This is a genomic window from Streptomyces lunalinharesii, from assembly GCF_039532155.1.
GTDB classification, from domain to species: Bacteria; Actinomycetota; Actinomycetes; order Streptomycetales; family Streptomycetaceae; genus Streptomyces; species Streptomyces lunalinharesii.
This window is the reverse complement of record NZ_BAAARK010000007.1, coordinates 112,116-342,801: the sequence shown is the minus strand read 5'-3', so window position 1 is coordinate 342,801 and position 230,686 is coordinate 112,116. Positions and strand designations below refer to the sequence as shown.

The window sequence follows — 230,686 nt, the reverse complement described above, 5'->3', positions numbered from 1 at the left end:
GCTTCAGCCCCGGCGTGCTGGCCTGCGCCGCCCGGCTGCTCGCGCACTACGTCCACGCCGGGGCCCTGCTGGGCAGCGTCAGCGGATTGGACCGGGTCGAGGTGGACCTGCGCTCCCACATGAAGTCCTGGCTGCCCGGCGTGCACTTCGCGGTCCTCGCCACCCCGCAGCCCCAACTGCTCCACCTCGACCGGAACAGCACCCGGGCCGGCCTGCGCCCGCCCGGCTTCGCCACCCAACTCGCGGTCGCCCGCGGCCAGCTCAGTGCCGACTGGGTGACCTCCGCGCTGGCCCCGGCCTGGCAGGTGCAGGGCGTCTACGAGGCGCACCTGCCCTCCGAGTCCGCCCGTTGGTGGGGCACCCAGAAGCTGATCGAGTTCGCCGCCGCCATCCCCGATCCGGCGCTGCTGAGCCGTCTCGTGGCCTCCGTCCGGCGCGAGGAGTGCGGCTGGTGCGGCCAGGAAGTCATCGGCGACCGCTGCGCGTTCTGCGCGGCGCCGCTGGCCCGGGACCGGGCGAGCGGCGGCTCGGCCGGACGGGAACCCGCCGCCATAGCCGGGGCGCCGGCCGCGGTCGCCGTGCCCGCGCCCGCCCTGGAGCCGCCCCCCGCCGCACCCGCGCCCGAGGACGACTCGGCCGGGTCGCCGCTGCGGCAGCGCGGGCTGTCCCCCGTGGCGCCCGCCGGCGTCCCCGGGGTGGTCGGCATCAACGGCGTGCCGGCACCGGGACCGGCGGACGCCGCCCGCGGTACGGATGTCGCCCGCGGTACGGATGCCACCCGCGGTACGGATGCCACCCGCGGCATCGAGGCCCCGCGCGCCGCCGACGCCCCGCACGTCACTGACGTCCCGCATGTCACCGACGTGCCGTACGCCGCGGACTCCCCGCACGTGGCCAACTCCCCGCACCTGGCCAACTCCCCGCGCGTCACCGGAACTCCGCACGGCGTCGGCAGCCCGCCGGAGACAGGTGCCCCCGGAAGCGCTGGCGTCCCTCGCGCCATGGGCGCCCCGCCCGCCACGGGCACCCCGCCCGTCACCGGCGCGCCCTTCGGCACCGGACTTCCCAGTGGTGCGGTCGGCCCCGGACTCACCGGCGTCCGCGGCGGCGCCCCCGGCGGCCGCGGTCAACTCGACGTCCGCGGACCGGACGTGATGGGCGCGGGCCAGCGGCCGCTCGGCCCCCCGACCGCCGGGCCGCGCGGCCTGCCCGGCCACCCGGACTACCCCGGCCACCCCGACCTCCGCACCCTCCCCGGCGGCGCGCGGACGGTGGCCCACGTGCGCTGAACCGCCCCCGTACCGCGTCCCGCCGCCGTCCACCGCCCGCCCTGACCGCCCCGTCCCGATCGAGGTCCCGCGCCCATGAACTCACGCCAGCGCCGCGGAGTGATCCTGCTGCTCCTGTCCGTCCTCTGTGCGGTCGGCGCCTTCATCGGCGTGCTGTCGGTGATCCACAACGTGGAGTCCAAGGTCGGATCGGAACGCACGGCCTACCGGCTCAAAACGGATGTCGCGGCCTATAGAACGCTGGATCCGGGGCAGTTCGAAGAGGTGAGGATCCCGCAGCGCTGGCTGCCGCCCACCGCCGTCACCGACCTGGACAAGGTCAGCGGCAAGATCGCGGTGACCCCGCTCAAGAAGGGCTCGCTGCTCCAGGACGACATGATCGTCGACCGGCCGGCGCTCCAGCCGGGACAGCAGGAGATCGCCATCATGATCGACGCGGCGACCGGCGTGGCCGGCAAGATCAACCCCGGTTCGCGGGTCAACATCTTCGCCACCTTCGACGGCCGGCGCCCCGAGGACAAGCCGGTCTCCAAGGTCATCGTCGCCGGCGCCCAGGTCATCGACGTCGGCAAGCTCTCCCCCCTGGAGGCCAAGGACCCCGGCAGCGCCGGCGCCACCAGCCGCCAGCCCGGCCAGGCCGTCCCGATCACCTTCGCGCTCGACACCCAGGACGCCCAACGGGTCGCCTACGCCGAGTCGTTCGCCTCCCACGTGCGGCTCGCCCTGCTCGCCCCCGGCACCCAGGCCACCATCCCGCCCGGCGAGCGCACCTACACCCTCGACGGCGACAAGTGACCAGGAGGCCCAGGTGACCATCCGCATCCTCCCGGCCGTCGGCGACCCGGACGCCGCCCGGGCCCTGGCGGCCCTGCTCGACCAGATGCCGGACGCCGAACCGGCGCCCGCCGTCCCCGACGGGCCCGCGCTGCTCAACGCGCTGGCCGGGGCCGCCGGACAGGCCGGCGCGGCGTCGTCGGCGCCCGCCGGCGGCCCCGCCGGCCCGGTGGCCGTCCAGGCGCTCCCCGAGGTCGTCCTGGTCCACGAGGGCATCGGTCCCGGCCCGGCCCTGGAGCTGATCCGGGAGGTCGCGCTCCGGTTCCCCGCCGTCGGCGTCGTCCTGATCACCGCCGACGCCGGGCCCGCCCTGTTCTCCGCCGCGATGGACGCCGGCGCCCGGGGCATCGTCGCCCTCCCGTTGGGCTACGACGAACTGGTCGCCCGGGTGCAGGCCGCCGCCCAGTGGGCGGCCGGGGTCCGCGTCCACCTCGGGGGCAACCCGGACGCGCCGCCCGCACCGACCGGCACCCTGGTCACCGTCACCGGCGCCAAGGGCGGCGTCGGCACCACCGTCACCGCCGTCCACCTGGCCCTCGCCGCCCGGGCCGCCGGCCGCCGGGTCGCGCTGGTCGACCTCGACCTGCAGTCCGGCGACCTCGGCTCCTACCTGGACGTGCAGTTCCGCCGCTCGGTGGTGGACCTCGCCGGCATCCAGGACATCTCCGCCCGGGTCCTGAAGGAGGCGGTGCACGCCCACCACACCGGACTCGGACTGCTGCTCGCCCCCGAGGAGGGCGAACGCGGCGAGGAGGTCGACGACCGCGCCGCCCGCCAGATCGTCACCGCCCTGCGCGGCCGCTACGACGTGGTGATCGCGGACTGCGGCTCCCAGATGCAGTCCGCCAACGCCGCCGCCGTCGAACTCGCCGACACCGCCCTGCTGGTGATCACCCCCGACGTGGTCTGCGTGCGCGCCGCCAAGCGGCAGGTGCGCCTGTGGGACCGGCTCCGGATCCGCAAGGCGGAGGACACCACCACCGTCGTCAACCGCCTCACCCGCCACACCGAGATCCAGCCGCCGCTGGTCGCCAAGGCCACCGGCACCCACGTCGCCCGGACCCCGGTGCCGGCCGCCTTCAAGGAGCTCCAGCCCTGCGTCGACGCGGGCCGGCTCCAGGACCTCGACGCCCGCTCCACGGTCCGCGCGGCGCTGTGGGAACTCGCCGCCGAACTCGGCCTGACCGGCGCCGCGACCGCCCCGCCGGGCCGCGGCGGCCACCGCAACCGCCCCACGCTGACCGGACGCAAGCGCAAGGCCCTCCCGCTCGGCACGGCGGCCCCGGCCGGACCGGGCCCGGGCGCGGCGCCGGGCACCGGCCCCGGCGGCCCGTTCGGCGCCCGGCGCGGCAACGCGACGGGCCCCGGCGGCGCCGGCCCGTTCGACCCGCCCGGCCCCTACGAGGAGGGCTGAGCGATGCGGCGTCCCGCAGGGACCGGCCGGTCGCCGGACGAGCGCGGTCGAGGCCGCGCCGACGACCGCGGCCAGGTCGCGGTCGAGTTCCTCGGACTGCTCCCGCTGATCCTCGTCGTCCTCGTCCTGCTGTGGCAGTGCGCGCTCACCGGGTACACCTACGCCCTGGCCGCGCACGCCGCCGACCGGGGCGCGCGGGCCGCCACCGCCCTGGAGGACGGTGGCGGCGGTGCCTGCCGCGCCGCCGTCACCCACCAACTCCCGCACGCCTGGCTGGGCGGCGCCAGCACCAGTTGCACCACCGAGGCCGGCCTGTGGAAGGCCACGGTCCGGATCAAGGTCCCGGTGCTCTTCCCCGGCGCCGGCGACTTCCCGTGGACGGTCACCGGCACCGCCGGCGCCGCCAAGGAGGCACGCGACGGATGACCCACCGGCCCCCCACCCCCGCCCGGCGCGGCCGGCGCGCCCGCGACCGCGGCTCCGCCTCCCTGGAGTTCCTCGGCATCCTCCCGCTGCTGCTCGTCGTCGCGCTCGCCGCCGTCCAACTGGGCCTGGCCGCCTACGCCGTCCAACAGGCCGGCACCGCCGCCCGCGCCGCGGCCCGCACCGCCTCGATGGACCACGCCGACCAGGAGACCGACCCGCAGAGTGCCGGCCGGGCCGCGATCAGCGGCTGGGTCGCCGAGCACGCCGCGATCACCGTCGGCGGCTCCGGCGACAGCGTCAGCGCCACCGTGACCGTGCGGATCCCCTCGATCGTCCCCGGCGCGGACTTCGGCTCCGCGCGCCGCAGCGCCACCATGCCCCGCCCCGAAGCAGCGCCGGGAGCGTCGGCGCACGCTTCGCGCACGACGACAGGAGCGCCCCCGCGATGAGCCTCAAAGCCAGGATCGTCGCCCCCGAACCGGCCGGTGAGGAGCACCAGGACGGCCATCTGGTGGCCGTCTACCGCGCCAAACTGCTGGCGGAGATCGACCTCGCCGAGATGTCCTCGCTGACCGCCGCCGAGCGCCGCTCCCGACTGGAACGCGTCCTGGGACACATCATCAGCCGCGAGGGCCCGGTCCTGTCCACCGCGGAACGCGCCCAGCTCATCCGCCGGGTGGTCGACGAGGCGCTCGGCCTCGGCGTGCTCGAACCGCTCCTGGAGGACGCCTCGGTCACCGAGATCATGGTCAACGGCCCCGACCAGGTCTACGTCGAACGGCACGGCCGGGTGGAGCTGGTGCCGGTCCGCTTTGCCTCCCACGAGCAGCTCATGCAGACCATCGAGCGGATCGTCTCCACCGTCAACCGCCGGGTGGACGAGTCCAATCCGATGGTCGACGCCCGCCTGCCCACCGGCGAACGCGTCAACGTCATCATCCCGCCGCTGGCCCTCAACGGCGCCACCCTCACCATCCGCCGCTTCCCCCGCGCCTACACCCTCGCCGAACTCATCGGCATCGGCACCCTCGACGAACAGATGCTGATGCTGCTGGCGGGGCTGGTGCGCGCCAAGTTCAACGTGGTGGTCTCCGGCGCCACCGGAGCCGGTAAGACCACCCTGCTCAACGCCCTCTCCGGACTCATCCCGGACGGCGAGCGGATCATCACCGTCGAGGACGCCGCCGAACTCCAGCTCCAGCAGACCCACGTCATCCGGCTGGAGTCCCGCCCGCCCAACGTCGAGGGCAAGGGCCGGATCACCATCCGCGACCTGGTCCGCAACTCGCTGCGGATGCGCCCCGACCGGATCATCGTCGGCGAGGTCCGCGGCGGCGAGACCCTCGACATGCTCCAGGCGATGTCCACCGGCCACGACGGTTCGCTCGCCACCGTCCACGCCAACAGCACCGAGGACGCCCTGATGCGGCTCCAGACGCTCGCCTCCATGTCGGACGTCACCATCCCCTTCGAGGCGCTGCGCGACCAGATCAACAGCGCCGTCGACTGCCTGGTCCAACTGACCCGGCACGCCGACGGCACCCGCCGGATCAGCGAGGTCGCCCTGCTGGACTCCCGCGGCCACGACGACTACCGGCTCGTGACGGTCTGCCGCTTCGAGGCCGAACCGATGGGCGCCGACCGCGTGGTGCACGGCGCGTTCCGCTACTTCCCGCTGCCCCGCCGGGTCGCCGAACGCCTCTTCATGGCCGGCGAGCCCACCCCGCCCGCCTACGGCGTGGCGGCCACCGACGACCAACTCGCCACCCGGAAGGCCACCGCATGACCGGCGGCAGCACCCTCGCCCTGCTCGCCCTCGGCGCCACCGTGCTCTGCGGCGCGTTCGCCGTCGCCGGGGTCCGCAGCTACGCCGCCGGGCGGGCCCAGCGACAGGCCCTCGTCGACCGGCTCGACGACGCCAGCGGGCTGCCCGTGGTCGGCCGGCGCCGCCGCTTCCCGTCCGTCGACCGCACCCTGCGCACCACCCGCTTCGGCCACCGCCTGGCGCTGCGGCTGGCCGCCACCGGACTGGACCTCACCCCGGGCGAGTTCTTCGTCTACATGGTCGCCGCGGTGATCGGGCTGTGGGTGGCCGCCCAGGCCGTCCTCGCCCCGTTCTTCGGGCCGATCGCCGCGGTGATCGCCATCTGGGCGGCGTTCGCCTTCCTCAACTGGCAGCGGCAGAAACGCATCGAGAAGTTCATCAACCAACTCCCCGAACTCTCCCGGATCCTCGCCAACGCCACCCAGGCCGGCCTGGCCCTGCGCACCGCCCTGGCCATGGCCGCCGAGGAACTGGAGGCCCCCGCCGGCGAGGAGCTGGCCAAGGTCTCCGACAAGCTCGCCGTCGGCCACTCCGTCGACGACGCCCTCGGCGAGCTGGCCGAACGCCTGCCTTCCCGCGAACTGGTCGTCCTGGTCACCACGTTGGTGCTCGCCAACCGCGCCGGCGGCACCGTCATCGGCTCGCTGCGCAACCTCACCAAGACCCTGGAGGAGCGCAAGGAGACCCGCCGCGAGGTCCGCACCCAGCTCTCCCAGGTCGTGGTCACCGCCTACGTCGTACCGCTCCTGGGCATCGGCACCCTGCTGCTGATGAACCGCATCGCGCCGGGCGCCATCGACCGGATGACGTCGTCCTTCCTCGGCCAACTCGCGGTCGTGGTGGCGTTCGTCCTGTACGGGTTCGGCTTCTTCCTCATCCGCCGGCTCTCCAAGATCGACGTCTAGGCGTCCGGCAGCTGCCGAAAGAAGGACTGATGGCAATCGGAATCGTGCTGGCCCTCGCCCTGGCCCTGTCGGTCGCCGGCGTCTGCTGCGGGATCGCGCTCTACCGCCGCGAGGCCCGGCTCCCGCCCGACCTCGCGCTGTCCTTGGAGGTCGGCGCGACCCGCGCCACCGTCGTCGGCTCGGCCGTGGACCGCACCGGGATGCGCTACGCCCCGCTCGTCCTGCGGCTGATGGGCGAGAAGCGGGTGTCCCGGGTCCGCCGCCGGATCGACCTGGCCGGCAACCCGGGCGGGCTCACCGTCGACCGCTACGCCGCCCGCCGCGCGGTCTACGGAGCGCTGGGGTTCTTCGGCGCGCTGGTGATGTTCCTGAAGGGGCAACCCCTCCTGGGCGTCCTGATGGTGCTGTTCGGCCTCTTCTGGACCGAGGTGGGCATCTGGGCGGCCATCCGGCAGCGCAAGGACACCATCGAGCGCACGCTTCCGGACTTTCTCGACGTGCTGGCCGTCGTGGTGAGCGCCGGCCTGAGCTTCCGGCAGGCCCTGGACCGGGTCGCCGAGAAGTACGAAGGCCCCTGGGCCGACGAACTGAGCATCACCCTGCGCCAGATGGACATGGGCGTCAGCCGCCGCGCCGCCTTCGAGGAGCTGCGGAAACGCAACGACTCCGAGCAGGTCGCGCAGTTCGTCACCGCCCTCCAGCAGGGCGAGGAACTCGGCTCGCCGATCGTCGAGACGCTCATCCAGATCGCCAACGACATGCGCCGCACGGACGCCCAGAACGCCCGCCGACGGGCGGCCCGCGCGGTCCCCAAGGCCACCATGGTCGTCACCACGTTCATGGTTCCGGCCACGATGATCCTGCTCATCGCCGGTTTCTTCCTCGGCTCGGGCACCGACTTCGGTTCCCTGATGAACAAGTGAGCGGCCGCGTCCCTGCCCCCACGCGCGGTGCTTGCGGATGCACATCGCCGTCGCGGCCGGATGAGACCGGTCCGTGCTGTGCATTCCCGTCAAACTCTTCGCAGGCGCAACGAGTTGTGCCACAGTGGTGGCGCCGTTCGGCCGGTGCACACCGCAGTGCGCGCCACGAACGGGCCGCATGGGCAGGGAGGCCGCGACGACGGGCGGCGCTCCGGGGATTCCGGAGGGGGAGCGGGGGTGGCTGAGGTGGCGCACGCTGGCCGAAACACGATGCCCGTTCCCTCGTTGGTGGTTTCGGACGAGGGGCAGGTTCGGAACCTCTGTTCCGGGAGCGCCGTTCCGGCGTACTTTTCTCGTGTCATGCGCGCGGACGAGCGCACCACGGGGACTCACCGGCCGGACCAGAGCGGGACGGCGGCCCATGGAGGGGTGGACGATGGCGAAGCGGATCGTACGGAACGACCGGGGACAGACCTCGATCGAGTACCTCGGCATCATCGCGGTGGTCGTGGCGATCGTCCTGGTCCTGTCGACCACCGACTTCGGCAGCCAGATCGCCAACGCCATCGCCAACAAGATCTCCGACGTCGTCGGGATCTAGCGCCCGACGCTCCGCCCGTGCCGGCCACCCCCGTCACACGCCGCCACCGGCGCGACGCCGGGCAGACCCTGCCGATCTACGTCGTCGCGATCGGGGGCCTGCTCTTCCTCGCGCTCGCCTTCTTCGCCGTGGGCCAGGCGGCGGCCACCCGCAACGGCGCCCAGACCGCCGCGGACGCCGCCGCGCTCGCCGCCGGCCAGAAGTACCGCGACGACCTGCGCAAGGGCGTCCTCGACGGGCTCCGCGACGGCGGCGGTGCGATGGACCCGGCGGCCTGGGAAGGACTCCTCGCGGGCCGCGGCGTCCCCTCCGACGCGGCCTGCGAGAACGCCGGTTGGTTCGCCGGCCGCAACGACGCCGCGGTGTCGTCCTGCACGCCGGACTCCTGGCCGACGTCGTTCGCCGTCACCGTCAAGACCCGGCACGCGGTGGGCGATTCGGTGATCCCGGGCACCGGGAGCACCCACGCCGAGGCCGAGGCGAAGGCGGTCGTCGCCCCGCGCTGCACCGTCGGACCGCCCGGCCAGGGACCCACCGCCGGGCCCGCGCCGTCCCCCGGCGGCAAGGACGGCCCGGCCCCCACGCCCGCCCCCCGCACCCTCACCTGCGACGGCAAGGGCTGGACGCTCGACCCCGACCGCCCGCAGGACCTCCCCACGGCCGCCGACCTGTTCTCCGTACGCCTGGCCCGGTGACCACCGCCGTTCCCCTCCTTCCCCCCCCACCACTGCCACGGGACCGCCGCCCATGACCCTCACCGACCTCCCGACCGCACTGAGCGAAGGAACGCATCCATGAGCATTCGGCGCACCACGAAGGCCGCCAGGGGAGCGGTCGCCACGGCGAGCGCGGTCGGCCTGGCCCTCCTCGTGGCCGGCTGCGGTGGGGGCGGCGACGGCGGCGACGCGCCCGGCAAGGACGGCCGGAAACCGGCCGCCCACAGCGCCACCCCCGACGGCGGCGGCGCCGGTTCCCCCGCGGCCGACGCGGACAAGGTGATCGGCGAGATGAAGGGCCCCGACGGCGTCGTGGTCACCCTGAACTCCGCGGTCCGCGACGCCGGCGGCTTCGTCACCGTCGAGGGCACCGTCACCAACCACGGCACCCGGGCCTTCAACGCCATCGACTGGCGCTCCAACGAGACCGAGCTGAAGTCCCGTTCGTCGATCTCCGGCGCCACCCTGGTCGACAAGCTGGGCAAGAAGCGCTACCTGGTGCTCCGCGACACCAACGGCGAGTGCCTGTGCACGACGGGCCTGAGCGGACTGCTGCCGGGGCAGAGCCGGCCCATCTTCGCGCAGTTCCCGGCGCCACCCGCCAAGGTGACCGAGGTCGACTTCCAACTGCCGACGCTGCCGCCGGCCACCCTCAAGATCACCGACTGAGCCCCGCGATGACCGCCTCCCGCACGGCCCTCACGGCCACCGCCGCGCTCCTGTTGACCGTCGCCCTGACCGCCCCCGCCGCCCACGCCGACCCGCCGGGCATCACCGAGGACACCACCGCGCCGGTGCACATCGACGCCACCAACCCCAACCTGCGGATGGTCCAGGGAGCCAAGCTCGCCCCGCCCAAGGTCCTCAACATCAAGTCCATCGTGGAGACCGACGACGGCTCCGAGCGCCGGCAGGACACCAACGACAACATCACCTTCGCGCTCCAGGCCGAGGTCCTCTTCAGCAAGGACAGCGCCGAGCTGTCGACCGACGCGCTGGCCCGGATCAGCGCCATCGCCGACGAGGTCCGCAAGCAGCACGCGACCAACCTGCGGGTGTTCGGCTTCACCGACAACCTCGGCTCCGCCGCGCACGGGCTGGTCCTGTCCAAGCAGCGGGCCAACGCCGTGCAACGCGAACTCGCCGTCGACCTCGGCTCCTCGGTCACCTTCCAGATCCGCGGCTACGGCGAGCAGTACCCGATCGCCGACAACAGCACCGAGGCCGGCCGCCGCAAGAACCGCCGGGTCGAGGTGAGCTTCCCGCGCAACGGCGGATAGCCCCGGACCGCCACCCCCCGCCCCGTATTGGACCGGTCGATCCAAAAAGTGTTAGCGTTCCTCCATGGCCCGACCCAGGAAGTTCGAGGAGGAGCGGGCGGTCGACGCCGCGATGCAGGCGTTCTGGGCCGCCGGCTACGAAGCCACGTCCACCCAGGACCTGTGCGACGCCACCGGCCTGGGGCGCAGCAGCATCTACAACGCCTTCAAGAGCAAGCACGACCTCTTCGAGCGCGCCCTGGCCCGCTACATGGAGCACAAGAACGGCGAACTCGCCGCGCTCCTCGACGACGACGCCCGCACCGCCCGCCAGAGGCTCCGCGCCGTCCTCCAGCGGATCATCGACGAGGAGTTCACCCGCTACCCCGACGGCCGCGGCTGTCTCGTCGTCAACGCCGCCGTCGAGGTCTCGTCGCACGACGCCCCGGTGGCCGCGGCCCTGGAGCGGGACTACGGCGTGCGGCTGGAGATGCTCCGCGCCGTGATCGAGTCCGGCCAGCGCGACGGTGACATCGCCGCCGACCGGGACTCCCGCACCCTCGCCCACCTCCTCATCGCCGCGGTCGGCGGCCTGCGCGTGTCGGCCCGTGCCGGCGTCGACCGGCCCACCCTGGAGAGCGTCGCCGACGCGACCCTGGCGGCCTTCTAGCCCACCCCGCGGCCCGCGCCGCACCGGCCACCCACCCCCGACCGGGGCTCACCCCTGGCCACCCCCTGCCCCAGTTTTGAACTGATCAATACAAAACGGGTCCGGCGGCGCCACGGCGCCCCGCCCGCTCCACCACCCCGCCACTCCCACTCGATCGAGAAGGAACCATGCCGCTCGCCGTCCACCTCCTCGGCCTGGCGATCTTCGCCCAGGGCAGCTCCGAGTTCATGCTCTCCGGCCTCCTCCCCGACATCGCCGCCGACCTCGGCGTCTCCCTCCCCGACGCCGGCCTGCTGGTCTCCGCGTTCGCCATCGGGATGGTCCTCGGCGCCCCCGTGCTCGCCGTCGCCACCCTGCGGGTGCCGCGCCGCACCGCGCTCATCGCCTTCCAACTGGTCTTCGTCGTCGGGCACGTGGTCGGCGCCCTGGCCCCCGGGTACGGCGTCCTCTTCGCCACCCGCATCGTCAGCGCGGTCGCCTACGCCGGCTTCTGGTCGGTGGCCGCCGCGACCGCGGTGAGCCTGGTGCCGCCGCAGGCGAAGGGCCGGGCGCTCGCCGCGGTCGGCACGGGGCTCACCCTCGCCACCGTCGTGGGCGTGCCGGCCGGAACGCTCCTCAGCCAACACGCCGGCTGGCGCACGGCGTTCTGGGCCGTGGCCGGCCTCACCGTCCTCAGCGCCCTCTCCCTCCTCATCGCCCTCCCCACTCCCCGCCGCGCGCCGGCGGCCGCCCACGTTCCCTCCATGCGGCGCGAGTTGGCCGGCATGGCCCGCCCCCGGCTCTGGCTCTCCTACCTCGTCACCGCACTGACCTTCGGCGCCGGCGTGGTCACCTTCAGCTACCTCGCCCCCCTCCTGACCGACGTCACCGGACTCCCCGCCGGCTGGGTCCCCGCGGTCCTCTCCCTCTACGGCGTCGGCGGCCTGATCGGCGTCACCGTCGGGGGCCGCTTCGCCGACACCGCGCCGCTGCGCACCCTCGTCCTCGGCGTCGCGGCCCTCACCCTCGCCTCCGCCGCCCTGGCCTGCACCGCCACCCACCTGCCGAGCACCCTCGCGCTGGTCCTCGTCCTCGGCTTCACCACCTACGTGACCAACCCGGTCGTCCAGTCCCGGGTCTTCCGCCTCGCCCCCGACGCCCCCACCCTGGTGCCCGCCGTCAACACCTCGGCCTTCAACGTCGGCATCACCCTCACCCCCCTGCTCGGCGGCCTCACCATCGACGCCGGCCTCGGCCTCTCCTCCGTCGCCTGGGTCGGCGCCGCCACCGGCCTGCTCGCCCTCGCCGCCACGGTCTGGGCCGCCACCCTCCGCGACCGACCCACCCCCACCCCCGCAGCCGTCCCCACCCGCGTCCCGGCAGCCGCCACCGCCCCCACGGACGGCTGAGTCCGCGCCCCGCCCCGGTGCGGGTGCGGCTCCTTCACCGCACCCGCACCCGGACCACCGCCCCGCGGCGCACGCCCCACCGGGCCAACTCCCCGGCCTCCGCCTCCAGTACGTGCCGGGCCCGCAGCCGCGGCCGCCCCAGCCGCCCCGGCCGCATGGTGCGGACGTCCAGCACGGTGAAGTCCCGGCCCAGGTAGGCGACATCGATCGCGAACCGCATCCCGAACGTGTGCACCCCGCTCGCCGGCGTCAGCAACAACGCCCCCACGATCCCGTCCCGGCCCAACAGCCCCCGGGTCCGCGCCCGGTGGGACGCCGCGACCTCCACCGGAACCTCGACCTCGGCGCCCTCCAGGACGCCCCGCCCATCCGCCCAACTCCCCATGCCCGCCGTTGTATCAACCACCGCGTTCTAGGGTCGAGACGTGTCCGTCACGCTGATCGCCCTCGCCGCCGCCTACGGGGCCGCCGCCGGCCTGTTCCTGCCGCGGCCCGCGCACCGGTTCGCCGTGCCGCCCGAGGAGGAGTGGCGCGCGCACTGCCCCGACGGCCACCCGCTCACCGGACCGGCCCGCGGCTGGCTGGGCCGCGCCCACTGCCCACCCTGCAAGGCGTCCTACGGACCGGCCCCCCGGCCGACCGCAACGGCCACCGCACTGGCCTGCGCGGCGCTGGCCGCCGCCACCGGGGCCCGTCCGGAACTCGCCGTCTGGCTGCTCGCGACCCCCGTGGCGGTGCTCCTGACCCTCGTCGACCGGCGGGTGCAGCGCCTCCCCGACGCCCTGACCCTGCCCCTGGCCGGCGGCACCGCGGCGGCCCTCGGCGCCGTCGGCTGGCTCACCGGCGAACCGGCCCCCGCCCTGCGCGCCCTCCTCGCCGGCCCGGCCCTCGCCGGCTGCTACCTCCTGCTGTCCCTCCTCAACCCCTCGGGCCTCGGGCTCGGGGACGTCAAGCTGGCGCTCGGCCTCGGGGTAGCCCTTGGGTGGTACGGCTGGCCCACCCTGGTCACCGGGGGCGCGGCCGGGGTGCTGCTCGCCGCGCTCTACGCCACGTACCTGCTGGTGACGCGCCGCGCGGACCGCAAGGCGACCATGCCACTGGGCCCGTTCATGATCGTCGGGGCCCTCTGCGGCCTGCTGCTGGGCGCCACCGCACCCCCCTGACCCCGCCCTCAACCGCCCCGAGCCACGCCGGTCACCCCGCGGTGCACCGAGCACTCCCCCCACGGGGTTATGGTGGAAGCCCCCCCTCGGGCCGGTCCGTATCCCCCCCACGGACCGGCCCGCTTTTTGTTCCGTCCCTGCCCCCGGCCCTGGCCGGCGGCCGTCGAAACGCCACTGACCAGCGGGAACGTCGTACGAGCCGCGCGCGGCCCGCGGGCCCTCGGCTCAGCGCCGGGCCCAGATGTTCACGCCCTCCGTGGTCTGGGCGAACGCGTCGATCTGGGCCAGCTCCGCATCGGAGAGCGCGGGGGCACCCAGCGCCGCGACATTGGCCTCCAACTGGGCCACACTGCTGGCGCCGATGAGTGCGGAGGTCATCCGCGGGTCCCGCAGCACCCAGTTCAACGCGAGCTGGGCCAGTGACTGGCCGCGCCGGGCGGCGATCTCGTTGAGCCCGCGCAGGCGGCGGACGACCTCGTCGGTGAGGAGGTTCGGGTCCAGCGACTTGCCCTGCGCGGCGCGCGAGCCCTCGGGGACGCCGTGCAGGTACTTGTCGGTGAGCATGCCCTGCGCCAGCGGGGCGAAGGAGATGCAGCCCATGTCGGCCTCGTCCAGCGCGTCCAGCAGCCCGTCGTCCTCGATCCAGCGGTTGATCATCGAGTACGAGGGCTGGTGGATCAGCGGGCGCACGCCCATCTCGCGCAGGATGCGGACCGCCTCCCGGGTCTGCTCCGCGTGGTAGGACGAGACCCCGACGTAGAGGGCCTTGCCCTGCTGGACGGCGGACGCCAGCGCGCCCATCGTCTCCTCCAGCGGGGTGTCCGGATCGAAGCGGTGCGAGTAGAAGATATCGACGTAATCCACGCCCATCCGCTTCAGCGAGGCGTCCAGCGAGGAGAGCAGGTATTTCCGGGAGCCCCATTCGCCGTAAGGGCCGGGGTGCATCAGATATCCGGCTTTTGTCGAGAGAATGATCTCGTCGCGGTAGCCGCGGAAGTCCTGCGCGAAGATCTTTCCGAAGTTCAGTTCGGCGGACCCGGGCGGCGGCCCGTAGTTGTTGGCCAGGTCGAAGTGGGTGATGCCCAGGTCGAAGGCGCGGCGCAGAATGGCCCGCTGCGAGCTGAGGGTGCGATCGTCCCCGAAGTTGTGCCAGAGTCCGAGGGAGATGGCAGGGAGTTTGAGGCCGCTGCGGCCGGTACGCCGGTACTCCATGGAGGCATAGCGTGAATCCGCGGCGCGGTAGTCGGTGCCAGTGGTCATGGTCCTCTCCCTATCACGGACTTGTGACGTACCTGATTGGGCTGTCGAGACAGCCGAGAAGTAAAGTTGCCCCCCTTAGGCGACGGGGCGATGGCCATCGGCACGGAGGGGCTGGACCACACATGCTGCGATCTTCCGGGATGCGCATCCCGTATCCGCCGGCACTGCGCGATCTCGTCTACCGGCTGTACGCCCGTCGGGTCGAGGGCCGGCTGGACCACACCCAGGTGCCCAAGCACATCGGCGTCATCCTCGACGGCAACCGGCGCTGGGCCCGGGCCGACGGGCGTACGACCGAGCAGGGCCACCTGGCCGGTGCCGCCAAGATCGACGAGCTGCTGGGCTGGTGCGCGGAGACCGACGTGGAGGTCGTCACGCTCTGGCTGCTGTCCACGGACAACCTCGACCGGCCGGCGGCCGAGCTGACCCCGTTGCTGGGGATCATCGAGAACACCGTGCGCAACCTGGCCGCGGACGGCCGCTGGCGGGTGCACCACGTCGGCAACCGCGACCTGCTGCCCGACGAGACCCAGCGGGTCCTGAAGCAGGCCGAGCAGGACACCCTCGACAACAAGGGCGTCCTGGTGAACGTCGCGATCGGCTACGGCGGCCGCCAGGAGATCGCGGACGCGGTCCGCTCGCTGCTGCTGGAGCACGCCGAGCGCGGCACGAGCTTCGAGGAGCTGGCCGAGATCGTCGACATCGACCTGATCTCGGAGCACCTCTACACCCGTGGCCAGCCCGACCCGGACCTGGTGATCCGCACCAGCGGCGAGCAGCGGCTGTCGGGCTTCATGCTCTGGCAGAGCGCGCATTCCGAGTACTACTTCTGCGAGGTCTTCTGGCCGGCGTTCCGGAAGGTCGACTTCCTGCGGGCCCTGCGCGACTACGCGGCCCGGCACCGGCGCTTCGGCTTCTAGGGGCCGCTCCCACGGACGGAACCCGGGCCGGGCGGCCTGGGTTCGCCCCCCGACAGATGGCTTTCGGCCACGCCGTGGTGTGTGATCCAGCCAACTTTGAAGGGTGCGTTCCGGTCACGGCGCGCCGCGTGGACCCCGGGCGCCACCGGGGTTCGCGCCTCGGGGGCGCGTCCTCCGCGGGCTGACGGTGCTTCTCCTGACGCCCTTTCCGGCGCCCCTCCGCCGGGAGCGCTTCCGGGCGCCCCACCTGCGCCCCGTTGCTGCTTCGCCCGCCTTTCCGCCGGTCAGCGGGCACCTGTAACCAAAGGTTCATCGAGCGTGTGTCATATGCCGTGGCATGGGCGCGGGGGTTGAAGGGAATATCCCTGGCAGGTCGGTGCCCGGAACAAACAAGCCAGTGGGCACCGGATCTCAGTGGACGGCATGGGGCCGTCCGCCCGGGAGGCCCTTTGCGCATCACGGACGCTCGTGCCTGGAGCACGGACGACGCGGAGGGCCGGCGTTCGGCCCGCGCAGCGCGGCCAGAACCCGGCCCTGTCCCCGGCGACGTCGTCGCACCCCGACCTCATCCGAGGGGGTTCGTCCACCCGTGGTGAACAGCAAGAAGCGCCGTGAGAGCGACCGGCGCACCTATGTCCTCGACACCAGCGTCCTGCTGGCGGATCCGGCCGCCATGTCCCGCTTCGACGAACACGAAGTGGTGCTGCCGGTCGTCGTGGTCACGGAGTTGGAGGCCAAGCGGCACCATCCCGAACTCGGGTACTTCGCGCGGCAGGCGCTGCGCAGGCTGGACGAGTACCGGGTGCAGTACGGGCGGCTGGACGCGCCCATCCCCATCGGGGAACTCGGCGGGACGCTCCGGGTCGAGCTCAACCACTCCGACCCCGGACTGCTACCCGCCGCCTTCCTCAACGGCCACAGCCGACCGGGCGACAACGACTCGCGGATCCTCGCGGTCGCCCGCAACCTCCAGGCCGAGGGGTTCGACGTCACCGTCGTCTCCAAGGACCTGCCGATGCGCATCAAGGCGTCCGCGGTGGGGCTGCTGGCCGAGGAGTACCGCGCCGAGCTGGCGATCACCGACTCCGGCTGGACCGGGATGGCCGAACTCGCCCTCTCCGCCGAGCAGGTGGACGACCTGTTCGCCACCGAGACCGCCCACGTCCCGGGCGCGGAGGAGTTCCCGGTGCACACCGGGCTCGTCCTGCAGTCCGAGCGCGGCAAGGCCCTCGGCCGGGTCACCCCGGAGGGGGCGGTCCGGCTGGTGCGCGGGGACCGGGAGGCGTTCGGCATCCACGGCCGCAGCGCCGAGCAGCGGATCGCGCTGGACCTCCTGCTCGACCCGGAGGTCGGCATCATGTCGATGGGCGGTCGGGCCGGCACCGGCAAGTCGGCGCTGGCCCTGTGCGCCGGGCTGGAGGCGGTGCTGGAACGCCGTCAGCACAGCAAGGTGATGGTGTTCCGGCCGCTGTACGCGGTCGGCGGACAGGAACTGGGGTACCTGCCGGGCACCGAGGCGGAGAAGATGAGCCCCTGGGCCCAGGCCGTCTTCGACACGCTGTCCGCGGTGACCACCAAGGACGTCATCGAAGAGGTGGTCGCCCGCGGGATGCTGGAGGTGCTGCCGCTGACCCACATCCGGGGCCGGTCGCTGCACGACGCGTTCGTGATCGTGGACGAGGCCCAGTCACTGGAGCGGAACGTCCTGTTGACCGTGCTGTCCCGGATCGGCGCCAATTCCCGGGTCGTGCTGACGCACGATGTCGCCCAGCGCGACAACCTCCGGGTCGGGCGGTACGACGGAGTGGCCGCCGTCGTCGAGAAGCTGAAGGGGCATCCGCTCTTCGCGCACGTGACCCTGAACCGTTCGGAGCGGTCGCCGATCGCCGCACTGGTGACCGAAATGCTGGAGGACGACAGGATCTGACCGGTTGTGGAACGGAACGCCGCCCGGAAGAGCGCAGGAGCTTAGCCGGGCGGCGTTCGCGTGCGCTCGAATATCCGGAAATTCCGGGGGGTAAACGAGGTGTGAGCTTTCACACCCGGTAGGGAATTGCTTCCCGGTAGCCCGTTCGGGCAAAGTCTGGGTCCTGTCAGGCCCCGCATACGGCCCAGACGCACCCTCCAGGGTGTATGGACGACCCGAACTTCATAGCGAGTTGCCGTATGCCGCCCGAGCACCACGCGGACCCCCGAGGGGGACGCACCGGGCCCGTGCCTCCCGTGACCAGCCGGTGCCCACCGCTCAACGGGTGCCGGAACAAGGGGAGGCCAGCGCCAGGGGCACGATTGCGTCCGCGAGGTCACCTAAGCGGGCGATGCTGGAAGGAAAACGTGTGAGCCGGATCTCGGTCCGGGGATTCGCAGTGGCCTCCGCCACCGCGGTCACCACCGTCGGCGCCGTCGTCGGCGTCGCATCGGGCAGCCAGGCATCGGTGGGCAACACCGAGGCCACGGCGGCCGACGCGACCATTGCTGACATCCCCGCGGGCCAGCAGGCCCAGGTGCAGACTGCGTCGTTGACGCAGCAGGCAGACACCGCCTCCACCCAGGCGGACACGGCAGCGCTGAAGTCCGCACAGGAGTCGGCCCGTAAGGCAGCCGCCGAGACCGCGCAGAGCAAGAAGGACGCGGCCGACAAGGCGAAGGCCGACAAGGCGGCCAAGGAGCGCGAGAAGGCACTGGCCGCCTCCCGCTCGGCCGTCCGGGATGCCAGCGACTTCGTTTCCAAGGCCTCGTACAGCATCGCCGAGACGCAGTCGATGGCGCGCCAGATGATCGCGTCCGACCAGTTCCAGTGCTTCAGCAACATCGTGGACCACGAGTCCGGCTGGAACTACCACGCCACCAACGCTTCTTCCGGCGCCTACGGCCTGGTCCAGGCGCTGCCCGGCTCCAAGATGTCCTCCGCGGGGTCCGACTGGCAGACCAACCCGGCCACCCAGATCAAGTGGGGCCTGAACTACATGAACAGCCGGTACGGCAGCCCCTGCGGTGCCTGGTCGTTCTGGCAGGCGAACAGCTGGTACTAGGCCGCTGCACGGCCCGAACCGGCCGTGTCACCGTGCTCCGAAACCCCCGAACGCGACGCGTTCGGGGGTTTCGCGCGTCCGGCCCGGGTAACGTCGGGGCGTCAGATGGCCGCAAGGGCGGGGAAGAGGAAGCGACATGTCCAGATTGCCTCAGTGGGTCGGTGGCCTAGGCGCCGGCCTGACCCGGCTCTCGCAGCGGCTGGAGGACCAGCGCCGCCGTGCGGAGGCGGAGCTGGAGGCCCCCTCTGACCGGAGCCCGGCGGCACCCTCCGACGCGTCCGACGCGTCCGAGGACGGGCGGGCGCCGGGGCGCGCCGGACGCGTCGGCTCGGGCGTGCGGATCCCGGCGAACGGGGCGCCCGCGGAGGGCGTGCCGGCCGGCCGCACCGCGACGGTCGCCTGGGGGCCGGACGCGATGACGGCGGCGGACGCGATGACCGCGGTGGACGCGGCGGCGGCCGACACCGCCGGCGACACCGTGGATGCCGCCAACGGAGCGCCGCGGCACCGGCCGGAGGTGCCGGCCGAGCCCGTGGCCGCAGCGCAGGAGACGGCACCGGTCCCCGCCGCCGCCCGGGCGCCCGAATCGGTGCCCGCGCCGCCGACCTACGCGCCGGCCGTCGCCGCCCGTCCCGATCCGGTGGCCGCGGTGCCCTGGGGCGTCCGGGTCGCGGCCGAGGCCAGTTGGCGACTGCTGGTGCTGGCCGGGACGTTGTGGGTGCTGGCGAAGGCGATCACCACCGTCTCGCTGGTGGTGCTGGCCTTCGTCGCGGCGCTGTTGATCACGGCGCTGCTCCAGCCCACCGTGGCCTGGTTGCGACAGCGCAAGGTGCCGCGCGGGCCGGCGACCGCGCTGACCTTCATCGGCGGCTTCGTGGTGATGGGGCTGGTCGGCTGGTTCGTCGTGTGGCAGGTCCAGGACAACATCGACTCGGTGTCCAGCCGCATCCAGGAGGGCATCACCGAGCTGAAGGGCTGGCTGCTCAAGAGCCCGTTCCACGTGACCGAGAGCCAGATCAACCACATCGCCAAGAACCTCCAGGACGCGATCGGCGCCAACACCGAGGCGATCACCTCGGCCGGCTTGGAGGGCGTCACGGTCATCCTGGAGGTGTTCACCGGCATCCTGCTGGCGATGTTCACCACGCTGTTCCTGCTCTACGACGGCCGGCGGATCTGGGAGTGGACGCTCAAGCTCGTGCCGGGCGCGGCCCGCGAGGGGGTGGCGGGCGCCGGCCCGCGCGCCTGGCGGACGCTGACCGCCTACATCCGCGGGACGGTCCTGGTCGCGCTGATCGACGCCATCTTCATCGGCATCGGGCTCTACTTCCTCGACGTGCCGCTGGCCGTCCCGCTCGCCGTCTTCATCTTCCTGTTCGCCTTCATCCCGCTGATCGGCGCGGTGGTCTCGGGCGCGCTGGCGTGCGTGGTCGCGCTGGTCACCCAGGGCGTCTTCACGGCGCTGTTGGTGCTGGCCGTGGTGCTGGCGGTGAACCAGATCGAGAGCCACGTGCTCCAGCCGTTCATCCTGGGCCGGGCGGTCCGGGTGCACCCGTTGGCGGTGATCCTCTCGGTCGCCGCGGGCAGCCTGATCGCCGGCATCGGCGGTGCGGTGGTGGCGGTTCCGCTGGTGGCCGTCACCAACACCGTCGTCGGCTACCTCCGGTCGTACTCGCGGGAGCAGGCGCTGCGGATGACGGTGCCGCCGCGCGGTGCGACCGCGATCGCGGTCGCCCCGACCCGGCCGCCGCGGCACCGCGAGACCCCGACCAAGGAGTGACGACCGGCGGCACCGGCAGGCGCGCGGGCGCCGCCGGTGCCGCCCGGCGAACGCACGGAACCCCCGCGGACCTCGGGTCCGCGGGGGTTCCTTCGTGCGTGGTGCGGGGGCAACGCCGCCCGCCGCGCCCGGCCTTACTCGGCGAGGGCGGCCTCGGCGTCGAGGGTGGCGCCGACGGCCTCCAGGACGGCCGCGATCTTGACGGCCTCCTGGATCGTCTCGCGCTCGACGCCGGCCTTGCGCAGGACCTGCTCGTGCGAGTCCAGGCACATGCCGCAGCCGTTGATGGCGGAGACGGCGAGCGACCACAGCTCGAAGTCGACCTTGTCCACGCCCGGGTTGCCGATGACGTTCATCCGCAGACCGGCGCGCAGGTTGCCGTACTCCGGGTCGGAGAGCAGGTGGCGCGTCCGGTAGAAGACGTTGTTCATCCCCATGATGGCGGCGGCCGACTTGGCGGCGGTGTACGCCTCGGCGGAGAGGTTGGCCTTCGCCTCCGGCTCCAGCTCGCGCAGCACCTTGGGCGAGCGCGAGGCGATCGCGCAGGCCAGGACGGTGCCCCACAGCTGCTGCTGCGGCAGGTCGCTGTTGCCGATCACCGAACCGAGGTTCAGCTTCAGGTCCTTGGCGTAGTCCGGAACCGCGGACTTGAGGTCATCGAGAGCCATGGGTGTCACTCACCAGCCAGCAGGGCGACCGGGTCCAGGGTGTTCTCGCCCTTGCTCCAGTTGCAGGGGCACAGCTCGTCGGTCTGCAGGGCGTCCAGGACCCGCAGGACCTCCTTGGGGTTACGGCCGACGGAGCCGGCGGTCACCATGGTGAACTGGATCTCGTTGTTCTGGTCGACGATGAAGACGGCGCGCTGCGCGAAGCCGTCCTCGCCCTCGATGCCCAGGTCGCGCATGAGCTCGTGCTTGGAGTCCGCGAGCATCGGGAAGGGCAGGTCGGTCAGGTCCGGGTGGTCCTTGCGCCAGGCGTGGTGCACGAACTCGGAGTCGCCGGAGAAGCCGAGGATCTGGGCGTCGCGGTCGGCGAACTCCTCGTTCAGCTTGCCGAACGCGGCGATCTCGGTCGGGCACACGAAGGTGAAGTCCTTGGGCCAGGCGAAGACGATCTTCCACTTGCCTTCGTAGGTCTTGTGGTTGATCTGCTCGAACTCCGCGCCCTTCTCCAGCGAGACGCAGGCGGTCAGGTCGAACTCGGGGAACTTGTCACCGACAGTGAGCACGCGCTCTCCTTGTTGCAAGAAAGTCCCCTATGGGGGTCTTTCTGGTCTTTCCTTGAGGCTTGGACGCTTCACACAGTGCCACAGGAGCCATTGATCAGGGAAATAGCTAGACTTGTGGATGTTGATCGGAGGTGGTTATCAGTGGCATCCCCCACGAACCCCGGCGGACGGACCCGCCAACCCAGCCTGGCCCAGCTGCGGGCGTTCGCCGCGGTCGCCGAGCACCTGCACTTCCGCGAGGCGGCGGCCGAGATCGGCATGAGCCAGCCCGCGCTCTCCGGCGCCGTCTCCGCCCTGGAGGAGGCCCTCGGCGTGCAGCTCCTGGAGCGTACGACGCGCAAGGTGCTGCTCTCGCCGGCGGGGGAGCGGGTGGCGGCCCGCGCCCGGGCGGTGCTGGACGCCGTCGGCGCGCTGATGGAGGAGGCGGAGGCGGCCCGCGCGCCCTTCACCGGCGTGCTGCGCCTCGGCGTCATCCCGACCGTCGCCCCGTACCTGCTGCCCGCCGTGCTCCGCCTGGTCCACGACACCTACCCGGACCTCGACCTCCAGGTGCACGAGGAGCAGACCGCCTCGCTGCTGGACGGCCTGGCGCACGGCCGGCTGGACCTGCTGCTGCTCGCGGTGCCGCTCGGCGTCCCGCAGGTCACCGAAATCCCGCTGTTCGACGAGGACTTCGTGCTGGTCGCCCCCAAGGAGCACTGGCTCGGCGGCCGCGGCGACATCCCCCGCGCGGCGCTGAAGGAACTCGACCTGCTGCTCCTGGACGAGGGCCACTGCCTGCGCGACCAGGCCCTGGACATCTGCCGCGAGGCGGGTCGGGACGAGAGCACCCCGGTCACGACGAGCGCGGCCGGCCTGTCCACGCTGGTCCAACTGGTCGCCGGCGGCCTCGGCGTCACGCTCCTGCCGCGCACCGCACTGCGTGTCGAGACGGCCCGCAACGACCTGTTGACCACGGGCTACTTCGCCGATCCGGCCCCCTCCCGGCGGATCGCGTTGGCGATGCGGGCCGGCTCGGGCCGTCAGCCCGAGTTCGAGGAGTTCGCCGCGGCGCTGCGCAGGGCGCTGCGGGGGCTGCCGGTGCGGATCGCGCGGGGGTGAGGGGCGTCAGGGGCGGGCGGCTTCGAGGATCGCGCCGACGTCGAGGGTGACCTCGGCGCCGATCGAGTCGGGCAGCGTGACGTGCTGCCCCGCGGCGTGGAGTTCGTGGTGGTTGTACTCGTTGGCGAACGGGTCCGTCAGGACGTGGATGCGCTCCGCGCGGCGGTCGACGATGACGTAGACGGGAACCTTGGCGACGGCGTAGGCGGCGACCTTCGTCCGGAGGTCGGTGGCGTAGTTGGAGGACGTCACCTCCACCACCAAGCGGAAGATCGCGGGGTCGTAGCAGTTGGCCTCGATGAGGTGATCGCGGTAGTCGGCGTCCACCACGGCGAGGTCCGGAACGGCGTAGTCCTCGGGTCCGTCGGGGAGCCAGAGGCCGATGGCCTGGGCCACTCGTGTCCCCCCTTGGTGCGCCGGCGCGAACGCGAAGGTGAGGTTGGTCAGCGACTCGGCGTGCGAGCCGTCGGCGGGCGGTGTCACGGTGAGGTTTCCCCCGAGGATCTCGACGCGGTGCCCGGGCAGCAAGTGAGTGAGCTTCTCGGCTTCCTCGAGCAGGCTCGGCAGCTTGCCCACATGAGGTCGTTCGACTGCTGCTGCAGACATGTGGTGCCTCCTGATGGCTGGTGTCGAGGTCATCATCGTAGGCAGCGTCGCCCGCAGGCGTCTCGTGCGACAAGCGTTCACTCGTTCGGTGACGCCTACTCCGTGCGCAGCCCCTCCGGGCGCATCATGCGCCACAGCGGCGGCAGGCTCAGCGCGGTGACGAAGAGGATCACGCCGCCGCCGATGCCGATCATGCCGGCGACCACCGGCCAGTCGACCGTCACGCCGCTGCCGATGACCGAGAGCAGCAGTGCGCCGAGGGACAGCCCGCAGGCCAGCGCCAGGCCCAGGCCGAGCGCGACCGGCAGGGCGGTCTGCCACAGCACGGACCAGCCGAGGGTGGCGCGGCGGACGCCGTACGCGTCGAGGGTGGACAGCAGGCGGCGGCGTTCGTGGAGCTGCTCGATGGTGGAGATGATCAGGCCCGTGCCGATCAGCAGCAGGGTGATCGCCGCGCCGAGGAAGAGCGCCGTGCGGACGCCGTCGTACTGCCGGTCGTGCGGATTGTCGAGGGAGGAGCCCTCGGACATCGTCGGGTCGATCCGGGCCACGGTGTTGCGGATGTGCTCGACGGCGTCGGGGACGTCGCGGTCGAAGCGGACGAGGGCCTCCATGGTGGGCCGGGAGAGCCGGGACGCGTCGAGGACCGAGGGGGTCAGCAGCAGGTCGTAGTAGAGGCGGTGGCCGTCCTGGAGCGGGGCGAGGCGGGCGGTGCGGGTGGACGGCGGGACCGTCCAGGGCCGGGGGGTCGGGCTGGGCTCGTCGTAGCTGTCCGGCGGGTTGAGGTTGAGGGTGGCGCCGGGGGTGACGCCCCGCTCCCCGCCGGAGGTTTGGCGGGCGTCGGTGACGAAGGCGTCGCCGTCCCGGCAGGACGGCAGCCGGGCCACCTTGCGCAGCTCGGCGCAGGTGCCGACGCCGACGATGCCGGGGAGGTCGCGGCTGGTGTCGCGGCCCGGGGCGGGCATCCGGCCGGTGTTGGAGTCGAGGAGGCCGCGCACGGAGGTGACCCCGGGGGTGGCGCGCAGCGCGGTCAGCACGCGTTCGGTCTGCTGCCAGCTCGACCCGTTGCCCCAGACGCTGATCTGCGGCAGCCGCCCGGACTTGGCGTACGCGGCGGCGAACCCGGCCTGCGAGGCGGTCATCAGCATGTGGATGGCGATGGCGCCGGCCAGCGCGACGGTGATGCCGCTGACCGCGCGGGTCGCCGAGCCGCTGCTCAACTGGAGCCGGCGGATCGCCAACTGCCAGGGGACCGGGCCGCCGCGCAGCCGGCCGACGACCCGTTCGACCAGCCACGGCAGCAGCGTCGTGACGCCGAACAGCAGCAGCGTCGAACCGAGCGCGAGCCGGCCGGTGGCGAGCGGATCGTCGATCGGGCCCGGCCGCACCGCCATCGGCACCAGCAGGCCCGCGCCGACGAGCGGCAGCGCGACGCGCCACCACAGCCGGCGGCGGACCGACGGGCGGTTGCGGACGATGCCGAGCGGTTCGACGGTGATGCCGCGCTGGGCGACCAGCGTGACCAGCACCGCCGCGGTCGGCACGAGCACCGTGATCAGGAGCGCGGCGAGCGGAGCGGGGGTCACGTCCGCGGGGAAGACGTTGATGTCCCACAGCGTGATGGACGGGGCCAGCTGGCGGCCGAGCAGGAACAGCACCGCGCCGCCCAACAGCCCGAGGAGCGATCCGAACAGCGCCTCGCCGGAGGCGATCCGCCGGGTGGTGCGGACGTCCGCGCCGACCAGTCGGAGGGCGGCCAGGCGCAGTTCCCGGCGTTCGTTGCCGAAGCGGACGGAGGTGCCGATGAAGACCATCACCGGGGTCATCAGGGCCACGCACGTCATGACCACCAGGACCAGGCCGGGTGTGCTCAGCGGCTGTGGGTCCCAGTTCTTGCCGAAGTGGTCGATGCGGTAGCTGTTGCGTTCGCCGAGGCTGTCGTCGTGCGCGAGGTAGGTGAGTTCGCGGGGGCCGGCCAGGCCCGGGTCGCCGATCACGCCGACGATCCGGTAGGCGCTCAGCCGCTCGCGCAGCAGTGCGTTGTCGGGGACGGCCAGCAGGTCCTTCAGGGCCGGCGAGACCACCATCTCGCCCGGGCCGGGCAGCTGCGCGACGCCGGGCGGCGCCGGCGGGTGCGTGCCGTCCGGGTCCACCAGCCGGCCGCGGATGGCGGTGCCGCGGAAGGTGGTGTCCACCGAGGAGTACAGGAGGGTGCCATCGCCGCGCGGCGGCGGGTGCGCCTGGCCGAGGTTCTCGCGGGCCTTCTCTCGGCCGTGCCAGGCGTTCATCAGGGTCGGTGCGGAGGCGCACAGCAGCAGGATCGCCACGCCGAGGGCGACCCCGGCGGCCGTCAGGGCGGTGCGGATCCAGCCCTCGCGGCCACCGCTGGCGGCGAACCGCATGCCCATGGCGAGGTCGCGGGTCCAGACGAGCGGGCCGGTCCGGCGCGGCACGGACGGCAGGGCGGGTGGGGCCGTGTCCCGCTCGCCCTCGGGTTGCGAGCGGAGCAGGGTCATATCCGGCCCGCCATGTCCTTCACCCGGCCGTCCCGGACGACGATCTCCCGGTCGGAGTAGGCGGCGACCCGGGCCTCGTGGGTGACCAGGACCACCGCGGCGTTGGTGTCGCGGGCGGCGTTGGTCAGCAGCGTCAGCACCCGTTCGCCGTTGAGGGAGTCCAGGGCGCCGGTGGGTTCGTCGGCGAAGACCACCCGGGGCGTGGTGGCCAGTGCGCGGGCGACCGCGACCCGCTGGCCCTGGCCGCCGGAGATCTCACCGGGGCGCTGCTTGGCCACGCCCTCGACCTCCAGTTGCGCCAGCCAGTCGTGGGCGCGGCGTTCGGCTTCCTTGCGCTTGGTGCCGTTCAGGCGCAGCGGCAGGGCGACGTTCTCCAGGCAGGTCAACTCCGGTACGAGTTGGCCGAATTGGAAGACGAAGCCGAAGTCGGTCCGGCGCAGCGCACTGCGCTGGGCGTCGCTGAGGTCGGTCAGGGCGTGCGGGCCGTAGCGGACCGTGCCGGAGTCGGGCCGGACGATGCCGGCGAGGCAGTGCAGCAGCGTGGACTTGCCGGACCCGGAGGGGCCCATGACGGCGACCACCTCGCCGGGGTGGATGGAGAAGTCCGCGCCGTCCAGGGCGGGCGTCGGCCCGTACGCCTTGCACAGGGCCTCCGCGGCGAGCAGGGATCCCTCGGGGGTCATCCGCCGACCGCCTCCGCGAGTTTGTCCAGGCGGGCGGCGGTCAGCTCCAGCCAGCGCAGGTCGGCTTCCAGGTGGAACAGGGCGTGGTCGCAGATCAACTGGTCGGCGAGGTCGCCGGTGCGCTTGCGCTCGGTCAGGCCGCGCATCAGCCGCAGGTGCTCGGCGCGCTGGGTGTCGAGGAGTTCGGCGGCGTCCCGGTCGGTCAGCAGGGCCAGCACGACCTTGGTGTAGAGCGTGGACTGGAGGTACGGCTCGGGCTTCTCCGGCCGGGCCAGCCAGTGGCCGACGTCGGTGATCCCGGCGTCGGTGATGGCGTACCGCTTGCGCTCCGGGCCCGCCCCGGCCTCCACGCCGTCGACCTCGACCAGGCCGTTCTTCAGCAGCCTGGACATCGTGGAGTAGACCTGCCCGTAATGCAGCGGGCGGTCCTGGCCGAAGTGTTCGTCGAAGGCCCGCTTGAGGTCGTAGCCATGGCGGGGGCCGGACTCCAGGAGGCCCAGCAGCGTATGACCGATTGACATGCGGACCACCTTACTCGGGGGTGTATTGCCGGTGTATACGCGTGTTGTATAGGTGCGCGGAACCGGTGGGGGAACGTGCCGGTCGAGGCCGGTGCCGGGCGGTGGCCGCGGGCTTCGCCGGCCACCGCCCGGCACCGGCCGCGCTCACTCCGTGCGCAGTCCGTCCGGGCGCATCATCCGCCACAGCGGCGGCAGGCTGAGCAGCGTCACCACCAGGACCAGGCCGCTCCCGGCGGCGACCAGCGGCCAGACGACCGACCAGTCGACGGTGCTCTTCCCGGCCATCCGCAGCAGGGCCAGGCCCAGTCCGGCGCCGCCGGCCACCGACAGGACCAGCCCCAGCGCGACGGGTACGGCGGTCTGCCACAGCACCGACCAGGCCAGCGTGGCCCGCCGGGTGCCGAAGGCGAGCAGGACGGAGAGCAGCCGGCGGCGCTCGCGCAGCTGCTCCACCATCGTCACCAGCATGCTGGCGGCGATCAGCGCCAGGGTGGCGGTGGAGGCGACCAGCAGCCCGGTCCGCACGCTGGCGTACTGGGCGTCGCGCGCCATGTTCTGCAGGGTGTGCACCGAGGTGAGCGGGTCGATGCGGGCCGCGGTGTTCCGGGCGTGCTCCAGGGCGTCGGGGACCCGCGGGTCGATCTTGATCATGGCGCGGGCCTGCGGGTCGTCCAGCAGCGCGGTGTCCAGCGCGCCCGGAGTGGCGAAGATGCCGAACGACGACATGCCCATGGGGTCGGGGCGCGACTCGATGGTGCGGGCGTCCTTCGGGACGGTCCACAGTCGCGGGCGGTGCGGCGTCTGCTTCTCGGCGCGGTCGGGCCAGGCGAAGTCCACCGCGGCGCCGGGGCGCGCGGTCTCGCTGATGTAGGAGTCGTCGACCTGGCCGGTGTGGTCCCGGACGACGAAGACGTCGCCGTCCTTGCAGGGACCGGTGTGCGCCAGCTCGCCCAGCGTGGCGCAGTCGCCGACGGTGACCGACGTGGACGGGATGAACGGTTCGCCCTTGCGGAGCGGGCCGGGGCGGTTCGCGTTGGTCTCGATGGCGGCGATGACGCCGCTGACGCCCGGGGTCCGTTGGTACTCGCGGGTCATCTTCCGGATGGTCGTGACGTCGTGCGTCGGCAGCGTCACCTGAAGCTGCGCCCGCTGGGAGTCCTGCCCGGTGACCTTCATGAAGTCGCCCTGGATCGCGGAGAACAGCAGCTGGAGCGCGATCGCCCCGGCCACCGCGACGGTGATCCCACTGACCGCGCGGGCCGCGGCGCCCCCGCTGAGCTGGAGCCGCCGCACGGCCAGCTGCCAGGGCACCGGACCGCCGCCGAAGCGCCCCACCACCGCGTCCACGACCCACGGCAGCAGCAGCGTCACGCCGAGCAGGAACAGCGTCGCGCCGCCCGCGATGAGGAACGGGTTGACGACGCTGGTCGCGCCGCTGGCCCGGCCGTTGGCCAACAGCAGCGCCAGCCCGCCCAGCGGGAACGGCAGCCGCCACCACAGGCGACGGCGGCGGCCCGTGCCGCTGCGGACGACGCCCAGCGGTTCGATGGCGACCCCGCGCAGCGCCAGGAGCGTGACCGCGACGGCGGCGAGCGGCACGACGAGCACGATCAGCGCCGCCAGCAACGGGTTCGGGGTCAGGTCGGACGGGAAGGCGTTGGTGTCCCAGACGGTGATCCCGCCGACGAACTGCCGGCCGACCAGGAACAGCGCGCCGCCCACCAGCACCCCGCACGCCGCCCCGAACAGGGCCTCGCCGGCCGCCGTCCGCCGGGCCATCCGGGCATCGGCGCCGATCAGCCGCAGCGCGGCCAGCCGACGGTCCCGGCGCTCCCCGCCGAACCGGACGGCGGTCGCGATGAAGATCGCCACCGGCATCAGCAGCACCACGCACGCCACGATGACCAGCATCAGCAGCTGCGGGTCCAGCGGTTCGCTCTTCCGTTCGGCGCCGAACCCGGCGATCCGGAGCGCGCCGCTGTCCGTGCTCAACGTGGCGCTGCCCAGGTAGTACTTCAGCTCGGCGGGGCCGACCAGGCCGGCCGGCCCGATCGTGCCGGCGTCCCGGTACGGCAGCCGCTGGCGCAGCAGTGCGTTGCCCGGCTCGGCGAGGAGTTCCCGGAGCGCGGGGGAGAGCACCATCTCGCCCGGCTTCGGCAGCGCGGCCACCCCGGGCGGGGCGGGTGCCGCGGGGCCGTCCGGCCGCAGCATCCGCCCGGTGAGGGACTGGTCCCGGAACTGGGTCTGCAGGTCGGCGACGACCAGCGTCGACGCGCTCGGCGCCAGCGGCCGGTCGGTCTCCGTCGGGGTCGCGGCCAGTCGGCGCTCGGTGCGGTGCGCCTGGATCGCGGGGAGCGTCGACGCGGCGAGCAGCAGCAGCACGCCGAGGCCCACGCCCAGCGCGGTGAGCAGGGTGCGGATCCATCCCTCGCGTCCGCCGCCGGCGGCGAACCGGACCCCCATGCCGAGGTCCCGGGCCCAGCCGCGCGGACCGCCCCCGGAGGTCGTCGTCTCGGTGCTCATGCCGCGCCCACCGTCTCGCGGGCGATGCCGTCCCGCACCACGACCTCGCGGTCCGCGTACGCGGCGACCCGCACCTCGTGGGTGACCAGCACCACCGCCGCGCGGGTGTCCCGGGCGGCCTCGGTCAGCAGGCCCATCACGCGCTCGCCGTTGAGGGAGTCCAGGGCGCCGGTGGGTTCGTCGGCGAAGACCACCCGGGGCGTGGTGGCCAGTGCGCGGGCGACCGCGACCCGCTGGCCCTGGCCGCCGGAGACGTCGCCGGGCCGCTTGGCGGCGAGGTCGTCCACCTCCAGCCGGGTCAGCCAGTCGCGGGCGCGGCGTTCGGCTTCCTTGCGCTTGGTGCCGTTCAGGCGCAGCGGCAGGGCGACGTTCTCCAGGCAGGTCAACTCCGGTACGAGTTGGCCGAATTGGAAGACGAAGCCGAAGTCGCTGCGGCGCAGTGCACTGCACCGCGCGTCGCTGAGGTCGGTCAGGGCGTGCGGGCCGTAGCGGACCGTGCCGGAGTCGGGCCGGATGATCCCGGCGAGGCAGTGCAGCAGCGTGGACTTGCCGGACCCGGAGGGGCCCATGACGGCGACCACCTCGCCGGGGTGGATGGCGAAGTCCGCGCCGTCGAGCGCGGGCGTCGGCCCGTACGCCTTGTGCAGCGCACGGGCTTCGAGGAGGGAACCGGCCGGGGTCATGGAGGGGCCTTCGGGAGTGCGAACAGGGCATGGCGAGGGGTGCGCGCGGTAAAGGCAGCGCCGTCCCAGAGACATGGAAAGCACTCTACATGAGGTGTATACGCGAGATGTATAGACGGCGTATCTAGTGGTGCGCCGTCCCCTTCACCGGTCGTCCGCCGCCCCGTCGGCCCCGTCCTGCGGATCGCCCTGCGGACCGCCCCCGGCCTCCGGCGCCGGCTCGCGCCGCTTGGGCGGCCGGCCCCGACGCGGCGGTCCGCCCGCGCCGCGCGGCAGGCGCCCCGCCTCGGCCAGCGCCTTGCGGAGCAGGAACTCGATCTGCGCGTTGGTGCTGCGCAGCTCGTCGTTGGCCCAGCGGCTCAGGGCGTCGTGCAGGAGCGGGTCCAGCCGCAGCAGCACCTGCTTGCGCTGCTGCGGCCGGCGGCCCGCGGGCCGTTCGGGGTCCGCGCCGGCCCCTTGGGGAGCGTCGGCACTCACTGGTAGAGCGAGCCCGTGTTCAGCACCGGCTGGGCGGCCCGGTCGCCGCACAGCACCACCATCAGGTTGCTGACCATGGCCGCCTTGCGCTCCTCGTCCAGTTCGACGATGCCCTGTTCGTTGATGCGCTCCAGGGCCGACTCGACCATGCCCACCGCGCCCTCGACGATCTGCTGGCGGGCCGCGACGACCGCGCCGGCCTGCTGCCGCTGGAGCATCGCGGAGGCGATCTCCGGGGCGTAGGCGAGGTGGCTGAAGCGGGTCTCGATGATCTGCACGCCGGCGGCCTGCACCCGGGCGGTCAGCTCCACGGCGAGCTTCTCGGTGATCTCCTCGGCGTTGCCGCGCAGCGAGAGGCCGGCCTCGTCGTGGGCGTCGTAGGGGTACTCGATGGCGATGTGCCGGACGGCCGCCTCGGTCTGGGTGGCGACGAACTCCAGGAAGTCGTCGACCTCGAAGAGCGCCTGGGCGGTGTCCTCGACCTTCCAGACGACGATCGAGGCGAGTTCGATCGGGTTGCCGTAGGCGTCGTTGACCTTGAGGACCGAGGTCTCGTGGTTGCGGACCCGGGTGGAGATCTTGCGGGCCGAGGTGAGCGGGTTGACCCAGCGCAGGCCGTCGGTGCGGATGGTGCCGACGTACCGCCCGAAGAGCTGGATCACCCGGGCCTCGCCCGGCGCCACCATCTTCACGCCGGTCATGCAGAAGATCGAGCCCAGCAGCAACAGGATGCCGACGATCACCAGGGTGGCGGCGGCCGCGCCGTTCCCCTGGTCGCCCAGGACGCCGCCGACGATGATCGTGGCGATGCCGAGGACGACGCCCAGGACGGTCAGCAGCAGGGCCAGCCCGCCCGGGATGCTGTGCGCGGCCCGCTCGCGGACCTGTGGCGCCGGCATCTCCGGGGTGTCCGCGGAGGCGGCGGCGGGTGTCGTGTCGGTCATGGGGTCCCCGTTTCGTGGAGGGCGCGCGCCGCAGGGCGTGATGTGCGCCGCAGCGCGCGCTTTCGCTGGTCTAGCAAAGTGATATCACTTTAACGCGTTGGCCTGCTGCGGTCCAGAGCGGTGCGGGCCGGCGTTACAGGGGTTGCCCTCGTCCCCCGTGCTCTTTGTCACGTCGGGAAAAGCCTTGATCGATGAGTATTTGTTGTCAGATGCGGTGTTAGCTTCAACAGCTGAGTTATGCCGGGGGCGGAACGACTGGAGTTGCACGAGCGATGGGCCGAGCTGATGCGAGGCGAGCGCGGCAGGGCAGCGCCCGCCGGGCCGGGAAGAACACCAAGAAGTCCGGCATAGGCCGCTTCTTCACCTGGAAGAAGGTCCTCGGGGCCTTCCTCGGCGTCTGCCTGCTGGGGATCGTCGGCTTCATCGGGCTCTACCTCTACGTGGACGTCCCGAGCGGCAACAAGCAGGCCAAGCTGCAGAGCAACGTCTTCAAGTACGCGGACGGCTCGGTCATGGCCCGGGTCGGCGAGGTCAACCGCGAGACGGTCCCGCTCAGCCGGATACCCAAGGACGTCCAGCACACCTTCGTCGCCGCCGAGAACAAGACGTTCTACGACGACTCCGGCGTCGACCTGAAGGGCACCCTCCGCGGCGTCGTCAACACCCTGAGCGGCAAGGGCAAGCAGGGCGGCTCGACGATCACCCAGCAGTACGTCAAGAACTACTACCTGAGCCAGGAGCAGACGGTCTCCCGCAAGCTCCAGGAGATCGTCATCTCCCTCAAGGTGGACCAGAAGTTCAGCAAGGACGAGATCCTCGCCGGCTACATCAACACCAGCTTCTACGGCCGCGGCGCCTACGGCATCCAGGCCGCCGCCCAGGCCTACTACGGCGTGGACTCCGACAAGCTCACCGTCGCCCAGGGCGCCTACCTCGCCTCGCTGCTGCAGGCGCCCAACCAGTACGACTGGGCCATCGCCAGCGACGCCGGCAAGAAGCTGGTCCAGGAGCGCTGGGCGTACACGCTCAACAACATGGTCGACATGAAGTGGCTCACGCCCCAGGAGCGCGCCCAGCAGAAGTTCCCGGTGCCCAAGCCGCCGAAGCCGCTGCCGGGTCTGAGCGGCCAGGCCAGCTACATCATCGACGCGGCCAAGAAGGAACTCTTCGCGAACGGCGTCGACGAGAACGAATTCGAGGCCGGCGGCTGGACCGTCACCCTCGGCATCGAGAAGAACCGGCAGAAGGCGCTGGAGGCGTCGGTCAAGCGCAAGCTCACCGACGACCTCGAACCCGGCCAGCGCCCGGTCGACCGCGACGTCCAGCTCGGCGCCACCTCGGTGGACCCGAAGACCGGCTACGTGGTGGCGCTGTACGGCGGCGCCGGCTACCCGAAGCACTACACCAACAACGCCACCCGCTCCGACTACCAGCCGGCCTCCACCTTCAAGCCGCTGATCCTGGCGTCGGCCATGGAGAACCACGCGGTCACCAAGGGCGGCGTCCCGATCAACCCGAACACGATCTACGACGGCCGCAACCGCCGTCCGGTCGTCGGCGGCACCACGCCCTTCGCGCCGCCCAACGAGGACGAGCACAGCTACGGGAAGATCAGCGTCCAGACCGCGACCAACAACTCCGTGAACGCGGTGTTCGCGCAGATGGGCGCCGACGTCGGCCTGGACCAGGTCAAGAAGACCGCGGTCAGCCTCGGCATGGACGGCGCCAAGATGGACGTCCAGCCGGCCATGACCCTGGGCACCATGGGCGCCAGCCCGCTCCAGATGGCCGGGGCGTACGCCACCTTCGACAACCACGGCCAGAAGGTCACCCCGGCGCTGGTGAAGAAGGCCGTGCACACCCAGGACGGCAGCGACAAGGAAGTCGATTTCAAGAACCCGATCGGCGAGCAGGTGCTGTCCCGGACCACCGCCGACACCATCACCTCCGTGCTGACCGGCGTGGTCAACGACGGCACCGCCTCGGAAGCGGTGAAGAACACCAGCTACAAGGCGGCGGGCAAGACCGGCACCTCCGACGACAACAAGTCGGCCTGGTTCGTGGGCTACACCCCCAACCTCGTCACCGCGGTCGGCATGTTCGGCGAGTCGCCCAACGGCGGCACCCAGGTCACCCTCAAGGGCGCCGGTGGCGGCGGCCGCGTCAACGGCGGCGGCTACCCGGCGCGGGTCTGGGCCGACTACACCCAGACCGCGCTCGGCGACGGCAACGGCGGCGACTTCGACCTGGACACCGACATGGGCGCCGCGGCACCGCCGCCGCCCAGCCCGACGGCGACCCCGACCGTGCCGGCCAGCCCGACGCCGACCCCGACGCACTCCGCGACGACCTCGCCGACGCCGACCACGTCCCCGTCGGACACCACCTCCGGCCGGCCGTCCGGCAGGCCCACGCCGACCGGCGGCGGCTCCACCCCGCCCGACGGCGGCACCGGCGGCAACCCCGGCGGCAACACCGGAACCGGCGGCAACACCGGTACGGGTGGCACCGGCGACGGCGGCACCGGTGGCAACCCCGGCGGCAACACCAGCAACGGCAGCAACGGGCTACCGAACTTCGGCTGACCCACCGGCCCCCCGGCCAGCACTGCGGCCCGCAACCTCGACGAGGGGTTGCGGGCCGCTGCGCTTCCCGAGCGGATCAGGCGCCGTTGACCTTCTTCGCGATCCGGTCGCCGACGTGCTTGTCGATGTTGCGCCAGTACTGGATCGCGCGGTCCAGCACCGGCCGGCTCACCCCGTCGAGCAGGTGCCCGGCGACGTTGTCCACCAGCCGGTCGCGGGCCGCGTCGTCCAGCACCTCGCGGACCATCGTGCCCGGCTGCCCGAAGTCGTCGTCGTCCCGGCGCAGCGTGTACGCCTCGCGCACCATCGCCCCGCTGCTCTCCCAGCCCGCCGGCTCCCCGTACCGCACGGTGTCGGCGGCCGGGCCGCCGTAGGAGTTCGGCGCGTACGGCCGGGCCGCCCGCGACGGGTCGAACCGCATCGGGCCGTCCTTGGCGTACGAGTGCGCCGGCACGTGCGGCCGGTTGGGCGGCAGCTGCGCGTAGTTGGGGCCGATCCGGTACCGGTGGGTGTCCGGGTACGAGAACAGCCGGCCGAGCAGCATCTTGTCCGGGGACGGGCCGATGCCCGGCACCATGTTGGACGGCTCGAACGCGGCCTGCTCGATGTGGATGAAGTAGTCCTCCGGATTCCGGTTCAGCGTCATGCGGCCGACCTCGATCAACGGGTAGTCGCCGTGCGGCCACACCTTGGTCAGGTCGAACGGGTTGAAGCGGTAGTCCGGGGCGTCGTCGAACGGCATGACCTGCACGTAGAGCGTCCACGACGGGGCGTTGCCGCCCTCGATGGCGTCGAAGAGGTCCCGGCGGTGGTAGTCGGCGTCCTCGCCGGCCAGCCGGTCGGCGTCGGCCTGGGTGAGGAAGTCGATGCCCTGGTCGGTCTTGAAGTGGTACTTGATCCAGAACTTCTCGCCGCCCGCGTTGACCCACATGTAGGTGTGCGAGCCGTACCCGTTCATGTGCCGGTACGTCTTGGGGATGCCGCGGTCGCCCATCAGCCAGGTGACCTGGTGGGCCGACTCCGGCGAGAGCGTCCAGAAGTCCCACTGCATGTCGTGGTCGCGCAGCCCGCTGTCGGGACGGCGCTTCTGCGACCGGATGAAGTCCTGGAACTTGATCGTGTCCCGTACGAAGAAGACCGGGGTGTTGTTGCCCACCAGGTCGTAATTGCCCTGCTCGGTATAGAACTTGAGCGCGAAGCCGCGCGGGTCGCGCCAGGTGTCCGGGGAACCCTGCTCGCCGGCGACGGTCGAGAAGCGGGCCAGCATCTCGGTGGTCCTGCCGGGCTGGAAGAGGTCCGCCTTGGTGAACTGGCTGACGTCGTTGGTGACCGTGAAGGAGCCGTACGCGCCGCTCCCCTTGGCGTGCACCACCCGCTCGGGGACCCGCTCGCGGTTGAACTGGGCCATCTTCTCGATCAGGTAGTGGTCGTGGAGCAGGATCGGACCGTCCGGGCTCACGGTCAGCGAGTGCTCGTCGCTCTCCACCGGGATACCGGTGTTGGTCGTCGTGTGCGGGACGTTCTGCGCGGTGCTGGTCATTGGAGGAACGCCTCCCGTGGGATGACTGGCGGTGGGGTGGGTGGGGCCGCCAGTCCCTTCCGGGGGTAGCTGGTCCCTTCAGTCCCTTTTGTCCCACCCAAGCAGTCAACGCCCCCGACGGCATGTCGGCAAGGGGTCCCGGACGCCCGGACGGGTCCGGCCCCGCCCCGGACGCGAAGGGCCCCCGCCCGGAGCCGGACGGGGGCCTCGCCACAACGGACCGCGGGCGGCCTCAGCGACCGCGCGCCCCCGGCGGCATCGACAGCTCGAACCAGACGACCTTGCCCATGCTCAACCGGGTCGCACCCCACCGCCGAGCCATCCGGTTGACCAGGTACAGCCCCCGGCCGCCCTCGTCCGACGGCCGGGCGTGCCGCAGCCGCGGCAGCTGCGGCACGTCGTCCCCGACCTCGCAGCGCAGCACGTCGGTCCGCAGCAACCGCAACGTCACCGGCCGCTCGGCGTACCGCACCGCATTCGTCACCACCTCACTGACCAGCAACTCCAACTGGTCCGACAGCTCCTCCAAGCCCCAGCGGGCGAGCGCCCGACGGGCCAGCCGACGCGCCTGCCCCGCCGTCTGCGCCTTCGGATCGAGGTACCAGTACGCGACGTCGCTCGGCGCGATGCCGTCGAACCGGGCCGCCAGCAGCGCGATGTCGTCATCGCGGTCGCCCGGCCCGAGCATGTCCAGCACCTCGTCGCACAGCGGCTCCAGCGGCGGCGGATTGGGGCCCGTCAGCCGGGCCGTCTCGGCCAGCCGCTCGCGCAGCTGCTCGATGCCGGTCCACACGTCCCGGATCCGCGACTCCACCAGCCCGTCGGTGTACAGCACCAACGTGGCGCCCGCCGGCGCGTCCAGCTCCACCGCCTCGAAGTCCACCCCACCGACGCCGATCGGCGCCCCCGACGGCACCCGCAGCACCTCCGCGCGCCCACCGCGGTGCAGCATCACCGGCGGCGGATGCCCCGCATTGGCGACCGTGATCCGGTGCGCCACCGGGTCGTAGACCGCGTACAGGCAGGTCGCCATCCGGTCCGTACCGAGGCGCTGCGCCTGTTCGTCGAGGTGGTGCAGCACCTCCTGCGGCGGCAGGTCCAGCCCCGCGAGGGTCTGCGCGGTGGTCCGCAACTGCCCCATGATCGCGGCCGAGGTCATGGAGTGGCCCATCACGTCGCCGACGACCAACGCCACCCGGCTGCCCGGCAGCGGGATCGCGTCGTACCAGTCACCACCCACCCGGGCGGTCTCCGCGGCCGGCAGGTAACGACTGGCCAGCCGCACCCCCGTCGGCTGCGGCAACGAGTCCGGCAGCATGGTGCGCTGCAACGCGTCGGCGATGTACGCCTCGCGGCCGTACAGCACCGCCTTGTCCACGCCCAACGCGGTGTGCGTCGCCAACTGGGCGGCCACCAGCAGGTCGTCCGGCTCGAACGCCGGCCGGTCCGGGCGCCGCAGGAACACCGCCGCGCCGATCACCCGCCGGCGCCCGCGCAGCGGCGCCAGCACCACCCGGTGACCGCCCGGCAGCCGGGTGTCCGGCCCCAGCAGCTCGGGCAGCGCGGTCCGCGCCGCCTGGGCCTCGCCGAACAGCGGCCGCACCCCGCGCAACACCTCCGCCAGCGGCCCGCCCGGACGCACCTCGGACAGCTCCGCGGCGCTGCCGCCCATCGCCGGCCCCAGGTCGGGCTGCGCCGGCAGCACCGGCAGCCGCAGCCCGTTGGTGTCCGGCTCCTCCGGGATCCGGTCGGTGCGGCGCAGCCGCAGCACCACCGGGCCGGTCGGCCGCTCGTCGCCCACCGGCAACGGATCGCGCAGGTAGACCAGGATCGCGTCGGCGAAGGTCGGCACCGTCGCCCGGCACAGCCCCAGCACGATCTCGTCCAGGTCTATGCCGCGGGCGATCCGCCGGGTCGCCGCCCCGATGAACCGCAACCGGTCCCCGCTCGCCTGCCGGGCCGCCGCGATCTCCCGGCTCTCCGGGCCCTCGCCCGGATGCGCCGAGCGCGCGGGCGGCACCGTGGGCGGCCCCGCCGGCGGCGGCAGCTCCCCGTCGGCCGGACCGGACCGCCCGCCGCCCCGCACGCCCGGCGGCGCCCCCGGCGGCAGCCCGCCCCGGCCCGACTCACCCCCGTGCGCCCGGGACCCCGAGCCGCCCTCGCGCGGCCGTCCGATGCCCTCACCGCCGGGGCGCGGCTGTGCGTGCCCCGGCTCCTCGTCCGGCTCCGGCGCACCGGCGCGGTCTACCGCGCCCTGTGCCACCGGCCGGCCCGCACGGACCGCCGCGCGCTCCGCGCCCGACTCCCCGTCCGGCCGCCCCTCCGCGGGCATGGCCACCTCCCCGTACGGGTCGTACGAGCCCCCGTACGACCCGGTGTATGCACCGTAGGAACTGTCGCGGGACGCCCGGGCGGCACCGTACGCCCGCGCGCCGTCACCGGCCGGGCCGTGATCGGCGGCCGGCTCGGCGTCGCCCTGACCGGCCGGCGGCCCCGCCGCGGCCGTGGCGGCCAGCCCGCCGGCCGCGCCGCCGAAGCCGGTGTCGTCGTCCCCGCGCACCGCGAACCCGCTCCCCGGCGCCGGCTCGTGGCCGGCGTCGGAGGGTTGCTGGAGGGCGCTGCGCGGGTCGGGAACGCCGCCGAGCGGCGCCGTCCCCGCAGCAGGGGACGCCGAGGACGCGGCGGTCGGGGCCGACTGCCGCGTTTCGTGGGAGGTGGGATGCTCCGTCACGCGTGGGATTCCATCCGTCCGGGGCTGGCGCAGGCGCGCCGCGTTCGGTGCGCGCCGCCCGAGCGGACACGCCTGACGCGGTGCGTCTCAAGCGCGTCGCAGGTGCAGGAAGAGCTGGATTTCGGGTGGTACGTCCGTACTCGACGGGGCATACGCATACGAGTCCTCCCCGACGATGTCGAAACCCGCGTCGCGCACGACCCGACGCAGGTCGTCCCGCAGATATCCCGATACCCGGATCGTGCTGCCGAGGAACGGAATGGGGAAGTCGTCGATATCGGCCTCGACCATCGCCAGGGCCAGCAACCCACCGGGTCGCAGGAGGTCGTGCAGCATGCCGAGGGCGCACGGGATTTCCGCGCGAGGCATCATCAACAGGGAGAAATAGGCGGCGATTCCGTCGAAGGAACCGGGACCACCCAGCCGGCCACCGCGCAGATCGGCGATGTCCAGTCGGTGGAATTCGCCGGCCGGGGCGTTGGCCCGGGCGAGTTCGACCATCCCGGGGGAGAGATCGATCCCCACGACCTGGTGGCCGGCGGCACCGAGTTGACGGGCGGTCGGCAGGCCGGTGCCGCAGCCGGCGTCGAGGATCCGCGACCCGGCCGGCAGTGCGCCGCACAACCACGCGCCCGAAGCGATCTGGCCTTCCTTATATGGAAAAGCCGTTTCGTACTGGTCACCGATCGCGTCGAACGCTTCGGCCTGTCCGGCCCGGTCAAGTGCTAACCGGTTCAGGCCTTCGTACGCGTCGTAGCTCGTCGCGCTCACGACTTCGCCCCTCCTGCGACCGCAGTCAAGTTCGTTTTCTCGTTCTGGAGTTGCGCCTGTGCAGTCTTGCGGAGGACGATCCTACGTTTGAAGGCCCAGGGCACAGCAAGGGGGCTGGGTACCGCTTCTCGCCCGACGGGACCCCCAGGGGAACCCGGCGGGAAACGGTTTCGCCCATAGGCGCACCTTTCCACCGTTCGCCCCCTTCACTCTCTTCACTCTCTTCTTTTCACGTTTGCTGTCTCGCTACCGCAAACAATCCGGCGGCCGGTCCCAGTTCTCCGGAAGTGCGGGAACCTCCCAGGCCGGATCGGGCCGCCAGTCCTCCCAACCGTCCGCGAACGGCCCTTCCCACGCCGCGATCTGTGCGACCGCGGCGCGTCCGGCCGACCGGACGGCGGCCACCTGGGCATCCGTCACCAGCCCGTCCCGCCGCGCCTGTGCGAACTCGTCCTCGTCCCGCCACTCCCAGCGCCGGTCCGGATAGACGCAGATGTCGAGGAAATGATCGAGCGAGTCGATTCCGCCCGACCAACGGTGGCGCGGCTCCTCCAGATTGACGTACCAATTCTTGAAGTGCCAGCCGCTCTCCCAGAACAGCCAGACCGACCAGGGATCTTCCGGACGCGCCAACTTCAACACGCCGTTGCCGAACCAATGGTCGCGCACGGTCCGCCGCGGCGTGGTGTAGCGGGTGGCGAGCGGCTCGCGGTGCACCGGCGTGCCGTCGGCGAGCACCGGCTTGACGCACGGCGTGCCGGGCGCCATCCACACCGCGAGCAGCTCCTCGGTGTCCTGGACGACGGTCACCGGCCGACAGATGTGGAACCGGCGGGGATCGGCGTTGTCGCGGTAGCGCCACAGGACCTGCTCGCCGGGCGCCCAGTGCCCCGGTTCCGCCGCGCCCCGTCCCGCCCCGGCCACCGGCACGGGCGCGCCGGCCGTTTCGCCCTCCGTCGTCTCCACCATGTCCGCTGTCATGCGCAGATCTTAGGGGCGTCGCGTTACGCGCGCGGTGACATGCGCCGCACCGGTGGTTACGGGTGGGTCATCCGCAACACGTCCAGCGCCTCGTCGAGCTGCTGCACCGTCAGCAGTCCCCGCTCGACGTAACCGCCTTCGAGCACCACTTCCCGGATGGTCCTCCGCTCCGCCAGCGACTGCTTGGCGACCTTCGCGGCCTCCTCGTAACCGAGGTACCGGTTCAGCGGCGTCACCACCGACGGCGACGATTCGGCGTACTCGCGGGCCCGCGCCACGTTCGCGGTGATGCCGTCCACCGTGCGGTCCGCCAGCAGCCGCGACACGTTGGACAGCAGCCGCACCGACTCCAGCACGTTCCGCGCGATCACCGGCAGCATGACGTTCAGCTCGAAGTTGCCGGCCGCACCGGCCGTGGCGACCGTCGCGTCATTGCCGGTGACCTGCGCGGCGACCATCAGCACCGCCTCCGGAATCACCGGATTGACCTTCCCCGGCATGATCGACGAACCGGGCTGGAGATCCGGCAGGTTGATCTCGGCGAGCCCGGTGCGCGGGCCCGACGCCATCCACCGCAGATCATTGGCGATCTTCGTCAGCCCGACCGCGACGGTCCGCAACTGACCGCTGGTCTCCACGATCCCGTCCCGGGCCCCCTGCGCCTCGAAGTGGTTGCGCGCCTCGGTCAGCGGCAGCCCGGTGGCCCGCGCCACCTCCGCGATCACCGCTGCCGAGAACCCCGGCGGGGTGTTGATCCCGGTGCCCACCGCCGTGCCGCCCAACGGGAGTTCGGCCAACCGCGGCAGCGATGCCCGCAGCCGCTCGACGCCGTAGCGCACCTGCGCCGCGTAGCCCCCGAACTCCTGCCCCAGCGTCACCGGTGTCGCGTCCATCAGGTGCGTGCGCCCCGACTTGACCACCTCGGCGAACTCCGACGCCTTCCGCTCCAGCGCCTCCGCCAGGTGCTCCAGCGCCGGAACGAGGTCGTTGAGGACGGCCGACGTCGCCGCGACGTGCAGCGACGACGGGAACACGTCGTTCGACGACTGGCTGGCGTTGACGTGGTCATTGGGGTGCACGTCCCGCCCCAGTCGCTCGCTGGCGAGGGTGGCGATCACCTCGTTGGCGTTCATGTTCGACGACGTCCCCGACCCCGTCTGGAACACGTCTACCGGGAAGTCCTCGTCCCACCGTCCTTCGGCGACCTCGGCGGCCGCCGCCACGATGGCCTCCGCGACGTCCTTGCCCAGCACGCCCAGCTCGGCGTTGACCTTGGCCGCGGCCCCCTTGATCCGCGCCAGCGCCTCGATGTGCGCGCGCTCCAGCCGCTGCCCGGAGATCGGGAAGTTCTCCACCGCCCGCTGCGTCTGGGCCCGCCATTTGGCGTGCGCGGGAACCCGCACCTCACCCATCGAGTCGTGCTCGATCCTGAATGCGCCGTTATCGCTCATGCCTATGACAGTGCCCGCGCCCCCCGATCTGTTCCCGACCCGCGGACGATGTCACCTGCCTGCGCCCCGGCCCACCGCCACCCCGGGCGACCGGACCCTCGAAGCCGGCGCCCGGGCTGCTGGGGGTGCCTCGGGCGGCCTCATGCGGGCTCGCGTCGGGCACCACGCCCTTCTGGGGCCCCGCCCCCGGCCCCCGCCCCACCCAGCCCCTCCACACCCGCCTCCCCCACCGCCCCACCGCCCCGCCGCGGAACGCCCCGGACCGACCGCCCGCCGACCGCCCGCCGCCCACCTCGTCCCCTCCCCGTACCGCAGGCCGCCCGCACCGAACCACCGCCGAGCCCCTCACCCGGCACCACGTCACTGCCGCATCCACGGGCCCGAGTTGGCCGTGCCCCGGGTCTCGCTCCCGCGGTCGAACGCCCCGATGCCCGGCACCCCGCCCGTACCGCGACCACCCTCGGCCGCACGAACTGCACCTGCCTCACGGCGGGTTCGTCGACCGGCCCCGCCGTCGTCTTCCGCGTCCCCGCCCGCTCGGCCCCGCCGTCCACCGCTCCGGATCAAATCCCTTGGCCACGGCCTCACTTCCATTCTTACGCCTGTAGGAATCAGTACTCACTCCCTTTCCAAGGTTACGGCGGAGGGTGGCGATGGGAACACGGAACGTAGCAATCCGCTGGAAGTTAAGGGGATCCCACGACGACATCGGGGAGCCGCCCTAGCCACTAACGGGACAACTCCATGACCCCCCTCGAACAGGAGCGTCACCATGGCCACGAGCGCCGGCCACACCACGCCGGGCCCGCGATCCCGGCAATCGCTGATGACCCTGCGCGTCTACACCACGACCCGCGATGGCGTCGTCACCCAGGAACGCGCCCAGATCCACGTCGTCGCCGGCGACCGCTTCGACCTCTACGGCTTCACCCAGGCATGGCCGCCGTGCGCGTGCCCGCGGCACCGAGGGCGGTAGTCACGCGCCCTGCCGTGGGGCGACCGGCGTCGTCGGAGGTCAGCCGAAGGGTGTCCGGGGCCGTTCTCCCCCGATAGGAGGTGCAGTTGCGTCAGGCTCTGCCGGGGTGGACGAGGGCGCCCTCTCCTCCCCCTCCGCCCCGCGCGGGCGTGTGCCGGGCGGGTTGGGTGACGGCTCATCGAACGTGATGCTCCGCATGAGGTCCGCCATGTCGTCGCAGTACTCGTCCCAGTGGTCCTCGCGAGGGGTCGTGAAATTGATGCAGACGAGGCACTGTTGCTGACATTCGGCCCCTTTGGGAACGGGCAGGAAAGCCTGCATTTCTGCGACGGGCACCTCCAGTTCCTCGCCCGACGAATATGCTTCCGCAGGGATCTGGAGGCTTTTCACGCCGGACACCACAGCCATGGGGCCGTTGGGGGTGTCGAATACGCTCCCGGTCCAAGAGTCACCTCGCCCGGCGGTGAGGGAGCGGATGATGCCGTTTGCTGCCACTGTTGCATCGCCGAACTCGAAAGGTGTGACACTGACTAAGGGTGTGCCGAACGAGAGCTCGCCATCGTAGGTGCGCACACACGTCCCGGCGTACAGGGCGCCCGACCTTTCGAGTGCCTGTGACACCTTCTGGACGTCTTCCACGAGATTCTGGAACGCGCGCGGATCCGAGTCGAGTGTTTGTCTAGCCTCCTTGGAAATTCGTGCGGTGATCGCTTCTTCGGCTTCTCCGGTGCTCGCCCCTACGGGCATGGCGACGAACCCCGCCGGCACGGTGAATTGCAAAGCTAAATCCCAGTCTGGTCGTGAGGTGGGCTGGCTGGGGGCAAGGGAGGAGGCGGGGGCGGGGGAGGGACCCAGAAGCGGGCTGCTTCCTGTTGCCGAAATTTTTCGAGCAGCTCCAGGTTTCTTTTTTGTCGATTCCTTGCGTACCGAGGGCCGAGCACGGCTCCGATCACGAAGAGAGCACCGATGATGCACGAGGTCATGCTGACGGCTGTCGAATCGTGAGCTGCCAGTGCCATGGAGAAGCACACGACGGCGCCGAAGGCGAACGTGATGGCCACTTGGGATGGCTGCAGTCCTTCGGATCCCTTGGTCTCGCGTGCGGCCTTCGCCGCGCGCAGCGGCGTGACCACGTGCGGATCGGATGCTTGGGAAACCGACCAGTTCGCCGTAGTCACTGCCTGCCAATTCCCTGTGGCTCGTACACGGGCAATTGCTGCTTGGGCGCGTTGGCGGGCTGTCGGACTGTCATCGCGAGTGAAGTTCAAGCGAATTGCTCCACGCCCCCGCATTTCCTCTCCGGAGAGCGTGTACCCGAGTTCTGTGGCTATCCAGGTGATACGGTCGATGCGGTGCGCTGCAAGTCCGGTGACTAATATTTCGACGGAGGGTCTCCCGTCGAATCCGGCGGCTATGACTTCGTCATTCATGGGAATCCATCACCTGTCGCCACTGGCCCTATCCTTTTCGCTCCCCTTGTTCCAGGCGTTCTCAAGTGCTGGTAGCAAAGGGCCGACACCCAGCTCGACGGCCTGTCGTGGGTTCTTTGGCAGGAAATTATCGAAAACGGAAGGATCTCCGAAGAGGCTGGCAGCGGAATCGACGAGACCGAAGTTCGATGCCCCGTCCGCAGCCCGACTGCTGAGTATCGCCGTGCCCAGTTTGCCTCCGACACGGGCGCCGGCGGCAAGTGGGATCAGGCCCAGAGAGTCCTGCGCCAGAGTGCGGTTCGACACCACGTCTTCACCGCCCGCTGCGCGGGCCACGCCGTGCAGGGCGAGTGCTCCTGCTGCGAACACCGATGACGCGACCCCGATTTGCCCTGCCAGCGGAGCGTTGCCCAGCATGCCGACGCCGATTCCGACCGCACCCACCAGGGCACTGACCGTTGACAAGACGTCTCCGACAGCAGAGATGGCATTGGCGTGGTCCTTGACCCATTGGCAGATCTGGCGGGCGATGATCTCTTGGCCTTTGACCAGTTGACTCAAGCCGTGCTTCAGCTCAGCGAAGAATCCTGGCCCCTTCGGAGCCTGTTCGCTCGCGGCCTTCAACACTGCGGCGACGGTCCCCGCAAGCTCCTCGTGCTGGCTTCGGATGTTCGTGGCGGAGGAGATGATGCCTGCCAACTCGTCGCGCGCCGCTCCGAGCTCGTTGAGGGCTGCGGTGTAGCGCTGGTTGGCCACTTCGGCCTCCGCGTCGGTCATCCCGATGCCGCCGTAGCGGAAGAGCTGTAAGTCCTCGCTCTTCTCTGCTCGTTCGGCGCGCTTGCGGGAGGCCCGGGCCTCAGTTTCGTACGAATGCGCCTTGGGCTGCATCGCGCCCAACTGCTTTTCCCACATCTGCAGCGCGCCGTGGGCCAGTTTGAAGCTCTCGCCGGCATCATGGAGAAGCTTGGGGAGTGCCGCGGTCTTGGCGCGGAATGCGTCCGCGGAGGCGCCGGTCCAGCCGCCGTCGCTCACGTTGCGCAGTGCTTCGGAGGCGCTCGTGATGTTCCTGTGCGCGCGGTTCAGATCCTCGACCAGGTCTCCCACGGCCTGGGGGACGCCAGGCGCCGGATTGAACTGTAGACCGGGAAAGCTGCCGTTGTCCTCGTACGGATCACCGCCTCCGTATCCCCACAGCTGCTCACCGAGTGACACTTCTCTTCCCCCCGCTGTCTTTCACTGAAAACCTAGGCCGTGTGCGGCGTTCTTTCCCTCACCCGAAGGGAGTGGCGCCCGTGCCGCCACTGTCACCGCTGTTTTGGGTTCCCTTTGAAAATGCCTGCCGCACGGCGTTGTCCGTCTCGCTGTATGCCCGCGCCGTGATCTGCAGACCCTGTTTGATGGCGTCGGTCAATTCAGTGATCTGGTCGATGCCGTACTCCCAGGAGCTTTTGAAATTGGCTCCAGAACTATCGATCTGTCCGTTGCCGAGGTTTCCGGTGGTCGCGCTCCGCAGATCACCGCTCGCGCTTTTCATCGACTCCGTACAGCGCTCCAAGCGCGTCGCCAAAGACCCCAACTCTTCGACATCGACCGTGAATTCCCCGGTGCCGGACACTGGTCACCGCCCCCTGCCGTGACATCGTCTACTGCTCGGCCGCCGAGAATAACATGCATGTGTTTCCGCTGGTCAAGCACTTTCCGCCACGAGTGCGACAGTGCTGAGCGACAACAAGGGTTCCGGTCTTGGAAGCGCCTGGCTGGAAAATTGGCGAAAAGTCGACGGCCGTCACCCGCGAGCTGCGGGTGACGGCCGTAAACAGTACTGTCCAGAACGTTATGTGCCGTTCGGAAGGTTATGCCGGACGATTACCGCCCCTGTCGCACCGGAATGCTGGTGAACGTAGGCGTGGTCGGCGCCGGGTCCTGGAAGAAGTCGTTGCCCTTGTCGTCGACGACGATGAAGGCGGGGAAGTTCTCGACCTCGATCTTCCAGACGGCCTCCATGCCGAGCTCCTCGTATTCGAGGACCTCGACCTTCTTGATGCAGTCCTGGGCGAGGCGGGCGGCGGGGCCGCCGATGGAGCCCAGGTAGAAGCCGCCGTGCGCGGCGCAGGCGTCGGTGACCTGCTGGGAGCGGTTGCCCTTGGCGAGCATGACCTTGGAGCCACCGGCGGCCTGGAACTGCTCGACGTAGGCGTCCATCCGGCCCGCCGTGGTCGGGCCGAAGGAGCCGGAGGCGTAGCCCTCGGGGGTCTTGGCCGGGCCGGCGTAGTAGACCGGGTGGTCCTTGAGGTACTGCGGCATCTCCTCGCCCGCGTCCAGCCGTTCCTTGATCTTGGCGTGGGCGATGTCGCGGGCGACGACGAGGGTGCCGGTGAGCGAGAGCCGGGTCTTGACCGGGTGCTGGGTCAGCTCGGCGAGGACGTCGGCCATCGGGCGGTTGAGGTCGACGGCGACCGCGTCGAGGTCCGCGCCGGCGCCCTCGGTCAGCTCCTCGTCGGTGGTGTCGGGGAGGAAGCGGGCCGGGTCGGTCTCCAGCTGCTCCAGGAAGACGCCCTCGGCGGTGATCTTGGCGACGGCCTGGCGGTCGGCGGAGCAGGAGACGGCGATGGCGACCGGGCAGGAGGCGCCGTGCCGCGGCAGGCGGACCACGCGGACGTCGTGGCAGAAGTACTTGCCGCCGAACTGGGCGCCGATGCCGATCTTCTGGGTCAGCTCGAAGACCTTGTCCTCCAGCTCCTTGTCGCGGAAGCCGTGGCCGGTCGGCGAGCCCTCGGTGGGCAGCTCGTCCAGGTAGTGCGCGGACGCGTACTTGGCGGTCTTGAGGGCGTACTCGGCCGACGTGCCGCCGACGACGATGGCGAGGTGGTACGGCGGGCAGGCGGCCGTGCCGAGCGAGCGGATCTTCTGCTCCAGGAACTTCATCATGGACGCCTCGTTGAGGACGGCCTTGGTCTCCTGGAAGAGGAAGGACTTGTTGGCCGAGCCGCCGCCCTTGGCCATGAAGAGGAACTTGTAGGCGCCGCCGTCGGTCGCGTACAGCTCGATCTGGGCCGGGAGGTTGGAGCCGGTGTTCTTCTCGTCCCACATGGTCAGCGGCGCCATCTGCGAGTAGCGCAGGTTCAGCTGGGTGTACGCGTCGTAGATGCCGCGGGAGAGGGCCGCCTCGTCGCCGCCCTCGGTCAGCACCTGCTGGCCGCGCTTGCCCATGACGATCGCAGTGCCGGTGTCCTGGCACATCGGCAGCACGCCGGCCGCGGCGATGTTGGCGTTCTTGAGCAGGTCCAGGGCGACGAAGCGGTCGTTGGCGCTGGCCTCCGGGTCGTCGAGGATCTTGCGCAGCTGGGTCAGGTGCGTCGGGCGCAGGTAGTGCGCAATGTCGTGCATCGCCTCGGCGGCGAGCGTGCGCAGCGCCTCCGGCTCGACCTTGAGGAACGTCCGGCCGTCCGCTTCGAAGGTGCTGACGCCCTCCGAAGTCACCAGACGGTAGGGGGTGTCGTCCTCGCCGGTGGGGAGCAGGTCGGTATAGGCGAATTCCGGCATGGGGGAGATGTCCTTACTCGGAGGGGTGGTGGCTGACTTCCACGGCAGCGCCTGAACAGCGTAGAACCCCGGGGGTGGGCCGGCGCTGTGAGGTCGGGCTCAGTCCGTGCGGACGCACTCGTTCCCCTAGTCGCGATCTATCGCGTTTCGGTACGCTGTGGTCGTGGACGCTTCAGGAAACGGGGGACGACCGGGCCCCGAGACCCCGCCCGGGCCGCTTGCGCAGCAGGACCAGCAGGCGGTGAAACTGACCAAGGGCGAGGCGAAGCCGCAGGGCGAGCCGGTGGCCCAGGCCGACATCCGGGCCTCGGACGCGGACCGCGACCGGATCGCGGAGATCCTGCGGGAGGCGCTCGCCGAGGGCCGGCTGGACGCCGAGGAGCACGCCGAGCGGATCGACGCGGTCTACCGCGCCAAGACCATGGGCGAGTTGGAGCCCGTCGTGCGGGACCTGCCCGCCGGCGGCGCCCGCCCGCAGCCGGAGCCCGTGCCCCGCGAGTACGGCCCCGGCGGCCGGACCGCCGACCAGAACCTCGTCGCGATCTTCAGCGCGGCCAACCGCAAGGGCCGTTGGCGGGTCCCGCCCCGGATCAACGCGGTCGCCATCTTCGGCAGCGTGGAGATCGACCTGACCGAGGCGGTCTTCCCGCAGCAGCGGGTGCAGATCAACGTCACGTCCGTCTTCGGCAGCGTCGAGATCCGCGTGCCGGAGAACATCACGCTGCGCAGCAGCGGCTCCGGCATCCTGGGCAGCTTCGAGGTGGAGACGCACGAGGCCGCGGACGGCGAGGCGCCCGAAGTGGACGTGCAGGGCTTCGCGCTACTGGGCAGCGTCGAGGCCAAGCCCAAGCGGGGCGCCTGGATCCGCGACCTGCGGGACCGGCTGCGCGGCGAGCGACGGGAGTGGACGGACGAACTCCGCGCCGAGCGGCACGCGCGGCTCGGCGAGCTCCGGGCCGACCGGCACGAGCGGTTCGACCAGTTGCGGGCGGAGCGGCACGAGCGTCGGGAGGAGCGCCGGGACCGCCGCCGCTTCGGCTAGGGCACTTCCGGCGGCGGACGCGGGCCCGTGCGGCCCCGCACCGCCCCCTCGATCGCCACGGTGTGCATAAGCCCGCGTACAGCGGGTAGGGCTGGTGCATCGTCTCTCGTACGGCTGCGGGGTGCGAAAAGGCCGTGCGCAGCGAGACGGGCAAGGGTGATTTCTCTCGCCGAAGCCGTCGTCAGGAGTAGACCGTGCTGCTACCGCATCAGGCCCTGCAGGATGCCGCTGTCGTTCCGTCCCCGCGCGGGCACGCTCGCGACGAGGCCGGTCCCTGGCATGCGGAGGCGGTGTGCCGCCGGGACGAGGCCGGGTTGTTCTTCGCCCCCTCCAAGGAGCCCACCGCCGCACGGCTGGCCAGGGAGGAAGCCGCGAAGCGGGTCTGCGCCCGCTGCCCGGTGATGGTCGAGTGCCGGGAGCACGCCCTGCTCCAGCCCGAACCGTACGGCGTCTGGGGCGGGTTGACCGCCGCCGAGCGTCGGGTGGTGCTGACCCGCCGGCGGCGCCGCGAGAGCGAGCTGCAGCGGGCCGCCGCGATGCCGGCCGCCGGTTGACCCCACCCGCCGTCGGTACGGACGCCCCCGCGTCCGTACGCGTCTCGCCCCCGCCGGAAGTCGCTTCCGACGGGGGCGAGTCGCGTCACGGGTCCGGGGCGGCCGGACCGGATCAGCTGGGGCGCTCGAAGTCGATCGAGCTGTACGCGCGCAGCTTCGAGAGCCGGTGCTGGGAGTCGATCTGGCGGATGGTGCCGGACTTGGAGCGCATCACCAGGGACTGGGTGTAGGCGGTCTCCGCGCGGTAGCGGACGCCGCGCAGCAGCTCGCCGTCGGTGATGCCGGTGGCGACGAAGAAGACGTTGTCGCCGCGGACCAGGTCCTCGATCTGCAGGACCTGGTCGAGGTCGTGGCCGGCGTCGAGGGCGCGCTGGCGCTCCTCGTCGTCCTTGGGCCACAACTTGCCCTGGAAGGTGCCGCCCAGGCACTTCAGCGCACAGGCGGCGATGATGCCCTCGGGCGTTCCGCCGATGCCCAGCAGCAGGTCGATGCCGGTCCCCTCGCGGGCCGCCATGATCGCGCCGGCGACGTCGCCGTCGGAGATGAACTTGATCCGCGCGCCGGCCTCCCGGACCTCCTTGACCAGACCGTCGTGGCGCGGCCGGTCCAGGATGACGACGGTGACGTCCTCGACCGCGGACCGCTTCGCCTTGGCGATCCGCTTGATGTTCACCGCCACCGGGGCGGTGATGTCGACGAAGTCCGCCGCCTCCGGGCCGGTGGCGAGCTTGTCCATGTAGAAGACCGCGGACGGGTCGAACATCGAGCCGCGCTCGGCGACCGCCATCACGGACACCGCGTTGGCCATGCCCTTGGCGGTCAGCGTGGTGCCGTCCACCGGGTCCACGGCCACGTCGCACTCCGGGCCGGTGCCGTCGCCGACCCGCTCGCCGTTGTAGAGCATCGGGGCGTTGTCCTTCTCGCCCTCCCCGATGACCACGACGCCGTTCATCGAGACGGTGTGGATCAGGGCGCGCATGGCCTTCACCGCCGCGCCGTCCGCGCCGTTCTTGTCGCCCCGGCCGACCCAGCGGCCCGACGCCATGGCGCCGGCCTCGGTCACCCGGACCAACTCCAGGGCGAGGTTGCGGTCGGGGGCCTCCGGGCTGACCTCGAGGGGGGACGGCAGATGATGCTCGGTCATCGAGCGCACCTTTCTGTACGGCGACGGCCGGATTGATGAGGGTGCTTATGACTTTATCGGTAGGTCGCGAAAATGAGCAGGGGGGCCTTCGCATGAGCAAGCCGAGGGCTGGGTACCGGCCGTGCCCGGCGGGCCTCGACCGCGGCACCTTCTGCCCAGGTGGGTGGTGTCCGAGGGGGGCGCGTCCGGGCGCCGGCGGGCATAGGGGACCATAGGGACGTGGCTGGTATGCGAGGCAGGCAAAGAGTGGCGGACATGGTCCTGTCGCTGGCGGTGATCGGCGTCCTGGTCGGGGCGATCTACTTCTTCATCCCGCACGACGACAGCGCGACCGCGGAGAAGAGCGCGGTCCAGACCGTCGACACCCGCGTCGAGATCATCACCGCCCGCCGCGCCGCCCCGTACCCGGTCGCCGCACCCGAGGGTCTGCCCAAGGGCTGGCGACCCACCTCCGTTTCCTACAAGGCCAGCAACGACGGCAAGGGCGGCGCCTGGCACCTGGGGATGCTCGACCCGGAGCAGCAGTACGCGGCCGTCGAGCAGAGCGACGCACCGGCCAAGCAGTTCATCCAGGACGTCACGCTGGGCACCGACAAGATCGAGGGCCAGCAGGCCGTCGGCAGCAAGAAGTGGGACCGCTACCAGGGCGACACCTACAAGGCGCTGGTCCACGAGGAGCCCGGGGTGACCACGGTCGTCACCGGCACCGCGCCGTACGGGCGGCTGGCCGAACTGGCCGCGGCCCTGGTGGCGAAGAAGGGCTGAGCTCGGAGCCGCCGCCCGGCGGCCCCGCCGCCGCGCGACCGTGCGCCGGAGGCCCGGGAGGCCCGCCCCGGCGGACCGCGCCCCGTCCGTCCGACGACGCGAGAAGGCCGCCGCACCCAGCCGGGTGCGGCGGCCTTCTCGCGTCGGGCCGGGGTGGCTCAGACGGTGGCGGTGGCCTCGTCGAAGGACAGGCGCGGCGAGCGCGGGAAGAACGCGTCCGGGCCCGGCTTGCCGAGGTTGATGACCAGGAAGGACTTCTGCTTGCCGTCGCCGAAGAACTCCTTGTCGACGCCGGCGAAGTCGAAGCCGGTCATCGGGCCGGCGGCCAGGCCGGCGGCGCGGATGCCCAGGATGAAGTAACCGGCCTGGAGGGTGGCGTTCTGGGTGCCGGCGACCTCACGGGCCGCGGCCTCCGAGAAGAAGCTGTCCTTGATGCCGGGGGCGTGCGGGAAGAGCTGCGGCAGCTTCTCGTGGAAGTCCAGGTCGACGGAGAGGATCACGGTCAGCGGCGCGGCCACGGTCTTCGGGCCGTTGGCGCCCATGGCGTGCGCGACCAGGCGCTGGCGGGCGTCCTCGGAACGGACCAGGGTGATCCGCAGCGGCGACTGGTTGAACGCGGTCGGGGCGTACTTCACCAGGTCGTAGATGGCCTGGACCTGCTCGTCCGTGACCGGCTCGTCCGTGAACGTGTTGGCGGTCTGGGCCTCGCGGAACAGGAGGTCCTGAGCGGCGGCGTCAAGGGCGAGAGACATCAGGGGCACCTCGGGGCTTCAGGTGGGGTACGGAGAGTGAGACTTCGCTGTCTACGGGAACCACTCTAACCCGAATAGATTAAAGTTCAACTAACGACTGGAAAGTGTGAGGGGGTTCACAACGCGAGAACGGCCTTCCGGGATCCGGAAGGCCGCACGGCGGGGGCGCGCGCCGCGCGCCGCTACTCCCGCTCCGCCGCGTCGTCCGCCGCCGCACCCTCGGCCAGCGCCGCGTCCAGCCGCGCCCGGGCCCCGTCCAGCCAACGGCGGCAGACCTTCGCCAGCTCCTCGCCGCGCTCCCACAGGGCCAGCGACTCCTCCAGCGTCGTGCCGCCCGCCTCCAACCGGCGGACGACGTCGATCAGCTCGTCGCGCGCCTGCTCGTAACCGAGGGTGGACTCCGCCGGCGCCGCCCCGGCCGCCCCGTCCACCACGTCATCCGTCTTCGCCATGTCTCCCACCCTATGAGTCCGCCCCGTGCGACACCGGCCGGTCGGCAGCGGCGTCCGGAGCCGCGGTCACCCGCACCCCGAACGCGCCCTCGGCCACCCTGGCCCGCAGCTCTTCGTCCACCGCCACCTCGGACGGCGTGCGCACCGCCGTCCCGTCCGGCTTCTGCAGCACCGCGTAGCCGCGCTGCAACGTCGCCTTGGGGGAGAGCGCCACCACCCGCGCCAAGGTGTGCACCAGCTCCGAATCCGCCCGGTCCAGCAGGTGCCCGAGCGTCCGCCGGCCGCGCTCCAGCAGGGCGGTGACCTGCTCCTCGCGCTCCTCGACCATCCGCTGTGGACGCTGCATCGACGGGCGGTGCAGCGCCGCCGTCAGGCCCCGCTCCTCGCGGTCCAGGAAACCGCCGAGCGCGCGCCGGGCCCGCTCCCGGAGCTGGTGGACGCGCATCAGCTCCTCGCCCACGTCCGGCACCACCTTCTTCGCCGCGTCCGTCGGCGTCGAGGCGCGCAGGTCGGCCACCAGGTCCAGCAGCGGGGCGTCCGGTTCGTGACCGATCGCCGAGACCACCGGGGTGCGCGCCGCGGACACCGCCCGGACCAACTGCTCGTCGGAGAACGGCAGCAGGTCCTCCACGCTGCCGCCACCGCGCGCCACGATGATCACGTCCACCTCGGGCAGCGCGTCCAGCTCCTGCACCGCGGCGATGACCTGGGGCACCGCGTGCACCCCCTGCACCGGGACGTTGCGCACCTCGAAGCGGACCGCCGGCCAGCGGTGCCGGGCGTTCTCCAACACGTCGCGCTCGGCGGCGCTGGCCCGGCCGCAGACCAGCCCGATCAGCTGCGGCAGGAACGGCAGCGGCCGCTTGCGCTCCGCCGCGAACAGCCCCTCCGCGGTCAACGCCCGCTTCAGCTGCTCCAACCTGGCCAGCAGCTCCCCGACGCCGACCGGCCGGATCTCGGCCGCCCGCAACGACAGCTGACCGCGCGGCGCGTACCACTCCGGCTTGGCGTGCACCACCACCCGGGCGCCCTCGCTCACCACCTCGGCGACCTTGTCGAAGACCTGGCGGTAGCACGTGACGCTCACCGAGATGTCGTGCGACGGATCGCGCAGCGTGAGGAACACCACGCCCGCCCCCGGCCGCCGCGAGAGCTGGGTGATCTGCCCCTCGACCCACACCGCGCCGAGCCGGTCGATCCACCCGCCGATGAGCCGGGACACCTCGCCGACCGGGATCGGCGCTTCCGGAGACGTAGAGACAGCCATACGAGCGAGAGTAGCGGCGGCCACTGACAGTGCCGGTCGTCTCGCCGTCGGTCGCGCCGGACGGTCGGCCGCGCCCGACCGTCCGGCTCCCACCCCTAGGGCGCTGCTGACGAATCTCCGCGGCGTCCTAGGGCGCTGCCGGCGGTGCGGACCGCGCCCTCAGGTACTGCACCGCCAGCACCACCAGACCCACCAGCAGCCAGACGCCGCCCACGACCTGCGCGGTCCGCGACGCCTCGACGACCACCGCGACCACCACCGCCAGCCCCACCAGCGGCACCACCACGTGGCGCAGCACGCTCGGCGCCGCCGCCCGCCGCCGCACCCGGAACCAGCCGACCACCGAGGCGTGCAGCAGTCCGAACGCGGTCAGCGCGCCGACGTTCACGATCGACGACAGCTGGTCCAGACCGTCGTCCCGGGTCGCCGCCCAGACCGCCGCCACCAGCGTCACCGAAGCCGCCCCCAGCAGCGCCCGGCGGGGCACCCCGCTGTCGGCGTCCACCTTCGCCAGCGCCCCCGGCAGCCGCCGGTCCCGGGCCATCGCGAACAGCAGCCGGCCGGCCGCGGCCTGCCCGGCCAGCGCCGCGAACGCCGCCCCGATCGCCTTGCTCACTGCCACCAGGTCGTGCAGCCAGCCGCCCACCGCGGCATCCACCGTCGTGTAGAAGGCGGCCCCCTGCTCACCCGGCTCGGCGGCCAGCTCCGCGGCGCTCATCGGGGCCAGCAGCGCCGCCAGGTACGTCTGCACCGCGAACAGCACCCCGGCCGCCACCAGGCACGTCACCACGGCCCGCGCCACCAGCCGCGAGCCCCCGGATGCCTCCTCCGCGAACGCCGCGATCGCATCGAAGCCCAGGTACGACAGGACCGCCACCGACACCGCCGCCAGCACCGCGTCCAGCGAGAAGCCGCTCTCCCCGGTCAGCGGCACCGCCCAGCCGCGCTGCGCCCCGTGCACGACCAGCGCCCACACCGCCGCCACCACGAAGACCACCAGCACCACGACCTCCAGCGCCAGCACCGCGAACCCGACCACCGCAGCGGTCCGCACCCCCCACAGGTTCAGCACCGTGGTGACCACCACCGCGAGCGCCGTCCACACCCACTGGTGGACCTGCGGCACCAGGGCGTGCAGCGCGATCCCGGAGAACAGGTACGCCACCGCCGGGATCAGCAGGTAGTCCAGCATCGCCATCCACCCGGCGACGAACCCCGCCCCCTCGCCCAGCCCGACCCGCGCGTACGCGTAGACCGAACCGGCCTTCGGCACGACCCGCACCATCTGGGCGTACGAGTACGCCGTGAAGGCCATCGCCACCGTGGCGACGACGTAGACGCTGGTGATCGCCCCGCGCGAGGTGGCCTGGAGGGTGCCGAAGATGCCCACCGGTGCCATCGGGGCGATGAACAACAGGCCGTAGACCACCAGGTCCCGGAACGACAGCGTCCGCCGCAGCGCTCCGGTGCCGCTGCGCGCCCCCTCGTCCACGGTCGCGCCGTCCGTGCCCGGCATTCCGCCTCCTCACCCGTGCTCCGCACCAGTCTGGGCCACCAGCGCGATCACGCCCCACCGGGGCACGGCCTTACGATGGGACCCATGTCTGCTACTCCCGGTCCGCAGCCCAGCCGCAAGGTCCTCCTCGCCGCCCCCCGCGGCTACTGCGCGGGCGTGGACCGCGCCGTGATCGCCGTCGAGAAGGCCCTCGAGCAGTACGGCGCCCCGGTCTACGTGCGCCACGAGATCGTCCACAACAAGTACGTGGTGAAGACCCTGGAGAAGAAGGGCGCCATCTTCGTCGAAGAGACCGAAGAGGTGCCCGAGGGCAACATCGTCATCTTCTCCGCGCACGGCGTCGCTCCTGTCGTCCACGACGAGGCCAAGCGCGGCAAGCTCGCCACCATCGACGCCACCTGCCCCCTGGTCACCAAGGTCCACAAGGAAGCCGTCCGCTATGCGGACGAGGACTACGACATCCTCCTGATCGGCCACGAGGGCCACGAGGAGGTCGTCGGCACCAGCGGCGAGGCCCCCGAGCACATCCAGCTCGTCGACGGCCCCAAGGACGTCGCGAACGTCGAGGTCCGCGACCCGGACAAGGTCGTCTGGCTCTCCCAGACCACGCTCTCCGTGGACGAGACCATGGAGACCGTCGACGCCCTCAAGGGCCGCTTCCCCAACCTCCTCTCGCCGCCCAGCGACGACATCTGCTACGCCACCCAGAACCGCCAGATCGCCGTCAAGCAGATGGGCGCCCAGGCCGACCTCGTCATCGTCGTCGGCTCGCGGAACTCCTCGAACTCCAAGCGGCTGGTCGAGGTCGCCCTCGGCGCCGGCGCCAGCGCGTCCTACCTGGTCGACTACGCGGAGGAGATCGACGAGGCGTGGCTCGACGGCGTGCGCACCGTCGGCGTCACCTCCGGCGCCTCGGTCCCCGAGATCCTCGTCGACGGAGTCCTGGAATGGCTCGCCGCCCGCGGTTACGAGGACGTCGAGACGATCACCGCCGCCAAGGAGTCGATCACCTTCTCGCTGCCCAAGGAGCTCCGCCGCGACCTGCGCACCGAGGCCCGGTCCGCCGTCGAGGACTGACCGACCACCGCCCGCGGTCCTTGCCGTACCGGGGGCGGCGGGCGCAGTAGGCGCCTAGCCTTTTCCCATGAGGGTCTTCGGTGTGGACATCGGCGGATCGGGCATCAAAGGCGCCCCGGTCGATCTGGAACGCGGCGAACTGGCCGACGAGCGCTACAAGGTACTGACCCCGCATCCGGCCACCCCCGAGGCGGTCGCCGACTGCGTCAAGGAGGTCGTGGACCACTTCGGGTGGACCGGCCCGGTCGGCGCGACCTTCCCGGGCGTGGTCACCGGCGGGATCACGCGCACCGCCGCCAACGTCGACAAGCGCTGGATCGGCACGGACGCCGCGGCCCTGCTCACCGGCCGGGTCGGCGGCGCCGGCGGCGGCTGCCCGGTCACCCTGCTCAACGACGCGGACGCCGCGGGCCTGGCCGAGATGCGGTGCGGCGCCGGCCGGGGCCGCACCGGAACGGTCGTCGTCCTCACCTTCGGCACCGGCATCGGCAGCGCCGTCTTCACCGACGGCCGGCTGGTCCCCAACACCGAGCTGGGCCACCTGGAACTGCACGGCCACGACGCCGAGAAGCGCGCCTCCACCAAGGCCAAGGAGGACGAGGAGCTGAACTGGGACCAGTGGGCGCACCGGGTCCAGAAGTACCTCGCCCACGTGGAGATGCTCCTCTCGCCGGCCCTGTTCGTGATCGGCGGCGGGGTGAGCCGCAAGGCGGAGAAGTTCCTGCCGCTGATCGAGGGGATCCGGGCCGAGATCGTCCCGGCGCGACTCCAGAACAACGCGGGCATCGTGGGGGCCGCGATGGCCGCCCAGGCCGCACGGGCCGGGGCGCCGCCTACTGCCGAGCCACCTGCCGCGGACGGCTCCCCGGCCGGGAACGGTGCGGGGCCCGCGGCGCGGACCCGCCCGGCTGCGGGGCCGTCGCCCGCGGACCGGGCCCCGAGTTCCGCTGTCGACTCACCGGTCGGCTGGCCCGACGCCGGGCGATGAGCAGCGCCTTGCGGACCAGCACCACCAGCCCGCAGACCAGCGTCCCCCCGTAGAGCCAGCCGGCGTTCAGGGCGAGCACCGTGAACACCCCGATCAGCAACCCGGGGAAGCCCGCCTGGCCGTGCTGCACCGGCACCGTGCCGACGGCGAACGCGATCGGCAGCGCGACCGGGGCGGCGATGAGGTCGTACGGCCGCACCCACGTCCCGGCCGCCACGCTGACCAGGAGGAAGAAGACGCCGTACGCGGACTGCGCCCCGCCCAGCAGCCAGCGGTCCACGAAGCCGAAGGCCAGCAGGGCGAACGTGGCCAGCAGCCCGCAGCCCAGACCGGTGAGCTTGGCGGCGGGCATCCGGCGGGCCAGCAAGGCCACGGGGGCGGGCGCCGGGGGCCGGCGCGGGCCGGCCCGGTAGACGGCCGCGACCTCGTCGCCGTCGGCCGGCGGCCGCCCGGCCGGCCGCGGCCTCCGCTCGCCGGGCGTCGCGACCGGCGGCCTGACCGGCGCCCGGAACTCACCGGGCGCGGGGGCGTAGCCGCGGGCGGTGACCTCGGTGCCGGCCGGCACCGAGGCGTAGCCGGACGCCCGCATCGCGGACAGGAAGGCGTCGTCGGGATCGGGGGCCACGGCCTCCGCGGGGCGCGGGAGCCGGGCGTCCTGCCCCGTGTCCGGACCGCCGCCGTACGGCCGGCCGGGCTGGGGCGTGCGCGCTTCGGGTTCCTCCACGTGTTGCTCCACTCGGCAACGGTAGGCCGCTAAGTGGGATTAATCGGTCATGGGACACGCACTTTGACCTACCTTGGGGGCTCCGTTAAGCGGCCCGGCGCATGCTGCGGGAGCGCGCGGGGCGACGTGCGCCGGCCCCGGACCCGACTCCGGCCCGCCCGGCGCGGCGGGACCCGCCCAGTAGACTGGTGGATCGGCCCCACCCCGCCCGGCCCGGTCCCACCGACCGGCCCCGGGGAGCGGCCCGCCCTTCGCCCACCTCCAGCTCCGGGAAGTCGCCACCGTGTCGCTCACGATCGGAATCGTCGGTCTGCCCAATGTCGGCAAGTCGACCCTGTTCAACGCCCTGACCAAGAACGACGTGCTGGCGGCCAACTACCCGTTCGCCACCATCGAGCCGAACGTCGGCGTGGTCGGCGTGCCCGACCCCCGGCTCGCCAAGCTCGCCGAGATCTTCGGCTCCGCGCGGGTGCTGCCCGCCACCGTCGACTTCGTCGACATCGCCGGCATCGTCCGGGGCGCCTCCGAGGGCGAGGGCCTGGGCAACAAGTTCCTCGCCAACATCCGCGAGTCGGACGCGATCTGCCAGGTCATCCGCGCCTTCAAGGACGAGAACGTCGTCCACGTCGACGGCAAGGTCTCGCCCAAGAGCGACATCGAGACCATCGACACCGAGCTGATCCTCGCCGACCTCCAGACCATCGAGAAGGTCCTGCCCCGCCTCCAGAAGGAGTCGCGGATCAAGAAGGACGTGGCCCCGAAGGTCAAGGCCGTCGAGGAGGCCAAGGCCATCCTGGAGGAGGGCCGCACCCTCTTCGCCGCCGGCCTCGTCCAGGGCACGGAGAAGACCGAGCTGCTGCACGACCTCCACCTCCTCACCACCAAGCCCTTCCTCTACGTCTTCAACGTCGACGAGGAAGAGCTCACCGACGAGGACTTCAAGAACGACCAGCGCGCCCTGGTCGCCCCGGCCGAGGCGATCTTCCTCAACGCCAAGCTGGAGGCCGACCTCGCCGAACTGGACGACGCCGAAGCCCTGGAGCTCCTGCAGTCCGTCGGCCAGGAGGAGCCCGGCCTCGCCACCCTCGCCCACGTCGGCTTCGACACCCTCGGCCTGCAGACCTACCTGACCGCCGGCCCCAAGGAGACCCGGGCCTGGACGATCAAGAAGGGCGCCACCGCCCCCGAGGCCGCCGGCGTCATCCACACCGACTTCCAAAAGGGCTTCATCAAGGCCGAGGTCATCTCCTTCGCCGACCTGGTCGAAACGGGCTCGGTCGCTGACGCTCGGTCGGCGGGGAAGGCGCGGATGGAGGGCAAGGAGTATGTGATGCAGGACGGGGATGTGGTGGAGTTCCGGTTCAACGTGTAGCGGGTGACGTGTCACCACGTCGCTGATCTGGCAAACGTTCAGGTCAGAGAGGGCCCGACTCTTCGGAGTCGGGCTCTTGGTTTTTCCCGTGCTGGGATGGTGCCGGGATGGGATGAGGACGCCCGTGCTGGGTTTCGGGTGTTGCGCTGCCCGATGTGGGAGCGAGCGGGAGAGGCTCGGTGTGTGCACCTTCTTCACGCTGAGGCCCCACGCAGGTCCGGGCGTAGCACTTTTCCTACTTGTTTGACACGGTCGGGGTGTGGGCGAGACGACGTACAGCATCGGAGAAGGGCCGGCGATGCGGGTGAGCCTGTCGCTGCCCGAAGGGACCGCGGAGGCGATCCGGGCGCGGGTAGGTAAGCGGGAGTTCTCGGCGTTCATCGCTGAGGCGGTCGAGCGTGAGCTGCGCGGGCAGGTTCTCGACGAGTATTTGGCGGACTGTGAGAGCCGCAAGGGGCCGGTCTCCGACCCGGCTCGTCAGCGGGCACGGCACGTCTTCGACGAGGTGTTCGCCGAGGAGAGCGAGTGGCCCGCCGCAAGCTGAGTCACGGGGGGACGCTGGTCCTGGACAGCGAAGGGCTCTCGAAGATGCTCGCCGACGACGAGCAGGTGGTGGCTCTGGTCGCTGAGGCGCGCTCCCGCGGCATGGAGGTCGCGATCAGTGCGCTCACCGTCATCGAGGCGGCTCATGCTCGTGCGAACAAGTCCCGCCTGAACTGGGTGCTCTCCGGACTGCGCGTGGTACCGGTGGGCGACGAGGAGGCGAGGGCGGCTTCGGTTGCTGATGGATGCTGGTTTGCACGGGCATAAGTACGCGATCGATGTGGCGGTCGCCGAGGCCGCGCTGCGACAGCACCGCCCGGTGGTGATGTTGACCTCCGATATCGACGGCATGGTTAAGCTCTGCGGCGATCGGGTCCGGCTCGTGACGGTCTGATTTCTGCGGTCGGGAGTGGTCTAGAGGGCTCTTGGGCCGGTCTTGCCCCAGACGTCTGGCGCACTGTCATTCAGGCCGTTCTGGCAGGCGATGACGATGAGTTGGGCGCGGTCGCCTGCGCCGAGTTTGGTTGCTGCGCGCTGGCTGTGGGTGCGTACGGTCAGGACGCTGAGGACGAGTTCTTCGGCGATCTCGCCGATGGGCGGCTTCCGGTGAGAGGAGGGCCTCGCTTGCGGCCGTTGGTGCGGATTCCCGCGAGCAGTGCGTGGGTGATCCGACTCTGCATAGACGACGGGACGCGTGTGCCGTCGATCTTGTCGTGATCGGTTCATCTGCCAGAGCGGAGCGTTCGGTTGGACATAGGCTGAGAGGCCTTGTTACAGGTGAGGGCCGTATGTGGCCTGGTCGAGGAGCGGCAGCGTATGAGTGGGCAGGCACGGCGTCGTGAGCAAGTCCCGGAGCAGCTGAAGACGGTGGCCCGGAAGTCTCCCAACTTCGGGCGGCTCTACGCGATGCAGCCCCTACTCGCGATCTACGGCTCCCAGGCCGAGCAGTCGGTCTTCATCAACCCCAATGTCTCCTACGTTGCGTCCGGCCAGTTCGGAGAGGTGCTCGCCGAAGAGCTGGTCCAGCGGGCAGGGGTGCGGATCGAAGGGACCCGTCAGGTCGACCGGCTCGCCGGGCTCCAGCGCGCTGGTCTGCTGCCGGGCCGCACCCGGGACGCCTTCGACACCCTTCGCCGGGGGCGGAACGACGCCGCGCATAACCACCTCTTCGACACCAGCAAGGCCCTCATGGCCGTCGAACTCTGCTTCCAGCTCGGGCAGTTCTTCTCCCGTGCGATCGACGGCGTCCGTGAAATCTCTGCGTTCGTACCGCCTCGGCTGCCGAGTGACGTGGCGGCCGGGCCTGCCGAGCTCGAGGAGCTCCGCGAGGCGCTCGGCCACCACCAGCGCACCCTCGCCGAGTCCCGGACCCGCCTCGGTGAGGTCGGCGACCGCCTGGAGGCCGAGCGGTATGGCAGGGAGGAGGCCGAGAAACTGACCGCGGCCGCCGAGCAGGCCCGCGCTGAGTCGGAAGCACTGGCCGCGAGCTATCGGGAGGAGATCGAGCGGCTCAGGAGCGAGCAGCGAAGCCGTTATAACCAGGAGCGGTTGAAGCCCCGCCCGGTCGCCGCCGCCGCCCGCGAGGCGATCGTCGCCCGTGCACAGCGGCCCGAACCGCTCAACGAGATGCAGGCTCGTGTCCGTATCGACGAAATGCTTGCCGCGGCCGGCTGGACCGTCCAGGACAAGTCCGATCTCAACCCGCTCGCCTCCCAGGGAGTCGCGGTCCGCGAGTTCACCCTGGCCACCGGCCGCGCCGACTACGTCCTCTACGTCGACGGCATGATCGTCGGCGTCATCGAGGCCAAGCGTGAGGGCACTGCGCTGGCCGGAGCCCTTGCCCAGAATGAGCGGTACGCGGCCGGTGTCCGCAGGGAGCACTCCCTGGCGGTCTGGCGCGAGGAGGAACCGTTCGCCTTCCGATACGCCACTACCGGCGCGGAGACGTTCTTCGTCAACCTCCTCGACCCGTACGCCCGCTCCCGCCCGGTTTTCGCCTTCCACCGGCCCGAGACCATCGCCGCCTGGATGAAACGTGCCACCGAGCACCCGGACGCTCCCACCTTCCGAGCCGTCCTGCGCACCGGGCTCCCGGTCCTGGAGACCCACGACCTCCGCGCGGCGCAGGAGGAAGCGATCATCGGCCTTGAGCACTCCCTCGGCCAGGACAAGCCGCGCGCCCTGATCCAGATGGCCACCGGCGCGGGCAAGACTTACACCGCCGTCACCGAGGCGTACCGGCTGCTCAAACACGCGGGCGCAGGCCGCATCCTCTTCCTCGTGGACCGGAATAACCTCGGCCGCCAGGCTAAGGCCGAGTTCGACAAGTACCGCGCCCCGGATGAGAACCGTAAGTTCACCGACCTGTACAACGTCGACTCCCTCGGCCGGGCTGGCCTTCAGGAGACCTCTGCCGTCGTCGTCTCCACCATCCAGCGCATGTACTCACTCCTCAAGGGCGAGCCGCTGGAGGACACGAGCGAGGCCGAGGACCGCGAGGACGCCTCCACCCTCGACGAGAACTACATGACCGACCGCCCGGTCGCCGTCGAGTACAACGCGGATGTCCCCATCGAGTCCTTCGACGTGATCGTCATCGACGAGTGCCATCGCTCGATCTATGGCCTGTGGCGCGGCGTCCTCGACTACTTCGACGCCCACCTGGTCGGCCTCACCGCCACCCCGACCCGCCAGACCAAGGGCTTCTTCGACAACAACCTGGTCTCCGAGTACACCTACGAGCGGGCTGTCGCCGACGGCGTCAACGTCGACTTCGACGTGGTCACCATGGACACCTCGGTACGGGAAGCGGGCGGCGCGAAGATCGACAAGGGCACCACGGTCCGTATCCGCGACCGTAAGACCCGCACTCAGCGGTACGAGGAGCTGGACGAGGATTTCGCGTACACGGTCGGCCAGATCGGTCGTACGGTGATCACTGAGGACGAGATCAGGGCCGTCCTCACCGCCTACAGGAACAACTGGCAGCGCTGGTTCCCGGGCCGTGCCGAACTACCCAAGACGCTTGTCTTCGCGGCGAGCGACGACCACGCCGACGAGGTCCTGAAGCAGGTCAAGGAGGTCTTCGGACGCGGCGACGCTTTCGCCAAGAAGATCACCTACCGGTCCCGGGACAAGGGCGACGACCCTGAGCAGCTCGTCAACGACCTGCGGAACTCGCCTCTGCTCCGGGTCGCAGTCACCGTCGACATGATCGCCACGGGCACGGACGTTCGCGCCCTGGAGTGCGTGATATTCCTGCGGGCCGTACGCAGCCCCGTCCTCTTCGAACAGATGAAGGGGCGCGGCTCCCGCACGATCGACGCCGACGAGCTGAAGGCGGTCACGCCGGAGGCGGCGACTGACCTCGCCAAGGACCGTTTCGTCCTGGTCGACGCGGTGGGTGTCACTGCATCGCCGCTGGTCGACACCCGGCCGATGCTGCCGCCGGACACCGGTGCCCTCAGCACGGACAAGCTCATGGACAAGGCGGGCAGCCGCTCCCTCACCGCCGAACAGGCCGAGACGCTCGGCCGTCGCCTGGCCCGCCTGGACCGCAAGCTTACCGAGGAGGAGCGTGAGCAGATCGAGCAGGCATCGGACGGCGTGCCACTCGGCGAGCTGGTCCGCCGGATCTCGGACGCGGTGGATGTCGATACCCAGGACCGGGCGTACCGGGACGGCGGCGCGGACCAGGCCCGGCGCCTTGTCCAGGACGCGGTCGAGGTCCTGACCACGCACCCGAAGCTCCGCAAGTTGATCGTCGGCATCAAGCAGCAGCACGACTTGACGTACGACGCGACGACCGAGGTCGGGATACGGCTGACGGAGGTCCCACGAGAAGAGCGCGCGGAAAAGGAACTCGTTGAGTGGCGACGGTTGTTGGACAGCCGCCAGCGTGACGAGCAGGCGGCGGAGGCGATCGCACTCCAGGTCATCCTCGGCAGCGGATCGCGGGTCCGCCCGCAGAAGGCACGGGCGCATCTCCGCGAACTGCTCGCCACCATTAAGGCCACCAACCGGACCTGGACCCCGAAGGTCATCTGGGACCACTACGATCTGCTCGGCAAGGCGTCGGAATCCCTATCGAAATCGGCCGGCCTCGGCGACCTCATGAACCTCGTCCGCTACACGCTCGGCGCAGACGACGAACTCCGCTCTTACCGTACGGTGGTCGAGGAGCGCTTCGAGGGCTGGCTGCTGCGACAGGGCCAGGCGGGCGTCGAATTCACCGAGGACCAGCTGTGGTGGCTGCACCGCATCAAGGACGCCATCGCGGTGGACGTGGGCATGGAACGCGAGGACTTCAGTCACCTCCCCTTCTCGGTGAAGGGCGGCGGTCGCGGCTTTGCGAATGCCTTCGGTGACAAGGGCCGGGCGCTGGAACTGTTGGACGAGCTGAATCAGGAACTGGCTTGAGTATGGGTGTGGGTATGGGCGAGTTGCCGCCGGGGTGGGCTTGGGCTGCCCTCGAAGAGACCCTGTCCTGTGAGCCGCGCGCGATTACGGATGGCCCATTCGGATCGAACCTGAAGTCCGCGCACTACACGGATTCAGGAGCTCGGGTTATTCGCCTTCAGAACGTGGGTGATGGGAAATTTCGCGATGAGCGCGCGCATATCAGCCTTGAACACTTCGAAACGTTGAGGGCGCATGAGGCGTGTGAGGGTGATCTGCTGCTAGCGTCGCTTGGAGAGAAGCTCCCGCGCGTCGCGCTGATGCCGAAGCTCGACGAGCCGGCCATCGTCAAGGCTGACGTCATCAGAGCGCGACCTCATCCCGAGATCCACACGAAGTGGCTTTTGTATGCTTTGCAAGCACCTCAGACGCAATCGTACGCGGGCGGGCTCATCAAGGGTGTAGGGCGTCCCAGGCTAGGCATGGCGGCGATGAGGCAGATCCCGATCCCCGTGCCGCCACTCGCCGAACAGCTCCGCATCGTAGAGGCCCTCGAAGAGCAGCTCTCCCGGCTCGACGCGGCCGAGCAGACGCTGCGACTGGCGCGCAAGCGGATCGAGGTTCTACGCAAGTCGGTCTTCACCTCATTGGTTCCCGAGGCAGCCCCCGCCGGTTGGACAGTTGCGACTGTCGGTGAGGCCGGAACACTGGAGTTGGGGCGAGCCCGGCATCCTGACTGGCATCACGGTCCCGAAATGCGCCCCTACCTGCGCGTAGCCAATGTTTTCGAAGACCGGATCGACATCTCCAGCATCATGGAAATGGATTTCTCGGGGATCTTTGAAAGGTACCGGCTCCATAAGGGGGATATCCTCCTGAACGAAGGGCAGAGCCCGCATTTGGTGGGCCGTCCAGCGATGTACCGCGGAGTTCCGGAGAATATTGCATTTACGAACAGCCTGTTGCGATTCCAGGCGGGTCCGGGCGTTCTCCCTGAATGGGCACTCATGGTGTTCCGGCGGCATTTGCATGCTCGCAGGTTCATGCGCGAGGTGCGCATCACGACTAACATCGCCCATTTGTCGTCAAAGCGCTTGAAAGCGGTCGAGTTCCCGATTCCCTCTCTGGAGATCCAGAAAGAACTCGTCCAGCGCTGCGAAGAGTTGCTGTCAGGCGTCGAGGCGATCGGCCGTGAAGTCGACCGGGCAACGCGGCGTGCAGACGCTCTGCGGTCGGCCCTGCTCCGGAAAGCGTTCAACGGCAACTTGCTCCCCCAGAACCCTGCCGACGAACCCGCTGCCACCCTCCTCGCCCGCATCGGCGCCGAGCGCGACGCAGCCAAACCCGCCCGCAAAACCAAGCGCGCCGCAAGCCCTCGCAAGACGGCCGCCGCAGCCAATGCGACCGAGACTGCCGCCCCCGCCCCCGTCACTTCCGTTCAGCAGGAGCTCTTCCAGTGACCGCGCCCACCCAAGACGATGCAGCCATCCCCTCCGCCGAGGGTGTCCCGCTCACCGAGACGCCCAAGTCCAAGCAGGCCGCTGCGCAGACCAACACCCTGGTCGCCAAGCTCTGGAACTATTGCAACGTCCTCCGGGACAACGGCATGTCGACCATCGAGTACGTCGAGCAGCTCTCGTACCTGCTCTTCCTGAAGATGGTCCACGAGATCGAGAACGACGCGTGGGACGGCCGGGACCTCAGCGGCATCGTGCCGAAGGACTACAACTGGCAGTCACTCGCCAGCAAGCGCGGAGCGGAGCTCGAAGCGCACTACCGCGCCATCCTGGAGCATCTCGGCCGCAAGCCCCACACCACCATCGGCACGATCTTCGCCGACGCGCAGAACCGGATCACCAAGCCCGCGCTGCTCGAAAAGCTGGTCGTCGAGCTGATCGGTCGCGAGGAATGGACGGTCACCGGCACCGATCTCAAGGGCGACGCCTACGAGGGGCTCCTCGCCAAGGGGGCATCCGACACCAAGACCGGCGCCGGCCAGTACTTCACGCCGCGCGCGCTCATCGACGCGATGGTGGACGTGACCCAGCCCGATCCGGACGACACCATCACCGACCCCGCCTGCGGTACCGGTGGGTTCCTGATCGCCGCGCACACGTACATCACTCGGCATCACATTAAAGACATGGACCTTGAGGCCCGCAAGGCATACGACAGCGGCCGGAAGATCTGGGGCAACGAGTTGGTCACCGGCACCGCCCGCCTCGCCGCCATGAACATGCTCCTCCACGGCATTGGCAAGAGTGACGGCCCGAGCCTGATCGACGTCAGCGACGCGCTCGCAGAGAAGCCGAGCGGGCGGCACGCCTCACTCGTCCTTGCCAACCCGCCCTTCGGGCGCAAGTCCGCAATCACCGTGATTGGCCAGGACGGCGACCTGGAGAAGGAGGACGTCCAGTACGACCGTGACGACTTCACCGCCACCACGACCAACAAGCAGCTCAACTTCCTTCAGCACATCATGTCGCTGACCGCGGTGAACGGCCGAGCGGCCGTCGTCCTCCCGGACAACGTCCTCTTCGAGGGCGGTGCGGGCGAGAAGGTCCGCCGCAAGCTGCTCGACGAGTTCGACCTGCACACGATCCTGCGCCTGCCCACCGGCCTCTTCTACGCGGGAGGCGTCAAGGCCAACGTCCTCTTTTTCGACAAGAAGCCCCCGCGTGCCGACGGCAAACCGCACACCATCGTCACCTGGGTCTATGACTTCCGCACCGGCCAACACTTCACCATGAAACAGCGCCCGCTGACCCGCGCCGACCTGGACGACTTCGTCGCCAAGTACAAGGCCGGCGAGCCGCTGACAGCCCGCGTCGCTGACGAGGACGACAACGGCCCCTGGAAGTCATACACGTACGAGGAGTTGACGGCGCGCGAAAAGGTCAATCTCGACATCACGTGGATGAAGGACCCGGCCCTGGAGGACGCGGACAGCGACCTGGAGCCGGAGGTCATCGCCGAGGAGATCGTGCGTGATCTCCAGTCCGCTCTGGCCGAGTTCACAGCCATCGCGAAGTCGCTTGGCGCGGATGTGGACGTGCCGGAGGCGGAAGAGATCTGACGACGACCGACGGTTCGCTGTCACCCGCATCCGCGACAGCCACAACGGCGGACATCCATCGGTCAACCCCGCTAGAGCCCTTGTGACAGCGCCGATGGCAAATCCTGCTACGTCGTCTACGGCCCCGGCGGTGAACTGGCCCCAAGTCTGGTTGGCCATCACACGCTTCTGAAACTGGCCATAGTTGCTCGCCCGCCGTTACGGAATCCTGCGCCGTAAGAGAGTGAAGGGTCGAACCGATCAGATCGAGCCACAAACCGGCCGTGATCCGTAAAGCCGCTTGACTGATACCTCTGCGGTACAGGGAACATCAGGAGTTCACGTTCCAGGTTCCTTGTCCTACCACGCGCCGCACAGAGGTATGCATGGCCATCGCACACCCTCAGACCCGCCAGTTCGAGTCGTTCGTGACGAACCTGTCGTACGCACGCCAGATGGTGCGAGCCGGGCAGGCGCTGGAAGTGCTCAGCCCCAAGGGCATCGACACTGATGATTTCTACCGGGCTGCCTGGGTGCAGTCCATCGCTGCCCTCGAACACTGGGTACAGGAAGAGGTGCTGCGCCGCGTCGCCGAGGAAGCTGCCAAGGACGACCCGGACATGCCGCGGAAGCTCCGTGACTACCCGTTGCCGCTGCACTGCCTGGAGAGGGTGCAGCGGGGCGAAACGACCACCGCCGAGGTAGTCACGGAACGGGTGCGCCAGGACATCGCCCGCCAGACCTTGCAGAACCCGGACGCCATCGCGAAGGTGATGGCGCTCGTCACCGATGTCAAGGTGTGGAGGGAGGCGCCGAAGTGGATCAACCGGTGGAGCCAGTACCGCACTTCATACGACGAGAAGCGGCTGCGCGGCCAATACATCTTGCTGCTCCGTCGCCGCAATCAGATCGCACACGACGCGGATCTGATCGACGGTGACTTGAAACAGCGCCGCCAGATCGGCGAGGCTGATGTCACGGACGCCCTCAACTGGATCGAGCGGATCGCGCTCGCGCTTGCCTACGCGCTGGAAGGAGACGCGTCCAAGTCTTCAGGGCATCCGACTTCGACCGGGGCTTCGGAAGCGCCAGTTGGAGATCAGTTGCACATTGACTGAGTGTTTGTCATCGAGCCCTGCGAACTCGTCCTCGGCGCACATCCCCCCCCAGATTAGCCTTAGGTTGTGCGACCGCCTCTGAGAACGTTCTGCGCGGTGTGTTCGTCAGGAAGACTCAAGAACAAGACGCCGCCGACTGGAGCCTGTTGTTCGTGGAGTGCACGCAAGTGAGGTATGGGCTGTATGTTTTGGTGGGGCAGCCCAGCAGCTTTCCAAAGAGGCCAGCTTCAGGACGGAAGCTGAAGCTGGTGCGCCACCGTCCACCTGAGTCTGGCTCGGTGGGGTGGCAGGTGGCTCGGGGGAGTAGATGACATTCGCACAACCAAGGCGGGTAGGCCTTCCGTCTCCGGCGAGATCGCCGCGGCTGGCGATTCTGCGCCCTGACAACGACTTGCTTGGTCTGCTCGATGCCGATCACGCCAAGGAAAGGTCCTACTCCCAACCCTGCCGTGACTGGCCTGAGGTCAAGTCACACCTCGCGATCCTGCTTGCTCCCGTCGGCCAGCAGGGCGATGGGGATGGCGGAGTGCAACCCGAGCGGATCTGGGGGTTGGGAATCGTGCGCCCTGCTCATGAGACCGACCGTGACCGGAAGGTCGTCGTCACCTGTGCGCGAAGCTTCCGGGGCATTGTTCCTGTCTCAGGGCTCTGGTGCGCTGGTGGCGAGCGAGGCAACGGCCTCTCCAAGTCGATACCGGAAAGTGGTCCTGTCACAGTCGGCGCCGAAACCATATTTGCCAATCTGCGGCGGATTTCCTCTGATGTCGAGGCCGAAGTCCAGAGGCTGATGTCTCTGCTCGATGAAGCCGAAGGCTGGAGCGAGGGCGAACTCCGATGGCGTGATGAACGCGACGCTCTGTTGCTCTTCGCTAAGATCGCCGGGTTGGCCCCGAATGACTTCTCGGAGGTACGCCTTTGGGGCAAGACAGCTGCCCACGGAGCCTTTATCAGCGGGCTCAGAGGGACTGCAGTTCAGTCGACGCTTGACGACATCCGTGGATGGGCGGGGACGAGGTTCAGTAGCATCGGTGAGACCGTCGTACGAACGTTTGTAAGTGGCGGAGGTAATCGAAGCTATGACTTTGAGGTCACGTCGATAACCGGTCGGCGGGTGGCGGATGGTGGGGAAGGCTCCCTTGACGCTTACTACTATCACGTCGAGACCCAGACGCTCGTCGTACTACGTTACGTGCGTCCCGACCCGAATGGACTCTTTTCGTCTGACGCTCGGCACAGGCTGCATCAATTCCACAGCCGTGTTCGTCGCCTCCCGAGACGCGCTCGGCAGAGTGCCGAAGATTACAGCTTGTTGGAAGACCCTCTCTTTCTCCGCATTCATGAGCCGGTGCCATTCACCGTGGCTCTGCACCGTACGAGTTCCGGTGCAATTTTCCCCTACGGCCAGGTCGCCGCTGCGATCTCGGCTTCCGGGGAGATCAGTCTCCCCGGCCCATCCGTGGGCGCTCTCACCCGCCACCTAGTGCCGACCGACTTCGCCCGACTGGTGCGCGACGGTTGGCTCGGCGCGCGACCTGTACCCCTCGAAGTTGCCATGGACTGGGTGGAAGCCACGGTCGACACGGCAGGTGTTGCCTTGGTTGTCGTGGACTTCAGCCGCCGGCAGCGTGGTAACGGGCCGGGGATCAAGACGTCGGTCTAAGCAATCAAGAAGACACCATCAGTGGGAAGGCAGCTATCCATGGCCACCTCGGGGGCGGACGTACCTCGGCAGGTAACGCAGGTGCGCGCGCAGCTGCATGAGACATTTGACGGGGTGATAGACGACAGCGATATTGCCCATTTCCGTGGGGGCAATTACGAACAGCGCTTCCTCTCCCGTGCCCTCGCCGCCCTAGCCGTACGACGTGTTGCCAAGTGCAGCGTGGCCGAGGCAGCCCGGTTCGTGACGGACGGCATCGCGGATCAAGGATTGGATGCTGTCGCCCCCCTGCCAGAGAGCGGGCAGGCTCTGCTGGTCCAGGCGAAGTGGAGCGATAAGGGCACGGCGACCTTCGATGTGGACGCGGCCAAGGCGATGGTGGACGGCCTCAACCGGATCGAAAACGAGCTGTACGACCAGTTCAACCAGCGTGCTGGCGCCCTCGCCCTGGAGGCTAGGCCGTTTATTGTCAATGAGCGAGCCACTCTTGTCATCGCGCTGATGGGTACTGTGGAGCCCTCTCCGCCCGCACGCGAGGTTCTCGCCAACGCCCTCGATGAGTTCAACAAGCACGGCGCTCGATTGAGCGTCGAGGTGTTGTACGCCGCTGACTTCCACGACCAGATTCATGTGGACCTTCGGCCGGAGCCCATCCACCTGGGTGTACGCCTTGACGACTGGTACCAGCAGAAAGGGCCGCTCGAGGCATATCAGGGCACGGTCTCCGCCGAGAGCGTCGCAGAGTGGTACGAGACGCACGGGACAGGTCTGTTCGAGCAGAATCTCCGGGCCCCGCTCGGGCCCACCGTCACCAATGCAGAGATCGGTCAGACCCTCACGTCTGATCCCACCAGGTTCTGGCACCTGAACAACGGCATCACCATGATCTGCGACTCGCTTACGGCGAAGCATGACAGCGCTAAGGCACCGCAGAGCAGACCGACGACTCTCACTCTGTCAGGGGCGAGCATCGTCAACGGTGCTCAGACCGTAAGGGCAGTTGCCAGAGCCATGCATGAGGACGGGGAGGCTGCGGCCAATGCGACTCTGAGCGTCAAGGTCATCAATACCTATGAGGACCGGAAATTCGGGGTGCAGGTCTCGCAGGCGGCGAACCGGCAGAACGCCATTGAGCAGCGCGATCACATCGCGCTCGAACCCGTGCACCAGGCGATCAAGGCCAATCTGCGCGCCGAGCTGCGCAAGCAGTACGTGATCAAACGGGGCGAGCCGGTCGCTGCTCCCGAGACCGGCTGCTCACTGGATGAACTTGCCCTTGCCCTTGCCTGCCTGCATCCGGATGCAGAACAAGCCGCCCGGGCCGCCAGTTCCATGGAGAACCTTTGGGAGCAGGGCTCCAAGGGCAGCCACACTGTGCTGTTCAAACGCGAACCCTCTCCGCAGAAGGTGTGGCGCTCCGTGCTCACGCTGCGCGCGGCACGGAGCGCGGTCTACGAACTGGGTAGTGGGGAGAACAGTCGCGAGGCCGCGACCACGGAGCATGGAGGCTTTCTCGTCACTCACTTGGTCTTCCAGCATCTCGGCGCCACCAGTATCGATGACCCCGACTTCGACTGGGACAGCGAGGTGCTGGAGAAGATTCCTGCCCTCGTACCGGAACTAGTCCGTCGTCTGACGCATCTGATTGTGACTCGCTACGGGCCGCGTCCTCAGATCAGGACTGCTTTCCAGACCGCGCAGACATGTAGGGAACTCGCGAAGCATGTCCTTGGTGACCTGGCCGAGGGCGTCGCTGTTCCCGAGCCTCCTGCGAAGGAGCGCAAGCCGCGTCGTCCGAACACCGTGCCGCTCTTGGTCGACCGGCGTGTCATCAAGGATGGAGCCCCCCTCCAGTACGAAGCCCTGAACGAGCCCGAGCGTGACGCCATGGAAGAGTGGCTTGTTGAAGACCAAAGGCGACGCCAGGCGACCTGGGTCAATCACCGGACCAAGCCGATCTTGTGGGCGTACGACGAGCAGCAGTACTCGCCTTCCGGTCTGGTGTCGAAGATGTGGGCGGATGCCGACTGGGACGAGCGCCCCGTGGCCAATCAGGGAACGGCTCGCTGGTATCAGTCGGATGGCTTGAGCTTGTGGGATCTGGCTCAGCGCATCCATAGTGAAGAGACAGAGGATGAGGTCTGATGGCGTGCGGACGGCGCCAGCAGGACGTCAGTTAAGAGGAGACGTCTCCGGACTGCCCAACTGCTTCGGGCGGTCATGGTCAGCTCCGTATCTGATGGCACGCTCATGCAGCCGTGCCTCGTCACCTGCTTCCGCTGTTGTGTAGCGTTGGCGGTCCTGAACACAGTTGCACTTTGTCGTAAATCCCGTGCTGGGATGGTGCTGGGATCACTCAGTGTTTCTGCAGGTCAGATGCTTGTGGTGGAGTTCCGGTTCAACGTCTGATTGAAAATCAGACTAGTTTCGTACTTGGAAACGAAACCCTGTAGGGCCCGCTGATTACGGCGGGCCCTTTTGCGTGGTTGTCGAATTATCCAGACGTCAGAGGGGCAAGGAGAACTTCGCAGATCGTCTCTTCGGCGCATGCGGTGACTGCCCTCTGCAGGCCGGTGAAGTCGGTCTCCAGTGGGCTGAGGCGTTGTAGACGGGACAGCCTGATCGTTTTCTGGCTCGGGCACCGCTCGTCCAGGACGCGGGTGGGAAGGACGTGGAAGGTCCACTGGTCGAGGTCCAGGGGGTCGAGGGTTTGCTTGTCCTGGTGGTGCAGTAGGCAGAAGACGTACACGTCCGAGCGGCGCAGCACGTCGGTGGAGGTCTTGCCGGTCTGGGGATCCCAGCCGGAGGCCGGTGCGATGGAGAAGGAGATCTCCGACAGTTGGGACTGTGCCCACGACTGCAGGTATGCCGCCGACTTCACCTCGACGCGCCACTGCTCGGGTGTACGGATGTCGACGGTGTCCCATTCGGTACGGGTTCCAGTGGCGGCGCCGAGGGCCGTGGCCACGAGGTACTCGGCCAGGACACCGCGCATGGTGTTGTTGGCCAGATCGGAACATGCCCAGCTCCAGAACTCGCCGAGCCTGCCGACCGTTTCGCCGTGGGCCCGTATCGGCTCGCTGCTGTTGCGGCGCCCGATGGTCAGCGGGCCAAGATTGGGGATGCTCATGGTGTCTCCATGACGAGGGTCCGGGGCGAGTACCGCTCATCCTGACAGCAGTAACTGACAACGGAGTTGGAGTCTGAACGGAGCATGGGCTGCGACTGGTGCGCCGCGTGCGGTACGGATCGAAGCGATGTGGAATTTCTCCTGGACCGTCGATCCTGACTGGCTGCCAGTCATAGGCTGGCTCCCGTAAAGGAACAGGACCAGGGGCAGGGTGGACGAGACCATGCGTGGCCTCAGTGAGGCGAACCTCAAGATGGTGGCCGGTGCCCGTTCCTTTGAGCGGGGGCGGGGGTACCTGGATGCGGTGTCCGGGGTCGAGGTCGGTGAGGGATGGGTCACCGCGAGCGTCCACGGCACGGAACGCTATGAGGTGGAGCTGTCCCTGGGTGGGCCCGGTGGGCTGTCCGGTGAGTGCGACTGCCCGTATGGCCTTGAAGGGAATTTCTGCAAGCACTTGGTTGCCCTCGGTCTGACGCTGCTCGCTGGGCCGGAGAGCCTGCCAGGGCAGCAGAAGGCGGCGCGGGACCGGGCACGGGACCTCGACGGGTGGCTGTCTTCCCTGTCCAAGGACGAGTTGCTCACTCTCGTGCAGGAACAGATGGGCGAGGACCGGCAGTTGCGGCGCCGCCTGGCGCTGCGGGCCGCGAGTGCCCGCGGGGACCTCGCCGCGGTTCGGGCCCGTATCCGTGAACTGCTCGACATCGGCCCCTTCGCACAGTACGGGTACGTCGAGTACGCCGATGCCCGAGCCTACGCGGACCTGGCCGGGCAGGCGGTGTCGGCGATCAGCGCGCTCACCCGCTCCGGACGGGCAGCCGACGCGATCGTCCTGGTGCGGGAGGCGATGAAGCTGCTGGCCCAGTCGGTGGAGAGCGTCGACGACTCCGACGGATGGCTCGGCCAGGTGGGCACCGGCCTCGCCGACGCCCATCTCGACGCGTGCCGTGCGGCGCGCCCCGACCCGGGGGAGCTTGCGCGTTGGCTGGTGGGGCATGCGCTGGGTGAGGTGGACGACGGCCTCACCGACATCGATCCACTCGACTATGAGAGCGTTCTCGGCGAAGCGGGAATGGCGGTGCTGTGGCAGCTGGCGGTCGAGGCGTGGCAGGGCAACCGCCGTGGCTGGGCGGAGAAGTACCTGGTGGAGCGCCTGGCGAAGCGGGGAGGCGACGTTGACGCGGTGATCGCCGTGCTTGCGGCCGACCTCGCGCCGGACGGCCACACGCACCTGGCCATCGCGCGTGAGTTGGACACCGCCCGGCGTTCGGACGAGGCCCTGAGCTGGGCGGAACGCGGCATTCGGGAGGTCCGGGACCTCGCTGCCGTCGACACCGCCCTCGTCGACCACCTCTGCGACCGCTACGCGCAGGCGGACCGGCTTGCCGACGCCGTCGCCCTGCGCCGCGACCACTTCGGGGCCCGCCGCACCCTGCTCGCCTACCAGCAGCTGCGGGCCGCTGCCCGGGCCGCGGAGTGCTGGCCAGCTGAGCGCGGGGGCGCGCTGGCCGTGCTGCGCGCCGACGCGGGGCAGCGGCAACAGGGCCGGTACGGCGCTCCCGCCCTGGTCGACGCCCTTCTCGACGACGAGGACGTCGACGCCGCCTGGCAGGCCGCCACCGAGACCGGCGCCCACGACCGGCAGTGGCTCGCCCTCGCCGACCAGGCCCGCGCCACCCGCCCCGCCGCCGCGCTCGGCGTGTACCTGCGCCTGGCGGAGCCGCTGACCGAGCGGACCGGCAACGCGGTCTACGAGCAGCTCGTCAGCCAGCTGCTGAGCATCCGGGACTGCCACCGCCGCCTGGGATCGCTGGACCAGTTCACCGGGTACGTCACCGCCCTGCGTACCGCCCACAAACGCAAGCGGAACCTGATGCGCCTGCTGGACCAACACGGACTGTGAGCTGGACGACGCCCCGCCCTCAACACCCGAAGCGCCCTCCGCCCAGGATCTTGCACTCGTGGACGAAGGGGCCGTAGGAGCGGACCTCGAAGGCCTGTTGGGGGTGGGCGGAGAGGCCGTGGACGGTGAAGTCCTTGCCGTTGTCGGTGATGTCCTGGGTGTGTTCGCCGTTCGCGTCGACGTAGCGGGTCTCGAACGCCTTCCAGGAGCAGTCCTGGGTGCCGGAGGTGACCTGGACGCGCAGTCCTTCGGGGGTCGCGCCGTTGCCGAGGTCGATCTTCTTGTACTTGAAGAACGGCTCTCCGTAGTGCGGTTCCTCGTCGCCGGTGATGAGCGGGGTGGTGGTGGAGCGGCTCAGGTCGAAGAACATGCCCTCGTAGCTGCCGCCCGCCTGTCCCCGCACCGAGATGACCGTGGTGGCCTTGGCGGGCGTGCAGGTGAGTCCCTTGATGCGCATGTCCGTGATGACCAGGCTCGCCTTCCGGTCGCTGAGGATGTCCACGCGCCACTCCTCCGAATACCCGGGCGAGGCAACCTTCATGGCCGGGTGGTGGACGTCGGTGAAGGAGACTCCGCGGGCGTGGTGCGCCGCGTAGAAGGGGGTGAGCGGGTCGCCCTCGGGCCGCATCGCTAGGAGGGTCTTCGTGTCCTGGGGGGAGAACGGCGCGTCGAAGATCCGGGCTTCGGGGTATTGGACGTCCAGGCGTACGGACGCCGAGAACGCCGGGCCGGCGCGGTCGGCCTCGTCGTCGGCCTCGCTGGCGACCCGGGCGTCGTGCTCGGAGGTCAGCCAGTCGGTGCCCTTCGTCGCGAGGAGGGCGACGAGCGCGGCCAGGACCGTCCAGGACAGCCTGATGAGGACCTTGCGGTTGCGTCGGCGCCGGTCGCGGTCCGCGGCTTCCGGCATGACGCCGTCGACCAGGTCGTCGAGGAGCGAGGGGGCGGGCGGACCGTGCTGGTCCCTCGTCGCCGGCGCGGGGTCGTGTCCCGAGGGGCCGGTCCGTCCGCCGTCCCCCGAGGGGGGCGTGGGTGACGGGGACGCAGGAGGTGTCCCGCTTCCTGTCATGGGAGCCGCCTTACGGTGCTAAGTGACCGTTGGGAAAGGGGTGTTGATGGTACGTCATGGGTGCCCGGCGGCTGGGTGACCTGAGGCGGCGGGCGGCCCGCCCGGAGGCTCGGCGGGGACTTCCGCCTACTGCGGGAACACCTCGAACAGGATGGCCGGGCGGCCGCGGTGGTGGGTGGCGCCGGTGCGCAGCGAGCGGTCGACGAAGGCCCGGGCGTAGGCGTGCGGGTCCTGGTCGGGGGTGGTGAGGGCCCGGATGTAGGTGGTGTGGGCGGCCAGGGAGGCGGCGGCGCGCGGGATGCCGGGGCCCACCTCGACGGCGTGGGTGGGGCGGGGCGAGCCGGCCACGGCGGTCCAGCGGACGCCGGACCAGGGGGCCAGGCCCTCGGCGTCGGCGAGTTCGGGGAAGATCCAGCGGTTGGCGGCGTCGCCGGCGGCGTCGAGGACGGCGCGGCCGACCGCCCGGTGGTCGGGGGTGTTCCACTGGGTGCCGAACCAGGTGTCGCGGTGGTTGAGGGTGATCAGCAGCTCGGGGCGGTGCCGGCGGACCGCCGCTGCCAGGTCGCGGCGGAGCGGCAGGCCGGCCTCGATGACGCCGTCCCGGTGGCCGGTCAGGAACTCCACGGTGCGGACGCCGACGTGGGCCGCGGCGGCGCGCTGCTCGGCCTCGCGGACCGCGGCGCACGCGGGCGGTGCGAGGCCGTCGATGCCGGCCTCGCCGCGGGTGACCAGCAGGTAGCGCACGTCGCGGCCGGCCTCGGTCCATTCGGCGATGGCCGCCGCGGCGCCGTATTCGAGGTCGTCGGGGTGGGCCACGACGGCCAGTGCCCGTTGCCAGTCGTCGGGCATCGGGCGGAGGGAGCTGACGGCGGCGTTCTCGGTCGGCATCGTGGCCCCTTTCTGCTCGGTGACGATCGTGACACGGACGGACACGGAACGTGGTGGAACGCTTGTTTCAGTGCGGCCGCCGTGTGGCGCAGGTGGCGGCTGAACTGCGTTCATTACTTTGGGTGAAACTCGGGTCTTGGGTTGCGGTCGGACACACGCGGTTGTCACGCTGTTGCTGACTGTCAAGCTGTTGGGAGGGGCACGTGCCTTTCGGTGAGCAGCCCGCGTACCTCCGCGTCGCCGGCGACCTGCGCCAGAAGATCGTCGACGGGGTGCTGGCCCCGCACACCCGCCTCCCTTCCCAGGCCCGCATCCGCGAGGAGTACGGCGTCTCGGACACCGTCGCGCTGGAGGCGCGCAAGGTCCTGATGGCCGAGGGCCTGGTGGAGGGCCGATCCGGCTCGGGGACGTACGTGCGGGAGCAGTCGGTGCCGCGCCGGATCGCCCGCGGCGGCTTCCATCAACGCGGTTGCACGCCGTTCCGCCAGGAGCAGACGGACGAGCGGGTGCGGGGCACCTGGGAGTCCAACAGCGAGCAGGAGCCGGCCGGTTCGGTGGTGGCGGCGCGACTGCGCATCCCGGTGGGCGCCCGCGTGATGCGGACGCGCTACGTCTTCCGCGCCGAGGGCGAGCCGTCGATGCTCTCCACCTCCTGGGAGCCGCTGGAGATCACCGGGCGGACGCCGGTGATGCTGCCGGAGGAGGGTCCGCTGGCCGGGCGTGGGGTGGTCGAGAGGATGGCAGCCATCGACGTGGTGGTGGACAACGTCGTCGAGGAGGTCGGGGCGCGCCCCGGGCTGGCGGAAGAGGCGATGGCGCTGGGCGGGGTGCCGGGGCACGCGGTACTGGTCATCTCGCGGACGTACTTCGCGGGCGGCCGGCCGGTCGAGACGGCGGACGTGATCGCGCTCGCGGCGCGGCACCGGGTCGCTTACCACCTTCCGGTGAAGTAGGGGTGTCGCGAACTCCCCGTGCTCGCCAAGTCGACGCCGCGTAGGGGGATCCTGCGGGATTCGCAGGGTCCGGTGGAGCGAAATCCAGCCGAGTTGGGCGTCCCATTTAGGCTGGTTTTATCGTGAATGTCGTCCGGATATCGGTGTTGGAAACCTCACAGAGGCTCAACTGGGCGGGATTTTTTGGCCGGTGTGGGAACCGGATCTTCGGATTCGCTCATACGATGGCGAAGTTTGTGCACGGCACGGGGGAAGACCAGGAGACCAGCACGTGAGCACGACGAAGACAACGAGTGCGGAGCAGGGTTCGCATTCGAATTACCGTCGGTCCCTCGGGACCATCGCCCTGACCGCCACTGGTCTCGGGTCGATCATTGGTTCCGGCTGGCTGTTCGGGGCCGAGCGGGCCGCCGCCATCGCCGGCCCGGCCGCGATCCTCGCCTGGGTCATCGGCGCGGTCGTCGCCCTGACGATCGCGCTGACCTACACCGAGCTCGGCTCGATGTTCCCCAAGGCCGGCGGCATGGTCCGCTACGGCCAGTACTCGCACGGCTCACTCGCCGGCTATCTGGCGGCCTGGGCCAACTGGATCGCCATCGTCTCGGTGATCCCGGGTGAGGCCACCGCCTCCGTCCAGTACATGAGCAGCTGGGACTTCAGCTGGGCCAAGGGGCTCTTCGACGGCAAGGAGCTGACCGGCTCCGGCGTCGCGGTGGCCAGCGTCCTGCTGGTCTTCTACTTCTTCATGAACTGGTTCGCGGTCTCGATGTTCGCCAAGACGAACACCGCGATCACGGTCTTCAAGGTCGTCGTGCCGATCCTCACCGCGGGCGCGCTGATCCTGTCCCACTTCGACACCGGCAACATCGACCGCGCGGGCGGCTTCGCCCCGAACGGTTGGAGCGCGGTCCTCAGCTGCGTGGCGCTCTCCGGCATCGTGTGGGCCTACAACGGCTTCCAGTCGCCGCTGAACCTCGCCGGCGAGGCGCGCAACCCGGGCCGTTCGCTGCCCAAGGCCGTCGCCTTCTCGATCGTCATCGCGCTGGTCATCTACCTCGCGCTGCAGGTCGCCTTCCTCTTCGCGGTGCCCGCCGGGGACCTGAGCAAGGGCTGGGGCGGCCTCTCCTACCACTCCCCGCTCGCCGAGCTGGGGCTCGCCTGGGGCCTGAACTGGCTGGCGCTGCTGCTGTACGCGGACGCGTTCGTCTCGCCGTCCGGCACCGGCATGATCTACGCCGCCACCACCTCGCGGATGATCCAGGGCGTCCAGGAGAACGGCCACCTGCCGGGCGTCTTCGGCAAGGTGGACCCCAAGACCGGCATCCCGCGTCCGGCGCTGGTGCTCAACCTCGGCGTCGCGTTCCTGTTCCTCGCGGTCTTCCGCGGCTGGGGCTCGCTCGCCGAGGTCGTCTCGGTCGCGACCGTCATCTCGTACATCACCGGTCCGGTCGCCGTGATGGGTCTGCGCCGGCTGTCGCCGCAGCTGAAGCGGCCGGTGAAGCTGCGTGCGATGCCGGTGATCGCCCCGATCGCGATGATCTTCGGCTCGCTGGTCCTGTACTGGGGCAAGTGGCCGCTGACCGGCAAGGTCATCCTGATCATGGCCGTCGGGCTGCCGGTCTGGGCGTGGTACGAGATCGGCCGGCCGTGGAAGCAGGGCCGCAGCCCGCTGCGGGAGCTGCTACCGCACCTGAAGGCCGGCGCCTGGATGGTGGTCTACCTGCTCGTCATGGCGGCCGTCTCCTACCTGGGCGGCAAGGAGTTCGGCGGCAAGGGCTACCTGCCGCCGGGCCTCGACCTCGCGGTGGTCGCGGCGATCGCGCTGGCCTTCTACTTCTGGGGCGTGCGCAGCGCCTGGCGCAACCCCTCGCTGGTCGCGGTCGAGGCCGAGATGGCCGCGATCGAGGCCGACGGCGAGGCGGCCGGCGAGAAGGCTCCCACCGGCGCCTGAGCGGGCGTCCGCGGCCGCTGCCGCACCCGATGCGACCGCCCGAGTTCCTCGGGCCGAACCGGCCACTCGCGGGCCGAACCTGGTCTTCCAGGTCCCCGCGGGTGGCCGGTTCGGTGTCTCTTTGTGTAAATCCATATCCGGTGCGTAAAGGTCGGGCGTAGGGTCGGGCATATGCGGATTGCGATTTCGGCATCAGCACAGGAGGGCCGCGCCGCGGCGCGCTGCGCGGCGGACGGAGGGGCGCAATGACGGAGAACGAGACCGCGTTGCCCTGGCTCGTCATCCGCCAGGACGAAGGCGGCAACCGCTATCGCGTCGGCCGCTATGCCACCCGAGCGGAGGCGGAGCGGGTTGCCGACCGCCTCGACACCCGCGGCAATCAGCGGCTCTACGCGGTGGAGCGGGTCGGCCAGGGCGCGGTGTGAGGAGGGCGGTGAGGGGAGCGCAGCGGGGAGCGGGAGACGAGCGGGGGACGTAGGCTGCCGCGCATGACGACGGTGCGCGTAGTGGTGGGCGGTGCGGTGTGCGAGCGGGGCCGGTTGCTGGCCGCCCGGCGGAGCGCGCCACCCGCGCTGGCCGGCCGCTGGGAACTGCCCGGCGGCAAGGTGGAGGACGGCGAGACGCCGGAGCAGGCGTTGGTCCGGGAGCTGCACGAGGAGCTGGGCGTCGATGCCGCGCCCGTGGAGCGGATCCCGGGCGAGTGGGTGCTGCGCCCCGGTTACGTGCTCCAGGTGTGGACCGCCCGGCTGGTCTCCGGCCGGCCGGAGCCGCTCCAGGACCACGACGAGCTGCGGTGGCTGCGCCCGGGCGAGGAGCGCGAGGTCGACTGGCTCGACCAGGACCGCCCGGCGGTCGCCGAGGTGATGCGGCGGTTGGGCTCCAAGCCGGCGGTCGGGATCCCGGGCGCGCGGCTGTGAGGGCGGGGCCCGCCGGTCGGTGTGCGCCCCCGGTGGACGCGGGTGGCGCGTTCGCGCCCGTCGGTCGCCCATGTCCGCCCGCTCGCCGGGTGTGCCCACCCTTCCTGGGTATTGCTCCGAGATGCGCCATTTGTGCCACAGTGCACGGTTGAAGGCGGTACTCGCCGCTCGATATCGGGTATGTCCTGATTGGCCCTATTCGACGGGGCCGGGTACGACGGGGGACACCTCGGCCTGGGAAGTGATCGGCGTGAGCGACAGCGCAGCGGCAGAGGTCCCGGAGCCCGGTCCCCCCGATGTCCGCAGGCGCGGCAAGACGTCCGGTGCACCGAGCGCCGAATGGAGCTTCCCGGCGGACCCCGGCGCCGTGCGCACCGCCCGCACCATGGTCCGTCAGGTGCTCACCGACTGGGGGTTGAACGGCGCCGCCGACGTCGCCGTACTGCTGGTCAGCGAACTCGTCACCAACTCCCTGCGGTACGCCAGCGGTCCCATCGGCGTGCGCATGGTGCTGTTGGGCGCCGGGGCGCTGCTCGTCGAGGTCTCCGATCCGCTGCCCGATCCGCCGCGGACGCGCACCGCCACCCCCGATGACGAGGGCGGACGCGGACTCCAACTCGTCGCGCACACCTCGCGGCGCTGGGGGACCCGGCAGGGAAAGAGCGGCAAGACAGTGTGGTTCGAGCTGTCGGTGGCTGGTTAAGAGTCATGAGGAGTCCTGATCGTTGCCATTTCATCGACATTTTGTAGATGGCCTGCGATCGAGACTGTGCTGTGATCGTGAAGACCGTGTTCCGGATAGCCGAGGTGCTGGAATACTCGGCAGGTCCGGTCCGGGCACGATGAGCTGGAGGGGACGGGGCTCGTGAGCGAGAAGTCATCTGGCGGGGTGGTACCTGCGCAGAACGGTGGCCGGGGCGGCACGTACGGTCCGGTGGAGCGGAGCGGCCATCGCCATGCCCGCGAGCCGGAGGGCGCGCCCGTGTGGCAGAGCAGTCGGCCCGGATCGATCTACGACTACATCAAGGTCGCCTCCTTCTCGCTCGGCCCCGACGGACGCATCGACCAGTGGAGCGAGCGCGCCGAGCAGATGCTCGGCATCGCCGCCCGGCACGCCCTCGGCAAGGACCCCGTCGAGGCGTTCGTCCCCCGGGAGTTCCGCGAGACCGGCCGCCGCAAGGTGTCCGAGATCCTCGACGGGCGGGAGTGGACCGGCCTGGTGCCCTACCGCCGGGAGGCGGACGGCGCGGTGGACGGCCTCGCCGAGATCTACGTGATGCCGGCCGCGAACGAGGACGGCGAACGGGGCGCGGTCTGCCTGGTCGTCGACGTCCGGGCGCTGCGCGGGATCGAGACCGACCTCGCCGCCGCGCAGGCCGTTTTTGGTCAATCCCCCATGGGATTCACCCTGTTCGGCACCGACCTGAAGCTGCTGCGGGTCAACGAGCGCTTCGCCACGGTCTTCGGCGGCCCGCCCAGCAAGTACCGGGGCGGCACCCCGCACGACTTCCTGCCCCGCCCCGAGGCCGAGCGGATGACCGTCGCGCTGCGCCGCGTCCTGGAGACCGGCGAACCGGTCAGCGAACTGCAACTGGTCGGCCACGTCCCCGGCGAGGAGGACCGCCGCCGCTGGTCGATCTCGCTCTACCGGCTGCACGGCGCCAGCGGCCGCCCCATCGGCGTCGCCGCGCTCGCCTCCGACGTCACCGGCCGCCGCCGCGCCGAACGCGAGGCCGCCAACGCCCGCCGCAACCTCGCGCTGCTCAACGAGGCCGGTGCCCGGATAGGCAACTCCCTGGACCTGGAGACCACCGCCCGCACCCTGCTGGACGTCGCCGTCCCGCAGTTCTGCGACCTGGCGTCGGTCGACCTCTACCAGGGACTGCTGGCCGGCGACGAGGAGCAGCCGGGGATGAGCGACGGCAGCGCGGAGCTGCGGCGGGTCGCCTTCGCCAGCGCGGTCTCCGACGTGCCGCTGCCCGGCGGCGCTCCCGAGGAGGACCCGGTCACCGTCGGCGCGGTCCACCGCTACCCCTTCAACTCCCCGTGCGCGGCCGCCCTGCGGACCGCCCAGGCGCAGATCGTCCCCGGCCGGGAGGGCGACGAGGGCCCGGAGCTGGGCGCGGTGGTGCACTCCACCCTCGCGGTGCCGATGGTCGCCCGGGACACCGTCGTCGGCCTGGCGCGGTTCTCCCGCACGAAGGGCAGCGAACCGTTCGGCGAGCGGGACACCGCGCTGGCGGTGGAACTCGCCGCCCGGGCCGCGGTCTGCATCGACAACGCCCGCCTCTACCGCCGGGAACACGAGCGCGCGCTGATACTGCAGCGCAGCCTGCTGCCGCCCGGCGACCCGGAGGCGGCCGGCCTCGACATCGCCTGTCGCTACCTGCCCGGCACCACCGCGACCGAGGTCGGCGGCGACTGGTTCGACGTGATCGAACTCCCCGGACACCGCACCGCGTTGGTGGTCGGCGACGTCATGGGTCGGGGGCTGCGCGCCGCGGTGGCGATGGGCGAACTGCGCACCGCGGTCCGCACGTTGGCGCTGCTGGACCTGGAGCCCGCCGAGGTCCTGGGGGCACTGGACGAGATCGCCCGGGGGCTGGGCGACAGCGGCGACCGGGGGGCCATGGCGCGCACCGCCCGCAGCCGCTCGGGCGCCCCGGCCGGCGGGCCCCAGAACCGTTCGGCCCGCACCGCCGACCTCTCCGAGGTCTACCTCGCCACCTGCGTCTACGCCGTCTACGACCCGATCACCCGGTTGTGCACCTTCGCCAACGCCGGGCACCTGCCGCCGGTGTTGGTCGAGGAGGGCGAGGAGGCGCTGCTGCTGGACGTCCCGCCGGGGATGCCGCTGGGCGTCGGCGGGGAGCCGTTCGAGGAGATCGAGGTCGAGGTGCCGGACGGCGCGCTGCTCGCGCTGTACACCGACGGTCTGGTGGAGTCCCGGCACCATCCGCTGGACGAGGGGCTGCAGGCGTTCCGCCGGGCGCTCTCGGACGCGGACCGGCCGTTGGAGGACGTCTGCGACCACGTCCTGTCGGCCCTGGACACCTCGCACGGCGAGGACGACATCGCGCTGCTGATGGCGCGGGTGCACGGACTGCCCAAGGATGCGGTGGGCGACTGGAGCCTGGCGCCGGAGCCGCGTTCGGTGGCCCGGGCCCGGGAGCTGGCCCGCGACCAGCTGACCGACTGGGGGTTGCAGGCCCTGGTCGACACCACGGAGCTGCTGGTCAGCGAGTTGGTGACGAACGCGCTGCGGCACGGGCACGGGGAGATCCGGCTGCGGCTGTTGCTGGACCGGACGCTGGTCTGCGAGGTCTGGGACGCCGATCTGGCCCAGCCGCGGCGGCGGCGGGCCCGGGACACCGACGAGGGCGGCCGCGGTCTGCAACTCGTCGGCCTGCTGAGCGAGCGCTGGGGGAGCCGGCGCACCCCGCGCGGCAAGACCGTCTGGTACGAACTCGCGCTGCCGGACGGCGATGCGGCACCGGTGGACCCGGCGGAGGCCCTGCTGAGCCTGTTCTGAGGGGCGCGGCCCGGGGTGCGCGTCGGGCGGGCCCCGGGGACCCGGGTGGACGGACCCGGGTGCGGTGGTGCGGTGGTGCGGTTTAGGCGGTGCGCAGGTGCGCGGCGGCCAGTTCGGCCTCGCGGACGACGCGTGCGGTGTCGACGTGCAGCAGTTCGCCGCGCGACTTGCGCAGGTGGCCGTCGACGAAGACCTCGCTGACGTTCGGCGGCTGGCCGTTGAGGACGATCTGGCTGGTCCAGTCGAAGCGCGGGGCGAAGTTGAGGGTGCCGGGGTCGAGAACGACGACGTCGGCCCGCTTGCCCGGGGTCAGCGAACCGACCCGGTCCGCCATGCCGATGGCCTCCGCGCCGCCCAGCGTCGCCATCCGCAGCACCGCCGGGAGGGTCGGGTGGATCCCGGCGTCCTCGTGGCGGGCCCGCTGGAGACCGACCGCCGCCTTCATCACGTTGAACATGTCCGAGGTGTCGTTGGTTCCGCCGTCGTGGCCGAGGCCGGCCTTGACGCCGTGTTGGTGGAACGCCGGCAGCGGGCAGATCCCGGACGCCAGCCGCATGTTGCTCAGCGGGCAGTGCGCGATCCGCACGTCGTGCTCGCCGGTCAGCGCGATCTCCTCGTCGGTGAGGTGGATCGCGTGGTTCATCAGCAGGTTCGGGCCGAACGCGTCGATCTCGCGCAGCGAGCGGATCGGGTCGTCCGCGCGGTCGCCCTTGTTCTCCAGGACGTGCGAGTTGAACATCACGCCGAGGTCGCGGGCGACCTCGTACAGCGCGCGCAGCTCCTTGATCTGGCCCATCCCGGCGTGCGCGGAGACCTGGACGGAGGCCAGCGGCAGCGGGTCCAGGAAGTCCTTCTTGATCTTGGGGATGAGGTGGGCGTCGGCGGCGCTCTGCGTCGAGGCGTAGACGAAGCGCAGCCCGGAGTCGTCCAGCGCCTTGATGTAGCGCTCGCTGGTGTCGTACGGGACCGGGTGCACCCAGTCGACGAGGGTGGTGACGCCCGCCTGAAGGGCGTCGAGCGCGGCCAGGTGGACGAAGCGGTACATGTCCTGCGGGCCGATCTTGGGGAGCGTGACACGGTTGCAGTCGCTCAGCCAGCCGTAGAGGTCCTCGTTCGAACAGCCGCCGCGGATGCTGGACTGCCACAGGTGGTTGTGCAGGTCGACGAAGCCGGGCAGCACGATCTTGCCGCGGGTGTCGAGCACCCGGGCGCCGGCCGGCGCGGTCAGGCCGTGGCCCACGGCGGCGACGGTCCCGTCCTTCAGCAGCACGTCGACGCCGTTCTCCAGCTGCCCGAGGGTGCCCTTGCCCACGTGGGGGTCCATGGTGAGGACCAGGTCCGCGCCGCGCAGCAGGGTGGTGCGCCGGTCGCCGGGGGCCTCGGTCGGGCGGGCGGGGCGGTCCTGGGCCAGCGCGGGGAAGCCGGCCGCGGCGGCCAGCGGGACGGTGCTCAGGCCGGCCAGGACCCGCCGTCGATTTATTTTTGGAAGATTCATTCCGCTCTTATACCGCGGCTGTTCGAATCCGCCGTAAGGAGGTTTTCGGCCATGTGATGCAGCATCAGAAATGCTGCATCTAGGGCCAGTTGGGCGCCAGGCGGGTCATTCCGACCGTCGTCGGATCTTGTTCCCGAGCCATACCAGGGGGTCGTATTTGCGGTCCGCCGCGCGCTCCTTCAAGGGGATCAACGCGTTGTCGGTGATCTTGATGTTCTCGGGGCAGACCTCCGTGCAGCACTTGGTGATGTTGCAGTAGCCGAGCCCGTGCTCGTCCTGCGCGCTGACCTTGCGGTCCAGTCCGCGGGCCGGCGCGGCGTCCAGCGGGTGCATGTCCAGCTCGGCGATCCGCATCAGGAACCGCGGGCCGGCGAAGGCCGCCTTGTTCTCCTCGTGGTCCCGGACGACGTGGCAGGTGTTCTGGCACAGGAAGCACTCGATGCACTTGCGGAACTCCTGCGACCGGTTCACGTCCTCCTGCCGCATCCGGTACTCGCCCGGCCCCAGTTCGGCCGGCGGGACGAACGACGGCACCTGGCGCGCCTTGGCGTAGTTGAAGGAGACGTCGGTGACCAGGTCGCGCAGGACCGGGAAGGTCCGCATCGGGGTGACGGTGAGGGTCTCGGTGCGTGCGAAGACCGACATCCGGGTCATGCACATCAGCCGCGGCCGGCCGTTGATCTCCGCACTGCACGAACCGCACTTGCCGGCCTTGCAGTTCCAGCGGACCGCGAGGTCCGGCGCCTGCGTCGCCTGGAGGCGGTGGATGATGTCGAGCACCACCTCGCCCTCGTTCACCTCCACCCGGAAGTCCTCCAGCGCGCCGCCGTCCGCGTCGCCCCGCCACACCCTCAAGTGCGCCTGGTAGGCGCCGGAACGCTGTTCCGCCTGCCGCTCGCTCACCGGCTCAGCTCCTCGTCCGTCAGGTACTTCACCAGCTCGTCCTTGTCGAAGAGTTCCAGCAGATCGCGGCGGATCGGCGGGGTCTCGCGCCGGGAGAGCCGGATCTGCCCCAACGCCGGGTCCGGATCGCCCGCCGCGCCGTCGTCGTCGGCCAACTGGCAGACCAGGTTGACGTTGCGCCAGCGCCGGTCCATCTCCGGACGGTCCTCCCGGGTGTGCCCGCCCCGGCTCTCCGTGCGCTCCAGGGCCGCCCGCGCCACGCACTCGCTGACCAGCAGCATGTTGCGCAGGTCGAGGGAGAGGTGCCAGCCCGGGTTGTACTGCCGGTGGCCCTCCACGCCCGCCCGGCGCGCCCGCACCCGCAGCTTCGCCAGCCGCTGGAGCGCCTCGGCCATCTCGCCCTCCCGGCGGATGATGCCGACCAGGTCGTTCATCGACTGCTGGAGCTCCTGGTGCAGGGCGTACGGGTTCTCGGCCGGGCCGCCGCCCTCCTCGGCGCTGAACGGGCGCAGCGCCTCCGCCTCGGCGGCGTCGATGCTGCGCGGTTCGGGGATCGGCCGGGCGCGCAGCCCGCCGACGTACTCGGCCGCGTACAGCCCCGCGCGCCGGCCGAAGACCAACAGGTCGGACAGGGAGTTGCCGCCCAACCGGTTCGAACCGTGCATGCCGCCGGCCACCTCGCCGGCGGCGAACAGCCCCGGCACCCCGCTCGCCGCCGCGGTGTCCGGATCGACCTCCACCCCGCCCATCACGTAGTGGCAGGTCGGCCCGACCTCCATCGGCTCGGCGGTGATGTCCACGTCCGCCAGCTCCTTGAACTGGTGGTGCATGGACGGCAGCCGACGGGTGATCACCTCGGCCGGCATGCGCGTCGAGACGTCCAGGAAGACCCCGCCGTGCGGGGAGCCGCGGCCCGCCTTGACCTCGGCGTTGATGGCCCGCGCCACCTCGTCGCGGGGCAGCAGCTCGGGTGGGCGGCGGTTGCGGTCGGGGTCCTCGTACCAGCGGTCGCCCTCGGCCTCGGACTCGGCGTACTTCTCCTTGAAGACGTCCGGGACGTAGTCGAACATGAACCGCTTGCCGTCGCTGTTGCGCAGCACCCCGCCGTCGCCGCGCACCGACTCGGTGACGAGGATGCCCTTGACCGACGGCGGCCAGACCATCCCGGTCGGGTGGAACTGGACGAACTCCATGTTGATCAGCGGTGCGCCGGCCAGCAGGGCCAGCGCGTGGCCGTCACCGGTGTACTCCCAGGAGTTCGAGGTGACCTTGAAGGACTTGCCGATCCCGCCGGTGGCCAGCACCACGGCCGGCGCCTCCAGCACGAAGAAGCGGCCCGACTCCCGGTCGTAGCAGAAGACGCCGGCGACCTGCCCGTCCGCCGTCAGGACCCGGGTGACGGTGCACTCCTGGAAGACCTTCAGGCCCTCCTCGTACGAGCCGGAGACCCGCTCGTCCTCCTGCTGGAGCGAGACGATCTTCTGCTGGAGGGTGCGGATCAGCTCCAGGCCGGTGCGGTCGCCGACGTGCGCCAGCCGCGGGTACTCGTGGCCGCCGAAGTTGCGCTGGGAGATCCGGCCGTCCGCGGTGCGGTCGAAGAGCGCGCCCCAGGTCTCCAACTCCCAGACCCGGTCGGGGGCCTCGCGGGCGTGCAGCTCGGCCATCCGCCAGTGGTTGAGGAACTTCCCGCCGCGCATGGTGTCCCGGAAGTGCACCTGCCAGGTGTCGTGCTCGTTGGCGTTGCCCATGCTGGCCGCGATGCCGCCCTCGGCCATCACCGTATGGGCCTTGCCGAACAGGGACTTGCAGATCACCGCCGTCCGCATCCCCGCCTCGCGGGCCTCGATGGCGGCGCGCAGCCCGGCGCCGCCCGCGCCCACCACGACCACGTCCCAGGTCTGCCGGTCCACATGCGCCATCAGCGGCACACCTTCCCTCGGATCTCTTCGGTTTCTTCGGTTCCCGCCGGGCCCTGGGGGTCCGACGGGAGGTCCGCGGACGTCGTGCGTCAGAAGAAGCGCGGGTCCGCGAACGCCCCGCTGGCCAGTAGGAAGACGTAGAAGTCCGCCACCGCCACGCTGATCAGCGAGGACCAGGCGAGCAGCATGTGACGGGCGTTGAGCTTGCTGACCCAGCCCCACATCCGGTACCGCACCGGATGCTTGGAGAAGTGCCGCAGCCGGCCGCCGACGATGTGCCGGCAGGAGTGGCAGGAGAGGGTGTAGGCCCAGATCAGCACGATGTTGGCGAGGAAGACCAGCGAGCCCAGGCCCATGTGGCCCCAGCGGTAGTGGTCGTCGCGGAAGGTCAGCACGGTGTCGTAGGTGAGGACGCCGGCGACCAGCACCGCGAAGTAGAAGAAGTAGCGGTGGACGTTCTGCAGGATCAGCGGGAAGCGGGTCTCGCCGCTGTACTTCTTGTGCGGTTCGGCGACCGCGCAGGCCGGTGGGGAGGCCCAGAAGCCGCGGTAGTACGCCTTGCGGTAGTAGTAGCAGGTCAGCCGGAAGCCCAGCGGGAAGATCAGGATCAGCAGGGCCGGGGACAGGCCCCACCAGCTGCCGAACAGCTCCCAGTTGGGCCCCCCGCGCATCGTGTGGCAGTTCTGCGCCAGGCACGGCGAGTAGAACGGCGACACGTACGGCGCGTGGTAGTAGTCGGCGTTCGCGAACGCCCGCCAGGTCGAGTAGACGACGAACGCGAGCAGCCCGGCGGCGGTGCCGGCCGGCGCCAGCCACCAGCGGTCGGTGCGCAGATGGCGGGCGGGGATGGCGGCGCGCGAGGCATCGTGCACGCCGGTCGGGCTCGCTTGTGGTGCGGGGTCGATGCCAGTGGCCAACGTCGGTCTCCGTCCTTACGGCGCGTGCCGGTCCTTGGCGCCCAGGCCCTCGTCCTCGGCGTCCGTCCACAGCGCGGAGTTGTAGGGGGTGTCCGGGACCGGCACCATCTCGTCGTCGGTCGCGGCGGGCCGGCCGGGCGACGCGCCGGCGAGGCCCTGCTTGAGCAGCGCCAGGCTCTCCCGGAGATGGTCCGTGTCGCTGCGGACCCGACGGACGTCCAGCCCGCCGCCGATCCGTGCCTCCAGTTTTCCGACCGCCTGGACCAGGGCGTCCAGGCTGCGTTCAACCGCCGTCAAGTCGTCCTGTACGGACATCACATGCCCTCACTTCGTGACGTGTGGTGGGCGATCTCATGCGCCCGAGAGTGTCGCGCGTCACAGTAGGGCTTGGGAAGGGGGCAGGCACCACTACGACTCGAACCGGTGCGTTCCGGACCCGCCGCACACCACGGAGCGTCGAACTCCGGTACGAGCGGGGGCGCCGTTGGGGCGTACGGGGCGGGCGGTGCGCCATGGGTCCGTCGGCCGCCCGACCCGCGATTGGGCCGGGCGGGTGGCCTTCGCGGGAGCCGTCGACGTGTCGGGCCGGCAGGAAGTGGACGGTCACCTTCAGTAGGGAGCCCATAGATGTGATGAGCCGCAAAGTCGGCCGGACGTGTTACTGCGGCTCGGCGCGGCGCGGGCGAGCCGGAGGGAACAGTCATGACCGACCACGTCAGCCCAGGCGGCGCGGTGTGCCGGAGGCGCCGCTGCGCCGCGCTCGTCGCGGTGGGGGTGCTGCTCCCGTTGCCGGTCCTGGCCGGTTGCAGCCAGGGCGACACCGCGTCCTCCGTCGCCCAGTCCCAGGACATCGCGCCGGCCCCGCGCGGGATGGTCAAGGACGGCGGCACGCTCCGGTGGGCGATCGACGCGCTGCCCAGCACCTTCAACGCCTTCCAGAGCGACGCGGACGCGGCCACCACCCGGGTCGCCGGCGCCGTCCTGCCCAGCCTGTTCACGCTCGACGCGAGCGGCCGCCCGCAGCGCAACGCCGACTACCTCGGCGCCGCCGACGTCAGCGCCCGCGAGCCCCGCCAGGTCGTCACCTACCAGCTCAACCCCAAGGCGCGGTGGAGCGACGGCCGGCCGATCGGCGCCGCGGACTTCCTCGCCCAGTGGAACGCGCTGCGCGGCAAGGACAACGCGTACTGGACCGCCCGCAACGCCGGCTACGACCGGATCGCCAAGGTCGAGGCCGGCGCCAAACCCCACCAGGTCAAGGTCACCTTCGCCCGGCCGTACGCCGATTGGCAGTCGCTCTTCAGCCCGCTGTACCCGAAGGGCGTGATGGGGGAGGCCGACGCCTTCAACGACGCGGCGCGGGAGAAGCTCCCGGTCGGCGCGGGCCCGTTCCTGGTGCGCAAGCGGGACGCCGACCGCGGCACCGTCACGCTGGTCCGCAACCCCACCTGGTGGGGCGACCGGGCCAAGCTCGAAAAGCTGGTGCTGACCGTGCTGCCCCGGGACAAGCGGGCCGGGGCGCTGGCCGCCGGAACGATCGACGTCGCCGCGGTCGACCAGGGCGCCGCCAAGCAGGTCGCCCAGGCCGCCGCGCCGGCCACCGCCAAGGGCGTGGACGCCAAGGCCGCGGGCGCCCGGGCCGCCGCCCGGAAGTCCGCACTGGGCGGCTACGTCATCCGCAAGGCCCTGGAGCCCGCGTACACCCAGCTCGCCCTCAACGGCAGCGCCGGGCCGCTCGCCGACCAGCGGGTGCGCCGCGCGGTGGCCCGCGCCATCGACCGGCAGGCGCTCGCCGACTCCGTCCTCAAGCCGCTGGACCTGCCCGCCCAGCCGCTCGGCAACCACCTGCTGATGGCCGGGCAGCACGGCTACGAGGACCACAGCGACGCGATCGGCGAGGCGGACGCGGGGGCGGCCAAGAAGCTGCTCGCCGACGCCGGCTGGAAGCTCTCCAGCGGCTCCGCCCCGCGGCCCGCGGAGGAGGAGCAGGCCGGCGCCGGGCGCGCGGTCACGCCGGACCGGTCCGACGACGACGGCGACGACGGGTACGCCGAGGACCCGCGCGCGGACGAGCCCGGGGACGGCACCTTGGCGGACCGGTCCGACGACGCCGGGACGGACGGCCGCAACCCGCACCGGCCGGGCGCGGGCGAGGACCTCGACGGCGCCCGCCCGGCCGCCGTCGAGGCGCCGCTGTCCTTCACCGGGGCGGTCGGCTCCGAGGTCCAGCAGGCCGCCCTGCTGCGGCAGAGCGCGGCGCTCTACAAGGCCGAGGCCGCCGACGAACGGGCGGCGGCCGCCGGGGACACCGGGTCCCCGGCGTACCGCAAGTACCGGCGCTACAAGAAGCGGGCCGCGCAGGCGCTGGGCGCCGCCGAGCTGATCGAGACCGGGCAGGCCCCGCACCTGCCCGGGGCGGCCGCCGGCCACGCCGCGCTGCGCACGGCCACCGGCCCGTTCCGCGCCCTCCAGGCCGGCACCGGGCACTCGCCCCAGGCCGCCGCGGGGCGGGCACCCGGCCGGGTGCCGGTGCTGAAGAAGGACGGCCGCCCGCTGGCGCTGCGCTTCGTCCTCCCCGACGGGCCCGGCTCCGAGCAGCTGCGCACCGTGGGCCGGCGGATCGCCGGGATGCTGAACCGGATCGGGGTGCAGACCGCGGTCCAGAGGGTCCCGGACGCCAGCTACTTCAAGGACCACATCGCCTCCGGCGACTTCGACCTGGCGCTGTACTCCTGGCCCGGCACCGCCTTCCCGGCGACCGACGCCCGGCCGATCTTCGCCAAGCCGCAGCCGGCCCCGGACGGTTCGCTGACCGTCGAACAGAACTACAGCCGGGTCGGCACCGACCACATCGACCAGCTCTTCGACCAGGCCGCCTCGGAGCTGGACGGGGACGCCTCGCGCACCCTGGTCGAGCAGGCCGACGCCCGGATCTGGGCCGCCGCCGGGTCGATCCCGCTCTACCAACGGCCGGAGCTGGTGGCCACCCGCAAGACGCTCGCCAACATCGGCGCGTTCGGCTTCGCCACTCCGCGTTTCCAAGACGTCGGTTACAAGAAGTAACGGCTACGCCAGAGCTAAAGTTCGGTAAGTAATCGCAGGTCAGAGGCGCTACGTACGGGCTGGGGCGGCCGATGTCGCCACAGCCCCGTACCATGGGGTGAGGCCGTGGCGTAGTTGTGCCCGGCGGGCGCGCGTACCGGACCGTACGCGCCGCCATCCACGATTCCGGGAGAAGCGCCGCACCGTGTCCGCCACACGTCACGACATCCGCAACGTCGCCATCGTCGCCCACGTCGACCACGGCAAGACGACCATCGTCGACGCCATGCTCAAGCAGGCGGGCGCCTTCGCGGCGCACGCCGCCGAGTCCCTCGACGACCGCATGATGGACTCGAACGATCTGGAGCGTGAGAAGGGCATCACGATCCTCGCCAAGAACACGGCGGTGAAGTATCACCCCAAGGACGGCGGGGAGCCCATCACGATCAACATCATCGACACCCCCGGCCACGCCGACTTCGGTGGTGAGGTCGAGCGCGGTCTGTCGATGGTGGACGCCGTCGTGCTGCTGGTCGACGCCTCCGAGGGCCCGCTCCCGCAGACCCGCTTCGTGCTCCGCAAGGCCCTCCAGGCCCGGATGCCGGTCATCCTGTGCATCAACAAGACCGACCGCCCGGACTCCCGGATCGACGAGGTCGTCAACGAGACCTACGACCTCTTCCTGGACCTGGACGCCGACGAGGACCAGATCGAGTTCCCGATCGTCTACGCCTGCGGCCGTGACGGCGTCGCGTCGCTGACCAAGCCGGAGGACGGCACCGTCCCGGCGGACAGCACCAACCTGGAGCCGTTCTTCTCCACCATCCTGGAGCACGTCCCGGCCCCGACGTACGACGCGGACGCGCCGCTCCAGGCGCACGTCACCAACCTCGACGCCGACAACTTCCTCGGCCGCATCGCGCTGCTCCGCGTCGAGCAGGGCGAGCTGCGCAAGGGCCAGACCGTCGCGTGGATCAAGCGGGACGGCAGCATCGCCAACGTCCGCATCACCGAGCTGATGATGACTGAGGCGCTCACCCGCAAGCCCGCCGAGAAGGCCGGCCCGGGCGACATCTGCGCCGTCGCCGGCATCCCCGAAATCATGATCGGCGAGACCCTGGCCGACCCGGAGAACCCGGTCGCGCTGCCGCTGATCACGGTCGACGAGCCGGCGATCTCCATGACCATCGGCACCAACACCTCGCCGCTGGTCGGCCGGGGCGGCACGGGCAAGGGCGCGAGCGCCAAGGCCGCGGTCAAGGACCGCAAGGTCACCGCCCGCCAGGTCAAGGACCGTCTGGACCGCGAGCTGATCGGTAACGTCTCGCTGCGCGTCCTGGACACCGAGCGCCCCGACGCCTGGGAGGTGCAGGGCCGCGGTGAGCTGGCGCTGGCCATCCTGGTCGAGCAGATGCGCCGTGAGGGCTTCGAGATGACGATCGGCAAGCCGCAGGTCGTCACCAAGGACGTCGACGGCAAGACCTTCGAGCCCGTCGAGCGCATGACCATCGACGTGCCCGAGGAGCACATGGGTGCCGTCACCCAGCTCATGGGCGTCCGCAAGGGCCGGATGGACAACATGTCCAACCACGGTTCGGGCTGGGTCCGCATGGAGTTCGTCGTCCCGTCCCGCGGTCTGATCGGCTTCCGTACGGAGTTCCTGACCAACACCCGCGGCACCGGCATCGCGCACTCCATCCACGAGGGCCACGAGCCGTGGTTCGGCACCCTGACGACCCGTAACAACGGCTCGCTGGTCGCCGACCGCTCGGGCGCGGTCACCGCCTTCGCGATGACCAACCTCCAGGAGCGCGGCGTGCTCTTCACCGACCCCGGCACCGAGGTGTACGAGGGCATGATCGTCGGCGAGAACTCGCGCGCCGACGACATGGACGTGAACATCACCAAGGAGAAGAAGCTCACGAACATGCGGTCCTCGTCGGCCGACTCGTTCGAGGCGATCGTCCCGCCGCGCAAGCTCTCCCTGGAGCAGTCCCTGGAGTTCTGCCGCGACGACGAGTGCGTCGAGGTCACCCCGGAGGCCGTGCGCATCCGCAAGGTCGTCCTGGACCAGAAGGAGCGCGGCCGCTCCGCCTCGCGCGCCAAGCACGGCTGACGCCACCCAGGCTCTTCACGGCGCCCCGTCGGACACGGTCCGGCGGGGCGCCGCCGTATGGGCGCACCTCTCGGTCGGTGGTGGTCGTCGTCGGGCATCCGAGGGGTTTCCCGGGGGTTCGGAGCAGTGGCGACCGGTGCCGGGGTGCGGTATGTCACCGTTTGGGCTCTGATGTGGGCTACGTGTGGTCCCCGTGACTACGTGTGACCCGGAGTCCGGAGCGTGAGGAGGCACCATGCGCCCAGCGGTGTGCGCGAAGTGGGCCGGCTGCGCGGGGGCGCTGGCCCTCGTGGCCACCGGGTGCGGGGGCGGGACGGCCGGACCGGGCGGTTCCGCCGTCGTCAGCGCCTCCTGGGGGGACCCGCAGAATCCGCTGGAGCCGGCCAACACCAACGAGGTGCAGGGCGGCAAGGTCCTGGAGATGCTGCTGCGCGGCCTCAAGCGCTACGACCCCCGGACCGGCGCGGCCAAGAACGTCCTGGCCGAGAAGATCGAGACCACGGACGCCCAGCACTACACGGTGACGCTCAAGCGCGGCTGGAGCTTCAGCAACGGCGAGAAGGTCACCGCCAAGTCCTTCGTGGACGCCTGGAATTACGGGGCGCTGCTGGACAACAAACAGAAGAACGCGCCCTTCTTCCAATACATCGACGGCTTCGACAAGGTGCACCCGGACAACGGGAAGCCCACCGCGAAGACCCTCTCCGGACTGACGGTGAAGGATGACCACACCTTCGACGTCACGCTGAACCAGAAGTTCTCCAGCTGGCCGAACACCCTGGGCTATTCGGCGTTCATGCCGCTGCCCCAGGCGTTCTTCCGCGACCACGCCGGCTGGCTGAAGCAACCCGTCGGCAACGGCCCGTACCTGGTGGATTCCTACACCAAGGGCAGCGTGCTGAAGATGCGGAAGTGGAAGCGGTACCCCGGTCCCGACCCGGCCCAGAACGGCGGGATCGACCTGCGCGTCTACACCGACAGCGAGACCGCCTACACCGACCTGCAGGCCGGCAACCTCGACCTGGTCGACGACATCCCGGCCTCCCAGCTGAAGAACGTCCGCTCCGACCTCGGCGACCGCTACCTCAACCAGCCGGCCGGCATCATCCAGACCCTCACCTTCCCGATGTACGACGCGCACTGGGGCAAGCCCGGGATGGAGCGGGTGCGGCGCGGCCTGTCGATGGCGATCGACCGGGAGCAGATCACCAAGGAGATCTTCCAGCACACCCGCACCCCGGCCACCGACTGGACCTCGCCGGTCCTGGGGGAGAAGGGCGGCTTCAAGGAGGGGCTCTGCGGCGACGCCTGCGTCTTCGACCCGGCGAAGGCCCGCCAGCTCGTCAAGGACGGCGGCGGACTCCCCGGCGGCCGGATGACGATCACGTACAACGCCGACACCGGCTCGCACAAGGACTGGGTCGACGCGGTCTGCAACAGCATCAACAAGACGCTGGGGAACGACAAGGCGTGCGTGGGCAATCCGGTCGGCACCTTCGCGGACTTCCGCAACCAGATCAGCGCCCGGCAGCTGACCGGCCCCTTCCGGGCCGGCTGGCAGATGGACTACCCGCTGATCCAGAACTTCCTCCAGCCGCTCTATTTCACCAACGCCTCCTCCAACGACGGGAAGTTCAGCAACCCCGAATTCGACACACTCGTCAACCAGGCCAACGCCGCCCCGGACACCCGGAAAGCGGTGGCGAAGTTCCAGGACGCGGAGCGGATCCTCGCCCGCGAAATGCCGTCCATTCCGCTCTGGTACCAGAACGGCAGCGGCGGCTATTCGGACCGGATCAGCAACGTGCGGCTCAATCCGTTCAGCGTTCCGGTCTACAACGAGATCACCGTCGGCTGACCGCGGAGGCGAGCGCGCATGGGACGTTATGTGATCCGGCGGTTGCTCCAGATGATCCCGGTGTTCATCGGCAGCACCTTCCTGATCTTCCTCATGGTCTACGCACTGGGCGATCCGGTCGCCGCGATGTTCGGCGACCGGGCGCCGGACCCCGCCACCGCGGCGCAGATCCGCCACGACCTCTACCTCGACCAGCCGCTGTGGAAGCAGTACCCGCACTACATGGGCCAGATCTTCCAGGGCAACTTCGGCACCGCCTTCAACGGGCAGCCGGTCACCGAGCTGATGGGCACGGCCTTCCCCGTCACCCTCCGGCTCACCATCGTCGCGATCGTCATCGAGACGGTGGTGGGTGTCGCGCTGGGGGTGTTCAGCGGACTGCGGCGCGGCCGGAGCATCGACACCACCGTGCTGGTCCTGACCCTCGTCGTGGTCTCCGTACCGACCTTCGTCAGCGGCTACCTGCTCCAGTTCGTGTTCGGCGTGAAGTGGGAATGGGCCGCGCCGACCGTCGCCATCGAGGCGCCCCTGGGACAACTGCTGCTGCCCGGGCTGGTGTTGGCGCTGGTCTCGCTCGCCTACGTCACCCGGCTGACCCGGACCTCGATCGCCGAGAACGCCCGCGCCGACTACGTCCGCACCGCCGTCGCCAAGGGGCTGCCCCGGCACCGGGTCATCACCCGCCACCTGCTGCGCAACTCCCTGATCCCGGTGGTCACCTTCATCGGCACCGACATCGGCGCGCTGATGGGCGGCGCCATCGTCACCGAGCGGATCTTCAACATCCACGGCGTCGGATACCAGCTCTACCAGGGCATCCTCCGGCAGAACTCGCCGACCGTGGTGGGCTTCGTGACGATCCTGGTGCTGGTGTTCCTGATCGCCAACCTGCTGGTCGACCTGCTGTACGCCGTCCTCGACCCGAGGATCCGCTATGCCTGAGCCGCACGTCCCCCAGGAAGCCATCGGCCACGGCGACGGCGGCACCGCCGCGCTCGCCATCGGCGAGGCCGAGTCCCTGGCCCGCGCCCCCGGCGCCGGGCCCCCGCCCCCCGGCGGCGAACCCACCGGCAAGCCCCGCAGCCTGTGGAGCGACGCCTGGCACGACCTGCGCCGCAACCCGGTCTTCGTGGTTTCCGCGCTGGTCATCGTCTTCCTGGTGGTCATCGCCATCTGGCCGCAGCTGATCGCCACCGGCAACCCGTACCGCGCCGACCTGTCCAAGGCCCAGCAGGGCGCCGCGCCCGGCCACCCCTTCGGCTACGACACCCAGGGCCGCGACGTCTACACCCGGGTCGTCTACGGCGCCCGCGCCTCCATCACCGTCGGCACCTGCGCCACCGCCGGCGTCGCCCTCCTGGGCAGCCTGCTCGGCGGCCTGGCCGGCTTCTTCGGCGGCTGGTGGGACACCCTGCTCTCGCGCCTCGCCGACGTCTTCTTCGGCATCCCGGTGCTGCTCGGCGGGCTGGTCTTCCTGTCCGTGGTCACCAGCACCACTGTCTGGCCGGTGGTCGGCTTCATCGTGCTGCTCGGCTGGCCGCAGATCGCCCGGATCGCCCGCGGCTCGGTCGTCACCGCCAAGCAGAACGACTACGTGCAGGCCGCCCGGGCGCTGGGCGCGGGCAACGGGCGGATGCTGCTGCGGCACATCGCGCCCAACGCCGTCGCCCCGGTCATCGTCGTCGCCACCATCGCCCTGGGCACCTACATCGCCCTGGAGGCCACCCTGTCCTACCTCGGCGCGGGCCTGAAACCGCCCACCGTCTCCTGGGGCATCGACATCTCCGCCGCCTCCACCCACATCCGCAACGCGCCCCACATGCTGCTCTGGCCCGCGGGCGCGCTGAGCATCACGGTGCTCGCGTTCATCATGCTCGGCGACGCGGTGCGCGACGCCCTCGACCCCAAACTGCGCTGAGGAGGCGTCAGATGACCACCGGCGACGCACCCGCGGCCGAGCCGCTGCTCGACGTCCAGGACCTCCGGGTGGAGTTCCGCACCCGCGACGGCGTGGCCAAGGCCGTCAACGGCGTCAGCTACCGCGTGGCGGCCGGCCGGACGCTGGCGGTGCTCGGCGAGTCCGGCTCCGGCAAGTCCGTCACCGCCCAGGCCGTGATGGGCATCCTCGACTCGCCACCGGGCTTCGTCACCGGCGGCCGGATCCTCTTCCAGGGGCGCGACCTGCTCACCCTGGGCAAGGAGGAGCGCCGCAGGATCCGCGGCGCGCAGCTGGCGATGATCTTCCAGGACGCGCTCTCCGCCCTGAACCCGGTGCTCAGCGTCGGCGCCCAACTCGGCGAGATGTTCCGGGTGCACACCGGGGCGTCCCGCAAGGACGCCCGGGACAAGGCGGTCGCCCTGATGGAGCGGGTCGGCATCCCGGCGGCCCGGGCGCGGGTCGGGGACTACCCGCACCAGTTCTCCGGCGGCATGCGCCAACGCATCATGATCGCCATGGCGCTCGCCCTGGAACCGGACCTGATCATCGCGGACGAGCCGACCACCGCCCTGGACGTCACCGTCCAGGCCCAGGTCATGGACCTGCTCGCGGAGTTGCGCCGCGAGTACCGGATGGGCCTGATCCTGATCACCCACGACCTCGGCGTGGTCGCCGACGTCGCCGACACCATCGCGGTGATGTACGCGGGCCGGGTCGTCGAGACCGCCCCCGTCGACCAGCTCTACAAGGCGCCCGCCCACCCGTACACCCGCGGGCTGCTGGAGTCCGTGCCCCGGCTGGGGCACAAGGGGCGGCAACTGCACGCGATCAAGGGCCTGCCGCCCAGCCTCACCGCCGTCCCGCCGGGCTGCGCCTTCCACCCCCGCTGCCCGCTGGCCCGCGACGTCTGCCGCACCGACCGGCCGCCGCTGAACGACGTCGGACCGGACCGGGCCAGCGCCTGCCACTTCTGGAAGGAGACCCTCGATGGCGCCCGCTGAACCGCTCCTCGCAGTCCGCGACCTGGTCAAGCACTACCCGCTCACCCAGGGCGTGTTGATCAAGAAGCAGGTGGGCGCGGTCAAGGCGGTCGACGGGGTCTCCTTCGCGCTCCGGCAGGGCGAAACCCTGGGCATCGTGGGGGAGTCCGGCTGCGGCAAGTCGACGGTGGCCCGGATGCTGGTCGGGCTGGAGCGGCCGACGGCCGGCCACATCCACTACCGCGGCGAGGACCTCACCCGGCTGTCCGGGCGCGCCATGAAGGCCGTCCGCCGCAACATCCAGATGGTCTTCCAGGACCCCTACACCTCGCTCAACCCCCGGATGACGGTCGGCGACATCATCGGCGAGCCCTACGAGATCCACCCCGAGGTGGCGCCCAAGGGCGACCGCCGGCGCCGGGTCCAGGAACTCCTCGACGTCGTCGGGCTCAACCCCGAGTTCGTCAACCGCTACCCGCACCAGTTCTCCGGCGGCCAGCGCCAGCGCATCGGGATCGCCCGCGGCCTGGCCCTGCGCCCGGAGATCATCGTCGCGGACGAGCCGGTCTCCGCCCTCGACGTCTCCGTGCAGGCCCAGGTCGTGAACCTACTGGCCCGGCTCCAGGACGAGTTCGGGCTCTCCTACGTCTTCATCGCGCACGACCTGTCCGTCGTCCGCCACCTCTCCGACCGGGTCGCGGTGATGTACCTCGGCAAGATTGTCGAGACCGGCACCGACGAGGAGATCTACGACCACCCCACCCACCCCTACACCCAGGCGCTGCTCTCCGCCGTCCCGGTGCCCGACCCCGACGCCCGGGCGCACCGCGAACGCATCCTGCTGAGCGGCGACGTCCCCTCCCCGGCCGATCCGCCGTCCGGCTGCCGCTTCCGCACCCGCTGTTGGAAGGCGCAGGAGCTGTGTGCCCGGGTCGAGCCCCCGCTGGCGGTCCCGGCGGCGTTCCACGACGCCGCGGGCCCGGCCCGGCACGCCTCGGCCTGCCACTTCGCCGAGGAGCGGCGGGTGGTGCCCAGCGAGTAGGGAACGCGCCGGAGCCCGCCTCCCCGGGGGGAAGCGGGCTCCGGCCGTGCGCGGGGCGGGGCGGCTCAGCCCTGCGCCGCACCGTCCTCGTCGGCGTTCTCCTCGATCGCGGCCAGTGCCGGGTCCAGGACGATGTCCTCGCCGCGGGCCGCGGTCGTCGGGTCCTCGGGGAAGTGGCAGGCGGTCAGGTGGCCGTCGCCGTTCCCGGAGATCTGGACCAGCGGCGGCTCGTCCGTCGCGCACTTCTCCTGCGCCTTCCAGCAGCGGGTGCGGAAGCGGCAGCCGGACGGCGGGTTGACGGGGGAGGGGACGTCACCGGCGAGCCGGATCCGCTGGCGCTCCTCGTCGCCGTCCTCCGACAGCTTCGGCTCGGGAACGGCCGACAGCAGGGCGTGGGTGTACGGGTGGCGCGGCCGGTTGTAGATCTCGTCCCGGGTGCCCACCTCGACGATCTTGCCGAGGTACATCACCGCGACCCGCTCGCTGAAGTGCCGCACGACCGCCAGGTCGTGGGCGATGAAGACGAACGCGATGCCCATTTCGCGCTGGAGGTCCTGGAGCAGGTTGACCACCTGCGCCTGGATGGAGACGTCCAGCGCGGAGACCGGCTCGTCGGCGATGATCAGCTTCGGGTTGAGGGAGAGCGCGCGGGCCACCCCGATGCGCTGCCGCTGGCCGCCGGAGAACTCGTGCGGGAAGCGGTTGTAGTGCTCGGGGTTGAGCCCCACGGTCTCCAGGAGTTCGCGGATCTTCTTCTCCCGGCCGCCGGCCGGGTTGATCCCGTTGATCTCCATCGGGCCGTTGATGATGCTGCCGACCGTCTGCCGCGGGTTCAGCGAGGCGTACGGATCCTGGAAGATCATCTGGATCTCGGAGCGGATCGGCGCCAGCTGCTTGCGGTTGGCGTGCGTGATCTCCTGGCCGGCGTAGGTGATCTTGCCGGCGGTGGGCTCCATCAGCCGGGTCAGCAGCCGGCCGGTGGTCGACTTGCCGCAGCCGGACTCGCCGACCAGGCCGAAGCTTTCGCCGGCGTGGACGGTCAGGTCCACGCCGTCGACCGCTTGGACGGCCCCGACCTTCCGTTTGAACGGGAAGCCGCCGTAGATCGGGAAGTGCTTGGTCAGTCCCTCGGCGCTGAGCAGGGGCTCGCCCTGGGAGGGCGCGGCGGCTCGGGGCGCGGGGAGGGTGTCGTTCTTGGCCATGGTGGTCGCTCCCTAGCCCAGCCGGGGCTTGATCTGCTCGGTGAAGAAGGTCTGCTTCTGCTCGGCGCTCAGGTGGCAGGCGGCGGCCCGGCCCGGTGCCAGCGGCGGGCGCTCGCCGGTGCAACGGCCGCCGTCGACCTCCGCGGTGAAGGCGCAGCGCGGGTGGAAGGCGCAGCCCGACGGCGGGTTGAGCAGGCTCGGCGGGGAGCCCGGGATCGGGTGCAGCTCCTCGTTGACGTCCGAGGAGAGCCGCGGCATCGAGCTGAGCAGGCCCCAGGTGTACGGGTGCCGGGGCTCGGTGAGGATCTCCCGGACCGTACCGCGCTCGACGGCCCGGCCGGCGTACATCACCAGCAGGTCGTCGGCGGTGTTGGCGACCACGCCCAGGTCGTGGGTGATCAGGATGATCGCGGAGCCGAACTCCTGCTGGAGGTCCTTGAGGAGGTCCAGGATCTGCGCCTGGACGGTGACGTCCAGGGCGGTGGTCGGCTCGTCGGCGATCAGCAGCTGCGGGTTGCAGACCAGCGCCATGGCGATCATCGCGCGCTGGCGCATGCCGCCGGAGAACTGGTGCGGGTAGTCGTCCACCCGCAGGCTGGGCTGGGGGATGCCGACCTTGGTCAGCATCTCGATGGCCCGCTGCCGGCCCTCGCGCTTGTTGGCGCCGGTGTGCTTCATGAACGGCTCGGCGATCTGCCGGCCGACGGTGTAGTACGGCGACAGGGCGGTCAGCGCGTCCTGGAAGATCATCGCCATCTTGTTGCCCCGGAGCTTCTCCAGGGTCTTCTCCTTGGCGCCGGTCAGCTCCTGGCCGTCCAGGTGGATCTCACCGGTGATCTCCGTGGCCTTGGGGTTGTGCAGCCCCAGCACGGCGAGGTTGGTGACGGACTTGCCGGAGCCCGACTCGCCGACGATGCCGAGCGTCTTGCCGCGTTCCAGGTCGAAGGAGAGGCCGTCGACCGCCTTGACGATGCCGTCCTCGGTGGAGAAGCGGACGTGCAGGTCGCGGACGGAGAGGAAGGAATCGGCACCGGATCCGTGCGGGACCGGCTTCTCCTCGGTCTTGGTGGGTGTGGTCACGTCAGGCTCTCCTAGGACAGGCGCACGCGCGGGTCGATGAACGCGTACGCCGCATCCACGATGATGTTGAACACCAGGATCAGGGCCGCGCTGAAGACCAGCACGCCCAGCACCATGGGCAGGTCGAGGGTGGTCACGGAGTCGATCGCCAACCGACCCAGCCCGGCGAGCTGGAAGGTGAACTCGGTGATCATCGCGCCGCCGAACAGCGACCCCAGGTCCATGCCGAGGATGGTGACGATCGGGATCAGCGAACCGCGCCACGCGTACCGCAGGAAGACGTAACGCGCCGGCATGCCCTTGGCCTTGGCGGTGCGGACGTGCTCCTCCTGGAGCTGTTCGATCATCGTCGAGCGCGACATACGGGTGTACTGCGCGGTGAAGATCGTCGACATCACCAGCCACGGGATCAGCAGGCCCATGAACCAACCGGCCGGGCTGCTGGTGAGGTTGACGTACTTGGGCGCCGCCATGAAGCCGCTGTAGACGAAGATGCCCAGCACGACCGGGCCGAGGATGTAGATCTGCACCGAGCTGAGGATCATCGACGCGCCGGTGACCGTCTTGTCCAGCACCGTGCCGCGCTTCCAGGCGGCCAGCAGACCGGCGCCCAGGCCGATCACCAGGAACACCACGGCGCCGCCGATGGCCAGCGAGGCGGTGGTCGGCAGCCGGTCCATCATCGTCGACCAGACGTCCTGCTTGGTGGCGAAGGAGTAGCCGAAGCAGGGGGCGCTGCAGTGACCGAGGGTGAAGTCACGCCCGGCGAAGACGCCGACCAGGAAGTCCCAGTACTGCGTCGGAAGGGGCTTGTCGAGGCCCAGGTTCTGGTGGATCAGGGCGATGTTGTCCGCGGTGCAGTTCTTTCCGCAGGCCATCATCGCGGGGTCGCCCACGGAGAAGAAGACGAAGAAGGTGACCGCGCTCAGCAGGATGAGGGTGACGACCGCGCCGAACGTCCGGCGAAGTAGGAAGGGAAGCATGGCAATTCGCTGCTCTCAGGACGGCGGCTGCAGTGGGGTGAGGGGTGGCGGAAAGGCATCCGGAGGCGCGCCCCGCCGTGCGCGCCCTCCGGAATGCCTTCGCACGGTGCTTACTTCTTGATGAACAGCGTGGTCGGGTCGATGTAGTTGACGTCCGTGTTGTAGCGGGCGCCACCGATCTTCGAGCCGTACAGCTGGAGCATCTTGGTGTAGAACACCGGAGCGGCCGGGTTGACCTTCTCCACGATGTACTCGTGGAGCTTCTCCCACTCGGCGGTCTGCTGCGTGATGTCCGTGATCTTCTTGATGCGGTCGATCTCGCTGCTGATGTGCGGGTCACGGACGTGCGAGTAGTTGGCCGCACCGTCCTGGATCTGCCGGCCGTCGTAGGACGGCGGGATCACGGTGGAGGCGTCCGGCCAGTCCTGGCCCCAGCCGGTCATGTAGATGTCGAAGCCGTTGTCGACCTTGCCCATCTGCTGGTACCAGGAGCCCGCGTCGACCTCCTTCTTCTGCACGTTGAAGCCGGCCTTGCCGAGCGCGTCGGCGATCGCGACGGCTTCCTTCTGCCGGATCTCGGTGTTGGAGTAGGCGTAGACGAGCTTCATGCCCGACTTGCCGGCCTCCTTCAGGAGCTGCTTGGCCTTCTCCGGGTCGCCGTTGGGCTTGGAGAGCTTGCCGTAGGGGTCGTAGCCCTTCTTGTAGCCCGCGACGGTCGGGGCCAGCAGCCCGCCGGCGATCTCACCGCCGTAGCTGCCGCCGTTGATCCGGACGATCTGGCTGTTGGGCATCGCGTAGGTGATCGCATCGCGGATCTTCTTGTCCTTGATGCGGTCCATGTTCATGTTCATCTGCCAGACGTAGGGCTGGTAGCCCTGGACCAGGCGCTTGCTGGCGCTGGGGTCGTCCAGCACCTGCTTGGTCAGCGTCGGCTCCACGGAGTTGGTGAAGCTGATCGCGGTCTGGTCCACGCCCTTGTCGGCCATCAGCCGCTTGGTGGAGTCGGACGCCTGGTGGTTGAAGGTGATGCTGAAGCCGTCGACGTACTGGTGGCGCATCGGGTCGGTCTTGGCGTCCCAGTTGGGGTTCTTCACCAACGACATGGACTTGCCGGCCTTGAAGTCCGCGATCTTGTACGGGCCGGAGCAGACCGGCGCGATGTCGTACTTGTCCTTGGTGTCCTTGTCGCTGTCCGGGACGACGCTGTAGCCCGCCATCGTCAGCGCGTAGGGCAGCTGGGTCTGCGGCTTTTGGAAGTGGAAGACGACGGTGTGGTCGTCCGGGGTGTCCAGGACGGACTTCGGCAGGTGGTCGCCCTTGTACGGACCGTCCGGCAGCGCCTTGCGGTAGGTCGTGCCGTCGCCCGAGAGCCACTGCTGGACGTAGGTCGGACCCTCGGTGATGAACTTGGCGTACTGGCGCTCGAAGGTGTGCCGGATGTCCTTCGAGGTGATCGGCTTGCCGTCCTCGAACTTGATGCCGTCCTTGAGCGTGTACGTCCAGGTCTTGCCGCCGTCGGACATCTTGCCCGCGTCGGTGGCGAGGTCGCCGACGACCGTCTTGTTGCCCTTGTCGTCCTGCTTGAAGGTGGTCAGGCCACGGAAGATCAGCTTCGACAGGTCGCCCATGTCGCTGACGTACATCTGGGCCGGGTCCAGGTGGTTGTAGCTGTCCCGCTGGTAGACGGTGACGGTGCCGCCGGGCTTCGCACCCGCGACCGGGGCCGCCGGACCGGTGGACTGGGCGGCGTTGCCCAGCGGCACGGCCTTGGCCTGCGCCGCGGCGTCCTTGTCGGTCTGCGACGTGTCCTTGCCCGTGCTGCCGCCGCTGCTGCACCCGGTGAGGGCGAGCGAACCGGCCGCCATGGCCACGAGTACCGCACGGGCTCTACGCGTAGTGAGTGCGTTCATGAGGATCCAAGCACCTGCCTGTCAGTCGTTGTCCCAGATGTGCTGTCTGACGCATCCGGTGCGCGACCGGCGCGGGGGCGACAGCTGCCCCCGTCAAGTGGACGATCAGCGACCGGACTTGGGGTCGAAGGCGTCCCGGACCGAGTCTCCGAGCAGGTTGAAGCAGAGCACGAAGATCACCATCGCGGCGCCGGGGAAGAGCAAGAAGGTCGGGTCGTTCTCGTACACCATGCCGGCCGTGTGGAACAGCCGCCCCCAGTCCGGAGTCGGCTCCATGATGCCGACGCCCAGGAAGGACAGGCCGGCCTCCGCCGTCACGAACAGCGGGAGCATGTAGGTGCTTTGCACGAGGATCGGAGTCACCACGTTCGGCAGCAGCTCCTTGGTGATGATCCGCCAGGGGGAGGCGCCGGTGATCTTCGCCGCCTCGACGAACTCCCGCTCGCGCAGGGACAGCACCTGGCCGCGCAGAAGTCGGGCCAGGCCCATCCAGCCGAGCGCCCACTGCACGAGGATCAGCGCGATCACCCGGATGTAGGTCGGCGTCTCGTCGCCCGGCGGGACGAAGAGGGCCACCACCACGGGCATGAACGCCACGAACGTCAGCTGGCTGGGGAAGGCGAGCAGGAAGTCGATCACCCGGCCGAGCCAGTAGTCGGTGCGGCCGCCGAGGTACCCCGCGGTCACGCCGAGGATGGTGCCGGTGATGACCACCAGGATGGTGACGGCCACGGAGATGCCGAGCGAGGTCCGCATGCCGTACAGCAGCTGGGTGAAGAGGTCTCGGCCCAGCGACGGTTCGATGCCGAACCAGAAGTTCCCGGAGATGCCGCCGTTGGCTCCCATGGGATAACCGAACTCGTCCAGCAGGTTGGGGTCGTCGCTCCCGTACAGCGTGTAGGGGTTCTTTCCGTACAGCGAGGCGATCACCGGGGCCAGGGCCGCGATGACGAAGAAGGCGAGCACGACGATCCCGCAGATCATGCCGGTGCGGTCGCGCTTGAAGCGCGCCCACATCAACTGCCCGGGGGAACGGCCGACGAGCTCACCGCCCTTGCCCTTCTTCTCCTTCTTCAGACCCTTGGACGCAAGCCCCGGGGTATCGGACTTGTCTGTCGCGGTCTGGGATGGACTAGTCATCGCGAAGTGCCCCCGCGCCGAGTTCTCTTGGAACGTGAAGCGGCACCCGTCGCACCGCTGGATGAGCGCGACTTTCGCAAGTGATTTACGGCCGAGTCAAGGGTATGAGGTGTGCTTGTGCACAGGTCGTCCGCTTCTTGAGCGAAGATTGCGCAGATCGTCGCCAAGGCGTGCTTGACACCGGGTTGTCATGTGCGGCATGAGGGACAAAACCGCACCAAACGCTTTAACGTGAAGGCAACTTGCCTGTCGCATCACCGATATACGGACGCGCCATGCTGAACACCGTACGGCCGTGCGGGTGCCGTAGGTCGACCGGGGAGGGCAGTGGCACCCCGGTCGACCGCCGTTTTGTGGGTGTTTGGCGTTCCGCTTCCCCGGTGTCTGTTGTCCGGAGGGCGAGATTGGTGTAGACCTGCGGCAGTGCGTTCACGAATGCGGGGGTGCGGTGCGCGAGGTCGGGCCGCGACGCGGACGGGAATGGGTGCGGGTCCGCCGCTCGCGTCCACACTGCGGTCACGCCGTCTTACGTGGGGCGTGCGCGGCACCGCTGACGTGGTCGAGCGGCGCGCGGTAATCGACGGCATGCGGGGCGCTGCCGCGCCCGACGGCGACCGCCGAGAACCCGCCGTGGCCGGTGGGGTGCACCCGCGCCCCCGTGGACGTCGCCCGCAGGAGGCGTTGCTCCGCTGCCAGGGCGCGCACGCCGCGACGGCCCAAGTCGGTCCGGCGGACGCACCGGTGACCGGCCTCGCCGGACGCCCGTGTCCTGCGTGCCGCGGGTCCGCCAGGTGTGGGCCGGACGCCCCCGCCGGCCGGCGAGCCGGCGGACGGCGCCCGGTGGTCCTCAGCGAAGGCCCAGGGACCGCTTGAGGAAGTCCACTTGGAGCAGCAGCAGGTTCTCCGCCACCTGCTCCTGCGACGCCATATGCGTCACGCCCGAGAGCGGCAGCACCTCGTGCGGCCGGCCCGCGGCCAGCAACGCGGAGGAGAGCCGCAGGGAGTGCGCCACCACCACGTTGTCGTCGGCCAGCCCGTGCACGATCAGCATCGGGCGGTGCGGTTCCACCGCCTGGGACAGTCCCTCGTCCGTCACCAGGGAGTTGCTGGCGTAGACCGCCGGCTCCTCGTCGGGGTGGCCGAGGTACCGCTCCTGGTAGTGGGTGTCGTACAGCCGCAGATCGGTCACCGGCGCGCCCACCACCGCGGCGTGGAAGACGTCCGGCCGGCGCAGCGCGGCCATCCCCGCGAGGTAGCCGCCGAACGACCACCCGCGGATCGCCACCCGGCCCAGGTCCAGGGGGAAGGAGTCGGCCAGCGCCTCCAGGGCGTGCACCTGGTCCTCCAGCGCCACCGGCCCGAGCTGTCGGGAGACCGCCTTCTCCCAGGCGGGCGAGCGGCCCGGGGTGCCCCGGCCGTCCGCCACCACCACCGCGAAGCCCTGATCGGCGAACCACTGGGAGGTCAGGTACGCGTTGTGCGCGGCGACCACGCGTTGGCCGTGCGGACCGCCGTAGGGGTCGAGCAGTACCGGCAGCGGGCCGTCGCCCTCCGCGTATCCGGTCGGCAGCAGCACCGCGCACGGGATCCGGCGCTCGCCGGCGAGCACCAGCCGCGGCCGAGCGGTGAGACCCGGCGTCTCGGCGTGCGAGCCGATGACCGCCACCACCTTCTCGCCGCCGTCCGGATCCAGCCGCACGACTTCCGAGCGGGCGCCCGGCCGCTCCAGCGACGCCTGGGTCAGGACCGTCAGCGCCCCGCCGCGCACCGCCGAGGAGACCGTCGGGTACGGCTGCTCGCCGACCCGCTCCCAGCCGCCCTGGTCGCCGCTGCCGCGGAACCACGCCCGGTACACCCCGATGTCGTGCATGTCCGCGCCGCTGGCAGAGAACAGGACGTCGTCCTCGCCGATGTCCAACACGGCCCGGACGTGCAGCGGCTGCCCGGTCAGCGGCCGGTCGCCGACGAACAGCTTGCGGGCGCCGCCCTCGTCGGCGATCCGCACCAGCCGCCCGTCCGGCGTCCACGCCGGCGCGCCGGGGTACGGCTCGACCCAGACCTCGTCCTGGTCCTCGTGCACCAGGGTGGTCGCCCCGGTCTGCGGATCGACCTTCAGATAGCGCTGGGCGCGCTGGTCCCGGGTCTGGACCAGAAGGAGCGGCGGGCCGGCCGCCGACCAGTGGACGCGGGCCAGATAGGGGTAGCGCACGGTGTCCCAGCGGACGTCCGTCCGGGAGCCGTCCAGCCCGAAGAACGCCAGGCTGACGTCGGCGTTGGCGCTGCCGGCCACCGGGTACGGCACCTGCGCGGGCTCCCGGTCGGGGTGCGCGGGGTCGGCGATCCACCAGCGGGTCACCGGCGCGTCGTCGACCCGGGCGGCCAGCACCCGGTCGCTCTCCGGCGACCACCAGAAGCCCCGGTGGCGCCCCATCTCCTCGGCCGCGATGAACTCGGCCAGCCCCCAGGTGACGCCGGGCCCGTCCGGCTCCGCCAGTACCCGGTCCGCGCCCGCGGTGCCGTCGCCGTCCGCCGCGACGAGGCGCAGCGCGCCGTCGGCCACGTAGGCCACGTGCCGACCGTCGGGGGCGGGACGGGGATCCACCACCGGCCCCGCCGCCGGGAGTTCGCGGGTGGTTCCGGCGCGCAGCTCCGAGACGAACAGCCGGCCCGACAGGGCGAAGGCGGCCAACTCCACGGCGGCGTCCACCGCGTAGCCGACGATGCCCGCCGATCCCTCCCGGCTGCGCTCGCGGCGGGCCCGCTCCTGCGGGGAGAGCTGCTCGTCCGCCCCGGCCAACAGCGCCTGCGGGTCCGCGGCGGCGAACTCCGCTCCGCCGTCGAGGTCCAGGACCCAGAGCTGTTGGCTGCGGTCGGTGCCGGTACGGGATCGGAGGAAGACGACGCGGGTGCCGTCGGGGGCGAGGGCGAAGTCGCGCGGGGTGCCGAGCGTGAAGCGCTGGGTGCGCGCGTTGTGCCGCGGGAAGGGCAGCTGTCCGGTCATGCCGCCGAGCCTACGGCGACGGCGCCCGGCCGGCGCGGGGCTGTGGAAAACGGCGTGCGCCCCCACCGTGCTCCGGTGCACCGACTTATGCGCGCGGACGGAAAGTTATGATCCCTTGCGCGTAGCGGGTACGGGGTAAAGAGCCCTTGGCATACCCGGGTACGTGGCGTCGATGCGTTGACTCACGTACCGTCAACTCTGTCCGGACCGTGAGTACTTGGAGGTGAGCCGCCGTGGCACTCTCGATTTCGGCGGTGGTGCTGCTGGCGATCATCGTCTTCTTGCTGATCAGGAAGTCCGGGCTGAAGGCGGTGCATGCCTTTGTCTGCATGCTGCTGGGCTTCTATCTGGCCAGCTCGTCCATCGCCCCGACGATCAAGACCCTGACGACCAACGTCGCGGGGATGCTCGGCGGCATCAAGTTCTGAGCGTTCGGCCGCACCCCGGTCGGCCCGAGCCGCCCCCGCCCCGCGCTCCCGCGGGGCGCCCGGGCGCTGGCCGTCGAGCGGCCGCGGAGGGCACGGTGGACGGCTCGTAGGCTGTCTGCATGACGTCCCACCCTGTCCCGGCCCCCGCGGGCGGAGGTGCTGCGCGGCGCAGTGACCTCCCCGCCCGCCGTCTCCTCCTGGTGCACGCGCACCCGGACGACGAGTCGATCAACAACGGCGCCACCATGGCGAAGTACGCGGCCGAAGGCGCGCTGGTCACCCTGGTGACCTGCACCCTTGGCGAGGAGGGCGAGGTCATCCCGCCCGCGCTCGCCCACCTGACGCCCGACCGCGACGACGCCCTGGGCCCGCACCGCGTCCACGAGCTGGCCGCGGCGATGGCCGCCCTCGGGGTCGGTGACCACCGCTTCCTCGGCGGCCCCGGCCGCTACCGGGACTCCGGGATGATGGGCGCGCCGCAGAACGACCGGCCGGACTGCTTCTGGCAGGCGCCCGTGGACGACGCGGCGGCCCACCTGGTGGCCGTCATCCGCGAGGTCCGCCCCCAGGTGCTCGTCACCTATGACCCGAATGGCGGATACGGCCACCCCGACCACATCCAGGCCCACCGGGTCGCCGTACGGGCCGCGGAGCTGGCCGCACGGGCGGACTTCCGCCCGGACCTCGGCAGCGCGTATGCGATCGAAAAGATTTACTGGAACTGCAACCCCCGCTCGGAGGTCGAGGCGGGCCTCGCTGCGCTGCACGCGGCCGGCCACGGCTTCGCCGGGGTCGCCGCGGTGGACGACGTACCGGGCGTGGTTCCGGACGACGCGGTCACCTCGACGATCACCGGCCCGGGCGGGTACGCGGACGCGAAGACCGCGGCGATGCGCGCACACGTGACGCAGGTCGCGGTCGACGGCGCGTTCTTCGCGCTCTCCAACGACCTCGGGCAGCCCCTGTTCGCCGCCGAGCACTACCGGCTGGTGCACGGGACGCTCGCCCCGGTCGGGGCGGGACGCGAGGACGATCTCTTCGCCGGCATCGGGGAGTCGGCCACGTCGACGGGTGCGCGGCCGCGGACCCGCAGTGAGGAGGCGGCGGAATGACCACGTCCAAGGGTGGCGGGGCCACCGGCAAGGGCGGTGCCCGCAACAACGGCGCCGATGCGGACGGCGGACGGCGGACGCGGGCGTCCGGCAGCGGCACGGCCGCCCCGCGCGGCGGCGCCCCCGCGCCGCCGACGGGCCATCCGGCGGCCGGCGCACCGCTGACGCCGGGCCGGGTGGGCCTGTACGTCCTGCTGTTGGTCGTGGCCGTGCTCGTCGCGTTGGCCGGCACGCTGCTCCAAGCGGCCTGGTTCCCGGGCGGGTTGCTGCTGGCCCTGGCCGGTCTCGTCGGCCTCTTCTACGGGGGCGCGCGGGCCACCGGCACGGCGGGCGGGGTGCTGGTGCCCGGCGCCGCTTGGCTGGTGACGGTGTTCCTGCTGTTGAGCGACGTGCGTCCGGAGGGCGATTTCCTGTTCGGGCCGGGGCTCGGCTCGTACGGCTTCCTGCTGGGCGGCATCGTGATCGCTGTGATCTGTGCCACCGGGAACCAACTGCGCGCTGCGGGCGTGCCCCGGGGCCGAGTTGGCGGATGACGTGGCCCATACCGGGACGGATACCGCGGGCTTTCGGGGGCTCGCCCGCGGTCGCGGAGCTGCCGCCGGCGGGGCGGTGTTCCGGCGCACCCAGAGTGTCGGCCGGCGGCGGCCAGTATGGTGGTGCGCGCCGCCGCGCCGCCCTGGGGGCACTTGCCGGCCTGAGGCCGGGGATCATCTCTGACGAGCGGCGGAGCCAACCGGGAGAACCTGCTTTGAGTCGTGAATCTGACAGTTCGTCCTCCGGCCCCCGGGGCCGCGGCGGAGCCGTGTACCCGTCGGGGACACCGCCCTACGGCTCGCCCAGGGGAGAAGCCGGCGAGGCGTCGGGAACCGGAGCCGCGGACCGGCCGGACGAACCCAAAACCGAGACCACGCTGACGACGCGGATCAAGATCAACATTCCGGGGTCCCGCCCCATCCCGCCGGTCGTCGTGCGCAAGCCCGTCGGTGAGGAGTCCGGCATGAACGCATCGGCTGCACCCGGCGGTTCCGCCGGCCCGTCCGGTTCCCGGGGGACGCCCGGTCCCGCCTTCGGCGGCGAGCGACCCGCCGAACGCACGGCGGAGACGCCACGGCCGGAGGCGGCGGCGGAGGCACCCCCCGCCCCCAAGGAGAAGACGACCAGCGACTGGTTCGCGCCGCGCAAGCCGCAGGGCCAGACCGGCGGGAAGCCGCCGGTCGCCGACGCCGCCCCGGCACCGGGAGCGCCCGGCGCGACCGGCGGGGCGTCCGCGCCGCGCCCGGACCTCCCCTACTTCTCGGACGCGCCGACGGCCTCCGGGCCGGCCCCGCAGGGCGGCGCCGCGCCGTTCGACGGCGGCCGCGCGCCGGGCATCTCGCCCTACGAGAGCGACCCGCTGGGCAGTGACCCCTTGGGCAGCGACCCGCTGGGCGGCAAGCCCTTCGGCGGCGATCCGCTGGGCAGCGACCCCTTGGGTAGCGACCCGCTCGGGGGCGACCCCCTGGGCAGTAGCCCGCTCGGCAGTGACCCGCTGGGCAGCGACCCGCTCGGCGGCTCCGCCCTCGGCGGCGACCCGTTGACCGGGCCCTCCCCGTTCGACGGCGGCCCCCGCGCGGCGGCGTCCCCGTTCGACGGCGGCCCGCGCGGCGGTTCGCCGTTCGACGCGCCGGCCCGGCCCGCCGGCGACCGCAACCCGTTCGACGCCCCGGCCGGCGGCGCGGCCCCCAGCGGCCCGACCACCGGCCCGGCGCGCGGCGACTCGGCGTTCGACCTCCCGCCCGGTTTCAGCGACCCCAGCGCCGGCAAGAGCGCCGCGGGCCGGCTCAGCGACGACACCGCCGAACTCACCCCGCAGCCGCCGGCGCCGGCCGGCGGTTCCGGTGGCGGCCCCGGCGCGACCGGCGGCATCGCGGGCGGCCTGGCCAAGGGCGGCACCAAGGGCCCGGCGGCCGGGCCCGGCTCCAAGAGCGGCGGCCCGGGTGGCCGGCTGTCCGGCGACACCCTCGTCAGCGGCATCCCCAAGGTGCCGGGGAACGACGGCCCGTCGGCCGCCACCCCGTTCGCCGGGGTGTCCGGCAGTGACGAGGACGGGGCCGCCGCCAAGCCGCGGCCCAAGATCCCCGAGCCGATCAACCCGCCCAAGAAGGGCCGCAGCAAGCTGGTCCTGATCGGCGTCGCGGTCGTCGTCCTGGCCGGTGTCGCCTACGGCGCCGGGCTGCTGCTCGACCACTCCGACGTTCCCAACAACACCACCGCCCTGGGCGTGGAGATCGGCGGCAGCTCCAAGGACGAGGCGGTCAAGAAGCTGGAGACCGCCCTCAAGGACCGCCGCTCGGCACCGCTCAAGATCACCGTGGACGGCAAGTCCGAGACCCTGCTGCCGGCCAAGGCGGGCTTGGACGTCGACCTCCAGGCCACGGTCCGCAACGCGTCCGGTCGGGACTACAACCCGATCTCCGTCGTGGGCTCGCTCTTCGGCGTCAAGCGCACCGCCCAGCCCGCGGTGATCACCGACAAGGAGAAGCTGGCGATCGCGCTCCAGGGCGTGACCGGACCGGCGAACGCCGAGGTGGACGGCGGGATCACGTTCGAGAACGGCAAGGCGGTGCCGCACTACGGCGCGCCCCACAAGGCGATCGACGTCGCCGCCTCCGAGGACAAAATCGCCGCGGCCTACCTCAACCGCGTCAGCACCGGCGGCGACACCCCCGTGGTCCTCGCCGCCACCACCCAGCAGCCCAAGGTCGGCAAGGCCGCGGTGGACAAGGCGCTCCAGCAGTTCGCCGAGCCGGCGATGTCCGGCCTGATCACGGTCCGGACGGACCCCGGGCACACGGTCTCCTTCAGCCCGCAGAAGTCCATCCCGAAGTTCCTGTCCTTCAAGATCATCGGCGGCGAGCTGGTGCCGTACTACGACCGGCCGGCGCTCAAGGAGCTCTACGGCAACACCTTCGACAACGTCATGGTGACCAAGGGCGACGGGACCAAGCACCCGGTCAGCGTCGAGGAGGTGGCCGGCGCGGTGGGCAAGGCACTGCAAGGCACGACCCCCGCCGAGCGCGTGCAGACCATCGCGACCAACGGCAGCTGAGCCCTCCGCGGCGGCCCGTCCGGCCGCCGTCGGCTCGGTAGCGGCAACAGGCCAAAAGAAGCACAGGTCAGAGGCCCTCTCGGGCGAGTCCTCAGGGATTCCCCCTAGGGGGCCTCACCTATGACATCTGTCATGCCGCCTTGCGGACACCTGACACTGCCGCCCGGCCCGGCGATCCGCGAAGCTGAATGGCATGACGACGACAGCTACCACCCCAGCCACCACCGCGGCGGACGCGGGACGGGCCCCGGTGGTCAGCTTCCAGGGGGTCAGCAAGAGTTACGGCGCGGTGCGCGCGGTGGCCGACCTGCACCTGGAGCTGCACCCCGGCGAGACCGTCGCCCTCCTCGGCCCCAACGGCGCCGGCAAGTCCTCCACCCTCGACCTGCTCCTCGGCCTGCGCGCCCCCGACACCGGATCGGTCTCCCTGTTCGGCACCACCCCGCAGCGCGCCATCCAGTTGGGCAAGGTCGGCGCGATGCTGCAGAGCGGCGGCCTGATGGAGGGCGTCAAGGTCCGGGAGCTGGTCCGGCTCGCCCGCGACCTGCACCCGCAGGGCTATCCGGTGGACCAGATCATGGCCGCCGCCGGCATCACGGACATCGCCGACCGGGTGGTCGGCAAGCTCTCCGGCGGCCAGGAGCAGCGGGTGCGGTTCGCCCTGGCCACCGCCGGCGCCAACGACCTCATCGTGCTGGACGAGCCCACCACCGGCATGGACGTCTCCTCCCGGCAGACGTTCTGGGGCGCCATGCGCCGCCAGGCCGACGAGGGCCGCACGGTCCTCTTCGCCACGCACTATCTGGAAGAGGCCGACGAGATCGCCGACCGGGTGATCGTGCTGCACCGCGGCCGGGTGCTGGCCGACGGCACTTCCGCCGAGATCAAGGCGCGGGCCGGCGCCCGCCGGGTCACCTTCGACCTGGACGGGGCGGTCGACCGCGGCGCGCTGGAGGCGCTGCCGCACCTCACGTCCCTGACGGTGTCCGCCGCCGGTTCCGGCAGCACCGTCCGCATCCAGTCCCAGGACGCGGACGCCACCGTGCACGCTCTCTACGGCCTCGGCCTCTACCCGCGCAACCTCGAAGTCTCCGGCCTCGGCCTGGAGCAGGCGTTCATCGCCATCACCACCGCCGAGGAGGCGGCCCGATGACCACCCTGATCAAGCTTGAGATCCTCCGCGCGCTGCGGAACAAGAAGTTCATGTTCTTCTCGGTGATCTACCCGCCGGCGTTGTACCTGCTCATCGCCGGTGGCGCGGACAGCAAACCGCTCCCCGGGACGGGCCTCAACATGGGGCTCTACTACATGGTCTCGATGGCCGCCTTCGGCGCCATGACCGCCGTCCTGCTGGGCAACAGCGAGCGCATCGCCAAGGAGCGCGAACAGGGCTGGGTGCGCCAGCTCCGGCTGACCGCACTGCCCGGCCGCGGCTACGTCGCCGCCAAGATAGCCGCCGCGGCGACGGTCAGCCTGCCCTCGATCCTGCTGGTCATGATCGCCGCCGCCGCCGTCAAGGGCGTCCGCCTCGAAGCCTGGCAGTGGATCGCCATCGCCGTCGGCACCTGGCTCGGCAGCTTCGTCTTCGCCGCCCTGGGCGTCGCCATCGGCTACCTGGCCAGCGGTGACGCGGTCCGCCCGATCTCCATGCTCTGCTTCTTCGCTCTGGCCTTCCTCGGCGGCCTGTGGATGCCGATGACGCTGCTGCCGCAGTGGGTGCAGAACGTCTCCGAGTGGTTGCCGACGCACGCCTACGCGGCCCTGGGCACCGCCGTCGAGGCCGGCGGCGCGCCGCACGTCAAGGACATGGCCATCCTGCTGGGCTACCTCGTCGTCTTCGTGGGGGGTGCAGCCTGGCTGTACCGCAAGGACACTCGGAAGGCATGAGACAGGTGGAGACGAAGAGCGCGGCCGACGACCGCAACCCGGTGCTGATCGGGCAGCGTCCGCGCAGCCGCCGCCAGGCCCTCGGCAAGTCGATGTGGGTCGGCGTCTGGCTGCTCTACCTCGCCGGCCCGGTGGCGGAGCTGACCAGCCACGCCTTCACCACCGCGCAGCGGGTCTGGGGCGCCGTCGGCCTCACGCTCTTCGTCCTCGCCTACCTCGTCCTGATCTTCCGCCACATGTGGCGGAAGCCGCCCGTCTCGCTGCGGTACGCCCCGCTGGGCGTGATGCTGGCGCTGTCCGTCGCCCTGACCTGGACGCTGGGCTACTCCTGGCTGGTGCTGTTCATCTTCACCAGCGTGGCCTCCGCGGTGGTGCTGCCCTGGCAGCGCTCCCGCTGGGCCATCCCGTTCATCACCGTGGTGCTGATAGCGATCGGCGCCCACTACCCCGAGATACGCAACTACTACCTCTTCGCCTACGCGCTCCCCGCCCTCGGTAGCGGCTTCGTCATGATCGGCGTGCAGAACCTCGTCCGCACCAGCCAGGAGCTGCGCGTCGCCCGGGAGGAGGTCGCCCGCCTCGCCGCCAACGAGGAACGGCTGCGGCTCGCCCGCGACCTGCACGACCTCCTGGGGCACTCGCTCTCCCTGATAACCCTCAAGAGCGAGCTGGCCGGCCGGATGCTGCCCGACCGCCCCGAGGACGCCGCCCGGCAGGTCGCGGACATCGAGCAGGTCAGTCGACAGGCCCTGGTCGACGTCCGTGAGGCGGTCACGGGCTACCGCCGTCCCCAGCTGGCGGTGGAGCTGGCCGGCGCGCGCGCCGCACTGCACACCGCGGGCATCGCGCTCACCGTCGACCCGTCCCTCCAGGGCGAGTTCCACGGGCTGACCGCCGACACCGAAGGAGCCCTGGCCTGGGCGCTGCGCGAAGCGGTCACCAACGTCGTCCGGCACAGCGGCGCCCGCCGCTGCGAGCTGCTCCTCACCGAGGAGCGGGAGGCCGACGACCGGCGCTACGTCTGCCTCGCGGTCACGGACGACGGCGAGGGCCCGCTCCGCGGCCAGCAGGACGGCAACGGCCTCACCGGCCTGCGCGAACGGCTGGCCCTCACCGACGGGCACCTCGAGACCGGACAGGCCACCGGGACCCGGGGATTCGCGCTGCGCGCCTCCGTCCCGATGGCCACCCCGGACGGCCCGAGCCCGGTGCCCGACACCTCTCCGGAGCCGGTGAACGGGCCGGCCTAGGCCCGATCGGCACCTGGCCGTCCGGTCGGGATCGCCCCCCGGTCACCGGTTGCACCGGTGACACCGGTTCCGGACCAGCGCGGCCGCCCCACGCCGTAAGCTGGCCCGCATGATCAGGTTGCTGCTGGCGGAGGACCAGTCCATGGTCCGGGAGGCGCTGGCGGCGTTGCTGTCCCTGGAGGGCGACCTGGAGGTCGTCGCCCAGGCGGCACGCGGTGACGAGGTCCTCGCCCAGGCGCGGGCCCACGACGTCGACGTCGCACTGCTGGACATCGAGATGCCGGGCCTGAGCGGCCTGGACGCCGCGGCCCGGCTGCGCGACGAACTCCCCGGCGTGAAGGTCGTCATCCTCACCACCTTCGGCCGCCCCGGCTACCTGCGCCGGGCGATGGAGGCCGGCGCGGACGCCTTCCTGGTCAAGGACGCCCCGGCGGCCCGGCTCGCGGACGCGGTGCGCCGGGTACTGGACGGGGAGCGGGTCATCGACCCGGTGCTGGCGGCGGCCGCCCTGGCCGACGGCGCCAGCCCGCTGACCGACCGTGAGCGCGAGGTGCTGCACGCCGCCGCCGACGGCGCCACCAACGCCGAGATCGCCGCCGCGCTCCACCTCTCCCAGGGCACCGTCCGCAACTACCTCTCGCTCGCCATCCAGAAGACCGGCGCCCGCAACCGCGCCGAGGCGGTCCGCACGGCCCGCGACAAGGGCTGGCTCTAACCCTCAGCCCCTGCGTCCCGCCCCCGTCCGGCCCGCACCACCGGCACCGCGGCCGGGACCTTCGCCCGCGGCGCGAGCGGACCTTCGCCCCTGTGCGCGCGCACGGAACGTCCCGCAGGCTTGAAGTGTCATGCCAGCCCAGCGCCCCGCAGAGGGCGGTCTCCTCGCCCCCGTGCTGCTGATCCTCGCCATCTTGGTCGTCGCGACGGTGGACGCCACGACCGGCCCCGAGCTGCACATCTCCGCGTTCATGGGGATCGCCCCGCTGGTCGCCGCGCTGCGCTGCTCGTACCCCCGCACGCTGCTGGTGGCCGTCGTCTACGTCGTCTCGCTCACCTACGTCGACCTCCTGACGGTGCCCGACTGGGCCCCGGCCAGCCGGGTCGTCGGCGTCTTCGGCGCGTTCCTGGTGGGCGTCTTCGCCCTGGTGCTGTGCCGCACCCGGCTCCAACGCGAGGCGCTGCACGCCCGCACCACCCTGGTCGCCGACACCGTGCAGCGGGCCATGCTGCGCGAGCTGCCGCTGCGCGCCGGACCGCTGGAGGCGTACGGCTTCTACGTGTCCGCGCAGGAGGGCGCCCGGGTCGGCGGCGACATCTACGAGGCCGTCAACACCCCGCACGGCCTGCGGCTGCTGATCGGCGACGTCCAGGGCAAGGGCATGCCGGCGATCGGCGCGGGCTTGGAGGTGCTGGCGTCGTTCCGCGAGGCGGCGCAGTACCAGGAGTCGCTGGAGGGGGTCGCCGACCGGATGGAACAGGCCCTGACCCGCTACAACGCCCGCTCCGCCGAGGAGGGCACCGACGAGCGCTTCGTCACCGCACTGTTGGTCGAGGTCCGCGGCGCGGGCCGGGCCCGGCTGCTGTCCTGCGGTCACATTCCGTACTACCTGGTGCGCGACGGTGTCGTCCACGAGCGCTCCGACGGCGAGGGCGGGCTCCCGTTGGGGCTCGGCGGGCTCAGCCGCGAGCCCCGCCGCAGCGTCCGCATCCAGCCCGAACCCCACGACTGGGCGGTGCTGTGCACGGACGGCGTCACCGAGGCCCGCGGCGGCGACGGCCGCTTCTACCCGTTGGCCGAGCGGATCGCCGCCCGGGTCGACCTGGAACCCGCCGAGCTGGCCCGCACCCTGCGCGCCGACCTGGAGCACTTCACCGGCGGCGACCTCAAGGACGACGCGACGCTGCTGGTGGTCCGCCGCGCCCCGGTGCACGACGCCGCGCCGGCACCGGCCCGGTCCGCGGTGGCCTGAGGGGCGGCGGCCTGAGGGACAGAGGCCTGAGGGGCGGAGCCGCCCGCTCAGTTCAGCCGGGCCCGGGCCGCCCCGGCCTCCCGGCGCAGCGCGGTCGCGGCGGCCGGCTGGACCGGCTCCAGCACCCGCGCGTACTCCTCCAGCTCGGCCGCCCCGGCCAGGAAATCGCCCCGCTCGACCAGGAGCTGCGCCCGTTCGTGGCGCAGCCGCGCCGGATGGCTGGGCAGCAGCAACGCCAGCTCCAGCGCCCACAGGTGGACCGCACCGTGCTCCGGGCGGGCCCGGGCCCAGGCCCGGATGTTATTGAGGATGCGCTGGACGACCTCCAACGGGCCGGCCGGCGCCAGCATCCCCGGCGAGAGCGCGGCACCGCTGGCCCCCGCGACGATCATCGCCGCGTCCTGGTCGGTGAGCGGCCGCCCGCCCGCGAAGGGGTCGGCCAGCACGTGCCGCCCGCCCGGATCGCCCAGGCCGATCACGAAGTGCCCCGGCAGCGCCACCCCGTACACCGGGGCCCCGGCCCGCCGGGCGACCTCCATCCAGACCACCGACAGCAGGATCGGCAGCCCCCGGCGCCGCCGCAGCACCTGGTGCAGCAGCGACGACTCCAGCCGGCGGTAGTCGGCGGCCGAGCCACCGAAGCCCTCCTGGGTGCCGAGCAGCGCGGCGAGGTTGCGGGCCCAGACCTCCGGGCCGTTGTGGGCGGGGCGGCCCGCCGCGGACCCGGCCGGCGCGTAGGGCAGCAGGCCGGCGAACCGGTCCAGTTCGATCTGGGCCGCGTCGATGCCGGCCTCGTCCAGTGCCGGGTCGGCCTCGGCGCCGATCAGCAGGCACAGCAGTGCGAGGTCCGGCCGTTCCTCGCGGGCCGCCGCCGCGAACTGCCGCCGCCGCTCCTCGCGCGCCGCGTCCCGCTCCGGCTCCCCGCGCTCCGCACGCTCACCCATGTCGAACGGACACCTCCTCAGGCGCCGACCGCGCCGACCGCAGGGCCGCGTCGGTAGTGATAACCGTGGTGTGCGACGAACCCCATCCCGTCGTACAGCGCCAGGGCGCCCGCGTTGTCCGTCTCGACCTGGAGGTACGCCGCCGAGGCGCCCTCCGTCAGCGCCCGCTCGGCGAGGGCCGCCATCACCCGGGACGCCAGTCCCCGGCGCCGCAGGTCGGGCGCGGTCTCCACCGCGGCGAAGCCCGCCCAGCGCCCGTCGACGACCAGCCGCCCGATCGCCGCGGTGCCGCCGTCCGGCGTCGGCACCCGGGCGAACCACACCGAGGGGCCGCCGGTCAGCACCGCCCGCGCCTCGGGCGTGGGCGTGCCGGCCCGGTTGTAGAGGGTCAGCCAGTCGGCGTCCGGCTGCCGGGACAGCTGCACGTCGGAGGTGTCGGCGTCGGTGTCCGCGAGCGGTGCCAGGGCCGCGATCCGCACGGAGGTGTGCGCCTCGGCGGTCCAGCCGCGGGCGGCCAGCACCTCGTCCAGCCGCTCGTCGGTGTCGGCCCGGCCGGTGGCCACGGTGACCAGGGCGGGCAGCCCGCGGTCGGCGTACCACCGGGCGGTCCGGGCCAGCGCCTCGTCCAGGGGCAGACCGGGGTCGCCGAGCGGCAGCGCGGAGTTGGCCCGCCGGGTGAAGCCCACCCGGCGCCCGGCCGCCGCTCCGCCGGGAAGCTCTTGGACGGCCGCCCGCAGCGTCCACTCTCCGAGACGTTCCGTCTCGATGGCCGGCCAACTGCGGGCCGCGACCTTCTGGAGCTCACGCACCGTGGCCGCCGGGACCTTCCTGCGGGCCGGCGCCGCCGGCACGACCTTGGCCGCCACCAGCGCGGATTCCTCGATCCGCACGCACTCGCCATCGCGCCGTGTGATGCTCAACACACCGTCGTTCCATGATGTGAGAACCCCGACCGCATCCGTGAATGCCGGCCCCTCCCTCCCGGCCCCGGTCAAGCGCCGGACGGATACCCTTTTGCCCACGTCAGCATGGGTGATCCGGACCTCCGCGCGTCCGCCGGCAAGGAATTCCATCGCTCTGTAACCGCCCCTCTTGTTCGTCTCGTGCCCGGGAACGGAGATACTAGGTGGCGGGCATCGACGACGCCGCGCTCCCGCGCGCCCAGCGGCGGTACCGCCGACCGGTCCGCCGGCCCTACCGAGGAGGAACGACAGCGTGACCTACGTCATCGCGCAGCCTTGTGTCGACGTCAAGGACAAGGCATGCATCGAGGAGTGCCCCGTCGACTGCATCTACGAGGGCTCCCGGTCCTTGTACATCCACCCGGACGAATGCGTCGACTGTGGCGCCTGTGAGCCGGTCTGCCCGGTCGAGGCGATCTTCTACGAGGACGACACCCCGGAGGAGTGGAAGGACTACTACAAGGCCAACGTGGAGTTCTTCGACGAGCTCGGCTCCCCGGGTGGTGCCAGCAAGCTCGGCCTGATCGAGCGCGACCACCCGTTCATCGCCGCACTGCCGCCGCAGAACCAGGACCACTGATCACCCCCCGGAGGGGCACAAGGGAGCCGGCCCGCTCCCTCGCACCTCCGAGGCCGCTGGGGGTAGCCCCGGCGTGAGCTGGGGAAGGCCGCACGGCGCCGCCCGGTCCCGTACGGCCCACCAGCCGTACGGGACCGATGCGTTTTCGCACGCCGACGTCCCCCGCGCCACCCCGTACGAGAAAGAGAGCACCGTGGGCGCAGTCTCCTCCCGCCACCCGTCCGGCGCGTCCCTCCGCGACCGGCTGCCCGCCTTCCCCTGGGACCGCCTGGAGCCGTACAAGGCGACCGCCGCCGCGCACGCCGACGGCATCGTCGACCTGTCGGTCGGCACCCCGGTCGACCCGGTCCCCGCCCTGGTCCGACAGGCGCTCACCGACGCGGCGGACAGCCCGGGCTATCCGACGGTGTGGGGCACCGCGGCACTGCGGGACGCGCTCACCGGCTGGGCCGCCGACCGCCTCGGCGCCCCCGACCTGGCGCACACCAACGTGCTGCCGGTCGTCGGCTCCAAGGAACTGGTCGCCTGGCTGCCGACCCAGCTGGGCCTGGGCGCCGGCGACAAGGTGGCCTACCCGCGGCTCGCCTACCCCACCTACGAGGTCGGCGCCCGCCTGGCCGGCGCCGAACCGGTCGTCTACGACGAGCCGACCGCGCTGGACCCGACCGGCCTGAAGCTGCTCTGGCTCAACTCCCCGTCCAACCCCACCGGTCGGGTGCTCACCGCCGACGAACTGCGCCGCACCGTCGCCTGGGCCCGCGAGCACGGCGTCCTGGTCGTCAGCGACGAGTGCTACCTCGAACTGGGCTGGGAGGCCGAGCCGGTCTCCGTCCTGCACCCGGACGTCTGCGGCGGCTCCTACGACGGCATCGTCGCCGTCCACTCGCTGTCCAAGCGCTCCAACCTCGCCGGCTACCGCTCCGCGTTCCTGCTGGGCGACGCCGCGGTCCTCGGCGAGCTGCTGCAGATCCGCAAGCACGGCGGAATGATGGTCGCCGCACCGGTCCAGGCCGCCACCGTCGCGGCGCTGGGCGACACCGCGCACGTCGCCGAACAGCGCGACCGCTACGCCCGCCGGCGCACCGCACTGCGCACCGCCTTCGAGGCCGCGGGCTTCCGCATCGAGCACAGCGAGGCGTCGCTCTACCTCTGGGCGACCCGCGACGAACCCTGCTGGGACACCGTCCGCGACCTCGCCGAGCGCGGCATCCTGGTCGCCCCCGGCGACTTCTACGGCACCGCGGGGGAGCGGTTCGTGCGGATCGCCTTCACCGCCACCGACGAGCGGGTGGCCGCCGCGGTGCGCCGCCTGGGCGCATGAGCCACTGATCCGACCGACGCACGCGCGGGGGCCCGGGGAGAGCAGTTCCCCGGGCCCCCGCGTCGTCGCGCGGCGTCTCGGCGCGTCAGCGGCCGATCGGCATCCCGCCGATCAGGCCGTGCACCGGCGTCTGCGCCCCCTGGGGCGCACCGATCAGGTTCCGGACGGCGTCGGCGGCCAGCGAGTTGGTGGAGATGCCCTTCTTCGCCACCGGACGGGCCATGCCCTCCGCCTTGCGGGCGGTCTCCTGGGTGAACGGCGCGGCCTCCTCGACGACCGGGGCGAGGGTGCGCACCAGTGCGGGCGCGAGGGTCTCCGCGGCCTCCTTGCCGGTCGCGTTGACCAGGCCGGCGCCGGTCCGGGCGGTGTTGTCCACGGCCTTGCTGGTGTTCGCGGAGTCCAGGGTGGTCAGCCCGCCCACTTCGCTGCCCGACGGAGGCAGGTTCACGGCGCTCGCGGATCCGGCCGCAGCGACCACGGGAGCGGCGCCTGCTGCGACCAGCAGGGCGGCTCGGGCGATCCGACGCGTAACGGGGAGGGACATGATGCTCCTTTTACGGAGAAGGACTCGTACTTCTGACAGATGTGCCATGTCCGACGGGCGGACGGACGCCCTGATTACCGCGTCAGGAGTCCGAAGGTTGCGGTGAACTCCGGTAAAGAATTGGCAACGTGTCACATAATCTGCCCTGGATAAAGGTGAGCAATGTGCGCGTGCCCCGAAGCCGTACGGAAACGTCACAGACCTTTAAACGCACGGGAATTGGCCGAGGATACGGTCGCAACCAGGTGAAATACCGGTCCGGTAAAGGGGATTGCCGTTCCGCGCGGTCAAGTCGACCGGTGCGGCAGGGGTCGACGCGCTACTGCGCGGTGACGATCCGCACCGCGTCCGCCGCGCCCTTGGCGCCCGCCGGGCCCTGCCAGCCCTTGTCCGAGTCGGCCGCCGTCCACGTCCGCCCGGCATAGCTGATCCGGTCGATGTGCAGGTCGGCGGCGTGCGCCAGGGCCCAGTTGGCCAGCTGCCAGCCGCGCTGCGCGGCCTCGTCGGCCGCCGTCGCGTACTCGGCGGGCCGCACCGGCACGGTCAGGCTGCGGCCCGCCGCCGGCGCCCGCCCGCTGCCGCCCTCGGCCCGCGGCAGCACCCCGGAACCGAACTCCCGCACCAGTTGCTCCCGCACCTTCGCCGCGCCGTCGGGCCCGACGCCGTCCACCGGGTGGCTCACCGTGCAGCTCAACACGTCACCGCTCCGGCCGGTCAACGCCCCTGTGAGCAGTGCGGCGTTCGCCTCGTGCTTCGCGTACGCCTGCGGATAGCCACTGCGTTGCACCTTCTGGGCAGCAACGGTCAAAGGCAGTCGCGAATAGCCGGGAACTTTCACCAGATGGCGGTAGAACTCCCCGGAAGAATAGACGGGATCCATGATCTGTTTCACGGTTCCCCAGTCCTGTGAAGGACGCTGCTGGAAAAGCCCCACCGAATCCCGGTCACCGAAATTGATGTTGCGCAGTCCGGATTCCTGCATGGCGGTCGCCAGTGCGATGGTCACCGCCCGTTCCGGCAGCCCGCGCGAGGTCGCCACCGCGGAGATCGTCGCGGCGTTCGCGGCCTGCTCGGGACTGAGTTCGTACGGATCCCCGTCGCCCTGGAGCCGCACCGTGCAGCGCGGTGCCCCGGGGCCGCTGGTGACGTACTGCACCACGAGGTACGCGATCACTCCGAGGAGGACGGCGACCGCCGCGGCGGTGCGCCACCGACGGGCACGGCGGGCAGGGGAAGCGGGCTGGGCGGACACGCAGCACAACGTACCCGAGGGCTGCCGATAGGGTCGGTCCCATGGAGCGCCCCACTCACCCCCGCCTTGACCTGTCGTTGGACGCCGCCGCACTGACCGCGCAGCTCGTCGACTTCCCGTCCGAGAGCGGCAACGAGAAGGACCTCGCCGACGCCGTCGAGGACGCCCTGCGCGCCCTGCCGCACCTGACCGTCGACCGGTACGGCAACAACGTCGTCGCCCGCACGCACCTGGGTCGCGCGGAGCGGGTGGTGCTCGCCGGACACCTCGACACCGTGCCGATCGCGGACAACGTCCCCTCCCGGCTCGACGCGGACGGCGTCCTGTGGGGCTGCGGCACCTGCGACATGAAGTCGGGGGTCGCCGTCCAGCTCCGGATGGCCGCCACCGTCCCCGCCCCCAACCGCGACCTGACCTTCGTCTTCTACGACAACGAAGAGGTCGCCGCGCACCTCAACGGCCTCGGCCTGGTCGCCGACGCCCACCCCGACTGGCTCGCGGGCGACTTCGCCGTCCTCCTGGAGCCCTCCGACGGCCAGGTGGAGGGCGGCTGCCAGGGCACCCTCCGGGTCCTGCTGCGCACCAGTGGGGAGCGCGCGCACTCCGCGCGCAGTTGGATGGGCGCCAACGCCATCCACGCCGCCGCCCCCCTCCTGGCGAAGCTCGCCGCCTACGAGCCGCGCCGCCCGGTGATCGACGGCCTGGAGTACCGCGAGGGCCTCAACGCGGTCCGCATCGAGGGCGGCGTGGCCGGCAACGTCGTCCCGGACGCCTGCACCGTCACCGTCAACTTCCGCTACGCGCCGGACCGCACCCCCGAGGAGGCGGTGGCCCACGTCCGCGAGGTGTTCGCGGACTGCCCCGTGGACGAGTTCGTCATCGACGACCACTCCCCGGGGGCGCTGCCCGGGCTGTCCCACCCGGCCGCCCAGGCGTTCATGACGGCCGTCGGCGGCAGCGCGAAGCCCAAGTTCGGCTGGACCGACGTCTCCCGCTTCAGCGCCCTCGGCGTCCCGGCCGTCAACTACGGACCCGGTGAGGCACTGCTCGCCCACAAGAAGGACGAGCGGGTCGCGATCGACCGCATCCTGCACTGCGAGGAGCGGCTGCGCTCGTGGCTGACCGCGGGACCGGCCGCCTGACGACCGCGCGGAGCCAGGTCAGCAGGGCCGTCCGGGGCCGGTCGGCCCCGTTGGCGACGGCCTGGATACCCGCCGAATTCCCCTCCGCGCCACACCGGCGGATCTACGCTGAAGTGGCAAACGATCTGTCAGCGGAGGGAGCACGTCATGGCCAACCCCGAGGGTGCGTACAGCCCTGAGGAGCAGCGGCTGGGCCCCGTACTGCGCCGGCACGACCAGGTGCAGACGGGTACGACGACGGACCAGCGGCTGCTGGACTCCGAAGGTCCCTCCGAGTGGGTGCACACCGATCCCTGGCGCGTGATGCGCATTCAGTCGGAGTTCGTCGAGGGCTTCGGCGCGCTGGCCGAGCTGGGCCCGGCCGTCAGCGTCTTCGGTTCGGCCCGCACCCCGCGCGGCACGGCGGAGTACGACGCCGGGGTGCGGATCGGCGCGGCGCTGGTGAAGGCCGGCTTCTCGGTGATCACCGGCGGTGGCCCGGGCGCCATGGAGGCGGCCAACAAGGGCGCCTTCGAGGCCGGCGGCACCTCCGTCGGGCTCGGCATCGAGCTGCCCTTCGAGCAGGGCATGAACGACTACGTCAACCTCGGGGTCGACTTCCGCTACTTCTTCGTCCGGAAGACCTGTTTCGTGAAGTACGCGCGCGGGTTCGTCGTCCTCCCCGGCGGACTCGGCACCCTCGACGAGCTCTTCGAGGCGCTGACCCTCGTCCAGACCCGCAAGGTCACCCGCTTCCCGATCGTGCTCTTCGGCTCGGAGTACTGGAGCGGGTTGGTCTCCTGGCTGCGCGAGACCGTGATCGCCCAGGGCAAGGCGTCGCCGCACGACCTGGAGCTGTTCCACCTCAGCGACGACGTGGACGAGGCGATCACGCTGGTGACCAAGGAGGTCGGCATCTAGGGCGCTTCTGGCGATCCGGCGCCCCGGTCCGCCGGAACGAGGGGAACACCGCCCGCGCCCCCGCCGTTGTGGCCCGCAGGGGGCGCGGGCGACCCCTACGGGATCCGTTCCCCCGCCCCTACGGGAAATCCGCCGCGGGCGGCGGGAACGGCGCTACGCCAGGCCGCGGCGGGCGACCGCCGGCGGCCGGTGGCCGGCGATCGAGGCGACCATGTCCAGCACCTGGCGGGTCTCGGCGACCTCGTGGACGCGGTAGACCTGGGCGCCGAGCCAGGCGGAGACCGCGGTGGTCGCCAGGGTGCCCAGCACCCGTTCCTTGACCGGCTTGTCGAGCGTCTCGCCGACGAAGTCCTTGTTGGACAGCGAGACCAGCACCGGCCAGCCGGTCTCCGTCATCTCGCCGAGCCGCCGGGTCGCCTCCAGGCTGTGCCGGGTGTTCTTCCCGAAGTCGTGCCCCGGGTCGATCAGGATGCCGTCCCGGCGCACGCCCAACGCCGCGGCCCGCTCCGCCAGTCCGAGCGTGACCCGCAGGACGTCGGCCATCACGTCGTCGTACGCCACCCGGTGCGGCCGGGTGCGCGGTTCGGCGCCGCCCGCGTGGGTGCACACCAGACCCACGTCGAACCGCGCGGCGACCTCCGCGAGGCGCGGATCGACGCCGCCCCAGGCGTCGTTGAGCAGGTCCGCGCCGGCCTCGCACACCGCCTCGGCGACCTCGTGCCGCCAGGTGTCCACGCTGATCACCACGTCGGGGTGGCGGCGCCGCACCTCGGCCACGAACCCCACCGTGCGGCGGGCCTCCTCCGCGGCGTCCACCTCCTCGCCCGGGCCGGCCTTGACGCCACCGACGTCGATGATCGCGGCCCCGTCGGCGATCGCCTGCTCCACGCGGTGCAGCGCGGGTTCGTCGCGGAACGTCGCGCCCTGGTCGTAGAACGAGTCCGGCGTCCGGTTGACGATCGCCATGATCACCGGTTCATGCGCTCCGAACTCGCGTTTTCCCAGCCGCAGCATCCCTTGACTCCCTCTCCGTGGTCCGGGAGCGACCCTAACTGTCAGACCCGCATGGCACGATCGGTGCAGGCACTTGAAGTCCGGGGAGATGGTCGTGTTCTGGTTCATGCTGATCGCGATGGTCGTGGTGGTGGCCGCGGTCACGCTGGTCGTCGTCGGCGGGGGTGACGCCGGCGGCGAGGGCGGCGGGTTGCGCGACGCCGAGCCCGCGGCGCTGCACGACCCGCTGCCCCAGGACCGCCCGCTGGCCCGGGCCGACGTGGAGGCCGTCCGGCTGCCGGTGGCCGTCCGCGGGTACCGCATGGACGACGTCGACGACGTGCTGGACCGCCTCGGCGCCGAGCTGGCCGAGCGGGACGCCCGGATCGCCGAGCTGGAGGCGGCCCTGGCCGGTGCCAACGCCTCGGCGATGGGCGGCGCCGGACTGGTGGCGGACCTTCCGCCCGCGTCCGGACCGGCCGAGGAGCCCGGACGCCCGGAGGGGACCGAGCACGAGGACGGCGAGGCGCCGTCGGGAGAAGGGGAGGACCGGGCATGACCGGAGTGGTGACGGCCCCGGACGGGGTCCCGCGCTGCCCGTGGGGCATGGAGTCGGAGCGGATGGCGGACTACCGCGCCTACCACGACACCGAGTGGGGCCGGCCGGTCCACGGCGACGACGCGCTCTTCGAGCGGATGAGCCTGGAGGCGTTCCAGTCCGGGCTGTCCTGGATCACCATCCTGCGGCGCCGCGAGGGCTTCCGCGCTGCGTTCGCGGGCTTCCGGATCGCCGAGGTGGCGCGGTTCACCGGCGAGGACGCCGGGCGGCTGCTCGCCGACCCGGGCATCATCCGCAACCGCGCCAAGATCACCGCGACGATCGGCAACGCCCAGGTAGCCGCCGCACTGGCCCCCGGCGAACTCGACGCCCTGATCTGGTCCTACGCGCCGACCCGGGCCGGCCGCCCGGTGCCGCGCAGCACCGGGGACGTGCAGCCGGTCACCGAGGAGTCCGCCGCGCTCGCCAAGGACCTCAAGAAGCGCGGCTTCCGCTTCGTCGGTCCCACCACCGCGTACGCCATGATGCAGGCGTGCGGCCTGGTCAACGACCACCTCGCGGACTGCCACGTGCGCGCGGCGGTGGACGCGGCGGCCGGCTGACGCCCCGGCTGCCGCCGGGAGGTCCCGCAGCCGGGCCCGCCGCCGTCCGTCGGGTCACCGCCCTTCAAAGACCGGCTTCTCCTTGTTGACGAACGCGGCCACGGCGCGGTGGTGGTCCGCCGAGGCCCCGGCCCGGACCTGGAGCTCGTCCTCCTTGTCGAGGGACTCGACGAGCCCGTGCCCGGCTCCGAAGGCCAGGGACTCCTTGATCGCGGCGTAGGCGGCGGTCGGGCCCTCGGCCAGCCGGCGGGCCACTGCGGCGGCCGCGTCGGCCAGTTCGTCGGCCGCCACGACCTGGTTGGCGATACCCAGGTCGTGGGCCTCCTGGGCGCCGATCGAGCGCGGGAAGAGCAGCAGGTCGGCGGCCCGACCGTGACCGATCAGCCGCGGCAGCGTCCAGGACACCCCGGAGTCCGCGGTCAGCGCGACGCCCGCGAACGAGGTGTTGAAGGAGGCGGTGTCGGCGACCACCCGGTAGTCGGCGGCCAGCGCGAAGCCCGCGCCGGCACCCGCGGCGACCCCGTTGACGCCGGCCACCACCGGCTTGGGCATCCCGGCCAGCGCCGTGACGATGGGGTTGTAGTGCTCCCGCACGGTGTTCATGGTGCGCCCGGCGCCGGTCTCCCGGTCCTCGGCCAGCAGGGCGACGTGTTCCTTGAGGTCCTGCCCGACGCAGAAGGCGCGCCCGGTGGCGGTGAGCAGCACCGCCCGCACGGCGGGGTCGGCGGCGGCCTCCTTCAGGGCGTCCCGGAGCGCGACCTTCGCCTCCGTGTTCATCGCGTTCATCGCGTCGGGACGGTTGAGCGTGACCGTCGCGAGTCCTTCGGTCACGTCGTAGAGCACGGTGTCGGCCATAGTGGAGTCCCCTCCGTCGAGGCTCTGGGCTGCCCGGCAGGGGCAGTCAGCGCTCAGAATGCCGGAGATCATCCGCCGTCGACATGTGACGTACATCAAACAATGTGGGTGTGCCGGGTGGCGGAGAGTGGCGAAGTATCGCAGCCCGCTCCCCGAATTGGGTGGGTTTGCGGGAGCGCGTTGCCAAAGGGATGCCCCCTGATGTTGGTCATCGGGTCGTTCGATGCGGGATAATGGCCTGGAAGCAATGTGTTCGACGCCGGTGACACGCGCCTATCAAGGCCGCCGGCTGCGATGAGCTGGTTTCAGGAAGGGGAACGAGCATGGCGGCCATGAAGCCGCGGACGGGCGACGGCCCGCTCGAGGTGACCAAGGAGGGGCGGGGCATCGTCATGCGCGTTCCGCTCGAAGGCGGCGGTCGACTCGTCGTCGAGCTGACCCCCGACGAAGCCAAGGCCCTGGGTGAGGCCCTGGAAAAGGTCACCGTCTGACGAGGGCGGAGAAACCGCTGCGGTTCTCGGGGTTTTCCACCCCGCTACCACCAGCCGAATACCCCGGCCCCGGCACGCGGCACGCCACCACACGGCGCGCCGCGTGCCGGGGTCGTTTCGTGCTCTTTGCTCTTGTGCGATTGCCCCGCCGGGTCCGGGGGGGGGGGCGGGTCAGGCGCGCTTGACCGCGCAGAGCAGCCCGTCGCCGACCGGCAGCAGGGCCGGCGCCAGCGAACTGCTCTCCCGGATGGCCCGCAGCAGCTCGCGGACCCGCAGCACCTCGTCGGGCTGCTCCGCGGAGTCCACCGTCCGGCCGTCCGCGAAGACGCCCTGGAAGCAGACCAGGCCGCCGGGGCGCAGCAGCCGCAACGATTCGGCGAGGTACTCCAGGTACTCCAGGAGGTCGCCGTCGCAGAAGACGAGGTCGTAGCCGCCGTCCGCCAGGCGCGGCAGCACGTCCAGGGCGCGGCCCGGGATGAAGCGGGCGCGGTTGCCGGCGAAGCCCGCGGCGCGGAACGCCTGCTTGGCGAACGCCTGCCGTTCGGGTTCGAGGTCCACGGTGGTCAGCACGCCGTCCGCGCGCATGCCGTGCAGGAGGTAGATGCCCGACACCCCCGTGCCGGTGCCGATCTCGGCGACGGCCTTGGCGTCCGCGGTGGCGGCGAGCAGCCGCAGCGCCGCGCCGGTGCCGGCGGTCACCGTGCGGACGCCCACCTCGCGGGCGCGGTCGCGGCACCAGAGCAGGGCGGTGTGGGCGGCGTCGTCGATGGTCCCGGCGCCGTACGCCTCGGCGAATGCCAAGCTCGTCTGCCGGTTGCCGGTAATGGCCCTCTCCTGTCCCCGTAGTTGACGCAACCGTGACTGTATCCGCTGCGCGCGGGAACCCGCAGATGGGACCGGGCGTTAGAAGGGGGCAGGGGGAGAGACGGGGGGACGCACCGGTGGATACCGCGCAAGAGGCCGGGCGGGAGCCGCGGCAGGACGAGAAGCCACACCAAATGCTGGTCAAAACTGCTTATCCGGAGCTAACGGGCGAGGTGGATATGGTAGGGGCTCTACTGGACACCACCAGAGCCACCAGGGGAGGTGCGGCTGCGGCGGGTGACCGAGGAGTGCGCAGGCGCTTGCGAAGGTCGTTCGCCGGGCCGAAATCCGTGACCAACACCGTTGACCGTTTCCGCCCTCACGGCCCCAAGGCCAAGGGAGGGGCCCCCGTCACCGACGCGCCCACCGCGACCTTCGCCGCAGACGCGGACGTGCAGGCGTGGACTCCACCCACCTGGGAGGAGATCGGCAGCACGCACAGTGCCCGGGTCTACCGCCTCGCCTACCGCCTCACCGGCAATCAGCACGACGCCGAGGACCTGACGCAGGAGGTGTTCGTCCGCGTCTTCCGCTCGCTGTCGACGTACACCCCCGGCACCTTCGAGGGCTGGCTGCACCGCATCACGACCAACCTCTTCCTGGACATGGTCCGCCGCCGTCAGCGCATCCGCTTCGACGCGCTCGGTGACGACGCCGCCGAGAAGCTGCCCAGCCGGGAGCCGGCGCCGCAGCAGCAGTTCGACGACACCCACTTCGACGCGGACGTGCAGCATGCGCTGGACACCCTCGCGCCGGAGTTCCGGGCGGCCGTGGTGCTCTGCGACATCGAGGGCCTGTCCTACGAGGAGATCGCCGCGACCCTCGGCGTCAAGCTCGGCACGGTCCGCAGCCGGATCCACCGGGGCCGCTCGCACCTGCGCAAGGCGCTCAAGCACCGCTCGCCCGAGGCCAGGGCCGAGGAGCGGCAGGAGCAGCGGCGGGAGCGGCGGAGCCTGACCGTGGTGCCCAGTAGGGAGGTCGGAATCGCGTGAGCGGCAGTGGCGGTCCGTCCCCCGCCGAGCACCATCTCGGCGACCGCCTCGCAGCCCTGGTCGACGGTGAACTGGGGCACGACGCACGGGAGCGGGTGCTGGCGCACCTCGCGACGTGTGGGAGGTGCAAGGCGGAGGCCGACGCGCAGCGTCGGTTGAAGAACGTGTTCGCGCAGGCGCTGTCCCCCGGGCCCTCCGAGGGACTGCTCGCGCGGCTCCAACAGCTGCCCGGCGGCGATCCCGACGGCCCCGGCAGTCGGCTCGGCAACGGCACCTTCGGTCGCGGTGCGTTCGCCGGCGGCGACGGTGCGTTCGGCTACGTCCCGTCGGAGAACCACCTCGGCGGCGCCATGGCGGCGGTTGCCCCCCAGCCGCGGACGCGTGGCTTCCGGGTGCCGGAGTCGGAGCGCGGCGGGCCGCAGCGGCGCCGGTTCGCGTTCGCGGCGGCCGGCGCGGTCTCGTTGGCGGCGTTCGCGCTCGGCGGGGCCCTGCCGCTGGAGGCGGCCGTCGACGCGCCCGGGCCCCGCGCCGAGGGCAGCGGTACCGCCGTCACCCCGCTGGGCGCCGATCCGGCGGCCGGCTCCCCGGAGTTCTCGCGCGGCCAGGGGTTCTGGGCCACGCACGAGCCCCGTCCCGACGCCTGGCCCTCCGCCAGCAACCCGACCGGTGCCCCCGCGCCCAGTCCCATGTCGCTGCTGGTGCCGGACGAGGGACGACCGTCCGACGCGGTACCGGCGTTCAACCCGGCACCCGGCCGGTTCGGCCTCTCGCCGTTGATAGCGGCCACCGGCCCGGCGGCGGAGTTCCGCTTCGCCCCGCTCGCCGCCACCAGTGGGAACGCCCCGGTCCGGCACACCCCGCCCCCGTTGCCGCCGCTGGAGCCCATGCGACCGCTGCTCGGCTCGTCGGCCCCCACCGGTCAGCCCGTCACCGGCCAGCACTGACCGGGCTCTGCGCGCTCCCGCCCGGAACTGGTTGAATCCCTTCTCGGGCGGCGCGCTCCTGCCCGGGGCGCGTACCGCACGGGTCTGTCGTCGGACAGGCCCCAGGTGGCGGTGGTCCGCGCAGGGCCGCGGGCGAATTGTTGGGGAGAGCATGGACGACGCGAAGGCCGCCGGGCCCAAGCTGAAGTGGTGGCACCGCCCGGAGCAGGCTCCGGGGCCGGGACAGTCCGCCCAGCAGGCAGGGGAGGCGGCGCCCGCCGCGTCGCCCGCCGACGGCACCGACCACGCCTGTGAGGCGGAGGCATCGGGCGACTGGATCGTCCGACCACCGCAGCCCCCGGCCGGGACGGCGGAGCCGGCGGCCGATCCCGTCCGGCCCGCCGGAGCCCCCGAGAGGGCCGCGGTCGACCGCCCCGCCGGTGGTGTCGCCGGCCCCCAACCCGCCGGAGACGGGCGGGAGTTGGTCGGGGCGCCGGCCGAGATACCCGGTGAGGGTGCCGCGCCGCAGAGCACGGCAACGACCGCCCCGGTGGACCCCGCCCCCGCGGCGCCGGTCACCACCGCGGACCCGACCGAGGACGCACCGACCGCGCCGGCCCCCGTGGAGCGCCCCGCGACGACCGTGACGCTCGGTCAGGTGCCCGCCGGCGGCCGGGCGGAGCAGCAGCCGGGGCCGGACGTCGAGCCCGCGGCCGGTGCCACCTGGCCCGACCCGCGCACCGAGCCGGCGGCCGCTCCCCTCGCCGCCCCCCGACCGCAGCCGCTGCACCCCGAGGACCCCTACGGCACGCCCCCGTACGGCGGCCCCGGCCCCTGGGCGCCGGCCCCGCTGGTCCAACGGCCGACGGCCACCCCGGCCCACGGCACCGTGCTGCCGCCCGCCCCGGGCACTCCGGCGCCCGGGGCGGCGACACCGGCCCCCGCCGCCCCGCAGGACGCCGAGCAGCGGCCCGTCGGCCCGCCCGCCCCGGCCGGCCACCTCGCGGCGTCGGACGCCCCGTTGACGCACCCCACGCCGCCGGACGCGCCGCCGGTCGGATCGCAGCCGGCCGTCCCCGAGACCGTCGAGGGCGGCTTTGTCCCGCACCCCGGCGACGGCGGCCCCCGTCCCGCGCCCCCGGGCGCCGCGGCGGTCGGCGCCCCCGCCACGGGCTTCGTCGCGCCCCCTCCCGCCGCCCCCGGCGCCTGGCAGCAGTACGACCCCTGGAGCGCGCCCCCGCCGGCCGTCGTGGCCCCGCCCCGGCGCCGCGGCCGGCGTCCCGTGCTGGTCTTCGGCGCCGTGGCGCTGGCGCTGCTCGCGGGCGGCGCGGGCGGGGTCGCCGGCGCCTACATCGAGCGTTACGGCGGCCTCGACGACATCAAGTTGCCGCAGGTGGCCGACGGCGTGGGGAGCCGCAGCCCGGAGAGCGTCGCCGGGATCGCCCGGGCGGCGCTGCCCGGCGTGGTGACCCTGCACGTCCGCGGGAACGCCGAGCAGGGCACCGGCACCGGCTTCGTGCTCGACCGGCAGGGTCACATCCTCACCAACAACCACGTCGTCGAACCGGCCGGGACCGGCGGCGAGATATCGGTGACGTTCAGCGGCGGGCAGACCGCCCGGGCCAAGGTCGTCGGCAAGGACGGCAGCTACGACCTCGCCGTGGTCCAGGTCGAGGGCGTCACCGGACTGCACCCGCTGACCCTCGGCGACTCGGACGCGGCGCAGGTCGGCGACCCGGTGGTGGCGATCGGCGCCCCCTACGACCTGGCCAACACCGTCACCTCCGGAATCATCAGCGCCAAGCAGCGGCCGATCACCGCGGGCGGCAAGAAGGGCGACGGCAGCGACGTGTCGTACGTCGACGCGCTGCAGACCGACGCCCCGATCAACCCGGGCAACTCCGGGGGGCCGTTGGTGGACGCCAAGGCCCGGGTGATCGGGATCAACAGCGCGATCCGGGCCGCCGACAGCGGCAGTGGCGGACTGGACGGCGGCGGCAGCAGTGGCGGCAGCGCCCAGGGCGGCAGCATCGGGCTCGGCTTCGCCATACCGATCAATCAGGCCAAGCGGGTGGCCGAGGAGCTGATCAACACCGGCCGGGCCACCCACCCGGTGATCGGCGTCACGTTGGAGATGGAGTACGACGGCGACGGCGCCCGGGTCACCCAGGCCGCCAAGACCGGTGCCGCGCCGGTCACCCCGGGCGGGCCCGGCGCCAAGGCCGGCATCCGCCCGGGCGACGTGATCACCCAGGTGGACGGAGCACCGGTGCACAGCGGCGAGGAGCTGATCATCAAGGTCCGCAGCCACCGTCCGGGGGACACGCTCACGCTGACGGTCCAGCGGGACGGCGCGGAACGGTCCGTCCGGCTGACACTGGGTTCCTCCAGCCGGAACTGATCGTTTCCACCGTGTTGGCACGGGCGACTCCCGCCCGAGGCCCGGGGCCAGGTACCGTGAGAGGCGGCCTTGGCCCAAAGGCCGCCGAAGGCCGCGGATACCCCAAGGAGCTGCAAGGTGTTCTTCGACATAGGACCCCTAGAGCTGGTTGCGATCGTGGTCCTCGCGGTGCTCATCTTCGGACCGGAGAAGCTCCCCAAGGTCATCCAGGACGTCACCGGTTTCATCCGCAAGGTCCGGGCGTTCTCCGACAACGCCAAGGAAGACATCCGCAACGAGCTCGGCCCGGAGTTCAAGGACTTCGAGTTCGAGGACCTCAAGCCGCGGAACTTCGTCCGCAAGCACGTCCTGGAGAAGGACGAGTACGGCCTGCGGGAGCTCGCCGAGCTGCGGGACGGCTTCGACCTGAAGAAGGAGATGGCGGAGGTCACCGACGCGGTGCGGGATTCGACCGCGCCGCGCTCCGCGTCCGGTGCGCCGGCCGCGTCCGCCGGCGACGCCCCCTTGAGCCTGTCCAAGGAGTCCCCGGCCGCTTCCGCCGGTCGTCCGGACATGTTCACCAAGAGCACCGACCCGTCCCGTCGCGAGCCGCCGCCCTTCGACGCCGACGCGACCTGAGAATCTCGTATGCCCGGCTGTGTTGACCCCACTGGCTATGCTCCCGGTGTCCGGGGTGAGGTCGCCTGAGGGGGGCGGGCCGCCACGACGCAGGGCAACGAGGAGGCTCCGCGCAGATGGAGACGACGAGTCGGACAGTCACCGACCAGGTGTCCGCCGATACCGGCCGGAAGGTCGACGGCTATCTGCTGGCTGCGTTCCCGTGGTACGGCCTCGACGAGGCGTTCACCGGGCCGCGCTGGTTGATGCGGGTGGGCTCGGCCGCGGACGGCACCGTCGAGCACGGCGCGACCGGCCACGGGGTGGAGCCGACCATAAAGCTGGAGTCCCCGGAGGACGAGCGGTTCGCGGTGGTGGTGACGGTCGCCAACCGCCCCGTGCGGCGCAGCGCGGACGGCACCGGCGTGTTGGAGGCCACCTCGGTCTCGACCGCCGCCTGGCTCGCCGGCTCCGGGCTGCTGGCCCACACCTGGCCGACCCAGATGGACCGGACGCTGCGCCAGGACTGGCTGGACCAGCAGACGATGCTCGCCTGGGAGTTGGCCGACGACCTCGGCGGGGAGGGGTGGAGCGAGCTGATGCTCCCGGTGGACGGGGTGCCGACGCCGTTCTGCTATCGGGAGTCCGAGTACGGCTGGGTGCTCGCCGGGTCCGCCGGCAAAGATGAGGCGGAGGGGGCGGAGGGGGTCCACCTCGGTGCCTACGGGCGCGGGATGAGCGCCTACGGCCTGGGCTTCTCGGTGATCAAGGACCTGGAGACGTACGAGGGCTGAGCGCCGGGCTCCATCTGGGGGGCGCGTACGAAGTGTCGTGCGCCCCATTGGGCGGCGCACGCGCCGTGCGCGAAAGGGCGGACCCTTGCGGATCCGCCCTTTTTCAGGGGCGTACGGGGGCCTGGAGCCGACCCGGACGCGTCAGAACTTGTTGCGCGGGGTGATGCCCAGCGACATGCCCGACAGGCCGCGCTGACGGCCGCCCAGCTTGCCGGCGATCGCGCGGATCGCGGCGCCGGCGGGGGACTCCGGGTCGGTCAGGACCACCGGCTTGCCCTCGTCGCCGCCCTCGCGCAGCCGGACGTCGATCGGGATGGCGCCGAGCACCGGGACCTGCGTACCGGTGGTCTTGGTCAGGCCCTCGGCGACCCGCTCGCCGCCGCCGGTGCCGAAGACGTCGACCATCTCGTCGCAGTGCGGGCAGGGCAGCCCGGACATGTTCTCCACCACGCCGACGATCTTCTGGTGGGTCTGCACGGCGATCGAACCGGCCCGCTCGGCGACCTCGGCGGCAGCTTGCTGCGGGGTGGTGACCACCAGGATCTCGGCGTTCGGCACCAGCTGCGCGACCGAAATGGCGATGTCGCCGGTGCCCGGGGGCAGGTCCAGCAGGAGGACGTCCAGGTCGCCCCAGTAGACGTCGGCGAGGAACTGCTGGAGGGCGCGGTGCAGCATCGGGCCGCGCCAGACGACCGGGGCGTTGCCGGGCGTGAACATGCCGATCGAGATGACCTTCACGCCGTTCGCCGACGGGGGCATGATCATGTTCTCGACCTGGGTGGGGCGCCCGTGCGCACCGAGCATCCGGGGCACCGAGTGGCCGTAGATGTCCGCGTCGACCACGCCGACCTTGAGGCCGTCGGCGGCCATCGCGGCGGCGAGGTTGACGGTGACCGAGGACTTGCCGACGCCGCCCTTGCCGGAGGCCACCGCGTAGACCCGGGTCAGCGAACCGGGCTTGGCGAAGGGCACCTCCCGCTCGGCGGTGCCGCCGCGCAGCGCCGTCGCCAGCTCCCGCCGCTGCTCGTCGCTCATCACCTCCAGCTCGACGGCGGCGCGCGTCACACCGGGCACCCGCTCGACGGCCTCGCGGACGCTGTTGGTGATCGTCTCCCGCATCGGGCAGCCGGAGACCGTGAGGTAGACCACGACCGCCACCGAGCCGTCCGCGGCGACGTCCACCGATTTGACCATCCCCAGTTCGGTGATGGGGCGGTGGATCTCGGGGTCGTTGACCGTCGCGAGCGCTTCGCGGATCGCGTCCTCGCTCGGTGCGGAGCCGTCGGGCTGGGGCGTGTCTGTTGCCATGCCCCCGATAGTACGGCCGCGCGAAGCGCGCCCCAAAGGGGTGGCGGTCGCGCGACGGGAGGGGGAGGCACGGCGGGTGAGGCGGCCTCCGGAAAGGCCCTCAGTGGTCGCGTTCGTCCCGTTCGGGGCGCTCGCCGTCGGCCGGCTGGCGCAGTTCCAGCTCCCGCAGCAGCTCCTCCAGTTCGGAGCGCATCCAGTCGCGGGTGGCGACCTCGCCGAGGCCCATCCGCAGTGCCGCGATCTCCCGGGTCAGGTACTCGGTGTCGGCGATGGAGCGCTCGTTCTGCTTGCGGTCCTGTTCGTGGGTGACCCGGTCGCGGTTGTCCTGGCGGTTCTGCGCCAGGAGGATCAGCGGCGCCGCGTAGGACGCCTGGAGGGAGAGGGCCAGGGTCAGGAAGATGAACGGGTAGTTGTCGAACCGCAGGGAGCCGGGGACGGTGACGTTCCAGCTGATCCACAGGATGATGGTGACCGTCATCCAGACGATGAAGCGGCCGGTCCCCAGGAAGCGGGCGATCTTCTCGGACATCCGCCCGAAGGCCTCCGGGTCGTACTCCGGGAAGAGCGTCCGGCGCGGCACCCGCGGCTGGTCCAGCCGCACCCGCGGCCGCCCCTCCGCCCCCCGGGGCCGTTCGCCCGTGCTGCCCCGGCGCACCGCGGAGGCGCCGTGCGGTCGCCGCTCCCTGGGGGGCTCCCGGTCCTCAGCGCCCATCGGCCGTCTTCCCGCGCGGCCGGACGGTGGCGCCGGCGGTGCCCGCGGTGTCGGTGCGGCCGTGCAGCCCGGCCTCCCGCCAGTCGTCCGGCAGCAGGTGGTCCAGCACGTCGTCGACGGTGACCGCGCCCAGCAGCGCCCCGCCCTCGTCCACCACCGGGGCCGCGACCATGTTGTACGCGGCCAGGTAGCCGGTCACCTCGGGCAGCGGGGTGTCCGGCCGCAGGGCCGGCAGATCGGTGTCCACGATGAAGCTGACGAGGGTGAACGGCGGGTCCCGCAAAAGCCGTTGGAAGTGCACGAGGCCCAGGTACTTGCCGGTCGGCGTCTCGTCCGGCGGCCGGCAGACGTACACCTGGGCGGCGAGCGCGGGGGAGAGGTCCGGGTCGCGGACCCGGGCCAGCGCGTCCGCGACCGTGGCGTCCGGGCGCAGCACGATCGGCTCGGTGGTCATCAGGCCGCCCGCGGTGCGCTCCTCGTAGGACATCAGCCGGCGGACGTCCGCCGCCTCCTCCGGGCGCATCAGCGTCAGCAGCCGTTCCTTCTCCTCCTCGGGGAGCTCGGAGAGCAGGTCGGCGGCGTCGTCGGGGTCCATCGCCTCCAGGACGTCGGCGGCCCGCTCGTCCTTCAGCTTGCCGATGATCTCGACCTGGTCGTCCTCCGGCAGCTCCTCCATGACGTCGGCCAGGCGGTCGTCGTCGAGGGCCGCGGCGACCTCGGCGCGCCGCTTGGGGGAGAGGTGGTGCAGCACCCCGGCCAGGTCGGCGGGGCGCAACTGCTCGAAGGTGGCGAGCAGGTTCTCCGCGCCCTGCCCGTGCTCCTCCAGGGAGAAGCCGGTCACGGCCGACCACTCGACCGTCAGCACCTCGCCCTTGCGGCGCAGCGCCCCGCCCTTCCCGCGCCGGACGAAGACCTTGTCGATCTCCCAGTCGCGGCGGGCCGGCAGCTGGATGATGCCGATGTCGAGCACGGTGACCTCCTCGCCGGTCTCGACCAGCCGCACCCGCCGGTCCAGCAGTTCGCCGAAGACCAGCGTCTCGGAGGCCCGCTGCTCGAAGCGGCGCATGTTCATCACGCCGGTGGTGACGATCTGGCCGGACTCCACGCCGGTCACCCGGGTCATCGGCACGAAGATCCGGCGCCGGCTGATCACTTCGACGACCAGTCCCAGCAGCCGGGGCGGGCGGTCCCCGATCCGGAGCAGCGCGACCAGGTCCCGCAGCCGCCCGACCTGATCGCCGTTGGGGTCGAACACGGCGATGCCGGAGAGGTGGGAGACGAAGATCCGGGGAGTGACCACCGCCATGCGTAGCGCCGCCCTTCTCCCTTACGCCCGGATTGCTCCACTTTTGATCGGTGAAATCCTGATGAGTCCGGGTTCAGGCTAACCCGTCGGGGTGGGGCGCGCCCCGACGGGAACGGCCGTATGGTGACCGGCCGGCGGCCCGCCGGCCCCGGGTACGCTGCCGTGAGCTGTCGAGGTCACCCGCATCAGGAGGCAGAGCCGACGTGAGCGTCATCCCCCCGGACACCACCCGCCGACCGCCGGCCGAGCCCCGACGCACCGGGCGGGCGGCGCTGGTGGTGGCGGCGTGCGCGGCACTGGCCGCGACGGTGACGGGCTGCGCGGAGGACCCGGACGCCGGCACCAACGGGGTCGGCAAGCTGCCGGCCCAGCAGATCGAGGCCAAGGCCCGGGCCGCCGCCGCCCGGGCCGACACCGTCCGGCTCTCCGGGAAGGTCGTCAGCCAGGGCAGCACCTACACCCTGGACATGCGGCTGGCCAAGGACGGCGCCCGCGGCGAGCTGACCACCAAGGCCGCCTCCTTCCAACTGCTGCGCGTCGGCGAGGCGCTCTACCTGAAGGCGGACGCGTCCTTCTGGGCCGGGGAGAAGGCCGGCGCCGGCTCCGGCCCCGACTCCAGCGCCGCCAAACTCGGCGACAAGTACGTCAAGGTGCCCGCCGCCGACCCGGTCTACCAGCGCTTCAGCGGCTTCACCGACAAGGAGACCCTGCTCGCCGGACTGCTCGGCCTGCACGGCGAGCTGACGGCCGGGAACCGCGGGACGGTCGGCGGGGTCCGCACCGTCCAGGTGGCCGCCGGCGCCGGTTCCGGCGGCACCCTCGACGTCTCCCTGGAGGGCACCCCGTACCCGTTGCGGCTCCAGCGGGCCGGCGGCGCGGGCGAGGTGAAGCTCGCCGACTGGGGCAAGGCGGTGGACCTCAAGGCCCCCGGCCAGGACCAGGTCGTCGACTACGGCAAGCAGATCGCGCGGACCGGCACCCGCTGAGGGCCGCCGGCCCGGTGGGCGTCAGCCCTTGCGGCCCCGGCGCAGCAGCTTGGGCAGCGCGGCCGGAACCGGCCGGCGCGTGGTCGCCGGCGAGGCCAGCGGCGGGGCCGCGTGCGCGTCGTCCGGCATCCGGCCGGGACGCTGGACCGCGGCGCCGGCCGGGGTCAGCCGCAACACCCGGCACTGGCGGGCCCAGCGCTCGGTGAGGGTGTCCGCGTCCGGTGCGTTGAGCCGCTTGCCCTTCAACTCCTCTACGGTGGCCTGCCACGCGTCGCTGCCGGGCGCGAGTTCGCGGACCTCGGCGGGCCAGGCGACCAGCCGACCGCCCTTGTCCTTGCTGCGCACGGTGACCGTCGCGGTGCCGCCGTCGGTGAGCCCCAGCGCGGCCAGCGGCTGCTCGGTGCTGCCGGCGCGCTCCGCCCCGGCGTCCTCCCGGTGGTCCTCCGGGCCCGCGTCGCCGACCAGGCAGACCGCCCCGTCGTGCCAGACATGCCACAGGGCCCGCGCCGGTCCGGTCGCCCCGCGCACCCAGACCAGGCCGGACTTCTTCGTGGCCTCTTCGATGAGCGCCCGATCCAGCAGGGCCTGCGACACGGTCTCCTCCGTCATGGCCCTCAGCCTAATCGGCCCGGTGGTGGCGGTCCGGGGCCGCCCAGGCGGTGAGACGCCGCCCGGCCGCGCCCCCGACCGGCCGGGTCACAGCCAGCCGTTGCGCTTGAACCCGCGGTGGATCCCCAGGCAGATGCTGACCGTGACGAGCATCATCGCCGGGTAGCCGTACTTCCAGTGCAGCTCCGGCATGTACTCGAAGTTCATGCCGTAGATGCCGGCGATCATCGTCGGCACGGCGAAGATCGCCGCCCAGGCGGTGATCTTGCGCATGTCCTCGTTCTGCGCGACGGCGGCCTGCGCGAGGTTGGCCTGGAGGATGGAGTTCAGCAGGTCGTCGAAGGACAGCACCTGCTCGTTGACCCGCGCCAGGTGGTCGGCGACGTCCCGGAAGTACTTCTGGATGTCGGCGTCCACCAGCCGCATCGGGCGCTCGCTCAGCAACTGCATCGGCCGCAGCAACGGGGACACCGCGCGCTTGAACTCCAGTACCTCGCGCTTGAGTTGGTAGATCCGACCGGCGTCGCCGCCCTTGGCCGTGCCCTGGCCGCCGGCCCCCTTGCCGCTGGCGCCCTTGCCGTTGGTGCCGGAGCTGAAGACGTCGATCTCGACCTCGTCGATGTCGTCCTGGACCGCGCCGGCGACCGCCATGTAGCCGTCGACGACCTGGTCGGCGATGGCGTGCAGCACCGCGGACGGGCCCTTGGCGAGCCGCTCCTGGTCCTCCTGGAGGCGGTGCCGCAGCGCGCGCAACGAGCCCTGGCCGCCGTGCCGGACGGTGACGATGAAGTTCGGGCCCGTGAAGCACATCACCTCGCCGGTCTCCACGACCTCGCTGGTCGCGGTCAGCTCGGCGTGCTCGACGTAGTGCACGGTCTTGAAGACGGTGAACAGGGTGTCGTCGTACCGCTCCAGCTTGGGCCGCTGGTGGGCGTGGACGGCGTCCTCCACGGCCAGTGGGTGCAGCCCGAACTCCTGGGCGATGCCGGCGAATTCGGCCTCGGTCGGCTCGTGCAGGCCGATCCAGACGAAGCCGCCCTCGTCCCGGACGCCGGCGATCGCCTCGGCCGGGGCGAGGTGCCCGCGCACGCGCTGGCCGTCGCGGTACACGCCGCAGTCGACGACGGCGCTGTTGGCGCAGGCGGGCGCGGCGGAATCGGCGCGGTAGGGGGCGTCGTCGCGGCGCCGGGCGGGGCGGACGGCGGCGCGCAGGTCGCGGATCATCGACATGGCAGGCTCCTTCGGGGCCGACCGTCAGCGGCGAGCGCGGGCGCAACGCGGCCCGGAACGAGGACGTACGAGGCGTCGTCGGCCGTACGTCCGCAAAGCGGGCGGCGCTCGGTGCGGGGCTACTGACGGCAGTTCGCTGACATCACGGAACTAAGAGTCGGAGGCGCTCTTCCGCCATCTGCATCCGGAGCAAAAAGACTTCACGGGTTTCGCCGCGGTGCGGCTGGGTACTGAAGCCCTCGGATCAGAAGATTCGCTACGCGAACGGGATGACGGGAGAACTGTCGGTACTGCACGGTCGACTTGGATCCACCGCAGCCCCACCTCCTCCGGCCGGTCCCCGCTGGGGGACGACGTCATTCCCTGACCAGACGGCAAGGCTATCAGTCGTCCTCAGCGCTCAGGCTCCCCTTTGCCCGTTCCATACGAAACGCCGTGCGAAGCCGCAGCTCACGGGCTCCCGGGGGCGGGCGTTCGGGTGTGGGGGCGGCCCCTATGCTCGGCGCATGTCTGACGTTCTTGAGCTGGTCGAGGCCCGGTTGCGCACGGCACTGGGCGAACCGGACGCGCGTGCCGCCGTCACCTTCCTCGGCACCGACCGCATCGAGGTGCTGCGCTTCGTCGACGGGGACGTGCTCCGCTACGCCACCCTCGGGATGTCCGCCCAGCCCATGGCCGATCCCACCGCGGTCGTCGCCGACCCGCTGCGCGGCCCGCGGGCCGAACTCGTGCTCTCGGTGCGGGCCGGCCGCGCGGACACCGACAAGGCGCTCCGGCCGCTCGCCGTTCTCGCCGCGGCACCGCAGGTCGAGGGCGTGATCGTGGCCCCCGGGGCGTCGTTGGACGTGGGGGACCCGCTGTGGCCGGGGGCGCCGTTCACCTCGGTGCTGGTGGGCGCGGCCGGCGGCCTCGTCGAGGACCTGGAGTTGGACGAGCCGCGGGACCCGGTGAGATTCCTGCCACTGCTGCCGATGACGCCGAACGAGGCCGCCTGGAAGCGGGTGCACGGCGCCGAGGCGCTCCAGGCGCGCTGGCTGGAGCGGGGCACCGACCTGCGCGACCCGCTGCGCACGGGGGTGGCGCTGGACTGACGCCGCCGCCCCGTCCGCGCGCGGGGCGGACGGGGCGTCAGCTCGCCCTTCGGCCTACTGGTCGGCGAAGACCGCGACCCCGTCCTCGGTCGCGTGCCGGGGCTCCAACTCCTCGGCGCGCAGGGTCAGCGCCCGCCGGCGGACCGCGACGACGCCGGCGCCGACCGCCGCGGCCAGCGCCGCGACCACGAACGGGACGCGGATGTCGGTCCACTCCGCGATCTTCGGGGCGAGGAACGGTGCGGCCGCCGCCGCGAACCAGCGGACGAAGTTGTAGCCGGCGCTGGCCACCGGGCGCGGAGCGTCCGAAACGCCGAGGGCCAGCTCGGTGAAGACGGTGTTGTTCAGGCCGATGAAGGCGCCCGAGACGACGGTGCAGACGACGGCGGTGGTGTGGTCGCCGTAGCCCAGGACCACCAGGTCGACGGCGAGCAGCAGAAGCGAGCCGCCGAGCACCCGCAGCGAGCCGAAGCGGCGCTGGAGCCGGGGCGCGAGGAGCACCGAGAAGACCGCGAGCAGCACGCCCCAGGCGAAGAAGACCCCGCCCGACTTGTACGGGGACATGTTCAGCACGAACGGGGTGAACGCCAACACCGTGAAGAACGCGTAGTTGTAGAAGAACGCGGAGACGGCGGCGGAGGCCAGCCCGCCGTGGCCCAGCGCCCGGATCGGGTCCAGCAACGAGGTCTTGCGGGCCGGCCGGGGCTGCTCCTTCAGGAAGACGGTGATGGCGAGGAAGCCGATGGCCATCAGGACCGCGGTGCCGAAGAACGGGTAGCGCCACTTCATGTCGCCCAGGACCGCGCCCAGTAGCGGGCCGCAGGCCATGCCGAGCCCGAGCGCCGACTCGTAGAGCAGGATCGCCGCCGCGCTGCCGCCGGCCGCCGCGCCCACGATCACCGCCAGCGAGGTGGAGACGAAGAGCGCGTTGCCCAGGCCCCAACCGGCGCGGAAGCCGACCAGTTCGCCGACCGAGGACGAGGTGCCGGACAGCGCCGCGAAGACCACCACCAGGGCCAGCCCGGCGAGCAGCGTCTTGCGCCCGCCGATGCGGCTGGAGACGAAGCCGGTGACCAGCATCGCGACGGCGGTGATCAGGAAGTAGGAGGTGAAGAGCAGGGAGACCTGGCTGTTCGAGGCGTTCAGGCCCTTGGCGATGGACGGGAGGATCGGGTCGACCAGGCCGATGCCCATGAAGGCGACGACCGAGGCGCCGGCGGTGGCCCAGACGGCCATCGGCTGGCGGAGGAGCGAGGGGCCGGCTGCGTGTCCACCGCCGCCGCCCCGGGCGGAAGCGCTCGGCGAGGCGCCCGGGGGGTCCGCGAAGGGATCGTCGTGGGTGCCGCCGCCGTGGCTGCTGCTGTGCATGCCGGGGTTCCCCTTCCTGCTGTGCGTGCGCCCGAAAGTCGTTGCTGTTTACACAGAATAAGTTAGGTCGACTAAATGGTGCAAGTTACAACTAAGAAGGTGGGGGTGTGCGGTGCGGTGGCCAGAACCGGTCAAGTGTGCGGTCCCGTACGTGATTAGGGGCACACCGGTCGGGTGATCGTCCTTGACGGGGCGGCGGTGCTGGAGGACCGTTGGTCCTTATGAGGGGCGAACCCAGTTGCCCGAAGTGCGGAGGCCGGGTGCGGGCCCCCGGTCTCTTTTCCGATACCTGGCAGTGCGACGCGCACGGCACCGTGCATCCGCTCCAGCCGGTCGTCCCGCCGAGCGTCGAGGCGCTCGGCGTCGTCGTGCACCGGGCCCAGGTGCCCGTGTGGATGCCCTGGCCGCTGCCGGTCGGCTGGTTGTTCACCGGGGTGGCCTGCGCCGGCGACGACCGCAGCGGCGGCCGGGCCACCGCCGTCGCCTGCTCCGGACCCGGCCCGCTCGGTGGCCCCGGTGAGCTGCTGCTGGTCGCCGAGGAGTTGGGCGTCGGGCTCGGCGCCCGCTACGCCGGCATTGACGGCCCCGACCCGGGCCCCCAGCTGGGCATCGACAAGCCGCCGCACGCCAAGGTGCTGGCCGCCGGCCGGCCGACCGCGATGTGGCAGGTGCACGGCGCCCCCGCGGACCGTGCGGTCTTCGCGGGCGAGGCCCGCGGCCTGTGGCTGTGGGCGATCGCCTGGCCCGAGCAGTCGGGACTGCTGATGTACGACGAACTGGTGCTGACGGATCTGCGGGAAGCCGGTGCCGAGGTGGATCTGCTGCCCTGCGGGGCCTTGTCGCCGAGGATTCTGAGCTGAGCGGAGCTGGGCGGCTGCGGTTCCTCGGGTGGGCGGGGACCCGCTCGGGCGGGGGCACGTCCGGGTGCCCGGTATCCTTCCTGTAGTCCGTGGTAGTGCCGTGCAGTCCTTACGGTGCCCCGCGGCCCGGTGCCCGGTCCTCCGGTCGCACCGCCGTGTCCACCCCGCAGCAGTCTGGAGCCCGTGTCGTGCGCATCGATCTGCACACCCACTCCACGGCTTCCGACGGCACGGACACCCCCGCGGAGCTGGTGCGCCAGGCCGCGGCCGCCGGTCTGGACGTCGTCGCGCTGACCGACCACGACACCGTGCGCGGGCACGCCGAGGCGCGCGCGGCGCTCCCCGAGGGCCTGACGCTGGTCACCGGCGCGGAGCTGTCCTGCCGGCTCGACGGGATCAGCCTGCACATGCTCGCCTACCTCTTCGACCCCGACGAGCCGGAGCTCGCCCGCGAGCGGGAGCTGGTCCGGGACGACCGGGTGCCGCGCGCCCGGGCCATGGTCGGCAAGCTGCGCGAGCTGGGCGTCCCGGTCACCTGGGAGCAGGTGGCGCGGATCGCCGGTGACGGCTCCGTGGGGCGGCCGCACATCGCCACCGCCCTGGTCGAGCTGGGCGTGGTCGACTCGGTCTCCGACGCCTTCACCTCCGCGTGGCTGGCCAACGACGGCCGGGCCTACGTGGAGAAGCACGAACTCGACCCGTTCGACGCGATCCGCCTGGTCAAGGCGGCCGGCGGGGTCACGGTCTTCGCGCACCCGCTCGCCGTCAAGCGCGGCACCTGCGTCCCGGAGAGCGCGATCGCCGAACTCGCCACGGCCGGCCTGGACGGCATCGAGGTCGACCACATGGACCACGACGTCGCCACCCGTGCCCGGCTGCGCGGGCTCGCCGCCGACGTCGGACTGCTGACCACCGGCTCCAGTGACTACCACGGCAGCCGCAAGACCTGTCGCCTCGGCGACTGCACCACCGATCCCGAGATCTACGGGGAGATCGTGCGCCGGGCCACCGGCGCTTTCCCGGTCCCCGGCGCGGGCGGCTGAGCCCCGCGGGCGTCGGCCGTCCGGCCCGGCGCGTCCCGTAGGCCCCCGGCGGGGTGCCTGCGCAAATTCCTTCTTCGTTCCCACGGGCCCTGCCCCGGCCGTGCCGCGTTCCGGTCCCGTGCGCCTCCTTTCCGATCGTCCGTACCACCGCAAGGCCAGCACCGTGTTCGACGTCGCCGTCTTCAGTACCCTTTTCGTCACGCTTTTCGTGATCATGGACCCCCCAGGGATCACCCCGATATTCCTCGCCCTGACCTCCGGCCGCGCGGCCAAGGTGCAGCGCCGGATGGCCTGGCAGGCCGCCACCGTGGCGTTCTGCGTGATCGCGCTGTTCGGGCTCTTCGGCAAGCAGATCCTCGGGCGGCTGCACATCTCCACGCCCGCTCTGATGATCGCCGGCGGGCTGTTGCTCCTGCTGGTGGCGCTGGACCTGCTGACCGGCAAGTCCGAGGAGCCGACCCAGACCAAGGACGTCAACGTGGCGCTGGTGCCGCTGGGGATGCCGCTGCTGGCCGGGCCGGGCGCGATCGTCTCGGTGATCCTCGCGGTGCAGCACGCCGACGACGCCGCGTCCCAGGTCGCGGTCTGGACGGCGATCGCCGCCATCCACGTGGTGCTCTACCTGGTGATGCGGTTCTCGCTGGTGATCATCCGGGTGATCAAGGACGGCGGGGTGGTGCTGGTGACCCGGCTGGCCGGGATGATGCTCTCCGCGCTCGCCGTGCAGCAGATCATCAACGGCGTGACGCAGGTGGTCCAGGGGTCCTGAGCGGCTCCGGACGTGACGACGCCCCCGTGCGGAGGTTCCGTACGGGGGCGTTCGCGTCTTCGGTGCGTCGCCGCCGGGCCGATCGCCGCAGGGACGTCACGCCGTCATGGCGTCGTCGGGGCGAGGTCGGCGGCGTCGGCGGTCAGCGGACGGCAGTGGCGTCGGCGGGGCGGATGTAGATGCGCTGCCCTATGGCGGCGGCCTGCTGCACGATCTGGTTGACGGAGGCGGCGTCCACGACGGTGCTGTCCACGGCGGCGCCGTCGGCATCGTCCAGGCGCATGATCTCGAAGCGCATGCGGCTTCTCCCTTCGTCTGATCCTCCTGCGGAGAACTCTTTGACAGGACTTGCCTGGCTTCGTTGCCAGGCGTTCCGTATGGGTACAACGAGCCTACAGCTGAAATGATTCCCTACGCTAACGAAAATTTTTGATGGTCTAAGGAATGCGTGTACGGAAACGCGAGTGGTTGTGTCCCGCGCGCGCCCGCCGGGACAATGGATCCCGCAATGAACGACCCCCAGCCCACGGGCACCACCGACCTCACCACGCTCGCCGCCGGCATCGAGCGCACCAACGAGCTGCTCGCCCGGGTCCTCGCGGAGGTCGCCACCACCCCGTCCACCCACGCGGTCTTCGCCGACGCCGGTTACGTCTACGCCGCCACCGGGCGGCTGGTCACCGGCACCGAGGACCGCAGGGCGTTCGAACTGGACGCCGAGGGGATCATCGAGGCGTTCATCGACAAGGCCCGGACGATCTTCCCGGACAGCCGGCTGCTGCGGGTCTACTGGTACGACGGCGCCCGCCGCCGGATCCACACCCAGGAGCAGCAGCGGATCGCCGAACTCCCGGACGTCAAGGTCCGGCTCGGCAACCTCAACGCCCACAACCAGCAAAAGGGCGTCGACTCGCTGATCCGCACCGACCTGGAGTCGCTGGCCCGGCACCGGGCGATCACCGACGCGGTCCTGATCGGCGGCGACGAGGACCTGGTCTCCGCGGTGGAGGCGGCCCAGGGCTACGGCGCGCGGGTCCACCTATGGGGCATCGAGGCCCCCGGCGGCCGCAACCAGGCCGAGCCGCTGCTGTGGGAGGTGGACAGCGCGCGCACCTTCGACCTGGACTTCTGCAAGCCGTACGTCACCCGGCGGGCGGCCGGCGAGCTGCCCGAGGCGGGCGCCGCCGAGGGGCCCGCGCCGACCCGCGAGGAGGTCCGGTTCGTCGGGGCGCGGGTCGCCGCCCAGTGGCTGTCGGAGCGCGGACCGGCCTGGGTGGCCGACCTGCTCCCCGGCCACCCGTACCTGCCCGGCGCCGTCGACCAGGAGCTGCTCACCGCCGCGGAGGCGCTGCTGAAGCACTCCCTGCGCGGCCACGCCGATCTGCGGCGGGTGCTGCGCGACGGGTTCTGGGACCACGTGCAGGGGCGCTTCTAGGGCGTCAGAAGCGCCCTGGGGCCGACGGGTCGGCTCCGCGGGATCAGCCGACGTCGCTCCAGAAGCCGGCCAGTGCCCCGGCGGTCTTCTGCGGCCGCTCGGCGTTGGGGGAGTGCTCCGCGCCCTCGACGACCGTGCGCCGGGCGGAGAGCCGACGGGCCATCGCGTCCATCAGCGGCACCGGCCAGGCGTAGTCGACGGTCCCCGAGACGACGTGGACCGGCAGCCCGGTGCGGGCCAGTTCGGCGACCCGGTCGGGCTCCGCGAGCATCTGCCGGCCGGTCGCGATCAGTTGCTCGGGCACGGTGTTCAGCCAGCGCTGCCGCAGGAACGCGGTCAGCTCCGGCGCCAGCGCCTCGTGCGCGGCCTCCGGCGGGTTGAGCGCCTGCATCGCCGCCCAGACCTGCTCCATGCCCATCGTGCCGAGCGCGTCGATCAGCATCCGCACCCGGGTCTGCTGGGTCGGTTCGATGGCCGCCGGCCCGGAGCTGAGGACGGTCAGCGAACGGAACGGCGTCGGGTCGTGGAGCACCGCGGCCCGGCTGACCAGCCCGCCGAGGGAGTGCCCCAAGAGGTGCAGCGGCCCGTCCCCAAACGCCTGTAGGGCCCGCGCCTGGGCCTGCACGTCGAGCGCCAACTCCCGCTGCTCGTAAGCCTGTTGGTCGCGCGGGCCGGGCGTCTGGTGCTGTCCGCGGCCGTCCACCGCGACCGTTCGGAACCCGGCGGCGGCCAGCGGCGCCAGCAGCGCGATGAAGTCCTCCTTGCTGCCGGTGAACCCGGGGACGAGGAGGGCGGTGCCGATCGGTGCGCCGTCGGGCCGGGCGTCGTGCACGGCGAACGCACCGCGCGCGGTGTCGAGCCGGTGCGCGCGGGCGCACGGCGGCAGCGTGAGGGTGGGCGGCCTGCTCATGGGGTGAGGTTATCGGGGTGGCCGGGGAAATCCCGATCGGGACGCCTGCGCCGCCCGAGGCGCGGGTCCCGGAACGCCGACGACCCGGCGCCCGCACGAAGCGGGGCCGGGTCGTCGGGTGCCGTCGGGCCGGTCGGCTCAGCCTTCGACCGGAGCGGCGTCCGCGGTCTTCTTGGGGGCGGCCCGCTTGCGGGTGCGCTTGGGCTTGGCCTCCGCGCCGTCCACCACGGCCACGACCTCGGGAGCGGCCTCGGCGGCCTTCGCGGCGGCGGTCTTCCGCGTCCGCTTGGGCTTGGCCGGCGCCTCCCCGTCGGTGGCCTCGGAGGGCTCCGCGGCGGCCTTCTTGGCGGCGGCCGTCTTGGTCGCGGCCGTCTTGCGGGTGCGCTTGGGCTTGGCCGGGGCGGCGTCGACGCCCTCCGCCGTCGCCACGACCGCTTCGGCCTCGACCGCGGGCTCCGCGGCGGCGGCCTTGCGGGTCCGGGTCCGCTTGGGCTTGGCCGGCGCCTCGACGTCCACGACCACCGGGGCCGTCGCGCCGGCGTCCACCGCATCCGCGGCGACCGCGGTCTTCTTGGCGGCGGCCCGCTTGCGAGTGCGCTTCACCGGGGCGGCGTCCGCGCCCTCGGCCGTCGCCACGGCGGCCTCGGCCACCGGCTCGACGAGCGCCTCGGTCACGGCCGGTGCGGCCACCGGCTCGACCGCGGCGGTCTTGGCGGCGCTGCGGGTGCGGCGCCGGCGCGGCGCGGCGGCCGGGTCCTGGCCCGCCTCGGCGTCCGGGACGGCCGCGGGGGCCGGCACCGTGGCGGCCTCGGCGTCCGCGTCGGCCGTGGCCTCGCGGTGCTCGGCGACCGCGGCCTCACTGGCGGCGGTGGCCACCGCGCCCCGGGTGCGGCGCCGGCGACGGGGCGTGCGCGGGGCCGCGGCGGCCTCGCTGCCCTCGGCGGTGCGCACCGCGGCGTCGGCGGTGTTGCCCGGCTCCGGCGCGCCCGCGGCGGCCGTCTCGTCCAGCAGGGCCCCACCGCGCGTCCGGCGCCGCTGGCGCGGCGTCCGGGTGCGCCGGGGCTCTTCCCGGGTCTCCTTCTCGGCCCGGTCGCCGGACCGCCGGCCGCGCCCGCGGCCCCCGGTCTCGCCGAGGTCCTCGACCTCCTCGGCGGCCAGCCCGGCCCGGGTGCGCTCGGCGCGCGGCAGCACGCCCTTGGTGCCCGCGGGGATGCTCAGCTGCTCGTAGAGGTGCGGCGAGGTGGAGTAGGTCTCCTCCGGCTCGTCGAACGACAGCTCCAGAGCCTTGTTGATCAGCTTCCAGCGCGGGATGTCGTCCCAGTCGACGAGGGTGACCGCGGTGCCCTTGGCGCCCGCCCGGCCGGTGCGGCCGATGCGGTGCAGGTAGGTCTTCTCGTCCTCGGGCGACTGGTAGTTGATGACGTGCGTGACGCCCTCGACGTCGATGCCGCGGGCGGCGACGTCGGTGCAGACCAGCACGTCGACCTTGCCGTTGCGGAACGCGCGCAGCGCCTGCTCGCGGGCGCCCTGGCCGAGGTCGCCGTGGACCGCGCCGGCCGCGAAGCCGCGGCGGGCGAGCTGGTCGGAGATGTCGGCGGCGGTCCGCTTGGTGCGGCAGAAGACCATCGCCAGCCCGCGACCGTCCGCCTGGAGCATCCGGGCGACCATCTCCGGCTTGTCCAGCGAGTGCGCGCGGTAGACGTGCTGGGTGATGTTGGCGACCGTCGCGCCCTGGTCGTCCGGGGCGGTGGCGCGGATGTGCGTCGGCTGCGACATGTAGCGGCGGGCCAACGAGATGACCTGGCCGGGCATGGTCGCCGAGAACAGCATGGTCTGCCGCTTGGCCGGCAGCAGCTGGATGATCTTCTCGACGTCGGGCAGGAAGCCCAGGTCGAGCATCTCGTCGGCCTCGTCCAGGACGAGGGTGCGCACGTGCGACAGGCTCAGCTTCTTCTGGCCCGCCAGGTCCAGCAGCCGTCCGGGCGTGCCGACGATCACGTCGACGCCCTTCTTCAGCGCCTCGACCTGCGGTTCGTAGGCCCGGCCGCCGTAGATCGCGAGGACCCGGACGTTGCGCACCTTGCCGGCGGTCAGCAGGTCGTTGGTGACCTGCTGGCACAGCTCGCGGGTGGGCACGACCACGAGGGCCTGCGGCGCCTCGGTCAGCTGCTCGGGCGTGGCCCGGCCGGCCTCGACGTCGGCGGGGACGGTGACCCGCTCCAACAGCGGCAGGCCGAAGCCGAGCGTCTTGCCGGTGCCGGTCTTGGCCTGGCCGATGACGTCGTTGCCGGAGAGGGCGACGGGGAGCGTCAGCTCCTGGATGGGAAAGGGGGAAACGATGCCGACGGCTTCCAGGGCCTCGGCAGTCTCGGGGAAGATCCCGAGATCTCGAAACGTCGTAGACAGAGTCTTGCCTCTTCTGTGAGACGCGGCGGGAGGCGGCGGAGGGGGTCGTACCGCGCCGTCGTACGGGTTCGTACGGGGCCGACCTACTGGGCCGGATGGCGCGGGACCACTGCCGTCGCTCAGGCACTCCTGCCGCGAGCGGTGTCCCTCCTGCTGTGCGCACGTCGCGTACGCGCCGCGGGGGAGGGCGGTCGGGTGGAGCCGATCGGGCCACCGACCGGGCATCCGCTTTCGTGGAACGACCCACCGACTACTCGGCGGGTCCTTTAGCACTGTACCCCGGATGTGGGCCCTGAATCCGAAGGCGTGTATGACTGAGGAATTCATCACGGCGCGCCGCACCCGTCCCGACGATCACACGCACGGGTGGTCGAGCCATGGCTGACCAGGGCCTTCCGCGGCCCCTCGGGCGGGCTATTGTGCCGGTCATGGAGACGCCTGACAACGCCGCTGCTGACGCCCAGGAACACACCGGAATCGCCGCCCAGGACTGGAACCGGGCATCCGTCGACCCGCAGTACCGGGCCGCCGTGATCGACCTGCTCGGCGCACTCGCGTACGGCGAGCTGTCCGCCTTCGAGCGCCTGGCGGAGGACGCCAAGCTCGCCCCCACCATGGACGACAAGGCCGAACTGGCCAAAATGGCGTCGGCGGAATTCCACCACTTCGAGCGGCTCCGGGACCGGCTCGCCGAGATCGAGGCGGAGCCGAACGAGGCGATGGAGCCGTTCGCCGCCGCGCTGGACGAGTTCCACCGCCAGACCGCGCCGTCGGACTGGCTGGAGGGCCTGGTCAAGGCGTACGTCGGCGACTCGATCGCCAGTGACTTCTACCGCGAGGTCGCGGTGCGGCTGGACTCCGACACCCGCGACCTGGTGCTCGCGGTGCTGGACGACACCGGGCACGCCACCTTCGCCGTGGAGAAGGTCCGGGCGGCCATCGAGGCCGAGCCGCGGGTCGGCGGGCGGCTGGCGCTGTGGGCCCGCCGCCTGATGGGCGAGGCGCTCTCGCAGGCCCAGCGGGTGGTCGCCGACCGCGACGCGCTCTCCACCATGCTGGTCGGCGGCTTGGCCGACGGCTTCGACCTGGCCGAGGTCGGCCGGATGTTCTCGCGGATCACCGAGGCGCACACCAAGCGGATGGCGTCGCTGGGCCTCGCGGCCTGACGCGGTCAGCAGGCCGTCCGGTGGCCCTTCAACGGGGTGGCCGGGCGGCGGGGCCGGCGGCGCGGCGGGCGCACCAGGACCGACAGCAGCGCGGCGCCCACGGCGAACGCGGCGACCATCACCTGCACCGGGTGGCCGGGCCCCAGGATCGAACGGGTCAGCAGGGCGCCGAGCAGCGCCGCGACCGGCCCGGTGGCCAGCGTCAGGACGCGGTCGGGGAACCGCTCGGGCAGCCATCGCCGGGCGGACAGGGCGATGGCGAATCCGACGATCACGGCGCCGAGCGCTTCCCAGATCATGCTGTTCCCTCCCGCTGACGAGGCCGATCGGTCGAACAAATCGGTCGTAGGCGGTCGTACCCAGGGGCCACCGGCAACAACCCTCCGGCGCGGGCCCGCTTGTCCGGTCAGCGTGCGCCTGCGTCCGCCCTTCGGGCAAGGGATTTCGGGCGTGGATTTCCGGTGTCGCGGCGGACGCCGGCGCCAGCTGGGAACGCCACAGGGCGGCGGCCCGGAGAACGCTCTCCGGGCCGCCGCCCTGCGGTGTCGGTGCCGCCGCTCAGGGTGCGCCGAAGCCCACCTTGCGGGCGGTCGGCTCGCCGAGCTCCACGTAGGCCACCCGGCTCGCCGCGACGAGGACCCTGCGACCGTGATCGTCCACCAGGCTCAGCAGCTCCGCCTTGCCGGTCAGGGCGTCGCTCACCGCGCGCTCGACCTCCTCCGCGGGCTGCCCGCTCTCCAGAACGATCTCGCGCGGCGCGTGCTGCACGCCGATCTTGACCTCCACGGCTACTGTCCCTCCGATGGTCTGGGGGTCCCCCGACGTCAGCCGGGGGAGGGTGCGCGGCCAGCCGCGCGGTACGCAGCCCACATTAGCCCGGTGCGGGGACGGACAGGACGTCACCGAACACGCCAGCAGCGAACACGGTCAGTGGGTGTCGGTGCCGTGCAGCGGGAATCCGGCGATGCCCTTCCAGGCGAGCGAGGTCAACAGCTGCACCGCGGTGTCCCGCGGCACCTGGCTCTTCGAGGACAGCCAGTACCGCGCCACCACCTGGGAGACCCCGCCCAGGCCCACGGCCAGCAGCATCGACTCGTCCCGCGACAGCCCGGTGTCCTCGGCGATCACCGCGCTGATCGCCTCGGCGCACTCCAGCGACACCTTGTCCACCCGCTCGCGGACGGCCGGCTCGTTGGTCAGGTCCGACTCGAAGACCAGCCGGAAGGCGCCGCCCGGGTCCTCCACGTACGCGAAGTAGGCGTCCATGGTGGCCGCCACCCGCTGCTTGTTGTCGTTGGTGGACTCCAGGGCGGTGCGCACCGAGTGCAGCAGCGCCTCGCAGTGCTGGTCGAGCAGGGCCAGGTACAGCTCCAGCTTGCCGGGGAAGTGCTGGTAGAGCACCGGCTTGCTGACGCCGGCCCGCTCGGCGATGTCGTCCATCGCGGCCGCGTGGTACCCCTGCGCGACGAACACTTCCTGGGCCGCGCCCAGGAGCTGGTTGCGCCGGGCTCGGCGTGGCAGGCGCGTGCCCCGCGGGCGCGCCGCCTCGGTCTGCTCGATGGCGCTCACGCTGCCTCCCAGAGATCGTTCCGTTCGCGGTCCGTACGAGGTGGTGCACCGCGGCCGTCATCGTACTTTTGGGTAACGGGGCTGTGCGCGGTCCGTGGGGAGAAATTCTGCCCGGCACCGTTCTTCGAAGGCGACATAACGTCCCAGGTCATCGGTATTCGTCTTCGTTGAGTTCGACGACCCGGGCCTGTTCGGCGCGGTCCGCCTCGTTCGCGGAGAAGTCGCCGCCGGTCATCGTCTCGTCGCGGTGCGGGGCGAGGTCGGCGTGCTGCTCGGCGGCGTCGGCCTCCGGTGCCTCCACGTCGATCTGGGCGAGGTTCGGGCCGTTGGCCGCTTCCTCGAAGGTGTCGGGGTCCGTCGGGTCGACGTGCATGGTGGCTCCCTAGTCCGGTGCGTACGGGGGCCCGGTCCGCCTGTGGTGGCCGCCCTAGCTACGAGCCTAGGAGAGCGGTTGCGGGCGCGCGATGCGGTGTGTGACCGCGAACACACAATCGGGGGCGTGATCGTCTCGTAACATCGACCCCATGTCTTCGACCGAGTCGCCGGACACCGCGACAGCCGCCGCCCTCCCGGTGCCGCCGGCCGGCCCCGGCGCCCCGGGCGCCGCGGACGAGGCGGTCGAGTGGACGACGCTGGCGTCGCCGCCACGGCTGACGCTGGCCGTCCGGACCCCCGGCGTCCCGGCCGGCGCCGCCGACCGGGTGCGCGAACCGGCCCTCTACGTCCACGGCCTGGGCGGCTCGTCGCGGAACTGGTCGGCCCTGATGCCGCTGCTCGCGGACCGGCTGACCGGCGAGGCGATCGACCTCCCCGGCTTCGGCGAGTCGCCGCCGCCGGCGGACGGCAACTACTCGGTCTCCGCGCAGGCCCGCGCGGTCATCCGCCACCTCGACGCGGGCGGCCGCGGCCCGGTCCACCTGCTCGGCAACTCCCTGGGCGGCGCGGCGGTGACCCGGGTCGCCGCGACCCGTCCCGACCTGGTCCGCACCCTCACCCTGATCTCGCCCGCGCTGCCCGAACTCCGGCCGCAGCGCACCGCGGTGCCCACCGCGCTGCTCGCGGTCCCCGGCGTGGCCCGGCTGTTCAACCGGCTCACCCGCGACTGGACGCCCGAGCAGCGCACCCGCGAGGTGCTGGCGCTCTGTTACGGCGATCCGGCCCGGGTCACCCCCGAGGGCTTCGAATCCGCCGTGGAGGAGTACGCCCGACGGCTCGAACTCCCTTACTTCTGGGAGGTGATGGAGCGTTCGGCACGCGGCGTGGTCAACGCCTACACGCTCGGCGGCCAGCACGGACTGTGGCGCCAGGCCGAACGCGTCCTGGCACCCACCCTCCTCGTCTACGGTGGACGGGACCGCCTGGTCTCCATCCGGATGGCGCGGCGGGCGGCCGCGGCGTTCCGCGGCTCGCGGTTGCTGACCCTTCCGGAGGCGGGACACGTGGCGATGATGGAGTACCCCGAGGCGGTGGCACGGGCCGTCCGCGACCTGGTCGACTCCGCGGCGGCCCGGTCCGAGGCCCCCGGTGCCGCGCGCCCCGCGGCGGACGGGAGCTGACGGGCCCCGTGGGACGACACAGCCGTCAGGGCGGGCCGCAGCGCCCGTCCGGTGACGCGGCCAAGAGCACCGGCAGTACGCCCCCCACCCCCGGCACCGGGCGCCGCCGCCGGGCGGCCGGCCCGCCGGAGGGCGGCGGGGCGGTGCGCGGCGGCCATCCCGAGCAGCGCGAGCCGGGCGGCGGTTGGGGCACGGACCCGAAGCCGACCGCGGCCGGCGGGTACGGCCACGTGCCGGGTGCCCAGGCCGCGCCGAGGATTCCGCGACCGCGGGCCGCCGAGCCCGGAGGGGCCCGGTCCGCGCCGGCCCCCTTCGGCACGCCCGCCGCCGGCACGCCCGTCTTCGGCGCTCCGGTGGCGTCGCCGGACAGCGGGCCGGGACCGCGGCGGGATTACCTGGAGGCGTTCGGCGAGTCGGCCCGGCCTCGTGCGCGCGGCCACGAGCCCGCCGACCTGCCGGCGGGCGCCCCGACCGAGCGGGCCGCGGCGTCCCTGGACGGGTTCCCCGGCGGCGCGCCCGACGCGGCCTTCGCGGCGCCGGCGGGCGTGCGGGGCGGTGCCGATCCGGTGGTGGTCGAGACCGCGACCGAGGACGGTGCCGGGGCCCGAGGCGCCCCGCGCCCGGCCCGGAAGGGCACCAAGGCGCGCACGTTCACCGGTGCGGCGGCCGCCGCGGTGACCACCGCACTCGCCGTCGTCATCGCGGGCCAGGTCGCCGACCAGCACCGCGACGACGGCGGGGCGCAGGCCCGTAGTGGGGACGACCGGAGCGACCCCGGCACCGACGAGGCGTCGCGTTCCGAGGTGCGGGCCGGCCAGGACGCCAAGCCCGCCGACTACGCCACCCAGATGGCCCAGGTCTTCCCGCTCGACCCGCAGTTGACCGCCAGCGGCCAGTTCCGGGCGGTCGGCGGCGACGCCAAGGCGCCCGGCCACGGCAAGGTGCTGCGCTACCGGGTGGACGTCGAGCAGGGACTGCCCCTGGACGGCCAGCTGTTCGCCGATGCGGTGCACAAGACCCTGAACGACGAACGGAGTTGGGCGCACGGCGGGCGGCGCACCTTCCAGCGGGTCGGGTCCGGCGACGCGGACTTCGTGATCTCGCTGGCGAGCCCGGGGACCACCGCGAAGTGGTGTGCCAAGTCCGGCCTGGACACCACCGAGGACAACGTCTCCTGCGACTCGGCGGCCACCGAGCGCGTGATGATCAACGCCTACCGCTGGGCGCAGGGCGCCAAGACCTACGGTCCCGACAAGATGCTGGCCTACCGGCAGATGCTGATCAACCACGAGGTCGGGCACCGGCTCGGACACAACCACGAGGCGTGTGCGCGGCAGGGCGCGCTCGCGCCGGTGATGATGCAGCAGACCAAGTTCCTCACCACGGACGGCGCGACCTGCCGGCCCAACTCCTGGCCGTACCCGACCGGGCAGTGAGGCGGCCGGCGGGCGCTCCTCGGCGTGTCCGTGCACAGCGTGGCCGAGATCGACGGTCGCTGAGGCCCGCCCCGTCCCGTCCCGCCCCGTCGAGGCGCTGAGACCTCCCGGACCGGGGTGATTCCCCTCGCGTCGCCGCGCGTCGTCCGTCGTGCGTTCCTCCGTTGACGCGTCCGCGGCCTGGGCCTGGTCACCCATGACCTGGCAGTGGTCCGGGCGGTCGGCGTCCGGGTGGCGGTGCTGCGGGGCGGCCGGATCGTCGAAGAGGGGCCGGTCGACCGGGTGTGCGACAGCCCGCAGCACCCCTGCACGTAGGGGCCGCTGGCGGCCGTCCCGGTAGTGGATCCGCAGGTCGCGGCGGGGAGGCGGGCGCTGCGCGCGGCGGCCTGCCGGCCGGAGGACCCCGCCCAACGGCCCCATAGCGCGGCGAAACGGCCCGAGGGGTGGAAAGTCACGCGCGTTCACCCCTTCCGGTGGCGCGATGGACAACCGTCCATCGCGCCACCGGCCCCTTTGCGTAGCTTCTTCCTGCAGGTGGCGGGGGACGTGCCGCGCCAGGACGCCGATATGGGAGGACGGGGGTGCCGTCGTGCGCATTGGACTGGTCACCGAGGGTGGCTATCCCTACGCGTCCGGTGAGGCGCACCGGTGGTGCGAGCGGCTCGTGCGCGGGCTCGCCGGCCATGACTTCGCGCTCCACGCGCTGACCACCGACGCCCGCCAGGACGCCCGGGGCCCCGGGGAACTGCCGGCCAACGCCCGGCTGGCCGGGTCGGCGCCGCTGTGGGGCGAGGTCCCGGTGGTGCGGCGTCGGACCGCACCGCGGCATCCCGGGGGCCGGTTCGCCGGCCGCCGCGCGCGGCGCCGGTTCGTCGAGCACTTCGCCGACCTCGTGGCGGCCTGCGCGGCGCTGGCGGCGGGGGAGCGGGCCACCGGTGCGGAATCCGGTGCGGACGGCCAGGCGGACCGTTTCGCCAGCGGCCTCTACGGGCTCGCCGACCTGGCCCGCGCCGGTGCCGCGCTGCCCGCCCTGCTCCGCTCCGAAGAGGCCGTGCGCGTCCTGGAGGCCGTCTGCCACGGCCCCGGCGCGCTGCCCGTCCTCCAAGGGGCCCAGGTCACCGACCTGTTGGCGGCCACCACGGAGCTGGAGCCGGCGCTCCGGCCGCTCGCGCTGGACTGGTACGGCGACGCCGGGCTCGCCGGGGTCGACCTCTGCCACGCCACCTCGGCCGGCGCCGCCGCCCTCCCGGGGCTGCTGGCCAAACGCTTCTTCGGGACCCCGCTCCTGGTCACCGAGCACGGCGTGCGCCTGCGCGAGCACTACCTCACGGACCCGACCGCACCGCGGACCGCGCCCGTGCGGGTGCTGCTCACCGCCTTCCGACGCGCCCTGGCCGCCGAGACCTACGCCCGGGCCGCGCTGATCACCCCCGGCGGCACCCGGGCCCGCCGCTGGCAGGAGCGGTGCGGCGCGGACCCGGCCCGGCTGCGCACGGTCTACCCGGGCCGGGACGCCGGCCCCTTCGCGGCGGTGCCGGACGCCGCGCCGGACGACTCCGCGACGCTGGTGTGGACCGGCGCCATCGCCCCGGACAAGGACCTGGTCGGACTGCTGCACGCGTTCGCCGAACTCCGCAGGGCGGTGCCCGCCGCCACCCTGCGGATCATCGGCGGCCTGGGCGCCGACCCGGAGGCCGCCGGCTACCGCGCCCAGTGCCGGGCGCTGGCTGCCCAACTCTTCCCCGACGAGGCCGTCGACGCCCGGTCGGCCGGGGAGAACCCGGTCAGCTTCGAGGAGTTCGGCGATCCCACCGCGCCCACCCCGGCGGATGCCTACGCCTCGGCGACGGTGGTGGTGCTCTCCAGCGCCGTCGAGGGGTTCCCGCACTCCTTGGTGGAGGCGATGTTCTGCGGCCGCGCCACGGTCTCCACCGACACCGGCGCGGTCTGCGAGGTGATCGGGGGCACCGGCCTGGTGGTCCCGCCGCGCAACCCCCGCGCGCTGGCCGAGGCCCTCCGGGCGCTGCTCGCCGACCCGGAGCGGCGCGCCCGCCTGGGCGCCGCGGCCCGTGCCCGGGCGCTCGAACTCTTCACCGTCGAGCAGAACATCGCGGCATTTCGTGGCATCTACCTGGAGCTGGGCGCGCAGGCCCCCGGCGGCCCCGCGGGGTGCGGCGCCACGGCCGGGGACGGCGTTCCGCGCCCCTTCGCCCGGCCCGCGGAGTCGCTGATGCCCGAGGGGCCGACGCCGACCGGTGCCGCCCGCACGCCGACGTGGGCACGGGCGGGCGGACGGGCCCGGCGCACGCGGTACGGGGCGGCCGGCGAACCGGCCGCCGGGCAGGTGTGGTGAGGGTGAGGGAGGCGGCAGTGGTGACGGACGTACGGGACGTGCGCGGTGTGGTGGGCGAGGCACGGGTGACGGGCCGGGTGGACGCGGCGCACGCGGCGCGTCGGGGCGGCGCCCGCGGGCGGGGCGGACCGGGGCCCGGACGGGCGTCGTCCGGCCGGGGCGGCCCCCTCGCCGGCCCCTGTCGCCGGGACCGGAGGAGAGGGGACGGCACATGACCGCGTCCGAGAGCGGCACCGCGGCGCCCCCCGCCCGGCCGGCCCCGCGGCACGGCCCCGCCGACCCGGTCCGGCTGCTGATGCACCGCCATCGCGCGCTGTGCGAACGGGCCGTCGACCCCTTGGAGATCGCCGCCGGCCTGGAGGCGCACGGGGTCACCGACCGCGCCGCCGCCCGCTTCAGGCACCGCGACGTGTTCTCCCTGGCCGAGGAGCTCTACGCCCGCGTCCCGCGCGCCGACGAACCGGCGGCCCGGCCGGCGCCCGAGCCGCCGGCCGGACCGGAACCGGACCCGGACCCGGACCCGCTCCCGGTCGCCCCCGCGCCCCGTTCCCGGTTCGCCCGCGGCGCCGTCCAGCTGCTGCCCGGCGCGCTCGCCCTCGCCACCGTTGCCGCCCACGCCGCCGTGCGGCACCCGACCCGGCACCTCGTCGCGGCGGTTGACGCCGCCGGCCTGTTGCTGACCGCCCTCGCGCTGCGGCTGGCGCTGCGGCACGGGCCGCTGCGGCTGCGCCACCGCCCCGGATCCCGGGCCGTGGTGCTGTGGGCCGGCTGGACGGTGGGCTACGCGGTCTACGGGGACTGGCTGCTGGCGCAGCTGCTCTCCGGCGGGCCCGACGTGCCGGGCCCGCACCCGCGGGCCGCCGTCGCCACCGCCGTCGCGCTGGCTTGCGCGGTCGTCCCGGCCGCCGGGTGCGCCCACTGGTTCGCGGTCCGCGGCCGCCGCGGACTGGCCAGCAGCCGCGCCCTGGCCGAACTCGCCTCCCGGGTGCGGCCGTTGCTGGTCGGCGCCACGGGGTTCTTCCTGGGCGCCGCGCTGGCGCTGGCGGTCGGCGCGCACCTGCTGTTCGCCGGTGCGGGCGGCCCCGGCGGCAGGTCGGCCGTCCTCGCGGCCGGCGCGCTGGCACTGCTGCTCTTCCTCGCCCGGCTGCTCGCGGTGCACGGCTTCCCGACGGCCGCCGCGGCCGGCCTGGGCGGCGCCGCGGCCCTGGAAGCGGCGGCCCTGTGCCTGGTCCTGGCCGCCCGACTGCCGGGGCTCGCGCCGCTCGGCACCCCGGTGGAGATCCTGGTCGCCGCCGCCGGGCCGGCCGCGGTCCCCGCCGTCGCGTGCGCCCTCGCGGCCCTGGCCCTGCTCGCCCGCGGCCTGCGGGCGCTCGCCGGGGCCTGCGCCCACCCGCCCGCCGCCGCGCCCGAACGTCGCGGCGGCACCCCCCTCGCCGACCGGCCGGAGGCCCACCGGTGACGAGGTGCCCCACCGGCCCGCACGGGCCCCCGTACTCCGCGTTCCCCGCGACGCGGCGCCCCGACGCCGCCGCGTCGCCCGCCCCGGCCCCCGCGCCGCGGACCCCACCCCCCACCGGGCCGCCGCCCCCGGGGGCGGCGGCCGCATCCGCGGTCGGCGTCGGCGCCCTTCACCCGCTTCCCTCGATCCGCATGAGGAGTCGTCACATGAACGTCCACCCGACCACACGGCACGCGCGCAGGGGGGCCGCACGATGAGGGTGCTGCTCATCGGCGCCAACGGGTACCTCGGCCGCTACGTCGCCGACCGCCTGCTCGCCGACCCCGCCGTCCAGCTCACCGCCCTCGGCCGGGGGGACGACGCCGACGTCCGCTTCGACCTCGCCACCGGCAGCCCGGGGGCGCTCACCCGCTTCCTCGACGCGGTCCACCCCGGCGTGGTCGTCAACTGCGCCGGCACCACCCGCGGCGGCGCCCGGGAGCTGACCCGGCACAACACCGTCGCGGTGGCCACCATCTGCGAGTCGCTGCGCCGCAGCGGCTGCGGCGCCCGCCTGGTCCACCTGGGCTGCGCCTCCGAGTACGGGCCCTCGCAGCCCGGCTCGTCCACCGCCGAGGACGCCGTGCCGCGCCCCGGCGGCCCGTACGGGGTCAGCAAGCTGGCCGCCACCGAGCTGGTGCTGGGCTCCGGGTTGGACGCCGTGGTGCTGCGGGTGTTCTCGCCGGTGGGCCCGGGCACCCCGGCCGGCTCGCCGTTGGGCCGGCTCGCCGAGGCGATGCGGCGCGCGATGCAGTCCGGGGACAACGAGCTGAAGCTGGGCGGGCTGGGGGTGCAGCGGGACTTCGTCGACGTCCGGGACGTGGCCCGGGCGGTGCACGCCGCCTCGCTCTCCGCCGCGCAGGGCGTGGTCAACATCGGGACCGGGCGGGCGGTGCGGCTGCGGGAGGCCGCCTCGGTGCTCGCCCGGGTCGCCGGGTTCGGCGGCTCGCTGCACGAACTCGACTCCCCGCCGGCCCGGTTGGTGATCCCGGCGCCGGCCTCCGAAGGGCACGCGGTCGGCGCGCCCCCCACCGCCTACCCGTACCCGGACGGCTGCGGCACCTGGCAGCAGGCCGACGTGCGCACCGCCCGCGACCGGCTCGGCTGGCGCCCGCGGATCGGCCTGGAGGAGTCCCTCGCCGACATCTGGATGGAGGCGGCCTGCCGCATCTGAGCCGCCGGACGGGCGCGGCACCGCCGCGCACCGATCCGCGAGACGGTCGTCCGCCCAGTGAGACGACTGGCCGGCGGAGGCTACGAGGGCGGGGCGCCCGCCCTCGTACCGCGCCGGCCAGGGACGGCGGCCGTCCGGCGCGCAGGCCGGCGAGGTGGCGGCGGCCCTCGGTGACGCCGGGGAGTCGCTGCCCGACCACTGGGACGGATGTGTCTCGCACATCGGACCGGGTGTCTCGGAATGAAGAGGGGCGTGGCAGTGTTACGGGGAGCACCACCTCCACCGTTCCCGGTTCCGACCGGGGCGGGGGAACCCCATCGAGACCGACCAACGGAGTCCCCGTGTCGCTGCCACCCCTGGTCGAGCCCGCTCCGGAGCTCACCGTCGACGAGGTCCGCAGGTACTCCCGCCACCTGATCATCCCCGATGTCGGGATGGACGGGCAGAAGCGGCTGAAGAACGCCAAGGTGCTGTGCGTCGGCGCCGGCGGCCTGGGTTCGCCCGCGCTGATGTACCTGGCCGCGGCCGGCGTCGGCACCCTGGGCATCGTGGAGTTCGACGAGGTCGACGAGTCGAACCTGCAGCGCCAGATCATCCACAGCCAGGCGGACATCGGCCGGTCCAAGGCCGCCTCCGCCAAGGACACGGTGCTCGGCATCAACCCGTACGTCACGGTCAACCTCCACGAAGAGCGCCTCGACTCCACCAACGTCATGGAGCTCTTCGCGCAGTACGACCTGATCGTCGACGGCACGGACAACTTCGCCACCCGTTACCTCGTCAACGACGCCTGCGTGCTGCTGAACAAGCCGTACGTCTGGGGTTCCATCTACCGCTTCGACGGCCAGGCGTCGGTGTTCTGGAGCGAGCACGGTCCGTGCTACCGCTGCCTGTACCCGGAGCCCCCGCCGCCCGGCATGGTGCCCTCCTGCGCCGAGGGCGGCGTGCTCGGCGTGCTCTGCGCCTCCATCGGGTCGATCCAGGTCAACGAGGCCATCAAGCTGCTCGCCGGCATCGGCGACCCGCTGGTCGGCCGCCTGATGATCTACGACGCGCTGGAGATGACGTACCGCCAGGTCAAGGTCCGCAAGGACCCCGACTGCGCGGTCTGCGGCGAGAACCCGACCGTCACCGAACTGATCGACTACGAGGCGTTCTGCGGTGTGGTCTCCGAGGAGGCCCAGGCGGCGGCGGCCGGTTCGACGATCACTCCGCGGCAGCTCAAGGAGTGGATCGACAACGACGAGAAGATCGACATCATCGACGTCCGGGAGCCCAACGAGTTCGAGATCGTCTCGATCCCCGGCGCCCGACTGATCCCGAAGAACGAGTTCCTGATGGGCACCGCCCTCCAGGACCTCCCGCAGGACAAGAAGATCGTCCTGCACTGCAAGACCGGCGTCCGCTCCGCCGAGGTCCTGGCGGTCCTGAAGTCCGCCGGCTTCGCCGACGCGGTGCACGTCGGCGGCGGCGTCATCGGCTGGGTCAACACCGTCGAGCCGGAGAAGCCCATCTACTGAGCGGCTCCGCGAGCGGGGCGCCGCGCCCCGTGACGCGTGACGGCGCCGGTCCGTGCAATACGGACCGGCGCCGTCGTGGCTTTGTGGCCGGCCGGCTCAACCGGTGCGGCGGCCGGCCGGTCGGGCCCCGGGGCGTCCTAGATCTCGCCCTTGCGGCTCAGGAAGCTGAAGGCCATCCAGCCCGGCAGCACCGGCAGCCAGAAGACCATCAGCCGGAACAGCAGCACCGCCGGGAGCGCCGTCTCGGCCGGCAGCCCGCCGATGGTCAGCGCACCCATCAGCGCGGCCTCCACGGCACCCACCCCGCCCGGGGTCGGCGCCGCCGAACCCAGCGCGTTGCCCGCCAGGAAAGCCACCGCGATGCCGGCGTAGCTGATCTGGTCGCCGCCGCCGAACGCCCGGATCGAGGCGTCCAGGCACATCACGTTCGCGACCGTCAGCAGCAGCATCCCGCCGATGCCGGTGACCAGCTTCCGCGGCCGCTGGAGGATGTCCAGCATCCGCGGCACCACCCCGGCGAACAGCGACCGCAGCCGGGTCACCACGAACTTCCGCAGCACCGGCACCGCCGTGACGACCAGGATCAGCACGGCCACCGTCAGCAGACCGGCGATGACGGTCCGGGACGGCGAGATCTGCGGGGCGTGCTCGGTGCCCGTCAGGTAGCCGAACGCCAGCAGCAGCACGACGTGGCTGCCCAGCCCGAAGAGCTGGGACGCGCCGACGCTCGCCACCGCCAGCCCCGGACGCACCCCGGCCCTTTGGAGGAACCGGGTGTTCAGCGCCACCCCGCCGATCGCGGTGGGCGCCACCAGCTTCACGAAGTCGCCCGCGACCTGCGCGAGCAACGTCCGCAGGAACGAGACCTTCTCGGTGACGAAGCCCAGCAGGCTCATCGCCGCCGCGACGTACGTCAGCGCGGAGAAGAACGCCGCCACCAGCACCCACACCCACCGGGCCTGGTTGATCACGTCGCCGAGGTTGAAGTTGGTGAGCTGCGACAGCAGCACGTACGCGGCGAAGGCTCCGGCGATCCAGCTCATCAGGATGCGCGGGCTGAGCCGTTCCAGCTTCGCCGGCTCGATCACCGCGCTCGGCCGGATCAGCAGCACCTGCCGGCGGATCTGGGCGAGCAGGTCCTCCTCCAGGGCCTCTTCCGACGCCTCCTCCAGGGCCCGCTTCTCGGCGCTCTTCTCGGCGTTGCGCACCGCCCGCAGCGCCTTGCGGTCCTGGGGGCCGTTGGCCTCCCGGGCCTCCCGCGCCTCCTTGGCGGCCTGTGACGCGGCGAGCACCGCCTCCCGCTCCCGCTTGGCCCGGTCCCGCGCCAGCTGGCGCAGGGTGGCCCGGGTGGTGCGGCTGAGCGCGATCGGCTGGAGCAGCGGCAGGCTGTCGGCCACCGCGTCCGGCCCGAGCACCTCGACGGCCGCGGCGACCGCCCGTTCGGCGCCGACCCGCAGTCCACAGGTGGCCAGCAGCTGCGCGATGTCCATCCGCAGCACCACGTCGCCGGCGGCGATCTCGCCGCCCCGCAGGTCGGTCAGCACGATGTTGCCGGAGCGATCCACCAGCAGCGCCTCCCCGACCAGCCGCCGGTGCGCGATCCGCCGCGACTGCAGCGCGGCCACCTGGCGCCAGGCGCTGTGCATCAGCGCGTCGGTGATCTCCTCGTCGGCGAGCGCGTCGAAGGTGCGGCCGCCGATGTGCTCGTAGACCAGCATCACGGCGTCCGGGCCCAGCTCGGAGGTGGCGATCAGCTTGGGCGCGTTGGCCCCGGCGGCGATCGCCGCGTACGACAGCAGCGCCTCCTGCTCCAGGGCCTGGCGCAGCGACTGGAGGCTGCGGCGCTGGTTGATCCCGCGCAGCGACAGCCGGCGCCACACCCGGTAGAAGAAGCCCTGCGCCTGCTGCTCGCGGTCGACGACGGTGACGTCGATCGGCGGCCCGTCCTCCAGGGTGACGAGGTAGCGGCGGCCCCGGTCGGTGTGCTCCGGGCTGCCGGCGTCCTCCGCGCGCATCGCGCTGACCGGCCGGAAGCCGACCCGGCGCAGCCCCGCGAGGAGGTTCTGGCCGGTGGGGCGGACGTTGGGCGAGCCGACCGCGTAGAGGGTGCCGAAGGCGACGGTCCAGCCGATCAGCACGGTCACCACGATCGCGAACGGAGTGGTGTACCGCCCGATCAGCACCGCGAAGGCGTCCAGCAACAGGACGCACCACATCGCCACCCGCCAACGGGGGCGCCGGGACATCCCCACCGCCGTCATGTACGCGATGACCGGCGCCAGGTAGCTGTGCACCGGTGCGGAGAGCGCCCCGTTGGCCAGCGGCTGGGTGAGCGCGCTGCGGATCGAGGCGGGCGCGGCCTCGGCCACCCACAGGTCGGTGGCGAGCGACACCCCGTGCGCCAGGACGGCCGCCAGCACGCCGTCCGCGATCCGCAGCCCGTCCCGCTTGATCAGGCGCTCCACGGCGAACGCCACCGGCACGATCAGCACCAGGACGCTGGACGCCAGTCCGGCGAGGTTGATCAGCAGCGGCGGGGCCGCCCCGGCGCCCTGCCCGATGTCGTTCTTCAGGCCCTGGGTGGTGCCGTGCGCGAAGGTCGCCAGCGCCAGCACCAGCGCGATCCCGGCGACGCCGAGCAGCAGCCGCAGCAGGTCGGCGGGGCGGTGCACGCGCGCCGGCAGCAGCGGTTCGTCCACCGCCAGCCGGTCGACGTGGAACTCGCCGGTGTCCTGGAGCCCGTCCTCACAGCGGTGCGGGCCCGTGCGGGGCGCGTCGTCGGCGGCCTTGTGGTGCTCCAGCCGTTCGTCCGGCGGCTGGTCGCCGTGGTCGTCCCCCTTCGTCTGCCGGACGGGCTCGTGCCGCTCGGGTGGCTCGGGCGCCGTGGGCCGGTCCGGCCTCGCGGACGCCTCGGGTCGTTCGGCCTTCTCGATCGTGCTCGCCTTTTCGGTAGCGGGAGCCGTGCTCGGCTTCCGTCGCTGCTTCCCCTTCCCCGCCGCCCGCGGCCCGTGCGGCTGCGCGGTCCCCGCGGTCGGTTCCGGGGCGGTGCCGGTGACCAGCACGTCAGGGGCGCCCGCCTCCCGCGGAGGCGCCGCACCCTGCTGCTCGGCCGTCTCTTCTTGATCTCGTATCACCAGTCACCGTCCGGAAGATGGTGGCACGGCCGTCCGGTCCGGGGAGGCATCAGGGTGCATTTGGGGGCCACGGGAAGTGAAACCGTAGCCACCGCATCGGGCGGCGGCCGCCCTCCGCGCCGCCCCGGCCGGTGCGGATCGGGCGTCCAAGCCCATTGTCGGTGCTGTGCGGCAGGATGGACCGAATGAAGGGGACCGGAGACACGCACAGCGCCGGCGTCGCCGGTGACCGGACCGCGCCGGACGACGCACCGGACACCGCGGTCGAGCTGCCCGACTACGCGGAGCGGGTCCTCGGCGTCGCCGAGCTGATCCCGCCCGGCAGGGTCATGACGTACGGCGACGTCGCGGAGTGGCTCAAGGACGAGGAGCATCCGCAGGGGCCGGCGCCGGGCGGCCCCCGGCAGGTGGGGCGGGTGATGGCCCTCTACGGCGGCGCGGTGCCGTGGTGGCGGGTGGTGCGCGCGGACGGCGTGCTGCTGCCCGGGAGCGAACTGCGCGCCCTGGCCCACTACCGGGACGAGGGCACGCCCCTGAAGGGCGCCCCGGCCGCGGCCGAGGGGCACGTCCCGCGGATCGACATGCGGCGGGCCCGGTGGGACGGCGGCGACGGGGCGTAGCGCACCGGCGCCCCCGCCGCCGGGCGCCCGGACGGTGGTGGTCGCGCCGACGGCCGACCCGGCCGCACGGCTCCCCGCCGGCGGCGTCCGGGGTCCGCTCCCGGCCCGGTCGGCGCCCCGACCCGGTACGGTCGAAGACTGCCGTCCCGGCCGCGGTCCACCGCGGGCGTCCCGACGGCCGGGACGCCCGGCAATGCCGTCCGGCACCGTCCGCACCACGACCAGCACCTCCCTCCCAGGACCGGCGATCCACGTGAGTTCCTCCCTTCCGGCCGTGCCGGTGCAGCCCCGCGAGGCGGCGCGGCGCGGCGCCCCCGGCGCGTACCGGCTGGTGCGCACCCCGCCGGAGCGGACCGCGCCCCCCGACCTGGACGCCGCCCAGCGCGCGGTGGTGGCGCACCGTGACGGCCCGCTGCTGGTCCTCGCCGGCCCGGGGACGGGCAAGACCACGACCCTGGTGGAATCCGTGGTGCGCCGCATCCGGGAGGGGGGCGACCCCGAGCGGATCCTCGTCCTCACCTTCAGCCGGAAGGCCGCGGTGGCCCTCCGCGACCGGCTGGCGGCCCGCCTGGCCGACGCGGACGGGCTCCCGGAGGGGCCCGGCGGGCGCCGGACGGGCGTCCCCCAGGCCACCACCTTCCACTCCTTCTGTTACGCCCTGGTCCGCGCCCACCAGGACGCGGACCTCTTCGCCGACCCGTTGCGGCTGCTGTCCGGCCCCGAGCAGGACCTGGTCGTCCGCGAGCTCCTAGAGGGGCAGGCGGAGCTGGCCGGCGCCGGCCGCGCCCGGGCGGGCTGGCCGGACGAGCTGCGGGCCTGCCTGACCACCCGCGGCTTCGCCGACGAGGTCCGCGCGGTGCTGGCCCGAAGCCGGGAGCTGGGCCTGGGCCCGGACGCGCTGGGCGCCTTCGCCCGCCGCACCGGCCGCCCCGACTGGCAGGCCGCGGCCGCCTTCCTCGCCGAGTACCTCGACGTCCTGGACGCCCAGGGGGTGCTCGACTACGCGGAGCTGGTGCACCGCGCGGTGCTGCTCGCCGAGGGCCCGGCGGCCGCGGCCCGTCTGGCCGGCGCCTACGACGCGGTCTACGTCGACGAGTACCAGGACACCGACGTCGCGCAGGTGCGGCTGCTGCGCGCGCTCGCCGGCCACCGGGGCGCGCCGGCCGCGGCCGGCTCCCCGGGCCGCACGCTGCTCGCCTTCGGCGACCCCGACCAGTCGATCTACGCGTTCCGGGGCGCCGACGTCAACGGCATCCTCGACTTCCCGGAGACCTTCCGGCGGGCCGACGGGGAGCCGGCCCCGGTGGCCGTCCTGCGCGTCTCCCGCCGCTCCGGCGCCGCTCTGTTGGCGGCCACCCGGCTGATCACCCGCCGGATGCCGCTCACCCGCCTCCCGTCCGCCGCCGTCCGCGCCCACCGCGAGCCGACGCCCGTACGGGACGGCGGTCGGGTCGCGGTGTACACCTACCCGACGCCCGGCGCCGAGCTGGACAACATCGCGGACCTGCTCCGCCGGGCCCACCTGGAGGAGGGGGTGCCCTGGCGCGAGATGGCCGTGTTGGTGCGCGCCGGGGGGCGTTCGATCCCCACCCTGCGCCGGGCGCTCACCTCCGCCGGGGTCCCGCTCGACATCGACGGCGACGACCTGCCGCTGCGCCACGAACCGGCGGTCGGCCCGCTGCTGACCGCGCTGCGGGTGGTTGCGGGGGCCCCCGTCGGGCGCGCCGCCGGCGGGACCGCGCGCGGCGACACCGCCGCTGATGGCGAGGCGGCAGATGACGCCGCGGACGCTGTGGAACTGTCCGACGGGAGCGCGGCGGAGGGGGCCGAGCCGCTCGCCCCGACCGACGTCCCGGACCGCACCACCGCCCCGCGGATCGACGCCGAGACCGCCATGGACCTGCTCACCTCCCCCCTGGGCGGCATGGACGCCGCCGACCTGCGGCGGCTGGGCCGGGCGCTGCGCGAGGAGGAACGGGCGGCCGGCCAGCCGGTGCCGCCGCCCTCCGACGAGCTGATCGCCCGCGCGCTGGCCGAGCCCGAGCGGCTGGTGGCGCACGACCCCGGCTACGCCCGCGGGGCCCAGCGACTCGGCCTGCTGCTGCGCAAGGCCCGCGAACTCCTCGCCGGCGGCGGGACGGCCGAGCAGGCGCTGTGGGAACTGTGGGACGGCACCCCCTGGCCGGGGCGGCTGGAGCGGGCCGCCCGACGCGGCGGCGCCGCCGGCCGCAACGCCGACCGCGACCTGGACGCGGTGGTCGCGCTGTTCGAGACCGCGGCCCGCGCCGAGGAGCGCACCGGCGGCCGCGGCGCCCGCAACTTCCTGGAGGAGCTGGACGCCCAGGACATCGCCGCCGACACCCTCACCCGCCGCACGGTCCGCCCCGACGCGGTCCGCCTGATGACCGCGCACCGCGCCAAGGGGCTGGAGTGGCGCTTCGTGGTGGTCGCCGGGGTCCAGGAGGGACTCTGGCCCGACCTGCGGCGGCGCGGTTCGCTCCTGGAGGCGGACCGGATCGGTCGGGACGGCCTGGCCGAACCGCTCACGCCGGGCGCCCTGCTCGCCGAGGAGCGCCGGCTGTTCTACGTGGCGGCGACCCGGGCCCGGGAACGCCTGGTGGTCACCGCCGTGAAGGCGGCCGCCGACGACGGTGACCAGCCGTCGCGGTTCCTCACCGAACTGGGCGTCACCCCCCAGGACGTCACCGGCCGGCCCCGCCGTCCCCTGACGGTGGCCGCCCTCGTCGCGGAGCTGCGCGCCACCACCGTCGACCCGGAGGCCGGTCCGGCGCTGCGCGAGGCCGCCGCCGAGCGGCTGGCCGAGTTGGCCGCGCTGCGCGACGACGACGGGTACCCCCTGGTGCCGGCCGCGCACCCGGACAGCTGGTGGGGCCTGCACGACCCGACCGACAACGCCGTCCCGCTGCGCGACCGCGACCGGCCGGTGGTGCTCTCCGGCAGCGCCCTCGACCAACTGGCGAACACCTGCGCCCTCCAGTGGTTCCTGGGACGCGAGGTGAAGGCCGACGCCCCTGCCACCGCCGCCCAGGGCTTCGGCAACGTCGTCCACGTCCTCGCCGACGAGGTCGCCTCCGGCCGCACCCCGGCCGACCTGTCCGTCCTGATGGCGCGGCTGGACTCGGTGTGGGACGCGCTGGCCTTCGACGCCCCGTGGAAGTCCCGCCAGGAGAAGGACAGCGCCCGCGCCGCCCTGGAGCGCTTCCTGCGCTGGCACGTCATGGAGCGCGAGACGCTCGGCCGGCGCACCGTCGCCACCGAGCACGACTTCGACGTCACCCTCGCCGCCGGCGCCTACGAGGTCCGCATCCGCGGCAGCATGGACCACGTGTCGACGGACGCCCAGGGCCGCGCCTACGTCGTCGACTTCAAGACCGGCAAGCAGAAGCCGACCGGGCCCGAGGTCCTCGTCCACCCGCAGCTCGCCGTCTACCAGCTCGCGGTCCGCGAGGGCGCCCTCGACGACGCCGTCGACGGGGACCGGCCGGAACCGGGCGGCGCCGAACTGGTCCACCTGCGGTTGGGCGCGCCCCGCAAGGAGGGCGGCGACGCGCTGCCGGCCGTCCAGGCGCAGCCCCCGCTGGACGGCGACTGGGTCGGCGACCTGCTCGCCACCGCCGCCGGCCGCGTCCTGGAGGAGCGCTTCACGCCCACCACCGGTGCGCACTGCACGCACTGTGCGTTCCGGGCCTCGTGCAGCGCACTGCCGGAGGGCCGGCAGATCGTTCAGTGAGCCGGCCGCCCGGCCCGCGCCGTTCCCCCGAAGGGGCGCGTGCACCGCGCTGACCTGCCCGGACGCCGGCCATGACGGGAATGTCAGTGGCGGCCGTTACGGTGTCCGATGTGTCAGCCCGCATCACCGACCCCGAGCAGCTCAAGGAGCTGTTGGGCATCCCGTTCACCCCGGAGCAGACGGCGTGCATCACGGCCCCGCCCGCCCCGCAGGTCATCGTGGCCGGCGCCGGTTCGGGCAAGACCACGGTGATGGCGGCCCGGGTGGTGTGGCTGGTCGGCACCGGCCAGGTCGCCCCCGAGCAGGTCCTCGGGCTGACGTTCACGAACAAGGCGGCCGGGGAGCTCGCCGAGCGGGTCCGCGCGGCCCTGTCGGCGGCCGGCGTCACCGACCCGGACGCGCCCGCTCCGGTCGGCGGCGGCGCGCCGCCGTTCGCCGAGGCGCCCCCCGGGGAGCCGCGGATCTCCACGTACCACGCCTTCGCCGGCCAGCTGCTGAAGGACCACGGCCTGCGCATCGGCCTGGAGCCCAGCGCCCGCCTGCTCGCCGACGCCACCCGCTTCCAGCTCGCCGCCCGCACCCTGCGCGCCGCCGCCGGCCCCTACCCGTCGCTCACCACCTCGCTGCCCACCCTGGTGGAGGACCTGCTCGCGCTCGACGGGGAGCTGGCCGAGCACCTGGTGGACCCGGCCGCCCTGCACGCCCACGACACCGCGCTGCTCGCGGTCCTGGACGGCGCCAAGCTCAGCAACGCCGAGCTGCGCAAGGTCCCCGAGGCCGTCCGCGGCCGGCTGGAGCTGCTCGACCTGGTCGGCGCCTACCGCCGCGAGAAGCGCCGCCGCGACCTGCTGGACTTCGGCGACCAGATCGCCCTCGCGGCCACCTTGGCCACCACCCGCCCCGAGGTCGGCGCGCTGCTGCGGGACGAGTTCCGGGTCGTCCTCCTCGACGAGTACCAGGACACCTCCGTCGCCCAGCGGCTGCTGCTCTCCGGCCTCTTCGGCGGCGGGGGCGGCGGCGGGGGCGGCGGCGGGGCCGCCACCGGGGCCGCCACTGGGCACGCAGTCACCGCCGTCGGCGACCCCTGCCAGGCCATCTACGGGTGGCGCGGGGCCTCCGTCGCCAACCTCGACGACTTCCCCGCCCACTTCCCGTTCGCCGACGGCACCCCGGCCCGCCGCTTCGCCCTCAGCGAGAACCGCCGCAGCGGCGGACGCCTCCTGGACCTCGCCAACCGGCTGGCCGCCCCGCTGCGCGCGATGCACGCCGGCGTGGAGGCGCTCCGCCCGGCCCCCGGAGCGGAACGGGACGGCGTGGTCCGCTGCGCCCTGCTGCCGACCCACCGCGAGGAGCTCACCTGGCTCGCCGACTCCCTCGCCCACCTGGTCCGCACCGGCACCCCGCCGGGCGGGATCGCGGTGCTGTGCCGCACCGCCGCCGACTTCGCCGGCATCCAGGGCGAGTTGGTCGCCCGGAACGTTCCGGTGGAGGTCGTCGGCCTGTCCGGGCTGCTGCACCTCCCCGAGATCGCCGACCTGGTCGCGACCTGCGAGGTCCTCCAGGACCCGACGGCCAACGCCGCCCTGGTCCGGCTGCTGGTCGGCCCCCGCTGGCGGATCGGCGCCCGCGACCTGGCCCTGCTCGGCCGCCGGGCCCGCGCCCTGGCCCACACCTTTGCGTCCGGTGGTTCGCCCGACGACCCGCAGCGGCGCCTCGCCGCGGCGGTGGAGGGCGTCGACCCGGCCGAGACGATCTCGCTCGCCGACGCGCTGGACACCTTCTTGGAGTCCGGCGGTGCCGACGACGGCCTGCCGTTCTCCCCGGAGGCCAGGGTCCGCTTCGCCCGCCTGGCGACCGAACTCCGCGACCTGCGGCGCTCGCTCGCCGACCCGTTGATGGACGTGCTGCACCGGATCCTCGCGGTCACCGGCCTGGAGGTGGAGCTGTCCGCCTCGCCGCACGCCCTCGCCGCCCGTCGCCGGGAGACCCTGGGCACCTTCTTGGACGTCGCCGCCGGGTTCGCCGCCAAGGAGGGCGGCGCCGCCCTCGACGGCGAGGCGACCCTGCTCGCCTTCCTCGGCTTCCTGCGCACCGCCGTCCAGTACGAGAAGGGCCTGGACAGCTCGCTCCCCGGCGGCGAGGACACCGTCAAGGTGCTCACCGCCCACAAGTCCAAGGGCCTGGAGTGGGACGTCGTCGCGGTGCCCGGCCTGGTGGCCAAGCAGTTCCCCAGCGAGCAGGCCCGGGAGTCCTGGATCAGCCGCGCCAAGGTCCTGCCGCACGCCCTGCGCGGCGACGCCGTGACGCTGCCCGACGTGGCGGAGTGGACCGCCCGCGGCGTCAAGGACTTCAAGGAGGCGATGAAGCACCACCAGGAGACCGAGGAACTCCGCCTGGGCTACGTCACCTTCACCCGCCCGCGCTCCCTGCTGCTCGGCTCCGGCCACTGGTGGGGCCCCAGCCAGAAGCGCCCCCGCGGCCCGTCCGCCTTCCTGACGGCCCTTCGCGAGCACTGCGAGGCCGGCCACGGCGAGATCGAGGCGTGGGCCGACCCGCCCGAGGAGGGCGCCGAGAACCCCGCGCTCGCCGAGGCCGCCGCCGACCAGCCCTGGCCGCTGCCGCTGGACCCCGCGGCCCTGGCCCGCCGCCGCCGGGCCGCCGCCACGGTCCGCGACCACCTCGCCGCCCGGGCCGCCCAGCCCCCCGCCCCCGCACCCCCCGCGTACGACCCGGAGTGGCCGCCCCCACCGGACGACGAGGAGTACCCGCCCGCCTACGAGGACGCGCCGCCGTTCCCGCCCCACGAGGACCCCCCGTACGACGACGCCATGGCGGAGCCCTACGGCGACGTGAGAGGGGACCCCTACGACGAGGACCCGTACGACGGCGGCCCCTCCGACGTGGTGTCCGCCGCGGCGTTCGACGCGGCCTTCGACGGCGCCCGCGACGACGCGTTCGCCGACGCCCCCACGGACGGGTCCGACCCCGCGTCCCCGGCCCCGCGCCCCCGCCTGATCGCCCAGCGCTCCGCCGAGCCCGATCCGACCGCCCTCACCGGGGGCCCCGGGCCGGCCGTGCCCGCCCCCGCGGGCGAGCAGCGCGTGCCGCTGCTTCCCGAGGAGCGCCGCACCGTGGCGTCCTGGGACCGCGACCTGGGCGCGCTCACCGCCGAGCTGCGCAGTTCCCGGGCCCGGGTCCGCGACGTCCCGCTGCCGGCCTCCCTGACCGCCACCGAACTGCTCCAGGTCGCCGCCGACCCGGACGGCTTCGCCCGCGAGCTGGCGCGTCCGATGCCGCGCCGCCCGCAGCCCGCGGCCCGCCGCGGCACCCGCTTCCACGCCTGGGTCCAGTCCCGGTTCGAGGAGCTGCCGCTGCCGTTGCTCGGCCCGGAGGAGCTGCCCGGTGCCGAGCCCGGCGAGGCCGCGGAGATCGCCGACGAACAGGACCTGGCGGTCCTGAAGGAGGCGTTCGCGCGGACCCCGTACGCACACCGGACCCCGTTCCGGGTGGAGGTCCCGTTCCGCATGACGCTCGCCGGGCGGGTGATCCGCGGCCGGATCGACGCGGTCTACAAGGAGCACGGCCCCGACGGCGACCGCTTCGAGATCATCGACTGGAAGACCGGCCGGCAGCTGTCCGCGGGCGGGGTCGGCGCGGACCCGCTCCAGTTGGCCGTCTACCGCCTGGCCTGGGCCGAGCGGTACGGCCTGGACCCCGCCGCGGTCGACGCCGCGTTCCTCTTCGTCCGCACCGGGGAAGTGGTCCGGCCCGCCCGCCTGCCGGGCCGCGCCGGGCTCGAACGGATCCTGCGGGGCGAGACCCCCGGCCGGTATCCCCCGGAAGGCCGATAGGCTCGGGCGTATGAGCACCACCCCGGACAACGCCGTCCGCGCGTACCTCGCCGACCACCGCGCCGCCTTCCTCGACGACCTCGCGCAGTGGCTGCGCATCCCCTCCGTCTCCGCCGACCCGGACCGCACCGCGGACGTGCGCCGCAGCGCCGACTGGCTCGCCGCCAAGCTCGCGCAGACCGGCTTCCCGGTGACCGAGGTGTGGGAGACCGAGGGACTGCCCGCGGTGTTCGCCGAGTGGCCCTCCGGGGACCCGACCGCCCCGACGGTGCTCGTCTACGGCCACCACGACGTCCAGCCGGCCGCCCGGGAGGACGGGTGGCACACCGACCCCTTCGAGCCGGTGACCGTCGACGGCCGCCTCTACGCGCGCGGCGCCGCCGACGACAAGGGCCAGGTCTTCTTCCACACCCTGGGCGTCCGGGCCCACCTCGCCGCGACCGGCCGGACGGCCCCGGCCGTCAACCTCAAGCTGCTCGTCGAGGGTGAGGAGGAGTCCGGCTCCCCGAACTTCCCGGCCCTGATCACCGCCCGCGCCGACCGCCTGGCCTGCGACGCGGTGATCGTCTCCGACACCGGCATGTGGGCCGAGGACACCCCCACGGTCTGCACCGGCATGCGCGGACTGACGGACTGTCAGATCGATCTGTACGGCCCCGACCAGGACATCCACTCCGGCTCGTTCGGCGGCGCGGTGCCCAACCCGGCCACCGAGGCGGCCCGGCTCGCCGCCGCGCTGCACGACGCCGACCGTCGGGTCGCGATCCCCGGCTTCTACGACGGGGTGGTCGAACTCACCGACCGCGAGCGGGAGCTCTTCGCCGAGCTGCCCTTCGACGAGGAGCGCTGGCTGGCGACCGCGCACTCGCACGCCACCCTCGGCGAGCGCGGCACCACCACGCTGGAGCGCATCTGGGCCCGCCCGACCGCCGAGGTCAACGGCATCGGCGGCGGCTACCAAGGCCCCGGCGGCAAGACCATCGTGCCGGCCGCCGCCCAGCTGAAGCTCTCCTTCCGCCTGGTCGCCGGCCAGGACGCCGAGGCCGTCCAGCAGACGGTCCGGGCCTGGGTCGCCGACCGGCTGCCGGCCGGCATCCGGCACGAGATCACCTTCTGGGGCGCCACCCGCCCCTGCCTCACCCCGCTCGACCACCCGGCGCTGCAGTCCGTGACCCGCGCCATGGGTCGGGCCTTCGAGACGGAGATCCGCTACACCCGCGAGGGCGGTTCGGGTCCGGCGGCCGACCTCCAGGACGTCCTCGGCGTCCCGGTCCTCTTCCTGGGTATCTCGGTGCCCTCCGACGGCTGGCACGCCCCGAACGAGAAGGTCGAACTCGACCTGCTCATGAAGGGCGTCGAGACCGCCGCCTACCTCTGGGGCGACCTGGCGGACGCCTGGCGTCCGTCCTGACCCGCGCCCACCGCCGTACCGCTCCGCGCCCGCACGCAGCAATCACCCACGCCATAGGGGGAGTTGGAAACAGTAGTGACCACCTGGACCGACCGCACGGCCGACCGGCCGATCACCTTCAGCGCGCCGAGCGGAATTGACCGCTCCGCCCACCACCGGCTCGACGAGGCATGGCTGGCGGCGGCCTGGAGCCACCCGACGACGCGCGTCTTCGTCGTGTCCGGGGGCCAGGCGCTGATCGACGACACCCCTGACGGCCGCACCGAACTGATCATGACGCCCTCCTTCGAGGCGCCGCTGACCGAGGCCCACCGCTACTACCTCGGCACCGACGAGGACGGCGTCAGCTACTTCGCCCTCCAGAAGGACGCGCTGCCCGGCCGCCTGGACCAGTCCGCCCGCGCCGCCGGCCTCCGCGAGGCCGGCCTGCTGCTCTCCCCCCGGGACGCCGGCCTCCTCGTCCACGCCGTGGCCCTGGAGAACTGGCAGCGGATGCACCGCTTCTGCTCCCGCTGCGGCGAGCGGACCATGATCGCGGCCGCCGGCCACATCCGCCGCTGCCCGGCCTGCGGCGCCGAGCACTACCCGCGCACCGACCCGGCCGTGATCATGCTCGTCACCGACGACCAGGACCGCGCCCTGCTCGGCCGCCAGGTGCACTGGCCCGAGGGCCGCTTCTCCACCCTGGCGGGCTTCGTCGAGCCGGGCGAGTCCATCGAGCAGTCGGTCGCCCGGGAGGTCTTCGAGGAGGCCGGGGTCGTCGTCGGCGAGGTCGAGTACGTCGCCAGCCAGCCCTGGCCCTTCCCGTCCAGCCTGATGCTGGGCTTCATGGCCCGCGCCACCTCCGCCGAGATCCAGGTGGACGGCGAGGAGATCGAGGAGGCCCGGTGGTTCTCCCGGGACGACCTCAGCGCCGCCTTCGCCTCCGGCGAGGTCATGCCGCCCTACGGCATCTCCATCGCGGCGCGGCTGATCGAGCGCTGGTACGGGCAGCCGCTGCCCAAGCCGTGACCCGTGCGGCCCGGGGCGCGGTGGGCACCGCACCCCGGGCCGGCGGACGGCACTGGGCCGTCGGCCGGCTCCCTCACGGACCGGCCGACGGCCCCGCTCCGGCGGAGCGCCCGGCCCTCAGGCCGCGGCCACCTTCTCCTTGACCTGCGCCAGGGACGGGTTGGTCAGCGTCGTGCCGTCGGCGAAGAGCACGGTCGGCACCGTCTGGTTGCCGCCGTTGGCCTTCTCGACGAACGCCGCGGACTCCGGGTCGTGCTCGATGTTGACCTCGGTGTACGCAATGCCCTCGCGGTCCATCTGGCCCTTCAGCCGACGGCAGTAGCCGCACCAGGTCGTGCTGTACATCGTCACAGTGCCCGCCATGCGTCCCGCGCTCCTTAGCTCGGTGTTGATCGTGATCAGGTGCCACGTGCGTCGCTGCGACGCCGTGGCACTGCTGTCCACAACGTCCACCGGCCCCGGACCATTCCCGGCCGTCCGGTCGGCCGCCCGCCGGCCCCCACCACCGTCCCTCGACCGGTCCCCACCTGGCCTCCGACCGTCCCCAGCCGGGCCCGCCGGTACGACCGGCCCCCGGGTGCTGTGGACGGTTTTCCCGGGTGCGCCCGCGGACCTGGCAGCATGGCGGGGTGACAGCAGCAACGGACGCCACTCTCTTCCCGCAGGTTCCGGGCGGCTCTCCCCACGCGGTTCCGCCGAGCGGGGCCGACGCGGTGCTCCAGGGGCTCGACCCCGAGCAGCGGGAGGTCGCCACGGCCCTGCACGGACCGGTGTGCGTCCTGGCCGGCGCCGGCACCGGCAAGACCCGCGCGATCACCCACCGCATTGCCTACGGCGTCCAGGCCGGCATCCTGCAGCCCGCCAGCGTGCTCGCGGTCACCTTCACCGCCCGCGCCGCCGGCGAGATGCGCGGCCGGCTCCGGCAGCTGGGTGCGGCCGGCGTCCAGGCCCGCACGTTCCACTCCGCGGCCCTGCGCCAGCTCCAGTTCTTCTGGCCCCGGGCGGTCGGCGGCGAGCTGCCGCGGCTGCTGGACCGCAAGGGCCCGCTGATCGCCGAGGCCGCCGCCCGCTGCCGCCTCCGCCTCGACCGCAACGAGCTGCGCGATGTCACCGGCGAGATCGAGTGGGCCAAGGTCACCCAGACGGTGCCCGCCGACTATCCGGCCGCCGCCGCCAAGGCAGGCCGCGAGGCGCCCCGCGACCCCGCCGAGATCGGGCAGATATACGCCACGTACGAACAGCTCAAGCGGGACCGCGGCACCATCGACTTCGAGGACGTGCTGTTGCTCACGGTCGGCGTGCTCCAGGACCGGCACGACATCGCCGAGCAGGTCCGCGCCCAGTACCAGCACTTCGTCGTCGACGAGTACCAGGACGTCAGCCCGCTCCAGCAGCGGCTGCTGGAGCTGTGGCTCGGCGAGCGCGACACCCTGTGCGTGGTCGGCGACGCCAGCCAGACGATCTACAGCTTCACCGGCGCCACCCCCGACCACCTCCTGGACTTCCGGGTCCGCCATCCGCACGCCACGGTCGTCAAGCTCGTCCGCGACTACCGCTCCACCCCCCAGGTCGTCCACCTCGCCAACGGGCTGCTCTCCCGGGCCCGGGGCCGCGCCGCCGAGCACCGCCTGGAGCTGGTCTCGCAGCGCGAGCCGGACACCGAACCGGTCTTCACCGAGTACGGCGACGAGCCCACCGAGGCCGAGGGCACCGCCCGCCGGATCCGCGAGCTGATCGCCTCCGGCGTACCGGCCAGCGAGATCGCCGTCCTCTTCCGCATCAACGCCCAGTCCGAGGTCTACGAGCAGGCCCTCGCCGACGCCGACGTGCCCTACCAGCTGCGCGGCGCCGAGCGGTTCTTCGAACGGCCCGAGGTCCGCGAGGCCGGCGTCAAGCTCCGCGGCGCGGCCCGCTTCGGCGGCAACGACACCCTGCTCGCCGGCGCCGCCGACCTGCCCTCCGAGGTGCGCGCGGTGCTCAGCGACACGGGCTGGACCGACCGGCCGCCGGCCGGCTCCGGCGCGGCCCGCGACCGCTGGGAGTCGCTCGCCGCCCTGGTCCGGCTCGCCGAGGACTTCGCCCGGGCCCGCCCCGCCGCCACCCTCGCCGACCTCGTCGCCGAACTGGACGAGCGGGCCGCCGCCCAGCACGCCCCCACCGTCGAGGGCGTCACCCTCGCCTCGCTGCACGCCGCCAAGGGCCTGGAGTGGGACGCGGTCTTCCTGGTCGGCCTCACCGAGGGCATGCTGCCGATCCACCACGCCCGCACCGACGAGCAGGTCGAGGAGGAGCGCCGGCTGCTCTACGTCGGCATCACCCGCGCCCGCCGCCACCTGGCGCTGTCCTGGTCGCTGGCCCGCTCGCCCGGCGGGCGGCCGGTGCGCAGCGCCAGCCGCTTCCTCGACGGCCTGCGGCCCGGCACCGGCACGGCCCGCCGCCGCACCGCCGGGCTGCTCACCGGCGGCATCGAGCGCGGCGGCAGCGCCCCGGTGGCCGCCGGCCGGCCACCGCGCGCGCACCGCAGCCCGGCCCGCTGCCGGGTCTGCAACCGCACGCTGACCGATCCCGGCGAGATGAAGCTGATGCGCTGCGAGGGCTGCCCCTCGGAGCTCGACGAGGCGCTCTACGAGCGGCTGCGGGACTGGCGCGCCGAGCAGGCCGCGCACACCCGCCAGCCCGCCTACTGCGTCTTCACCGACAAGACCCTGATGGCCATCGCCGAGGCCGTCCCGACGGCCGCCGAGGAGCTGGCCGTCATCCCCGGCGTGGGCCGCCGCAAGCTCGACCGCTTCGGCACCGACGTACTGGCGCTCTGCGCCGGTGAGGAGCCCGGTGCACAGCCCGGCGGGGACCGCGCGCAGGGGCCCGACGGTGCCGCGGAAAACTCGTCGGAAAAATAGTTTGCGCGCGCGGAGCGCATCCCCATAGCCTCTCGGAAGCAGCGGAAACACCGGAACTTCCGGGATCCGATGATTCCGTGCTGTACTTGAACGCCCCGGATCGGGTTCTCCCGATCCCCTAGACGCCGAGAGGAGGCGAGCCCAGTGATCAGCTTCATCGAGACCAACAAAATGACCGATCTCTCGGTCGTCGCCCCCTGCGCTCCTGGCGTCTCGCTTCTTGGTACCGGTCTGTCCGGCTCCGGCCGTCTCTCCGGTACCGAGGTCGCGCGTTTCGACGCCCTCGCCGTCCTGACGGCGGGCGAGCCGATCGTGCGACCGACCGAGGCACCCGCGGCAGCGGTGGCGACGGCACGGGCGAATGCCTTTGCCTTCGCGACGGCGGCCAACGGTGCCGAACCCCGGAAGTACCAGTCGCAGCATGACATGTGGGCCTACCGCGGCCTCGAACCCTGGAGAGATCCAGCCTGATCGGCGATCAGGTCGGCACCTTCCAGGGCCGCGGAACCCCTACCGGGATCCGCGGTCCTTTTGTTTTGCCCAACGTGCCCGCCACCAGCCGGGCCGGAACAGACGAGGAACACACCGCCGTGCAACTCCAGACGCACACCCCGTCCGCCACCGACCTGATCCCTCCGCCAGACCTCCAGGAGAACCCCTTGCTGCCCCTCACCGAGCTCGACGACGAGATCGACCGCCTCGGCACCTCCGTCCCCTGCCGCACCTACGACCCCGAGGTCTTCTTCGCGGAGTCCCCGGCCGATGTCGAGTACGCCAAGACGCTGTGCCAGACCTGCCCGGTGCGGGACGCCTGCCTGGCCGGCGCCAAGGACCGCCGCGAGCCGTGGGGCGTGTGGGGCGGCGAGCTCTTCGTGCAGGGCGTCGTCGTGCCGCGGAAGCGTCCGCGGGGCCGTCCGCGCAAGAACCCGGTCGTGGCATGAACACCGCGCGCACAGGAACGATCGACCGTCCCGTCACCCGGGACCCCCAGAAGCAGGACCCCACGATGAACCCGTCTTTCACCGACACCACCGCACCCACGAACGTCAGCGCGATCGAGTCGCGTCAGAACAGGAACCTCGCCATGCAACTCATGCCAGAAGCCCTGGCCAGGGCCCACGTGGAACAACGCCTTTCGGAAGCCGAGTCCCAACGCAGAGGACATCGGCTCGCGGCCGCGCGGCGGATGCAGCGGCGCGCCGAGCGCGCGTCGCTGCGCGCCCGCCGGGCGCTGGCCATGGCCGTGATGCAGTGACCGGGCGGACCCGCACCGCGCACTGAGCCCGTCAGCACCGCGGGGCCCGTCCGACCGGACGGGCCCCGCAGTGCGTTGCGTCCCGCTTCACGGCTCTTGCGGGGATATCGTCGGATGGTGGACCAGAAGACGCAGCAACAGGCGGAGTTCACCTCCGACGGCACGGAGTGCACGCGCTGCGGCGCGGTGGCCGAGGGCACCCCGCCGACGTGGACCTGCTCGGTCGAGAACGGCGAGCGCCGGTACTTCTGCGACCGCTGTGCCCGGGACCACATCCGCGCCATCGAAGGCCGGCTGGATTCCAGCTGGTGGTGAGGGTCAGGCCGGACTCTCCGCCGGACTGCCGGCGGAGTCCGCCGCATCCGCCGAGGCGCCCCCTTCCGGCGTGCCGTCGTCCGCCTCGTCGTGGTCCGCGGCGTCGTCGTCCGTCGCGTCCGCCTCGGCTGCGACGGACACGAACCCCGGCATCCACGCCTCCAACTCCGCGCGCAGCCGCACCGTAGCCCCCAACTGACACAGCACCCCGATGGTGCTCAACGTCACACGGTGTATCAGGAGATAGGCGGGCGGCAGGTTGAGCTGCTTGCCCAACTGGTGCGCGGGGGAGCGCGGATCACCGATCCGGGCCGCCTGCCGCCGCATCCAGCCCCGGGTGAAGGTGAACGCGTCCAGCTGCGCGGGCTCGATGATCGGCAGCAGGTACTCCAGCACCGCGTCCGGCTCCAGCGCGATGGACTCCTTGACGAAGCCCTCCTCGCACAGCATGCGGTAGACCGCGTCCGCCTCGCCGTCCAGCGCCATCCGCAGCGAGCTGCCGATCGTCGGCGGCAGCCCGTCCGGCAGCCGGTCGACGGTGCCGAAGTCCAGCACGCCCAACCGCCATTCGGCCACCGGGCCGTCCGGCGTCCCCCCGGGCAGCAGACGGAAGTTGCCCGGATGCGGGTCGGCGTGCAGCAGGCCGGTGCGCGCCGGACCGGAGAAGAGGAAGTGCGCCAGCAGCTGCCCGGCGCGGTCGCGCTCCTCCTCGGTGCCGTCGGCGATCACCTCGGACAGCGGCACCCCCTCAAGCCACTCCGTCACCAGCACCTGGTCGCTCTGGTGCACCACGGCCGGCACCACCACGTCCGGGTCGCCGGCGAACTCCGCGGCGTGTGCCCGCTGGGCCTCGGCCTCCAGGGCGTAGTCCAGCTCTTCGGAGACCCGGTCGCGCAGCTCGGTGATGAGCGGCTTGACGTCCATGCCAGGGATCAGTGGTCCGAGCAGCCGCGCGAACCGGCTGAGCTGCGTCAGGTCCGACAGCAGCGCCGCGCCGGCCCCCGGATACTGCACCTTGACGGCCACCTCGCGACCGTCGTGCCACACCGCCCGGTGCACCTGCCCGATCGACGCCGCAGCGGCCGGCTTGTCCTCGAACTCCTCGAACAGCTCCCGCCAGTCCGCGCCGAGCCGCTCGGCCAACACGGCGTGCACGGTGCTGGTCGGCAGCGGCGGGGCCGCTTCCTGGAGCTTGGTCAGGGCCGCGCGGTAGGGACCGGCGACCTCCTCGGGCAGCGCCGACTCGAAGACGGACAGCGCCTGCCCGAACTTCATCGCACCGCCCTTCAACTCGCCGAGCACCTTGAACAGCTGCTCCGCGGTGCGCTGTTGGAGCTCCCGGCCGACGATCTCGGCGGACTTGCCGCCGATCCGTTTGCCCAGGCCCCAGGTGGCGCGGCCGGCGAACCCCAGTGGCAGCGCGGCCAGCTTGGCGGTGCGGGTGACCGCCTTGCGGGGAAGATCAGACATGCGCCCCTCCAACTCACACCGTCCCCTACCGGGGTTACCCCGTCATTGTTGCGTGTCGCGGCCGAGGATCCGAGGTGTCGGCGGTGCCCCGTCCACCGGCGGCGCCGCAGCCGCAAGCGGGATGCGGGGCGATCCGCACCGTCCGCACGCCCGCGCACGGCAACGGCAGCTCCATCCGCGCCCCGGTGCACGGCGGCGGCTCGCCGTCGAGGAACGCCAGCGCCTGGACGGCGGCGAGCCCCGCGACCGCCGTCGCCAGCGCCGCGTCGCAGGCCGGTACCGCCGGTGTGCCGCGGCCCGAACGCCACTGCGCCAGCAGCCGCGGCCAGGCCGGCTCGGCGTCCGTACGGCGGAGTTGGTCGCAGCCGGCGCAGGCCGAGACGCCGGGCACCACGAGCGGGCCCACCACCCCGGTGCCCTCCAGCACCCCCGCGTAGAGGTGCGGGACGCCGGCGGCGAGCAGCGGCTCCGCGAGCACCGGGTCGGGGGCGTACGCGCCGAGGCCGTCGCGCGGGGCGAGCACCAGGAGGCAGACGCCCGGCTCGCCGGCCTCGGTGACCGGGCCGGCGGGCCGGGGCCGTCGGCTCCACGGGGCGGACTCCCGGACCAGCCGCTCGGCGGCCGCGGCCCGCCGCTCGCCGATCTGGCCGGGGGTCGGCCCGCCCGGGACCACGTCCCACGGCGCGACCGTGCCGCCGTCCACCACGTCCACCCGGCCGACCCCCGAGGCGGACAGCAGCGCCGCGACCTGGGCGCCGACCCGCCCGGCCCCCTTGACCTTCACCCGGACCGACCGGCGCGCCCCCAACTGCGCCAGCGGCCCCGCCGCCTCCGGGCGCTGCCGTACCGACAGGGCGGCCAGATCCGCCCGCAGCCGCTCGACGGCCCGGTCGTCGGCCCGCACGGCGCCGTTCGCCGGCCCGTCCGTCGCCGGTGCCTCCAGGAGCCCGGCCGCACCGAGCCGCGCCACCACCCCGCGCGCCCGCTCCGGCGTCACGTCCAGCGCCACGGCCGCGTCGAGCAGTTGCGACAGCGAGCGGGTGCCGTCGATCAACTCCAGGAAGCTGCCGGTCGCGAGGTCGACCGGGCCGACCACCCGGGCATGCGCCGGCGCCACCCCGAACCGCACCGTCTCCCGGTCCCGCCAGCCGCGCCGCAGCGCGGGCTTGAGCATCGGATGCACGTCATCCGCCCCCGTTCCGTCTCGTCCGGCCTCCAGCATGCGCCGGCCGGGAGCCGGCCCCGAAGTTATCCACAGGCGGGCCCGGAGTCGTACAAGCGGTGCACGCCGGGGGCGTTCAGGTGGCGAACCGTCCGCGGGTCGGGACTTCCCCCAGTGCCAGCGGGTAACGTCGGGCGCGTGCCCGCCGACCCTTCCCCGCGCGGATCCGGGGAGACGCCCCTGCGCCGCGCCGCCGACCGCCCGCGGCGGGCCGAGCCGAGCCCGCCGGCCCGCCCGGTCGAGGTGCGCCGCAGCAGCCGGCGACGCCGGACGGTCTCCGCGTACCGCGAGGGCGACCGCACCATCGTGCTGATCCCGGCCCGGATGTCGCAGGCCGAGGAACAGCGCTGGGTGTCGGTGATGCTGGACAAGCTCACTGCCCAGGAGAGCAAGCGGATGCTCGGCGACGGCGAGTTGGCCGAACGGGCCGAGCGGCTCTCCGGGCAGTACCTCGACGGCCGCGCCCGGCCGGCGTCGGTCCGCTGGGTCACCAACCAGAACACCCGCTGGGGATCGTGCACCCCGGCCGAGGGCAGCATCCGGCTGTCGCACCGCCTCCAGGGCATGCCGGAGTACGTCATCGACTACGTCCTGCTGCACGAGCTGGCGCACCTCCTCGTCCCCGGTCACGGGCCGGAGTTCTGGCGGCTGTTGGAGCCCTATCCGCGCACCGAACGGGCCCGTGGCTACCTCGAAGGCGTGGTGGCCGCCGACCGGCTGCCGCACCTGCCCGCCGCCCGCCGTCGCTGAACCACCGGCTCCGGCCCGTTCCCCGACGCGCCCCGCCACCGCGGACCGTCGGCGCCAGCCGTTAGCCTGGCGTGGGTAGGGATGCACTGCGAGAGCGGGGGAGGGGCGTTGCACATGGCCAGGGAGTTCCAGCGGGGCCACAAGGCCAGGCTCGCCGATCTGACGGCGGACCGGGACCTGTACGTCGGGGTGCAGATCGCCGGGCCCGGCCTGGCCTTCGACATCAGCTGCTTCGGCCTGGACGCCGACGAGCGGCTCTCCGACGACCGCTACTTCGTCTTCTACAACCAGCCCGCGGCCCCCGAGGACGCGATCCGGCTGCTCGACCCGCAGGCCGGCGACACCGCGTCCTTCCACGTCGCGCTCGACCGCCTCCCCTCGCAGGTCCGCAGGCTGACCTTCACCGCCTCCCTGGACGGCGAGGGGCAGATGGCGCAGGTCGGCCCCGGCTGCCTGCGCCTCGTGGCCGGTGGCCAAGAGGTGGCCCGGTACCCGTTCACCGGCGCCGAGTTCAGCACCGAGCGCGCCGTGATGCTCGGCGACCTCTACGTCAAGGACGTCTGGCGGTTCGCCGCGGTCGGTCAGGGGTTCGACGGCGGGTTGGAGGCGCTGCTGACGAACTTCGGCGGCGAGGTCCTGGAGGAGGACGCCGCCGGCCAGGCCCCGGCCGCGTCCGCCGCCGCGCGGGACGACGCCGACTTCACGCTGTCCCCGCCGGCCGCGGGGCCCGACCCGTCCGCCGCGCCGCCCGCCCTCGCCGCGCCGCCGGCCGTTCCGGCACCGCCCGCGCCGGTCGTCCCCGACCCGCGCGAGTTCGCGCCGCACCCTCCGCAGTCGACGCCGCCCCCGGTGCCGCAGCCGGCCGTCGCGCAGTCCCCGCAGTCCGCCGCCGCGCAGATCCACAGTGCGCCGACGGTCATCGCGCCGCTGGTCCCGCCCGGTGGCCAGGTGCCGCCCCCGGGACTCCAGGGGCCGCCGCCTCCGCCGCCCCCGCCGCCCGGCATCGGCGTACCGCCCCCGCCCCCGCCGTACGGCCAGGCGCCCGGCGGCTACCCGGCCGGTCAGCAGCCGCCCCCGCTGCCGCAGTACGGCCAACAGCCCCCGCAGTACGGCCAACAGCCGCCTCCGCCACCCCCGTACGGGCAGCAGCCCCCGCCGCCCCCGCCGTACGGGCAACAGCCTCCACCGGTGCCCCAGTACGGTCAGCAGCCGCCGCCGGTGCCGCAGTACGGCGCGCCGCAGGGGCCGCCCGTGCCGCTCCCGCCGCCCGCCGCGTACGGGCAGCCCGGCCAGCCGCCGCCGCCTGCCCCGTATGCCCCGAACGCCCCGTACCCGGCGCCGGGCGCGCCGTCTCCTGAGGACGGCGGCACGGGCCCGTGGCACCGTCCCGACGAGCCGGGAGCGCCCAGCGCACCGCACGGCCAACCGCCCCGAGGCTGACCCGCCCGGCCACCCGTCACGCATGCGGCCGGCGCCCGCCCCCAAGGAGGGGCGGGCGCCGGCCGCATGCGTGACGTCCGGTCAGGAAGAAGCCGCGGACAGCCGTGCCCGGGTGTCCGCCACCAGGCGCACCACCGACGCGTCGGCGACCGCGGGCACCTCGTCGTAGCGGAACCAGCGCAGGTCCAGCGACTCGTCGCTGATCTCCGCCACCGCATCGGCGGGCGCCAGCGCGGCGTACTGCACGTCGAGGTGGACCGCACAGGGCGTCTGGTGCCGGTCCAGGCGCACCGGCGCGCCGCCCAGCAGCGTCAGCCCGTGCGCGATCCCGGACTCCTCACGCGCCTCGCGCAGCGCCGCATCGGCCAACGAGGCGTCCTCGGGCTCGCAGTGACCGCCCATCTGGAGCCACATCTCCAACTTGCGGTGCAGGGTGAGCAGCACCCGCCCGCCGGCCGGGTCGATCACCAGCGCGCTGGCCGTGACGTGCCCGTCCTTGCACGGCTTCCACATGCCGTCCTGATGGGTCACGAGGTGGTCCAGGTAGGCCAGCCGCAGCTGCTCCTGGTCAGCCGACGGCGCGGGCCACTCCTTGAGCACCCGCGCCGCGTCCGCGTGCAGGCTCACTTGGCGCCGTCACCCTTGCCCTCGGCCGGCCCGTCCTCGGGGCCCTCGGCGGCGTCGTCCCCGGCCCGCTTGGTCAGGTCCGGGCCGCCGCCGCTCGCCGCCTCGCCCAGCATCTTGTCGAGCTCGGAGAAGTCCGCGTGCTCGTGGTGGACGAAGCCGTCCGGGTCGTCCAGGTCGGCCGCCGTCGGCAGCATGTCCGGGTGCTCCCACAGGCCGTCGCGGCCGTCCAGGCCCCGCGCGTCCGTCAGGGAGGCCCACAGTCGCGAGGCGTCGCGCAGCCGCCGCGGACGCAGCTGGAGCCCGATCAGGGTGGCGAAGGTCTGCTCGGCCGGGCCGCCGGTGGCCCGGCGCCGCCGCAGCGTCTCGCGGAGCTTGTCGGCGGACGGCAGGTGCGGCTTGGCGGCGGCGTGCACCACCGCGTCCACCCAGCCCTCGACGAGCGCCAGCGCGGTCTCCAGACGGGCCAGGGCGGCCTTCTGCTCCGGGGTGTCCTCGGGCTGGAACATGCCGCCCTGGAGGGCGTTCTGCAGCTCCTCGGGGTGCTGCGGGTCGATCTGGCCGACCATGTCCTCCAGCTTGGACGTGTCGACCTTGATGCCGCGCGCATAGCCCTCCACGGCACCGAAGAGGTGCGAGCGCAGCCACGGCACGTGGGAGAAGAGCCGCTGGTGGGCGGCCTCGCGCAGGGCGAGGTAGAGCCGCACCTCCTCCTCCGGGACTCCCAGTCCGGCGCCGAACGCCTTGACGTTCGCCGGCAGCAGCGCGGCCTTCCCGGCGGAACCCAGGGGCAGCCCGACGTCCGTCGAACCGACGACCTCGGAGGCCAGCACGCCCAGCGCCTGCCCGATCTGGGTGCCGAACATCGCGCCGCCCATGGAGCGCATCATCCCGAGCAGCGGGCCGGCCATGGCCTGCATCTCCTCGGGCAGCACGTCGCCCATCGCCAGACCGACCCGCTCGGCGAGCGGGTCGACCAGGTCCTTCCACACCGGCAGGGTCTCCTCGACCCACTCGGCGCGGCTCCAGGCCACCACCGAGCCGGCGCCCGATGGGAGCGACGTCACCCCGTCCAGCCACAGGTCCGCGAGCCGCACGGCGTCCTGGACGGCCGCGCGCTCACCGGAGGAGACGCTGGCGTCCTTGCTACCGTCCTCGGCACCCTGCGCGACGGTCTGGCGCGCGATGTCCTTGGCCATTTCCCAGTTCACCGGGCCGCCCTCGTAGGAGAGCATCTGACCGAGTCGCTGGAAGGCGGCGCCGAGGTCACCAGGGTTCATCTGGCCGCCGGGTCCCCCCATGCCGCCGAAGAGCGCCGCGAACGGGTTGTCCGCGCCGCCGCTCCCGCCGCCGAACCCGAAGGGGTTCGCGGGGCCCTGGCTACCTCCCTGGCCGCCCTTCTTCTCGCCGTTGTCGCCGTCCTCCGGCTCCTCCGGCGGAAGGCCGAATCCAAATGGGGTGTCACTCACGGGTTTCCTCGGCTCGTAGGGCCGCCGGCCCTACGCCGACGGCGGCTGCCCGACATCACCTCCAGCGTAGACACTCGCCCCGCCCTGGGGCTCGGTGCTTCGCTGTCCCGATGGCTGCGGCAGGATGGATGCCACCTGGTACGGACCCGTCCGACGCGCCCGTACTGAAGACAACCGCTGGAGACGCCCGGTGAGTTCCCCAGATCCGACCGTTCGCGCAGCGCGAAACGCTGCCGCCACAGCTGAACAGGCAGACCGCACCCCGGTCGACGCCGACCGGCCGCTGCGCCGTCCCGTCGTCGCCGTCACCGGCGCCGCCTCCGGGGTCGGCGCACTGCTCACCCGTGCCCTGGTCGCCTCCGACGAGGTCAAGCAGGTGGTGGCCATCGACGAACGGCCCGGCGACGTCCCCGAGGCGCTGTGGCACGTCCTCGACGTCCGCGACCCGGCCATCGCCGACAAACTGCGCGGAGTGGACGTCGTCGTCCACCTCGCCCTCGACCTCGACCTGGAGACCGACGCCACGGCCCGCACCGCCTACAACGTGCGCGGCACCCAGACGGTGCTGACCGCCGCCGCGGCCGCCGGCGTCCACCGGGTGGTGCTGTGCACCTCCGCCATGGTCTACGGGGCGCTGCCCGACAACGACGTCCCGCTCGCCGAGGACGCCGAGCTGCGTGCCACCGCCGACGCCACGGGGGTCGGCGACCTCCTGGAGATCGAGCACCTGGCCCACCGCGCCCCGCGCGCCCACCCGGGCCTGAACGTCACCGTGCTGCGCCCCGCCATCCTGGTCGGCGGCACCGACACCGCGCTGACCCGCTACTTCGAGTCGCCGCGCCTGCTGGTCGTCGCCGGGTCCCGTCCGGCCTGGCAGTTCTGCCACGTGGAGGACCTGGTCAGCGCCCTGGAGCACGCCGCCCTGGAGAAGGTCGAGGGCGAGCTGGCGGTGGGCTGCGACGGCTGGCTGGAGCAGGAGGAGGTCGAGGAGCTCTCCGGCATCCGGCGCATGGAGCTGCCGTCGTCGGTGGCGCTGGGCGCCGCCGCCCGGCTGCACCGGATCGGCCTGACGCCGTCGCCCGCCGGGGACCTCGCCTACACCATGCACCCCTGGGTGGTCAGCGGCAGCCGGCTGCACGACGCGGGCTGGCGGCCCCGGTGGACCAACGAGGAGGTCCTCGCCGAACTGCTGGAGGAGGTCGCCGGCCGGCACACGGTCGCCGGACGGCGCCTCGGCCGCAAGGACGCCACCGCCGCCGGCGCCGCCGGTGCCACCGTCGCCCTGCTGGGCACCGCGGCCCTGGTCCGCCGCGCCCGCAAGGCCCGCCGCCGCATCTGACGCCCCCCGGGCCGGCGTCCGGCAGGCCCGTGCGGCGGGCCCGGGAGGGCCGCGGACTGTACGAGCCTCCAAAACGGGCCCCCGGACGCCCGGTGGAAACGGCCATTCCCCAAGGGGTACCCGGTACGGCACGATGGGACCATGTCTGGCACGCACACCCCGCCGTCCATCCACCACGACCACCCTGGTGAGCAGGGCGCCGAGGACCCCATCCGGCTCCTGGAGATCCGCGACGGCGCGCTGTCCGTGGACGAGGTCTTCGCGGCCGTCGGGGACCGCGCGGCGGGCGGCACGGCACTCTTCGTCGGCACCGTCCGCTCGCACGACGGGGGCTCGGACGTCGACGGACTGGGCTATTCCGCCCATCCGACCGCGGCGGAGGAGCTGCGTCGGGTGGCCGAGAAGGTCGTCGCCGACTACCCGGTCCGCGCGCTGGCCGCCGTCCACCGGGTGGGCGATCTGGCCATCGGCGAGCTGGCCGTGGTCGTCGCGGTCTCCTGCCCGCACCGCGCCGAGGCGTTCGCCGCCTGCCGCAAGCTGATCGACGACCTCAAGCACGAGGTCCCCATCTGGAAGCACCAGACGTTCTCGGACGGCGCCGAGGAATGGGTCGGCGCCTAGGCACCGCCTTTGCGGGACGGCCGCCCGACGGTGCCGCGCGGCTGAACCGACGCCCCGGCTGCGGCCGAACCGGTACCCGAGCTTCCGGTTGCGTAACCGGCTCCCCGGCACCAGCGTTGACCTGGCAGATGGTTAATCTGCTTATTCGTCGATCGCGGGCGCACAAGGGGTAGGGAGGTCGCCATGGGAGCGCTGCTCTGGCTGCTGATTCCGGTGCTGGCCGGGCTGGTCGCCGCGCTGTGGAGCAGTTGGGCCATGCGCAACCGCCGGACCGGGGACGTCGCCGAGCTGGCGGGGTACGCCCGGTTCCGCGCGGCCATGGAGAAGCAGCACGCCGCGGCCGTCGCCCCGACCGTCCCCGAGCGCGTCTCGGACCCGGTCTGACGGCTGCCGGCACCCGGCCCGGCCGTCGGCCCCCGGACGGACGGCCCCGCGGGCCGGTTGTCATACCCGTCCCGTACTGTCGTTCCATGCCACGCCGCACCGCGACGCTGCTCGCCTCGACCCTGATGCTGATCGCGCTGCTCTGTGCCGGGGTGCTGATTCCCGTCCCGTACGCCGAGATGTCGCCGGGGCCGACGGTCAACACCCTCGGTGACCACAACGGCGAGCCGGTCCTGCAGATCTCCGGGCGGAAGACGTATCCGACGACCGGCAACCTCAACATGACGACGGTCCGGGTCACCGGGCCGGACTACAACATGAACCTCTTCGAGGCGGTCTACGGCTGGCTGGACCCGAGCAGCGCGGTGGTGCCGCACAAGACGCTCTACCCGGACGGCCAGACGGCCGAGCAGGCCGACCAGCAGAACGCCGAGGAGTTCTCCCAGTCCCAGGAGAGCGCCAAGGTCGCCGCGCTCCAGCAGCTGCACGTCCCGGTCGCCAGCCAGACCGTGGTGGGCGCCGTCGTCAAGGACAAGCCGGCCGACGGGCTGCTGCACGCCGGCGACGTGATCAAGGCGGTGGACGGCAAGACCGTCCAGCAGGCCGGCGACGTCGCCAAGCTCGTCACCCGGCACAAGCCGGGCGAGAAGGTGGTCTTCACCGTCATCCCGGCCAAGGACGCGGCCGCCGCGGAGAAGCAGGGCAAGCGGCCCGAGGGCCCCGAGAAGCAGGTCGCGATCACCACGGTGGCGGACGGCGGCCGTGCGGTGGTGGGCATCCAGGCCCAGGTGGACCACGTCTTCCCGTTCACCATCGACGTGAAGCTCGCCGACGTCGGCGGTCCGAGCGCCGGCCTGATGTTCGCGCTCGGCATCGTCGACAAGCTCACCCCGGGCGGGAACCTCACCGGCGGCAAGTTCGTCGCCGGCACGGGCACGATCGACGACCAGGGCAAGGTCGGCCCGATCGGCGGCATTTCGATGAAGACCATCGGCGCGCGGGACAAGGGCGCGGAGTTCTTCCTGACGCCCGCGGAGAACTGCGCGGCCGCCGCGAAGGACACCCCCAGCGGCCTGAAGCTGGTCAAGGTCGGCACCATAGGGGACGCGGTCAAGGCGCTGGAGAAGATCCGCAACCACGACACCGCCGGCCTGCCGAGCTGTAGCCCGGCAGGCCGGTAGCGGCGCCGCCGTCGGCGACTACTCCTCGAAGGTCGCCGACAGTGCGTCCGCGAGGCCGGGGACCAGCGCCTTGCCGGTGAGCACCTCGGAGGTGGAGTCCTTCTCGCGCAGGCGCAGCGCCGATTCGCGGGAGCCGTCCCGGAGGACGGCCACCGTCATCCGCACCTCCTGGCGCTCGGGGTGTTCGGCGACCCACTTGGCGAGCTGCTTCTCGGACATGCCCGCCGGTTCGGCCTCCTCGGCGGACGGCGGGAGCATCAGCCGCTCCACGGCCAGTGCGCAGCCGACGACGGCGTCCGGCCAGGCGATGGTGGCGAGGAACTCGTCCAGCGGCGCGCCGGCCGGGATCTCGTCCTGCTCGATGGGGGTCAAGGACGCGCCGACGGAGTCGTCGATGCCCAGTTGGGCGGCGAGCGAGGGCTCCTGAGCACGGAGCTTCACGGTGTCGACGAGGGCGAACAAACGGGCGGGCTGGTCCCAGCCGAGCCCGGCGGTGTACTCGTCGATTTCGAGCACCGCACGGGTCAGGGGGTCGCCGGCGAGGGGGGTGCCGTCAACGGGGAGGTTGGTCATGCCCAACATCGTGCCTTGTACACCCCGGAAATCGGGAACCGAGTAAAGCCGTCGTAAGTTGCATCACTGGGTCCTACTATCGCCGGGCCTGCTCCACACGACAGCGAACTTCGAGGTGCGCACCTTGGCTTTCCAGATGCCGGACCGCGGCGGAGGCCCCACCGGGCCACGGATCAGAGTCGGCCGACCGTCGCGGCGGTTCAGGACCCTGCTCATGACGTTGGGCGTACTGGCCGTACTGGCCATGCTCTTCGTGATGTTCTCGGGATTCTGGACCGACTGGCTCTGGTACCGGTCGGTCCACTTCTCCTCGGTCTTCACCACCACCCTGTGGACCAAGATCGGTCTGTTCTTCGCCTTCGGCATCGTGATGGCGATCGCCGTCGGCATCAACGTCTGGCTGGCGCATCGACTGCGGCCGCCGCTCAGCGCGATGTCCACGGAGCAGCAGAGCCTGGACCGCTACCGGATGGGCATCGCCCCGTTCAAGAAGTGGGCGCTGGTCGCGGTCACCGCGGTGATCGGGCTGATCGCCGGGGCCTCCGCCTCCGGTGAGTGGCGGACGTGGCTCCAGTGGGTCAACGGCGTCCCGTTCGGCACGACGGACCCGCAGTTCCACAAGGACGTGTCGTTCTACGCCTTCGATCTGCCGTGGTACCGCTTCCTGTTGAGCTTCGGCTTCGCCTGCGTGGTGCTGTCCCTGGTGGCCGCCGCGCTCACCCACTACCTCTACGGCGGGCTGCGGCTGACCAGCCCCGGTTCGCGGGCGACCGCCGCCGCCACCGGTCACCTCTCGGTGCTGCTGGGCCTCTTCGTCTCCCTGAAGGCGGTCGCCTACTGGCTCGACCGGTACGGCCTGGCGGTGAAGTCCAGCGGCCTGAAGTCGGCCGACAACTGGACCGGTCTGCGCTACGTGGACGCCAACGCCTACCTCCCGGCGAAGACCATCCTGTTCTTCATCGCGGCGATCTGCGCGGTGTTGTTCTTCGCCACCCTGTGGCGGCGCACCTGGCAGCTGCCGGTGATCGGGTTCGGCCTGATGGTGCTCTCCGCCGTCCTGATCGGCGGGCTGTACCCGGCGATCGTCCAGAAGTTCCAGGTCCAGCCGAACGAGCAGGCCAAGGAAGCCCCGTACATCGAGAAGAACATCAAGGCGACCCGGGATGCGTACGACATCCGGGACTCCGATGTGACGTCGTACAAGGGCAACTACAAGCCGACCTCCGACGAGGACAGCCAGCGGCTGCGGGACGACGCCGACACCGTCGCCAGCATGCGGCTGCTGGACCCGAACGTGGTCTCGCCGGCCTTCCAGCAACAGCAGCAGGTGCGGTCCTACTACCAGTTCCCGTCCACCCTGGACGTCGACCGGTACAAGGACAAGGACGGCAAGGAGCAGGACACCGTCATCGGTCTGCGCGAGCTGAACCTCGCCGGCATCCCCGAGCGCAACTGGATCAACGACCACTTCAAGTACACCCACGGCTACGGCGCGGTCACCGCCAAGGGGACCGAGATCGCCGACGGCGGCGGCCCGCAGTACACCGAGTCCGACCTGCCCTCCAAGGGCCAGCTCCCGCCGCACGAACAGCGCGTCTACTACGGCGAGAAGACCACCCAGTACTCCATCGTGGGTGGGCCGCAGAAGGAGCTGGACTACTCCGACGACAGCGGTGAGAAGAGCTACCGCTACCAGGGCAAGAGCGGCGTCAGCCTGTCCAACCCGATCAACCGCGCCGCGTACGCGGTGGCGTTCGGGGAGCCGCAGATCCTCTACTCCGGCGCGATCGGCGACGGTTCGCGGATCCTGTACAACCGCACCCCCAAGGAGCGCGTCGAGTCCGTCGCCCCCTGGTTGACCATCGACGGCGACGCCTACCCGGCGGTGATCGACGGCCGGATCCAGTGGATCGTGGACGCGTACACCACGAGCAACGGCTACCCGTACGCCTCCCGCACCACCCTGGGGGACAGCACCGCCGACTCGCTCACCAACGGCCAGCGCGCGGTGGTGGCCCAGCAGAACCAGGTCAACTACATCCGCAACTCCGTCAAGGCGACGGTCGACGCGTACGACGGCACGGTCAAGCTCTACCAGTGGGACACCAAGGACCCGGTCCTCAAGACCTGGATGAAGGCGTTCCCCGGCACGGTCGAGAAGAAGGGCGACATCAGCCCGGACCTGCTGGCGCACCTGCGCTACCCGCAGGACCTCTTCAAGGTGCAGCGCCAGCTGCTGACCACGTACCACGTCACCGACCCCGGCACCTTCTACACCGGTTCGGAGCGCTGGCAGATCCCCAGCGATCCGACCACCAAGTCGGGCAACGCGGTGCCGCCGTACTACCTGAGCATGAAGATGCCGGGCCAGAAGCAACAGGCGTTCTCGCTGACGACGACCTTCACGCCCAACAAGAAGGACAACCTGGGCGCCTTCATGGCGGTCGACGCCGATGCGACGAGCAACGACTACGGCAAGATCAGATTGCTGAAGCTGCCCGCGCAGACGCCGGTGCCGGGCCCGCAACTGGCGCAGTCGAAGTTCAACTCCGATCCGACGATCGCCAACGAGCTGAACATCCTCAAGAAGTTCGGTGACTCGGAGATCGAGTACGGCAACCTGCTGACCGTCCCCCTGGACGAGGGGTTGCTCTACGTCGAACCGGTCTACCTGCGCGGCGCCAACACCAACTACCCGCTCCTGAAGAAGGTGTTGGTGAGCTACGGCGACAGCAAGCCCGTCCTGGAGAACAGCCTCAAGGACGCACTGGACGTCGTCTTCGGCAAGAAGGCGCCGACCACCGGCTCGGAGCCCCCGCCCGGCGGCGGCCAGACCGGCGAGCAGCCGCCGCCGTCCGGCCAGACCGTGCAGCAAGCGCTGTCGGACGCCGAGAAGGCGTACGACGACGGCGAGAAGGCGCGGGTGGCCGGCGACTGGGGCGCGTACGGCGACGCCCAGAAGCGGCTGAAGGCCGCGCTGGACCGGGCCGCCAAGGCGTCCGAGAAGGGCGGCAAGTCCGGCAGTTGAGCACTGCCGGAGACCGTGGCCCGGTGGCCGCCGGTGCGAACCGGCGGCCACCGGGGCCCATGTGTCAACAGTGGTCCCCGTGGCGTGATAGGTTGAAGTCACAACGGCGCGGGGTGGAGCAGCTCGGTAGCTCGCTGGGCTCATAACCCAGAGGTCGCAGGTTCAAATCCTGTCCCCGCTACTGATAGACCAAGGCCCGGATTCCTTGAGAATCCGGGCCTTTGTCATGCGTTCGGGTCAAAGCTCGCCACGGGCGGGTCGGACAACCCATGGGGGAAAACCGTGTGCTTGAGTTTGGCATGTCGCCGTGTCGGGAAGTCGACAAACCGCTGAAGTGACCTCACCGGCTGCGGTATACCAGGTGTACGCGGGTAACAGGTGATGCGACGATGGTTCTTATGGGGGACAAGGCAAGGTTGTTGGAGACGGACCGGTTTGTGCAGGCGCCCGACGACGGGCGCGATTCCGAAATGGCGATGGACGCGATGGAGGCCGACGGCGCGGCCGAGGCGTCCGACGCGGTCACCGAGTCCGGGTACCGCCGCGCCGCCGAGGCGGGCGACACCGCCGCCATGAGCGCACTGGGCGCGATGCTGCTGCGCCGCGGCGACCTCGACGCAGCCGAGCCCCACCTGCGCTCCGCGGCCGCCGCCGGGGACCGGGCGGCGGCGAACAACCTCGGCGTCCTCCTCCACCAGCGCGGCTACGGCGACGAGGCCGCCGGCTGGTGGCGGATCGCCGCCGTCGCCGGCTCCGCCGCCGCGGCGCACGCGCTGGGACGGCACTATCGCGAGCGCGGTGACGAGCCGGCCGCCGAGTACTGGCTGCGCCAGTCCGCCGAGTCCGGCCACTACCTGGGCGCCTACGCCCTCGCCGACCTCCTGGAGCACCGCGGGGACATCGGCGCCGAGCGCTGGTTCCGGGCCGCCGCCGAGCGCGGCCACCGCGAGGCGGCCTACCGCCTCGCCCGGGTCATCGAGGACGGGCGCGGAGGTGACCGGCGGGCGGTGCCCGCCTACGGGGAGTTGACGCAGCAGGCCGAGGCCGAGCAGTGGTACCGCCAGGCCGCCGCCCGCGGCCACCGACGGGCCGCGCTGCAACTCGGCGCGCTGCTGGAGGAGCGCGGCGACGTCCAGGAGGCCGGTCGCTGGTACCTCTCCGCGGCCAAGGACGGCGAGGCCCGCGCCGCCTGCGCGCTGGGCTTCCTGCTGCGCGACGCCGGGGACGAGGAGAGCGCCGCCGAGTGGTGGCGGCGGGCCGCGCAGGACGGCGACGGCAACGCCGCCAACGCCCTGGGGGCGCTCCACGCCGACCGCGGCGAACTCCAGAGCGCCGAGCGCTGGTACCGCGCCGCGCTGGACGCCGGCGACGTCAACGGCGCCTACAACCTCGGCCTGCTCTGCGCCGAACAGGGCCGGCCCGGCCGGGGCGAGCAGTGGTACCGCCGCGCCGCGTACGCCGGACACCGCGAGGCGGCCAACGCCCTGGCCATCCTGCTGCTCCAGCGCGGCGACGCCTCCGGGGCGGAGCCGTGGTTCTCCAAGGCGGCCGAAGCGGGCAGCGTGGACGCCGCGTTCAACCTCGGCATCCTGTTCGCCGGCCGCGGCGAGGAGCGGTTGGCGCGCTCCTGGTACGAGCGGGCGGCGGCCGCCGGGCACACCGAGGCGGCGCTCCAGGTCGCCATAGCGCAGCTGCGCGACGGCGACCTCCAGGACGCCGAGCGGAACCTGCGCTGTGCGGCCGGCGGCGGCAGCGCCGAGGCGGCGTTCCGGCTCGCCGACCTCCTCGACCGCCGGTCCGCGGACGACGAGAGCCGGCAGTGGTACGAGCGGGCCGCCCGGCAGGGTCACCGTCGCGCCCAGGTCCGGGTTGGCATGTTCGCGGCGGCTCGGGGCGACGCGGTGGAGGCGGCCACCTGGTACCGCGCCGCGGCCGAGGCCGGCAGCCGCAACGGGGCCTTCAACCTCGGGCTGCTGCTGGCCCGCGAGGGCAGCCTTCCCGAGGCCGTCCTGTGGTGGCAGCGCGCCGCCGAGAGCGGCCACGGCCGGGCGGCGCTGCGACTGGCGTTGATCGCGGCCCGGCGCGGGGCGCTCGCGGAGGCTCAGCGCTGGTGCGCACGGGCCGTGGAGCTCGGACCGCCCGAGGTGGCGGAGCGGGCGGCCCGGTTGCGGACGGCGCTCCAGGAGGAGTTGAGCGCCTGACGGCCGGCCGGCGAAGGTCGGGGACCGGATGCCCGGGATGCGGTCGAACGGACCGGTTCCCGGGCACTGCTCCCGGGGCGGGCGGAAGGGATTTGCGCTGGTCGTCGCGGTGGGGTTAAAGTAAACACACAACGGCGCGGGGTGGAGCAGCTCGGTAGCTCGCTGGGCTCATAACCCAGAGGTCGCAGGTTCAAATCCTGTCCCCGCTACTGAAACCGAAGGCCCGGATCCCTTGAGGATCCGGGCCTTCGGTGTGTTCGGGACGTCGGCTACGGGCGGTGTCCGACGGCCTCCGCGTATAGGTCGCGGTCGACGAGCTTGGCCTCCGGCAGCGGTGCACCCTTGGTGACGCCGGCGTCACGGTAGGCCCTCTGGAGCCGGTCGGTGGTGCCCTTCCTGATCTCCCAGTCCATCCGGAGCGGGGGCACCGACGCGAGGATCTTCGGATCGACCTTCAGCAGCCCGGCCAGTTCCGCGACGAAGGACCGGTCCGCCTTGTAGTCGCCGGCGAAGTAGGTGTTGACGGTGCGGAGGTAGGCGCGGAGGAAGGCGACGCCGGCGTCCGGGTCCTGCTGGAGCAGGTTGGGGCCGTAGAGGGCGCCGCCGAGCGGCTCGCCCTGCGGCTGGCCGCCGAGGAAGGCGTACTGCTTGTTGCCGTCCACCTGGCGCCACACCGGGTCCAGCAGCCAGGCGGAGTCGACGCCGCCGCCGGTCAGGGCGGTGAGGACGTCGGCCGAGCCGAGTTGCTGGAAGGTGACGGAATCCAGGGCGGCGCCGTGGGCGGCGAAGGCCCGGTCCATCGGGTACATGATCACCGAGCCCTTGCCGATCATGGTGCCCAGCGTCGCGCCCTTCAGGGGCACCGAGGACGGGTCCTGCCCGTTCTTGAGCCGGACCCACAGGCCGCTCCGGGACTTCGGGCCGGGGGAGAAGTTCCCGGCCACCCAACGGATGTCGAAGCCGCCGTTGACGCCGTTGACCACGGCGGCCTCCGGGGCCGCCCACAGGACGTCCACGTCGCCCTTGGCCAGGAGGGGCAGCGCGTCCGGGGTCGGCAGCACCTTCAACCGGACGTCCAAGCCCTCCTTGCGGAACTCGCCCTTGGCCAGGGCGAGTCGCAGCGGCGCGACGTACTCGGCGCTCAGGGTGCCGGTGGCGACGGTGAGGGTGCGGCGCTTGCCGAGCGGCGCGGGCGCCGGCGTCCCCTTGGCGCAACGGGCCGGGGCGCGGCCGGGCGAGAGGTCGGCGGGGTCGGTCCAGGAGCCGGCGCCGCAGCCCGGTACCGCCTTGATGGCGCGCGGCTTGGCGGGGGCGGTGGCGACCGGACCGGCGGCGCAGCCCGCACTGAGGGCGAGCGCGGCGATCAGGACGGCGACGGCGAGGGGCGGTCGGGGGCGGATGCGGGTGTGCATGGGACCTCCGTACGGGCCGGTGTTCCGGGGGTTCGGGGGCCTGGGGGTGCCCGGGGACGGTAGGCGCGGGGTGCGGGGCGGCTTCAGTTCTGCGTCCGGCCGCGGTCGCGGGGCGCCCAGGGGGTGAGGAACCGCCCGGCCAGCCGCACCAGTTCGGAGAAGAGCACGCCGAGCACGGCCACGCAGACGATGCCGACGAACATCACGTCGTTCTGGAACAGCGCCCGCGAGTCGAAGATCAAGTGGCCGAGTCCGTCGGCCGCGGCGATCTGTTCCGAGGCGACGATCACCAGGACGGCCACGCCGGCGGCGATCCGTGCGCCCACGAGGACGGCGGGCAGCGACGCGGGCAGCAGCACGTGCCGGAACATCTGCCAGCGGCTGGCGCCGAAGACCCGGCCGGCGTCCCGGTGGCCGGCCGGCACCGCGAGCACCGCGGCCATCGTGGAGATCCAGACGAAGAAGAAGACGGTGGCCGCCACCAGGGCGACCTGCGGGCCCTCGCCGAGCCCGAACATGTTGAGGAAGATCGGCAGCAGGGCCAACTTGGGGACGACGTAGAGGGCGTCCAGGAGCGGCTCCAGGGCGGCGCGCACCAGCGACAGGGAGCCCATCAGCAGGCCCAGCAGATAGCCGCTGACGGTTCCGGCGGCGTAGCCGGCCAGGACGCGCTGGAGCGTCGCGCGGACGTCCGGCCACAGCTCGCCGGCCAGGGCCCGGTGCCAGCCGTCGGCCAGGATCGTGGAGGGCGCGGGGTAGACCCGGGCGTCGATCCAGGACCGGGCGGCGGCCAGTTGCCATACGAGGACCAGCAGCACCGGGACGGCGACCGCGAGGGTGAGTTCGAGGGTGCGTCGGCGGCGGTGGGCGCGTTCCGGCCTGAGTTCCTGGGGGCCGGGGCGGCGGACCAGGAGGCGGTCGGCGGCGGGTCCGTCCTTGTCGAGGGCGGTGGTCATGCGGGGACGGCCCCCTCGGGTTCGGCGGTGGTCCGGCCGGCCACCTCGCCGCGCAGCAGCTCCCACAACTCGGCCTTCAGCGCGGCGAATTCGGGGGCGGCGCGCACCTCTGGGGTGCGCGGGCGGGTGAACGGCGGTCGGCGTTCGGCGATGATCCGGCCGGGTCGGGCGGACATCACCAGGACCCGGTCGCCGAGGACCAGGGCCTCTTCGAGGCTGTGGGTGATGAAGAGGGTGGTGGTGCGGGTGGTCTGGGTGAGGGCGAGCAGCTCGTCCTGGAGGATGGTCCGCAGCTGGGCGTCCAGGGCCGCGAACGGCTCGTCCATCAGCAGGATCTCCGGTTCCACGGCGAGTGCCCGGGCGATGGCCACGCGCTGGCGCATGCCGCCGGAGAGGGCGGCTGGATAGGCGGTCGCGAAGTCGGCGAGCCCCATGCGGGCCAGCCAGGACCGGGCCCGGCGGTCGGCTTCCTTGCGGGGCACGCGCTGGACGTCGAGCCCGAAGCGGACGTTGGCCAGGACGGTCTTCCAGTCGTAGATGCCGTAGTCCTGGAAGATCATCGCGGTCGGGCGGTCGGAGCCGGTCCGCAGCTCCAACTCGCCCGCGCTGGGCCGCAGGAGACCCGCGGCGATCCGCAGCAGGGTCGACTTCCCGCATCCGGACGGCCCCACGACGCAGACGAACTCGCCGGGCGCGATCTCCACGTCCACCGGCCCGAGCGCGGCCAGCGCCCGACCGCCCCGCCCGAACGTCCGCGCCAGCGCGCGAGCCCGGAGGGCCGGGGGAGCGGTTGCGGCGGACGGTGTGGTGGATGCGGGTGAGGTGGGCGATCTGAGGGGCCCGTGAGAGGTGGTTGGGGTGGGTGGTGCGGATGGAGTGAGGTCGGCGGAGGTGGTCGGCGGGGGCGTAGGGGCGGGGGACGGGTGCGGCTCTCCCACGAGGTGCTCCTTGCGGAGTGCGGACAACGTGCCGTCGGGGCGCCGGCCGGGCGCTCCCGGGCGGCCCGGGACGCGGGCGGTCCCGATGGCCGAAAAGCGCGGCGCGCCGACGATATGACGGGTCGTCAGATCTGGGCAAGGGGCGTGCGGGGCGGGGCGGCGGGGGCGGGGCGAGCGGGGGGCCGGCCGTGGAGTGGGCGGAACGGGGCTCGGGTGCTGGTCGGAGGCCCGTTCGCGGCCGGCGGGCGGCGGGGGTTCGTCGACCGGGTCCGGGTGTGCCGCCCGCGGAGGGGGCTGCCGTCCGGCGGTGCGCTGGGGGCGCACGAGGCCCATGGGGTGCCGGAGGCGCATGGGGAGGCCGGACGGGCCGGAAGGGGATGCGGGGCGGGTCCCGAGGGGGGTGCCGGGCGCGGCTCGACGCTCACGAGCCGGGCCGGGTGCGCTGCTGTGGGGCGGTGGCCTGGGGTGCGGCCCGGACGGGGGCCGGGCCGCGGTCAGGACGTGGTGCTGCAGTTGGGGCAGATGCCCCGGTAGGTCACGGTGACCTCGGAGACCTCGAAGCCGTAGCGCTCCGGCATGGGGAGTGCGGAGAGCGGGTCGCCGTGCAGGTGCACGTCGCGGATCGTGCCGCAGCGCGCGCAGACGAGGTGCTGGTGGTCGTGGTGGGCGTTGGGGTCGTAGCGCTTGGCGCGGCCGTCGGTGCTCACCTCGATGACCTCGCCGAGCGAGACCAGCTCGCCGAGGGTGTTGTAGACCGTGGCGCGGGAGATCTCGGGGAGGCGCTCGGACGCCTTGGCGTGCACTTCGTCGGCGGTGTAGTGGACGTGGTCCCCGTTCAGGACCTCGGCGACGACGCGGCGCTGTGCGGTCAGCCGCCAGCCGCGTCCCCGGAGTCGTTCGAGCAGGTCACTCATGCCAATCACCTATCAGTCAGATAGACACCAGGGTAGCAGCGGTGGTCCATCACCGGATCGAGTACGACTTTCGGGTACTTCTTGACTTAGACATTGTCCAATGTAGGATCGGTTACGGCGCAAGCCAAGGGCAGGTGTACGAAGACTTCAGGAGGCGCACGTGTCGGTAGAGACCCCCACCGGACCGCTGACCACAGAGACCGGAGCTCCGGTCGCGGACAACCAGAACAGCGAGACGGCCGGTGTCGGCGGCCCCGGTCTGATCCAGGACCAGCTCCTGTTCGAGAAGCTCGCGCACTTCAACCGCGAGCGCATCCCGGAGCGCATCGTCCACGCCCGCGGCGCCGGTGCGTACGGCACCTTCACGGTCACCGCGGACGTGACGCAGTACACCCGGGCGAAGTTCCTCTCGGAGATCGGCAAGCAGACCGAGACGTTCCTGCGCTTCTCGACGGTGGCCGGCAACCTCGGTGCGGCCGACGCGGTGCGCGACCCGCGCGGCTTCGCGTTGAAGTTCTACACCGAGGAGGGCAACTACGACCTCGTCGGCAACAACACCCCGGTGTTCTTCATCAAGGACGCCATCAAGTTCCCCGACTTCATCCACACCCAGAAGCGCGACCCGTACACCGGCTCCCAGGAGGCGGACAACGTCTGGGACTTCTGGGGCCTGTCGCCCGAGGCCACCCACCAGGTGACCTGGCTCTTCGGTGACCGCGGCATACCGGCCACCTACCGCCACCTGAACGGCTACGGCTCGCACACCTTCCAGTGGAACAACGAGGCGGGCGAGGTCTTCTGGGTCAAGTACCACTTCAAGACCGACCAGGGCATCAAGAACCTCACCCAGGGCGAGGCCAACAAGCTCGCCGGTGAGGACCCGGACAGCCACCAGCGCGACCTGCGCGAGTCCATCGAGCGCGGCGAGTTCCCGACCTGGACCGTCCAGGTGCAGATCATGCCGGCGGCCGACGCGGCCAGCTACCGCTTCAACCCGTTCGACCTGACCAAGGTCTGGCCGCACGAGGACTACCCGCCGATCGAGATCGGCACGCTGGAGCTCAACCGCAACCCGGAGAACATCTTCGCCGAGGTCGAGCAGTCGATCTTCTCCCCGCACCACTTCGTGCCGGGCATCGGTCCGTCCCCCGACAAGATGCTCCAGGGCCGCCTCTTCGCGTACGGCGACGCCCACCGCTACCGCGTCGGCATCAACGCCGACCACCTGCCGGTGAACCGTCCGCACGCCACCGAGGCGCGCAGCCACGGCCGCGACGGCGCGCTCTACGACGGCCGCCACGGCGGTCAGAAGAACTACGAGCCGAACAGCTTCGGCGGCCCCGCCCAGACCGGTCGGCCGCTGTGGCAGCCGCTGGCGGTGTCCGGCGGGACCGGCGAGAGCGCGGCGCCCTCGCACGCCGAGGACGACGACTTCGTGCAGGCCGGCAACCTCTACCGCCTGATGTCGGAGGCGGAGCGGGAGCGGCTGATCAACAACCTGGCGGGCTTCATCGCCAAGGTGTCCCGCGACGACATCGCGCAGCGCGCGATCGAGAACTTCCGCAAGGCGGACGCGGACTACGGCAAGCGGCTGGAGGCCGCGGTCCAGGCCCTGCGCGGCTAGCGGTCCCGTGCGGTCGGGCCGCCGCCCCCGTGGCGGCGGCCCGTCGCAGGGCGACCGACCGTCGCTTGCCGTACAGGCCGAAGAGGCCGGATGCCATGGGGCTCCGGCCTCTTCGTGCTGCCGCGGGGCGGACAACGGCGGTGCGGGGCGGGTGCCCGGCGGTCGGCCGTGCACCCGCCTGCTCGCGCGCCCGGGCGCGGGGGTGCCGCGCCGGGGTGCGCCGGACCCTCGCTCAGGCCGCCGCGGGCGTCCGTTCGGAGACGTCGGACCAGCAACGGATGATGTCGCGGACCGAGACGATGCCGACCGGTTCGAGGTCGTCGAGGACGACGAGGTGGCGGAAGCCGCCGCGGACCATGGCGTCCGCCGCGTCGTCCAGGGTCCAGTCGGGGGCGGCGAAGACCACGTCGGACGTGGTGTGGCCCTGTGCGGTCTCCCGGTCGGGGTCCTCGCCCGCGCCGAGGGAATTGAGGATGTCGCGCTCGGTGAGGATGCCGACGCCGTAGGTGTCCTTGTCGAAGACGACGGCCGCGCCGATGCGGCGGGCCGCCATCAGCCGCGCCGCCTGGCGGAGGGTGTGAGCCGGCCCGATGGTGAGGACCACCGTGCTCATGGCGTCTTTGACGAGCATGGGCATGGAGAAGAGCCACCTCCTTGGGGGAAGTGAACATGCGAAGCGATTCACAAGTTCACAAAGTGGGGGATTCTCATGTTCACATGCTCTCGGGCGCGCGACAAGGGGCAGATGTTGGACGTCAGTCCGAACATCTGCCCCTGTGCAGGTCAGTGGTGGTTTTTCGGGCGAAATTCGATTCCGCGGCGGTGGCTCAGCCCCGGTCGTCGCCGAGGTACGACAGCAGCTCCTCGTGCAGCAGGCCGTTGGAGGCCGCCGCGTTGCCGCTGTGCGGACCCGGCCGGCCGTCCAGGCCGGTGAACTGGCCGCCGGCCTCCTGGACGATCACCGCACAGGCCGCCATGTCCCACAGCGACAGCTCGGGCTCCGCGCAGATGTCCACCGTCCCCTCGGCGACCATCATGTACGGCCAGAAGTCGCCGTAGGCCCGCGTGCGCCAGCAGTCCCGGGACAGGTCGAGGAACCGGGGCAGCTTGTCGCGCTCCTCCCAGCCGGTCAGCGAGGCGTACGCGAAGGACGCGTCCTGGATGCGGCCGACCTCGGAGGTGTGCAGCCGGGACGCCGAGGTGAGGCTGCGGCCGCTGTACGCGCCCAGCCCCTCCGCGGCCCACCAGCGGCGGTTCAGCGCCGGCGCCGAGACCAGCCCGACCACCGGGCGGTCGCCGCCCTCGCCGCGCTCCATCAGGGCGATCAGGGTGGCCCAGACCGGCACGCCGCGGACGTAGTTCTTGGTGCCGTCGATCGGGTCGATGACCCAGCGGCGCGGCCCCGAGCCCTCGCTGCCGAACTCCTCCCCGAGCACCGCGTCACGCGGCCGGGCGCGCTGGAGCTGGCCGCGGATCAGCTCCTCGGCGGATTTGTCCGCCTCGCTGACCGGGGTCATGTCCGGTTTGGTCTCGACCTTGAGGTCGAGGGCCTTGAACCGCTCCATGGTCGCGGCGTCCGCGGCGTCCGCCAGGACGTGTGCCAGGCGAAGATCATCGTGATAGTCGGGCATGTGCGAACAGTATCCACAGGTATACGCGGGATCCACATGGCCATGCCGCGCTCCCGGGTGGTCTGCCCGCCGATGGCGGCCGGACCGGCCCGCGGCAGGTCTTGACAGCCCCTGACGGTACGTCAATTCTGTGCGTGTCCCGCGGTTCGGGCCGAGCCAGGGAGGTGGCGGATGCCCTCGGCGCGCGAGGCACTCCTGGACGCCGCCTACACGGCGCTGCTCGTCCGGGCCTGGGCGGACGTCCGGATGGTGGACGTGGCGGCTGCGGCCGGGGTGTCCCGGCAGACGCTCTACAACGCCTTCGGCAGCAAGGACGGGCTGGCCCGGGCCCTCGTCCGCCGGGAGACCGAGACCTATCTGGCCGGGGTGGAACGGGAGCTGGCCCGCGGCGACGCCGGCGGGCCCGGGCCGACGGCCGACGCGGCCGCCCGGATGACCGCGGCGGCCACCTGGACGCTGCGCACCGCTCGCGCCAACCCGCTGGTCAGGGCGGCGCTGACGGGCTGTTGGGGCGATCGGTTGCCGGTCGGGCAGACGGGGCCGACGGAACTCGTCGGCCGGTTCCGCGAGCGGGCGGTGGCGGCGCTGGCGCCCGGCCGGCCCCGGGAGCAGCTGCCGGCCCTGGACGCCGCGTGCGAGACCGCGGCCCGGCTGACGCTGTCCTGCGTGATCGCCCCGGCCGGCCCGGAGCGGGAGCCGGAGCCCGTGCGGTGGCCGGCCGACGTGCGGGCGGCGGTGCCGCGGCAGCGGACGCGGCCGGCGGCGGAGGCGGAGAGCGCGGCGGTCTCCCGGCTCGTCCGGGGCGCGTTCGCCGGGCTCACCGGTTGAGCCGGGCGCCCCGGCGGGCGTCAGTGCGCCGAGCCGGACAGCTGGAGCCCGACCACCCCGACGATGACCAGGGAGATGGAGACGATCTTCAACGTGGAGACCAGGTCGCCGAGGAAGACCATGCCGTAGATCGCGGTGCCGGCGGCCCCGATGCCGGTCCAGACGGCGTACGCCGGGCCCACGTCGAGCTTGCGCAGCGCCAGCGTCAGCAGGCCGAAGCTGCCGAGTGCGAAGACCGCGAAGGCGATGGTCGGGTAGAGGCGGGTGAAGCCGTGCGAGAGCTTGAGGCAGACCGCGAAGCCGGTCTCCAGCACCCCCGCCACCACGACCAGCAGCCACGCCATATCGCATTGCCTCCGTCAGCTCGGTGACCGCTTCAGCCAGGTGACCACTTCCGACCGGTGGGGACCGCATCGGACCGGTACTGCCGTGAGGGCGATTATGCCCGTGCCCCGGACGGGTGGCAGGGGTTTGCGGCGATCAGTCGCCCTCGCGTCGCTCGCGGGTGGACAGCAGCCGGCGCAGGGAATACAGGCGCGCCGGCTCGGCGTGCCCCCCGGCCACCCACGCGTCCAGCCCGCAGTCCGGCTCGTCGTGGCTGCACGCCCGGGGGCACTCCGCCGTGCCGGACGCCAGGTCCGGGAAGGCGTGGATGACCCGGGACGGGTCGACGTGCGCCAGCCCGAAGGACCGGACGCCCGGGGTGTCGATCACCCAGCCGGTGTCGCCGGGCAGCGGCAGCGCCAGCGCCGAGGTGGTGGTGTGCCGGCCACGACCGGTCACCGCGTTGACGTGCCCGGTGGCCCGGCGGCGTTCCGGCACCAGGGCGTTGACCAGCGTGGTCTTGCCCACCCCGGAGTGCCCCACGAACGCCGTCATCCGGCCGGTGAGCTGCTCCCGGACCCGCGCGGCGGCGGCGCCGTCGGCCAGTTCGTCGCGGTTGGTGACGACGTACGGGACGCCGAGCGCGCCGTAGGACTCCAGCAGCGCGTCCGGTGGGGCCAGGTCCGACTTGGTCAGCACCAGCAGCGGGTCCAGCCCGGCGTCGTAGGCCGCGACCAGACAGCGGTCGATCAGCCGGGGCCGGGGCTCGGGGTCGGCCAGCGCGGTGACGATGGCGAGCTGGTCGGCGTTGGCGACCACCACCCGCTCGAACGGGTCGTCGTCGTCGGCCGTGCGGCGCAGCGTGGAGCTGCGCGGCTCCACCCGCACTATCCGGGCCAAGGTGTCCTTGGCGCCGCTGAGGTCGCCGACCACGGAGACCCGGTCACCGACCACCGCGCTCTTGCGGCCCAGTTCGCGGGCCTTCATGGCGGTGACCTTGCGGTCGTCGATCAGGCAGGTCAGCCGACCCCGGTCGACGGTCAGGACCAGGCCCTCGCGGGCGTCCTCGTGCTTGGGGCGGATGTTCGTCCGCGGGCGGTTGCCCTTGCGGTTGGGGCGGACGCGGACGTCGTCCTCGTCGGGGTTCTTTCCGTAGCGGCGCATGGTGCGGCGGCCCTCAGGCTCTCCGCCCGGCGGGGGACGTCGGATCGAGCATCTCGGTCCACAGCGCGGGGAAGTCGGGCAGGGTCTTGGCGGTGGTGGCGACGTTCTCCACCTCCACGCCCTCGACGGCCAGGCCGATGATCGCGGCGGCGGTGGCCAGGCGGTGGTCCTCGTAGGTGTGGAAGATCCCGCCGTGCAGCGGCCGGGGGCGGATGTGCAGCCCGTCGGCGGTCTCGGTGACGTCGCCGCCGAGTTCGTTGAGCTCCTTGGTGAGCGCGGCCAGGCGGTCGGTCTCGTGCAGCCGCAGGTGCGCGACGCCGCGCAGGGTGGACGGCGAGTCGGCGAGCGCGGCGACCGCGGCGATGCCCGGGGTCAGCTCGCCGACCTCGCTCAGGTCGGCGTCGATGCCCTGGATGCGACCGCTGCCGGTGAAGGTCAGGCCCCGGTCGGTCAGCTCGCAGGAGCCGCCCATGGCGGTGAAGATCTCCCGCAGCGCGTCGCCGGGCTGGGTGGTGTGCTCGGGCCAGTCCGGGATGGTCACCCGGCCGCCGGTGACCAGCGCCGCGGCCAGGAACGGCTGGGCGTTGGAGAGGTCCGGCTCGACGACCAAGTCGCGGCCGAGCAGGGCGCCGGGGGTGACCCGCCAGACGTTCGGCTCGCCGCCCGCCTCCGGGGTGTCCACCTGGGCGCCGACGCTGCGCAGCATGTCGACCGTCATCCGGATGTGCGGCATCGAGGGCAGCGCCGCGCCGACGTGCCGGACCTCGACGCCCTGGTTGAAGCGCGGCGCGGACAGCAGCAGGGCGCTGACGAACTGGGAGGACGAGGAGGCGTCGATCTCCACCGCGCCGCCCTCCAGGGCGCCGCCGCCGAACACCGTCATCGGCAGCGCGCCGCGGTTGTCGTCGTCGATCCGGGCGCCCAGGGCGCGCAGCGCGTTGATGACGCCGCCCAGCGGGCGCTCGTAGGAGCGCGGGTCGCCGTCGAAGCGGATGGGGCCGTCGGCGAGCGTGGCGACCGGCGGGAGGAAGCGCATCACGGTGCCGGCGTTGCCGACGGTGACGGTGGCCGGGCCGTGCAGGCCGGCCGGGATGATGCGCCACGCCTCGCCGCCGGAGGTGCCGGCGGAGCTGGACGACGCGGTCTCCTCGATGCCGACGCCCAGGGCGCGCAGCGCCTCGGCCATCAGCAGGGTGTCGCGCGAACGCAGCGGGCGGCGCAGCCAGCCGGGCTCGGACGAGAGGGCGGCCAGGACCAGGCCGCGGTTCGTGACCGATTTGGAGCCGGGCACGGTGACGGTCGCATCGACCGCCCCGGGAGCGACGGGGGCGGGCCACAGGGCAGGGAGGGCGGGGCTCTCGGTCATGCCCTTACTTTAATGGCTGGACAAGGGTTCCGATCTTGATCAAAAGCGGCGCAACCTGTACGAAACACGGCTCTCGTGGTGCAACCGCAGGCAGCAGGCGCCTCTGGGGCAACAGGGGCGACAGCGACATACGGAATGTGGGTTACCGGATGCCAACGGTACGGACATCCGCTCCTCCTTCATATGCCGAGCAGCCAGCGCCCGCCGCCGAGCAGGGAGCACACCGTCACCACGTGGAAGAAGCCGAGCCAGACGGCCGCCGGGACGTGCGTGAGCCGGGCCAACTGGTCGGGGTCGGAGTCCACGGCGCCGCCGCGCCGCCGCTTCCCCTGGAGCTCGAACGGCGGCCGCACCCCGCCCAGCAGCAGGAACCACACCACCGCGTACGCGAAGCCCGCCTGCACCTCGGGCGCGGTCAGCCAGGACACCAGCAGGAAGGTGCCGCCCGCCAGCACGACGGTGAGCACGCCGTACGCGTTGCGGATCATCACCAGCATCGCCAGCAGCAGCGCGGTGGCCCCCCACAACAGGGCCGTGGTGTGCCCGGCGGCCAGCAGCGCGGCACCGGCCAGGCCCAGCAGCGACGGGGCCAGGTAGCCGGCGGCGGCGGTCAGGACCATGCCCAGACCGTGCGGTTTGCCGCGCGAGACGGTCAGCCCCGACGTGTCCGAGTGCAGCCGGATCCCGTCCAGTCGGCGACCGGTGAGCAGGGCGATCAGCCCGTGTCCGCCCTCGTGGGCGATGGTCACGGCGTTCCGTGCCAGGCGCCAGGCGGTGCGCGGGACGACGGCGCCCAGGGCCAGCACGCCGGTGACGATCACCAGCCAGAGCGAGGGGCCGGGCTGGGCCGTGAAGACCTGCTCCCAGACGTCGGTGATGTGGTGGGTGTCCATGTCTCCCCTTCGTGTGGCATGGCAGTGTGGCACGCATGTGCGGTAGGTATGCAGCGAGCCGGCAGGCCGAGGAACTGGTGGGAACCTTCGGCGTCCAGCAGTGGCAACCCACGGAGACGTTGGCGTCCAGTTGGAACGTCGCCCCGACGGACAACGTGCAGGTGGTGCTGGAACGTCCCCTGAAGGGCGAGGCGGCCGCCGGCTTCCCGCCCGGCCCGGTGCGCCAGCTGCGGACGCTCAAGTGGGGCCTGGTCCCGGCGTGGGCGAAATCACCCGAGGGCGCCGCACGGATGATCAACGCCCGGTCGGAGACGGTGCACGAGAAGCCGTCGTTCAGGCAGGCGTTCGCCGCCCGCCGCTGCCTGATCCCCGGGGACGGCTACTTCGAGTGGGTCACCGGCGCCACCGAGCGGCAGCTGGAGGAGCAGGGCCGCAAGAAGCGCCCCCGCAAGCAGCCGTACTTCGTGACGCCCGCGGACGGCTCGGTGATGGCGATGGCCGGGCTCTACGAGTTCTGGCGCGACCGCACGCTGCCCGCCGACCACCCGCTGGCCTGGTGGGTGACCTGCACGGTCCTCACCACCGAGGCCGAGACCACCGCGCTGGCCGGCGCCGCGGACGGCGAGGGCCCGCAGACCCTCGCCGAGATCCACCCGCGGATGCCGCTGGTGCTGCCCCCGGACCGCTGGGACGCCTGGCTCGACCCGGGCCGCAGCGACCCCGACGAACTCCGCGCGCTGCTGACCCCGCCGCCGCCCGGACTGATGCGGGCCTTCCCGGTGCCGACCGACGTCAGCAACGTCCGCAACAACGGACCGGAGCTGGTCACCGAACTCGACGGGCCGGAAGTCGGCACCCTGTTCTGAGGACCGACGTGGCGGGTCGGGCGGGCCGCGGTGCCCTCCTCGGCGCTCCGCGGGCAGGATGGGCCCATGAGGACGAGGGCGAACGAGAGCGAGACGGTCGCGACGCCGGCGGGCGACGCCCGGATCTCCTGGTACCGCGACGCCGAGCCGGCCCGGGCGGTGGTCGCCGTCAGCCACGGCGCGGGCGGCGGCATCGAGGCCCGTGACCTGCGCGCCCTGGCGGCGGCGCTGCCGGGCCGCGGCTACACCGTGGCGCTGGTCGAGCAGCCGTGGCGGGTGGCCGGCAAGAAGGTGGCGCCCGCCCCGAAGACCCTGGACGTCGGGTGGACCGCGCTCTGGCCGGCGCTGGAGAAGCCCGGCCTGCCGGTGGTCGCCGGCGGTCGCAGCGCCGGCGCGCGGGTGGCCTGCCGGACGGCCCGCGCGCTGGGCGCCCACGCCGTGCTGGCGCTGAGCTTCCCGCTGCACCCGCCGGGCAAGCCGGAGAAGTCCCGGGCCGAGGAGCTGACCGGCGCCGGCGTGCCGACGCTGGTGGTCCAGGGCGGACGGGACCCGTTCGGGCGCCCGGCGGAGTTCCCGGCGGGCACCGCGCTCACCGAGGTGGCCCACGGCGACCACGGTTTCGCGGTGCCGAAGTCGGCGGGGGTGAGCGAGGCGGAGTCGATGGCGGTGCTCACCGACGCGGCGGTGGCGTGGCTGGACCGGATGTTCGGCTGACGGCCCCCGGCCGGGGCGCCGCACCGCGTCGCACGGCCCCCGGCCCGCCCTGCCACGACCGGCGGAGATCCGGTCGGTCCGGGCGGGAATGATCTGGCCCGGTGCCGCTGTTGTGCCATGCGTAGGCAATGGAGCACAGCCAGCGCGCACGAGGAATGGGAGTCCGCCGCATGGGAATCGCTTGCCCGGCCCGACCGGCCGCCGACCTGCAGTGGCCGCCGATGCAGACGACGCAGTCAGCCCTGGTTGGAGCGGCGGTGGCACCGGATCGTCGTCTATTCTCCGAATCGAGAGGGCCCGTGGCGCCGGCAGCCACGGGAACCGCCACGGTGTTGGAGGAGGTGGGTCCGGTCACCGGAACCGACGAGGGGACCGACGGCCCGGCTGCGGAGCAGTCCGCGGGCCGGACGGAGAGCGACGCCGAGCGCAACGCGCGCTTCGAGCGGGACGCCCTCACCTTCCTCGACCAGATGTACTCCGCGGCCCTGCGCATGACGCGCAACCCGGCCGACGCGGAGGACCTGGTGCAGGAGACGTACGCCAAGGCGTACGCGTCCTTCCACCAGTTCCGGGAGGGCACCAACCTCAAGGCGTGGCTGTACCGCATCCTCACCAACACGTTCATCAACTCGTACCGCAAGAAGCAGCGTGAGCCGCAGCGCAGCGCCGCCGACGAGATCGAGGACTGGCAGCTCGCGCGCGCCGAGTCCCACATGTCGACGGGTCTGCGCTCCGCCGAGTCGCAGGCGTTGGACCACCTTCCCGACTCGGACGTGAAGGCCGCGTTGCAGGCGATCCCCGAGGAATTCCGGATCGCCGTCTACCTCGCGGACGTCGAGGGCTTTGCGTACAAGGAGATCGCGGACATCATGGGGACACCCATCGGCACGGTGATGTCCCGTCTCCACCGCGGCCGGCGCCAACTGCGCGGCATGCTGGAGGACTACGCCCGCGAGCGCGGGCTGGTTCCGGCGGGGGCGGCCGCCCGGACGGAGTCCGCGCCGTCGCCGGAGTCGCACGACCGGAAAGGCTCGGGATCATGAGCTGCGGAGAGCCGCACGAGAAGGACTGCTCAGAGGTCCTTGACCACCTTTACGAGTACCTCGACCGGGAGATGCCGGCCGGGGAGTGCGCCGAATTCCAGGTCCACCTCGACGAGTGCTCGCCGTGCCTGGAGAAGTACGGGCTGGAGCAGGCCGTCAAGAAGCTCGTCAAGCGCTGCTGCGGGCACGACGACGTCCCCACCGACCTGCGGTCCAAGGTCATGGGCCGGATCGAGTTGATCCGGGCCGGGGAGGCCGTGCCCGAGGTGAGCGTCCTGGACCAGGCCCGGCACGAACAGGCCCAGCGGGAGCGCGCGGCGGACGCCCGGGGCGCCGCCGGCGCACCGCCGCAGGCCGACGCGGCCGACAGCGCCGCACGCGCCGAATAGACCCGGTCGCCCCCGCAGGCCCGGGCGCCTCCGGGTAGCCCGGCGATCCCGGTCACTCTGGTGCCCCCGGTCACTTCGGTACCCCGGTCACTTCGGCCCCCGGAAGACGCTGCCGCGTGCGCGTGTGGTCCCGCGTCGGACCGCCCTCGTGCCGCCGGCACGCCCGCGCGCCGAACGGGCGTGCGCCCCCCTCACCCCTGGGAGTGAGGGGCCGGGCGATCCGCCCCCTTCGATCCGTTGATGCGCCTCCTCGGGCACCACCACCCCTCTATTCTCGCCGGACCCCCGCGGCGTGCGGTCGTCCGCCGTGACGGCGGGGTGCGTCGGGCAGGGTGAGGAGGACGCGATGCGGGAACTCCCAGCGGCCGCGCGGGTGTACATCGGTTGCGCCGCCCTGGCCGCGGCGCTCTGCGCGGCCCCCGCGGTACGGCTCGGCGCCGCCGCCCCCTGGGCCGACGCCCTGGCCCTGGGCGTCCTGCACGGCCTGTGCGAACGGATCCGCCGCTGCCCGTTGACCCAGGGCCCGGCGCGGCACGCCGCCGGCTCCGATGCGCCGCCCGGAACGTTTCCTCCGGGCTGGGCCACGCCCGTCGTGCTCGCCGGAGCCTTCCTGCTGCCGGCGCCGTTGGCGGCGCTGGTCGCCGTGCCCGGCGCCCTGCTCGGGCCGGGCGTCCGCCCCTGGCCGATCGCCCGCCGCCTCTGGCGCACCGCCGAACTCGCCCTCGCCGCCTGGACGGCGGCCCGGGTCTTCCGGGCCGTCGGCCCCGCCGCACCGGCCGCGGCCCCCTTCCCCGAGCTGCTGCCGCCCGCGCTGGCCGCCGCGGCCGCCTTCTGCGTCGTGCTCACCGCGCTCGGCGGCGGCGTGCTGGCCCTCGCCGAGCGGCACCCGCTGCGCACCGCGTGGCGCGGCCCGGCGGCGCGGTTGCCGGTGACCCACCTCGTCCACGGGCTGACCGGGCTGATGATGGCGGTGCTCTGGCACAGCGTCTACGGGCCGCCCGCGGCGCTGCTGGTGCTGTTGCCGGTGCACCTGTCCTGCTGGGCGTTCGCGCAGTACCAGCGGGAGCGCGCCGCCCACCAGGCCACCGTCCGGGCCCTCGTCCAGGCCGTCGACATCAAGGACCGCTACACCCGCGGGCACAGCGAGCGGGTCGGCCGGGCGTCGGTGCTGATCGCCCGGGAACTGGGCATGGCCGAGGACCGGCTGGAGGTGCTGCGGTTCGCCGGCATCCTGCACGACGTGGGCAAACTCGGCGTCCCCACCCGGGTGTTGCGCAAGGAGGGGCCGCTGACCCCGGAGGAGCGCCGGATCATCGAGCTGCACCCCGAGTACGGGCACGAGATCGTCCGCGGCATCGGGTTCCTGGGCGAGGCGCGGGCCGCGATCCTGCACCACCACGAACGGGTCGACGGCAGCGGTTACCCCTACGGCCTGATGGGGCATCAGATTCCGGAGTGCGCACGGATGGTGGCCGTCGCCGACGCCTTCGACGCGATGACCTCCACCCGTTCCTACCGACGGGCCCGCCCGGTGCCGGTCGCCCTCGCCGAACTCCGGCGGTGCGCCGGGACGCAGTTCGACCCGCGGATGGTCCGCGCGCTGGCCGCCGCCCTCGACAAGCACGGCTGGCGGCCGGAGCAGGTGACCGCGGGGGAGGCCCGGGCGGCCGATCCGGCACCGGCGGGCAACGGCCCCGTCCCCCCGGTCCGGGCCCACCGGTCGGGCGCCGACCACGGCGCCGCCCGATGAGACGCCGCGCCGCCACCTGGGTGCACGGCCCGGCCGCCGCACTGGCCTGCTGGGGCCTGGGCCACACCCTGTGGCAGGGCGTCACCGCGCCGCGCACCGCACTCGCCTTCGGGGCGCTGATCGCGGCGGGCGAGGCGGTGCGCCGCGCCCCCGCCCGCCCGGGCCTGCGGGAGGGCGCCCCGCTCGGTGCGGCCGGGGCGCTCGGCTACGCGCTGCTCGGCGACGCGGACGGGTGGCCGGCCGGGCACGGGGTGGCACAGACCCTGGCGGTGGTGGTGGCGGCCGGGTTGGTGGGGCTCGTCCCCTACCTGGCGCGCGGCGGCGGGCCGGTGCTGGACCCGCTCGCCCGCCGGGTGCTGTCCGTCGGGTTCGCCGCCACCTGCTGCCAACCCCTGCACGCCGCCGGGACGTTGCCGGCCTGGGCCGCGGTCGGTCCCGTCCGCCCGCTCTTCCTGGCCGTGCTGCTGGCGCTGACCGCGCTCTGCGACGCGGTGCTGGCCGCCGCACTGGCCCGGGCCCGTACGGGGTGGCCGTACGGGCCGCTGCTGCGGGACGCGTTGCGGGCGCTGCCCGGCATCGGCACCGCGATCTGCGCCACCGGCGTGGTCATCGCGCTGGCCGTGGCGGTCGCCGGCCTGTGGGCGCTGCCGGTGTTCTGCCTGCCGCTGCTGCTGACCCAGCTCGCCTTCCGCCGGTACGCGGCTGTCCGCGCCACCTACCGCCAGACCATCGCCTCGCTGGCCCGCGCCACCGAGATCGCCGGCTGCACGCCGCCCGGCCACGCCCGCCGGGTGGCCGGGCTCAGCCGCGCGGTGGGGCGGGAACTCGGGCTCGGCGGGCCGGACTTGGACGTACTGGAGCACGCCGCCCTGATGCACGACATCGGCCAGCTCTCGCTCGTCGACCCGGTGCCGGACGGCGCCACCGCCCCGCTGCCGCCCGCCGAGCAGCGCCGGATCGCGCTGCTGGGCGGCGCGGTGGCCCGGCAGACCGGTGCCCCGCCGGCGGTCGCGGTGATCGTCGAGCGGCAGGCCGATCCGTACCGGGAGCAGCCGGTCACCGCCCGTATCGTCCGCACCGTCAACGCCTACGACGACCTGGTGGCCGGCGCCACGGGGCCCGCCGGGCGGCTGCGCGCGCTGGAACGGCTGCGGCTGGCCACCGCCCGGGACCACGAACCGGGGGTGGTCGAGGCGCTCGCCCGGGTCCTGGCGCGCGGCGGCCGGGCGGGTTGAGCCCGGGCGCCACGGGGCTCGTACACGGTGTGCGCCGGGGCGCGGAGCCGGTCCGCGCGCTCTCGTCGAGGCCCCGTGCACCCCCGTCGCACAGTGTTCCAGGCCCGTCCACCGTCGGGGAACCCATGGGTAATGAGCGCCCTGCGAGATGGGCATGGTTGGATGCGAAGGGAGCCCCTCGAAGGGGGGTTCAGGGGGGCGGCGCAGGGCATGAGCCGCACGGGGGTGAGCCCGACGGCAATCTGTGGCAGGTTGTCGAGTGGGCCCCCAGAAGGCCCCGGGGAACCGCCCGGGATCCCTCCGGAGCGGCACAAGAGCAACCAGCAGGCGGGAATCGTGAGGATCTTCGGCAAGGTACGGCACCGGCCCTCCGCCTCGTGGCGGCAGGCGACCGACCGCGCTTTCACGCTGATCGGCGACGGCCGTTACGAGGACGCGGGGGCGCTGCTGACCCGCGCGGCGGACATGGAGCCCTGGCTGTCGGAGTCCTGGTTCAACCTCGCACTGCTGCACAAGTTCCGGCACGACTGGGAGCAGGCCCGGGCCGCCGGCCTGCGCGCCGTGGCGCTGCTGGACCGCGAGACCGGGGCGCCCGACTGGTGGAACGTGGGCATCGCCGCCACCGCCCTCCAGGACTGGCCGCTGGCCCGTCGCGCCTGGCAGGCGTACGGACTGAAGGTCCCCGGCGAGGGCTCGCCGACCGGTGAGCCGCGGGGGATGGCGCTGGGCAGCGCCGCGGTCCGGCTCTCGCCCGAGGGCGAGGCCGAGGTGGTCTGGGGCCGCCGGCTGGACCCGGCCCGCATCGAGGTGCTCTCCATCCCGCTGCCGTCCTCCGGGCGGCGCTGGGGCGAGGTGGTGCTGCACGACGGCGTCCCGCACGGCGAGCGGACCACCACCACCGCCGACGGCGACACCCGCACGTTCCCGGTCTTCGACGAGATCGAGCTGTGGGCGCCCTCCCCGGTGCCCACCTGGGTGGTGCTGCTGGAGGCCGCCACCGAGTCCGACCGGGACGCCCTGGAGCAGCTGGCGGCCGACGCCGGCTTCGCCGCCGAGGACTGGTCGTCGTCGGTGCGGCTGCTGTGCCGCACCTGTTCCGAGAGCCGGATGCCCAGCGACGACGGCGACGGCGAGCACCTGGACCCGCACGACCACAGCGAACCGGGCCACCCCGGGCCGCTGGGCCACCGCACCGCCGGCTCCGGCTCGCTGTGGGCCCCCGAGCGCGAGTGCGGCATCGCGGCGCCGGCGGCCCTGGTGCGCGGCCTGCTGGACGGCTGGGTCGCGGACAGCCCGGACACCCGGGAATGGCGCGATCTTGAAGAGGTCTGCTGAGCGGGCGACCGCGTCCCCGTAGGCTGTAGGGCGTTCCCCGAGGGTTTTGCAGGAAGGCGTACGGCGGAGATGGCCCAGCAGGACAGTGATCAGCAGGAGAGCGTCGCGTTCGTCGACGACGTCACGGACGCCAAGGAGCGCGAGGCGGCCCACCGGGAGCGCGGCACCTCGCGTCCCATCACCGTGGTCGGCAACCCGGTCCTCCACAAGGAGTGCAAGGACGTCACGGAGTTCGACGACGAGCTGGCGCAGCTGATCGACGACATGTTCGCCAGCCAGCGCGCCGCCGAGGGCGTGGGCCTGGCTGCCAACCAGATCGGCGTGGACCGCAAGGTCTTCGTCTACGACTGCCCGGACGACGAGGGCGTCCGGCACGTCGGCCACGTCTGCAACCCCGTCCTGGACGAGCTGCCCGCCGGCCGTCGGGTGCTGGACGACTCCAACGAGGGCTGCCTGTCCGTCCCCGGCGCGTACGCCGAGCTGCCCCGCCCCGACTACGCGGTGGTCCGCGGCCAGAACGTCAAGGGCGAGCCGATCGTGGTCGAGGGCACCGGCTACTTCGCGCGCTGCCTCCAGCACGAGACCGACCACCTCTACGGCTACCTCTACATCGACCGGCTCTCCAAGCGGGACCGCAAGGACGCGCTGAAGCAGATGGCCGAGCGGGAGCCCCGCTACCCCGTCGTCCCCAACGACTGACGGCGGCGGCCGGCGCGGGGCTCCCGGCCCGGCGCGGGCCTACGCGGCGCCCTGGTAGGCGGTCCAGACCCGGGGCGGGAGCGAGGTGCCCAGCCCGGTGTCGGGGCCGCCGACGCCGTTCAGGGGCAGCAGCTGGGGCGCGCCCGGCTTGTTGCGGAACAGCGTGATCGCGGTGGTGGGTTCGGCGCCCTCGCCGGCACCGGACGCACGGTCGGCGCGGACGCCGGAACCGGCGACCGGCGCGGGGCGCACCCCCTTGGCCCAGCCGGCGCCGGCCGGCGCCGGGGTGGCGACGAACCACGCCGACTTCATCCGGTCACCGGGCTCGGTGGCCGCGACCGCGGGCGGCTGCTCGCCGGACGCGCCCGGCGGCAGCGTCCGCCAGCCCAGCCCCGCCAGCATGTTGGTCATCGTCTGCGCGACCTCCGGAGTGACCGCCTGCTGCGGCTCGGCGCGCTCGAAGCCGGCCACCGCCTTGCCCTGGTAGGTCATCGTCGAGACGCCGTACGGCTCGGCGTGCCGCCCGGCGTTGGCGAACGTGCTGTAGGCGCTGGCCAGGCGCACGGCACTGGGCGCCGAGGTGCCCAGCGGGAAGGTCTGCTCCAGCTGCGCCAGGCTCTCCTTGCGCAGTCCCAGGCTGAGCGCCAGGTCCCGGATCCGCTCCAGTCCGAGCTGCTTCCCGCCTTGCACGAACGGGACGTTCGAGCCCTGCATCAGGGCGCCGAGCAGCGCGTCGGACCGGTTGGCGGCGTCCGCCGGGCGCGGTGCGTCGCCGTACCGCTCGGCCTCCTCCTGGAGGGCGGTGGCCAGGACGAACGGCTTGAAGGCGGAGCCGGCCGGGACCGCCGTGGTGTCGGCGTTGTTGCTGAAGTGCCGGGTGGCGTCCGCGCCGCCGTAGAGCGCGACGATCGCGCCGTCGCCGGGGCGCACCGAGGCAGCGCCGAACTCCACGTAGCTGTCCGCGCCGCGCTTCTTCGGGTCCAGGCTCTTGGTGCGGACGTCGTCGACCGCCTTCTCCAGCCGGCGGGTGCGCTGCTTCTCGAACGTGGTGTGGATGCGGTAGCCGCCGCGGGCCAGGTCCTTGTCGGTCAGCCCGGTGGTGCTCTTCACGAACTTGTTGGCGACGTCGACGAGGTAGCCGATCTGGCCGGCCTGGCTGGTGGGTTTGGTCACCGGACGCGGTTCGGGGAACGTGCGGTAGTGGGCGCGTTCCTCCTTGCTCATCGCGCCGGTGTCGACGAGCCGGTCGAGTATCCACTTCCAACGCTCCACCGCCCGGGCGTGGTTGGCCTTGCTCAGGCCCGGGTCGTACTGTTCGGAGCCCTTCAGCACGGCGGCCAGCAGCGCGCCCTGACTGGGGTCGAGGTCCTTGGCGTCGATGCCGTAGTAGGCGTGTGCGGCCGCCTGGATGCCGTTCGAACCGCGGCCGAACCAGCTGGTGTTGAGGTAGCCCCGCAGGATGTCCGACTTGGACTTCTGGTTGTTGACCTTCAGCGCGATGATGAATTCCTTCACCTTGCGGGTGGCGGTCTGGTCCGGCGAGAGGTAAGTGTTCTTCACGTACTGCTGGGTGATGGTCGAACCGCCCTGGGTGTCCCCGCCGGAGACCATGTTCACCACGGCCCGGGCGATGCCGGTGAGCGAGACGCCGTGGTCCTCGTAGAAGGTGGCGTTCTCCGCCGCGATCACCGCGTTCTGGACGTGCTTGGGCACCTTGTCCAGGCTGACGTTCTGCCGGTTGACCGCGCCGACGGTGACCATCTGGCTGCCGTCCGCCCAGTAGTAGACGGTGCCTTCCCGGCCGGCGAGCGCGTTCTCGTTGGGGACGTCGATCTTCGTGTAGACGACCGCGAACAGCCCGCCCAGGCACGCCAGGACGAACGTGCACGTGCCCGACCACAGGCGCCACGACGGCAGCCAGCGGCGCACCCCCTTGCGGCCCAGGCGGGGGTAGTCGATGTACCGGCGACTTCTCTTCCTGACCTCCATGCCCGGGTAGATGTGGTGGCATGGGCTCCGGTTGCCGCTCCGGCCACCCGCTAATCGAACGCTCACATTCGGGCGGGCGGCCGGAGTTGACGCTGACGGCCGGTCGGGATCAGAAGTCGTCGTCGAACGAGACCGAGCCCTCGACGGCGACCTGGTAGGCCGAGGCGCGCCGCTCGAAGAAGTTGGTCAGCTCCTGGACGTTCTGCAGCTCCATGAAGGAGAACGGGTTCTCCGAACCGAAGACGGCGGGGAAGCCCAGCCGGCGCAGCCGCTGGTCGGCGACGCACTGGAGGTACTCGCGCATCGACGCGGTGTTCATCCCCGGCAGGCCCTCGCCGCACAGGTCGCGGGCGAACTGCAGCTCGGCCTCCACGGCCTCCGTCAGCATGTCGGTGACCTGCTGCTGGAGAGCGTCGTCGAAGAGGTCGGGCTCCTCCGCGCGGACGGTGTCCACCACGGAGAAGGCGAACTCCATGTGCATCGACTCATCGCGAAAGACCCAGTTGGTGCCGGTGGCCAGGCCGTGCAGCAGGCCGCGCGACCGGAACCAGTACACGTACGCGAACGCGCCGTAGAAGAACAGGCCCTCGATGCAGGCCGCGAAGCAGATGAGGTTCAGCAGGAAGCGGCGGCGGTCGGCCTTGGACTCCAGCTGGTCGAGCTTCTCGACGTGGTCCATCCACCGGAAGCAGAACTCCGCCTTCTCGCGGATGGACGGGATGTTCTCCACCGCGGCGAAGGCGGCGGCCCGGTCGTCCGGATCGGGCAGGTAGGTGTCCAGCAGCGTCAGGTAGAACTGGACGTGCACGGCCTCCTCGAAGAGCTGACGGCTCAGGTACAGCCGCGCCTCGGGGGAGTTGATGTGCTTGTACAGCGTCAGCACCAGGTTGTTGGCGACGATCGAGTCGCCGGTGGCGAAGAACGCCACCAGACGGCCGATCAGGTGCTGCTCGCCCGGGGACAGCTTGGCGAGGTCGGTGACGTCGGAGTGGAGGTCGACCTCCTCGACGGTCCAGGTGTTCTTGATCGCGTCCCGGTAGCGGTCGTAGAAGTCCGGGTAGCGCATGGGCCGCAGGGTCAGCTCGAAGCCCGGGTCCAGGAGGTTCTTCGTGCCGCCGGTGGTGGCGGTGTGGGCCGCGGCGGCGTTCGTGGTCTTCTCGGGTGCGGTGGACATTACTGGCAGGCCTCGCAGGACTCGGGGTTCTCCAGGGAGCAGGCGACCGCGTCGGGGTCGCTCACCGGGAGCTGGGCGGGGACGGACGCGGCACGCGCCGACTGGGCGATCCGGGTCGCCGGCCGGGAGCGCAGGTAGTACGTGGTCTTGATGCCGCGCTTCCAGGCGTACGCGTACATCGAGCTGAGCTTGCCGATGGTCGGCGACGCCATGAAGAGGTTGAGCGACTGGCTCTGGTCCAGGAACGGCGTGCGGTCCGCGGCCATGTCGATCAGGGCGCGCTGGGGGATCTCCCAGGCGGTGCGGTAGCGGTGCCGGACGTCCGCGGGGATCCAGGCCAGCTCCGCGACGGAGCCGTTGGCGTCCCGCAGCGCGTCCCGGGTCCGCGCGTCCCACAGGCCCAACTCCTTGAGCTCCTCGATCAGGTACGTGTTGACCTGGAGGAACTCGCCGGACAGCGTCTCGCGCTTGAAGAGGTTGGAGACCTGCGGCTCGATGCACTCGTAGACGCCGGCGATGGACGCGATGGTGGCGGTCGGCGCGATGGCCAGCAGGAGCGAGTTGCGCATGCCGGTCGTGGCGATCCGGGTGCGCAGCGCCGCCCAACGGTCCGCCCAGCGCGGCTCGGCGTTCGGGTAGTGGTCCGGGTGCAGCACGCCGCGGGCCGTGCGGGTCGCGGACCAGGTCGCGTGCGGGCCGTGCCGCTCGGCGAGGTCGGCGGACGCCTCGTAGGCGGCCAGCATGATCCGCTCGGAGATGCGGGTGGACAGCTCCCGGGCCTCGGCCGAGTCGAACGGCAGCTGGAGCCGGAAGAAGACGTCCTGCAATCCCATCAGGCCCAGACCGACCGGCCGCCAGCGGGAGTTGGAGGCGGCGGCCTGCTCGGTCGGGTAGAAGTTGATGTCCACGACCCGGTCGAGGAAGGTCACGGCGGTGCGGACGGTGGCGTCCAGCCGCTCCCAGTCCATCTCGCCGTCCGTGCCCAGGTGCGCGGCGAGGTTGACCGACCCGAGGTTGCAGACCGCGGTCTCGCCGTCGTCGGTGACCTCCAGGATCTCCGTGCACAGGTTGGAGGAGTGCACGACCCGGCCGGGCTCCGCGGTCTGGTTGGCGGTGCGGTTGGCGGCGTCCTTGAACGTCATCCAGCCGTTGCCGGTCTGCGCCAGGGTGCGCATCATCCGGGAGTACAGCACCCGGGCGGGCACCTGCTTGAGGGCCTTGCCCGCGGCCTCCGCGGCCCGGTAGGCGGCGTCGAACTCCGCGCCCCACAGGTCGACGAACTCGGGCACGTCGGACGGGGAGAACAGCGACCAGTCGGCGTCCGTCTCGACCCGGCGCATGAACTCGTCCGGGATCCAGTGCGCGATGTTGAGGTTGTGGGTCCGGCGGGCCTCCTCGCCGGTGTTGTCCCGCAGCTCCAGGAACTCCTCGATGTCGGCGTGCCAGGTCTCCAGGTAGACGCAGGCCGCGCCCTTGCGGCGGCCGCCCTGGTTGACCGCGGCCACCGACGCGTCCAGGGTGCGCAGGAACGGCACGATGCCGTTGGAGTGCCCGTTGGTGCCGCGGATCAGCGAACCGCGGGCACGGATCCGGGAGTACGACAGACCGATCCCACCGGCGTGCTTGGAGAGCCGGGCCACCTGGTGGTAGCGGTCGTAGATGGAGTCCAGCTCGTCCAGCGGGGAGTCCAGCAGGTAGCAGGAGGACATCTGCGGGTGCCGGGTGCCGGAGTTGAAGAGCGTGGGGGAGGACGGCAGGTAGGACAGCGTGCTGGTCAGCCGGTACAGCTCGGCGACGTCCGCCAGCGCCCGCAGCGAATCGTCCTCGGCGAGGCCGCAGGCCACCCGCAGCAGGAAGTGCTGGGGCGTCTCGATGACCTTGCGGGTGATGGGGTGCCGCAGCAGGTAGCGCGACTGCAGGGTGCGCAGCCCGAAGTACCCGAACCGGTCGTCGGCGCCGGCCTCCAGGGCCCCGTCCACCAGCGCGTCCAGCTGCACCGCGTGGCCGCGCACGAACTCCGCGGTGACGTCGGCGATCAGGCCCTCCTGGTGGCCGACCGCGATCGAGGTCGCGAAGGAGGTGGCGCCCTGGCCGGCGGCCTCCTCGGCGATGGCGAGGGTGAGCAGGCGCGCCGCGAGCCGGGAGTACTGCGGCTCGTCGGCGATCAGTCCGGCCGCGGCCTCGGTCGCCAGCGCGCGCAGTTCCGCTTCGTCGGAGCCGGGGTGCCGGCCGCGCAGCGCGGCGGCGGCCACCTTGCCGGGGTCGGTCGCGGTCAGGTCGGCGGTCAGCTCGGTCAGCGTCCGCAGCAGGGCGACGCCCGGTCCGTCCTCGTGCGCGGGAGGTGCGGCCACCGCGGACTGCACGACCTCGGCGTCTGACGCGGGCTCCGTTGGCGCGATGGTCACCTGATGCTCTCCCTCACTCGGCGGGGGCCGGGAGGGACGGCGGTGCGACGGCAGCCGCGCGGGCAGGGCGACACCCCGCGGTGACCGGGGTGCGCGGGTCGGCCGCGCGGCGTCCATCAGCCCATCCCTCGGGGCCCGGACGTATCGACGCCGCACCGATGGCGGTGCGGACGTGCCGTCGGCAGGTCCTCGGACTCGGGAGCGCACCGCCGAACCCTTGGGAACGGGCCGTGGAACGCGCTCTCACACCGTTGCGGGACAGTCCCGGATTTGCACCGGATTCCCCTGCGGCGACAGCGAGGAAGAGCATACATCTTGTGCTGCTCCCCGCATGCACCCCCACATCTTGTGTCGCTCCGGCATACCATTCCCGCAGGTATGCGAAGGGCGGGGCCGCCCGGACCCCGCCGGAACGCGGTCGTGAAGGCGTTCCACGGCCCTCAGCACAGCTCTCGGGCGAACGCCCACAGCGTCACCCCGGGCACCGGAATCCAGTCCCGCTGCGCCGCCCGCGCGAACCCCAGCCGGCGGTAGAGCCGGTGCGCCGGCAGCAGCTGCGGCTGGCTCGACAGCACCATCGCGCGCAGCCCCGACTCCCGGGCGCGCGCCAGGCACGCCCGCACCAGCGCCGCCCCGACGCCGTGCCCGCGCCCCTCGCCCCGCACCGCCAGCATCCGGAACTCGCCCTCCCCGGGCCCGGCCAACTCCGCGTACGGGCTCCCGTGCGGCGCGAACGTCACCGCCCCCAGCACCGCCCCGTCCGCCCCGCCCGCGGCCACCAGCACCTCGGCGTGCTCCGCCCGGTGCGCCACCGCCCGCAGTACCGCCGCGTACGGATCGTCCGCCCCGCCGGCCAACAGCCCGTCGGCCAGGTACACCTCGGTCACTAAGTCGCCGACCGCCTCGTACTCCGCCGGGCGGACGGGCCTGATGGTGATGTCCATGGAGGCAGTGTGCCGACGACCGGGCGGCCGGTGGGGAGTTTCGCTGATGGTGATCACGAAGTGACTGTCGGTGGTGTCCACTATCGTCGGTTCCACGTTCCCTGCTCCGTCCGTTGAAAGAAGGGAGAAGCCCTCATGACCGCGCTCGCCAGCCCGCTGCACATCATGGAGACCGAGCATTTTGAAGAGGTCGCCCGGATACTCGCCCGCCTGGAAAAAGGCGCTCGGTTGGAGTTCATCGACGGGAAAATCAGGAGCAGGGCTGTGCCGGACGGGGACCACGGTCGGATCATCGAATGGCTGACGCGGCTCTGCATCCAGGCGCGCCCTGAACTGTGGCTCTATCCGGACCAGGGACTGAAAGTGCAGGCGTATCGCGGCGGCAGGGCCCGCCCGGACGGTGTGCTCGCGCCTAGTGGCGCCTTCGTCGGCCAGGGTGAATGGGCCGATCCCGAACCGGTGCTGATGGTCGTTGAGGTCACTTCGTACGACTCTGACTCGGGCACGCGCGACCGGGTGGAGAAGCCTCGCGCGTACGCGGAGACCGGCATCCCTCTCTACCTGTTGATCGACCGCGAAGCCTGCGAGGTGACGCTCTACAGCGAGCCCGACGACGGCCGTTACGAGAACATCCACACCGTGCCGTACGGCAAGCCGCTCCATCTCCCGGACCCCGTCGGCATCACACTCGAAACCGAAGCGCTCAAGGACTGGGTGAAGTGACCTTCCGCGGCCACCGCGCCGCACACGGGTGAGGGCCGCCGCGTTCCCGGTGAACGCGACGGCCCTCCTCCGTGGCTGACGATGCTCAGCGCCCCGCCGGCGCCTCCGCCGTGGCGGGCGGCAGGTCGGCGGTGACGTTCGCGTCGCCGACGTCGGCGGTGTAGTCCGAGGGGACCGTCTCGTCGGTGCCCTCAGGGGCCTTGAGGGCCTTCAGGACGACCGTCAGGACGACCGTCACCACGACGTTCAGGACGAAGGCGGTGAGGCCGATGTAGCCGATCTCGCCGAGGCCGGGGATCTGGGCGTTGGAGCCGCCGAAGTGCTTCTGGGTCGGGCTGGCCACCCCGTAGGCGGCGAGGGTGCCGTAGACCATGCCGACCGCCCAGCCGGCCAGCAGCGCCCAGCGGTGGAACCAGCGGGTGAAGAGCCCGCCGACCAGTGCCGGCATGGTCTGCAGGATCCAAATGCCGCCCAGCAGCTGGAAGTTGATCGCGACGGTCTTGTCCATGGTGAGGACGAAGGCCAGCGCGCCGACCTTCACCAGGAGGGAGACCAGCTTGGCGACCTTGTGCTCCTGCTCGGGGGTGGCGTGGGGCTTGAGGAAGTCCTTGTAGACGTTCCGGGTGAAGAGGTTGGCGGCGGCGATCGACATGATCGCCGCGGGCACCAGCGCGCCGATGCCGATCGCGGCGAACGCCACGCCAGCGAACCAGCTGGGGAACATGTCCGCGAAGAGCTGCGGGATCGCCAACTGGGCGTTGCCCCGGGTGTCCGTGCCGGCCTTGATCGCCATGAAGCCGAGCAGCGCCAGCAGGCCCAGCATCAGGGAGTAGAGCGGCAGGATCGTGGTGTTGCGGCGGATGACGTTGCGGCTGCGCGAGGAGAGCGTCGCGGTGATCGAGTGCGGGTACATGAACAGCGCCAGTGCCGAGCCGAGCGCGAGCGTGGCGTACGCCCACTGCGCGTTCGGGCCGCTGGCCAGTTCGCCGCGCGGCTTGCCGGTCGGCCCGTGCTGCGCGAGCGTCTTGCCGGCCGCGTGGAAGATCTCGCCGAAGCCACCCAGCTTGATCGGGATGTAGATGATCGCCACCGCGATGACCAGGTAGATCAGTCCGTCCTTGACGAACGCGATCAGCGCCGGCGCCCGCAGGCCGGACGAGTAGGTGTACGCGGCCAGCACGGCGAACGCGATCAGCAGCGGCAGGTCCTTGACGAACCAGTTGGCGTTCGCGCCGCCGCCGAGGCCCAGCACGTCCAGGACGGCCTGGATGCCGACCAGTTGGAGCGCGATGTACGGCATCGTGGCGAGCAGGCCGGTGAGCGCCACCGCCAGCGACAGGCCCTTGGAGCCGAAGCGGCCGCGGACGAAGTCGGAGGTGGTGACGTACCCGTGCCGGTGCGAGACCGACCACAGCCGGGGCAGGAAGGTGAAGATCAGCGGGTAGACCAGGATGGTGTACGGGACGGCGAAGAAGCCGGCCGCGCCCGCCGTGTAGATCGCCGCCGGAACGGCCACGAACGTGTAGGCGGTGTAGAGGTCGCCGCCGAGCAGGAACCACGTCACCCAGGTGCCGAAGCTGCGGCCGCCCAGGCCCCATTCGTCGAGGTTGGCGGACTGCTCCGCCTTGCGCCAGCGCGCGGCCAGGAAGCCCATGACCGTGACGGCCAGGAAGAAGAAGACGAAGACGGCGAGCGCCACGCCGTCGACGCCCTGGGGGGCCGCGGCGAGCGTCGTGGTCGGGGGAGTCGTCATGCCGCACCGTCCTTGCGGGCCCGCTGCTCACGCTGGACCAGCTTGTAGGCCACGGACGTCAGCACCGTCGAGATCAGCACCCACGCCATCTGGTACCAGTAGAAGAACGGGATCCCGATCAGCGTCGGCTCGATCCTGGCGTACGAACTCACCCACAGCATCGCGATGAACGGGGCGAGCAGACACAATCCGGCCACTACCCGTGTGGGGGTGACGACCGGTCTGCGGTCCGGTGGTGCGGCGTTCTCGGCCATGACCGTGGCTCCCGTCCCTCGTGAACTCCTGTGCAACCGGCTGGAAATCTAAGGCAGGGTCGTGGCGCGCGTCACTAGCTGTCCGCATATCGGTATGCGGCGGTTACCGCGCGGGAGTTGGGCGGCCACCGGGACGGACCGGATCCCGGGGCGCGCGGCGGCGGTCGGGCGCCGTGCCGTTCGGAATCCGTACGGTCGGCCGGCGCCGGGCGGCGGGCGTCAGTCGGTCGGGCGCTGGAGGCGGGCGACGAACTTGTAGCGGTCGCCGCGGTAGACCGAGCGCACCCATTCGACCGGCTGGCCCTGGGCGTCCAGGGAGTGCCGGGACAGCATCAGCATCGGCAGGCCGACGTCGGTGCCCAGCAGGCCGGCCTCGCGCGGGGTGGCCAGCGAGGTCTCGATGGTCTCCTCGGCCTCCGCCAGCCGGACGTCGTAGACCTCGGCCAGCGCGGTGTACAGGGAGGTGTACTTGACGAGGTTGCGGCGCAGCGCCGGGAACCGCTTGGCCGAAAGGTGGGTGGTCTCGATGGCCATCGGCTCGCCGCTGGCCAGCCGCAGCCGCTCGATGCGCAGCACCCGGCCGCCGGGGGTGATGTCCAGCAGCCCGGCGAGCCGGTCGTCGGCGGTGACGTAGCCGATGTCCAGCAGCTGGGAGGTGGGTTCCAGGCCCTGGGCCCGCATGTCCTCGGTGTAGGAGGTCAGTTGCAGCGCCTGGGAGACCTTGGGCTTGGCGACGAAGGTGCCCTTGCCCTGGATGCGCTCCAGGCGGCCCTCGACGACGAGTTCCTGGAGCGCCTGGCGGACGGTGGTGCGGGAGGTGTCGAACTCCGCGGCGAGGGTGCGCTCGGGCGGCACCGGGGTGCCCGGTGGCAGGGTCTCGGTGATCTCCAGCAAATGCCGCTTGAGCCGGTAGTACTTGGGCACCCGGGCGGTTCGCGCGCCACTGCCGCTGCTGTCGGCGCTGCCCGCCTCGGTGTCCATGACCCGCCTTTCCGATGCCTGTCGTGCTGCCGTCACCGGCTCCTCCGTACGTAGCGGCTCACATCGTGGCACGGACGGGGTGCCCATGCGTCC

Annotated in this window: 196 protein-coding genes, 2 tRNA genes, 5 pseudogenes and 1 riboswitch (1 of these 204 running past the window's edge); of the genes and pseudogenes, 115 read left to right on the top strand and 88 right to left on the bottom strand. The window is 72.3% G+C overall.

Features of this window, described 5'->3' with window-relative positions; translation table 11 throughout:
- From ABD385_RS14790 to ABD385_RS14725, 14 genes are all read left to right on the top strand, one after another.
- Window positions 1-1,289, top strand: the 3' portion of a protein-coding gene (locus ABD385_RS14790; protein ID WP_344575647.1) for a hypothetical protein. The gene continues 316 nt to the left of window position 1, outside the view; only the last 1,289 of its 1,605 coding nucleotides appear in the window; its start codon lies beyond the left edge, outside the window; the stop codon is at window positions 1,287-1,289.
- 75 nt (window positions 1,290-1,364) lie between these two features.
- A complete protein-coding gene (gene cpaB, locus ABD385_RS14785) occupies window positions 1,365-2,084 on the top strand; it encodes a Flp pilus assembly protein CpaB (protein ID WP_344575646.1) in 720 nt (239 codons plus the stop codon).
- Window positions 2,085-2,097: 13 nt separating this feature from the next.
- Window positions 2,098-3,537: a CpaE/TadZ family protein gene (locus ABD385_RS14780; protein WP_344575645.1), complete on the top strand. Its 1,440-nt coding sequence runs from the start codon at window positions 2,098-2,100 to the stop codon at window positions 3,535-3,537.
- 3 nt (window positions 3,538-3,540) lie between these two features.
- Window positions 3,541-3,963, top strand: a complete 423-nt coding sequence (locus ABD385_RS14775; protein WP_344575644.1) for a TadE/TadG family type IV pilus assembly protein — start codon at window positions 3,541-3,543, stop codon at window positions 3,961-3,963.
- Window positions 3,960-4,412: a TadE/TadG family type IV pilus assembly protein gene (locus tag ABD385_RS14770; protein ID WP_344575643.1), complete on the top strand. Its 453-nt coding sequence runs from the start codon at window positions 3,960-3,962 to the stop codon at window positions 4,410-4,412. Before ABD385_RS14775 ends, ABD385_RS14770 begins: the two co-directional genes overlap by 4 nt.
- Window positions 4,409-5,749 (top strand): TadA family conjugal transfer-associated ATPase, encoded by a 1,341-nt coding sequence (locus ABD385_RS14765; RefSeq protein WP_344575642.1) that lies wholly within the window; start codon window positions 4,409-4,411, stop codon window positions 5,747-5,749. The genes ABD385_RS14770 and ABD385_RS14765 overlap by 4 nt, the downstream gene beginning before the upstream one ends.
- Window positions 5,746-6,693, top strand: a complete 948-nt coding sequence (locus tag ABD385_RS14760) for a type II secretion system F family protein (protein WP_344575641.1) — start codon at window positions 5,746-5,748, stop codon at window positions 6,691-6,693. Before ABD385_RS14765 ends, ABD385_RS14760 begins: the two co-directional genes overlap by 4 nt.
- Before the next feature lie 29 nt (window positions 6,694-6,722).
- Window positions 6,723-7,616, top strand: a complete 894-nt coding sequence (locus tag ABD385_RS14755) for a DUF5936 domain-containing protein (RefSeq protein WP_344575640.1) — start codon at window positions 6,723-6,725, stop codon at window positions 7,614-7,616.
- Between the two features lie 436 nt (window positions 7,617-8,052).
- Window positions 8,053-8,217 (top strand): hypothetical protein, encoded by a 165-nt coding sequence (locus ABD385_RS14750; protein WP_016573405.1) that lies wholly within the window; start codon window positions 8,053-8,055, stop codon window positions 8,215-8,217.
- Between the two features lie 17 nt (window positions 8,218-8,234).
- Window positions 8,235-8,912: a pilus assembly protein TadG-related protein gene (locus tag ABD385_RS14745; protein ID WP_344575639.1), complete on the top strand. Its 678-nt coding sequence runs from the start codon at window positions 8,235-8,237 to the stop codon at window positions 8,910-8,912.
- A 99-nt stretch (window positions 8,913-9,011) separates the two neighbouring features.
- Window positions 9,012-9,602, top strand: a complete 591-nt coding sequence (locus ABD385_RS14740; RefSeq protein WP_344575638.1) for a hypothetical protein — start codon at window positions 9,012-9,014, stop codon at window positions 9,600-9,602.
- Between the two features lie 8 nt (window positions 9,603-9,610).
- Window positions 9,611-10,213 (top strand): OmpA family protein, encoded by a 603-nt coding sequence (locus ABD385_RS14735; protein WP_344575637.1) that lies wholly within the window; start codon window positions 9,611-9,613, stop codon window positions 10,211-10,213.
- Window positions 10,214-10,277: 64 nt separating this feature from the next.
- On the top strand, window positions 10,278-10,862 hold the full coding sequence (locus tag ABD385_RS14730; protein WP_344575636.1) for a TetR/AcrR family transcriptional regulator: 585 nt from the start codon (window positions 10,278-10,280) through the stop codon (window positions 10,860-10,862).
- Between the two features lie 167 nt (window positions 10,863-11,029).
- Window positions 11,030-12,250: a Cmx/CmrA family chloramphenicol efflux MFS transporter gene (locus ABD385_RS14725; protein WP_344575635.1), complete on the top strand. Its 1,221-nt coding sequence runs from the start codon at window positions 11,030-11,032 to the stop codon at window positions 12,248-12,250.
- Window positions 12,251-12,284: 34 nt separating this feature from the next.
- Here the strand turns inward: ABD385_RS14725 and ABD385_RS14720 are convergent, their stop codons facing one another.
- On the bottom strand, window positions 12,285-12,635 hold the full coding sequence (locus ABD385_RS14720) for a DUF192 domain-containing protein (RefSeq protein ID WP_344575634.1): 351 nt from the start codon (window positions 12,633-12,635) through the stop codon (window positions 12,285-12,287).
- A gap of 40 nt (window positions 12,636-12,675) precedes the next feature.
- On the opposite strand from ABD385_RS14720, the gene ABD385_RS14715 reads away from it, so the two are divergent.
- The gene (locus ABD385_RS14715) at window positions 12,676-13,413 is read left to right on the top strand and encodes a prepilin peptidase (protein WP_344575633.1); all 738 of its coding nucleotides are present in this window, start codon (window positions 12,676-12,678) and stop codon (window positions 13,411-13,413) included.
- Between the two features lie 225 nt (window positions 13,414-13,638).
- On the opposite strand, the gene mgrA is transcribed toward ABD385_RS14715, so the two are convergent.
- Entirely contained in the window at window positions 13,639-14,673 is a 1,035-nt protein-coding gene (gene mgrA, locus ABD385_RS14710; RefSeq protein WP_344575632.1) for an L-glyceraldehyde 3-phosphate reductase, read from the bottom strand.
- Between the two features lie 140 nt (window positions 14,674-14,813).
- On the opposite strand from mgrA, the gene ABD385_RS14705 reads away from it, so the two are divergent.
- From ABD385_RS14705 to ABD385_RS14690, 4 genes are all read left to right on the top strand, one after another.
- Complete coding sequence (locus ABD385_RS14705; protein WP_344575699.1) at window positions 14,814-15,593, top strand: isoprenyl transferase; 780 nt, start codon at window positions 14,814-14,816, stop codon at window positions 15,591-15,593.
- 589 nt (window positions 15,594-16,182) lie between these two features.
- Window positions 16,183-17,520 carry an RNA 5'-3' helicase PhoH2 gene (phoH2, locus tag ABD385_RS14700; RefSeq protein WP_344575631.1) on the top strand — a complete coding sequence of 446 codons (1,338 nt, stop codon included), beginning with the start codon at window positions 16,183-16,185 and terminating at the stop codon, window positions 17,518-17,520.
- A gap of 409 nt (window positions 17,521-17,929) precedes the next feature.
- Entirely contained in the window at window positions 17,930-18,625 is a 696-nt protein-coding gene (locus ABD385_RS14695) for an aggregation-promoting factor C-terminal-like domain-containing protein (protein ID WP_275463132.1), read from the top strand.
- Window positions 18,626-18,761: 136 nt separating this feature from the next.
- On the top strand, window positions 18,762-20,405 hold the full coding sequence (locus ABD385_RS14690; RefSeq protein WP_344575630.1) for an AI-2E family transporter: 1,644 nt from the start codon (window positions 18,762-18,764) through the stop codon (window positions 20,403-20,405).
- A gap of 134 nt (window positions 20,406-20,539) precedes the next feature.
- On the opposite strand, the gene ABD385_RS14685 is transcribed toward ABD385_RS14690, so the two are convergent.
- Both ABD385_RS14685 and ABD385_RS14680 read right to left on the bottom strand, forming a co-directional pair.
- The gene (locus tag ABD385_RS14685; RefSeq protein WP_344575629.1) at window positions 20,540-21,073 is read right to left on the bottom strand and encodes an alkyl hydroperoxide reductase; all 534 of its coding nucleotides are present in this window, start codon (window positions 21,071-21,073) and stop codon (window positions 20,540-20,542) included.
- A 5-nt stretch (window positions 21,074-21,078) separates the two neighbouring features.
- Entirely contained in the window at window positions 21,079-21,633 is a 555-nt protein-coding gene (locus ABD385_RS14680; protein WP_344575628.1) for a peroxiredoxin, read from the bottom strand.
- A 141-nt stretch (window positions 21,634-21,774) separates the two neighbouring features.
- On the opposite strand from ABD385_RS14680, the gene ABD385_RS14675 reads away from it, so the two are divergent.
- Entirely contained in the window at window positions 21,775-22,734 is a 960-nt protein-coding gene (locus tag ABD385_RS14675; RefSeq protein WP_344575627.1) for a hydrogen peroxide-inducible genes activator, read from the top strand.
- A 6-nt stretch (window positions 22,735-22,740) separates the two neighbouring features.
- Here the strand turns inward: ABD385_RS14675 and ABD385_RS14670 are convergent, their stop codons facing one another.
- The 8 genes from ABD385_RS14670 to ABD385_RS14635 form a co-directional block, all read right to left on the bottom strand.
- Entirely contained in the window at window positions 22,741-23,340 is a 600-nt protein-coding gene (locus ABD385_RS14670) for a Uma2 family endonuclease (protein ID WP_344575626.1), read from the bottom strand.
- A gap of 95 nt (window positions 23,341-23,435) precedes the next feature.
- Window positions 23,436-25,856 carry an ABC transporter permease gene (locus tag ABD385_RS14665; protein WP_344575625.1) on the bottom strand — a complete coding sequence of 807 codons (2,421 nt, stop codon included), beginning with the start codon at window positions 25,854-25,856 and terminating at the stop codon, window positions 23,436-23,438.
- Window positions 25,853-26,539 carry an ABC transporter ATP-binding protein gene (locus ABD385_RS14660; RefSeq protein WP_344575624.1) on the bottom strand — a complete coding sequence of 229 codons (687 nt, stop codon included), beginning with the start codon at window positions 26,537-26,539 and terminating at the stop codon, window positions 25,853-25,855. The genes ABD385_RS14665 and ABD385_RS14660 overlap by 4 nt, the downstream gene beginning before the upstream one ends.
- A complete protein-coding gene (locus ABD385_RS14655) occupies window positions 26,536-27,060 on the bottom strand; it encodes a PadR family transcriptional regulator (protein ID WP_344575623.1) in 525 nt (174 codons plus the stop codon). Before ABD385_RS14655 ends, ABD385_RS14660 begins: the two co-directional genes overlap by 4 nt.
- A 144-nt stretch (window positions 27,061-27,204) precedes the next feature.
- Complete coding sequence (locus tag ABD385_RS14650; protein WP_344575622.1) at window positions 27,205-29,583, bottom strand: FtsX-like permease family protein; 2,379 nt, start codon at window positions 29,581-29,583, stop codon at window positions 27,205-27,207.
- On the bottom strand, window positions 29,580-30,266 hold the full coding sequence (locus ABD385_RS14645) for an ABC transporter ATP-binding protein (protein WP_344575621.1): 687 nt from the start codon (window positions 30,264-30,266) through the stop codon (window positions 29,580-29,582). Before ABD385_RS14645 ends, ABD385_RS14650 begins: the two co-directional genes overlap by 4 nt.
- A 144-nt stretch (window positions 30,267-30,410) precedes the next feature.
- A complete protein-coding gene (locus ABD385_RS14640) occupies window positions 30,411-30,743 on the bottom strand; it encodes a type II toxin-antitoxin system antitoxin (RefSeq protein ID WP_344575620.1) in 333 nt (110 codons plus the stop codon).
- Window positions 30,740-31,687 (bottom strand): SPFH domain-containing protein, encoded by a 948-nt coding sequence (locus ABD385_RS14635; protein ID WP_344575619.1) that lies wholly within the window; start codon window positions 31,685-31,687, stop codon window positions 30,740-30,742. The genes ABD385_RS14640 and ABD385_RS14635 overlap by 4 nt, the downstream gene beginning before the upstream one ends.
- Before the next feature lie 272 nt (window positions 31,688-31,959).
- Between ABD385_RS14635 and ABD385_RS14630 the strand changes: the two genes are divergently transcribed.
- A complete protein-coding gene (locus ABD385_RS14630) occupies window positions 31,960-34,272 on the top strand; it encodes a transglycosylase domain-containing protein (RefSeq protein WP_344575618.1) in 2,313 nt (770 codons plus the stop codon).
- Window positions 34,273-34,348: 76 nt separating this feature from the next.
- Here ABD385_RS14630 and ABD385_RS14625 read toward each other — a convergent pair whose 3' ends face one another.
- From ABD385_RS14625 to ABD385_RS14605, 5 genes are all read right to left on the bottom strand, one after another.
- The gene (locus ABD385_RS14625) at window positions 34,349-35,812 is read right to left on the bottom strand and encodes a catalase (RefSeq protein WP_344575617.1); all 1,464 of its coding nucleotides are present in this window, start codon (window positions 35,810-35,812) and stop codon (window positions 34,349-34,351) included.
- A 232-nt stretch (window positions 35,813-36,044) separates the two neighbouring features.
- Entirely contained in the window at window positions 36,045-38,543 is a 2,499-nt protein-coding gene (locus tag ABD385_RS14620; RefSeq protein WP_344575616.1) for a SpoIIE family protein phosphatase, read from the bottom strand.
- Window positions 38,544-38,630: 87 nt separating this feature from the next.
- Window positions 38,631-39,314 carry a class I SAM-dependent DNA methyltransferase gene (locus ABD385_RS14615; protein WP_344575615.1) on the bottom strand — a complete coding sequence of 228 codons (684 nt, stop codon included), beginning with the start codon at window positions 39,312-39,314 and terminating at the stop codon, window positions 38,631-38,633.
- Between the two features lie 246 nt (window positions 39,315-39,560).
- Window positions 39,561-40,295: a cytidylyl-2-hydroxypropylphosphonate hydrolase gene (fomD, locus tag ABD385_RS14610; protein ID WP_425585401.1), complete on the bottom strand. Its 735-nt coding sequence runs from the start codon at window positions 40,293-40,295 to the stop codon at window positions 39,561-39,563.
- Between the two features lie 56 nt (window positions 40,296-40,351).
- Window positions 40,352-41,746, bottom strand: a complete 1,395-nt coding sequence (locus tag ABD385_RS14605; RefSeq protein ID WP_344575614.1) for a class II fumarate hydratase — start codon at window positions 41,744-41,746, stop codon at window positions 40,352-40,354.
- 772 nt (window positions 41,747-42,518) lie between these two features.
- Here ABD385_RS14605 and ABD385_RS14600 point away from each other — a divergent pair.
- Window positions 42,519-42,722 (top strand): hypothetical protein, encoded by a 204-nt coding sequence (locus ABD385_RS14600; RefSeq protein ID WP_344575613.1) that lies wholly within the window; start codon window positions 42,519-42,521, stop codon window positions 42,720-42,722.
- A 39-nt stretch (window positions 42,723-42,761) separates the two neighbouring features.
- Here the strand turns inward: ABD385_RS14600 and ABD385_RS14595 are convergent, their stop codons facing one another.
- The 5 genes from ABD385_RS14595 to ABD385_RS14575 all read right to left on the bottom strand — a co-directional run bounded on the left by ABD385_RS14595 (window position 42,762) and on the right by ABD385_RS14575 (window position 47,695).
- Window positions 42,762-43,502: a hypothetical protein gene (locus ABD385_RS14595; protein WP_344575612.1), complete on the bottom strand. Its 741-nt coding sequence runs from the start codon at window positions 43,500-43,502 to the stop codon at window positions 42,762-42,764.
- Window positions 43,503-43,504: 2 nt separating this feature from the next.
- Window positions 43,505-44,152 (bottom strand): hypothetical protein, encoded by a 648-nt coding sequence (locus ABD385_RS14590; protein WP_344575611.1) that lies wholly within the window; start codon window positions 44,150-44,152, stop codon window positions 43,505-43,507.
- Window positions 44,153-44,161: 9 nt separating this feature from the next.
- Window positions 44,162-45,364 carry a putative T7SS-secreted protein gene (locus ABD385_RS14585; RefSeq protein ID WP_344575610.1) on the bottom strand — a complete coding sequence of 401 codons (1,203 nt, stop codon included), beginning with the start codon at window positions 45,362-45,364 and terminating at the stop codon, window positions 44,162-44,164.
- A 58-nt stretch (window positions 45,365-45,422) separates the two neighbouring features.
- On the bottom strand, window positions 45,423-45,767 hold the full coding sequence (locus ABD385_RS14580; protein WP_344575609.1) for a WXG100 family type VII secretion target: 345 nt from the start codon (window positions 45,765-45,767) through the stop codon (window positions 45,423-45,425).
- Window positions 45,768-46,018: 251 nt separating this feature from the next.
- Window positions 46,019-47,695, bottom strand: coding sequence for a fumarate hydratase (locus ABD385_RS14575; protein ID WP_344575608.1), 1,677 nt, complete (start codon window positions 47,693-47,695; stop codon window positions 46,019-46,021).
- A 241-nt stretch (window positions 47,696-47,936) separates the two neighbouring features.
- Between ABD385_RS14575 and ABD385_RS14570 the strand changes: the two are divergent.
- Window positions 47,937-48,584 (top strand): annotated as a pseudogene (locus tag ABD385_RS14570) (DUF1707 SHOCT-like domain-containing protein); the annotation flags it as partial.
- A 347-nt stretch (window positions 48,585-48,931) separates the two neighbouring features.
- Complete coding sequence (locus ABD385_RS14565) at window positions 48,932-49,291, top strand: WhiB family transcriptional regulator (RefSeq protein WP_344575607.1); 360 nt, start codon at window positions 48,932-48,934, stop codon at window positions 49,289-49,291.
- A gap of 112 nt (window positions 49,292-49,403) precedes the next feature.
- On the opposite strand, the gene glpX is transcribed toward ABD385_RS14565, so the two are convergent.
- On the bottom strand, window positions 49,404-50,435 hold the full coding sequence (gene glpX / locus ABD385_RS14560; RefSeq protein WP_344575606.1) for a class II fructose-bisphosphatase: 1,032 nt from the start codon (window positions 50,433-50,435) through the stop codon (window positions 49,404-49,406).
- Window positions 50,436-50,663: 228 nt separating this feature from the next.
- Here glpX and ABD385_RS14555 point away from each other — a divergent pair, with 228 nt between their 5' ends.
- Window positions 50,664-51,200 carry a DUF4245 domain-containing protein gene (locus ABD385_RS14555; protein ID WP_344575694.1) on the top strand — a complete coding sequence of 179 codons (537 nt, stop codon included), beginning with the start codon at window positions 50,664-50,666 and terminating at the stop codon, window positions 51,198-51,200.
- Between the two features lie 158 nt (window positions 51,201-51,358).
- Here the strand turns inward: ABD385_RS14555 and ABD385_RS14550 are convergent, their stop codons facing one another.
- The 4 genes from ABD385_RS14550 to ABD385_RS14535 form a co-directional block, all read right to left on the bottom strand.
- Entirely contained in the window at window positions 51,359-51,952 is a 594-nt protein-coding gene (locus ABD385_RS14550) for a malonic semialdehyde reductase (protein ID WP_344575605.1), read from the bottom strand.
- Window positions 51,953-52,134: 182 nt separating this feature from the next.
- Window positions 52,135-52,404: an exodeoxyribonuclease VII small subunit gene (locus tag ABD385_RS14545; RefSeq protein ID WP_344575604.1), complete on the bottom strand. Its 270-nt coding sequence runs from the start codon at window positions 52,402-52,404 to the stop codon at window positions 52,135-52,137.
- Between the two features lie 10 nt (window positions 52,405-52,414).
- A complete protein-coding gene (gene xseA / locus ABD385_RS14540) occupies window positions 52,415-53,671 on the bottom strand; it encodes an exodeoxyribonuclease VII large subunit (protein ID WP_344575603.1) in 1,257 nt (418 codons plus the stop codon).
- Between the two features lie 127 nt (window positions 53,672-53,798).
- Complete coding sequence (locus tag ABD385_RS14535; RefSeq protein WP_344575602.1) at window positions 53,799-55,187, bottom strand: APC family permease; 1,389 nt, start codon at window positions 55,185-55,187, stop codon at window positions 53,799-53,801.
- 75 nt (window positions 55,188-55,262) lie between these two features.
- On the opposite strand from ABD385_RS14535, the gene ABD385_RS14530 reads away from it, so the two are divergent.
- Window positions 55,263-56,264: a 4-hydroxy-3-methylbut-2-enyl diphosphate reductase gene (locus ABD385_RS14530; protein WP_344575601.1), complete on the top strand. Its 1,002-nt coding sequence runs from the start codon at window positions 55,263-55,265 to the stop codon at window positions 56,262-56,264.
- A 67-nt stretch (window positions 56,265-56,331) separates the two neighbouring features.
- Window positions 56,332-57,252, top strand: coding sequence for a polyphosphate--glucose phosphotransferase (gene ppgK / locus ABD385_RS14525; protein WP_344575600.1), 921 nt, complete (start codon window positions 56,332-56,334; stop codon window positions 57,250-57,252).
- Window positions 57,253-57,262: 10 nt separating this feature from the next.
- Here ppgK and ABD385_RS14520 read toward each other — a convergent pair.
- Window positions 57,263-57,604 (bottom strand): annotated as a pseudogene (locus ABD385_RS14520) (DUF6542 domain-containing protein); the annotation flags it as partial.
- Between the two features lie 655 nt (window positions 57,605-58,259).
- Here ABD385_RS14520 and ychF point away from each other — a divergent pair.
- The 3 genes and pseudogenes from ychF (at window position 58,260) to ABD385_RS14505 (ending at window position 60,285) form a co-directional block, all read left to right on the top strand.
- Window positions 58,260-59,348 (top strand): redox-regulated ATPase YchF, encoded by a 1,089-nt coding sequence (gene ychF / locus ABD385_RS14515; RefSeq protein ID WP_344575599.1) that lies wholly within the window; start codon window positions 58,260-58,262, stop codon window positions 59,346-59,348.
- A 259-nt stretch (window positions 59,349-59,607) separates the two neighbouring features.
- Window positions 59,608-59,892 carry a hypothetical protein gene (locus ABD385_RS14510; protein ID WP_344575598.1) on the top strand — a complete coding sequence of 95 codons (285 nt, stop codon included), beginning with the start codon at window positions 59,608-59,610 and terminating at the stop codon, window positions 59,890-59,892.
- A pseudogene (locus ABD385_RS14505) lies at window positions 59,874-60,285 on the top strand (PIN domain-containing protein). Before ABD385_RS14510 ends, ABD385_RS14505 begins: the two are co-directional and overlap by 19 nt.
- A gap of 20 nt (window positions 60,286-60,305) precedes the next feature.
- Here ABD385_RS14505 and ABD385_RS14500 read toward each other — a convergent pair.
- A pseudogene (locus tag ABD385_RS14500) lies at window positions 60,306-60,479 on the bottom strand (LuxR C-terminal-related transcriptional regulator); the annotation flags it as partial.
- 228 nt (window positions 60,480-60,707) lie between these two features.
- Here ABD385_RS14500 and ABD385_RS14495 point away from each other — a divergent pair.
- The 6 genes from ABD385_RS14495 to ABD385_RS14470 all read left to right on the top strand — a co-directional run bounded on the left by ABD385_RS14495 (window position 60,708) and on the right by ABD385_RS14470 (window position 72,267).
- Window positions 60,708-64,310: a type I restriction endonuclease subunit R gene (locus tag ABD385_RS14495; protein ID WP_344575597.1), complete on the top strand. Its 3,603-nt coding sequence runs from the start codon at window positions 60,708-60,710 to the stop codon at window positions 64,308-64,310.
- Window positions 64,311-64,312: 2 nt separating this feature from the next.
- On the top strand, window positions 64,313-65,749 hold the full coding sequence (locus ABD385_RS14490; protein ID WP_344575692.1) for a restriction endonuclease subunit S: 1,437 nt from the start codon (window positions 64,313-64,315) through the stop codon (window positions 65,747-65,749).
- A complete protein-coding gene (locus ABD385_RS14485; RefSeq protein ID WP_344575596.1) occupies window positions 65,746-67,365 on the top strand; it encodes a type I restriction-modification system subunit M in 1,620 nt (539 codons plus the stop codon). The genes ABD385_RS14490 and ABD385_RS14485 overlap by 4 nt, the downstream gene beginning before the upstream one ends.
- Before the next feature lie 365 nt (window positions 67,366-67,730).
- The gene (locus ABD385_RS14480; protein WP_344575595.1) at window positions 67,731-68,462 is read left to right on the top strand and encodes a hypothetical protein; all 732 of its coding nucleotides are present in this window, start codon (window positions 67,731-67,733) and stop codon (window positions 68,460-68,462) included.
- A gap of 307 nt (window positions 68,463-68,769) precedes the next feature.
- Window positions 68,770-70,122 (top strand): hypothetical protein, encoded by a 1,353-nt coding sequence (locus tag ABD385_RS14475; protein ID WP_344575594.1) that lies wholly within the window; start codon window positions 68,770-68,772, stop codon window positions 70,120-70,122.
- Window positions 70,123-70,203: 81 nt separating this feature from the next.
- Complete coding sequence (locus ABD385_RS14470) at window positions 70,204-72,267, top strand: AIPR family protein (RefSeq protein WP_344575593.1); 2,064 nt, start codon at window positions 70,204-70,206, stop codon at window positions 72,265-72,267.
- Between the two features lie 349 nt (window positions 72,268-72,616).
- Here the strand turns inward: ABD385_RS14470 and ABD385_RS14465 are convergent, their stop codons facing one another.
- Window positions 72,617-73,252 carry a hypothetical protein gene (locus ABD385_RS14465; protein ID WP_344575592.1) on the bottom strand — a complete coding sequence of 212 codons (636 nt, stop codon included), beginning with the start codon at window positions 73,250-73,252 and terminating at the stop codon, window positions 72,617-72,619.
- 223 nt (window positions 73,253-73,475) lie between these two features.
- Between ABD385_RS14465 and ABD385_RS14460 the strand changes: the two genes are divergently transcribed.
- Entirely contained in the window at window positions 73,476-75,152 is a 1,677-nt protein-coding gene (locus ABD385_RS14460) for an SWIM zinc finger family protein (RefSeq protein WP_344575591.1), read from the top strand.
- A gap of 19 nt (window positions 75,153-75,171) precedes the next feature.
- Here ABD385_RS14460 and ABD385_RS14455 read toward each other — a convergent pair whose 3' ends face one another.
- Both ABD385_RS14455 and ABD385_RS14450 read right to left on the bottom strand, forming a co-directional pair.
- Window positions 75,172-76,218 carry a hypothetical protein gene (locus tag ABD385_RS14455; protein WP_344575590.1) on the bottom strand — a complete coding sequence of 349 codons (1,047 nt, stop codon included), beginning with the start codon at window positions 76,216-76,218 and terminating at the stop codon, window positions 75,172-75,174.
- Window positions 76,219-76,344: 126 nt separating this feature from the next.
- Window positions 76,345-77,106: a PIG-L deacetylase family protein gene (locus ABD385_RS14450; RefSeq protein WP_344575589.1), complete on the bottom strand. Its 762-nt coding sequence runs from the start codon at window positions 77,104-77,106 to the stop codon at window positions 76,345-76,347.
- 203 nt (window positions 77,107-77,309) lie between these two features.
- Between ABD385_RS14450 and ABD385_RS14445 the strand changes: the two genes are divergently transcribed.
- From ABD385_RS14445 to ABD385_RS14420, 6 genes are all read left to right on the top strand, one after another.
- Window positions 77,310-78,059: a GntR family transcriptional regulator gene (locus ABD385_RS14445; protein ID WP_344575588.1), complete on the top strand. Its 750-nt coding sequence runs from the start codon at window positions 77,310-77,312 to the stop codon at window positions 78,057-78,059.
- A 271-nt stretch (window positions 78,060-78,330) separates the two neighbouring features.
- A complete protein-coding gene (locus ABD385_RS14440; protein WP_344575587.1) occupies window positions 78,331-80,010 on the top strand; it encodes an APC family permease in 1,680 nt (559 codons plus the stop codon).
- A gap of 245 nt (window positions 80,011-80,255) precedes the next feature.
- Complete coding sequence (locus ABD385_RS14435) at window positions 80,256-80,435, top strand: SPOR domain-containing protein (RefSeq protein WP_016572758.1); 180 nt, start codon at window positions 80,256-80,258, stop codon at window positions 80,433-80,435.
- A gap of 63 nt (window positions 80,436-80,498) precedes the next feature.
- Entirely contained in the window at window positions 80,499-80,927 is a 429-nt protein-coding gene (locus ABD385_RS14430; RefSeq protein WP_233656919.1) for a (deoxy)nucleoside triphosphate pyrophosphohydrolase, read from the top strand.
- Between the two features lie 241 nt (window positions 80,928-81,168).
- On the top strand, window positions 81,169-81,630 hold the full coding sequence (locus ABD385_RS14425) for an ATP-binding protein (RefSeq protein ID WP_344575586.1): 462 nt from the start codon (window positions 81,169-81,171) through the stop codon (window positions 81,628-81,630).
- Window positions 81,631-81,909: 279 nt separating this feature from the next.
- Entirely contained in the window at window positions 81,910-84,459 is a 2,550-nt protein-coding gene (locus ABD385_RS14420) for a SpoIIE family protein phosphatase (RefSeq protein ID WP_344575585.1), read from the top strand.
- Window positions 84,460-84,541: 82 nt separating this feature from the next.
- Here ABD385_RS14420 and ABD385_RS14415 read toward each other — a convergent pair whose 3' ends face one another.
- The 5 genes from ABD385_RS14415 to ABD385_RS14395 form a co-directional block, all read right to left on the bottom strand.
- The gene (locus ABD385_RS14415; protein ID WP_344575584.1) at window positions 84,542-85,954 is read right to left on the bottom strand and encodes an amidohydrolase family protein; all 1,413 of its coding nucleotides are present in this window, start codon (window positions 85,952-85,954) and stop codon (window positions 84,542-84,544) included.
- Between the two features lie 105 nt (window positions 85,955-86,059).
- Window positions 86,060-86,857 (bottom strand): succinate dehydrogenase/fumarate reductase iron-sulfur subunit, encoded by a 798-nt coding sequence (locus ABD385_RS14410; RefSeq protein WP_344575583.1) that lies wholly within the window; start codon window positions 86,855-86,857, stop codon window positions 86,060-86,062.
- On the bottom strand, window positions 86,854-88,776 hold the full coding sequence (locus tag ABD385_RS14405) for a fumarate reductase/succinate dehydrogenase flavoprotein subunit (RefSeq protein ID WP_344575582.1): 1,923 nt from the start codon (window positions 88,774-88,776) through the stop codon (window positions 86,854-86,856). The genes ABD385_RS14410 and ABD385_RS14405 overlap by 4 nt, the downstream gene beginning before the upstream one ends.
- 89 nt (window positions 88,777-88,865) lie before the next feature.
- A complete protein-coding gene (locus ABD385_RS14400) occupies window positions 88,866-89,693 on the bottom strand; it encodes a hypothetical protein (protein WP_344575581.1) in 828 nt (275 codons plus the stop codon).
- Between the two features lie 15 nt (window positions 89,694-89,708).
- Window positions 89,709-90,008 carry a hypothetical protein gene (locus ABD385_RS14395; RefSeq protein ID WP_344575580.1) on the bottom strand — a complete coding sequence of 100 codons (300 nt, stop codon included), beginning with the start codon at window positions 90,006-90,008 and terminating at the stop codon, window positions 89,709-89,711.
- A gap of 387 nt (window positions 90,009-90,395) precedes the next feature.
- Between ABD385_RS14395 and ABD385_RS14390 the strand changes: the two genes are divergently transcribed.
- The 7 genes from ABD385_RS14390 (at window position 90,396) to ABD385_RS14360 (ending at window position 100,670) form a co-directional block, all read left to right on the top strand.
- Window positions 90,396-92,756, top strand: a complete 2,361-nt coding sequence (locus ABD385_RS14390; RefSeq protein ID WP_344575579.1) for an ABC transporter family substrate-binding protein — start codon at window positions 90,396-90,398, stop codon at window positions 92,754-92,756.
- A 184-nt stretch (window positions 92,757-92,940) separates the two neighbouring features.
- Window positions 92,941-94,851: a translational GTPase TypA gene (typA, locus tag ABD385_RS14385; RefSeq protein ID WP_344575578.1), complete on the top strand. Its 1,911-nt coding sequence runs from the start codon at window positions 92,941-92,943 to the stop codon at window positions 94,849-94,851.
- Between the two features lie 235 nt (window positions 94,852-95,086).
- Window positions 95,087-96,709, top strand: a complete 1,623-nt coding sequence (locus ABD385_RS14380) for a peptide ABC transporter substrate-binding protein (RefSeq protein ID WP_344575577.1) — start codon at window positions 95,087-95,089, stop codon at window positions 96,707-96,709.
- Between the two features lie 18 nt (window positions 96,710-96,727).
- The gene (locus ABD385_RS14375) at window positions 96,728-97,651 is read left to right on the top strand and encodes an ABC transporter permease (protein ID WP_344575576.1); all 924 of its coding nucleotides are present in this window, start codon (window positions 96,728-96,730) and stop codon (window positions 97,649-97,651) included.
- Entirely contained in the window at window positions 97,644-98,627 is a 984-nt protein-coding gene (locus ABD385_RS14370) for an ABC transporter permease (RefSeq protein ID WP_344575575.1), read from the top strand. Before ABD385_RS14375 ends, ABD385_RS14370 begins: the two co-directional genes overlap by 8 nt.
- An 11-nt stretch (window positions 98,628-98,638) precedes the next feature.
- Window positions 98,639-99,649: an ABC transporter ATP-binding protein gene (locus ABD385_RS14365; protein ID WP_344575574.1), complete on the top strand. Its 1,011-nt coding sequence runs from the start codon at window positions 98,639-98,641 to the stop codon at window positions 99,647-99,649.
- Complete coding sequence (locus ABD385_RS14360; RefSeq protein WP_344575573.1) at window positions 99,636-100,670, top strand: ABC transporter ATP-binding protein; 1,035 nt, start codon at window positions 99,636-99,638, stop codon at window positions 100,668-100,670. Before ABD385_RS14365 ends, ABD385_RS14360 begins: the two co-directional genes overlap by 14 nt.
- Window positions 100,671-100,735: 65 nt before the next feature.
- Here the strand turns inward: ABD385_RS14360 and ABD385_RS14355 are convergent, their stop codons facing one another.
- From ABD385_RS14355 to ABD385_RS14325, 7 genes are all read right to left on the bottom strand, one after another.
- Window positions 100,736-101,872 carry an ABC transporter ATP-binding protein gene (locus ABD385_RS14355; protein ID WP_344575572.1) on the bottom strand — a complete coding sequence of 379 codons (1,137 nt, stop codon included), beginning with the start codon at window positions 101,870-101,872 and terminating at the stop codon, window positions 100,736-100,738.
- Window positions 101,873-101,884: 12 nt separating this feature from the next.
- The gene (locus ABD385_RS14350) at window positions 101,885-102,952 is read right to left on the bottom strand and encodes an ABC transporter ATP-binding protein (RefSeq protein ID WP_344575571.1); all 1,068 of its coding nucleotides are present in this window, start codon (window positions 102,950-102,952) and stop codon (window positions 101,885-101,887) included.
- 11 nt (window positions 102,953-102,963) lie between these two features.
- The gene (locus ABD385_RS14345) at window positions 102,964-103,935 is read right to left on the bottom strand and encodes an ABC transporter permease (protein WP_344575570.1); all 972 of its coding nucleotides are present in this window, start codon (window positions 103,933-103,935) and stop codon (window positions 102,964-102,966) included.
- Window positions 103,936-104,045: 110 nt separating this feature from the next.
- A complete protein-coding gene (locus ABD385_RS14340) occupies window positions 104,046-105,845 on the bottom strand; it encodes an ABC transporter substrate-binding protein (protein WP_344575569.1) in 1,800 nt (599 codons plus the stop codon).
- Between the two features lie 105 nt (window positions 105,846-105,950).
- Window positions 105,951-106,985 (bottom strand): ABC transporter permease, encoded by a 1,035-nt coding sequence (locus ABD385_RS14335; protein ID WP_344575568.1) that lies wholly within the window; start codon window positions 106,983-106,985, stop codon window positions 105,951-105,953.
- 516 nt (window positions 106,986-107,501) lie between these two features.
- Window positions 107,502-107,690: a hypothetical protein gene (locus ABD385_RS14330; RefSeq protein WP_344575567.1), complete on the bottom strand. Its 189-nt coding sequence runs from the start codon at window positions 107,688-107,690 to the stop codon at window positions 107,502-107,504.
- Between the two features lie 142 nt (window positions 107,691-107,832).
- Window positions 107,833-109,986: a S9 family peptidase gene (locus tag ABD385_RS14325; protein WP_344575566.1), complete on the bottom strand. Its 2,154-nt coding sequence runs from the start codon at window positions 109,984-109,986 to the stop codon at window positions 107,833-107,835.
- Window positions 109,987-110,219: 233 nt separating this feature from the next.
- Here ABD385_RS14325 and ABD385_RS14320 point away from each other — a divergent pair, with 233 nt between their 5' ends.
- The 9 genes from ABD385_RS14320 (at window position 110,220) to ABD385_RS14280 (ending at window position 119,718) form a co-directional block, all read left to right on the top strand.
- Entirely contained in the window at window positions 110,220-110,414 is a 195-nt protein-coding gene (locus ABD385_RS14320; RefSeq protein WP_039633087.1) for a hypothetical protein, read from the top strand.
- A 119-nt stretch (window positions 110,415-110,533) separates the two neighbouring features.
- Window positions 110,534-111,526 carry an N-acetyl-1-D-myo-inositol-2-amino-2-deoxy-alpha-D-glucopyranoside deacetylase gene (gene mshB, locus ABD385_RS14315; protein ID WP_344575565.1) on the top strand — a complete coding sequence of 331 codons (993 nt, stop codon included), beginning with the start codon at window positions 110,534-110,536 and terminating at the stop codon, window positions 111,524-111,526.
- On the top strand, window positions 111,523-112,059 hold the full coding sequence (locus ABD385_RS14310; RefSeq protein WP_344575564.1) for a DUF6113 family protein: 537 nt from the start codon (window positions 111,523-111,525) through the stop codon (window positions 112,057-112,059). The genes mshB and ABD385_RS14310 overlap by 4 nt, the downstream gene beginning before the upstream one ends.
- Before the next feature lie 215 nt (window positions 112,060-112,274).
- Entirely contained in the window at window positions 112,275-114,614 is a 2,340-nt protein-coding gene (locus ABD385_RS14305) for a hypothetical protein (RefSeq protein ID WP_425585400.1), read from the top strand.
- 193 nt (window positions 114,615-114,807) lie between these two features.
- Window positions 114,808-115,767: an ABC transporter ATP-binding protein gene (locus ABD385_RS14300; protein WP_344575562.1), complete on the top strand. Its 960-nt coding sequence runs from the start codon at window positions 114,808-114,810 to the stop codon at window positions 115,765-115,767.
- Window positions 115,764-116,501 (top strand): ABC transporter permease, encoded by a 738-nt coding sequence (locus ABD385_RS14295; RefSeq protein ID WP_344575561.1) that lies wholly within the window; start codon window positions 115,764-115,766, stop codon window positions 116,499-116,501. Before ABD385_RS14300 ends, ABD385_RS14295 begins: the two co-directional genes overlap by 4 nt.
- Window positions 116,498-117,751: a sensor histidine kinase gene (locus ABD385_RS14290; RefSeq protein ID WP_344575560.1), complete on the top strand. Its 1,254-nt coding sequence runs from the start codon at window positions 116,498-116,500 to the stop codon at window positions 117,749-117,751. The genes ABD385_RS14295 and ABD385_RS14290 overlap by 4 nt, the downstream gene beginning before the upstream one ends.
- Before the next feature lie 109 nt (window positions 117,752-117,860).
- On the top strand, window positions 117,861-118,466 hold the full coding sequence (locus tag ABD385_RS14285) for a response regulator transcription factor (protein ID WP_233656900.1): 606 nt from the start codon (window positions 117,861-117,863) through the stop codon (window positions 118,464-118,466).
- A gap of 130 nt (window positions 118,467-118,596) precedes the next feature.
- On the top strand, window positions 118,597-119,718 hold the full coding sequence (locus ABD385_RS14280) for a PP2C family protein-serine/threonine phosphatase (protein ID WP_344575559.1): 1,122 nt from the start codon (window positions 118,597-118,599) through the stop codon (window positions 119,716-119,718).
- Between the two features lie 47 nt (window positions 119,719-119,765).
- Here ABD385_RS14280 and ABD385_RS14275 read toward each other — a convergent pair whose 3' ends face one another.
- Both ABD385_RS14275 and ABD385_RS14270 read right to left on the bottom strand, forming a co-directional pair.
- Window positions 119,766-120,662 (bottom strand): transglutaminase family protein, encoded by an 897-nt coding sequence (locus tag ABD385_RS14275; RefSeq protein ID WP_344575558.1) that lies wholly within the window; start codon window positions 120,660-120,662, stop codon window positions 119,766-119,768.
- A 17-nt stretch (window positions 120,663-120,679) separates the two neighbouring features.
- A complete protein-coding gene (locus tag ABD385_RS14270) occupies window positions 120,680-121,735 on the bottom strand; it encodes a GNAT family N-acetyltransferase (RefSeq protein ID WP_344575557.1) in 1,056 nt (351 codons plus the stop codon).
- Window positions 121,736-121,877: 142 nt separating this feature from the next.
- On the opposite strand from ABD385_RS14270, the gene fdxA reads away from it, so the two are divergent.
- Together fdxA and dapC are read left to right on the top strand one after the other, a co-directional pair.
- Complete coding sequence (fdxA, locus tag ABD385_RS14265) at window positions 121,878-122,204, top strand: ferredoxin (RefSeq protein WP_016573354.1); 327 nt, start codon at window positions 121,878-121,880, stop codon at window positions 122,202-122,204.
- Between the two features lie 193 nt (window positions 122,205-122,397).
- Window positions 122,398-123,525 (top strand): succinyldiaminopimelate transaminase, encoded by a 1,128-nt coding sequence (dapC, locus tag ABD385_RS14260; protein WP_344575556.1) that lies wholly within the window; start codon window positions 122,398-122,400, stop codon window positions 123,523-123,525.
- An 85-nt stretch (window positions 123,526-123,610) separates the two neighbouring features.
- On the opposite strand, the gene ABD385_RS14255 is transcribed toward dapC, so the two are convergent.
- Window positions 123,611-124,069, bottom strand: a complete 459-nt coding sequence (locus ABD385_RS14255; protein WP_344575555.1) for an ATP-binding protein — start codon at window positions 124,067-124,069, stop codon at window positions 123,611-123,613.
- Between the two features lie 319 nt (window positions 124,070-124,388).
- Complete coding sequence (locus ABD385_RS14250; RefSeq protein ID WP_344575554.1) at window positions 124,389-125,321, bottom strand: VldE C-terminal domain-containing protein; 933 nt, start codon at window positions 125,319-125,321, stop codon at window positions 124,389-124,391.
- Window positions 125,322-125,362: 41 nt separating this feature from the next.
- On the opposite strand from ABD385_RS14250, the gene dapE reads away from it, so the two are divergent.
- On the top strand, window positions 125,363-126,463 hold the full coding sequence (gene dapE / locus ABD385_RS14245; protein ID WP_344575553.1) for a succinyl-diaminopimelate desuccinylase: 1,101 nt from the start codon (window positions 125,363-125,365) through the stop codon (window positions 126,461-126,463).
- A 147-nt stretch (window positions 126,464-126,610) separates the two neighbouring features.
- On the top strand, window positions 126,611-127,363 hold the full coding sequence (locus ABD385_RS14240; RefSeq protein ID WP_344575552.1) for an LOG family protein: 753 nt from the start codon (window positions 126,611-126,613) through the stop codon (window positions 127,361-127,363).
- A gap of 153 nt (window positions 127,364-127,516) precedes the next feature.
- On the opposite strand, the gene folP is transcribed toward ABD385_RS14240, so the two are convergent.
- Window positions 127,517-128,377, bottom strand: coding sequence for a dihydropteroate synthase (gene folP, locus ABD385_RS14235; protein WP_344575551.1), 861 nt, complete (start codon window positions 128,375-128,377; stop codon window positions 127,517-127,519).
- 94 nt (window positions 128,378-128,471) lie between these two features.
- Between folP and ABD385_RS14230 the strand changes: the two genes are divergently transcribed.
- Window positions 128,472-128,915, top strand: a complete 444-nt coding sequence (locus ABD385_RS14230; protein WP_344575550.1) for a DivIVA domain-containing protein — start codon at window positions 128,472-128,474, stop codon at window positions 128,913-128,915.
- Window positions 128,912-129,517, top strand: a complete 606-nt coding sequence (locus ABD385_RS14225) for a DNA-3-methyladenine glycosylase I (protein WP_344575549.1) — start codon at window positions 128,912-128,914, stop codon at window positions 129,515-129,517. The genes ABD385_RS14230 and ABD385_RS14225 overlap by 4 nt, the downstream gene beginning before the upstream one ends.
- A 54-nt stretch (window positions 129,518-129,571) precedes the next feature.
- Here the strand turns inward: ABD385_RS14225 and chcB are convergent, their stop codons facing one another.
- On the bottom strand, window positions 129,572-130,372 hold the full coding sequence (gene chcB / locus ABD385_RS14220; RefSeq protein WP_344575548.1) for a 2-cyclohexenylcarbonyl CoA isomerase: 801 nt from the start codon (window positions 130,370-130,372) through the stop codon (window positions 129,572-129,574).
- A gap of 323 nt (window positions 130,373-130,695) precedes the next feature.
- On the opposite strand from chcB, the gene ABD385_RS14215 reads away from it, so the two are divergent.
- A complete protein-coding gene (locus ABD385_RS14215) occupies window positions 130,696-130,863 on the top strand; it encodes a DUF3117 domain-containing protein (protein WP_003985072.1) in 168 nt (55 codons plus the stop codon).
- A gap of 171 nt (window positions 130,864-131,034) precedes the next feature.
- Here ABD385_RS14215 and ABD385_RS14210 read toward each other — a convergent pair whose 3' ends face one another.
- Entirely contained in the window at window positions 131,035-131,718 is a 684-nt protein-coding gene (locus ABD385_RS14210) for an O-methyltransferase (protein WP_344575547.1), read from the bottom strand.
- 299 nt (window positions 131,719-132,017) lie between these two features.
- On the opposite strand from ABD385_RS14210, the gene sigE reads away from it, so the two are divergent.
- The 5 genes from sigE (at window position 132,018) to ABD385_RS14185 (ending at window position 137,434) form a co-directional block, all read left to right on the top strand.
- On the top strand, window positions 132,018-132,719 hold the full coding sequence (gene sigE, locus ABD385_RS14205; RefSeq protein WP_425585399.1) for an RNA polymerase sigma factor SigE: 702 nt from the start codon (window positions 132,018-132,020) through the stop codon (window positions 132,717-132,719).
- Entirely contained in the window at window positions 132,716-133,663 is a 948-nt protein-coding gene (locus ABD385_RS14200; RefSeq protein ID WP_344575545.1) for an anti-sigma factor family protein, read from the top strand. Before sigE ends, ABD385_RS14200 begins: the two co-directional genes overlap by 4 nt.
- Window positions 133,664-133,814: 151 nt before the next feature.
- The gene (locus ABD385_RS14195; protein ID WP_344575544.1) at window positions 133,815-136,043 is read left to right on the top strand and encodes a trypsin-like peptidase domain-containing protein; all 2,229 of its coding nucleotides are present in this window, start codon (window positions 133,815-133,817) and stop codon (window positions 136,041-136,043) included.
- A gap of 117 nt (window positions 136,044-136,160) precedes the next feature.
- On the top strand, window positions 136,161-136,661 hold the full coding sequence (locus ABD385_RS14190; protein WP_344575543.1) for a sec-independent translocase: 501 nt from the start codon (window positions 136,161-136,163) through the stop codon (window positions 136,659-136,661).
- Window positions 136,662-136,777: 116 nt separating this feature from the next.
- Window positions 136,778-137,434: a hypothetical protein gene (locus tag ABD385_RS14185; protein WP_344575542.1), complete on the top strand. Its 657-nt coding sequence runs from the start codon at window positions 136,778-136,780 to the stop codon at window positions 137,432-137,434.
- Between the two features lie 141 nt (window positions 137,435-137,575).
- On the opposite strand, the gene ABD385_RS14180 is transcribed toward ABD385_RS14185, so the two are convergent.
- The 3 genes from ABD385_RS14180 to ABD385_RS14170 form a co-directional block, all read right to left on the bottom strand.
- Window positions 137,576-138,742, bottom strand: a complete 1,167-nt coding sequence (locus ABD385_RS14180) for an Mrp/NBP35 family ATP-binding protein (RefSeq protein ID WP_344575541.1) — start codon at window positions 138,740-138,742, stop codon at window positions 137,576-137,578.
- Between the two features lie 100 nt (window positions 138,743-138,842).
- The gene (locus ABD385_RS14175) at window positions 138,843-139,454 is read right to left on the bottom strand and encodes a DUF1003 domain-containing protein (protein WP_344575540.1); all 612 of its coding nucleotides are present in this window, start codon (window positions 139,452-139,454) and stop codon (window positions 138,843-138,845) included.
- A complete protein-coding gene (locus tag ABD385_RS14170; RefSeq protein ID WP_344575539.1) occupies window positions 139,444-140,760 on the bottom strand; it encodes a magnesium transporter MgtE N-terminal domain-containing protein in 1,317 nt (438 codons plus the stop codon). The genes ABD385_RS14175 and ABD385_RS14170 overlap by 11 nt, the downstream gene beginning before the upstream one ends.
- Window positions 140,761-140,963: 203 nt before the next feature.
- Here ABD385_RS14170 and ABD385_RS14165 point away from each other — a divergent pair, with 203 nt between their 5' ends.
- On the top strand, window positions 140,964-141,746 hold the full coding sequence (locus tag ABD385_RS14165; RefSeq protein ID WP_344575538.1) for a hypothetical protein: 783 nt from the start codon (window positions 140,964-140,966) through the stop codon (window positions 141,744-141,746).
- 21 nt (window positions 141,747-141,767) lie between these two features.
- On the opposite strand, the gene ABD385_RS14160 is transcribed toward ABD385_RS14165, so the two are convergent.
- Together ABD385_RS14160 and ABD385_RS14155 are read right to left on the bottom strand one after the other, a co-directional pair.
- On the bottom strand, window positions 141,768-142,355 hold the full coding sequence (locus ABD385_RS14160; protein WP_344575537.1) for a hypothetical protein: 588 nt from the start codon (window positions 142,353-142,355) through the stop codon (window positions 141,768-141,770).
- An 87-nt stretch (window positions 142,356-142,442) separates the two neighbouring features.
- On the bottom strand, window positions 142,443-143,585 hold the full coding sequence (locus ABD385_RS14155; protein ID WP_344575536.1) for a magnesium and cobalt transport protein CorA: 1,143 nt from the start codon (window positions 143,583-143,585) through the stop codon (window positions 142,443-142,445).
- 506 nt (window positions 143,586-144,091) lie between these two features.
- Between ABD385_RS14155 and ABD385_RS14150 the strand changes: the two genes are divergently transcribed.
- A complete protein-coding gene (locus ABD385_RS14150) occupies window positions 144,092-144,676 on the top strand; it encodes a suppressor of fused domain protein (RefSeq protein WP_016574155.1) in 585 nt (194 codons plus the stop codon).
- 54 nt (window positions 144,677-144,730) lie between these two features.
- Here ABD385_RS14150 and ABD385_RS14145 read toward each other — a convergent pair whose 3' ends face one another.
- A complete protein-coding gene (locus tag ABD385_RS14145; protein ID WP_344575690.1) occupies window positions 144,731-145,912 on the bottom strand; it encodes an MFS transporter in 1,182 nt (393 codons plus the stop codon).
- A gap of 353 nt (window positions 145,913-146,265) precedes the next feature.
- On the opposite strand from ABD385_RS14145, the gene ABD385_RS14140 reads away from it, so the two are divergent.
- The 3 genes from ABD385_RS14140 (at window position 146,266) to ABD385_RS14130 (ending at window position 148,716) form a co-directional block, all read left to right on the top strand.
- A complete protein-coding gene (locus ABD385_RS14140) occupies window positions 146,266-146,904 on the top strand; it encodes a DUF6758 family protein (protein WP_344575535.1) in 639 nt (212 codons plus the stop codon).
- A gap of 188 nt (window positions 146,905-147,092) precedes the next feature.
- Window positions 147,093-147,947 (top strand): PHP domain-containing protein, encoded by an 855-nt coding sequence (locus ABD385_RS14135; protein WP_344575534.1) that lies wholly within the window; start codon window positions 147,093-147,095, stop codon window positions 147,945-147,947.
- A gap of 163 nt (window positions 147,948-148,110) precedes the next feature.
- Window positions 148,111-148,716, top strand: a complete 606-nt coding sequence (locus ABD385_RS14130) for a MarC family protein (RefSeq protein WP_055584733.1) — start codon at window positions 148,111-148,113, stop codon at window positions 148,714-148,716.
- Between the two features lie 142 nt (window positions 148,717-148,858).
- Here ABD385_RS14130 and ABD385_RS14125 read toward each other — a convergent pair whose 3' ends face one another.
- Entirely contained in the window at window positions 148,859-149,014 is a 156-nt protein-coding gene (locus ABD385_RS14125; protein WP_016574150.1) for a hypothetical protein, read from the bottom strand.
- Window positions 149,015-149,224: 210 nt separating this feature from the next.
- Here ABD385_RS14125 and ABD385_RS14120 point away from each other — a divergent pair, with 210 nt between their 5' ends.
- Window positions 149,225-150,151, top strand: a complete 927-nt coding sequence (locus ABD385_RS14120; protein WP_344575533.1) for an NYN domain-containing protein — start codon at window positions 149,225-149,227, stop codon at window positions 150,149-150,151.
- A gap of 43 nt (window positions 150,152-150,194) precedes the next feature.
- On the opposite strand, the gene ABD385_RS14115 is transcribed toward ABD385_RS14120, so the two are convergent.
- Both ABD385_RS14115 and ABD385_RS14110 read right to left on the bottom strand, forming a co-directional pair.
- The gene (locus tag ABD385_RS14115) at window positions 150,195-151,061 is read right to left on the bottom strand and encodes an alpha/beta fold hydrolase (RefSeq protein ID WP_344575532.1); all 867 of its coding nucleotides are present in this window, start codon (window positions 151,059-151,061) and stop codon (window positions 150,195-150,197) included.
- A 138-nt stretch (window positions 151,062-151,199) separates the two neighbouring features.
- The gene (locus tag ABD385_RS14110) at window positions 151,200-153,692 is read right to left on the bottom strand and encodes a DEAD/DEAH box helicase (RefSeq protein ID WP_344575531.1); all 2,493 of its coding nucleotides are present in this window, start codon (window positions 153,690-153,692) and stop codon (window positions 151,200-151,202) included.
- 203 nt (window positions 153,693-153,895) lie between these two features.
- On the opposite strand from ABD385_RS14110, the gene ABD385_RS14105 reads away from it, so the two are divergent.
- Window positions 153,896-154,633 carry a ferritin-like fold-containing protein gene (locus ABD385_RS14105; protein WP_344575530.1) on the top strand — a complete coding sequence of 246 codons (738 nt, stop codon included), beginning with the start codon at window positions 153,896-153,898 and terminating at the stop codon, window positions 154,631-154,633.
- 5 nt (window positions 154,634-154,638) lie between these two features.
- Here ABD385_RS14105 and ABD385_RS14100 read toward each other — a convergent pair whose 3' ends face one another.
- From ABD385_RS14100 to ABD385_RS14085, 4 genes are all read right to left on the bottom strand, one after another.
- On the bottom strand, window positions 154,639-154,932 hold the full coding sequence (locus tag ABD385_RS14100; RefSeq protein WP_344575529.1) for a hypothetical protein: 294 nt from the start codon (window positions 154,930-154,932) through the stop codon (window positions 154,639-154,641).
- 259 nt (window positions 154,933-155,191) lie between these two features.
- Complete coding sequence (locus tag ABD385_RS14095; protein WP_344575528.1) at window positions 155,192-155,419, bottom strand: DUF3107 domain-containing protein; 228 nt, start codon at window positions 155,417-155,419, stop codon at window positions 155,192-155,194.
- Between the two features lie 141 nt (window positions 155,420-155,560).
- Entirely contained in the window at window positions 155,561-156,202 is a 642-nt protein-coding gene (locus tag ABD385_RS14090; RefSeq protein ID WP_016575982.1) for a TetR/AcrR family transcriptional regulator, read from the bottom strand.
- Window positions 156,203-156,350: 148 nt separating this feature from the next.
- Window positions 156,351-156,575 (bottom strand): hypothetical protein, encoded by a 225-nt coding sequence (locus ABD385_RS14085; RefSeq protein ID WP_344575527.1) that lies wholly within the window; start codon window positions 156,573-156,575, stop codon window positions 156,351-156,353.
- 151 nt (window positions 156,576-156,726) lie between these two features.
- On the opposite strand from ABD385_RS14085, the gene ABD385_RS14080 reads away from it, so the two are divergent.
- The 6 genes from ABD385_RS14080 to moeZ all read left to right on the top strand — a co-directional run bounded on the left by ABD385_RS14080 (window position 156,727) and on the right by moeZ (window position 165,739).
- Window positions 156,727-157,758 (top strand): alpha/beta fold hydrolase, encoded by a 1,032-nt coding sequence (locus tag ABD385_RS14080; RefSeq protein ID WP_344575526.1) that lies wholly within the window; start codon window positions 156,727-156,729, stop codon window positions 157,756-157,758.
- A gap of 8 nt (window positions 157,759-157,766) precedes the next feature.
- Window positions 157,767-159,194, top strand: coding sequence for a DUF3152 domain-containing protein (locus ABD385_RS14075; protein WP_344575525.1), 1,428 nt, complete (start codon window positions 157,767-157,769; stop codon window positions 159,192-159,194).
- Window positions 159,195-159,783: 589 nt separating this feature from the next.
- Window positions 159,784-161,547 (top strand): DUF3492 domain-containing protein, encoded by a 1,764-nt coding sequence (locus ABD385_RS14065; RefSeq protein ID WP_344575524.1) that lies wholly within the window; start codon window positions 159,784-159,786, stop codon window positions 161,545-161,547.
- Window positions 161,548-161,758: 211 nt separating this feature from the next.
- Window positions 161,759-163,006: a hypothetical protein gene (locus ABD385_RS14060; RefSeq protein ID WP_344575523.1), complete on the top strand. Its 1,248-nt coding sequence runs from the start codon at window positions 161,759-161,761 to the stop codon at window positions 163,004-163,006.
- A gap of 253 nt (window positions 163,007-163,259) precedes the next feature.
- The gene (locus tag ABD385_RS14055; protein WP_344575522.1) at window positions 163,260-164,219 is read left to right on the top strand and encodes an NAD-dependent epimerase/dehydratase family protein; all 960 of its coding nucleotides are present in this window, start codon (window positions 163,260-163,262) and stop codon (window positions 164,217-164,219) included.
- Window positions 164,220-164,560: 341 nt separating this feature from the next.
- A complete protein-coding gene (gene moeZ / locus ABD385_RS14050; RefSeq protein WP_344575521.1) occupies window positions 164,561-165,739 on the top strand; it encodes an adenylyltransferase/sulfurtransferase MoeZ in 1,179 nt (392 codons plus the stop codon).
- Window positions 165,740-165,876: 137 nt separating this feature from the next.
- On the opposite strand, the gene ABD385_RS14045 is transcribed toward moeZ, so the two are convergent.
- Window positions 165,877-168,873 (bottom strand): lysylphosphatidylglycerol synthase domain-containing protein, encoded by a 2,997-nt coding sequence (locus ABD385_RS14045; protein ID WP_344575520.1) that lies wholly within the window; start codon window positions 168,871-168,873, stop codon window positions 165,877-165,879.
- 185 nt (window positions 168,874-169,058) lie between these two features.
- Here ABD385_RS14045 and ABD385_RS14040 point away from each other — a divergent pair, with 185 nt between their 5' ends.
- From ABD385_RS14040 to nudC, 5 genes are all read left to right on the top strand, one after another.
- Window positions 169,059-169,493, top strand: coding sequence for an MGMT family protein (locus tag ABD385_RS14040; RefSeq protein ID WP_344575519.1), 435 nt, complete (start codon window positions 169,059-169,061; stop codon window positions 169,491-169,493).
- 253 nt (window positions 169,494-169,746) lie between these two features.
- Complete coding sequence (locus ABD385_RS14035) at window positions 169,747-173,244, top strand: ATP-dependent helicase (protein WP_344575518.1); 3,498 nt, start codon at window positions 169,747-169,749, stop codon at window positions 173,242-173,244.
- A gap of 110 nt (window positions 173,245-173,354) precedes the next feature.
- Complete coding sequence (locus ABD385_RS14030) at window positions 173,355-177,095, top strand: ATP-dependent helicase (protein ID WP_344575517.1); 3,741 nt, start codon at window positions 173,355-173,357, stop codon at window positions 177,093-177,095.
- Between the two features lie 10 nt (window positions 177,096-177,105).
- A complete protein-coding gene (locus tag ABD385_RS14025; protein WP_344575516.1) occupies window positions 177,106-178,506 on the top strand; it encodes a dipeptidase in 1,401 nt (466 codons plus the stop codon).
- Between the two features lie 75 nt (window positions 178,507-178,581).
- The gene (gene nudC / locus ABD385_RS14020) at window positions 178,582-179,517 is read left to right on the top strand and encodes an NAD(+) diphosphatase (RefSeq protein WP_344575515.1); all 936 of its coding nucleotides are present in this window, start codon (window positions 178,582-178,584) and stop codon (window positions 179,515-179,517) included.
- Between the two features lie 117 nt (window positions 179,518-179,634).
- Here the strand turns inward: nudC and ABD385_RS14015 are convergent, their stop codons facing one another.
- Window positions 179,635-179,880: a mycoredoxin gene (locus ABD385_RS14015; protein WP_344575514.1), complete on the bottom strand. Its 246-nt coding sequence runs from the start codon at window positions 179,878-179,880 to the stop codon at window positions 179,635-179,637.
- Window positions 179,881-180,146: 266 nt separating this feature from the next.
- Here ABD385_RS14015 and ABD385_RS14010 point away from each other — a divergent pair, with 266 nt between their 5' ends.
- From ABD385_RS14010 to ABD385_RS13990, 5 genes are all read left to right on the top strand, one after another.
- Window positions 180,147-182,417: an ATP-dependent DNA helicase UvrD2 gene (locus ABD385_RS14010; RefSeq protein WP_344575513.1), complete on the top strand. Its 2,271-nt coding sequence runs from the start codon at window positions 180,147-180,149 to the stop codon at window positions 182,415-182,417.
- Between the two features lie 144 nt (window positions 182,418-182,561).
- Entirely contained in the window at window positions 182,562-182,888 is a 327-nt protein-coding gene (locus ABD385_RS14005; RefSeq protein WP_344575512.1) for a hypothetical protein, read from the top strand.
- A 119-nt stretch (window positions 182,889-183,007) separates the two neighbouring features.
- Entirely contained in the window at window positions 183,008-183,358 is a 351-nt protein-coding gene (locus ABD385_RS14000) for a WhiB family transcriptional regulator (RefSeq protein ID WP_344575511.1), read from the top strand.
- A complete protein-coding gene (locus ABD385_RS13995) occupies window positions 183,355-183,672 on the top strand; it encodes a hypothetical protein (RefSeq protein ID WP_344575510.1) in 318 nt (105 codons plus the stop codon). The genes ABD385_RS14000 and ABD385_RS13995 overlap by 4 nt, the downstream gene beginning before the upstream one ends.
- A 114-nt stretch (window positions 183,673-183,786) precedes the next feature.
- Window positions 183,787-183,987 carry a hypothetical protein gene (locus ABD385_RS13990; protein WP_344575509.1) on the top strand — a complete coding sequence of 67 codons (201 nt, stop codon included), beginning with the start codon at window positions 183,787-183,789 and terminating at the stop codon, window positions 183,985-183,987.
- Between the two features lie 3 nt (window positions 183,988-183,990).
- Here the strand turns inward: ABD385_RS13990 and ABD385_RS13985 are convergent, their stop codons facing one another.
- Both ABD385_RS13985 and ABD385_RS13980 read right to left on the bottom strand, forming a co-directional pair.
- On the bottom strand, window positions 183,991-185,457 hold the full coding sequence (locus ABD385_RS13985) for an ABC1 kinase family protein (protein WP_344575508.1): 1,467 nt from the start codon (window positions 185,455-185,457) through the stop codon (window positions 183,991-183,993).
- 34 nt (window positions 185,458-185,491) lie between these two features.
- Entirely contained in the window at window positions 185,492-186,631 is a 1,140-nt protein-coding gene (locus tag ABD385_RS13980; protein ID WP_344575507.1) for a ThiF family adenylyltransferase, read from the bottom strand.
- 186 nt (window positions 186,632-186,817) lie between these two features.
- Here ABD385_RS13980 and ABD385_RS13975 point away from each other — a divergent pair, with 186 nt between their 5' ends.
- Both ABD385_RS13975 and ABD385_RS13970 read left to right on the top strand, forming a co-directional pair.
- Window positions 186,818-187,429 carry a M48 metallopeptidase family protein gene (locus tag ABD385_RS13975; protein ID WP_344575506.1) on the top strand — a complete coding sequence of 204 codons (612 nt, stop codon included), beginning with the start codon at window positions 186,818-186,820 and terminating at the stop codon, window positions 187,427-187,429.
- Window positions 187,430-187,543: 114 nt separating this feature from the next.
- A pseudogene (locus ABD385_RS13970) lies at window positions 187,544-188,692 on the top strand (TerD family protein); the annotation flags it as partial.
- Between the two features lie 258 nt (window positions 188,693-188,950).
- On the opposite strand, the gene ABD385_RS13965 reads toward ABD385_RS13970, so the two are convergent.
- Both ABD385_RS13965 and ABD385_RS13960 read right to left on the bottom strand, forming a co-directional pair.
- Complete coding sequence (locus tag ABD385_RS13965) at window positions 188,951-189,496, bottom strand: NUDIX hydrolase (protein WP_344575505.1); 546 nt, start codon at window positions 189,494-189,496, stop codon at window positions 188,951-188,953.
- On the bottom strand, window positions 189,493-190,962 hold the full coding sequence (locus ABD385_RS13960) for a zinc-dependent metalloprotease (RefSeq protein ID WP_344575504.1): 1,470 nt from the start codon (window positions 190,960-190,962) through the stop codon (window positions 189,493-189,495). The genes ABD385_RS13965 and ABD385_RS13960 overlap by 4 nt, the downstream gene beginning before the upstream one ends.
- A 190-nt stretch (window positions 190,963-191,152) precedes the next feature.
- Between ABD385_RS13960 and ABD385_RS13955 the strand changes: the two genes are divergently transcribed.
- The 4 genes from ABD385_RS13955 to ABD385_RS13940 all read left to right on the top strand — a co-directional run bounded on the left by ABD385_RS13955 (window position 191,153) and on the right by ABD385_RS13940 (window position 194,487).
- Entirely contained in the window at window positions 191,153-192,301 is a 1,149-nt protein-coding gene (locus tag ABD385_RS13955; RefSeq protein WP_344575503.1) for an SDR family oxidoreductase, read from the top strand.
- 141 nt (window positions 192,302-192,442) lie between these two features.
- Window positions 192,443-192,922: a molybdenum cofactor biosynthesis protein MoaE gene (locus ABD385_RS13950; RefSeq protein WP_344575502.1), complete on the top strand. Its 480-nt coding sequence runs from the start codon at window positions 192,443-192,445 to the stop codon at window positions 192,920-192,922.
- 183 nt (window positions 192,923-193,105) lie between these two features.
- A complete protein-coding gene (locus tag ABD385_RS13945) occupies window positions 193,106-193,306 on the top strand; it encodes a hypothetical protein (protein ID WP_344575501.1) in 201 nt (66 codons plus the stop codon).
- Window positions 193,307-193,392: 86 nt separating this feature from the next.
- Complete coding sequence (locus ABD385_RS13940; RefSeq protein ID WP_344575500.1) at window positions 193,393-194,487, top strand: YlbL family protein; 1,095 nt, start codon at window positions 193,393-193,395, stop codon at window positions 194,485-194,487.
- A gap of 18 nt (window positions 194,488-194,505) precedes the next feature.
- Here ABD385_RS13940 and ABD385_RS13935 read toward each other — a convergent pair whose 3' ends face one another.
- On the bottom strand, window positions 194,506-195,060 hold the full coding sequence (locus ABD385_RS13935; RefSeq protein ID WP_344575499.1) for a PPA1309 family protein: 555 nt from the start codon (window positions 195,058-195,060) through the stop codon (window positions 194,506-194,508).
- A gap of 136 nt (window positions 195,061-195,196) precedes the next feature.
- Here ABD385_RS13935 and ABD385_RS13930 point away from each other — a divergent pair, with 136 nt between their 5' ends.
- From ABD385_RS13930 to ABD385_RS13915, 4 genes are all read left to right on the top strand, one after another.
- Window positions 195,197-198,088 carry a UPF0182 family membrane protein gene (locus tag ABD385_RS13930; RefSeq protein ID WP_344575688.1) on the top strand — a complete coding sequence of 964 codons (2,892 nt, stop codon included), beginning with the start codon at window positions 195,197-195,199 and terminating at the stop codon, window positions 198,086-198,088.
- Between the two features lie 107 nt (window positions 198,089-198,195).
- A tRNA-Met gene (locus ABD385_RS13925) sits at window positions 198,196-198,269 on the top strand.
- 208 nt (window positions 198,270-198,477) lie between these two features.
- Window positions 198,478-200,289, top strand: coding sequence for a tetratricopeptide repeat protein (locus tag ABD385_RS13920; protein WP_344575498.1), 1,812 nt, complete (start codon window positions 198,478-198,480; stop codon window positions 200,287-200,289).
- Between the two features lie 135 nt (window positions 200,290-200,424).
- Window positions 200,425-200,498: transfer RNA gene (locus ABD385_RS13915), tRNA-Met, on the top strand.
- Window positions 200,499-200,558: 60 nt separating this feature from the next.
- Here ABD385_RS13915 and ABD385_RS13910 read toward each other — a convergent pair.
- The 4 genes from ABD385_RS13910 to ABD385_RS13895 form a co-directional block, all read right to left on the bottom strand.
- A complete protein-coding gene (locus ABD385_RS13910; RefSeq protein WP_344575497.1) occupies window positions 200,559-201,701 on the bottom strand; it encodes an ABC transporter substrate-binding protein in 1,143 nt (380 codons plus the stop codon).
- A gap of 83 nt (window positions 201,702-201,784) precedes the next feature.
- On the bottom strand, window positions 201,785-202,657 hold the full coding sequence (locus ABD385_RS13905; protein ID WP_344575496.1) for an ABC transporter permease: 873 nt from the start codon (window positions 202,655-202,657) through the stop codon (window positions 201,785-201,787).
- A complete protein-coding gene (locus ABD385_RS13900; RefSeq protein WP_344575686.1) occupies window positions 202,654-203,418 on the bottom strand; it encodes an ABC transporter ATP-binding protein in 765 nt (254 codons plus the stop codon). The genes ABD385_RS13905 and ABD385_RS13900 overlap by 4 nt, the downstream gene beginning before the upstream one ends.
- A gap of 671 nt (window positions 203,419-204,089) precedes the next feature.
- Complete coding sequence (locus ABD385_RS13895) at window positions 204,090-204,509, bottom strand: Fur family transcriptional regulator (protein WP_344575495.1); 420 nt, start codon at window positions 204,507-204,509, stop codon at window positions 204,090-204,092.
- Window positions 204,510-204,669: 160 nt separating this feature from the next.
- On the opposite strand from ABD385_RS13895, the gene ABD385_RS13890 reads away from it, so the two are divergent.
- Window positions 204,670-206,133, top strand: a complete 1,464-nt coding sequence (locus tag ABD385_RS13890; RefSeq protein WP_344575494.1) for a catalase — start codon at window positions 204,670-204,672, stop codon at window positions 206,131-206,133.
- Between the two features lie 232 nt (window positions 206,134-206,365).
- On the opposite strand, the gene ABD385_RS13885 is transcribed toward ABD385_RS13890, so the two are convergent.
- Window positions 206,366-206,764: a CBS domain-containing protein gene (locus tag ABD385_RS13885; RefSeq protein ID WP_344575684.1), complete on the bottom strand. Its 399-nt coding sequence runs from the start codon at window positions 206,762-206,764 to the stop codon at window positions 206,366-206,368.
- A gap of 196 nt (window positions 206,765-206,960) precedes the next feature.
- Entirely contained in the window at window positions 206,961-207,764 is an 804-nt protein-coding gene (gene hisN / locus ABD385_RS13880) for a histidinol-phosphatase (RefSeq protein ID WP_344575493.1), read from the bottom strand.
- Between the two features lie 171 nt (window positions 207,765-207,935).
- On the opposite strand from hisN, the gene ABD385_RS13875 reads away from it, so the two are divergent.
- On the top strand, window positions 207,936-208,592 hold the full coding sequence (locus ABD385_RS13875) for a TetR/AcrR family transcriptional regulator (protein WP_344575492.1): 657 nt from the start codon (window positions 207,936-207,938) through the stop codon (window positions 208,590-208,592).
- 20 nt (window positions 208,593-208,612) lie between these two features.
- On the opposite strand, the gene ABD385_RS13870 is transcribed toward ABD385_RS13875, so the two are convergent.
- The 4 genes from ABD385_RS13870 to ABD385_RS13855 form a co-directional block, all read right to left on the bottom strand.
- Window positions 208,613-208,936: a DMT family transporter gene (locus ABD385_RS13870; RefSeq protein WP_344575491.1), complete on the bottom strand. Its 324-nt coding sequence runs from the start codon at window positions 208,934-208,936 to the stop codon at window positions 208,613-208,615.
- A gap of 136 nt (window positions 208,937-209,072) precedes the next feature.
- On the bottom strand, window positions 209,073-210,080 hold the full coding sequence (gene rsgA, locus ABD385_RS13865; RefSeq protein WP_344575490.1) for a ribosome small subunit-dependent GTPase A: 1,008 nt from the start codon (window positions 210,078-210,080) through the stop codon (window positions 209,073-209,075).
- 13 nt (window positions 210,081-210,093) lie between these two features.
- Entirely contained in the window at window positions 210,094-211,446 is a 1,353-nt protein-coding gene (aroA, locus tag ABD385_RS13860; RefSeq protein WP_344575489.1) for a 3-phosphoshikimate 1-carboxyvinyltransferase, read from the bottom strand.
- A 179-nt stretch (window positions 211,447-211,625) separates the two neighbouring features.
- Window positions 211,626-212,339: a M50 family metallopeptidase gene (locus ABD385_RS13855; RefSeq protein ID WP_344575488.1), complete on the bottom strand. Its 714-nt coding sequence runs from the start codon at window positions 212,337-212,339 to the stop codon at window positions 211,626-211,628.
- Window positions 212,340-212,374: 35 nt separating this feature from the next.
- Between ABD385_RS13855 and ABD385_RS13850 the strand changes: the two genes are divergently transcribed.
- From ABD385_RS13850 to def, 8 genes are all read left to right on the top strand, one after another.
- A complete protein-coding gene (locus tag ABD385_RS13850) occupies window positions 212,375-213,205 on the top strand; it encodes an SOS response-associated peptidase (protein ID WP_344575487.1) in 831 nt (276 codons plus the stop codon).
- Between the two features lie 66 nt (window positions 213,206-213,271).
- Window positions 213,272-213,919, top strand: coding sequence for an alpha/beta hydrolase family protein (locus tag ABD385_RS13845; RefSeq protein WP_344575486.1), 648 nt, complete (start codon window positions 213,272-213,274; stop codon window positions 213,917-213,919).
- A gap of 341 nt (window positions 213,920-214,260) precedes the next feature.
- Window positions 214,261-214,962: a sigma-70 family RNA polymerase sigma factor gene (locus tag ABD385_RS13840; protein ID WP_344575683.1), complete on the top strand. Its 702-nt coding sequence runs from the start codon at window positions 214,261-214,263 to the stop codon at window positions 214,960-214,962.
- Entirely contained in the window at window positions 214,959-215,351 is a 393-nt protein-coding gene (gene rsrA / locus ABD385_RS13835; protein ID WP_344575485.1) for a mycothiol system anti-sigma-R factor, read from the top strand. The genes ABD385_RS13840 and rsrA overlap by 4 nt, the downstream gene beginning before the upstream one ends.
- A 346-nt stretch (window positions 215,352-215,697) precedes the next feature.
- Window positions 215,698-217,101 carry an HD-GYP domain-containing protein gene (locus ABD385_RS13830; protein ID WP_344575484.1) on the top strand — a complete coding sequence of 468 codons (1,404 nt, stop codon included), beginning with the start codon at window positions 215,698-215,700 and terminating at the stop codon, window positions 217,099-217,101.
- Window positions 217,098-218,336 (top strand): HD-GYP domain-containing protein, encoded by a 1,239-nt coding sequence (locus tag ABD385_RS13825; protein ID WP_344575483.1) that lies wholly within the window; start codon window positions 217,098-217,100, stop codon window positions 218,334-218,336. Before ABD385_RS13830 ends, ABD385_RS13825 begins: the two co-directional genes overlap by 4 nt.
- A 336-nt stretch (window positions 218,337-218,672) precedes the next feature.
- Window positions 218,673-219,671 carry a tetratricopeptide repeat protein gene (locus tag ABD385_RS13820; protein ID WP_344575482.1) on the top strand — a complete coding sequence of 333 codons (999 nt, stop codon included), beginning with the start codon at window positions 218,673-218,675 and terminating at the stop codon, window positions 219,669-219,671.
- Between the two features lie 69 nt (window positions 219,672-219,740).
- Window positions 219,741-220,370: a peptide deformylase gene (gene def, locus ABD385_RS13815; protein WP_344575481.1), complete on the top strand. Its 630-nt coding sequence runs from the start codon at window positions 219,741-219,743 to the stop codon at window positions 220,368-220,370.
- Window positions 220,371-220,409: 39 nt separating this feature from the next.
- On the opposite strand, the gene ABD385_RS13810 is transcribed toward def, so the two are convergent.
- From ABD385_RS13810 to ABD385_RS13795, 4 genes are all read right to left on the bottom strand, one after another.
- Window positions 220,410-222,359: a transglycosylase domain-containing protein gene (locus ABD385_RS13810; protein ID WP_344575480.1), complete on the bottom strand. Its 1,950-nt coding sequence runs from the start codon at window positions 222,357-222,359 to the stop codon at window positions 220,410-220,412.
- A 109-nt stretch (window positions 222,360-222,468) separates the two neighbouring features.
- On the bottom strand, window positions 222,469-223,533 hold the full coding sequence (locus tag ABD385_RS13805) for a ribonucleotide-diphosphate reductase subunit beta (protein ID WP_344575479.1): 1,065 nt from the start codon (window positions 223,531-223,533) through the stop codon (window positions 222,469-222,471).
- Window positions 223,533-225,938, bottom strand: coding sequence for a ribonucleoside-diphosphate reductase subunit alpha (locus ABD385_RS13800; protein ID WP_344575478.1), 2,406 nt, complete (start codon window positions 225,936-225,938; stop codon window positions 223,533-223,535). Before ABD385_RS13800 ends, ABD385_RS13805 begins: the two co-directional genes overlap by 1 nt.
- Window positions 225,939-226,101: 163 nt before the next feature.
- Window positions 226,102-226,254, bottom strand: a riboswitch (cobalamin riboswitch).
- 124 nt (window positions 226,255-226,378) lie between these two features.
- Complete coding sequence (locus ABD385_RS13795; RefSeq protein WP_344575681.1) at window positions 226,379-226,882, bottom strand: GNAT family N-acetyltransferase; 504 nt, start codon at window positions 226,880-226,882, stop codon at window positions 226,379-226,381.
- A gap of 135 nt (window positions 226,883-227,017) precedes the next feature.
- Between ABD385_RS13795 and ABD385_RS13790 the strand changes: the two genes are divergently transcribed.
- A complete protein-coding gene (locus ABD385_RS13790) occupies window positions 227,018-227,605 on the top strand; it encodes a Uma2 family endonuclease (protein WP_344575477.1) in 588 nt (195 codons plus the stop codon).
- 85 nt (window positions 227,606-227,690) lie between these two features.
- Here ABD385_RS13790 and mctP read toward each other — a convergent pair whose 3' ends face one another.
- The 3 genes from mctP to ABD385_RS13775 form a co-directional block, all read right to left on the bottom strand.
- Window positions 227,691-229,358, bottom strand: a complete 1,668-nt coding sequence (gene mctP, locus ABD385_RS13785) for a monocarboxylate uptake permease MctP (protein ID WP_344575476.1) — start codon at window positions 229,356-229,358, stop codon at window positions 227,691-227,693.
- Window positions 229,355-229,612 (bottom strand): DUF3311 domain-containing protein, encoded by a 258-nt coding sequence (locus ABD385_RS13780; RefSeq protein ID WP_344575475.1) that lies wholly within the window; start codon window positions 229,610-229,612, stop codon window positions 229,355-229,357. The genes mctP and ABD385_RS13780 overlap by 4 nt, the downstream gene beginning before the upstream one ends.
- 219 nt (window positions 229,613-229,831) lie before the next feature.
- Window positions 229,832-230,593, bottom strand: coding sequence for a GntR family transcriptional regulator (locus ABD385_RS13775; protein WP_344575474.1), 762 nt, complete (start codon window positions 230,591-230,593; stop codon window positions 229,832-229,834).
- Window positions 230,594-230,686: the final 93 nt, after the last annotated feature.

Coding starts and splice junctions, on each gene's coding strand:
- cpaB (WP_344575646.1), top strand. CDS start 1,365: ATGAACTCACGCCAGCGCCGCGGAGTGATCCTGCTGCTCCTGTCCGTC.
- ABD385_RS14775 (WP_344575644.1), top strand. CDS start 3,541: ATGCGGCGTCCCGCAGGGACCGGCCGGTCGCCGGACGAGCGCGGTCGA.
- ABD385_RS14770 (WP_344575643.1), top strand. CDS start 3,960: ATGACCCACCGGCCCCCCACCCCCGCCCGGCGCGGCCGGCGCGCCCGC.
- ABD385_RS14765 (WP_344575642.1), top strand. CDS start 4,409: ATGAGCCTCAAAGCCAGGATCGTCGCCCCCGAACCGGCCGGTGAGGAG.
- ABD385_RS14760 (WP_344575641.1), top strand. CDS start 5,746: ATGACCGGCGGCAGCACCCTCGCCCTGCTCGCCCTCGGCGCCACCGTG.
- ABD385_RS14755 (WP_344575640.1), top strand. CDS start 6,723: ATGGCAATCGGAATCGTGCTGGCCCTCGCCCTGGCCCTGTCGGTCGCC.
- ABD385_RS14750 (WP_016573405.1), top strand. CDS start 8,053: ATGGCGAAGCGGATCGTACGGAACGACCGGGGACAGACCTCGATCGAG.
- ABD385_RS14740 (WP_344575638.1), top strand. CDS start 9,012: ATGAGCATTCGGCGCACCACGAAGGCCGCCAGGGGAGCGGTCGCCACG.
- ABD385_RS14735 (WP_344575637.1), top strand. CDS start 9,611: ATGACCGCCTCCCGCACGGCCCTCACGGCCACCGCCGCGCTCCTGTTG.
- ABD385_RS14730 (WP_344575636.1), top strand. CDS start 10,278: ATGGCCCGACCCAGGAAGTTCGAGGAGGAGCGGGCGGTCGACGCCGCG.
- ABD385_RS14725 (WP_344575635.1), top strand. CDS start 11,030: ATGCCGCTCGCCGTCCACCTCCTCGGCCTGGCGATCTTCGCCCAGGGC.
- ABD385_RS14720 (WP_344575634.1), bottom strand. CDS start 12,635: ATGGGGAGTTGGGCGGATGGGCGGGGCGTCCTGGAGGGCGCCGAGGTC.
- mgrA (WP_344575632.1), bottom strand. CDS start 14,673: ATGACCACTGGCACCGACTACCGCGCCGCGGATTCACGCTATGCCTCC.
- ABD385_RS14705 (WP_344575699.1), top strand. CDS start 14,814: ATGCGCATCCCGTATCCGCCGGCACTGCGCGATCTCGTCTACCGGCTG.
- ABD385_RS14690 (WP_344575630.1), top strand. CDS start 18,762: ATGTCCAGATTGCCTCAGTGGGTCGGTGGCCTAGGCGCCGGCCTGACC.
- ABD385_RS14685 (WP_344575629.1), bottom strand. CDS start 21,073: ATGGCTCTCGATGACCTCAAGTCCGCGGTTCCGGACTACGCCAAGGAC.
- ABD385_RS14670 (WP_344575626.1), bottom strand. CDS start 23,340: ATGTCTGCAGCAGCAGTCGAACGACCTCATGTGGGCAAGCTGCCGAGC.
- ABD385_RS14665 (WP_344575625.1), bottom strand. CDS start 25,856: ATGACCCTGCTCCGCTCGCAACCCGAGGGCGAGCGGGACACGGCCCCA.
- ABD385_RS14660 (WP_344575624.1), bottom strand. CDS start 26,539: ATGACCCCCGAGGGATCCCTGCTCGCCGCGGAGGCCCTGTGCAAGGCG.
- ABD385_RS14655 (WP_344575623.1), bottom strand. CDS start 27,060: ATGTCAATCGGTCATACGCTGCTGGGCCTCCTGGAGTCCGGCCCCCGC.
- ABD385_RS14650 (WP_344575622.1), bottom strand. CDS start 29,583: ATGAGCACCGAGACGACGACCTCCGGGGGCGGTCCGCGCGGCTGGGCC.
- ABD385_RS14645 (WP_344575621.1), bottom strand. CDS start 30,266: ATGACCCCGGCCGGTTCCCTCCTCGAAGCCCGTGCGCTGCACAAGGCG.
- ABD385_RS14635 (WP_344575619.1), bottom strand. CDS start 31,687: ATGACCGACACGACACCCGCCGCCGCCTCCGCGGACACCCCGGAGATG.
- ABD385_RS14630 (WP_344575618.1), top strand. CDS start 31,960: ATGGGCCGAGCTGATGCGAGGCGAGCGCGGCAGGGCAGCGCCCGCCGG.
- ABD385_RS14625 (WP_344575617.1), bottom strand. CDS start 35,812: ATGACCAGCACCGCGCAGAACGTCCCGCACACGACGACCAACACCGGT.
- fomD (WP_425585401.1), bottom strand. CDS start 40,295: ATGACAGCGGACATGGTGGAGACGACGGAGGGCGAAACGGCCGGCGCG.
- ABD385_RS14605 (WP_344575614.1), bottom strand. CDS start 41,746: ATGAGCGATAACGGCGCATTCAGGATCGAGCACGACTCGATGGGTGAG.
- ABD385_RS14600 (WP_344575613.1), top strand. CDS start 42,519: ATGGCCACGAGCGCCGGCCACACCACGCCGGGCCCGCGATCCCGGCAA.
- ABD385_RS14590 (WP_344575611.1), bottom strand. CDS start 44,152: ATGAATGACGAAGTCATAGCCGCCGGATTCGACGGGAGACCCTCCGTC.
- ABD385_RS14575 (WP_344575608.1), bottom strand. CDS start 47,695: ATGCCGGAATTCGCCTATACCGACCTGCTCCCCACCGGCGAGGACGAC.
- glpX (WP_344575606.1), bottom strand. CDS start 50,435: ATGACCGAGCATCATCTGCCGTCCCCCCTCGAGGTCAGCCCGGAGGCC.
- ABD385_RS14555 (WP_344575694.1), top strand. CDS start 50,664: ATGCGAGGCAGGCAAAGAGTGGCGGACATGGTCCTGTCGCTGGCGGTG.
- ABD385_RS14550 (WP_344575605.1), bottom strand. CDS start 51,952: ATGTCTCTCGCCCTTGACGCCGCCGCTCAGGACCTCCTGTTCCGCGAG.
- ABD385_RS14545 (WP_344575604.1), bottom strand. CDS start 52,404: ATGGCGAAGACGGATGACGTGGTGGACGGGGCGGCCGGGGCGGCGCCG.
- xseA (WP_344575603.1), bottom strand. CDS start 53,671: ATGGCTGTCTCTACGTCTCCGGAAGCGCCGATCCCGGTCGGCGAGGTG.
- ABD385_RS14535 (WP_344575602.1), bottom strand. CDS start 55,187: ATGCCGGGCACGGACGGCGCGACCGTGGACGAGGGGGCGCGCAGCGGC.
- ABD385_RS14530 (WP_344575601.1), top strand. CDS start 55,263: ATGGGACCCATGTCTGCTACTCCCGGTCCGCAGCCCAGCCGCAAGGTC.
- ppgK (WP_344575600.1), top strand. CDS start 56,332: ATGAGGGTCTTCGGTGTGGACATCGGCGGATCGGGCATCAAAGGCGCC.
- ABD385_RS14495 (WP_344575597.1), top strand. CDS start 60,708: ATGAGTGGGCAGGCACGGCGTCGTGAGCAAGTCCCGGAGCAGCTGAAG.
- ABD385_RS14490 (WP_344575692.1), top strand. CDS start 64,313: ATGGGTGTGGGTATGGGCGAGTTGCCGCCGGGGTGGGCTTGGGCTGCC.
- ABD385_RS14480 (WP_344575595.1), top strand. CDS start 67,731: ATGGCCATCGCACACCCTCAGACCCGCCAGTTCGAGTCGTTCGTGACG.
- ABD385_RS14475 (WP_344575594.1), top strand. CDS start 68,770: ATGACATTCGCACAACCAAGGCGGGTAGGCCTTCCGTCTCCGGCGAGA.
- ABD385_RS14465 (WP_344575592.1), bottom strand. CDS start 73,252: ATGAGCATCCCCAATCTTGGCCCGCTGACCATCGGGCGCCGCAACAGC.
- ABD385_RS14460 (WP_344575591.1), top strand. CDS start 73,476: ATGCGTGGCCTCAGTGAGGCGAACCTCAAGATGGTGGCCGGTGCCCGT.
- ABD385_RS14455 (WP_344575590.1), bottom strand. CDS start 76,218: ATGACAGGAAGCGGGACACCTCCTGCGTCCCCGTCACCCACGCCCCCC.
- ABD385_RS14450 (WP_344575589.1), bottom strand. CDS start 77,106: ATGCCGACCGAGAACGCCGCCGTCAGCTCCCTCCGCCCGATGCCCGAC.
- ABD385_RS14435 (WP_016572758.1), top strand. CDS start 80,256: ATGACGGAGAACGAGACCGCGTTGCCCTGGCTCGTCATCCGCCAGGAC.
- ABD385_RS14430 (WP_233656919.1), top strand. CDS start 80,499: ATGACGACGGTGCGCGTAGTGGTGGGCGGTGCGGTGTGCGAGCGGGGC.
- ABD385_RS14415 (WP_344575584.1), bottom strand. CDS start 85,954: ATGAATCTTCCAAAAATAAATCGACGGCGGGTCCTGGCCGGCCTGAGC.
- ABD385_RS14405 (WP_344575582.1), bottom strand. CDS start 88,776: ATGGCGCATGTGGACCGGCAGACCTGGGACGTGGTCGTGGTGGGCGCG.
- ABD385_RS14395 (WP_344575580.1), bottom strand. CDS start 90,008: ATGTCCGTACAGGACGACTTGACGGCGGTTGAACGCAGCCTGGACGCC.
- ABD385_RS14390 (WP_344575579.1), top strand. CDS start 90,396: ATGACCGACCACGTCAGCCCAGGCGGCGCGGTGTGCCGGAGGCGCCGC.
- ABD385_RS14380 (WP_344575577.1), top strand. CDS start 95,087: ATGCGCCCAGCGGTGTGCGCGAAGTGGGCCGGCTGCGCGGGGGCGCTG.
- ABD385_RS14375 (WP_344575576.1), top strand. CDS start 96,728: ATGGGACGTTATGTGATCCGGCGGTTGCTCCAGATGATCCCGGTGTTC.
- ABD385_RS14370 (WP_344575575.1), top strand. CDS start 97,644: ATGCCTGAGCCGCACGTCCCCCAGGAAGCCATCGGCCACGGCGACGGC.
- ABD385_RS14365 (WP_344575574.1), top strand. CDS start 98,639: ATGACCACCGGCGACGCACCCGCGGCCGAGCCGCTGCTCGACGTCCAG.
- ABD385_RS14360 (WP_344575573.1), top strand. CDS start 99,636: ATGGCGCCCGCTGAACCGCTCCTCGCAGTCCGCGACCTGGTCAAGCAC.
- ABD385_RS14355 (WP_344575572.1), bottom strand. CDS start 101,872: ATGGCCAAGAACGACACCCTCCCCGCGCCCCGAGCCGCCGCGCCCTCC.
- ABD385_RS14345 (WP_344575570.1), bottom strand. CDS start 103,935: ATGCTTCCCTTCCTACTTCGCCGGACGTTCGGCGCGGTCGTCACCCTC.
- ABD385_RS14340 (WP_344575569.1), bottom strand. CDS start 105,845: ATGAACGCACTCACTACGCGTAGAGCCCGTGCGGTACTCGTGGCCATG.
- ABD385_RS14335 (WP_344575568.1), bottom strand. CDS start 106,985: ATGACTAGTCCATCCCAGACCGCGACAGACAAGTCCGATACCCCGGGG.
- ABD385_RS14325 (WP_344575566.1), bottom strand. CDS start 109,986: ATGACCGGACAGCTGCCCTTCCCGCGGCACAACGCGCGCACCCAGCGC.
- mshB (WP_344575565.1), top strand. CDS start 110,534: ATGACGTCCCACCCTGTCCCGGCCCCCGCGGGCGGAGGTGCTGCGCGG.
- ABD385_RS14310 (WP_344575564.1), top strand. CDS start 111,523: ATGACCACGTCCAAGGGTGGCGGGGCCACCGGCAAGGGCGGTGCCCGC.
- ABD385_RS14300 (WP_344575562.1), top strand. CDS start 114,808: ATGACGACGACAGCTACCACCCCAGCCACCACCGCGGCGGACGCGGGA.
- ABD385_RS14295 (WP_344575561.1), top strand. CDS start 115,764: ATGACCACCCTGATCAAGCTTGAGATCCTCCGCGCGCTGCGGAACAAG.
- ABD385_RS14290 (WP_344575560.1), top strand. CDS start 116,498: ATGAGACAGGTGGAGACGAAGAGCGCGGCCGACGACCGCAACCCGGTG.
- ABD385_RS14285 (WP_233656900.1), top strand. CDS start 117,861: ATGATCAGGTTGCTGCTGGCGGAGGACCAGTCCATGGTCCGGGAGGCG.
- ABD385_RS14280 (WP_344575559.1), top strand. CDS start 118,597: ATGCCAGCCCAGCGCCCCGCAGAGGGCGGTCTCCTCGCCCCCGTGCTG.
- ABD385_RS14275 (WP_344575558.1), bottom strand. CDS start 120,662: ATGGGTGAGCGTGCGGAGCGCGGGGAGCCGGAGCGGGACGCGGCGCGC.
- ABD385_RS14270 (WP_344575557.1), bottom strand. CDS start 121,735: ATGGAATTCCTTGCCGGCGGACGCGCGGAGGTCCGGATCACCCATGCT.
- ABD385_RS14255 (WP_344575555.1), bottom strand. CDS start 124,069: ATGTCCCTCCCCGTTACGCGTCGGATCGCCCGAGCCGCCCTGCTGGTC.
- dapE (WP_344575553.1), top strand. CDS start 125,363: ATGGAGCGCCCCACTCACCCCCGCCTTGACCTGTCGTTGGACGCCGCC.
- ABD385_RS14240 (WP_344575552.1), top strand. CDS start 126,611: ATGGCCAACCCCGAGGGTGCGTACAGCCCTGAGGAGCAGCGGCTGGGC.
- folP (WP_344575551.1), bottom strand. CDS start 128,377: ATGCTGCGGCTGGGAAAACGCGAGTTCGGAGCGCATGAACCGGTGATC.
- ABD385_RS14225 (WP_344575549.1), top strand. CDS start 128,912: ATGACCGGAGTGGTGACGGCCCCGGACGGGGTCCCGCGCTGCCCGTGG.
- chcB (WP_344575548.1), bottom strand. CDS start 130,372: ATGGCCGACACCGTGCTCTACGACGTGACCGAAGGACTCGCGACGGTC.
- ABD385_RS14215 (WP_003985072.1), top strand. CDS start 130,696: ATGGCGGCCATGAAGCCGCGGACGGGCGACGGCCCGCTCGAGGTGACC.
- ABD385_RS14195 (WP_344575544.1), top strand. CDS start 133,815: ATGGACGACGCGAAGGCCGCCGGGCCCAAGCTGAAGTGGTGGCACCGC.
- ABD385_RS14185 (WP_344575542.1), top strand. CDS start 136,778: ATGGAGACGACGAGTCGGACAGTCACCGACCAGGTGTCCGCCGATACC.
- ABD385_RS14180 (WP_344575541.1), bottom strand. CDS start 138,742: ATGGCAACAGACACGCCCCAGCCCGACGGCTCCGCACCGAGCGAGGAC.
- ABD385_RS14175 (WP_344575540.1), bottom strand. CDS start 139,454: ATGGGCGCTGAGGACCGGGAGCCCCCCAGGGAGCGGCGACCGCACGGC.
- ABD385_RS14170 (WP_344575539.1), bottom strand. CDS start 140,760: ATGGCGGTGGTCACTCCCCGGATCTTCGTCTCCCACCTCTCCGGCATC.
- ABD385_RS14160 (WP_344575537.1), bottom strand. CDS start 142,355: ATGACGGAGGAGACCGTGTCGCAGGCCCTGCTGGATCGGGCGCTCATC.
- ABD385_RS14155 (WP_344575536.1), bottom strand. CDS start 143,585: ATGTCGATGATCCGCGACCTGCGCGCCGCCGTCCGCCCCGCCCGGCGC.
- ABD385_RS14150 (WP_016574155.1), top strand. CDS start 144,092: ATGTCTGACGTTCTTGAGCTGGTCGAGGCCCGGTTGCGCACGGCACTG.
- ABD385_RS14145 (WP_344575690.1), bottom strand. CDS start 145,912: ATGGCCGTCTGGGCCACCGCCGGCGCCTCGGTCGTCGCCTTCATGGGC.
- ABD385_RS14140 (WP_344575535.1), top strand. CDS start 146,266: ATGAGGGGCGAACCCAGTTGCCCGAAGTGCGGAGGCCGGGTGCGGGCC.
- ABD385_RS14125 (WP_016574150.1), bottom strand. CDS start 149,014: ATGCGCTTCGAGATCATGCGCCTGGACGATGCCGACGGCGCCGCCGTG.
- ABD385_RS14120 (WP_344575533.1), top strand. CDS start 149,225: ATGAACGACCCCCAGCCCACGGGCACCACCGACCTCACCACGCTCGCC.
- ABD385_RS14115 (WP_344575532.1), bottom strand. CDS start 151,061: ATGAGCAGGCCGCCCACCCTCACGCTGCCGCCGTGCGCCCGCGCGCAC.
- ABD385_RS14110 (WP_344575531.1), bottom strand. CDS start 153,692: ATGCCCGGTCGGTGGCCCGATCGGCTCCACCCGACCGCCCTCCCCCGC.
- ABD385_RS14105 (WP_344575530.1), top strand. CDS start 153,896: ATGGAGACGCCTGACAACGCCGCTGCTGACGCCCAGGAACACACCGGA.
- ABD385_RS14100 (WP_344575529.1), bottom strand. CDS start 154,932: ATGATCTGGGAAGCGCTCGGCGCCGTGATCGTCGGATTCGCCATCGCC.
- ABD385_RS14085 (WP_344575527.1), bottom strand. CDS start 156,575: ATGCACGTCGACCCGACGGACCCCGACACCTTCGAGGAAGCGGCCAAC.
- ABD385_RS14080 (WP_344575526.1), top strand. CDS start 156,727: ATGTCTTCGACCGAGTCGCCGGACACCGCGACAGCCGCCGCCCTCCCG.
- ABD385_RS14060 (WP_344575523.1), top strand. CDS start 161,759: ATGACCGCGTCCGAGAGCGGCACCGCGGCGCCCCCCGCCCGGCCGGCC.
- ABD385_RS14055 (WP_344575522.1), top strand. CDS start 163,260: ATGAGGGTGCTGCTCATCGGCGCCAACGGGTACCTCGGCCGCTACGTC.
- ABD385_RS14040 (WP_344575519.1), top strand. CDS start 169,059: ATGAAGGGGACCGGAGACACGCACAGCGCCGGCGTCGCCGGTGACCGG.
- ABD385_RS14025 (WP_344575516.1), top strand. CDS start 177,106: ATGAGCACCACCCCGGACAACGCCGTCCGCGCGTACCTCGCCGACCAC.
- ABD385_RS14015 (WP_344575514.1), bottom strand. CDS start 179,880: ATGGCGGGCACTGTGACGATGTACAGCACGACCTGGTGCGGCTACTGC.
- ABD385_RS13995 (WP_344575510.1), top strand. CDS start 183,355: ATGAACACCGCGCGCACAGGAACGATCGACCGTCCCGTCACCCGGGAC.
- ABD385_RS13990 (WP_344575509.1), top strand. CDS start 183,787: ATGGTGGACCAGAAGACGCAGCAACAGGCGGAGTTCACCTCCGACGGC.
- ABD385_RS13985 (WP_344575508.1), bottom strand. CDS start 185,457: ATGTCTGATCTTCCCCGCAAGGCGGTCACCCGCACCGCCAAGCTGGCC.
- ABD385_RS13980 (WP_344575507.1), bottom strand. CDS start 186,631: ATGCTCAAGCCCGCGCTGCGGCGCGGCTGGCGGGACCGGGAGACGGTG.
- ABD385_RS13950 (WP_344575502.1), top strand. CDS start 192,443: ATGTCTGGCACGCACACCCCGCCGTCCATCCACCACGACCACCCTGGT.
- ABD385_RS13945 (WP_344575501.1), top strand. CDS start 193,106: ATGGGAGCGCTGCTCTGGCTGCTGATTCCGGTGCTGGCCGGGCTGGTC.
- ABD385_RS13940 (WP_344575500.1), top strand. CDS start 193,393: ATGCCACGCCGCACCGCGACGCTGCTCGCCTCGACCCTGATGCTGATC.
- ABD385_RS13935 (WP_344575499.1), bottom strand. CDS start 195,060: ATGACCAACCTCCCCGTTGACGGCACCCCCCTCGCCGGCGACCCCCTG.
- ABD385_RS13930 (WP_344575688.1), top strand. CDS start 195,197: ATGCCGGACCGCGGCGGAGGCCCCACCGGGCCACGGATCAGAGTCGGC.
- ABD385_RS13920 (WP_344575498.1), top strand. CDS start 198,478: ATGGTTCTTATGGGGGACAAGGCAAGGTTGTTGGAGACGGACCGGTTT.
- ABD385_RS13910 (WP_344575497.1), bottom strand. CDS start 201,701: ATGCACACCCGCATCCGCCCCCGACCGCCCCTCGCCGTCGCCGTCCTG.
- ABD385_RS13905 (WP_344575496.1), bottom strand. CDS start 202,657: ATGACCACCGCCCTCGACAAGGACGGACCCGCCGCCGACCGCCTCCTG.
- ABD385_RS13895 (WP_344575495.1), bottom strand. CDS start 204,509: ATGAGTGACCTGCTCGAACGACTCCGGGGACGCGGCTGGCGGCTGACC.
- ABD385_RS13885 (WP_344575684.1), bottom strand. CDS start 206,764: ATGCTCGTCAAAGACGCCATGAGCACGGTGGTCCTCACCATCGGGCCG.
- hisN (WP_344575493.1), bottom strand. CDS start 207,764: ATGCCCGACTATCACGATGATCTTCGCCTGGCACACGTCCTGGCGGAC.
- ABD385_RS13875 (WP_344575492.1), top strand. CDS start 207,936: ATGCCCTCGGCGCGCGAGGCACTCCTGGACGCCGCCTACACGGCGCTG.
- ABD385_RS13870 (WP_344575491.1), bottom strand. CDS start 208,936: ATGGCGTGGCTGCTGGTCGTGGTGGCGGGGGTGCTGGAGACCGGCTTC.
- rsgA (WP_344575490.1), bottom strand. CDS start 210,080: ATGCGCCGCTACGGAAAGAACCCCGACGAGGACGACGTCCGCGTCCGC.
- aroA (WP_344575489.1), bottom strand. CDS start 211,446: ATGACCGAGAGCCCCGCCCTCCCTGCCCTGTGGCCCGCCCCCGTCGCT.
- ABD385_RS13855 (WP_344575488.1), bottom strand. CDS start 212,339: ATGGACACCCACCACATCACCGACGTCTGGGAGCAGGTCTTCACGGCC.
- ABD385_RS13850 (WP_344575487.1), top strand. CDS start 212,375: ATGTGCGGTAGGTATGCAGCGAGCCGGCAGGCCGAGGAACTGGTGGGA.
- ABD385_RS13845 (WP_344575486.1), top strand. CDS start 213,272: ATGAGGACGAGGGCGAACGAGAGCGAGACGGTCGCGACGCCGGCGGGC.
- rsrA (WP_344575485.1), top strand. CDS start 214,959: ATGAGCTGCGGAGAGCCGCACGAGAAGGACTGCTCAGAGGTCCTTGAC.
- ABD385_RS13830 (WP_344575484.1), top strand. CDS start 215,698: ATGCGGGAACTCCCAGCGGCCGCGCGGGTGTACATCGGTTGCGCCGCC.
- ABD385_RS13825 (WP_344575483.1), top strand. CDS start 217,098: ATGAGACGCCGCGCCGCCACCTGGGTGCACGGCCCGGCCGCCGCACTG.
- def (WP_344575481.1), top strand. CDS start 219,741: ATGGCCCAGCAGGACAGTGATCAGCAGGAGAGCGTCGCGTTCGTCGAC.
- ABD385_RS13810 (WP_344575480.1), bottom strand. CDS start 222,359: ATGGAGGTCAGGAAGAGAAGTCGCCGGTACATCGACTACCCCCGCCTG.
- ABD385_RS13805 (WP_344575479.1), bottom strand. CDS start 223,533: ATGTCCACCGCACCCGAGAAGACCACGAACGCCGCCGCGGCCCACACC.
- ABD385_RS13795 (WP_344575681.1), bottom strand. CDS start 226,882: ATGGACATCACCATCAGGCCCGTCCGCCCGGCGGAGTACGAGGCGGTC.
- ABD385_RS13790 (WP_344575477.1), top strand. CDS start 227,018: ATGACCGCGCTCGCCAGCCCGCTGCACATCATGGAGACCGAGCATTTT.
- mctP (WP_344575476.1), bottom strand. CDS start 229,358: ATGACGACTCCCCCGACCACGACGCTCGCCGCGGCCCCCCAGGGCGTC.
- ABD385_RS13780 (WP_344575475.1), bottom strand. CDS start 229,612: ATGGCCGAGAACGCCGCACCACCGGACCGCAGACCGGTCGTCACCCCC.
- ABD385_RS13775 (WP_344575474.1), bottom strand. CDS start 230,593: ATGGACACCGAGGCGGGCAGCGCCGACAGCAGCGGCAGTGGCGCGCGA.